The following is a 170,209-nucleotide window of genomic DNA, read 5'->3' as shown; positions in this document are numbered from 1 at the left end:
GCAGCGTCCGGGACGGTCTGCGATACGGGGGACAAGCATCCGGGGAATTTCAGGACGACCATGCCAATTATCCGGCCGATAATGGTGCCCAGGAGAGGCACTCACCCACTACACAACAAAAGCAATATCAATGACTTGCGGTCTGGTCAACTAATGTCGTGTGTAGTGGTTGTGTGGTGATCCCCACCAACACCGGCCTCCACTCGTACATTGATGAAGTCAGGGCAATATAGTCAGATGCCTGACATGGAAGGAAACTGAGTAGGCAACCCGTTCATCGTGGCGAAGAGCGAAGCATTCTCTCGCGTCAAGATCGACGCCCTCCTTCGAGATGAAGGGTGGTCACTCGATGACGGGACGAGCGTTCTCTACGAGTACAGACTTCCTGACGGCACCCGCGCCGACTATGTCCTCTGTGACCGCGCTGGGCGTCCGATGGCCGTGCTGGAAGCCAAGCGAACCTCCGTCGATCCCATAGCGGCGCAGGACCAAGGCAGACACTACGCCGAGCTGCTGGACGTGCCGTTCGTCTTCCTCGCCAATGGTGAGGAGGTCTGGCACCTCGACCGCCATGTCGATGCCCACGCCCGCAAGGTGGCGACGGTGTTTTCCCAGAGCGACCTCGAACGCCGCATCGCTGTCAGGTCGGTACGCCGCAAGCTCAGCGACGTGGACACCGACAAGGCCATCGCAGGACGTCCATATCAACTCGAATGCATCGACACCCTCTGCACCGAGATCGAGCGCGGAAGGCGCAAGCTCCTCGTTGAGATGGCGACAGGAACGGGCAAGACGCGAACCGCCGCCGCCTTCATCAAGCGGCTGTTCGAGGCGAGTCAGATCACGCGGGTCCTCTTTCTCGTGGACCGGATCGAGCTTGCGCGACAGGCCGAGGAGGCCCTTGTCGATCACCTGTCGGCCTACCCCTCCTACATCCTCAAGGGGGCGCGGGGGATCGATCACGCGAAGCGGATCACGGTCGCGACCCTGCAGACCATGGTCAACGAGTACGATCAGCTTTCCTCAGGATACTTCGACCTGATCATCGTCGATGAGTGCCATCGGTCGATCTACGGGAAGTATAGCGGTGTCCTGCGCCACTTCGACGGGATCAAGGTCGGCCTGACGGCTACGCCCTGCACTGTAGACCCCGATGACATGCCAGACGAGGAAGACGCCCAGTTCGTCCGCGACACGTTGCGCTTCTTCGAGGTGACCGAACCGACCTTCCGCTACACACTTCCTGAGGCCATCGAAGACGGCCACCTGGTCCCGTACCGTATCTACAAAGCCATGACCGTGAAAACGGCGGCTGACGGCGGGTTCCCTGTGAAGCGGGACGAGCTGGACTGGACGGCCATGGACGAAGAGACCAAGTCCGAATTCGAGGAACTCTTCGAAGGCTCCGAGGCGATCACCGTCGATCCCCGTGGGCTGGAACGTAAGTTCACCATCGCAGAGCGGAACCGGGCCATCGTGCGGGAGTTCCGCGAGGTCCTAGAGAACGGCTTCAAGGGATCGGATGGCATCCAGCGGACGCCGCACCATGGCAAGACCATCGTCTTCGCCGTCACCAAGAAACATGCCGAGACGCTGGCGACGATGTTCGACAGCCATTTCGCCGACCTCAAGCCGCACTCGACGACGCGCTATGCCGACTTCGTGGTCAGCGACGTCGGGTCCGGCCCGACCGAGGGGGCGAGCGACAAGATCAAGCGGTTCAAGAAGGAGGAGTTCCCCAAGATCCTTGTCAGCGTGAACATGCTTGACACCGGGTTCGACTGCCCCGAGGTGGTCAACCTCGTCATGGCCCGCTTCACCCAGAGCGCGATCCTCTACCAGCAGATGCGCGGACGGGGGACGCGGCAAGCGCCGCACATCCACAAATCCGCCTTCACCATGTTCGACTTCGTGGGCGTGACCGACTTTCACGGGGACGACGAGGAGAACATACCCGGCGGGATCGTGATCCAGGCCAAGCCCCGCACCGGCCCCGGTGAGCCGCGCCGCTTGCTGGAACTCGACGTTCACGACCACATCGACCCCGCGTCTCGCGATTGGGTCACGCTTGACGAGAACGGGCGGATCGTTCGCACCGACGAACACGAAGCCGCCGCCAACGCCCTCGGGATGCGGTTTCAGGCTTGGATGTCCAAGCGGCCTTGGGATGTCCGGCAAGAGCGGTGGCTGGGCCTGATCGAAAGCTCGCTGAAGACCGAGGCGATGAATGCCGAAGGCTTCTGGGAATACGACTTCGACGAACATCCCTTCGACAAGTGGGGCGGCTACAACGAAGCCGTCCGCGTTTTCGGCGGCGAGACGGCGCTGGAGGAGATGCTGGCCTCTCTCAACGTCGATGTCTTCCCCGTGCCGCCCCGTGCCGGTACCAGCGATGACGACTCCGTGCGGCCCACGGCCTGACAGAAGAAAAGAGCAGACATGACCCTCACGCCCGACCTCAGGCGCAGCATCGACCAGATCCGCGATTACCTTTACGGCGGCGGGTATCCCAACCCCGCTCAAAATGCGGAACAACTCAGCTTCCTGATGTTCTTCTTCATGTTCGAGGCGATGGATGCCGTCCGCGTCCGTGCCGCGAAACGTCCAGGGTCCGATCCCTACACAAGCGCCTTCGACGGGACATGGAAGCTCCGCAACCCGCTGAACGCGCCCGAGCGCGGCATCGAGGAGGTTCCCAAGGAACGCCTCCGTTGGTCGAGCTGGGCCAAGGCGCTGAACGGGGAGCGTCTGGTCTCATGGGTCCGGGATGAGGTCTTCGCCTTCTACGGCGACATCGCGCGGGACGGCGTGACCAACTTCATGGACGGCGCGCGCCTCGTGATCGACGAGCCGACCGTCCTCGCCCAGGTCCTCACGCGGATCGAGGATCTGCAGCTTGATCGCATGGACAGCGACACCAAGGGCGACCTGTTCGAGCATGTGCTGCGCCAGATCAAGCAAGCGGGCGAGCTGGGCCAGTTCCGCACCCCGCGCCACGTCATCCGCACTATCGTCGAAATGCTCGATCCGCGTCTGGGCGAAACGATCTACGACCCCGCCGCTGGCACCGCCGGGTTCCTTGTGGCGGCATACGAACACATCCGCCTCGCCAACTCGACCGATGCCGCCATCGAGAGCGCCGAGGTCGACGGCAAGCAGATCAAGCGCGGCCTTGGCGACCGGCTCAGTCGCGACGCCCAGCGCCAGCTGACCGAAGGCACGTTCTTCGGGAACGATGTGGACCCTCAGATGGTGCGCCTCGCCACCATGAACCTGTTCCTGCGCGGCCTCGACAAGGTCCGCATCCTGCGCCGCGATGCCCTGACCCGAACGCTGGAGACCGCCCAGAAGCAGGAGCTGGGCATCCCCATCGAGGGCTTCGATGTCGTCCTCGCCAACCCGCCATTCTCGGGCCGTCTCGACAAGGACCGCATTGTCGATGACGTGCGTGTCGGCAGCACGACGCAGACCGAACTCCTGTTCCTCAAGTACATGCTGAACCACCTGAAGGAGGGCGGGCGCTGCGGCGTCGTCATCCCCGAGGGCGTCCTCTTCGGCTCGACCGGCGCGCACAAGGAGTTGCGGCGGCAACTGGTCGAGAACAACCGGGTCGAGGCCGTGCTGTCCCTGCCCGGTGGCGTCTTCAACCCCTATTCCGGGGTCAAGACATCCGTCCTGATCTTCCGCAAGGGCGGCACGACCGGGAACGTGATGTTCCTCCATGCCGATGCGGACGGCTTCAAGCTCGACGCCAACCACGACACGCCCATCGAGGCCGACGACCTGCCCGATCTGGTCGAGGCCTTCGGGCAGCGGGAGGATCGGCTGCGGGAGTGGCAGGGCCGCGACGAGGGTTCCGAGTGGACCGCCAAGTGGTGGTTCGCCGACACCGACGCTATTCGCGCGGCGGACTTCAACCTCAGTGCAGGGCGCTACCGCCCGCAGAGCCGCGCCCAGGTCGAACACCGCGACCCGTTGGAGATCCTCGACGAGCTGATGGCCGTCGAGCGGGAGATCATGGAGGAGCTGGAGGAGTTAAAAGATGCTGTGCGGGAGTCCGCAAGTTGACCAGAAACGTATCGCTCGGCTCTGTGGCAGATTTCCAAAACGGCTTTGCTTTCAAGCCTTCTGACTGGGGTGATGATGGGTTGCCGATTATTCGGATACAAAACCTCACCAACCCAGATGCAGCATTCAACAGGACGCGGCGGGCTGTTCCTGACAAGTATACGGTCAGGGCTGGTGACCTACTCTATTCATGGAGCGCAACGCTTGGGACGTTCGTGTGGAAAGGCGAAACTGCGCTCCTCAACCAGCACATCTTCAAAGTGAACCATGGTGACGATGTAGATCGAGATTTCCTTTTCTATGCCTTGAAACAAGTGACGGACGACATCGTACACCGAACCCACGGGTCAACGATGAAGCATGTTACGAAGGGAGAGTTCGAGAAAACCGAAATCCCCCTCCCGCCCATCGAGGAGCAGCGGCGGATCGTGGACATCCTGAACCGGGCGGCGAGCATCGAGCGGCTGAAGGCCCGCGCCTCCGCCCACCTACGCGACTTCATCCCCGCCCTCTTCCTCAAGATGTTCGGCGACCCTGTCGAGAACCCGATGGGCTGGCCGACGAGCGCGCTGGGTGATCTCCTGCAGATGGCACAGTATGGCAGCAGCAAGAAGGCCGACGCAACCGACGATGCGATCCCGGTGCTGCGAATGGGGAATGTGAGCTACGACGGTTACCTTGATTGCAGCGACCTGAAATACGTCGAACTGCCAGACGCTGAACTCAACAAGTACCTGCTGGCCAAGGGCGACCTCCTGTTCAATCGGACGAACAGCAAGGAGCTGGTTGGAAAGACCGGGATGTGGGACGGGCGGTTCTCCGCGATTGCGGCGTCGTACTTCATCCGACTTCGCGTCGATCCCGCGTTGGCAGACCCGACCTACATCTGGGCGTTCATGAATACCTCGTCGGTGAAGGCGAGGCTCTTCGACATGGCGCGTGGTGCCATCGGCCAGGCGAACATCAACGCCAAGGAGGTTCAGGCGATCACTGTTCCTGTCCCGCCGTTGGAGACACAACAGGCATTCGCCAAGCTCGTCCAGGCTGCAGCAGTTCGGTCGCGGTTGGCGGACGCAGCAAGCGGCCTCGCTGCCGATCTGTCCCGATCCCTCCTCGACAATCTGCTCGGCACCGATGGCACGCCCCAAGCCCAGCCCGAAGGCAACGCGCGGGATGCTCTGACGGCCTGATCCTTTGTCACCCTGCAAGCGGCGCTGGGCGGGTCTTTCCAGCCCGACCCGAAGCGACGAACCATGGTCGGAAAGGGCAGGTCACGAGGCCCGCGATTGGCCCCTCGCCAAATCCCTTATTCTATATACACCAAGGGGACGGGAACCCGGACCTTCCCAAAAACAGGAGTCACAGTGGGTAAAAGCACTGCGACCTGCTTGAAGGGGCCGAAATGGTCGGCCACGCGGGAGGGCAACAGCGAATGCCAGTGATCTTCCCTCCCGCGTGACTATCGGCTTCACCAGACGTCATCCTCGTCGAGGACCATCTCGTCCTCCCATATGTCATCCCCGCCTGGCGATGCATCTGGGCCAAGCAGCCCAGGGATTGTCGTCGGAGAAATCCTCGGTGGCTCCGCTCTTGGTTGGTCCATGGGATACGCAAGTGGTTCGACGAGGTACGGGTCTTCCCCTGCGGCGGCGACCTCCAGCCAAGCAGCGTGGATGCCCAGGTATGATCTCAGGGTCTCTTGCACGACTTCCAGCACCGCATCCCGGTCCGACTCCCGGACCAGAAGGCTGTCGTGGATCGGCAGCGCCGGGATGTCTGATCCTCTAAGTCGCTCGAGAGCGTCGATCAGCATCTCGGCTTCGAGGTACTGCAGCGTCATCGTCAGGCTGGGGGAGCCATCCAGGAACGGCATGATCTCGAAGATGCCGGGCAGAAGGTCCCCTATCCGCTTGCCCTCGAACCCGTATGTGTTCCTGAAGGATGCTCCGTTCCGCAGCTTCGGGAACTGGGTTGGACGACCGCCTCCGGCATGGATCACGCGTTGGACGAGCAGCTTGGCGGCTTTCCGGTCTCGCTCCGTACGGACCCAGGGGATCGCCGAATACGGATCCTTCGGCAGTGGCTCTGGATGCCCAAGAAGTGCTGCCGCGATGGACACGTGCGACGCCTTGAGGTCGATCTCGCACACTGGCTCGCTCGTAATCGTGCAACGGAGACGATCTCGTTCGCGCAGCATCTGATAAGCGCCATACAAGCGGCCACCATGCTCCAGATCGCCATCGAAGATCCGCTTCAAGGTCGTGTCCACGGGCCGACCGGCTGCATCGACAAGCGGATACCGCGACAGATACGCATTCAGTCGATGCAGTCTGTTCCGCTCATCCTGGATCTTATCGCGCGGGAACTGGGCCAGCGGGATCCTCGCCTTCTTTTTCCGTCGTCCGAAGTGCTCGCCCCTAGGCGCGCGAACCTCAACGATGTCGTTGTGGGCGAGCTTGAATGCGAGCCGGTCGTGATGAGCCGCAAGGCGCGCAGCGAGGTTGTCCGAGCATCGGTAGATGGTGGCGTTGCATCCCTTCTGCGCATTGCGGACGACGACGATCTGGCCGGTGTTCTTGAGCGCATTGGTGACATCACGTGCGGCCTCAAAGCCGCAAGGTGAGCCAGTCCATGGGTTCGGTGTCATCTGGATGCTGAACGTCTTGTTACGCTCGACCGCGCGCAGGAACGAGGACATGAAGATGATCCGTTTCTCTGCATTGGCGAACATACGAGTGGCACCCTTGGGGATGTCCGGGCGCAACGGCAGGAACCGCTCAGCGTCCTTCAGAACGCCGAGGTCTTCGAGAAGTCGCACAACGAACGCGCGGGTGGCTTGGTCGGCAGCAGTGTGTTGGCCGGTGACGAAGACATCCGCCTTTTCGGGGGTCTGCACAACGGTGCTGCCCGCGCACAGAGGTGCGCAGGACGTGATAGTGTCGAGCATCGGGGGACCTCACAGTTTGACTGCCGAGGCATTCTGCTTTGGGCCGGACCCAGCGCACCTCGGGGAGGTACGAACCGAAAATCCCCAGCCCGCCGAGATCGTTTTCCGAAAAAACAGGGGCGCGCGCCGGTGTGCACGTGCCCGCTGAGGTCCTATCGGATACGAATGGTTATTCGTTGATGCGGTCCCAGTCTCACCTGGTCGCCGCAACCAACGTCAGCATCTCGTTGTCTCAATGGAGCTTGCTCCAACGAGACGCCTCAGCGGGTGAGTCAGAGTGACTCATTGGAATGGTCGATGCCTTTTGAGACATGTGGGTCATGCACGTGTAAGACCCATGTGAGACAAAAAGGGGAAGCCGATGTTTGTAGGATATGCCAGGACCTCGACGCTCGATCAGACCGCCGGATTGGAGGCCCAGCTCCGCCTGTTGAAGACCGAGGGCTGTGAACGGATCTTCGAGGAGCAAGTCTCCTCAGTGGACGTCAGAGCGCGTGAGAAGCTCGAAGAGGCGCTGTCCTACGTCCGGGAGGGCGACACCCTCGTCGTCACCAAGCTCGACCGTCTGGCGCGCTCCATGGCGCACCTGATGGAGATCAGGCAGCGCCTGGACGAATGCGGAACGCACCTCAGGATCATTGACCTGAACCTCGACACGACGACGCCGACGGGCAAGCTGATGCTGAACCTCCTAGGCAGCGTCGCGGAGTTCGAGCGGGAGATCATGCTGGAGCGTCAACGGGAGGGGATCGCGAAGGCGAAGGCGGCTGGGAAGTACAAGGGTCGCGCACCTACGGCTCGGGCGAAGGCAGACGAAGTTCATCGACTGAAGGCACTAGGTCATGGGGCGACAGAAATCGCCGCTGAGGTCGGCATCGGAAGAGCATCAGTCTACCGGATACTCGGAGAAACCGCATCCAGCTCAGCTTGAGGCTGAGTGGCATTTGGTGGCTGATCACAACGCGAATACGAAGATGGCGATTGAGAGGGGGGTGCGGGGGGGGACACGCATGAAAGAAGTTGCTGAAATGCTCTCGTAAATCCCGCAGAGTATATCGGATCTCACTATGCGAGTTTCTGAAAAGCATTTAGGTTCAAGGTGATACAGGGTTCATGCGCGGTTCAGGCGATTAATGCGATCACCGAAGTTCCACCACAATCGATCTGTGATCGAAAAGGTCGTCACCCGGCCAGTCCTCAAGAGGCGCTGGAAGAGCTTGGGGCGACAGCTCAGGAGCCAGCTGTTCTTGGACGTTGTCGAGTTCAAGGACATCGACGCTCAGATCGACGAAATCGCCAAGAGCATCGAGCTTCAAGTCCACGACGGTTCCTACAGACCAGCGAAACCCACACACTACCTTGTAGAGAAATCGCGAGGACTTTGTCGTCAGATGACGCAGAGCGAGCCGCGTGACCTCCTCGTCTTGGAGACTTTGACAAATTCACTGAAGAAAGAGCTTGTCGAGAACCGACCGTCAAAACGTGCCTTCTTTGAGCCGGACCAACAGCGGTTTGCGAGACCAGAGCGGACTTTTGGGGTTGACGAGTATTCCTCCATCAAGCCTTGGAAGGACTTTCAGCAAGCGATTTTTGCCTTCTCAAGGGAGCGGAACTTCATAGTCGTCACTGATGTTGCGAACTTCTACGACTTCATCAGCTTCAAGCATCTACGCAATATCATCTCATCCATTTGCGAAGTCCGCGAGCCGTTGCTCGATCTTTTGATCTTCGTCTTGAACGAAATGTCTTGGACACCGGACTACATGCCCAGATCTGAGGTCGGTTTGCCGCAGATGGAGTCGAATGCTCCAAGGGTATTGGCCAATGCGATGCTCTACGAACTTGACCGTGTCGCGGAAGAAAAAGCCTTCGGAGAATACGTTCGATACATGGACGACATCGATGTGGGTGTGGACACAATCGCCAAGGCCAAGGAGACTGTTCGGGACATTGATTTGACCCTGCAGTCCCGACAACTCCGACTGAACGCAAGCAAGACCAAGATCCTCACTCGTGCCGAGGCCTACGACCACTTCTGTATACGAGAGAACCGCTTCCTCGACTTCTGCAGTGAGTTAATCGCAAGAAGTGGGGTGAAGGCCCATGCTCCCGTTCGGCGTGCCTTGGCCAAGGCGTATCTTTATTGGCGCGGAAAGGACTTTCGCAACTCGCGTTTCACTCGCGGCAACGGCGACAAGATCTTCAAATACTTGGCGAAAGTGGGTGGTGTCGTTGGCTACGAGATCCCGTCCGTCGACCTCATTACACTCATCAAGCTACACCCTTCGCTGCGCCTGACTGCCTTCACGAGCCTTTCGCGTCAGAACCACCCCAACGCCGAACTCTACCAAATAAGGAAGATGTTCGAGGACCAGGTGTTTCTTGACGACTTCAGTGTCATTTTGACCGCGAAGTTCTGCATCCATGCCAGATTTCGAGCAGACACGAGACTCAAGCGAGAAATCCGTCAGCTTATTCATTTTTTCGAGGCTATGAAGACCGAGTACGCAACTTATGCTGCGCTCATCATCGGATCGAAGTTCCTCGATGCAACAGAGTTGACCGACCTAGTCAGCCGCACGTTTGACCGATGGAAGGACAGCTTTTGGCTGGGCCGTACGGTGGGAGGACTTACACCGATCTGCGGCTCAGGCGCGGCAACATCTCACACGTTCTTTACGCTTCTTCAGAAGGCCGACAATCGAAGCGCCTTGGAAGTGTACGGCTTCCACATGCAACTTCAAACTGACAGATCGAGGGCCTTACGACTCCTCAAGTATGCAACCGCTCCAAATGACAGCTACGCGCAAGGGATCATCCACCCGAAGGCTCTTATCATAAAGTCGCTTTCCCTGAACTCTAGTTTTACTGCAGAAACGAAAAAGATCGTTGCGGCACAGCCAGCACTTCGTTCCGATCCCTTCTATCGCTTGTGGGGTCTTTGATACTTGTTCTGCCGTGGACAGGACCGCCTCAACGCACTTCGTTCCCAGCATGGAAGAACCCAGCCCGACGAAATCTACGTTGAACGTGTGGTGACAACGTGTGGTGACCGCCGCAAGAGATTGCCACTAATATGTTGTTTTTCAAATATTTTTTGAGATTTTGGTTGGGTGGCGGAGACGAAGGGCTTCTGTGACGAGGTACGACAGTTGGCGTCATAGCGACGAAACTCCAGCTGTTCGACATGCTTGTTCCATGTAACGCGCCAGCTGATCGAGCATATCGTCCCCACCATAGTTGGCAGCGATGCCGCCTTGAGCGTGTCCGTGGATCAGGTTGACCCAGTACTCGGGTGCGACCCTCCGCATCCAATCCTTGTGCGAGTGCCGGAGGGAATACGGGACTTTCGTGATGCGTTCCCAAACGCCCGCTTGCTTCATCGCTTTCGTCATGAGGTTTGAGGCGGTGTTGTACCCGCTTGTGGATGCATACCGGGGGAAGACTGGCATCGCTCCATTAACCTGCTTCTCCCCTTGCTTGGCCCGAGCGCGGGCGACTTCTAGCGCCTTGCCGACCAAGGGGACCTTCCGAACAGAGGTATCCGTCTTGACCCCTCTGATCCCGTTGGGACGGATGATGATATGCGGAACATCGTGGTCGAGATCGACGTCCTGCCATTCCAAACCGAGAAGCTCCCGAGGTCTCGCCCCGGTGAACATCATCATGGTCCAGAGGTCGGCGATGTCGGCGTTCTTCGCCATCACGAACGGATTGCACCGCTTGATCTCTTCGACCGTAAGGGGCAGCCGACTGTCCTTCGCGCGGCGATCCGATGCAGTCTTGGGGACGTCGAGTCCGCTGAAAGGGTTCACATAGGCCGTTAGCTGAAACCGCTGCTTGGCGAAGTTCAGAAGCGCACGGATGGTGTTGATCCGGCGCTTGATGGTGCCACGAGCTGATCCCTTGGCCCGCATGGCGTCGCGAAAAGCATAGGCAACATCGATGTCGATGGCCTCGACGAGCGGGTCCGACTCCTTGGTCACTTCCCTGACAAGATCGACAACGAGCTTCGTCTGTTTGCGCAGGTCGTTCTCGTTGTCGCCATCGCGGTGTTCGTCGAGATAGGCTTGTGTGGCTTTGGAGAGGCGCAGAGGCGGCTCCTGTACTCCGAAGAACTTGGCTTCGACGATCCGGTCGAACTCGTGATCGGGTGCGCGAAGGGCCGCATCGGTGAACTTCTTGAACGTCTCGGGATCAGCCTGGAATGTCACTGGCGCGAGCGACTTCAGGGTCGGTGCGACCAGATCGTGCTTTCTGAGCGTCCGCAGTGTTGCCCTGTGATCGGCATCGGCTGGATCGATGGCCCGAGCTGCCTCGATCTCCGACTCGACCTCGCGATGTACACGGTCGTACCGCTCCAAGGCCAGCCGTTGGTCCGTGGTCTTCAGCGAGATTGAGAACTCGCGCTTGCCAATCAGCTTGATGAGTTCACCGGGGACGCGACGCCTGTATCTGTAGCGTCCAGACTTCGAATCCTGCGCCAAGTATTCCATGTTCACAACGAGTTGCACGATCACCGCACTCCGCATCTGTGTAGCGAATGTGTAGTGATCCGACGTGCAACCCCCGGAAATCATTGATTTCGTTCGGGATTATGGTGCCCAGGAGAGGACTCGAACCTCCACGCCCGTACGGGCACTAGCACCTGAAGCTAGCGCGTCTACCAGTTCCGCCACCTGGGCAGGTGTCGTGCGGGGCGGTGTAGCCCCGGCCCCGGGACCTGTCAACGGCGATTCGACGAGGTGCCGGGCCGCCTTGTTTCACCCCCGGCCGGGCGGTAAGGAAGGCGCGTCACACGCGTAGCGGAGGCCCATGATGGCGCAGCTCGTCACGATCTACGGCGGCTCGGGATTCCTCGGGCGCTACATCGCGCGGCGAATGGCCCAGGAAGGCTGGCGCGTGCGCGTCGCGGTGCGGAATCCGAACGACGCGCATTTCGTGCGCCCCTATGGTGTCGTCGGACAGGTCGAGCCGCTTTTCTGCAATATCCGTGACGACGCCAGCGTCGCCGCCGTCGCGCAGGGCGCGGACGCGGTCGTCAACTGCGTGGGCACCTTCGATTCGTTCGGCAAGAACAACTTCGACGCGGTACAGGCCGAGGGCGCGGGCCGAATCGCCCGGATCGCGGCGGAGGCCGGCGCGGCGCGCATGGTCCAGATCTCGGCGATCGGCGCCGATCCCGAGGGTCCCAGTCTCTACGCGCGCAGCAAGGCCGAAGGAGAGCGCCGGGTGCTCGAGGCGATGCCGCAGGCGGTGATCCTGCGGCCCTCGGTCCTGTTCGGCCCGGAGGACGACTTCTTCAACCGGTTCGCGGGCATGGCGCGGTTCAGCCCGGCGATCCCGATCGTCGGCGCGAATGTCCGATTCCAGCCGGCCTATGTCGACGATGTCGCGGCCGCGGCGGTGGAGGGCGTCACCGGCCGTGCCGAGCCCGGCATCTACGAGCTGGGCGGCCCGGACGTCGACACGTTCCGCGAACTCATGCAACTCATGCTGGGCGTGATCCGGCGGCGCCGCCTGGTGATCAGCGTGCCATTCTGGGTGGCGCGGATCATGGCGGCTGGCCTCGACGGGCTGGAGCGCGCCACTCTTCGGCTTTATCGCAATGGCACACTGACCCGCGACCAGGTGCGTCAGCTCGGCCGCGACAACATCGTCGCGGACGGAGCGCGCGGCTTTGCCGAGCTCGGCATCGCGCCTGTGTCGATGGAGGCGGTGCTGCCCGAGTACCTTTGGCGCTTCCGGCCCTCGGGCCAGTATACCGCGATCAAGGACTCGGCCCGCAACCTGCGGGACTGACCGCCCCCGGTCACGCCTTCAGCGCGATCATCGCCCCGTAGTTCCGGCACCCCGTCAGCGGGGCCGGCGCATGACCAATGCTTTGCCTGCCCAGCCATTCCTGGCAGGCCCGCGCCTGAGGACAGGCGGCACAGTTTTCGACCATCCGGGCATAGACCTGCGGCGTGAGCCGTTCGGCGGCGAGCGCGTCGGACAGGCTGATGCCCATCGCCCGCGCCACGCTGCGCGTGATCCAGAAATGGCGCTCCGGGGTTCCGATCGCGTTCATGGCTGAGTGGCCTCCTTTTCCGGTTGCGAGAGCCTCGAAAGGCGTTCGCTGTTGCGGCATCCCCGCGGCGGCGCGACCGCAGGACCGTTGTCGCGCTCGTGCAGATCGAGCCAGCGCCCGCACCGCTCCGGCCTGTCGCAGGCGCGGCACCGGTCCACCATGTCGCGCCAGTCGGGCGCGGAAAGCCGCCCCCTGGCCCACGCCGCGGCGGTGTCCGCGCCGGTGACGCGCGCCATGCGCTGCAAGAGCCAGTAGTGCCGTCCGGGCGGGCCGAGAGGGCGCGGCATGACCCGCGCCTCAGCGTCCGCCGAGGCGGGCGAAAAGATCGGCGTTGCGGCAATATTCCGGCGCCGCGTCGCTGCCCGCGGCGTGCTCGTCGAGCCAGGCCTCGCACCGGCCGGGACTCGTGCACCCGCTGCAGGCAAGCACCGAGTCGGCGATCTCGTTGAAGGCGAGCTCGCCTCGAAGCGCCTTCTCCTCGAGGTCGATGCCCAGCGTCGTGGCCATCCGGTCCACGAGGTTGGCGTGGCGCTTGAGCGTCTTCTGACCCTGCATGGCGGCCTCCTTCCATGACGTTACGGGAAGAGGGTGCCTGCCCGTCGCCGGGGGCGCCTTGATGCAGGTCAAGCACGCCGGCCCGCCCCGGCTCAGAGCCCTGCCGCGACCCGGCGCACGAGGTCGATCCGCGCGGCGTTGGGCGGATGCGTGCCCAGGAAGCGGTTGCCGGGATCGGGAAGGCGCGTGAAGAAGGCCGCGCCGCGCACCGGGTCATAGCCCGCCCGCGCGGCGATCACCGTCCCGAGCGCGTCGGCCTCCAGCTCGAAATCCTTGGAGTAGCTCCGCGCCCCGAGGATCGCGCCGACTTCCTGGGCCGACCGCACCGCCTCGAGCCCGGCGCCACCGCGGGCCGCGATCTCTCCGAAAACCAGCGCGCCGGCTCGCGCGTTCTCGCGCTGGCGGTCGATATGCCCCAGAACATGGTGCGCCGCCTCGTGGCCGATCACGAAGGCCAATTCGTCGGCGTTGCGCACCGTGGCGATCAGCGGAATGTTGAGCGCCACGACCGGCCGCCCGGCCGGGTCGCGCGTCTGGAACGCGTTCGGCGGCAGCCCGGGGCGGTCGTCCACCACGATCCGGAAGTCGCAGTCGAGGGCCGGCGAGATCTCCCGGCACTCCGCTTCCGCGACAGGCTCCACCCTGTCCACCACCTCCACGAAACGGCGCACGGCGGCGTCGGCGCGGACCCGTGCCTCCTCGGACGGTGACGCGGCCGGGGCATCCGGGGTTTGCAGGACGGGAACCGGCGCGCAGCCGCCCAGCGTGATGGCGAGGGCGAGAAGGGCAAGCGCGGAACGGATGGCGGAGCCGAGCATCGTTTTCCCGTGACCTCGCGTTTCGACACCGGTCCCAGTATCGGCACGCCGCGGCCCGGTTCCAGACATTTCGGCGTGATCGGCCGATGAACTTGCACATCCGCCTCGCGCGCCGATAGGCTTCGGGCATGTTCAGCATCGAGCACGAATTCGACGCCACCGTGGTCACCCTCGTCGACGAGGGCGAGGTGCCGCTTCAGGAAGATGTCATCGTGCACGGCTTCGAGGAATGCGTGACGGTCGAGCAGTACGACCCGCGGACCGACCGGGTGAACCGCATCACGCTCTCCATGTCGCAGATGCGCGACCTCGCCGCGGCGATCGAGCTTCCCGAGGGCGTCTACAAGCGCCGCAACGGCGGCTGAGCGGCGCCTTGGCCGTCAGTCCAGACGGAACACCTTCTCGCGCGAGCGCGCGCCCCGCACGAGGGTCAGCCGCGTCTTCGCGACACCCATGGCCCGGGCCAGAAGCGCCTGCGCCGCGGCCGTCGCGCGGCCGCCTTCGGGCGGCGCGGTGACGTAGGCGCGCAGGCGCCCCGCCTCTTCGACGAGCCGCTCCCGCCCCGCGCGCGGCGTCACGCGCAGCGCGATCTGCGCGCCCGGCCGGGCGAGATGCGTAAGGTCCGGCAATGCCATGACATGTCCCTTCCAAGGGACGCGACCACCCGTCCAGAGCGCGTCGCCGCTTGAAACCCGCCTCGCCGCGGCCGAGATAGTCGGTATCACCGAAGGAGAGACCATGCCCGCGCCCAATCCCGCCGCTCTCGAATTCATGCTGAGCCGCCGCTCGCGCCCGGCCAAGACGCTGGGCGCCCCCGCCCCCGACCGCGCGGCGCTGGCGCCGATCCTGAAGGCGGCAGCGCGCGTGCCCGACCACGGCAAGCTGGAGCCGTGGCGCTTCGTCGTGCTGGAACGCGGGGCGCTCGACCGGCTGGCCGCCGCGGCGCGGGCACGGGCCGCCGAGCTCGGTCGGCCCGACCCCGACACCGACAAGGATGCCCGGCAATTCGCCGACAGCCCGCTCGCGGTGGCGGTGATCGAGGTGCAGAAGCCGTCGGAGAAGATCCCGCCGCTCGAACAGACCTATTCGGCCGGCGCGGCCTGCCTGTCGCTGCTCAATGCCGCGCTGGCCTCCGGCTGGGGCGCCAACTGGCTGTCCGGTTGGCCCGCCCACGACCCGACCTTCGGCCGCGCGGCGCTGGGCCTTGCGGACGGCGAACGGGTGGCCGGTTTCATCCATATCGGCACCGAAAGCGCCGCGCCGCCGGAACGCCCGCGGCCCGACCTCGACGCGATCGTCACATGGGTGACGGAGTGATCCTGGGCGATTTCCTCAAGGCGCTGGGCCAGATCGGCGACCGCCGCTTCCGCGCGGTGTTCTGGCGCGGGCTGGGGCTGACGGCGCTGCTGTTGGCGGCGGTTACCGCGNTTCGGCCGCGCGGCGCTGGGCCTTGCGGACGGCGAACGGGTGGCCGGTTTCATCCATATCGGCACCGAAAGCGCCGCGCCGCCGGAACGCCCGCGGCCCGACCTCGACGCGATCGTCACATGGGTGACGGAGTGATCCTGGGCGATTTCCTCAAGGCGCTGGGCCAGATCGGCGACCGCCGCTTCCGCGCGGTGTTCTGGCGCGGGCTGGGGCTGACGGCGCTGCTGTTGGCGGCGGTTACCGCGGTGCTCGTCTGGGGGGTGGGCTGGCTCGTGGGCGATACCGTCACCCTCCCGCTTCTGGGCGAGGTCGGCTGGGTGGACAACGTGCTGAGCTGGGCGTTCCTGCTGCTCATGCTCGTGCTGTCGGTGTTCCTGATGGTGCCCGTCGCGTCGGCCTTCGTGTCCATGTTCCTCGAAGAGGTGGCCGAGGCCGTGGAGGATCGTCATTTCCCCGGCCTGCCGCCCGCGCCCGCCGTGCCCGTGTCCGATGCCGTGCGGGACGGTCTTGCCGCAATGGGCGTCCTGATCGCCGCGAACGCCGCGGCGCTTCTCTTGATCCTCGTGCTGCCGGTCGCGGGTGCGCCCGTCTTCATCGCCGTGAACGGCTACCTGCTCGGGCGGGAATACTTCACCGTGGCGGCGATGCGGCGCGAAGGGCGCGCGGGCGCGTTGCGGCTACGCCGGCGTCACGCGGCGACGATCTGGGCGGCCGGCGTGCTGATGGCGCTGCCGCTCGTCGTGCCGGTGCTGAACCTCTTCGTGCCGATCCTCGGCGCAGCCACCTTCACGCACCTGTATCACCGGCTGAAGGGGGACGCATCCGGTTGAAGAGGTCGATGTCCTGCACCGTGATCCATCCCGACAGGATGATGCCCGCGATCACCGCCCAGAGAAGCAGGGAGACCACCGTGACGATCCGGATCTTCCGGCCCAGGTGATGATGTTCGGGCGCGCTCGCATGCGTGCCGTCGGTCACCTTGCCGAGATCGCCCTGGGTCTGGATCCGGATGGGCAGCGCGACCAGCAACGTCATGAACCAGATGACGGCGTAGAGCACGAGCGCCGAGGCGATGGACATGCGGGGATCCTTTCAGGCTTGCGCCGGCGGCGGCGCGGCTGCCGGGCTCAGACTTCCTCGAGTTCTATCAGGCAGCCGTTGAAATCCTTGGGGTGCAGGAAGAGCACGGGCTTGCCATGCGCGCCGATCTTCGGCTCGCCCGAGCCGAGAACGCGCGCGCCGCTCTCGCGCAGCTTGTCGCGGGCGGCGAGGATATCCTCCACCTCGTAGCAGACGTGGTGGATGCCGCCGGCAGGGTTCTTTTCGAGAAAGCCCTTGATCGGGCTCTCCTCGCCCAGCGGGTACAGGAGTTCGATCTTGGTGTTGGGAAGCTCGATGAAGACGACCGTGACGCCGTGGTCCGGCTCGTCCTGCGGGGCACCCACCCGGGCGCCCAGCGCGCCGCGATACTGCGCGGCGGCCGCCTCGAGGTCGGGCACGGCGATGGCGACGTGGTTCAGACGTCCGATCATGGGACGGGGCCTTCCTGTTTCGCGCGTTGCCATCATATGGGACAGGAAGCACCGCGGCCGCAAGGGGAAGCCGCGGCGCTTAACCCCTCCTTCACCACGCGGGGCCAATGCTCCGACTCGGCCAGCACACCGCGTGAGAGGAGACCGCCAATGGACGAACACGACCGCATCATCCCGCTTCGCCGCCCCGCCGGCGCGGGCCCGCTTGCCGGGCTGACCGTCCTCGCCGTGGAGGACAGCCGCTTCGCGAGCGAGGCGTTGCGCCTTCTGTGCCTGCGGTCCGGCGCGCGCATTCGCCGCGCCGACAGTCTTGCCGCCGCGCGGCGGCATCTCGCCGTCTACCGGCCCAGCGTGCTGCTGGTGGACATGGGGCTGCCCGACGGGTCGGGCGCCCAGCTCCTGGCCGAGGCCGCGCGCGCCACGGCGGCGGCCCAGGTCATACTGGGGCTGAGCGGCGACCCCTGCGCCGAAGGCGCGGCGCTCGCCGCCGGTGCCCACGGGTTCCTGCCGAAGCCCTTGCCGGGGCTCGCCGCCTTCCAGCGCGCGGTGCTCAGCCGCCTGCCGGACAGCGTCGAGGTACCGGCGCCCGGGCGCGCCGCGATCGGGGCCATGCCCCGGCCCGACCCGATCGCCTACCACGACGACCTCGAGCATGCCGCCAGGGTCCTGTCCGGCAAGACGGGGCCGGCCGGGCTCGACTACGTCGCGCAGTTCCTGGGCGGGGTGGCCCGGATCGCGGAGGATGCGCCTCTGGCCGAGGCCGCGAGGGCCCTCGCGGCCGCCCGCGCCGAGGGGCGCGCCGTGCGCAGTGCGCTGGCGCATGTCACGGGGCTTTTGCAGGAGCGGCTATCGGAACGGGCGGCGATGTGATCGCCGCCCGCGGGGCGCGTCAGTCCCGCTCCACCACGCGCAGGGAGAGTTCCATCATCTGTTCCGGCGACGGCTGGGACGGCGCGCCCATCATCAGGTCCTCGGCCCGCTGGTTCATCGGGAAGGGGATCACCTCGCGGATGTTGAGCTCGTCGGCGAGCAGCATCACGATCCGGTCGATCCCGGCAGCACAGCCCCCATGCGGCGGGGCGCCGTACTGGAAGGCGGTCGCAAGCCCGCCGAAGCGGCGGCGCACCTCCGCCTCGCTGTAGCCCGCGATGGCGAAGGTCTTCAGCATCACGTCCAGCCGGTGGTTCCGGATCGCCCCCGAGACCAGCTCGTAGCCGTTGCAGGCGAGATCGTACTGGAACCCCTTCACCGCCAGCGGGTCGCCGTCAAGCGCGTCGATCCCACCCTGCGGCATCGAGAAGGGGTTGTGCTCGAAGTCGATCTCGCCCGTCTCCGCGTCCTTCTCGAAGATCGGGAAATCCACGATCCAGGCGAAGGCGAAGCGGTTCTCGTCGAGATGGTTCAACTCCCGGCCGATCACGTCGCGCGCCCGCGCGGCGACGGTCTGGAACTCCTTCGGCCGCCCGCCGAGGAAGAAGGCGGCGTCGCCCTTGCCGAGGCCGAGCTGCCGGCGGATCGCCTCGGTCCGCTCCGGGCCGATGTTCTTGGCCAGCGGCCCGGCGGCTTCCACCCCGTCCTCGCCGTCGCGCCAGAAGATGTAGCCCATCCCCGGCAGCCCCTGCTCCTGCGCGAACTTGTTCATCCGGTCGCAGAACTTGCGCGAGCCGCCGCCCGGTGCGGGGATGGCGCGGATCTCGGTGCCCTCCTGCTCCAGCAGCGAGGCGAAGATCGCGAAGCCCGAGCCGCGGAAATGCTCCGACACGGTCTGCATCTTGATCGGGTTGCGCAGATCGGGCTTGTCGGTTCCGTAATGCAGCATCGCGTCAGCGAAGCTGATCTGCGGCCAGACCTTGTCGACCTTGCGGCCGCCGCCGAACTCCTCGAACACGCCCTCGATCACTGGCTGGATCGTGTCGAAAACGTCCTGCTGGGTGACGAAGCTCATTTCCATGTCGAGCTGGTAGAAATCGGTGGGCGAGCGGTCGGCGCGGGGATCCTCGTCGCGGAAGCAGGGCGCGATCTGGAAGTACTTGTCGAAGCCCGAGACCATCAGCAGCTGCTTGAACTGCTGCGGCGCCTGCGGCAGCGCGTAGAACCGCCCCGGATGCAGGCGCGACGGCACGAGGAAGTCGCGCGCGCCCTCGGGCGAGGAGGCGGTGATGATCGGCGTCTGGTACTCCCGAAAGCCGATGTCCCACATCCGGCGGCGAATCGAGGCGACCACGTCCGACCGAAGCGTCATGTTGCGCTGCATCTCCTCGCGCCGCAGATCGAGGTAGCGATACCGAAGGCGCGTCTCCTCGGGGTATTCCTGGTCTCCGAACACCATCAGCGGCAATTCCGCGGCGGCGCCCAGCACCTCGATGTCGCGGATGTAGACCTCGATCTCGCCGGTGGGGATCTTGGGATTGATGAGCGAGGGATCGCGCGCCTTCACCTCGCCGTCGATGCGGACGCACCATTCCGAGCGCACCTTCTCCACCTCGGCGAAGACCGCGCTGTCGGGATCGCACAGCACCTGCGTGATGCCGTAGTGGTCGCGTAGATCGATGAAAAGCACGCCGCCGTGGTCGCGCACGCGGTGCACCCATCCCGAAAGGCGCACGGTCTGGCCCACGTCGCTGGTGCTGAGCTCGGCGCAGGTGTGGCTGCGATAAGGGTGCATGTCGGCCTCCGGTCCGCGGTTCCGCGCCGAGAAACAGGGCTTGGCGGGCGAAGTCAAGGTGCGGGCGCGCGGGCGGATTTTGCGATTCCCGTACTCGGTGGCATACTGCGCGACCGGGAGTGCAGGAAAGTCTTTGGCGGCGGTGCCCGCGGCGCCTCCGGGAAGTGGGGGACGATGTGGAGAAGCAGCTTTGAAGGAATGTTGCGGCGCATGATCCGGAAGGGCCGGCTGAAGGTGATCGGCCCGGACGGCAAGGCCGCGGAGTTCGGTCCCGGCGGAGAAGGCTACGCGGCAGAGGTTCGCATCGCCGAAGAGGCGGTCTATCGCCGGATCTGCCTAGACCCGGAACTGGCGCTGGGCGAGGGCTACATGGACGGCACGATCGGGATCGCCACCGACCAGGTCGAGCCACTGCTGCGCCTCCTCGTCTCCAACCGCGGCAATGCCGACAACAGGCAGAGCTACACGCCCGTCGCGCGGGCGCTCGGGGGCCTGCGTTTCGCGCTGCGCCGCTGGGCCATGCGCAACACGCCGCTTTCGGCACGGCGCAACGTTGCGCATCACTACGATCTTTCCGACGATCTTTACGGTCTCTTCCTCGACGAGGACTGGCAATACAGCTGTGCCTATTTCGCCCGGCCGGACATGACGCTGGAAGAGGCGCAGGCTGCCAAGAAGGCGCATATCGCGGAAAAGCTGATGATCCGCCCCGACGACCGGGTGCTCGACATCGGCTGCGGCTGGGGCGGCATGGCGCTCACGCTCGCGCGGGATTACGGCGCGCGCGTCCTGGGCGTGACGCTGTCGGAAAACCAGCTCGGGCGCGCCCGGGCGCGGGCCGAGGCCGCGGGGCTTTCGCACCGCGTCAAGTTCCGGCTGCTCGATTACCGCAAGCTCGACGAGCGCTTCGACCGCATCGTCAGCGTCGGTATGCTGGAGCATGTCGGCCTGCCGCAACTGCCCGTCTATTTCGACAAGGTGCGCGACCTGCTCGCCCCGGACGGCGTGGCGCTCATCCACACGATCGGCCGGGTGTCGCCGCCGACCACGCAGTCCGCCTGGCTCAGCAAGTACATCTTCCCCGGCGGCTACGTGCCATCGCTCTCCGAGCTCGCGGTTCCGGTCGAGGCGTCGGAACTCTGGATCACCGATCTGGAAGTCCTTGCCGGCCATTACCATTACGCCCGGACGCTGCGCGAATGGCGGCACCGGTTCGAGGCCAATCTCGACGCGGTGCGCCGGCTCAACGACGAGCGTTTCGTGCGCATGTGGCGCTACTACCTCACGGCCTGCGAGGTGACATTCGACGAGACGCGGCAGGGCGTGTTCCAGCTTCAACTCGCCCATGACCAGACCATGGTTCCCGCCTCGCGTGCCTATCTCTACACGCCGCACCCCCCAGTGAGGCAGCTCAAGGCCGGCGAGTGACCGCGCGCGACGGGCGGGCGATCTCGAACCGGCAGGCGGGCGCGCCCGCGGCGCAGCACGCCGTCTCCGTGCAGCGCATGTCGGGATGCACCAGCGCGGCGTAAAGCGTGGTGAAGACGCCCGAGTGCCAGTCGCAGACGGGGCGTGGCGCCGTTTCGCCACGCACGACCGGATTGTCGGCGATTTCGAAACAGAAAGGCGTTTTCACCGAGAACCGACCCGAACCGGCGAAGGTCCAGGCATTCGCGGCGATCGCGCGGGCGAGTAGGCGGGCGGCGAGTGGCGCGGGCAGCATCCTCAGAAGACGTTGTGCCGCGCGGGGGATGCGATGCGCGAGGATGTAGCGCCCGGTGCCCACGCCCGCCGCATGGGCGAGGTCGGGCGCGCGGCCGGGTGCGATCCGCCGCAGCTCCTGGTGCACGCGTGCCACGGGCCGCTCGTCGATCATCCCGGTGCCGTCGGGCATCGCCTCAATCCCCGCCGCGGCGTAGACGGACCGGTCGAGCCCCGCCTCGCGCAGCAGCGGATCGAGCTGCAGCAGCGCGTTCGGGCCGATGCGGGCGGCCGTGCCGCCCGCGGCGGAGGTGCCGTCGAAAGGCGCCATGGCCTCAGACATTCTCCATCTGCTGGTCGGAGCCGCCGCAGGCGCGCACCTCGGCCCCGTTCGGCATCTTGAAGCCTTCCCGGCGTTCCGCGCCACGCTCCTTCATCTGGGCGCGCACCGCCTCTCGCCGCTCTTTCGCGCGCGCGGCGCGGTCGGCGGCCGCTTCCCAGTCGTCCATCTGCGCCTCGGCGATCTGGCGGGTCTCGTCGAAGTTGAAATCCACCTTGTCCTTCGATTGCGGTCCCCAGTAGCCGGCCTTGCCCAGGTCGTAGAAGGTCCGGTTGAAGCCCGCCTTCAGGAAGGCCTTGAGGCACCCCAGCAGGTAGCGCCGCCGGTAGCCCGTGCCCCGCCAGGGGTAATGGAAGAGCGCCTTCTTCATGTAGAAGCGGCGATAGTTGTTCATCACGCCGTCCAGCAGCTCGCCCCGCTCCATCGCGGCGGGCTTCATGATCGGGGTGACGAAGTTGTATTTCGAGAAATCGAAGATCTCGACCTGATCCTTGAGTTCCTGGAAGAGCGGCGTGAACGGCCATGGCGTGTACATCGCCCAGTTCGCCAGGTCCGGCTGCCAGTCCCACGCCATCTGGTAGGTCTCTTCCAGCGTCTCCCGGGTCTCGTTGTCGAGGCCGACGATGAACTGCGCCTCGACGAGGATGTCGGCCTCGCGCAGCAGGCGGATGGCGGTCTTGTTCTCGTCGACCTTGGTTTCCTTGTTGAACTGGTCGAGCTTCATCTGCGCGGCGGCCTCCGTGCCGAGGCTGACATGCACCAGCCCCGCCTTGCGGTAGAATTTCAGCAGCTCCCGGTCGCGGTAGATGTCGGTGACGCGCGTGTTGATGCCCCACTGCACGCGGCGCGGCAGGTCGCGGTCGATCAGTTCCTGGCAGAACTCGATGAACTTCTTGCGGTTTATGGTGGGCTCCTCGTCCGCGAGGATGAAGAAACCGACGCCGTGGTTTTCCACCAGATCCTCGATCTCGTCCACGACGGCCTTGGGCTCGCGCACGCGGTAGTCGCGCCAGAACTTCCACTGCGAGCAGAAGGAGCAGGTGAACGGGCAGCCGCGCGCCATGTTGGGAATCGCCACGCGGGTGTTCAGCGGGATGTAGATGTATTTCTCCCACTCCAGAACGGTCCAGTCGGGCTTGATCGCCTCCAGGTCCTTCACGGTGCTCGCGGCCTCGTTCGCCACGATCTGCTCGCCGTCACGGAACGCCAGGCCCTTGATGCGGTAGCGGTCGGCGGGCCAGCGCCCGTCCTGCACCGCGAGCATCAGCTCGGTCAGGATCTCCTCGCCCTCGCCGCGCACGATCACGTCGACCCAGGGCGCTTCCGACAGGACCTGCTTGTACATGAACGTGGCGTGGACCCCGCCGAGGACGCGCACCGCGCCGGGCACACGCTCCTGTGCGATGCGCAGCACTTCCTCGGCGCGGTAGATCGACGGGGTGATCGCCGTCACCCCCACCACGTCGGGCTGCAGCGCCTCGATGCGGCCGGCCAGATCCTCGTCGGCGATGTTGTCGGTCATCGCGTCGATGAAATGGATATCGTCGAAACCGGCCTGCCGCAGATGCCCGGTCAGGTAGGCGACCCAGGCAGGGGGCCAGGTTCCGGCGATCTCGGCCCCGCCGGAGCGGTAGTTGGGGTGGACGAACAGAATGCGCATGGCGAGTCTCCCTTTTGGGAAAATCTGACAGATCTAATGTCAAGTTTGATTGACACAGATCAAGCCCGCAGCCACGGCGCCGCGCCGACGCGGAGGGCCGTTCCGAGGTGTTCGGAAACGCCCGGCCGCCCCCCCTTGCACCGCAGCCGCGCTTCTCTATAACCCGTGCGGATTTGCGCGCCGCAGCCCCTGAGGATTGACATGCCCAGACGCACCGACATCCAGTCGATCATGATCATCGGGGCGGGGCCGATCATCATCGGTCAGGCCTGCGAGTTCGACTACTCCGGCGCGCAGGCCTGCAAGGCGCTCCGGGAAGAAGGCTACCGGGTCGTCCTGGTCAACTCCAACCCGGCGACGATCATGACGGACCCCGGCCTCGCCGACGCCACCTATATCGAGCCGATAACCCCCGAGATCGTGGCCCGGATCATCGAGAAGGAGCGGCCCGACGCGCTCCTGCCCACGATGGGCGGGCAGACCGGCCTCAACACGGCGCTCAAGCTCGAGGAGATGGGCGTTCTGGACCGCTTCGGCGTGGAGATGATCGGCGCGCGGCGCGCGGCCATCGAGATGGCGGAGGACCGCAAGCTCTTCCGCGAGGCGATGGAGCGGATCGGCCTCGAGAACCCGAAGGCCACCATCGCGAACTCCATGGAAGAGGCCATGGCCGCGCTCGAGCATGTGGGCCTGCCGGCCATCATCCGCCCGGCCTACACGCTGGGCGGCACCGGCGGCGGCATCGCCTACAACCGCGACGATTTCGAGCATTACTGCCGCTCGGGCCTCGACGCCTCGCCCGTCAGCCAGATCCTGATCGACGAAAGCCTGCTTGGCTGGAAGGAGTTCGAGATGGAGGTGGTCCGCGACCGCGCGGACAACGCCATCATCGTCTGCTCCATCGAGAACGTGGATCCGATGGGCGTGCACACGGGCGATTCGATCACCGTCGCGCCGGCGCTCACGCTGACCGACAAGGAATACCAGATCATGCGCAACGGCTCGATCGCCGTCCTGCGCGAGATCGGCGTGGAGACCGGCGGCTCCAACGTGCAATGGGCGGTGAACCCCGAAGACGGGCGCATGGTGGTGATCGAGATGAACCCCCGCGTCTCGCGCTCCTCCGCGCTGGCCTCGAAGGCCACCGGCTTTCCCATCGCCAAGATCGCGGCGAAGCTTGCCGTGGGCTACACCCTCGACGAGCTCGACAACGACATCACCAAGGTCACGCCCGCCAGTTTCGAGCCGACGATCGACTATGTCGTGACCAAGATCCCGCGTTTCGCCTTCGAGAAATTCCCGGGCGCCAAGCCCGACCTCACCACCTCGATGAAGTCGGTGGGCGAGGCGATGGCCATCGGCCGCACAGTCCACGAATCGATGCAGAAGGCGCTGTCGAGCCTCGAGACCGGGCTTTCCGGCTTCGACGAGATCGCGATCGACGGCGCCGACGATCCCGACCAGGCCCACGCCGCGATCGTCCGCGCGCTCTCGCGCAAGACGCCCGACCGGATTCGCGTGATCGCGCAGGCCATGCGCCATGGCCTCGACGACGAGGAGATCGGCGCCATCACCAGTTTCGATCCGTGGTTCCTCGCGCGGATCCGCGAGATCGTCGAGGCCGAGAACAGGCTGTGCCGGGACGGGCTGCCGGTCACGGAAGAGGGGCTGCGCGCGGCGAAGATGATGGGCTTCACCGATGCCCGCCTCGCGGAGCTGACGGGCCGGGAGGAGGCACAGGTCCGGCGCGCGCGCCTCAATCTCGGCGTCACCGCGGTCTTCAAGCGCATCGACACCTGCGCCGCCGAATTCGAGGCGCAGACGCCCTACATGTATTCCACCTACGAGGCGCCGATGATGGGCGAGGTGGAGTGCGAGGCGCGCCCCAGCGACCGGAAGAAGGTGGTGATCCTCGGCGGCGGTCCGAACCGGATCGGGCAGGGCATCGAGTTCGACTACTGCTGCTGCCACGCCTGCTTCGCACTGAGCGACGCGGGCTACGAGACCATCATGGTCAACTGCAACCCGGAGACGGTGTCCACCGACTACGACACCTCCGACCGCCTCTACTTCGAGCCGCTGACCTTCGAGCACGTGATGGAAATCCTCCGGGTGGAGCAGGAGGCCGGCACGCTGCACGGGGTCATCGTGCAGTTCGGCGGGCAGACGCCCCTGAAACTGGCCCGGGCGCTCGAGGCCGAGGGCATCCCGATCCTCGGCACCACGCCCGACGCGATCGACCTCGCCGAGGACCGGGAACGCTTCCAGGCGCTGGTGAACAAGCTCGATCTGAAACAGCCCCAGAACGGGATCGCGTCTTCCAAGGCGCAGGCCCGCGCCATTGCCGAGGAGATCGGCTTTCCGCTGGTGATCCGCCCGTCCTACGTTCTGGGCGGCCGCGCCATGGAGATCGTGCGCGACCAGGCCCACCTGGAACGCTACATCGACGAGGCCGTGGTGGTCTCGGGCAAGAGCCCCGTGCTTCTCGACGGCTACCTCTCCGGCGCGACGGAGGTGGACGTGGACGCCATCTCCGACGGGCGCGACGTGCACGTGGCCGGCATCATGCAGCACATCGAGGAGGCGGGCGTGCATTCGGGCGACTCCGCCTGCTGCCTGCCACCGCACTCGCTCTCCGCGCCCATCATCGAGGAGATCGAGCGCCAGACCCGCGCGCTGGCGCTGGAACTCGGCGTGGTGGGCCTGATGAACGTGCAGTTCGCGGTGAAGGACGGCGAGGTCTACCTGATCGAGGTGAACCCGCGCGCCTCGCGCACCGTGCCCTTCGTGGCCAAGGCCACCGACTCGGCCATCGCGTCCATCGCCGCGCGCGTCATGGCGGGCGAACCGCTCTCGGCCTTCTCCGGCCGGCCGCCCTACAAGGACGTGAGCTACGACCAGCCCCTGCCCCTCGCCGACCCGATGACGCTCGCGGACCCGGCGATGCCCTGGTTCTCGGTGAAGGAGGCGGTGATGCCCTTCGCCCGCTTTCCCGGCGTCGACACGATCCTCGGCCCCGAGATGCGCTCCACCGGCGAGGTGATGGGCTGGGACCGCTCCTTCGCGCGCGCGTTCCTCAAGGCGCAGCTCGGCGCCGGGATGGAGCTGCCCCAGTCGGGACGGGCCTTCGTGTCGATCCGGGACACCGACAAGGGCCCCCAGATGCTCGAGGCCGCCCGGCTTCTCACCGCGATGGGGCTGGAGATCGTCGCCACCCGCGGCACCGGCGCCTGGCTGACGGACAACGGTGTCGCGTGCGAGGTCGTGAACAAGGTCTACGAGGGCCGTCCCAACATCGTGGACCGGCTGAAGAACGCCGAGATCTCGCTGGTGATGAACACCACCGAAGGCGCGCAGGCGGTCGAGGACAGCCGCGAGATCCGCTCGGTCGCCCTTTACGCCAAGATCCCCTACTTCACCACCGCCGCCGCGAGCCACGCCGCGACGCTCGCCATGAAGGCGCGGGAAGAGGGCGAACTGTCGGTGAAACCGCTTCAGGGCTGACGCCGCCAGCGCCTTCTTCTTGGCGCAAATACTCCGGGGGAGTCGCGGCGGAGCCGCGACGGGGGCAGCGCCCCCGCCACGGCCGGAAACCCGCGCCGGCCCCGGTCAGGCTGCGGCCTCCATCAACCCCTCGGCCCGCAGCCTGTCATGGGTCTCGTCGAGCGCGCGGCGCGCGCGCAGGATCAGTTCGTCGATCTCCTCGTCGGAGATGACGAGCGGGGGCGAGATCACCATCCGGTCGCCCACATGGCGCATCACGAGATCGTTGGCGAAACAGCGCTCGCGGCAGACGAAGCCCACCGTGCCGGCGTCGGCGGCGAAGGCCGCGCGCGTCGCCTTGTCCGGGGTGAGCGCGATCGAGCCCATCAGCCCCACGATCTTCGCCTCGCCCACGAGCGGGTGGTCGGCCAGGCTTTCCCAGCGGGATTTCAGGTAGGGCGCCGTGTGCTCCCGCACGCGATCGACGATCCCTTCCTCGTCGAGGATGCGCAGGTTCTCCAGCGCGACGGCGCAGGCGACGGGATGGCCGGAATAGGTGTAGCCGTGGTTGAACTCGTCGCGCCCGATCATCCCGGCCACCTCGTCGCTCACGATCGAGCCGCCGATCGGCTGGTAGCCAGAGGACAGGCCCTTGGCGATCGTCATGATGTCGGGCCGGATGTCGAGCGTCTGGCTGCCGAACCAGTTGCCGGTGCGCCCGAAACCGCAGATGACCTCGTCGGCGATCAGCAGGATGCCGTATTTGCGCACGATGCGCTGGATCTCGGGCCAGTAGGTCTCCGGCGCGACGATGACGCCGCCCGCCCCCTGCACCGGCTCTGCGATGAAGGCGCCCACGCGGTCGGGGCCGATGCGCTCGATCGCCTCCTCGAGCTCCCGCGCGCGGGCGAGGCCGAACTCCTCGGGCGTCATGTCGCCGCCCTCGGCCCACCAGTTGGGCTGGCCGATATGGTGGATGCCCGGGATGGGCAGGCCGCCCTGGGCGTGCATGGGCGCCATCCCGCCCAGCGAGGCGCTGCCGATGGAGGAGCCGTGATAGGCGTTCCACCGCGAGATGATCGTGTCGCGCTGCGGCTGGCCCTTCATCGCCCAGTAGTGCCGCACGAGGCGGATGTTGGTGTCGTTGGCCTCCGACCCGGAGGAGGCGAAGAAGACGTGGTTGAGATCGCCCGGCGCCAGCTCGGCGATGCGGGCCGCGAGCGCCACGACGGGAACATGCGTCGTCTGGAAGAAGGTGTTGTAGTAGGGCAGTTCCTTCATCTGCCGATAGGCCGCGTCGGCAAGCTCCTCGCGGCCGTAGCCCAGGTTCACGCACCACAGCCCGGCCATGCCGTCGAGGATGCGCCGCCCCTCGCTGTCGGTGAGCCAGACGCCGCTTGCGCCGGTGATCACGCGCGCGCCCTTCTCGCCAAGCGCGCCCTGCGCGGTGAAGGGATGCATGTGATGGGCCGCGTCGAGGCGCTGCAGCTCGGCGGTGGGCATGTGGTTGGTGATCTTGTTCATCGCTCTCGCCTTTCGGACCGGGTTGGCCGCAAGAATATGATCAAATTCGGGAAGGTCAATCGAATCAGCCCTCCCCGGCCGCGATCCCGGCCCTGAGCGCGGCCATGCCCTGCTCGATATCCTCGCGCATGGCGGCGGCGGCCGCGTCGCCGTCGCCCGCGGCGAGCGCGTCCATGATCTCCTTGTGGCGGTCGGGCAGGCTGCCCGTGCCGACCCGGCCGCAGACGATCCGAAGCGAGGGGCCGAAGCGCAGCCAGAGTCCCTCGACGAGGTCCGCGAGCACCGGCGCCCGGGCGACGACGTAAAGCACGGCGTGAAAGCCGTGATTGTGCCGCAGGTAGCCGCCCACGTCGCCCCGCGCGATCGCCCGGTCGAGCGCCGCATCCTCGGCGGCGAGGCGGGCAAGCGCGTCGGGACCGGCGGTCGCGGCGGCGCGGCGCGCGAGTTCCGGCTCGAGCGCCTGTCGCGCGAAGATCAGTTCCTCCGCGCCGCGGGCGTCCAGAACGGGCACGCTGACGCGCCGGTTGTCCTGGAACACCAGCGCGCCCTCGGATGTCAGGCGCCGGATCGCCTCGCGCACCGGGGTCATGCCCGCCCCCGTGCTGTCGGCCAGGCCCTGGATCGTCACCGGCTGGCCGGGCGCCATCTCGCCGTGCAGGATGCGGTCGCGAAGGGCGCGATAGACGATCTGGTGCGCCGGCGCGCGGCCCCCGGATGCCGCCTTGTTGGTCAATGCGCGTTCGCCCATGCTGCCGCCCTCCCGTGGCCGCTTGCGCAGTCCTCCCCTGCATGAAACCATCATGCGGTTGCCAGGCAAGGCATCATTTGATCAAATGTGGGGCACCGGGGCGAAAAAGACCTCCGGACAAGCCAACGGGAGACTGACATGAAAAGATCCATCCTGACGACGGCCGCGACGCTGGCGCTTGCCGCGGGCGCGGCCGGCGCCGAGGAAGTGCGCGTCTACAACTGGTCGGACTACATCGACGAGTCGCTTCTGGAGAAATTCGAGGAGGAAACCGGCCTCGATCTCGTCTACGACGTGTTCGACTCGAACGAGATGCTCGAGACGAAAATGCTCGCCGGCGGATCGGGGTATGACGTCGTCGTGCCCACCGGAACCTTCCTGCAGCGGCAGATCTCGGCGGGCGCATTCCAGAAGCTCGACAAGTCGAAGCTGCCCAACCTCGACAACATGTGGGATATGGTCGAGGAGCGCACCGCGAAATACGACCCCGGCAACGAGTACTCGATCAACTACATGTGGGGCTCCACCGGGATCGGGGCGAACGTGAACAAGGTGCGCGAGGTGCTCGGCGAGGACGCCCCGCTGAATTCGCTCGAACTGGTGCTCAACCCCGAGAACATGGAAAAGCTCGCCTCCTGCGGTGTGCATTTCCTCGACGCGCCGACCGAGATGATCCCGATGGCGCTGACCTATCTCGGAGAGGATCCCGACAGCCACGATCCCGACGTGATCGCCCAGACCGAGGAGATCCTGGCGGCCGTGCGGCCCCACATCCAGAAATTCCACAGCTCGGAATACATCAACGCGCTCGCCAACGGCGAGATCTGCGTGGCCGTGGGCTGGTCGGGCGACATTCTCCAGGCGCGGGACCGCGCGGCCGAGGCCGACAACGGTGTCGAGATCGTCTACAACATCCCCGCGGAGGGCGGTCAGATGTGGTTCGACCAGATGGCGATCCCGGTCGACGCGCCGAACCCCGAGGGCGCGCACGTGTTCCTGAACTTCATCATGGATCCGCAGAACATGGCCGCGGCGTCGAACTACGTCTACTACGCCAACGGCAACGAGGCCTCGCAGGAGTTCCTGAACGAGGACGTGATCGGCGATACCGCGATCTATCCCGACCAGGAGACGATGGAGAACCTCTACACCACGACGCCCTACCCGCCGCGCGTGCAGCGGACGGTCACGCGGCTCTGGACAAAGATCAAGTCGGGCACCTGAGCCCCGGCGCGCACCCGGCCCGCGCGGCAACGCCGCGCGGGCCTCTTTGAGACGTTTTTCCTGTCAGCATTCCGGAGTCTGCCGATGGCGCAGCCCTCTGCCCAGACCGTCTACGCCCCGTGGGAAGATCCCGACGAGACGCCGCTCATCCGGTTCAGGAACGTCACCAAGCGTTTCGGCGACTTTACTGCGATCGACGACCTCAGCCTCGACATCTACGAACGCGAGTTCTTCGCGCTGCTCGGGCCCTCGGGCTGCGGCAAGACCACGATGATGCGGATGCTCGCCGGCTTCGAGGCGCCGACGGAAGGATCGATCATGCTCGCCGGGCAGAACATCGCCCCGATCCCGCCGAACAAGCGCGCCGTGAACATGATGTTCCAGTCCTACGCGCTCTTTCCGCATCTCAGCGTCTGGGACAACATCGCCTTCGGTCTGCGCCGCGAGAACCAGCCCAAGGACAAGATCGCCGCCCGGGTGGAGGAGATGCTGCGCCTCACCCGCCTGGAGAAGTTCGCGCGCCGCAAGCCGCACCAGATTTCCGGCGGCCAGCGCCAGCGCGTGGCGCTCGCCCGCTCGCTCGCCAAGGCGCCGAAGCTGCTGCTGCTCGACGAACCGCTCGGCGCGCTCGACAAGAAGCTGCGCCAGGACACGCAGTTCGAACTCATGGACATCCAGGAAAACACCGGCACCACCTTCGTGATCGTCACCCATGACCAGGAGGAGGCGATGACCGTGGCCTCCCGCGTGGCGGTGATGGACGAGGGCCGGCTCATCCAGGTCTCCACGCCGGACGTCCTCTACGAGAACCCGGTCTCGGTCTACGTCGCGGACTTCATCGGCGAGGTGAACATCATCGAGGGCCGCGCCACGCCCATGCCCGATGCCGGCGAGGGCCGCGTGGACATCGACTGGGCCGAGGGGCAGCCGCGGCTGAAGGGCACCACGGCGCGGGCCTTCGACAAGGGGCAGAACGTCCACTTCGCGATCCGACCGGAGAAGATCACGATCAGCGCCGAGCGCCCCGAGGACGCCGCCAACGCCGTGAAGGGCGAGGTGCTCGACATCGCCTATCTCGGTAACATCTCCACCTATCACGTCAAGCTGCCCACCGGGCACGTCATCAAGGCCCAGACCGCCAACACGCGGCGCATCGCGCGGCGGTCCTTCACCTGGGAGGACGAGGTGTGGCTGAGCTGGACGGCCACCGCCGGCATCCTGCTGGAGTCCTGAGCCATGCGCCGCTTCGCCCTCATCGCCGTGCCCTATCTCTGGCTGCTGGCGCTCTTTCTCGTGCCTTTCGTAATCGTCCTGAAGATCTCGCTTTCGGACATCGCGATCGCGATCCCGCCCTACACGCCGACGCTCGACCCGTCGGAGGGCTGGGCCGGCCTTCGCGACTTCTTCGGCGGGCTCGACTTCGAGAACTACTGGTTCCTGACGACGGACGACCTTTACTGGAAGGCGTATCTTTCCTCGTTGCGGATCGCGTTGATCTCGACGGTCATCACCCTTCTGGTGGGCTATCCCATCGCCTACGGCATGGCACGCGCGGCGCCGGAGTGGCGGCCGACGCTTCTCATGCTGGTGATCCTGCCGTTCTGGACCAGCTTCCTGATCCGCGTCTACTCGTGGATCGGCATCCTTTCGAACGAGGGGTTCCTCAACCAGTTCCTGATGTGGACAGGGCTCATCTCGGATCCGCTGACCATCCTGAACACCAATGCGGCGGTCTATGTCGGCATCGTCTACACCTACCTGCCCTTCATGATCCTGCCCATCTACTCCAACCTCGAGAAGATGGACGATTCGCTGCTGGAGGCGGCGGAGGATCTCGGCTGCTCGCGCATCAGCGCCTTCTGGCTCGTGACCGTACCGCTGTCGAAAACCGGCATCATCGCCGGCTGCTTCCTCGTCTTCATCCCCGCCATCGGGGAGTTCGTGATCCCCTCGCTTCTGGGCGGATCCGAGACGCTGATGATCGGCAAGATCCTGTGGGAGGAGTTCTTCAACAACCGCGACTGGCCGGTCGCAAGCGCCGTGGCGATCGTGCTGTTGCTGATCCTGATCGTGCCCATCGTCCTGTTCCAGCGCAACGAGCAGAAGCAACGGGAGGCCGAAGGATGAAGGAGCGCCTCTCCCCGTCGCGTTTTCGCGGCGCTGGCGCCCCGCGCCAGACCCTGACCGGAGGGCCGTCGCGATGAGACGCTTCACCTGGTTCAACGCAACGTCTCTCACGCTGGGCTTCGCGTTCCTCTACCTGCCGATGATCATCCTGGTCATCTACTCCTTCAACGCGTCCAAACTCGTGACGGTCTGGGCGGGCTTCTCCACGCGCTGGTACGCGGAGATCTTCCGCGACCAGGCGTTCCTCGACGCGGCCTGGGTCACGCTGAAGGTCGCGGTCGTCTCCTCGACCGTGGCGACCGTGCTCGGCACGATGGCGGCGCTGGTCCTCGTCCGGGCCGGGCGTTTTCTCGGGCGAACGCTGTTCTCGGGGATGATCTATGCCCCGCTGGTGATGCCCGAGGTGATCACGGGGCTTTCCCTGCTGCTTCTCTTCATCGGGATCGGGCTCGATCGCGGGATCTTCACGATCATCCTCGCGCATACGACCTTCTCGATGTGCTTCGTGTCCGTCGTGGTCTCCTCGCGGCTGGTCAGCTTCGACCGCTCGCTCGAGGAGGCGGCGCTCGATCTCGGTTGCTCCCCGGCGGAGGCGTTCCGGCTCGTGACGCTGCCGATCATCCTGCCCGCCGTGATCTCGGGCTGGCTTCTGGCCTTCACCCTCTCGCTCGACGATCTGGTGATCGCAAGCTTCACCGCCGGACCCTCGGCGACGACGCTGCCGATCAAGATCTTCTCGTCGATCCGCCTGGGCGTCAGCCCAGAGATCAACGCGCTTTCCTCGTTGCTGATCGGCATCGTCACGGTGGGTGTCGTGGCCGCTTCGCTCGCCTCGAAGAACGCGGCGATCCGCCAGCAGCGCGAGGAACAGGCCGCCCTGCGCCTGACCGGATGAGGCGTATCGTCGAACCCGCCGCCTATGGCGCGGCACCGGTGGCGGAGTGCTGGTGGGCCGCGACGGTCGAGACGCCGCACTGGCCCGCACCCCAGGGAGAGATCGCCGCCGATGTCGCGGTGATCGGCGGTGGCTTCACCGGTCTTTCCGCCGCGCTTCACCTTGCCGAGGCCGGGGTCGATGTGGCGCTGTGCGAGGCCGAGGCCCCGTTCTGGGGGGCCTCGGGGCGCAATGGCGGGTTCTGCTGCCTCGGCGGGTCCAAACTGTCCGACGCCGCGCTCACCCGGCGCTTCGGCGCGCGGGGCGCGCAGGGCTGGCGCGACGCGCAGCGCGCGTCCGTGGATTTCACCTCCGGGCTGATCGACCGGCTGGAGCTCGATGTGGACCGTCACTCCGAGGGCGAAACGCTGCTCGCCCACCGCCCGCAGGAGTGGGAGCGCCTGCAGCGCGAGGCCGAGGAGGTCGAGGCCGGCTACGGCGTGACGCCGCGCCTCGTGCCCGCCGCCGATCTCGCGGACGCGGGGATGGCGGGGCCTTTCCACGGCGCGCTCACGGTTCCCCTGGGCTTCGCGCTCAATCCCCGGAAATACGCCGCGGGCCTCGCGCGGGCCGCTCAGGCGGCGGGCGCGCGGCTTTTCGCGCCCGCGCCGGTGACGTCCCTGCGCGCGGACGGGTCAGGCTACGTGCTCGGCCTGCCCGGCGCACGGCTGAGGGCGCGGCGCGTGATCCTCGCCACCAACGGCTACTCCTCCGAGGACGTGCCCGCCTGGATGCGCGCGCGTTACATGCCCGTGGCCTCCAACGTGATCGTGACCCGCCCGCTTGAGGGCGACGAGCTTCAGGCGGCGGGCTGGACCACGGCGCAGATGGCCTACGACACGCGGCACCTGCTGCATTATTTCCGTCTCATGCCCGACAACCGCTTTCTCTTCGGGATGCGCGGCGGCATCTACGCCACCCCGCGCGAGACGGCGCGGCTCGCGCGGGCGATCCGCGCCGATTTCGAGGCGATGTTCCCGGCCTGGCGCGATGTGGAGACGCCGCATCTGTGGTCCGGGCTCGTCTGCCTGACGCCGACGCTGCTGCCATATGTCGGGCCGGTGCCGGACATGCCGGGCGTCTTCGCGGGGTTCGGCTATCACGGAAACGGCGTCGCGATGGGGGGCTATGCCGGGCGAATTCTCGCGGACCTCGTGCAGGATCGGCTGCCGGGCGCGCCTTACCCCGAGGCCATGCGCCGCGTGCCCGGGCGCTTCCCGCTCGGCCGGTTCCGCCGCGCCGCGCTGGTGCCGGCCTATGCGAGCTTCGGCTGGCGCGACCGCTGAGACGGGCGCTCAGCCCTGGGGCGTCAACCCGGCCCGCGCGCGATCCCGCGCAAGCCCGATCTGCCGCTCGCGCCACACGATCAGCACGCCCGCCGCGATCACGAGCCCCGCGCCCGCCAGCATCGGCGCGGTCGGAACCTCCGCGAACACCGTGTAGCCGATGGCGATCGCGAAAAGCATCGAGGCGTAGTCGAACGGCGCGAGCAGCGAGGCGTCGGCGAACCGGTAGGCGCTGGTCAGAACGATCTGCGCCACCCCGCCGATCAGCCCCGCGCCGACCAGAAGCCCCGCTTCCAGCGGCGTGGGCCATACCCAGCCCAGCGTTGCCGGCCAGACAAGGCCGAGGGGCAGCGTCAGAAGCGAGAAGGCCGTCGCCGTGAGCGAGAAGTAGAAGACGATGGCCGATGTCTCCTCGACGACCGCCATCCGGCGGATCTGGACATGGGCCAGCGCCCGGAGCGCCGCCGACAGCAACGCGAAGATCGCCCCGGCAAGCGCCACGTCGCCCAGCGCCTCCACCGAAAGGCGCGGCCAGAGCACGATCAGCACGCCGATGAGGCCCAGCCCCACCGCGCTCAGCCGGAAGGCGCGGAGCCGCTCTCCGAGCAGGAGGGCGGCGAAAAGCACCGTAAGAAGCGGCGCGGCGTAGCCGATCGCGGTGACCTCGGGCAGGGGAAGCAGGCCCAGCGCGGCGAAGCCGCAGGCCATCGCCGCGGTACCGATGAGGCCGCGCCAGACATGGGCAAGCCGGTTGCGCACCCGGAAACCGGTGGAAAGATCGCCGCGCCATGCGAGCCAGGCGACGATCACCGGCATGGCGAAGAAGGAGCGGAAGAAGACGGACTGCCCCGCCGGCACATGATCCGACACCGCCTTGATGAGCGATGCCATGGAGATGAAGAGAACCACCGAGGCGAGCTTGAGCGCAATACCGCGTGCGGGATGCATGGGATTGTCCTTTCGCCGCAAAGCCATGCCCCGCAACACGCGGAAGTGCAAGCGACGGGGCGCGAGCCCCGTGCGCTCGTCCTTCGGGCATCGGGAAGGGTTGGCGACGTCTCCGGTCGCGGCTGCGACCGGCCTACCACACCCCTAGGGCACAGGGCCGCCCCTCAGGACGATACCGCTGGGGATATCGGCAAGACGACAATCCAACCGGCCGTGCGGCGCGTTCCGACACCTGGCCGGCGCCCTTCGGGCGTCGGCGGACCAGACGCGCCTTGCCGGTCGCACCCCGTTCCTTTGGCTCACTCCGCGGCGTCGCGGCGCGGCAGCACCCAGTCGGAACGCGGAAAATGGCAGGTGTAGCCGTGCGGGATGCGCTGCAGGTAATCCTGATGCTCCGGTTCGGCTTCCCAGAAATCGCCCGCAGGCGCCACCTCGGTCACGACCTTTCCAGGCCAGAGGCCCGACGCCTCGACATCCGCGATGGTGGCGAGCGCCTCGGCGCGCTGGGCCTCGTCGAGATAATAGATCGCCGACCGGTAGCTCATCCCGACATCGTTGCCCTGCCGGTTCAGCGTCGTGGGATCGTGGATCTGGAAGAAGTATTCCAGAATCCGCCGGTAGCTGATCGTCTCGGGGTCGAAGATGATCTCGATCCCCTCCGCATGGGTGCCGTGGTTGCGATAGGTCGCGTTCGGCACGTCGCCCCCGGTATAGCCCACGCGGGTGCGCAGCACGCCGGGAAGCTTGCGGATCAGATCCTGCATGCCCCAGAAGCAGCCACCCGCCAGAATCGCGCGCTCTTCAGCCATCAGACATCCTCCAGTTGATCCAGGTAATCGCCATAGCCCTCGGCCTCCATGTCATCGCGATGGATGAACCGGAGCGCGGCGGAATTGATGCAGTAGCGCAGCCCGCCGCGCTCGCGCGGCCCGTCCGGGAAGACATGCCCCAGATGGCTGTCGCCATGGGCCGAGCGCACCTCGGTCCGGACCATGCCGAGGCTGCGGTCCTGAAGCTCGCGGACATGCGCGGGCTCGATCGGCTTCACGAAGCTCGGCCACCCGCAGCCCGACTCGTACTTGTCGGACGAGGCGAAGAGCGGCTCGCCGGAGACGATGTCCACGTAGATGCCCGGCTCCTTGTTGGAAAGGTAGTGCCCGGTGCCGGGGCGCTCGGTACCGTTCTCCTGGGTCACATGGTACTGGACCGGGTCCAGCGCCTCCACCGCTTCCGGGCGGCGCTCGTATCTGGGCATCCGCGTCTCTCCTTCCTGACCACTGAGCCTAAAGATGGCACGCCGGCGGCAAAATCAAACCCCCTCGCGCCTCACGCGGCCGCGAGCCGCGCCGCGGCCCAGCGCGCCGCATCCGCCACCGCCGGGTCGGGATCCTCCGCGAGGCCCTGCGCCACCGGCCGCAGCGCGGCGTCGCCCGAATTCCCGATGGCATAAAGAACGTTGCGCACAAACCGGTTCCTGCCGATCCGCTTGATCGGGCTGCCGGAGAACAGCGCGCGGAACGCCGCGTCGTCGAGCTGCGCCAGATCGGCCAGGCGCGGGGCCCGCAGTTCCGCCCGCGCGTGATATCGCGCCTCCCGCGCGGTCCGGGCGAACTTGTTCCAGGGGCAGACGGCAAGGCAGTCGTCGCAACCGTAGATTCGGTTTCCGAGCAGCGGACGCAATTCCTCGTCCACCGGACCGGCGTGCTCGATCGTGAGGTAGGAGATGCAACGCCGCGCGTCGAGCTGGAACGGCGCCGGGAAGGCGTCCGTCGGGCAGACATCGAGGCAGGCGCGGCACGATCCGCAATGCTCGCTCGCCGGGGCGTCGGGCGGGATCTCGGCGGTAGTGAAGATCGCGCCGAGGAAGACCCAGTTCCCGAGATCGCGGGACAGCAGGTTGGTGTGCTTGCCCTGCCAGCCGATCCCCGCCGCCTCGGCCAGCGGCTTCTCGGCCACCGGCGCGGTGTCCACGAAGACCTTCACCTCCGTGCCCTCGCCCGCCTCGGCGATCAGCCAGCGCGCCAGCCGCTTGAGGCGTTTCTTGACCACGTCGTGATAGTCCCGGCCCCGCGCGTACACGGAAACGATCCCGCGATCGGGATGGTCGAGCAGCGCCAAAGGGTCCTCGTCAGGCGTGTAGCTTTCGGCCAGCATGATGATGGAGCGCGCCGCGGGCCAGAGCGCCGCCGGGTTACCGCGCCAGGCCGCCCGCTCTTCCAGCCAGCGCATCTGGCCGTGCCAGCCCGCATCGAGGAACGCCGCCAGCCGCGCGGGCACCTGCGGTATCGCGTCGGGTCGGCAGACGCCGCAGGCGTCGAAGCCCTCGGCGCGCGCCTGCATCCTCAGCCTCTCCTTCAGCGCGTCCATGTCGTTTCTTCTTGGGAAAAATACTCCCGGGGGGAGTCCCGCAGGGACGGGGGGCGGGCCGCCCCCCGGCGGCGCGCGAGATCAGAAATCCAGGTCGGCGTAATGCGCCGGCTGGGGGAACCCGGGCACCTGGTCGGCGAGGATGCCGCGAAAGGCCGGGCGCGACTTGATCTTGGCATACCAGTCCTTGACCGTCTCGGATCGGTTCCAGTCCACGTCCGAAATGTAGTCCAGCGCGGAGAGATGCGACGCCGCCGCGAAATCCGCCAGCGTCATCACGTCTCCGGCAAGCCAGCGGCGGTGATCGAGAAGCCACGCCATGTAGTCGAGGTGGTACTTGATCCTCTGCGCTCCGCTCTTGACGTTTCGGCTGTCGGGGTATCCCTGCCCCATCACCTTCTTGTTGACCCGCTCGTAAAGCAGTTTCGACGTCACCTCGGCGTGGAACTTGTCGTCGAACCAGCCCACGAGGCGGCGCACCTCGTAGCGGGCCTCTGGGGTGCGTGGCATGAGCGGCGGCTCGGGGCGCGTTTCATCCAGGTACTCGCAGATCGCCATGCTTTCCGAAAGCGTCCTGCCGTCGATCTTCAGCACCGGGACCTTGCCCGCCGGGTTCCGCCGCAGGAAGTCGGGCGACTGCTCCCAGTAGCGTTCTTCCACGAGTTCGCACTCGATCCGCTTCTCCGCGAGGCACAGGCGCACCTTGCGGCAGAAAGGCGAGAGTGGCACGTGGTAGAGGCGGGCCATCGGCCGGGCTCCGGGCGCTGGTTGCGGGCGTTGCCCCTGCATGCCCGGTCGGACGGCGCTTTTCAACTGTCGAAGCAGGCGGCGCGCCCGTCGGCTAGGATGGTTTCGGCCCCGTCGCGGATCGCGCGCGCGCGTCGCTGCACGAAGTCGGAGGGCTGCGCCGCGGAGCGCGTCTTGGGCGACGGCAGCACGGCGGCCAGAAGCGCGGCCTGACGGGGATCGAGGTCGGCGGCGGAGACCCCGAAATGGTGGCGCGCGGCCGCCTCCACGCCGAAGACGCCCTCGGCGAACTCGGCCACGTTGAGGTAGACCTCGAGGATGCGCCGCTTGGACCAGGCCGCCTCCACGACGGGCGTGAGCGCCGTTTCCAGCGCCTTTCTCAGCCAGTTGCGCCCATGCCACAGGTAGACATTCTTGACCGTCTGCTGCGAGATCGTCGATGCGCCGCGGCGCGAGCCGTCGGCGATCGCGACACGGATCGCGTCGAGGTCGAACCCCCAGTGAAGGCAGAAATTCGCGTCCTCCGCCGCCACCGCCGCGCGCGCCATCGCGGGCGCGATCCGGTCCATGGGCACCCAGTCCCGCGCCACGCCGCCAAGGCGATACGCCTCGGCGGCCATGTAGGGCGTCACCGGGGGATTCACGATGCGCCCGGCCAGCACCGCCAGCAGAACGAGGGCGAGCCCCCACAGCACCGCGCGCCGCAAAAGGCGCACGACGCGCGTCGCGACGGATCGGCGCGGGGGCGTTCCGGCGGTTTTCTTGCGGGGGCTCTGGGATGAACGGCGCTTTTGGGGCATGTCGCAGCCTTACATCACAAAGGCACCATGCGCTGCCAGCGCTCAGGCGCGGACGCGCGTCGCCGCGGGCTGGCGAGGCACCGGCCGCGCGGCCACGGCTGTGCCGCGCCAGCCCGCGCGGGAAAATCCGTGGAAGCGGCACCCAGACGGAATGCCGAGGCGGTCGGTCCCGCCGCCCCCGTGCCGGTTCACCGGCGCCCGGCGAGCAGGTTTCACCGGCGCACCGGCAGGCGGCGGGCTCGCGGGACCGAAGGTGAAGACCGGGTGGTCGCAGGTCGTGGGCATGGCTGACCGGAGTGGTTCGCCGCTTCGAAACGGCGGGTTTTCTGGATAACAGGCAATCCTTACAGAGTCCTGCCGGGATCGGCGCGACCACGGGATCTGCTGCGATGCCGGGCGCAGACCCGCCCCATGGCGGGGGCCCGCGTCCGCGAAGCTCGCGCCGAACCGACGGCCGCCTGCCCGCCCCCCGCAGCGGCTTCGCCGCCGCCGGGGGCCCGCGGGCGGGTCTATTCGGCGGGCACCGCCTCGCTCTCGATCCCGATCGGGTGCGACAGCTTGCCGAGCATCTCCTTCGGACAGACCTGCAGGAAGTTCCCGAGCTCGATCTCCCAGTTCTGGAGGATGTCGGCGCCGCGGCGCGAGCGGGTCTCGGCGACGTGGCGCTCCACAAGGTCCTTCAGCTCCGCCTCCCAGTGCGAGACCGAGACCGGGCAGACCACGAGCGTTTCCATGTTGATGAGCTGTTGCGCCAGTCCTTCGGGGTCGTGGATGTAGGCCATGCCCCCGGTCATTCCGGCGCCGAAATTGGCCCCGATGCGCCCGAGGATCACCGCGACCCCGCCGGTCATGTACTCGCACCCGTTGGAGCCACAGCCCTCCACCACGACATGGGCGCCCGAGTTGCGGACGGCGAAACGCTCGCCCGCCCGGCCGGCGGCGAAGAGGTAGCCCGCGGTCGCACCGTAAAGCACCGTGTTCCCGATGATGGTGTTCTCCCCCGCCTCGAGCGGCGAGGCCATCGGCGGGCGCACGGAGATCAGACCGCCCGAAAGGCCCTTGCCGACATAGTCGTTCGCGTCGCCCGCCACCTCGATCTTGAGGCCCGGCGCCGCGAAGGCGCCCAGCGACTGCCCCGCGCTGCCCTTGAGTTTCACCGTCAGGTGGTCGGGCTGGAGCGCGTTGCGCATCCCGAACCGGCGCACGATGTGGCTGGAGGTGCGGGTGCCCACCGTGCGGTGCGTGTTCTGCACCGCGTAAGAGAGCTGCATCTTCTCGCCGTCCTCGAGGAAGCGCGCGGCGTCGCGGACGATCTCGGCGTCGAGCGTGTCCGGGACCGTCTGGCGGGGCTTGTCGCGGTCGTAGGTGATGCGCTCGGCCCCGTCGACGGTGATGAGAAGCGGGTTGAGGTCGAGATCGTCGAGATGCGCGGCGCCCCGGCTGACCTGGGTCAGCAGGTCCGCGCGGCCGATCACCTCGTCGAGCGACCGCGCGCCGATGGAGGCCAGCACCTCGCGCACCTCCTGCGCGTAGAAGGTGATGAGGTTCACCACCTTGTCCGCGTTGCCGGTGAACTTCTCGCGCAGCTTGGGATCCTGCGTGCACACGCCCACGGGACAGGTATTCGACTGGCACTGCCGCACCATGATGCAGCCCATCGCGATCAGCGCGGCGGTGCCGATGCCGTATTCCTCGGCCCCCATCATCGCGGCCATGACGATGTCGCGGCCCGTCCGCAGGCCGCCATCAGTGCGCAGCGTGACCCGCTCGCGCAGGTTGTTCATCGAGAGCACCTGGTGCGCCTCGGTCAGCCCCATCTCCCAGGGCAGGCCGGCGTACTTGATCGACGTGGCCGGCGATGCGCCCGTGCCGCCATTGTGGCCGGAGATCAGGATCACGTCGGCCTTGGCCTTCGCCACGCCCGCCGCGATCGTGCCCACGCCGGAGGAGGCCACCAGCTTCACCGTGACCTTGGCGCGCGGATTGATCTGCTTCAGGTCGTAGATGAGCTGGGCGAGATCCTCGATCGAGTAGATGTCGTGATGCGGCGGGGGCGAGATCAGGGTCACGCCCGGCGTGGAATGGCGAAGCCGCGCGATGAGCTCCGTCACCTTCATGCCGGGAAGCTGGCCGCCCTCGCCGGGCTTGGCGCCCTGGGCGACCTTGATCTCCAGCTCCTCGCAGTGGTTGAGGTATTCGGCCGTCACGCCGAAGCGGCCCGAGGCCACCTGCTTGATCTTGGCCGACGGGTTGTCGCCATTGGGCTCGGGCACGAAATGCGCCGGATCCTCGCCGCCCTCGCCCGAGTCGGACTTCGCGCCGATGCGGTTCATGGCGACGTTCAGGGTCTTGTGCGCCTCGGGGCTGAGCGCGCCGAGGCTCATGCCCGGTGTGACGAACCGCTTGCGGATCGAGGTGATGCTCTCCACCTCCTCGAGCGGCACGGGGTTGCCCTTCGGCTTCATGTCGAGAAGATCGCGCAGGTGGATCGGCGGGTTGGCCTGCATCGCCGCCGAGTAGCGCTTCCACATCTCGTAAGAGCCCTGGTTGCAGGCCATCTGCATCAGGTGCATCGACTGCGCCCCCCAGGCATGGGTCTCGCCCGACTTGCGCATCTTGTAGAAGCCGCCGATGGGCAGCACGTCGGCCGACCCCTGCCAGGCGCGGGCATGCACCTCCTCGACCTTCTTCTGGATGCCCGACACGCCGATGCCCGAAATGCGGCTGACGAGGCCGGGGAAATACTCCGCGCACATCGCGCGGCCGAGGCCCACCGCCTCGAAGTTGAGCCCGCCGCGGTAGGACGAGATCACGCTGATGCCCATCTTCGACATGATCTTGAGCAGGCCCTGGTCGATGGCCTTGCGGTAGCGCGCCACCGCCTCGGTGAGCGGCCCGTCGAGCAGCCCGCGCTCGATCCGCTCGGCCAGGCTGTCCTCGGCCAGATAGGCGTTCACCGTGGTGGCGCCCGCCCCGATCAGCACGGCGAAGTAGTGCGGGTCGATGCACTCGGCCGAGCGGACGTTGAGCGAGCAGAAGGTGCGCAGGCCCTGACGTGTCAGGTGCGAATGCACCGCCGAGGTGGCCAGGATCATCGGCATCGGCACCTTGTCCCCGTCCGACCGGTGATCGGTGAGAACGATGTGGCCCGCGCCCGAGCGCACCGCGTCCTCGGCCTCGGACCGGATACGGGCAAGACCGTCGCGCAGCGCGCCCTCGCGGCTGGCGGCCGGGAAGGTGCAGTCGATCTCCACCATGTCGGCGTTGAACTGGCGCACCATCTCGTCGAACTGCGCGTTGGCCACGAAGGGGCTGTCGAGCACGAAGATCTCGGTCTGCGCCGAGGACTCGTCGAGCACGTTCTTGAGGTTTCCGAAGCGCGTCTTGAGGCTCATCACCCGGTATTCGCGCAAGCTGTCGATGGGCGGGTTCGTCACCTGGCTGAAGTTCTGCCGGAAGTAATGGCTGAGCGGCCGGTACTTCTTGGACAGCACGGCGGAGGGCGTATCGTCGCCCATCGAGGCCACGGCCTCCTTGCCGTCCTCGGCCATGGGAGCGAGGATCTGTTCGAGTTCCTCGATGGTGTAGCCCGCCGCGATCTGCCGGCGTTTGAGATCGGAGCCGGTGAAGAGCGGCGCCTCGCTGACCTTCGACAGCACCTCGTCGAGCTCGTTGATCTTGCCGACCCATTCGCCGAAGGGCTGGGCCTCGCTCAGGCGGTCCTTGATCTCGGTGTCGTGGTAGAGCTTGCCCTCCGCCATGTCGACGGCAAGCATCTGGCCCGGGCCGAGGGCCCCCTTCTCGCGGATGGTGCCCTCGTCCACGTGCACCATCCCCGCCTCGGACCCGGCGATCACCATTCCGTCGCCGGTGACGACGTAGCGCATCGGGCGCAACCCGTTGCGGTCCATCCCCGCGCAGACCCAGCGCCCGTCGGTCATGGCGAGCGCCGCCGGACCGTCCCACGGCTCCATCACCGCGTTGCAATAGGCGTACATGTCGCGCCAGGCCTGCGGCAGTTCCACCCGCGCCTGCGACCAGCTTTCGGGAATGAGCATCGTCTTGGCCATGGGCGCGTCGCGGCCCGCGCGCACCAGCACCTCGAACACGGCGTCGAGCGCCGCCGAATCCGACGAGCCCTGCGCCACGATGGGCTTGATGTCCTCGGCCATGTCCCCGAACGTGTTCGAGGCCATGCGGATCTCGTGGCTCTTCATCCAGTTGATGTTGCCCTTGAGCGTGTTGATCTCGCCGTTGTGGGCGAGCATCCGGAAGGGCTGCGCCAGCCACCATTGCGGGAAGGTGTTGGTGGAATAGCGCTGGTGATAGATGGCGAAGGCCGACTTGAAACGCTCGTCCTGGAGGTCGGGGTAGAACTCGCTCACCTGTTCGGCGAGCATCATGCCCTTGTAGATGATCGACCGGCAGGAGAGCGACGCGATGTAGAGGCCCGGCACCTGCGCGGCGGCGGCGGCCTTCTCGATCCGGCGGCGGATGACGTAGAGTTCGCGCTCGAAGGTCTCCTCGTCGATGCCTTTCGCGTTGGAGATGATGATCTGCTCGATCTCGGGCCGCGTCGCGTTCGCCTTCTCGCCAAGGCAGTCGATCGCGACCGGAACGTGGCGCCAGCCGTAGATGTAGTGGCCCATGCGCAGGACTTCGGTCTCGACGATGGTCCGGCAGGTTTCCTGCGCGCCGAAGTCGGTGCGCGGCAGGAACACCTGGCCCACCGCGATGAGCTGGTCCTCGCGCGGCTCGTGGCCGGTGCGGCGGATCTGGTCGTAGAAGAAGGGCACCGGGATCTGCAGATGGATGCCGGCCCCGTCGCCCGTCTTGCCGTCCGCGTCCACCGCGCCGCGGTGCCAGATCGCCTTGAGGGCGTCGATACCCGCGTCCACGACCTTGCGCGAGGGCGTCCCGTCGATCGAGACGACAAGGCCCACACCGCAGGAGGACCGCTCCTCCTGCGGGTCGTAAAGGCCGTGGTCGGCCAGCCAGCGGCGCTTGTCTTCCTGCTCGGCGGCCCAGTTGGCATCGAAGATGGTCATGGCGTCAGTCCTCTTCCAAGAGGGCGGGCCCGTGCCCGCTGCGATGGTCAGGGACCGGCCCGTCCGGGGCCGGCGCGTCAGGTGGTGCCGGGGGCGGGCTACTCTGCCGCCACCGCGGGCTGCGCGGCGAGATCCTCGAGGATCGCCTGGGCGGCGTCGCGGCCGTCGCGGATGGCCCAGACCACGAGCGAGGCGCCGCGCACGATGTCGCCCACGGCGTAGACGCCAGGCAGCGAGGTGCGGCCGGTCGTGAATTCGGCCTTCACCGTGCCCCAGCGCGTGACCTCCAGGCCCTCGACGCCCCAGAGGCGCGGCAGCTCTTCCGGCTCGAAGCCGAGCGCCTTGATCACCATGTCCGCCTCTTCGGTGTAATCCGACCCCTCGATGACCTCGGGCGACTGGCGGCCCGTGGCGTCGGGCGGGCCGAGGCGCATGCGCTGCACCACGACGCCTGTCACCGGGTCGCCGACGAAGCCCTTCGGCGCCGAAAGCCAGACGAATTCCACGCCCTCCTCCTCGGCGTTGGCCACCTCGCGCTGGGAGCCCGGCATGTTCTGCCGATCCCGGCGGTAGAGGCACTTCACGCTGGTCGCGCCCTGACGCACGGCGGTGCGCACGCAATCCATCGCGGTGTCGCCGCCGCCGATGACGACCACGCGCTTGTCCTTCGCGTCGAGCTCGCCCGATTCGAACTCCGGCACCGCGTCGCCGAAGCTCTTGCGGTTGGACGCGGTGAGAAAGTCGATGGCCCGGACGATGCCGTCCGCGCCAGACCCCGGCCCGGTAAGTTCGCGCGACTTGTAGACGCCGGTCGCGACAAGGACGGCGTCGTGCTGGTCGCGGATCTCCTCGAAGGAGACGTCCTCGCCGACATTGCAGTTCAGGACGAAGCGGATGCCGCCCTCCTCGAGCTGCGCGTTGCGGCGCATGACCACGTCCTTCTCGAGCTTGAAGCCGGGGATGCCGTAGGTCATCAGCCCGCCCGCGCGGTCATAGCGATCGTAGATCGTCACCTGCACGCCCGCGCGGCGCAGCACGTCCGCGGCGGCGAGCCCGCCGGGACCGGCGCCGATGATGCCCACGCTTTCGGGACGCTCGCGCGCGGGGCGCAGCGGCTGGACCCAGCCTTCCTCCCACGCGGTGTCGGTGATGTATTTCTCGACCGCGCCGATGGTGACCGTGCCATGTCCCGACTGCTCGATCACGCAGTTGCCTTCGCACAGCCGATCCTGCGGGCAGATCCGGCCGCAGATCTCGGGAAAGGTGTTCGTGGCCTGGCTGAGATCATAGGCCTCGCGCAGGCGGCCCTCGGCGGTCAGCATCAGCCAGTCGGGGATGTTGTTGTGCAGCGGGCAGTGCGACTGGCAATAGGGCACGCCGCACTGGCTGCAGCGCCCGGCCTGCTCGCGCGCCTTCTCGGCCGCGTATTCCGCGTAGATCTCGTGAAAGTCGTGGGCGCGGACATTCGCGTCCCGCTTTTCGGGCATGTCCCGTTCGACGCTCACGAATTTGAGCAGGTGCTGCTTCGACATCGCGCGCTCCTCCAAGACTGACGCTGCCGCGTGTGCATATATCAGGTTCCGGCGAAAGAAAAGTCACAACTATTGACGCTTATTCAGGCGACATGACCCGCAAAACGGTCCTGAGCGCTGCATTGCGGAAAATTTATGTATCGAACCGGACCCAAATGGACTCTTTCCTTTGCGGCAGCATCACTTATACCGGCCGCAGCATCGCCAAGCCGGACATGCCCATGACCCTGTTGCACCTCTTCATCCTGGCGGTCACGCAAGGCGTCACGGAATTCCTGCCGATTTCCTCTTCGGGTCACCTGATTCTCCTGCCCGCGCTGGCGGGCATCGAAGACCAGGGCCAGGTCGTGGACGTCGCCGTGCATGTCGGCACGCTGGGCGCGGTGATCGTCTATTTCTGGGCCGATGTCCGCGAGGCGCTGGCCGGAATCGGCCGGCTCGTTCGGGGTCGCGCCGATACGCCCGGCGCGCGGCTCGCGCTCCTGCTGCTGGCGGCGACGATCCCGGTCGTGGTGGCGGGCCTCGCCCTCAAGCTCACCGGGCTCGACGACGCCATGCGCTCGGTCGCCGTCATCGGCTGGACGATGCTCGGGTTTGGCGTGGTCCTCTGGGTGGCGGACCGCTTCGGGCCCGCCCGGCTGGAGGCCGCGGACTGGTCCATGCGTCATGCCTGGATACTCGGGCTCTGGCAGGCGGTGGCGCTCATCCCCGGCACCTCGCGCTCGGGCATCTGTATCACCGGGGCCCGCTTCCTCGGCTATTCGCGCCACGGCGCGGCCAAGATCGCCATGCTCATGTCGATTCCCACCATCGCCGCCTCGGGTGCGCTGCTGGCCGCCGAGGTCGTCGCCACGGCCGACACCGAGGCCGCCCGGAACGGTGCGATCGCAGCGGGCTTCGCCTTCGTCTCGGCGCTGGCGGCGCTGGCGCTGATGATGCGGCTGCTGCGGTCCGTGAGCTTCACGCCCTACGTGATCTACCGCGTGGCGCTCGGTATCGGGCTTCTGGCCTGGGCCTATTCCTGACCCCGGCGCGGGTCAGACCCGCATCGGCATCACGACGTAGATCGCGGAACTGTCGTCGCCCTCGCGCATCAGCGTCGGGTCGCCGGAAGAGTTGAACATGAACACCGCGTTTTCGCGGTCCACCTGGCTCGCGATCTCGAGCAGATACTTGGCGTTGAACCCGATCTCGAGGCGTTCGTCGCCGTAGGCGACCGACAGTTCCTCTTCCGCCGCACCGCTGTCGGGGGCATTCACGGACAGCACCAGCCGGTCCTCGTCGAGCTGCAGCTTGACCGCGCGCGAGCGCTCCGAGCTGACCGTGGCCACCCGGTCCACGGCCTGCGCGAACTCCGCGGCGTCGACCTCCAGCCGCCGGGTGTTTCCCTGGGGAATGACGCGGGCATAGTCCGGGAAGGTTCCGTCGATCACCTTCGAGGTCAGCGTGATGTCGGGCGTCGCGAAACGGACCTTCGTCTCGGAGACCGAGACCGCGATCTCGGCGTCGTCGTCGTCCAGCAGCTTGCGCAGCTCGCCCACCGTCTTGCGCGGCACGATCACGCCGGGCGTCTCCTCGGCGCCGTCGGGCAGGGGCGCGTCGATCCGGGCCAGCCGGTGACCGTCGGTCGCCACGCAGCGCAGCACCGGGCCGTCCTCGCCCTCGGCCACATGCATGTAGACGCCGTTCAGGTAATAGCGCGTCTCTTCGGTGGAGATCGCGAACTTGGACTTGTCGAAGAGGCGGCGGAGCACCGGAGCGGGCGCGGCGAAATTCGCCGTGTATTCCGACGAGGCCATCACCGGGAAATCCTCTTTCGGCAGGGTGGCGAGCGAGAAGCGCGACCGCCCCGCTTCCACCTCCAGCCGGCCGGACGCGCCGTCGTCGCTCAGCGTGACAAGCGCGCCGTCGGGCAGCTTGCGGACGATTTCATGCAGGGTGACGGCGCTCACGGTCGTGGCGCCGGGCCGCTGCACCTGCGCCGCGGCACGGTCCACGACCTCTATGTCGAGGTCGGTGGCGCGGAATTTCGCCTCGTCGCCCTCGGCCTCGATCAGCACGTTGCCGAGAATGGGAATGGTGTTGCGCCGCTCCACCACGGACTGCGCCTGGGAGACGGCCTTGAGAAGCGTGCCGCGCTCGATGCTGATCTTCATGCCCCATCCCTCCGCTCGACCGGGAAGGAAACGCTAGCCATTTCCCGTTCCGGCTCAAGTGCTATGTGGGGTTCTCCGCCGGATCGAACGACCCGTCAAGGTCGCGGCCCGCGATTGCGCGCGGGCCGTGCCGGAAAAACCAAGGACCGGCCTCAGGCCTCGAGCGACCGGCGCAGGATCTCGAGATCCTCCGAGATCTGCGGGTCGGAGGACTTGAGTTCCTCGATGCGGCGCACGCCGTGCATCACCGTCGTGTGGTCGCGCCCGCCGAAGCGGCGTCCGATGTCCGGCAGCGACCGGCTGGTGAGCTGCTTGGACAGATACATCGCCACCTGGCGCGGCCGCGCGTAATTGCGCACACGCTTGGGCCCGAGCAGGTCGCTCAGGCGGATATGGTAATGTTCCGACACCTTGCGCTGAATCTCCTCGATGGTGATCTTCCGCTCGGAGACCCGCAGCACGTCCGCGAGGCTGTCCTGGGTGAGTTCCATGTCGATCGGCCGCCCGACGAGCGAGGCCACCGCGAAGAGGCGGGTCAGCGCCCCCTCGAGAACGCGGACATTGGTCGAGATCCGCAGCGCCAGGAACTCCAGCACGCCGGGCTCGATCTGAAGGCCGGGATACTGGCTGCGCTGCCGTTCCACCTTGGACTGCAGGATGCCGAGGCGCAGTTCGTAATCCGTCGGGTGCAGGTCCACAACGAGGCCGCATTGCAGGCGGCTCTTGATGCGCTCCTCGAGATCCTTGATCTCGCCCGGCGCACGGTCGGCCGAGATGATGATCTGCTTGTTCTGATCGACGAGGGCGTTGAACGTGTGGAAGAATTCCTCCTGCGTGCTGTCCTTGCCGGCGATGAACTGCACGTCGTCCACCATCAGCACGTCGACCGAGCGGAAAATGGACTTGAAGTCCATCATCTTGCGATCCCGGAGCGCCTGGATGAAGCGATACATGAACTGTTCGGCCGACAGGTAGAGCACGTTGAGATGCGATTGGCGCTCCTGCAGCTCCCACGCGATCGCGTGCATCAGATGCGTCTTGCCAAGGCCGACGCCGCCGTAAAGGAACAGCGGGTTGAAGGTGACGGGGCCGCCCTCGGCGACGCGGCGCGCGGCGGCATGGGCGAGCTCGTTGGGTTTGCCGACGACGAAGGTCTCGAAACGGAACCGCTCGTCGAGCGGCGCGCCGGGAAGCGTGTCGCTGCGGCCGGAGGTTTCGGGCGCGGCCGCCGCGGACGCCGCGTCGCGGGGGCCGTTCGAGGGCGCGGCGGGCCGCTCTGGAGAGGGCGCCACGGTGAAATGCACGCGCCTGACATCGGCGCCGGCGGTCGCGATCTGGTGAAGCAGCACGTCGCCGAAATTCTGCGACACGTAGTTGCCAAGGAAATTCGTCGGCACCTTGAAGGTCGCGACCCCGTCAGAGACGCCGGCGAACTCGAGCGGCTTGATCCAGTTGTGGTAGTTGTTCCTGCCTACCGTCCTCTCGAGTGTTGCCTGTAGCTGTCCCCATTGATCCCGCGTCATTTTTCTCTCTTCCAGCAGCGACTTCATTCCGGACCTCCAAACCGCGCAGACGGTTCAACTCGAACCCGAAACCCGACGACCCCGCGACCGGACTCCGCCCGGCCAACCCACCAGCCCGGCGATGCCGGGCATTCAGGCGCAACTGGAACGCTCCCCCTCGCGGGCCGAAACGCACGACCGCGGAGTGGGCGCCGATTGCGCCGTTCATCTTGTGTCGGACTGGCGCGTGAGGCGTCCCCGATGCCCCACGGTCACGGCGATCCGGTGCTCAACGGATCGTTCGGCCACACAGGTGGAAACGATCCACGTGTGCGGTGTGACGCCTGTCCCCCCAAGGCGATGACTCGCAGACCGGAAGTTAGCAACTGCGCTTGCAGAGCGGCAACGAAACTTGTCGCTTGACTCGGATCCGCGGGCAAAAGAATCCGGTTCCGCCTCATGCGGCGGCTGCACAACGAAACGGGCCCGGCGAGGTGCCGGGCCCGTAAACTTTACCGCCTGGAAAAGGGGTTAGCCGATCGCTTTCACACGGGCGGACAGGCGAGACATCTTCCGGGCAGCGGTGTTCTTGTGCAACACGCCCTTCGTCACGCCGCGCATCAGTTGCGGCTGGGCGGCGCGAAGTGCGGCGGCCGCGGCATCCTTGTCGCCCGAGGCGATGGCTTCCTCGACCTTGCGCAGGAAGGTGCGGATGCGCGACCGGCGCGCCTTGTTCACGGCGTAGCGACGCTCGTTCTGAAGGGCGCGCTTCTTGGCCTGAGGCGTGTTTGCCATTGTCTTTTCGTCCCATTCGTCTGGGGTGGAATGTCTGAAGCCGCGCTCTTAGACGCGAGTCGCGGGCAAGTCAACCGCCCGGCTCAGCGGTCGCGGAACTGCGCCTCGCGCTTCTCCAGGAAGGCGGTCATGCCCTCCTTCTGGTCTTCGGTGGAGAAGAGCGCGTGGAAGAGGCGCCGCTCGAAGCGCAGCCCCTCGGCGAGCGTGGTTTCCTCGGCCCGGTTCACCGCCTCCTTGACCGCCATCGCGGTCAGGATCGACTTTTCCGCGATCTTGTCGGCGATGCCACGCACCTCTTCCATCAGGCTCTTGGCGGGCACCACGCGGCTGACGAGGCCCGCGCGCTCCGCCTCCTCGGCGTCCATAAAGCGTCCCGTCAGGTGCATGTCCATGGATTTCGACTTGCCGACCGCCCGGGTCAGGCGCTGGGTTCCGCCGAGACCGGCCACCACGCCCAGGTTGATCTCGGGCTGGCCGAACTTCGCCGTGTCGGCGGCAACGATGAAATCGCACATCATCGCAAGCTCGCACCCCCCGCCCAGCGCGTAGCCGGCCACGGCGGCGATGACGGGCTTGCGAACCCGGGTCACCGCGTCGTGCTCCGGGGTGAAGTAGTCCGACATGTACATGTCGACGAAGCTCTTCTCCGACATCTCCCGGATGTCGGCGCCCGCCGCGAAGGCCTTGGAGGAGCCGGTCAGGATGATGCAGCGCACCTTGTCGTTGGCGTCGGCCTCGGCAAGCGCGCGGGACAGTTCGCCCAGCATGTGCGCGTTCAGCGCGTTCAGCGCGTCGGGGCGGTTGAGCTTGATCGTGGCGACGTGGTCTTCGGTCTCGACGATTATCGTCTCATAAGCCATGCAGCCGGCTCCGTTCGTTTCGGTCAGATGCCTGCCTTAGCATTCTGGCACGTCCATTCAAGCTATCTTTGGCAAGAGATGCAGTAGAACGAAGAGCGCCCCGACTGCACCTTGCGGCGCACCGTTCCGGTGCAGCCGGGCCGCCGGCAGGGCGCGCCCTCCCGGCCATAGACGTCGAAGGCGTGCTGGAAATACCCGAGTTCGCCGTCCGCGCGGCGATAGTCGCGCAGGCTGGAGCCACCGGCCTCGATCGCGTCGGCGAGCACCGCCCGGATCGCCGGCACGAGCGCTGCAGCGCGCCGCGGGGCCAGGCGCCCGGCCTTGCGCAGGGGCGAGACGCCGGCGCGAAAGAGCGCCTCGCAGACATAGATGTTGCCGAGCCCCGCGACGAGCCTCTGGTCGAGAAGCGCCGCCTTCACGGGCGTGTTCCGCCCGGCGAGGCGCGCCACCAGATAGTCCTCGTCGAACCCGTTGCCGAGCGGCTCGGGCCCCAGCCCCGCAAGCAGGCGGTGCGTTTGCAGCCGTTCCGTCGCCACCAGGTCCATCACGCCGAAACGCCTCGGGTCGTTGAAGGTGACGCGGGCGCCCCCCTCGAGGTCGATCACCACGTGATCGTGCTTCTCCGGTGCGGGATGGTCGTGCACGAAGCGTCCCAGCGCATCGCCGGAGACGAGCAGGCGGCCCGACATCCCGAGATGGATGATCCAGGTCTCGCCCGTGTCGAGATCGGCGAGCAGGTACTTCGACCGCCGCCCGAGGCGCAGGACCCGCGCCCCGGCCAGCCGCTCGGCCATGCGCTCGGGCAACGGCCAGCGCAGATCGGGCCGGTTGACCGCTGCGCGCAGGATCCGCCCGCCCTCCATCACGGGCGAAAGGCCGCGACGAACCGTCTCGACTTCGGGCAATTCCGGCATGCGCGCTCCTTCCCGCGGCCGGCGCGGATTGCAGCGCCCCGCAAGCGCCCTATAAGATGGCTCTGCACGGCAGACGGCAAGGCTCATGAGCGACGACGCGACAGACGCCCGCAGGGGCACGACGCATTTCGGGTACGAAACCGTGCCCGAGACCGAAAAGGCGGGACGCGTCAAGGGCGTGTTCACCTCGGTGGCCAGCCGCTACGACGTGATGAACGACCTGATGTCGGCGGGTGTTCACAGGCTCTGGAAGGACGCGATGATGGACTGGCTGGCACCCCGGCCCGGCCAGCGGCTTCTCGACGTGGCAGGAGGCACCGGCGACATCGCCTTCCGCTTCCTTCGCCGCGCCGGCGCGGGGCACGCCACCGTACTCGATCTGACCGAATCCATGCTCGTCGCGGGGCGCAAGCGCGCCGAGGCCGAGCGCATGGCGGATAAGCTCGCCTGGATCGTGGGCGACGCGATGGCGCTGCCGTTTCCGGACGCAAGCTTCGATGTCTACACGATCAGCTTCGGCATCCGGAACGTCACGCGGCCCGAGGCCGCCCTCGCCGAGGCGTTCCGCGTGCTCCGGCCGGGCGGCCGCCTCATGGTGCTCGAGTTCTCGCAGATCCCGACGCCGGCCCTGCAATGGGCCTATGACCGCTATTCCTTCAACGTGATCCCCGCCATGGGCCAGGTCGTGGCGCAGGACCGCGCGAGCTACCAGTATCTGGTGGAATCGATCCGCCGTTTCCCCGACCAGGAGACGTTTCTCGGCATGATCCGCGACGCGGGCTTCGAGCAGGCCCGCTACCGCAACCTGACCATGGGCGTCGCCGCGCTCCACTCCGGCTGGAAGCTCTGACCCTTGCGAGGACCGCACAACATCTGGCGGCTGATCCGCACCGGCGCCACGCTGGAACGCACCGGCGCGATGCGCGTGGTGCTCGACGCCTTCGACGCGCCGCCCTCGCTGCGGGCCGCCGCGCGGGCGCTGGGCTGGCCGTTCAAATGGCTGGGATACAAGGGCGATCCCGCCATGCCGCCCGCCACACGTGCGCTCACCGCGCTGGGCCCGGCCTACATCAAGTTCGGGCAGGTCCTCTCGACCCGGCCGGATGTGGTGGGCGACGAGCTCGCCGACCAGCTGCGCGTGCTCCAGGACAAGCTTCCGCCCTTCCCGATCGAGGTGGCCAAGGCGACGCTCGCGCGCGAGCTGGGCGTCGATCCCGATGGCGTCTTCATGGACTTCAGCCCGCCCGTCGCCGCGGCCTCCATCGCGCAGGTCCACAAGGCACGGCTGGCCGTCAACGGCGAGGCGGTAGCCGTCAAGGTGCTGCGTCCCCGGATCGAGAGCGCGTTTCGCAGGGACATCGACGCCTTCTACCTCGCCGCGCGGATGATCGAGATCCTGTCGCCGTCCTCGCGCCGGCTTCGGCCGATGGACGTGATCGCCCATTTCGAGGGCGTGGTGAAAGGCGAGCTCGACCTGCGCCTGGAAAGCTCCGCCGCGTCCGAGTTCACCGACAACACGCGCGGCGACAAGGGTTTCCGCACGCCCAAGGTGGTCTGGCCGCTTTCGGCCAAGCGCGTGATGACGCTTGGCTGGGCCGAAGGCATTCCGATGGGCGACAACGCCGCGCTCGACGCGGCGGGACATGACCGAAAGGCGCTTTCGGAACGCGTGTTGCAGCTTTTCCTGCGCCACGCGCTGCGCGACGGCTACTTCCACGGCGACATGCACCAGGGCAATCTCAAGGTCGCGCCGAACGGCGATATCATCGCCTATGATTTCGGGATCATGGGGCAGATCGACGAGTACACGCGCCGCGTCTATGCCGAGATCCTCTTCGGTTTCATCCGACGCGACTACAAGCGCGTCGCGGAGGTCCATTTCGAGGCCGGCTACGTTCCCGCGGACCGCGACGTGGACGAGTTCGCCCGGGCGCTGCGCTCGGTCGGCGAGCCGATCTTCGGGATGGATGCCACCCGGATCTCCATGGGCCGGCTGCTGAATTACCTCTTCGAGGTGACAGAGCGCTTCGGCATGGAAACCCGGACCGAACTGCTGCTTCTGCAGCGCACGATGGTGGTGGTGGAAGGTGTCGCACGCTCGCTCAATCCGCAGATGAACATCTGGGAGGTCGCGCAGCCGGTGGTCGAGGATTACATAAAGAACAGCATCGGACCGCGCGCCGTGGCATCGGATCTCGCGCGGACGGCGAAGGTTCTGACACGCTTCGGTCCACGCCTGCCCGGTCTCGTGGAAGCGGCGCTGATCCGGCAGGCCAGCCCGCCGCCCCCCCGGCCACGCGCGCCCTGGATCCGGCCCGCGCTTTGGGCCGCCTTCGGAGGCGCCCTGGGCGCAAGCCTGGCAGTGGGTGCCGGATCGCTTTTCTGAGGGCGCCGTCGTGTTCGGTCGGCCGGAGTCTTGCGCCAGGAGACCTGCCGGGGCCGTCCGATGAGCCGCCGCGGTCACCTCCTGGGAAGGTGCTGCGTCCGGCATCGTGGCCAGCCGACACCGCGAGGCGAATGAGGAAGTTCGCCCCAAGCGACCGAAGCGGCGCCAAGACTTCGCGCAAGCGGCCCTTCGCCGAAAAAGGCATCGACGTCCCGTTCCGGGGTCGAGACCCGCGCGGCGTGGACCGCCGCAGCTGGAGTCGCGCCCGCGCGCGAGGCGGCGGAGATCGGAAGCGATGCCCTGTCTCGCCACACTCAAGGGATCGCGCCGCGTCCTTCATCGCCGCTCCAATCATCTGCTGCGTTCGGTTCCGCATGTCGGGCAGGGGATCATCCAGCATCGGGAGCCGCCGGGTCATGCCCTCCGTCCCATCGGCGTTACCGCGATTCTCGCAGGGCGAGGACGTCCCCCGCCGGCACCTCTTCGCCACTGGCCAGACCGATGACCGGCGCGCCCTGCGGCCCGACCCGCACCTCGCGTACCGTCTGGAAGGCCGGAACCGGGCGGCTGTCGGCCCCCGGGCCAGCGCTCGCGCTCTCCAGGGTGAAACTGTAGCGGCCGTGCGGCAGCGGCACACCGGCCGGGCCGACACCAGCCCATTCCACCGTTTCCGCGTCCGCCGGCACCGGCTGACTCAGAACCGCGCGGCCTTCGGCGTCACGCACCACGAGCGCGGTGTCCTCGGCCGCGCGACCTGGTTCCAGTCGCAGCGTCACCGGCGCGCCATCGAACGTTACCGGCGCGGTGGTCAGCACCTCACGACCCACCCAGTTGGCGAACTCGGCAAGCGGCGTCTGCATCTGGGCCAGAAGATCATTGGTGAGTACCTGCTGCTCCACGGTCGAGAAGGTGGCGAGCTGCACCGCGAAATCGGTGCTTTCGATCGGGTTCAGGGGGTCCTGGTTCTGCATCTGCACCGTCAGCATGCGCAGGAAGGTCTCGAAATCCGAGGACAGCGCACCGCGGCCGGCCTCCGTACGGGCCGTGGCACGGTCCGGTCCGGCGGCGAAGGCGGGCGGAGGAACAGGGCTGGTCTGCATGGGACATCTCCGTGATGGGTGATCAGAGCCTGAGGTCCAGCCCGGCGAGAACGCCGCGCCGGGGTGCCTCCTGCGTGGCGGGCGGGGCCATCTCCTCGGCCGGGGATGCGCCGGACGCACCGGCGATGTCCTCCGGCCTGCGGGGGGGTGCGCCGGTATCCTGCCCGAAGGCGAAGGAGGTCGACCCGTAGCCCATCGCACGGAATTCCTGCGCGAGCTGGTCGGCGTGTCGGCGCATGAGGTCCAGCGTTTCGGGACGTTCGGCCTGTATCAGCACCGCGATCCCCGCATCCGACGGTGCGAAGCTGAGGCGCACCCGCCCGAGTTCGGGGGGGTTGAGCGACACTTCCACAGAGCCCGGAACCGGCGCCGCGGAGAGCGCCTCGGCCAACTGGCGAAGCACAGCGGCGGCCTCCGCGCGCGGGGGCGCGGCCTGGCCGGACGGTTGCGGCGCAGCGGTCCTCACGTCGAGGCCGGAAAGGGGCGCCGTGCCGCGATCGGCCATTTCCTCCGCGGCGACGTGCCCGACCACCTGCAGCGACGAATGTCCGCCAGGGGGTGGTGGCGCGGGGACGGCACCGGGCGGGACGACGGGCGCGGCCGGTGCGTTGGACACAGCCATCCCCCGGCCCGGTTCCGTCGCGGATGGCGCGGACATCGTGTCGGAATGTGTGAGACGGGACGCGCGCAGCTCCTCCGGCGCGGTCATGCCGGGGTGCCTTTGCGGAGCCTCCGCCGCCGCGTCCGCCTGCAGCCCGCTTCGCTGCGGCGCAGCTTCTTCCCGCTGCCCGGTCAGCGCGCGCGGGTTGGTCGGATCGTTTCGTCCGGACCCGGGCGGCAGCCCGTTTATCCTTGGGTCGGCGGCGGTCGCGGCGAAACCTTCGGGTCTTGCCTTCGCCGGCCCGTCGCCGGCCGGGCGCGTGGCGTCGGGCGAAGCCGGCCCGGCGTTGGCCGCCAGCGCGGCCATTCCATCCCGCTGTTCTCCGGGTACAGACCCGGCCCCGACGGCCGCGGGGCCTTCTTGCATGACGCCGCCGCGCGCATCCTCGGACATTTCCACCACCGGCGGTCCGGGTACGGATGGCGCCGCGGACGGGTCCTCCGCGTCCTCGACGGGCACGGGCGCAACGTCGGCAAGCTGGCCTTCGGAGGTGCCCTGCTCTTCTTCCGTATCCTCGCCCCGCGCGGGCGCATTCCCCGCCGACCCGTCGGCGGATCGCGCCGCCCCCGGCCAGCCTTCCGCGTCCATGCGCCGAAGGATTTCCGCAAACGCCCCCCTGCCTGCGGTCGCCTTTCCGCCAGGGGCGACCGGGTGCTCGCCTCCGCCCTCGGTTTCTGGGCGACCCGCCCGCGGGCCCGCGCCCTGCGGTGCGGCCGATGGCGACTCGGGCAAGGTCGAATTCATCGGTATCATCGGAAGCTCCCCGGCGCGTTCTGCGTGAGCCTCACATTCCGCCACGCGGGTTACCGCTTCTTTACCGCGCGGGCGTCATGGTCGGCAAAACCCGCGCAATTGGAGTGACCGCCATGATCCCGTCCGCCCCCGCGCCCGCCACGCCGTCCCCGCGCCCCGACCCGGTCGCAAGGGATCATCCCGCGCGCGAGGCCGCCGTCGCGCTCGAGACCGCGTTCCTGTCGCAGATGCTCAAGAGCGCCGGGGTCGGGCGCACGCCCGATGCGTTCGGGGGCGGCGCGGGCGAGACGCAATTCGCCTCCTTCCTGCGCGACATGCAGGCCCGCGCCATGGCAGAGGCGGGCGGCATCGGGCTGGCCGAACACATCTTCCACGCGCTGGCGGCGCGCGGCGATGACGCCTGACCCCGCCGTGACCGCCCTGGAGGCGTTGCTTGAAGAAGAGCGCCAGGCGCTGCTGGCGGGCGACATCGGCCGCTTCGCCGCCCTTGCCGACCGCAAGGAGGCGCTCGCCGGCCGCCTTCAGGGGCAGGACGCCGATCCCGCCACGCTTGCCGCCCTGCGCAGCCGGCTGGAACGCAACGCCGCCCTGCTCGATGCCGCGCTTGCCGGGATACGGTCCGTGGCCGAACGCCTCGCCGCGATGCGCGAGGTGCGCGAGGCGTTCGCGACCTACGACCCTCGGGGCCAGCGGCGCAACATCCGGCAGGCCGCCGCGCCCCGCCTCGAGAAGCGGAGCTGACGCCGGCAGGAAAACGCACACAGTTTTCCTCAAATCCGCCGTAGCGGGCCGGGACGGCTTCACGCTCCGTTAGGACACCACCCCCCACCATCAAGACCGCATCCGCAAGGGTGGCGCGGCCGCAAGTTCGGGCCGCACCCGTCAGAACGACTTTGTGACGCCCGGCATCTCCGGGCCCCTGCAACAGGCGCAAAGCGCCGAACCGGAAAGACAAGGAAACCCCATGTCCAGCATCCTGACCAACAACAGCGCCATGGTAGCGCTGCAGACCCTCAAGGCCGTGAACAACAACCTCGCGAAGACGCAGGGCGAGATCTCCACCGGCAAGTCCGTGGCCTCGGCCAGCGACAACGCCGCCGTCTGGGCGATCTCCAAGGTGATGGAATCCGACGTTCAGGGATTCAAGGCGATCTCGGACAGCCTCGCGCTGGGCGAATCGACGCTCGCCGTCGGCAAGAAGGCCGCCGAGGCGTCGACCGACCTGCTGACCCAGATCAAGGGCAAGATCGTCGCCGCCCAGGAAGAGAACGTCGATCGTGCGAAGATCCAGACCGACATCGACGCGCTGACCAACCAGATCAAGTCGGTCGTCGGCGCCGCCCAGTTCAACGGCAAGAACATCGTCAACAATTCCGATTTCACCAGCATCCTCTCCTCGCTCGACCGCGACAGCGAGGGCAACGTCAAGAGCGCGTCGATCAGCTTCAACGGCCAGAACCTGACGCAGACGACCGGGTCGCTCGGCACCGGCACGGGTCTGACGGACCTTTCCGGAAACGTATCCGCTACCACGGCTACGCTGTCGAGCGCACCGGTACGCGATGATGGCGCGGCCGTGCCTACGAACGCTGACATCTCGCTCACCGGCGACTTCAGTGCCGATTCGCTCTCCTTCGACATCGGCGGGACGACCGTGTCCTTCGCGGCCGGTGACCTGGACACCACCGCAACCACTGCCGCGGGCCAGATCGCCGCGGCAATCAACGCGGCGCAGATCGAGGGCATTTCGGTCACGAATAACGCCGGCACGCTCGAGTTCGCCTCCACCCGTCAATTCGACGCCACCACGATCAGCGTGACCCAGGGCGGTGCCAGCTCTGGTACGCTCGGTGCGACGACCGTGGACCTCGCCCAGCGGGCAGAGGACTTCACCTTCAGCGGCGTCAACGTGAACAAGGGCGACGGCTATCAGATCAACATCGCCAATGCTGGCATCACCGCCACCTACGTGGCCAGCGCCGGCGACACGATGGAGGACGTCGCAAAGGGCCTGAAACTCGCCATCGACGCGGAGAACAACGCCGACATCACCACCGCCGTTAGCTTCGACTCGTCGACGAACGAGTGGACGCTGAAGATCGACAACGCCAACGCGACAGCGGACACGGTCAACGTCGTGGCCAACAACGACGCCAACGACAACGCGGTCGAGACAGGCCGCCTCGCCGGGCTGGACGGCTTCGACGTGACGACCAAGGACGGCGCCGAGGCGGCGCTCTCGAACATCGAGACGCTCATCCAGCGGTCGATCGACTCGGCGGCGGAATTCGGCTCGGTGCAGGGTCGGGTCGAGACCCAGAGCGACTTCGTCAGCAAGCTGACCGACTCGCTGAAGTCCGGCATCGGCGCGCTCGTCGATGCCGACATGGAGGAGGCGTCGGCCCGCCTCCAGGCGCTGCAGGTGCAGCAGCAGCTCGCCACGCAGTCGCTGTCGATCGCCAACCAGGCGCCGCAGCAGCTGCTCGCGCTCTTCCGCTGATAGCGGCCTCCCGGCCGGCGCACCGTCGCCGGCCGGATCTTCCCCAGAAATCCACAAGAGACGGAGAGCGGTGCCTTGAACGCCCTGACCCATGCCCGGAACGCCTATGCCAAGACCAGCACGGCGACCCACACGCCGCGCGGGATCGAATACCAGGTCGTCGCGCGCGTCACCCACCGCCTCAAGTCCGCGGCACAGAAAGGCGACGCCGGTTTCGCCGAGCTGGCCGCCGCGATCGCGGACAATCGCAGGCTGTGGACGGCACTCGCCGCCGATGTCGCGCGCAGTGGCAACGGCCTGCCCGAAGACCTCAGGGCGCGTATCCTCTATCTTGCGGAGTTCACGACCCAGCACAGCCGCGCCGTCCTTGACGGGCGTGCCTCGGCCGCGCCGCTTCTGGAGGTGAATTCGGCCGTGTTGCGCGGCCTGCGGCAAGAGGCACCGCAGCCATGAGCGGGCTCGTGCTGAAACTCGGCCCGCGCGAGCGCGTGCTCGTGAACGGCGCGGTCCTCGAGAATGGAGAGCGGCGTAGCCGGCTTTGCGTGATGACGCCGGGCGCGCGCATCCTTCGCCTGCGGGATGCCATCCATCCGGACGAGGCCACCACCCCGGTGCGCCGCGTCTGCTACGCCATGCAGCTTCTCCTGACGGGCGACGCCGACCCCGAGGCAGAGCGCAGCGACCTGTTGCGCCGCATCGAGGAACTCAGCCAGGTCTTCACCGATCGCGACAGCCGCAACCTGCTCGCCGCCGCCACGCACGCCCTTCTTTCCGACAAGCACTACGCCTGCCTGAGAGCGTTGCGCGCGCTCATCCCGCGCGAGGATCGCCTGCTGGCATCGGCCCGGCTGTCATGAGCTTCCAGCCCGTTCTTCCCGTCGGTGGCCTTGCCGGATACCGCTTCCTCGAGCGTACGGCCGAGACCCAGCAGGCCGCCTTGCGCCAGAGCCCGGCGCTCGCGCGCGACACCGACCATTTCCGCGAACGGATCGGCGGCATCGAAACCGCGGCAGAGCTTGTCGCGGACCGGCGGCTTCTTCGCGTCGCCCTGGGCGCCTTCGGCTTGCAGGACGATCTGCCCAACCGCTTCTTCATCCAGAAGATCCTGGAGGATGGCACCGCGCGCCCCGACGCGCTCGCCAACCGGCTCACCGATGACCGCTACAAGGCCTTCGCAGAGGCGTTCCGCTTCGCCGACGCGACCACGCCGCCGACGCGCGAGGCCGGCTTCGCCAGCGAAATCATCGCCCGGTTCGAGGCGCAGGAATTCGAGATCGCCGTCGGCCGCCAAGACGAGACGATGCGCCTTGCGCTTTTCGCCGCACGCGAACTCGGCACCATCGCCGCCTCGGGCGCCGGCGCGGATACGCAATGGTTCCGGATCATGGGAACGCCACCGTTGCGGCGCGTTTTCGAGACCGCGCTGGGCCTGCCGCGCGCGTTCGGCCAGCAGGACATCGACCAGCAGCTCGAGACGTTCCGGACACGCAGCGAGCGGATCTTCGGATCCGGCGAGATCGCCCAATTCACCAACGAGGCCGCGCGCGACACGCTTGTCCGGCAGTTCCTGCTGCGCGCCCAGATCGAGGCTGCGCCGAGCCCCTCGCCCGGCGCGATCGCGCTCACCCTTCTGCAATCGGCCCCGCGACTGGCGCCCCTGCGCTGACGCCGCGGGCGCACTGCTCAGGTCACGGCCGGCGTCCGCGCGGCGGCCCCCGCCTCCGCCCGGCGCAGAAGCAATCTCAGCCGCCGGAAACTTTCGGCGGTATCTTCCCGCTCCGTCTCGGCGAGGAAGGCGTCGAGTTCCGGCCAGACGCGCACCGCCTGGTCCACGAGGGGATCGCTCCCTTCGGCATAAAGACCCGCGCGAATCATTGTCTCGGACCCCTCATAGGCCGCGACGAGGCTCCGCGCCCGGGCGATGGCGGCATTTTCGTCCGCATTCGCCACGCCGGGCAGGCTTCGCGAGACGGATCGCACCAGGTCCACGGCCGGGAACCGCCCACGCTCTGCAATCGCGCGGTCAAGCACCACATGCCCGTCCAGCACGCCGCGCAGGATATCCGCGACAGGCTCGTCATGATCGCTTCCGGCCACGAGGACGGAAAAGAGCGCGGTGATATCGCCCGCGCCGTCAGGACCGGGCCCGGCCCGCTCTGCCAGCGACATGATCTGGTGCGCGGTGGACGGCGGATGCCCGCGAAGCGCGGGAGGCTCGCCCGCCGCGACCGCGACCTCCCTGTGCGCCTCAGCGAAACGCGTGATCGAATCGGCAAGCAGCAGGACATGGCGCCCCTGGTCGCGAAAATGCTCCGCCACGGCCATCGCCGCCCAGGCACAGCGCCGCCGCACCAGCGCGGAGCGGTCCGAGGTGGCCGTCACCACGACGGCGCGGGCCATCCCCTCGGCGCCCAGCGCATCCTCGACGAAATCGCGCAGTTCGCGCCCGCGCTCGCCGATAAGGGCAAGCACGACGACGTCGGCCTGCATCGCGCGGGCGAAATGCGCAAGCAGGCTCGATTTCCCGACGCCCGCACCCGCGAAGAGGCCGAGCCGCTGGCCCCGCGCCACGGGCAGAAGCGTGTTGAAGGCGCGCAGGCCCGTCTCGAGGCGTGCGCCCATGCGCCGGCGCGCGGCGGCGTCGGGCGGTGCGGCGCGCAACGGACGGGCGACAGCCCCGCGCAACAAGGGCGCACCGTCGAGCGGCATGCCGAACGGATCGACGACGCGTCCGATCCAGCCATCGGCCGGCGCGATCGAATCGCCGCCCCGAACGCGGACTGCGTCGCCGATCGCGGTGCCCTCCGCCGAGCCGTCGGGCAGCATGAGCACATCGCGGCCGGCGAGCTGCAGGACCTCTCCGGCCAGCCACCCACCATCCGTCCGGCTAACCTCCAGCCTGTCGCCCATGCGTGCCTTTTCAAGGCCGGTCACGCGCAGAAGCCCAGCCTCCACCGCCGAGACACGGCCAAGGGGGCCGGCCGCGCGCAGCCCGTCCAGCTCGGCCGTCAGGGCCGTGATTCCATCGCGGATCATCCATGTTCTCCGATGTTGCTCGGGAACGGTTTCTAAACCACTGGCCGTTAAGCCTTGATTGCACCTGATCGGAGGAGAAGCCCCGATGTTCGACCAGCTCGAGGTCTTTCGCACGGCCCATTCCATGGCCGTGCACGCCGGCGCCCGCCACGCGCTGGCCGCGCGCAACATCGCGAACGCGGACACGCCGGGTTACCGCGCGCGCGACATTCCACCCTTCCACGAGGTCGCTGCCGGCACGACCGGGTCGCTCCGGACCACCCGGCCGGGCCATATCGGCGCGGATCCCGGCGCGGCCCGAGCGCAACCTGCCGAACGTGCCGGCGCGCTCTCGGATCCGAACGGCAACAGTGTCTCGCTCGAACTCGAGATGCTCACGGCCGTCGAGGCCCGGCGGCAGCACGACCGCGCCCTCGCCATCTACCGCAACGCGCTGATCCTGATGCGGCTCTCGCTCGGCCGTCGCTGAAAGGACACGCGATGAGCGACTTTTCCGATTCTCTTTCCGTGTCCACAAGCGGGCTCAAGGCGCAGGCCACACGCCTTCGCCACCTGTCCGAGAACATCGCGAACGCGGACACGCCGGGCTACCGCCGCAAGACGGTCCCGTTTGAGCAGGCTTTCGGCGCGGAGGGCGCCGGCGGCGAGGTGCGGACCGGCCTGGTGAGCCTCGACCGGTCCGAGCTCGAGCGCATCCACGATCCCGCGCACCCCCTGGCCGACGACAGCGGCCATTACGAGGGCTCCAACGTCGATCTCGTGATCGAGATCGCCGACGCCCGCGAAGCGCAACGCAGCTACGAGGCCAATCTCAAACTGTTCGACCAGGCGCGGCAGATGTCGTCCGCGCTGATGGACCTTCTTCGTCGCTAGAGGACAGAGCAACATGGATATCCAAGCCGCCCTCGCCGCCGGCCGCTACGCCGCGGCCCGCCCGGCCACCACACCCGACGCGGACCCGCCAGGTGGGTCGGGCGCCGGTGCCGCCTTCGCCCGCGCGGCGGAAGACTTCGCCTCGACGCTGCGCAGGGGCGAGACGACAGCCATGGCCGCCATGACCGGAGACGCCGATCCGCACGCGCTCGTCCAGGCTCTCGCGCAATCCGAACTGGCGCTCGAGACCGTGGTCACGGTGCGCGACCGGGTGGTCGAGGCCTACCAGGAAATCCTGAGGATGCCCGTCTGATGGAAACGGAGGCCATGCTCTTCGACGCGCTCCGGCACGGGCTCTGGGTTGCGGTGATCATCTCCGTTCCGGTGCTTTCGGCGGCACTCGTCGCGGGGGTCAGCGTCGGCCTGTTCCAGGCGCTCACCTCGGTGCAGGAAATGACGCTCACCTTCGTGCCCAAACTGATGGCGATGCTCGCCGTCTACTGGCTCTCCATGGGGTTCATGACGCGGACCCTGGTCGATTTTTTCCAGCGGCAGATCGTGCCGCGCATCGCGGGAGGCTGAGATGGAAAATGCCAGCTACGTGACCCTCTCCCGGCAATCCGGTCTCCTGCGGGAGATGCAGAGCGTCGCCAACAACATCGCCAATGCATCCACCACGGGCTACCGCAAGGAGGGTGTGATCTTCGCGGAGTTCGTGCGCCGGATCGAAGGCGGAGACTCGCTTTCGATGGGCGCCTTGCGGGCCCGCCACGTCTCCGACCTGCAAGGCGCGCTCACGCGCACCGGCGACCCGTTCGACCTTGCCGTCGAAGGTCCGGGATATTTCCTCGTCGAGACGGGCGAGGGCGAACGGCTCACCCGGGCCGGAAGCTTCATTTCCGGGCCCGACGGCGAACTCGTCACGCCCGATGGCCACCGGCTTCTCGACGCGGGCGGCGCGCCCGTCTTCGCACCGCCAAATGCCGAAATCGCCATCGGGACGGACGGAACGCTCAGCGCCGATGGGCGGCTTGTGGCCCAGATCGGCCTTTATCGACCAACCGATCCGCTGGGCCTCCAGCGGGAGGCCGGCGTGCTCTTCCGCTCTGAAGACGGTGTGGAGCCCGAGCCAGGCGGGCGCGTGCTGCAGGGCTTTCTGGAAAAATCCAACGTCGATCCCGTGGGCCAGGTCGCCCGCATGATCGAGGTCCAGCGCGCCTACGAGCTCGGCCAGAGCTTCCTCGACGCCGAGAACGAGCGCATCCGCTCCGCGATCCGCACCTTCATCGAGTAAGGAGACAAGACCATGCGCGCCCTAGATATCGCCGCCACCGGCATGAGCGCCCAGCAGCTGCGGGTCGAGGTGATCTCCAACAACCTCGCCAACATGTCCACCACGGGCTACGATCCGCGCCGCGCAGAGTTCGCCGACCTGCATTACCAGCAGTATACCCGCCCAGGCACGGTTTCCGCGGCGGACGGCACGATCCTGCCGGCCGGCGTCCAGCTGGGTCTCGGCGTACGTCCCTCCGCGGTGGCGGTCCAGCTCTCGCAGGGTTCGCTCGCCGCCACGGGCGGCGAGCTCGACATCGCCATCGACGGGCGCGGCTACCTCGAAGTGACCCTGCCCTCGGGACAGCCCGCCTATACGCGCGACGGCGGGCTGAAACGGAATGCCGAAGGCCTCATCGTCACCGCGGATGGCCACCCGGTCGCGCCCGAGATCGTGATCCCGGCGGACGCCAGATCGATTTCGGTGAACCCGGCCGGCGAGGTCTATGCCTACTTCAACGACGCGGTCGCCGCGCAGCAGCTCGGCCAGCTCGTCCTCGCGGGCTTCACGAATCCCAAGGGCCTCGAAGCGATCGGCGCGAACCTCTTCACCGAGACGGAGGCCTCCGGACCGGCGCTGCCGGGTGAGCCCGGCCAAGACGGGCTCGGCACGTTGCGACAGGGCTACCTGGAGGAGAGTTCGGTGGACGCCGTGCGCGAGGTGACCGAACTGATCGAGGCGCAGCGGGCCTACGAACTCAACGCGAAGGTCATCACCGCCGCCGACCAGATGCTCGGCGCGACCACCCAGGTGCGCTGATGAGGGCCGCGTTCCTGATGGTCCCGGCTATCGTCGCCGCGGCAGAACTCGCCGCGGCCGACGCGCTGGTCGCCAATCGCACGATCCGGCCACGCGAGGTTATCCTTCCGGGCGATGTCTCCGTGAAGGCCGCGGACATCCCCGGCGCGCTCGTGCACCCGTCCGAGGCGGTGGGCCTCGAGGCGCGCGTCGCCCTTTACGCCGGTCGTCCGATCCGGGCAGGGGCCGTGGGACCGCCCGCGCTTGTCGAAAGGAATCAGATCGTGACCGTAAGCTACGTCTACGGCGCGCTTGCGATCACGGCGGAGGCACGCGCGCTCGAGCGCGGCGGCGCGGGCGAGCGCATACGCGTCATGAACCTCTCGTCACGCACGAGCCTGCACGCCGTCGTTCGCGCCGATGGCAGCGTTCACGTGGATCGGTGACGCGCCATGAGATGCCTTGCAGCCCTTCTGCCCTGCCTTCTGGCCGCCTGCAGCACCACGCCCGTCGGGCGGGCGCCCGACTTCTCGCCGGCGATGCAGGGCGCGGAACATTTCGCCATGCTGTCGCCCGGCCTGCCCGACAGTGTGGACCGGCGCGGAGAGACGGCCGGCGCCTCGCTCTGGTCGGACGGGCGCCGGTCACTTCTGGGCGACCGCCGTGCCCTGGAGCGTGGCGACATCCTGACCGTCGTGATCGAGATCGACGAGAGCGCGGCGATTTCCAATTCGACCGAGCGCAGCCGTTCGGGCTCCGAGAGCCTTCAGATCCCGCAGCTCTTCGGCTTGCCGCAGCGGATCGATCGAAGCCTTCCCGACGGCGCCTCGATGGGCAACGCCATCGATCTCGGCAGTTCGAGCAACGCCCAAGGCGACGGATCGGTCCGCCGCTCGGAAGAGCTGACGCTTCGCGTCGCCGCTACCGTGACCGATGTTCTTCCAAGCGGTGTGCTCGCCATCCGCGGCAGCCAGGAGGTGCGTGTCAACTTCGAACTGCGCGAACTTCTTGTCACGGGTTACGTCCGCCCCGGCGACATCTCCCGCCGCAACGAGATCACCTACGACAAAATCGCCGCGGCGCGGATCTCCTACGGGGGACGGGGCCAGATCACCGACATGCAGCAGCCGCGCTACGGCCAACAGGCCCTTGGCGCGATGCTGCCCTTCTGAGCGGAGCGTGAACATGCGCAAACTGCTGCCGGTCCTGATGGCGCTCGCGGGTCTCGCGGCCGGAGTGGGGGCGGGTTACGCCTTCCGCCCCACTTCGGAGCCGGGCGTCGACGCGGAGACCGCAGAAAACGCCGAAAGCGCCGCCGGAACGCTGGACGAGGCCCCCTCTCCCGGAGAACGGGATTACGTGCGACTGGACCAGCAATTCGTCGTCCCCGTCCTGGAGGAGGGCCGCGTTGCCGCCATGGTCGTTCTGGCCATCGGGCTCGAGGCCATGCCCGGCGCCGGCGAGGCGATCTTCGCGCGTGAACCCAAACTCCGGGACACGCTGCTGCAGGTCATGTTCGATCACGCCAATGTCGGCGGCTTCGCGGGCGCGTTCACCGACACTGCCGCGCTGGATCCGCTGCGCCGGCAGCTGACAGAGGCGGCGCGGCGCATCATGCCTGGCACGATCGACCAGGTTCTGATCGTCGAGATGGCGCGTCAGGATCTCTGACGCGGCCCCGCCGACGTCTTGACACAAACTGCGGACAAAAGGCGCTCTCCCTCGCGAAGCGCCTCCTTGTGTGCCGCGGCGGCCTCGGCCCGCGCCGCTTCGCGGGCCACGGCCTCGCGCCGCCCGAAGCTGCGGCGCAGCCCGGCGGCGGCGATACCCTCCCTGGCGCGCAATTCCGCTTCCCGCGTGGCGAGGTCGACACGGCGCGCCCGGGCCCAGCCCCGCCAGAGCTCGCAGGCGGCAAGCGCGGCACCGCCATCGACCGGGCGGGAAAGCACGGCGGCGCGACCCTCGGCATCGAGGCGCGTGCGCGCCTCGCGCAGCTCCGCCGCCTCCCGCCGAAGCGCGGCCAGCCGTTCCGCGTCCTGGCGGAAACGCAGCTCGGCGAGACGGGCGAGGAGGTCCCAATCGGGCGTCATGCGCGGCCCCGGGCCCGGGCGCGGGCGCGCATGTCCTCGGCAAACCGGATGGCTGCGGCCACGGGCCGGTAATGTTCCGGCGCGATCTCTTCGCCGATCACCACGGCGGCCCAGAGCGCCCGCGCGGTCGGCGGATCGCGGCGGATCGGCACGCCCGACTCGGCGGCCAGTTCGCGGATCCGCGCGGCGATCTCGCCCACGCCCTTCGCGACGCAGACCGGGGCGCTTCCGGCCTCCCGGTTCCAGCGGAGAGCCACGGCGACCCGCGTGGGGTTCACGATCACCACGTCGGCCGCCGGCACGTCCTGCAACATGCGGTTCGTGGCGAGCGCCTCCGCACGACCGCGTCTGGCCTGCTTCAGGTAGGGATCGCCCTCCGATTCCCGGGCCTCGTCGCGCAGTTCCTTGTGGGACATTCGGTTATGCCGGCGATGCTCGGCATGCTGCCAGAGGAAATCCACTGCGCCGATAGCGATGGAGATCACCAGCACCACGCCCAGGAATTCCACCATCAGGCGCGCCATTTCCGCGCTCGCCGGTCCCGGGGGGCTTCGCAGGCTCGCCAGCACGCGCGGCAGCCGATCGGCGAGAAACAGGGCAAGGCAAAGCGTGAAGATGCAAAGCTTCGCCGTGCTCTTGGCGAATTCGAAAAGGCCTTTCCGACCGAACTTGTTCTGCGCGCCGGAGACGGGCGAGATGCGGTTGAGTTTCGGCGCAAGCTTCGACGGGGTCACCGTAACGGCGCGCTGCGCGATCAGCGCGAGAAGCGCGGCGAGCCCCGGCAGCCCGAACCAGAGCGCCATCGGCCCGGCAAGCGCCGCGGCAAGCGCACCCGCCGGGGCAGTGGAGGCCCCCTCGAAGAAAAGCGGCGCAAGGACGTCGGCGCGGCCGACCAGCGCGGCCATCGCGCCCCCCGCGCGTTCCACGGCCCAACCGCCCCCGGCGGCCAGCGCAAGCAGAAGCCCCGCATAGGCCGCCGCGGTGGCCAGGTCTGTCGACCGCGGCACCTCTCCGCGTTTGCGCGCCTCCTCCAGCTTGCGGGCGGAAGGCTCGTGCGACTTCTCCGCCGCTTCGTCCTGACCGGACTCCATCAGGGTGTCCCGCGCGGATCGGCGAGATACGCGAGCAAAGCCTCGTGCCAGATCGTCAGCATGAGCGGCGCCGCCAGCGCAAAAAGCGCGAGTCCGCCCAGGGTGATCACCGGCGCCCCCACGAACGCCACCATGAGCTGCGGCATCGCCTTGCTGATCGCACCGAGCGTCAGGTTGTAGAGCAGCGACAGGATCAGGAACGGCGCGGCGAGCGAGAAGGCCAGCGCGAAAGCCTTCGCAACCTGGCTTGATCCCCAGCCCGCCATGGCGGCTGCGTCGGGAAATCCGCCGGCCGGCAGCAGCGCGTAGGAGTGCACGAGGAATTCCGCGAGGCGCACATGCAGGCCGGCTGCGACGGCGATCGCGAGGCCGGCCAGCACGAGAACCTGCCCTATGGCCGGCGTCGGCTCCGGCTGGGCGCCCCCGAGAAGCTGCGCGAGGGAAATCGCGTTGGCGGCGATGGCGCCAGCCGTCTGCAGGACCAGCACGAAAAGGCGCAGCGCGAGACCGAGGGCGAGGCCCGCGAGCGTCTCGGTGGCCAGGAACCGCACAAGGCGTGGAAGATCGGGCGGACCGGCGAAGAGCGGCGGCACCGCAGGCGCCACCACTGCGGTAAAGGCGATGGCGGCAACCGCCCGGATCCGCAGCGGAACGCTTTGCGAGCCGAAGGCCGGCAACACCGCCATCGCCGCACCGACCCGCAGGAACACCGCCACGGAATGCCAGAAGGTGGCCTCCGCCACGCCGGCGGCCTCTGCCAGCGTCATGCCGCCACCGTCCCCACGAGCACGGGCCGTGCCTCGAGCCCGATCTCCTCGAAGGAGAGGACCGGGTTCGACACACCCTTGGCGGCCATCACGGTTCGGAGAAAGCGGCGGCGCCGGGTCGAGGTGACAAGTGCCGGCGAAAGGCCGCGCTCGGAGGCCGCGGCCATTTCCGCGGCAAGTCCGTCGGCAAGGCGGTTGAACGCCTCTGGCGGCAGCGCCACGTCGAGCCCCCCGCGATCCCCCTCGAGCTGGTAGGCCGCGAAGGTCTCTTCCCAGTCGGAGGCGAGCTGCACGAGCGGCAGGGTCCCGTCGACGCGCCGGAGCGCGGCGACAAGCTGGAAACCAAGGCGCTGGCGCACCTCTTCGCACACGGCCTCCGCCCTCGTGTGAGCGAGGCGCGCCTCGGCCACCGCTTCGAGGATCAGGGGCAGGTTGCGGATCGACACCTGCTCTTCGAGCAGCAGGCGAAGCACCCGGTGCAGCAGGTCCAGCGGCACCTTGTCGGGTACGAGCTCGTCGAGGAGCCGGCGATTGGCCTCGGCACGCGCGGGATCCGACAGCTTGACCATCTCGTCGAGGAGCCGGCGCATCGCCTTGTGGGTCAGAAGCCGGGCAAGATTGCGCTTGATCGTCTCCAGAAGATGCGTGGCCAGCACTTCCGCCGGGGCTACCAGGGTCGCCCCGGTAAACGCGGCCTCTTCCTGCACCGCGGCCGGGATCCACCGCGCGGGCGCACCGTAAACCGGTTCGGCCACGTCCTCGCCGTCCGGCAGCGCGGCGTCACCCTCGGCGCGGAGGGCCAGCACCTGGCCCGGACGAAGGCGCGCGCGCGTCTGTTCCACCCCGTGGATGCGTACCGCGTAACTTCCCTCGGGAAGCGAATCGTCGTCGGTGAGCCGGATCTCGGAAAGGATCACGCCGTAGGCGGTCGCGACATGCGCCCGCAGGTTCGTGATGCGCGCCTCGAGCCCGGTTCCGGGATCGAGCACCATGTCCACGAGGTCGGGAGCGAACTGGACGTGGATGTCGTCCACCTCGAGCATGTCGCCCATGGGTCGCTCTGGCACGGGCGCGGGCGCCTCGGCCCCGTCATCCTGTGCGCCTTCCGCACGCTCGGCACGGCGCGCCAGCGCCCAGGCCCCGAGACCCAGTGCGGTGGCGCCCGCGACGAAGGGCACGAAAGGCAGGCCCGGGACCAGCGCGAAGAGGCCCATTAGTACCGCAACGGTGCCAAGCGCGGCCGGATGCGCCCCGAGCTGAGCGAAGATGGCCCGGTCCGTCGCGCCCACCGCGCCCCCCCGTGCGAGCAGCAGCCCGGCCGCGATCGAGATTATGACGGCAGGGATCTGGCTGACCAGCCCGTCGCCGACGGTAAGTATCGCATAGGTCTCCGCCGCCTGGCCGAGCGGCATGTCATGGACCACGATGCCCATCACGAGACCCATCACCAGGTTCAGAAGCGTGATCAGCAGACCGGCGATGGCATCACCCTTGACGAATTTCGAGGCACCGTCGAGCGAGCCGAAGAAGGTGGTCTCCTGCTGTTCGCGCTCGCGCCGGGTCTTCGCCTCGGCGTGGTCTATGGCGCCGGCGGACACGTCGCTGTCGATGGCGAGTTGCTTGCCGGGCATCGCGTCGAGCGCGAAACGCGCGCCCACCTCGGCCATGCGCGCCGCGCCTTTCGTGATGACGGCAAAATTCACGATCAAAAGAACGCAGAAGACGACGAGCCCGAGAAGAACGCTGCCGCCCATCACGAAACTCGCGAAGCCCTCGATCACCTCCCCGGCGGCATCGGTACCGGTATGCCCCTGGCCGATGATGAGTTTCGTCGAGGAAACGTTGAGCGAGAGCCGCAGCATGAGCGAGGCGAGCAGAACCGTGGGAAACGCCGAAAAGTCAAGCGGCCGCTCGATGAAGAGGGTCACGGTGAAGATGAGGATGGCCAGCGCGAAGGACGCGGCGAGCCCGATGTCGAGAACCCAGGCCGGCATGGGCACGATCATCATCGCGATCACGGCCATCAGCGCCAGGGCGAGCAGGACCGTGGGCCGGAATAGCGCGGAGGGCACGAAGGCGGGCACCTCTCACCCTCCCGGCCAAGCGAGGAGAGGCGGCCCCGCGACGAGTGCCGGCACCAGGGACCCGAGCGGTCCGCGGGGTCCCGGGCGCAGCAGCGGGAAGCCGTTTTCCCTGGGCCCCGCCGTATCGGATTGCCGCGCATCGCCGGCATGGTCGACGGCCGATCCATCGCGCAGCGCATCGAGGTGACGCACGAAGCGTGCGCGGTAACGCGCGGCCAGGGCCGGGGTGCGCGAATGGTAGGCCGCAGCGGCGGCGAGCCAGTCGCCCGTTTCCGTTTTGAGCTCGGAAAGGAAACGCGCGGCGTATCGCGCCCCGGCCAGAGGCTCGAACATCTGGTCGATCGAGGTGAAGGCGTGGCCGTGCCACCGATAGTTCAGCTGGAAGCAGCCCACGTCGAAACTGCGCGCGCCACGCGCATGGTGGCGTGCGGCGTAGCCGAGCGCGGCCTTGCGCGAGTCGAACCAGTGTCCGGCACCTTCCATGTTGACCGTCCAGGGCCAGGGTCTGACAGATCCGGCCTTCGAGCGGCCTGTTTCCGTTCGGGTGATGGCAAGCAGCACCTCCGCCGGAACGCCCGTTTCGGCAGCGGCGCGGACGGCGGCGCTGTCGCAGAGTTCGGCCGTTCCGGCGGCATCGGCCCCGGCGGCCAGCGTGGTCGCGAGGAAAAGGGCGAGCGTCACAGACACGCGCCGTGCCGAGAGGAAAGAGCGGTACACTTGCGACGTCTGGGTCAATTCGGCACTCCGGCGCATTCTGCAGCGGTGGCCTCGATCTAGCCGCCTGTCCGTTGAGATTCGGTAATCACGCGGCCTACCGAGGCGCTTCCTCGGCTGCGAAACGGGCGAGCAGGTCTTCGAGGATCGCGCGCGCCTCCTCGGATCGCCCGAGCGTCGCGCGCGACGCGGAAAGGGTGATTTCCCCGGCAGCCTCGTCGCCAGGCGCCTCGGGGTCGTCCGAGGATGGCTCCGGGCCCTCGAGTTCCGCCGGCGTCGCCTGCACTTCAGCGAGAATTTGCGCGGCCCGCGCCAGGATCGGGTCGTTCCCGTCCGCAAGCCTGTCCCAATCACCGGCAAGCCATGCGGCGCGCTCGGCATCGGCGGGACGGTCGGATGCGAGAAAGGCCTCGACGGCCGCATCGCGGTCGCCGGTCTTGAGGCGCGCCTCGGCGCGGAGCGCATCTGCCGCTGCCCCGTCGACGCCAAGAAGCTCCGCTTCGGCCCGCCGCGGACGGCCGGTGGCCAGCGCCAGCCGCGCCCTTTCGATCGCCCTTTCGGAACGGGCGGTCACCGGGGCATCGTTCATCCCGGCTGAAAGATAGGGTTCGGCGGTTTCGGGAAAGCCCAGGTCGAGAAGGCGTCGGCCGACTGCCGTTCCGATCGCGGGAGGCAGATCCGCGGCGGTGGCCGCCGCGAGCCTGAGCGACCCGGAAACAAAGACCGCGTCGGGCGCGTCGGAGGCCAGCCGCCCAAGCACCGTGGCGGCGGCCGGATCGCGGCCCGGCCAACCCGTTTCGACCAGTTCGTCGATGGCGGCCCGGTGTGCTCCGGAAGCGGAAAGCGCCATCACGTGCGCGCGTGCGATATCCTTCTCCGCCGCGGTGCCACGCGCTTCATGTGCGTAGATCGCGGCGCGCTCGGCCATCTCGGGCGCGATGGGCTCTCCCCTTTCGGCGCGCCCGCGCACCAATGTTGCCAACGCTTCGGGAGCGTCGGACCCGTCCCGCGCGATGATGGCGGCCAGGCGCGCTTCCGCATCGCGGATGTCGCCACGCTCGGCCGACAGTTGCGCGGCGGCAAGTGCGCCCGCGCCATCGAAGAAGCCATCGAGCCGGTCGAGGGCGCGCAGCAAGGCATGCGCCGCGTCGGGCCGACCGCCCTCGCGAAGCTTGTCGACGAGCCGCGGGCCCAGATGCCGGCGAAGATGCTGCGGAAGCGCCACGAAGCTGCGCCGGACGGCTTCCGCCATCTCGGGTGAAACGCGCGGCTCCGGAGAGGTTGCCAGAAGCGCCCACAGCGGGCCGGGATCCGGACACCGGGCCTGGGCCGGAAGCGGATCCATTGGTGCGGCGTCGCCATCCATGACGGCCGCGAGGGCGAGGAGGGGCGCGCGGGTTTCATCCTCGATCTGCGCCAGGCGCAGGGTCGCCCGCGCCTCCGCGCCGAAACCGAAGTGAAGATAGAGTCTCGCAAGAGCGATGACCGACTCGGTGCTTGGCGTTCTTTCGTAGCTGGCGATGCGGTCTCGCGCCCGGGCGAGCTGGTGCGGGAACGGCTCGTCGTTGCCCCAGCTGGCCACGTCCAGGGTCGGCGCGGGAAGACAGGTTCCCGCCTCCGGTTGCTGACGCATGCCCGGGCGAATCTGGACCGCATCGAGCGCCGTTATGGCGCGAAGCGGGGCATCGCGCGTCATGGTTTCGGTCTCTTGTTCAGGCCTGCCGGCCGAGGCGTCCTTTGGGCCAGCAAGATCCGCATCGTCGGCACGGGTCTCGCCGCCCGATCCGGGCTCCGATGGAATGGGCCCCCGCCGGGTCGCCAGCAGTCCCTGGGACACCGCGCGCGCGAATTGCTCGGCAAGACGGGCCTCTGCCTCCCGAAGCGATGTTTCCTGAACCACAGAACCACCGGTTCGCTCGCCGACCTCTCCGTCCGTTGCGATACGCGGGCCGACAGGTTCGTCGAAGAGTTTCGATGGGGACAGCCTCTCGGGGAGCGGTGCCAGAACCGCGGTCCCGAATGACGCGGTGCGCACTTCGCTCCTTTCCGGAAAGAGCGGCAGCGCCCAAGGGCGTCCGGACGGCCGTACCGCCTTCTCCGTCGCGGCGGATGACGGCGGATCCGCGATGTCGATCACCAGCATGCGGGGGCCGTTCAGATGCGTCGAGATCCGGCACGCGCAGGCAAGACCGAGGCGCAGCGTTCCCGGGTCCGCATCAGGTGTGAGCGATGCGAGACGGGCACGCGATATCCTCCGGAAAGCGCCCGCCAGCCCGAACTCGACATCCGCCTGGGCAAAGCTGAGCACTGCGGCGCCGGGCACGGTCTGGAGCGTCCAGTCGATTGGTTCCGGAAGATCAAGCGCGACCCGGGTGAAGCCCTCGTGCTCTCCCGTGCGCACCCCGATCGTCTGTGCGTGGACGGGTGTTGCGGACAGGGCGGCGACGGCGATCGAGAGAAGAAGCCCGCGGGTCATGCCGCCGCCTGCTTCACGGCCTTGAGCCGCTCTTCGAGTTCGGAGAAACTGGGACGGAAGTCCGCCGGCGTGTTCTGTCGACCGACCTCGATGCAGATGTTCGTGGCATGGTTGTGCAGATTGGCCACCAGAACCTCCCGAATGAGCTGGTAGAAATGCGCGTCCTCCTCGACCACGGTGCGCAGGCGCGCCGCGGCAGGGCCGACGAACCCGTAGGCGAGAAACACGCCGAGGAAGGTTCCGACAAGCGCGCCGGCGATCAGTTTGCCCAGCACCTCGGGCGGCTGGTCGATGGAGGCCATGGTCTTGATCACACCGAGCACGGCGGCGACGATGCCGAGGGCAGGCAGCGCATCCGCCGTCGATTGCAGGGCATGGCTGGGGTGCAGCGCATGGTGCAGACTGCGCTCCATCCGCTTTTCGAGGATCTCCTCGACCTGGTGCGGGTCGTCGTAGGTCATCGAGGCGGCGCGCATCGTGTCGCAAATGAGGTTCACCGCCTCCTCGTCGGCGAGGATCCGCGGGTAGCGGGCGAAGATGGCGGATTCGCCGGGCGCCTCGATATGTTCCTCGATCGCGACCGGGTTCTGCCTGGCAAGGCGGATCAACTCGAAAAGCAGGCAGAGCAGATCGCGGTAATCCTCGGGCTGCCAGCGCGGCCCCCTGAATACGGCCGGGACGGAGCGGAGGGTCTGCCGGATCGTCGGCATCCCGTTGGCGATGAGGAATGCGCCGATGGCGGCCCCGAGGATCATCATGAGCTCGTAAGGCAGCGCCTGAAGGATGATCGCCACCTTGCCCCCGGCGAGGAGGTACCCGCCGAAAACCATGACGAGAACGATCGCGATTCCAGCCAGCCCGATCATGCGGTGCGCCTCGCCCCCTGATGACGCTGCCAGCTTGGGCGAGCGGGATTAAGATATCGTCTTCGCGCGCTCATTGCCGGGGTGCGCCTGCGTTGCGCCCGGCGAGCATGACGCTCATCGTGTAGGCCGTTTCCGGACGCAGCCCCGCCATTATCCCGGCGGCCGCCTCGGGGCGCATGCGGCCCAGAAAGCCCGCGGCGAAGGCGGCATCCATCGTCTCGAACAGGGCGGCGGCCTCTGCGGGCTTCATGTTTTCGTAGACCGCCGTCAGCCGGTCGAGATCGTCCTCCGCCGCCGTTTCCACGATCGTGATCGTGTCGCGCAGCGACTCCTCGGCGCTGGCAAGCTCCTCAAGGCGCCGCTCGATCGCCGCATCGGCGACCGATAGCGCCTGCATGCGGTCTTCAATCTCGGCCTCGCGCGACGCCACGCGCGCTTCCCGCGCCTGAAGCGCGGCGATCAGCGCGTCGAAGTCACCCATGTCCGAGCAGGCGCCGGCGGCAGCCTCGGTCTGCGGGCCGGGGTCTTCCGGCTCGGTGGACTGCGCAAGCGCCGCGTTCGCCTCCAGCCCGATCCGGAGAACCGCCGAGCCGACGAGCAGCATGATGATGGTCAGAAGCGTTCCCCGCCCGCGTCGCCGAAACGCGGCCCGGGTGGCGCGGGGCCGACTCATTGGGCGTCTCCGTCCGGGCGGCGCATGAAGAAGGGCACCGTGGATCGCTTTCGCGCTTCGGCCGGAGGCGCCGCCGCTTCGGGCTGCGCCGGCGCCGGCTCCGAACTCTCACCCTCTGCGCCGGGGTCGCCCGAAGGGAGGTCATGCATCGACGCGACGAGGAGCTCCAGCCGCTTGGCGACGGACTCGGCGCGCTCGGTGAGCGCATTGAGCGATTCGGCAGAGTGCCCGGCCGTCTCCTTCGCGGCGTCGAGGGCGCGCGTCATGTCGTCCACCTGCTTCGACAGGACGGCCACGGCACCGCCCATCCCCCCCTCCAGGTCGTTGAAGCGGGAAAGCCGCCGGGCGAGGACGGAGCAGTAGAAGGCGGCGCCCAGCGCGCCTGCGACGAGGAGGATGTCGGCGATCAGTTCCATGGGCGTCCTCAGTTCAGCACGAATTCCATCACCAGAAGGTCGGCGACCCGGTCCCCGCCGGTGATGATCTGTACGCGGCGGAGCATTTGCGCCCGAAGCCGTTCAAGCGCGCCGGGCGCCTCGATCTCGGCGGGATCGAGCGCGCGAAGATAGCTGTGCAGCGCGTCGACCACCCGCGGGCGAAGCGACTCGACCTCCTTTTGGTGGGGGGGCGGCACCTCGAGTTCGGCGCGAAAGCGCAGGTGCTGGCGCCGGGACCCGGAGTCGAGCGCGATCACGACGGGATCGAGAGGCACGAAGGCAAGGTCCGCCATCGACTCGGATCGCGGCGCGCCACCCTCGTCCGACGGCAGCGGGATCAGACCTTCCCGCACGGCGAAAAATCCCGCGCCCGCACCGGCAAGCGCGAGCGCCACGCCAAGGAGCAGTGGCAGCTTTCCACGTCCGGAGGGGCTGTCCTGCGTCTCAGAATCTTCCGTCATGTGCCGATCCGATCCATGTCATCGCGGTGTCTATAGCCCGTTGAGAACTAACCGATTGTTAAGCGAGATCGGCCAAGGTCCGCCCCGACGCCGCGGCAGAAGGCCCGGTTCGAAGGAGTGTCGCCTTGCAGCAGATTCTCTCACTGTGGAATGCGCTCAGCCCGAGCCGTCGTCTGCTTGTCGCCGGGGCGACCATCGCCATGTTCCTGTCGGTGCTCGCCCTCGCCCGGGTTGCCGCGACGCCGGGCATGGCGCTGCTTTATGCCGGGCTTGAAAACGGTCCCGCAGGAGAGGTCGTGCGCGCGCTCGAAGCCCGTGGCGTGCCTTACGAGGTGCGCGGCGGTTCGATCTTCGTGGCGGAGCCGCAGCGCGACGAACTGCGCCTGACGCTGGCGAGCGAGGGGCTTCCGGCCAATTCCACCAAGGGCTACGAGCTGCTCGATTCGCTATCGGGCTTCGGCACGACAAGCCAGATGTTCGACGCCGCCTATTGGCGCGCGAAAGAAGGCGAACTCGCCCGAACGATCCTTTCCAGCAGGGATATCGCCTCGGCGCGCGTGCACATCGCCAATACCGCAGCCGATCCCTTCCGACGCGACGTCCGGCCCACCGCGTCGGTCGCCGTGGCCGCGTCGTCCGGCGTCATCGGCCCCGAACAGGCGCGCGCGCTCAGCCATCTCGTGGCGTCGGCCGTGCCCGGCCTCGCGCCAGAGGATGTGTCGGTCATCGATTCCACCGGCGGTCTCGTCTCCTCTTCCGAGACACCCACGGGCCAAGCCGGCGGGTCGCCCGATCGCGCGGCGGCGCTGCGGGACCGCGTGCAGCGCCTTGTCGAGGCGCGGGTGGGTCGCGGCAACGCTGTGGTGGAGGTCGCGATCGACACCGTCACGGAAAGCGAGACGCTTCGCGAGCGCCGCATCGATCCGGAAAGCCGGATCGCCATAAGCTCCGAAACCGAAGAGCGCACGACGAACGCCGAAGAAGCCGGCGGCGGCGGGGTGACGGTCGCCTCGAACCTGCCGGACGGCGACGCGGCGGAGGGCGAGCAATCCTCGCGGCGCGAAAGCGAAACGCGTGAGCGCGTGAACTACGAGGTTTCGGAAACCGAGCGGGAGGTGCTTCGCGCCCCCGGCGCGATCCGCCGTCTCAGCGTCGCGGTCATGGTGAACGGCGCCACGGTGCAGGATGAAAACGGTGCCGAGGTCTTCACGCCGCTGCCCGAGGCGGAGCTTGACGCGCTCCGCGAACTGGTTGCGGCGGCGGTGGGCTTCGACGAGACGCGGGGCGACCAGATCACCTTGCGGTCGATGCCTTTCGAGGCGTCCTCGCCTGCCGGAACGGCCGGGGCACTCTCCTGGGCCGACCGGCTCGGGCTCGACGCGATGCGCGCGATACAGCTCGCGGTTCTGGCGGCGGTCGCCCTCATCCTCGGTCTGTTCGTCGTGCGCCCGGTGCTTGCCGGCGCCCGTGACACGGCACCGGCCCTGCCGGCGCCGGGCGGTGATGGCGCGGAGGACACCGCAGCGCTCGATGGCGAGATCACCATGGGGAACGGCTTCGAGTTGCCTGAATTGCCCGAACTTCCCGCGCTTACCGCGGATGACACCAGTGACGGCGCGCATGAGGATCCCGTCGCGCGGCTGCGCGATCTGATCGGCCAGCGGCGTGAGGAGGCAGCTCAGGTGTTGCATAGCTGGCTCGCGGATCGCCCGGGACGCGCCCCATGAGCATTGCCCATCTTCTGGAGGATTTCGCACGTGCCCGGCCGCAGCCGACGGCCGCCCAATCATCGCCCCTGTCCGACGAGCAGCTCGAAGCGTTGCGCCTGGAAGCCTTCGAAGAAGGGTACAAGGCCGGCTGGGACGATGCCGTCGCCGCCCGCGACAAGGAGGAAACGCGCCTCTCGGCCGAACTTGCCGGAGCGCTGCAGGATCTTTCCTTCACCTACAACGAAGCCTACGCGCACATGGTGAAGGCGATCGAACCCTTGCTGGAGCGGATGGTCGGCAGCCTGCTTCCGTCGCTCATGCGCGAAGCGCTCGGGGCCCATGTCCTCTCCGAACTCGGGACGCTGGCCCGCGAGTTGGGCCAGGCGGAGGTCGAGGTGCATGTCCCGCCCGGACAGGTCGACACGATTGGCCCGCTTGTGGAGGGCGCGGGCTTTCCCGCCCGCGTCATCGGCGACCCCGCACTCGGGGAGGGGCAGGCGCAGCTGCGCTTCGGCACTTCCGAGCGGCAGGTCGATCTCGACGACATCCTTTCCGAGATTCGCCGCGCGATCTCGGCGTTCTGTCACGAAACCGAAAGGGAACTTCGCCATGGATGACGAAACGGAAATGGGTGGAACTGCCAGTGGCATGTTCACCGCCGTGCCTATCGAGATCACCGTCGCCGTCGGTCGCGCGCGTCCGCTCATCCGCGACCTCATGAGGATGGGCGAGAACGCGGTTTTGCCCCTCGATCGTCGCGTGGAAGACCCGGTGGAGCTTTACGTGGGCGACCGGCTCATCGCGCGTGGCGAACTCGAGGAGATGGAGGGTGAGCAGACCGGCCAGCTTGCCGTGCGTCTGACCGAGGTGGCGGATCTTGCCGGCGGTCTCGACTGATGGGCGCCTGCCCGGGGCGTCTGCACGGGCCGCGGCGGGCACCGGGCCGTGTCGCCCTGCTCGCCAGCCTTGCGCTTCTTCTCCCGGCCGCCGCGAATGCGCAGGAAATCTCGTTTTCTCTGGGGGAGGACGGGTCGCTCGCTGCGCAAAGCGTCCAGCTCCTCCTGCTGATCACCGTGCTGAGCCTCGTTCCCGGTATAGCGGTCACGATCACCTGCTTTCCGTTCCTCGTCACGGTGCTCTCGATCCTGCGGCAGGGGCTCGGGCTTCAGCAATCTCCGCCCAACATGCTGCTCGTGAGTCTGGCGCTTTTTCTGACCTGGTACGTGATGGACCCGGTGTTTCGCGCGGCATGGGAGGCGGGCGTCCAACCATTCGTCGATGGCGACCTCGGCCTGGAGGCCGCCTTCGGCGCGGCCGTGGAGCCGTTTCGCGGATTCATGGCGAACCGGGTGGATCCGGCGACACTCGACTCCATGGCTGCGCTTCGCCCCGATCCACCCACTGCCACGGTGGAGGAGACGCCGCTCGCCGTTCTCGTCCCGAGCTTTCTGCTGTCAGAGATCGCCAGGGCCTTCGAGATCGGTTTCCTGATCTTCCTGCCATTCCTCATCATCGACCTCGTGGTGGCGGCTGTGTTGATGTCCATGGGCATGATGATGGTCCCACCGGCGATCGTTGCCCTTCCGTTCAAACTTGCGTTCTTCGTTCTGGCCGATGGCTGGACCCTGATCGCGGAAAGCCTCGTCCGCAGCTACATGTGAACGCGCCCCGCCGAGGATGGAGCGCTCAAGCGGCGGGGCTTTCCGGCGATCTGGGCCGTTCCGGACCGACCTCGGGTGCAGCGCCTAAAGGTAGCTGTGGTACGCAGCCGCGATAGGGGCGGACGCTGCGAGCTGGAGGCGTCTGGTCTTTTAAACGTCTGTTCGGCTTGGCGCGTGGGCAGACGAGGCGTTTCCATTGAGGGCCTGCCGCCTCCGATCGGGACGGGGCGATTTTCAGCACCTTGAATGGCCGTCAGAACACCCTGCCTGCGGAGGGAGCGCCCGTGGGTCGAAGATCCCTGCATTGTCAAACGATACTACGGCCTAGACGTCCAGCGATAGGCGGATGTCCCGCCTTCGATCGCCGGGTCGCTCAATCGGCCGTTCCGCACTGCCGCGCTCAACACCTCGACCGCGCTCGCCATCCCCATCGTGAAAGGCCTGAGATAGGTCCGCCCCGGAGCAAGGGAGAGGCGAGGGGTCCCGCCTTCCCGCAAAACAAGCGCAACGGTCCCATCAGCGCACGACGAATTCCGCGTGGAGCGCCCCCGCAGCCTTGATCGTCTTGAGAATGTCGATCATGTCGCGAGGCGTAACGCCAAGCGCGTTAAGGCCCGAGATTACTTCGGAAAGCGTTGTGGCCTCAGGCAGTTCCGCAAGGCCGTTGCCCTGCTCTTCCTCGATATCGGCGAAGGTGCGCGGCACGACGACCGTCTCGCCCGGTGCGAAGGGGTTCGGCTGAACCGCGAGCGGCGCTTCTTCTATCCTGAGCGTCACGTTGCCCTGCGCCACCGCGACACGCGAGATCCGCACATCCGCTCCCATCACGATGGTGCCGGACCGCTGATCGACGACCACGCGCGCGCGGCGCTCCGGTTCGACGGCGATCGCCTCGACACGACCGATGGCGTGCGCGGGTGAGCGCGCCCCGGTACGGCGGATGTCGAGCTGGACCGTACCGGCATCCAGCATGAGCGCGACAGCGCCCCCGAATTCCCGATTGATTGCCGCCTCGATGCGCGCGGCCGTCGTGAAGTCCGGATCCCTTAACGCCAGGCGGAGCGCGGTAAGGCCTGAAAAGTCGAACGCGACCTCACGCTCGATACGCGCACCCGCGGGAATCGACCCAGATGTCGGCACGCCCTCGACAACGCGCGCGGCGTCGCCCTCCGCCGCGGCACCCCCGGCGAGCACGGTCCCCTGCGCGACGGCATAGACCTCACCGTCCGCTGCGCTGAGCGGCGTCATCACGAGCGTGCCGCCGAGCAGGCTGCCTGCGTCGCCGATGGCCGAAACCGTGACGTCGATGCGGCTTCCGGCGCGCGCGAAGGGCGGAAGCTCGGCAGTGACGAGAACGGCGGCCACGTTCCGCGGGCGAAATGCCTCTCCTGCCACGTTGACGCCGAGACGTTCCAGGATGTTGGTCATGATCTCTTCGGTGAATGGCGCGTTACGCAACCCATCTCCCGTGCCATTCAGCCCGACCACGAGCCCGTAGCCCAGAAGGTCGTTCCCGCGCACGCCGTCGACTTCGACGAGATCCTTGATCCGCACGGGACCGGCTGCCACCGAAAGCGGCAGCAGAATCGTCAAAAGGACGCTGGAAAGCCGCAGAAGGCACTTCATCACAGACGGTCCAGAAGGCTGAAACGCGACAAGCGTGCGGTAACTTCATAGACAAGCTCGAGACGTCGTTCCGCGTCCTTCAGTCGAGTTGCAGCCTCGAAGCGGTCCACGCCGACAAGCTCCGCGCGGGCGACTTCCGCGGCGGCGCTTTCCGCCGAAAGGCGCGTCGCCGCCTTCTCGATCCGGGCTTCGACCTGGCCCACACCCGCACGCAACGCGATGATAGCGTCCTGGGCTGCAAGCATCCGGTCACCGGCGGATCGGAAAACGGCCGCCCTCGCAGGATCGGAGAGCGTTACGTTCGGGTCCCCGGCGATCGTTCCGAGCGCGAGCGCCGCGAGCAAAGCCTTGAGGGCGGGGTCGTCGGCGCGCGTGGAAAGCTGCAGTTGCTCACCCTCGTCGACAAGGATCGGAGAGAGCGGCGTATCGCCGCCCAGATACCCTGTGGTGGCGAATCCGCCCGCCGGGTCTTCGAACCAGGCTTCCACCGCCGCGACGACGTCACCCGGTTCGGTCAGGCCGGCCACGGCTGCACGAATATCCGCAAGCATCGCCTGGGCCGGGGCGAGCGCCGGACCGTCGCTTGCCACGCCGGCAAAAAGGCTCCGCCCGCCGGCGGAGGTGTTGAGCGACGAAACCACGCTTGCGAAAGCAGCCTCGGCCTCGGCACCTCTCAGCGGATTTTGCGCAGGCGTACCCGAGGCATGTTCGATAAGCCCGATGGCAAGCTCTCGCGTCGCCTCTGCGACCGCGCCCAGCGCCGCCTGCTGGCCGCGCGCCAGCGTGGCCGCCTCGGCGCCGGCCAAACGGTAGCTCTCGCTGATGGTGATCCTCCGTTCCAGCACCGTCAGAGCACCGTAATCTCCCTTGAGACGTGCGCCAGGATCCGCGACGCGCCCGGTTGTGAGCGCGCGCGCCTGATCCCCGAGCGATTGCTTCGCCTCGACGGATTGCCGCCGCAGGAGGAACGCCTGGGCCAGATCCCCAATGGATTGTGCGGTCATGGTCATAGCCTTGTCAGCGCCCCGAGCATTTCATCCACCACGCGGATCATGCGGGCGTTCGCGTTGTAAAGCTGCTCCACGAGAAGAAGCCGCTGCAATTCGGCGTCGGTATCTACGCCGCGCGCGAGTTCAGCCTCGGTAAGGGCATAGAGGCGCGCCGTGGCAAAACTTTCCCGCGCCTCGGCGTTTTGGCGCTGCATGCCGATGTCGGACAGCAATGCCGCCCCAATATCCTTGGCGGCACGCGCGCCAGGCCCGAAATGACCCGAGGCGTCGGGTCGCGGCTCTGCCAGGGCATAGGTCATGGCGACAAGCAGCGTGCCGTCGCCAACCGGGCCGGGCGTTGCGGCATAAAGACCGTCCCGTAGCCGCCAGCTTTCGCCGCCCTGAGCCGGGTCCGCGTCCGGGTTGAGGGCGATACGGCCCGCAAGCCCCGTCTCAGCCCCGACTGTGAAGGCAAGGCCACCATCCGTGAAAAGACCCGCGTCTCCGGGCGCAAGGGTCAGATCGACCGCCGGGTTCTGGAACCGCTCGACAAGATCGAGGGCAAGCGCATCGAGACCCGACTGCGCCTTGACGGCGAGTTCGTCGCGGACCTCGGCTGCACCCGAAAGGGCGCCGCCGGCGAGCGACCCGTCGCGCATGTCGATCATGCGCCCGTTCAGCGTTGCCGTCCCGAGCAACCCGGTCTCGACACGCATGTCCGCCGTGATCACCCGTGTCGGGGTGAAATCGAGCTGCGCAGGCCGACCGTCTAGAAGAAGGGCGCCGCCCGTGCTGACCAACGCGATCTGGCCACCGGGACGCGGCATCTGGCGAAGCGGAACGATCTCGTCGATCCGGTCGAGTACCTGCTGGCGCTGGTCGACAAGCGATGCCGTTTCCTGGCCCCGCGCGCGCGCCGTGGCGATCCGCCCGTTCAGATCGGCGACCTGGTCGAGGCCGAGGCGAAGCTCGCCGACCATCCGGTCGATCGCCGCGTCCGCACGGCCCCGGAGGTCCTGCACCCTGTCCGACGCCGCTTCGAGGCCGTCCGCAAGACGCCGCGCCGAGTCCGCAACGCCATCAAGGCGGACATTCGAGGCGGGCTGGGCAGAGGCGTAGACCAGCGCGGACTCGAAGGCGGCGAGACGGCTTGAAAGCGACCCAGGCGCGCCTGGTAGGCCAATCGCCGCCTCGACCTCGGAAAGAAACCTTGCCATCGCGCCGGCATCGCCGAGCGCGGCCGCAGCCTGTCGGCGATCGCCGATCAGCGCATCGTCCGTGTTGCGGATGACACCATCAATGCGGACGCCACCGGACCCGGCCCGGGCCGACAGCGCGACTTCACGAGGACCGTAGCCTTCGGTCAGGGCGTTGGCGAGGTTGTTCGAGACCACGCCGGCGGCACGCGATGCCGCGCCAAGGCCGGTCAGGGCAGTGTTGAGGGCGCCGGATAGGCTCATTCGAAGTCCTTTCCGCGCGGGCGTTCAGCCTCAGCGCTTGATGTTGGTGGTTTCCTGAAGCATCTCGTCGACGGTCTGAATCACCTTGGCGTTCGAGGAATATGCGCGCTGGGTCTTGATCATGTCGGTCAGTTCCCCGGCCACGTCGGTCGCGGATTCCTCCTGTGCGAAGGCGACTACGCTGCCGGTGGGGCCGTCGCCGGCATCCCACAAGAAGAACGGACCGCTTTTCGGCGAGGGCACGAAGGTCTGCTGGTCCAATCCGGTCATGCCGTTCGGGTTCGGCATGTCGACGAGCGGTATCTGGAAGATGCGCCGCGTCACCCCGGTGTCGAACACGGCGAGAACGAAACCGTTCTCATCCACCTCCACCGCTGTCATGTTGCCCACCGCCGAGCCATCCTTGGAAATCGAGAGCGGCGCGAACTTGTCGGAGAGCTGGGTCAGTCCGCCCCGGCTTCCGGGCTGGCCGATATTGATCTCTATGGGTCCGCCATCGACATCGACGATCACGGATCCCGTGGCCGCATCGTAAGCGCCACCCGCGAAAGTCGTCACGCCCGCCAGCGTTCCACCTGCGGTCCGGCTGTCGTTGAAGGCGAGGACATAGTCGCCAACGACAGCGCCGCCGGAGGCAGAGTCGCGCAGAACCATGCGCCACTCGTTTGAATACCCGGCGCCGGGCACGGTCGGGGTGAACGTGATGTCGACATTGGCCGAAATGCCAAGATTGTCGATATACTCCACCGAAAGCGTTTCGGGCGTCACCGTCGCGCCCGCTGCGGTCGCGGTCGCCGGCAGGTTGATTCCAAGGGACATCTGGGTGGTGGGCTGACCCGAGAGGGCATTGGCGTCGATACGCACGGGGCGCAGCGAGTCGGCCGTGTCGCGCGGAACGGCCGGCATGGTGCCGTCGGGCAGGGCCGGCCAGCCCAGGAGCGCAAGACCCGCCTGGGTGACGAGGTAACCGTCGGCATCAGTCCGGAAGGACCCGGTGGTCGTGAGCAGCATCTGGGGATTCCCGTTGCCCACCTGCACCTCGTTGGCGCGGGCCACGGGCAGGAAGCCGCGCCCCCGCACGGCCAGATCGGTCGGGTTCGAGGTGTTCACGAGCGCCCCGTTCTGATCCACGAGTCGCTGGCTGAGCGAGCGAACACCGCCTGCGGCGTAGCCCCCGCCACCCGTCGTCGAGATCACCATGGACTGGAAGTCGGTCTGCACACGCTTGTAGCCGTAGGTGCCGGCGTTGGCGATGTTGTCGGAAATTCCGGCAAGGCGGCTCGCGTTCGCGCCCAGCGCCGCAACGCCTGAATTGAGTGCCGAGGATATCGTCATGTCGGGGGCCCTTCTGTTGCGTCGACGACGTTGCCCGCCCCAAAACTAGGACCAACGCCTTAAGGCGCCGCTAACGGCTAAAAAGCGCCGGATCTGACACGGCCTGTGCGCAGGAAAACGATTTCCAGCCTGTCGTTGCGCACCGACATCGGCTGTTCCGGCAAGGCAGGTGCGCGATCGGCGTGGCCCGTGACCCGGCGGACACGCGCCGGCGAGAGTCCCCCCTCCTCCAGCAAAGTCCGCAGAGCGGCGGCCCGCCGGGCGGAAAGATCCCAGGCCGGATTCCGGGCCATCACGATGGGGCTGGCGCGCACGTGACCTTCGACCGCGGCCTGATTCGTCACCATTCCCGAGAGGCGTCCGATCACGCCCGCCAACGCCTCGAGCAGTGGGGTCGGCGCCGCATCCCCTTCGAAAAGCGGGGCGCCCGGCCGCGCGAAGATTTCCACGACGAGGCCCTCGTCCGTCACTCGGGTGACCACGTGCTGGCGCAGCAGGTCGTCGGCATGGCTTTCGCCGGAGTTTCCGCGCAATGCGGCGTCCAGACGCGCGAGCGCCTCTGCCTCGGCTGCCGCATCGCCGCTTTCCTTCGGGCCTGCCGTTCCCGGCACGCGATCGCCCCGGGCGCGGTTCTCCTCGGTCGGTGCGCGCGACGCCGCGCCCGTGCCGATGCGCGGCACGATCTCTTCCGCGAAAACGCTCTCGCCGCCGAGGGGCCCGCTGCCGCCGCCCGATTGCCGCACGATCGGTATGGTTGGATCGAAATAGTCCGCAAGACCCTTGCGTTGCTTCTCTGTCGTCGCGTTCAGCAGCCACATCAGCATGAAGAAGGCCATCATGGCGGTCACGAAATCGGCATAGGCGACCTTCCACGCGCCGCCGTGATGCCCATCGGACCGCACCACCTTCTTACGCTTGACGATGACTGGCGCGACATTGCTGCCGGACGCCATGCTCACCACCTTTCTCACCCCGGGGAACGCGGTAGCACGCGCCGGATTGCGCATTTCTTAACAAGCGCAATTCGCGACAGTCTTGCCGGGCAAGGTCCTCCTCGCGTGTTCCGAAACTCGGGCGCACGGCATGGCGGAGCCTGATGGCCTAGGGCTCGCCTGCAACTCTCGGGCTCGAGCAATGGCTACGTATCGGGTGACTCGCATGCGCGACATGTCACGCGCCGAACTCATGCAGTTTGTCAGATATCTTGATGGCGCGCGCGCACTATCCGCCGAAAACCGGGGTTGACCATGTCGTGGTCGACACCGCCAGGCGGCCTCGAGGCGCCCGCCGGCTTGCCACGCTCAACGGTGAGGCGACACGGGCAACGCTGACGGCCCGAGAGAGGAGGCGAGCCCGGCCGTCCCCGTGCCGCGCGGCGGTACTCCGCGATCACCCACCCAGCGCATGGCGGCGTCATGCGCTGCTTTTGCATCCTGCGCCTCTACCGCGGCGCGGATGTCACGAAGCGCGTTCGCCATCTCGAGTTCGGAGACGTGGCCTTCCTGGGTGCGCAATATCTTCGGATGCGGCGTTGTCAGCATCTCGGACCCGGTCAGCAACTCTTCGTGCATCTTTTCACCGGGACGCAGGCCGGTGAACCTTATCTCGACGTCGCCATGCGGGGTCTCTGCATCGCGCACGGTGTAGCCTGCGCCCTCTATCATCTGGCGCGCGACCTGCAGGATCGAGACCGGTGCGCCCATGTCGAGCGCGAAGAGATCGCCACCACGCGAGAGCGCGCCGGCCAGCAAGACAAGGTGCACCGCCTCGGACACCGTCATGAAGTAGCGGGTGACGTCGCGATGGGTCACCGTCACCGGTCCTCCACGGGCGATCTGCTCCTCGAAGAGCGGGATGACCGACCCGGAAGAGCCGATGACATTGCCGAAGCGGACCATGGAGAACCGCGTGGTCGTGGAGCGGGTGGCGAGATCCTGCACGATCATCTCGGCCAGACGCTTGGACGCGCCGAGCACCGAGGCAGGCCGGACGGCCTTGTCCGAAGAGATCAGTATGAACCGGCCCACCCCGGCGTCGCGGGCGGCATCCGCGACGACCTTCGTCCCCAGCACATTCGTGCGCAGTCCTTCGACCGCGTTCTCTTCCACCATGCCAAGATGCTTGTAGGCCGCGGCATGCAGTACGACATCGGTTTCCGTCTCGCACAGCACGCGATCCACCAGCGCGCGTACGCACACCGATCCGAGCACCGCCAAGATCTCGGTGTCCGTGTCCAGCTCCGAAAGCTCGCGCTCCAGGTCGAAGAGCGGCAGTTCGGCGTGATCGAGAAGAACGAGGCGACGTGGACGGTAGGAGAGGATCTGGCGGCAGAGCTCGGACCCGATCGATCCGCCGGCGCCTGTGACGAGGATGCTGCGGTCCCGGTAGGCCTCCGCCATTCCGGGAACCTTGGGCTCCATCCCGCCGCGGCCGAGAAGGCCGTAAAGCTGTGCCTCGGTCAGCTTCGATCCTCCGGGGCGGCCGAGGACGAGCTGCGCGAAGGATGGCAGCGTATGCACCTCGCAGCCAAGCCGTCGTACCAGGCGCGTGATGCGGGCCCGCGTTGCCGGAGAAGCGGAGGGCATGGCGATGATCACGCTGTCGATCCGACGTTCCCGCACGAGTTCGGGGAGGCGGATCGGCGAGTGCACCTTCAGGTCGGCGATGGTCAGAGATTGCAGCGTCGGATTGTCGTCGAGGAACGCCACCGGCAGCAGCGCGTCGTCCGTGGCGAGCGCCGCGGCCAGCTGCTGGCCCGTCTTGCCGGCGCCGTAGATCAGCACACGCTTGCGCAGCTGCCCCCTCCGGTAGATCCAGAGCGTCATCTCTCGCAACAGCAGCCGCGCCGACCCTGAAAGGATCACGAACGTCATCGTGAATATCACGAAGACCGATGCCGGCATCGTCCCACCGGAAACCACGTTGACCGCGACGCCCGTCATGCCCATCGCGGCGCCGACGCCCGCCGTACCGAGGACGCGCTGCAACTCGTAGGCGTTGAGCTTCACCCTGTGCAGACCCAGATGCAGCGAGAGCGCGACGCCAAGGGCGACCATCACCGCCAGCACCGGCAGTGCGGCCGGAGGCCTGGCCGCCTCCGGCAGCCCGGAGTGCGCCAGAGCAAGAGCTAGAAAGTAGGCAGCGACAATAGATGAGGCATCGAGCGCGAGAAGAATCAGCCCTTTTTGCGATCGACTCAGCGACGAGACCATCAGGTAGAGCATGAACTGACCCTCAAGACTAATTATTTCAATGCACTACCCGAAAACCACTATGTGGCGACCATATCATCCGGTCATGCGCTGAAAGTGAAACAAATACTCGTAAACAAAGTTTAAATATATCTCCGGCACATGCGGAACTCCAATATTCCTGCGCCTCGGCGGCGGCATTCAGCCAGTGGACGCCCGCTTCGTGGGCGGTCGCCTCCGTCCGGGGCTTGGCGGAAGTGACCGGCGAATCGTCGCGAACATCAGCCAGAAATCGTAACACAATCCTTGGTGTTCCGCGTAGAGACGATCGAGACGCGCCTTTCTCGGGACACAGCGCCGCCCGTAAACGGCATCCGTTTCCGCCGGGCTCTCGCACGCCTGCAAGAGCCGTTCCTCGGTCGGAAGAAAGACGAGTGTCGCCAGACCCGTGATCCCCGGCTTCACCTGAAGCACCTCGGCGTAAAGCTCGGGAAAACTCTCCACGTAAAGGCGAAGCGGGGGGCGCGGGCCCACGAAACTCATGTCGCCACGGAACACGTTCCACAACTGCGGCAGTTCGTCGAGCCTCATGCGCCGAAGCAGTCTGCCCGTGGGCGTTATGCGGAAGACCTTGTGGCCCCCGGAAACGCCGCTGTCGTCGGGTACCGGCCGCATCGTGCGGAACTTCCAGAGCAGGAACGGCCGTTCCGGTGCTCGCATCCGTTCCGATCTGTAAAGGACGGGCCCGCCATCTCGCCACCAGACAAGCAGGGCCACGACAAGGATGAGCGGGGAGAGAACCACCGCAAGCGTGAGTGACCCGAGAACATCGACCGTGCGTTTCAGCGGGTATCCCCGATAGCGCCATGTCGGGTTGCGGAGTTGCAACAATCTCGGCGCAAGCTTCTCGTGGAACAATGGCATCTTTTGCGCTGCATGTCTTAGCCTTACCGTATTACGGCCCGCCAATGATCATGTCGAGCGTTGGTCAGGGGCCAGGAGATCGGCTTGTGAAATCGTTCCCGCGCATTTCCATCGCAATCCTGGTATCTTTCGGGCTCTCGGCGTGCAGCCTTCCCCGCGGTGCCGCGCTGCAATCCGAGGTCACCCGCGAACGCGTTTCCGGGAGCCCCAGCTTTCAGGTCGTGGCGGTCAGCCGCGCCAATGCCGAGGCACTCAACCGTTGGCCGACAACGGGGTGGCGCGGCGGCTATCACTGGCCTCAGGCATCCGGCGCGCCTTCCTCCACGATCATCCGCGCCGGGGACCGCGTCACCCTCGTGATCTGGGACAGCCAGGACGTGTCGCTTCTGACGGGCGCCGACGAAAAGCGTATCGATCTGAACGGGATAGAGGTCGCGCCCGACGGAACGATCTTCGTTCCCTACGTGGACGATGTGGTGATCAACGGACTTACCCCGAACGAGGCGCGTGAACGCATCCAGACCGAGATGGAGCGCATCGTGCCCTCGGCGCAGGTCCAGCTTTCCGTGGAGCAGGGCTCTTCCAACTCCATCGACCTGGTGAGCGGCGTGGCGACGCCGGGCAGGATCCCGCTTCCGGGCCGCGATTACACCATCCTCAGCGCGATCGCAGAGGGCGGCGGCATAAGTTCCGATCTGCGCAATCCTCTCGTGCGCCTCATCCGGGGCGGCAACACCTACGAAATCCGCGCCGACCAGCTCTTCGCCGAGGCGAGCCGGAACGCGACCCTGCGCGGCGGCGACAAGGTCGTCGTGGAAGAAGACCGGCGCAGCTTTACCGCGCTCGGCGCCGCGGGCACCGAGAACATCATCTATTTCCCCAAGGACGAGGTGAGCGCCCTCGAGGCGGTGACCCTGATGGGCGGGATTTCCGACGCGCGTGCCGACCCCAAGGGCGTCCTTATCCTGCGCGATTACGAGCGCTGGCAGGTTTCACCCGCCCATGCGGGGCCGACCCACGAGCAGGTCGTTTTCAGCTTCGACCTGACGAGCGCGGACGGCCTCTTTGCCGCGCGCGGGTTCCGGGTCAATCCCGGAGATACGGTTCTCGCGACGGAATCGCCCGTGACGCGCGTCACCACGATCTTCTCGCTGATCGGGACCGCGCTCGGCGTCGCCGGCGCAGCGGAGGGGCTGGCAAACTGAGCCGGAAACGCGCGTGAGGCGGGGAAACGGGAAGGGCGCCCGAGGGCGCCCTTCGCAACAAACCGAAGGCGTCGATTACTCGCTGCTGACGCTCACGAGATAGGCGTAGACGTCTTCCATGCCGGTGTTCAGACGGAACGCCATCTTGGAACGCACGCCGCTGTCGTCGGTGTAATCGCGCAGGAAACCCTGCGGATCCTGGACGTAGGCCACGAAGTTTTCCTCGGTCCACTCGAGGCCCATCTCGGCGGCCTTCTGGATACCGTCGCCGTAGCGGAAATCCTCTACTTCGGCGGCGGGGCCCCCCATCACGCCGTAGAGGTTCGGCCCGACGGGCCCGCCCCGCACGATCTGCTCGCCGGAATCGTCCACGATCATGTGGCAGGCCTTGCAGCGGTTGAACAGGCTTTCCCCGGCTTCCGGGTCGCCGCTGAACTCCTGCGCGACCACCGGCGTGGCGAGGCAGGCTGCGAGAAGCGCAGTCATCGTTCTGGCTGTCATTGCTGTCTCCATGGTTTTATCCTGATGAGACAGTTTAGCCCTGTGCCAGACATGTCAACACGGCGCTTGCAAGTTGCATAGAACCTGACCCCGAGGATGTGCGGGCAGAGCTGTCGCCCCGGCACGTGCGGCGCACGCACGAGGCCCGGGCGGCACCGGGACCGGCAAGGTCGACGTTTCACGCAACGCCGCCCTTGCGTCTGATCGGCAGTGGCACGAGGGGCTCGGCATGTGGGGAATGCGCGGCGCTTGCGCCCGGCGTGCCGAGCGCGCAGGAAGCCGGAATGGACAACCGCGATTTCCTGAGGCTCAATGCGCGCTGGCTCTCGGCCGGGGCGTTGCTGGCGTTCCTGTCGAGCTTCGGACAGACGTATTTCATATCCGTCTTCGCGGGCGAGATCCGCGCCGCCTTCGATCTCGGCCATGCGGCGTGGGGTGCGATCTACACGCTGGGCACCGGGGCTTCCGCGCTTGCCATGCTGTGGGCGGGCGCCCTTACCGACCGGTTTCGGGCCCGGACGCTCGGCACGGCCATTCTGGGTCTTCTGGCCATCGCCTGCCTGACCATGGCCGCCGTTCCGGGAGCCTGGGCGCTTCCCCTGGTCATCCTGGCACTCCGCTTCACCGGCCAGGGCATGACAAGCCATATCGCGATGGTGGCGATGTCTCGCTGGTTCATCGCCGCGCGGGGGCGAGCGCTTTCCATCGCCACCCTGGGCACCGCCATCGGCGAGGCGTTGCTGCCCATCACCTTCGTCGCGCTTCTCACTGTGCTGGACTGGCGCGTCCTGTGGGTGCTCGCCGCCGTCATGGCGCTGGCCGGTATCCCGCTTCTGCGTATCCTTCTCGTCCGAGAGCGCACGCCGCAGTCCTTCGCAGCGGAGGGCGGCGCGACCTTGGGCATGTTGGACCGTCACTGGACGCGCCGAGAAGGGCTTCGCCATTGGCTTTTCTGGTTCATGGTCCCTGCGCTTCTGGGGCCAGCCGCGTTCAACACCGCCTTCTTCTTCCAGCAGGTGCACTTCGCCGAGATAAAGGGCTGGACCCATCTCAGCCTCGTGGCGCTCTTTCCCGTCTACACGGTCACGGGCGTCACCTCGATGCTCGTGTCGGGCTGGGCGCTCGATCGGGTGGGGACCGGCCGCCTCATGCCCTGGTTCCAGCTTCCGATGGTGGGCGCCTTCGTCATCTTCGCCACGGCAACCACGCCGTCGGCCGCGCTCTTCGGGATCTTTCTGCTCGGGGTCACGACAGGCGCCAACGTGACGCTTCCCAACGCCTTCTGGGCCGAATTCTACGGCACGCGCCATCTTGGTGCGATCAAGGCGATGGCCGCCGCGGTCATGGTGTTGGGCACCGCGATCGGTCCGGGGGTCACGGGCGCGCTGATCGGTCTCGGCGTCGGGCTTGAAGCGCAGTACCTTGCGGTCGCCGTATATTTCGTCTTCGCGAGCGCGCTGATGGCGATAGGCGTGACGCGGGCGCGGCCGCTTCTGTCGCGACCGGCCTAGCGCCGGCGAAGGTAGACATAGTAGGCCCCGCCGCCGCCATGCTTCAGATGGGCCTCGCGCACTTGCAAAACGGCCTGCGACAAAGGCGGCGTCGAGAGCCAGTGCGGAAGCTGATGGCGCAGCACACCCTGACGCCGCGGGATCGGGCCGTGATCCTCCGCGCGCCGGCCCTTTCCGGTGATGACGAGCACCAGCCGTCGTCCCGCCGCCTGGCTTGCGAGGATGAACGAGACGAGCGCGGGGTGCGCCTCGTCCAGCGTCATGCCATGAAGATCGATCCGCGCCTCCGGGTCGAGCCGCCCGCGCTTCATTTTCTGATGTGTCTTCCGGTCCATCCGAAGCGGCGCGGCTTCGACCCGCGCCGAGAGATCCGGCGCCAGATCGCGGGCGCCGCCGGATGCCGGCGCAGCCCCGCCGATCCGGAACCCCGCAGGCACCGCGGGGCCCGCAGACCGCCGGGGGGCCGGTGACGGCGCCCGATCCGCGCGCTCCCCCTCGTCGCGCGGGGGGCGATCGGCATGCAGCCGTTCGGCGCTTCGGGCGACTTGCCGCCACAGCGCGAGATCCTCGGAACTCAGGCGCCCGCGGGTCACTGCAACGACTCCGGCAACATCGCGTAGGCACGCTGGATGGGCATCAGCACCACCATCCGGCCCGGATCCCGCAACCGGCCGGCGCGGCGGCCGGCGCGTGGGCCGGTCCCGAAGAAGATGTCGGCCCGTTGCGCGCCCTTGATCGCGGACCCCGTATCCTGCGCGACCATCAGCCGGCGCATCGGGTCGGCGCCGTCTTTCTCGACCCAGACCGGCGCACCGAGCGGCACATGCGCTGGATCGACCGCGATCGACCGCAGCGCCGTGACGGAACGGTTCATGGCCCCCAGCGGCCCCCGCTCCGCGGGCACATTGGTCACCTCGCGGAAAAACACGTAGGACGGGTTGTGAAATAGCAGTTCCCGGCCGGCATCCGGGTTCCGGCGCACCCAGGCGCCGATCACCTGCGCCGAGACCTGGTGCGGCGCGTAGACGCCACGGCGCACGAGTTCCTGCCCGACGGAGCGGTAGGGATGTCCGTTCGCCCCGCCATAGCCGACGCGGATGACCGACCCGTCGTCCAGCCTGATGCGGCCGGACCCCTGGATCTGGAGAAAGAAAAGCTCCACCGGGTCGTCGACCCAGGCGATTTCCAATCCGCGATTCTCGAGCAGCCCGGATGTCAGGATCTGCCGGCGGGACAACCAGGGCCGGCCGCCGGGGAGCTCGGGCGGGACGCTGTAGACGGGGTGACGGTAACGCGGCGTGCGCTGGCGCGAGCCGTTCAGTTCCGGCTCGAAATACCCGGTGAAGAGAGGCGGCGCGCCGTCCTCGATCAGCACCGGACGGAAGAACAGCTCGAAGAAAGTGCGCGCGTCCGTCTGGTTCTGGGCGAGCGCACAGAGGGATTGCCAGTCGCGTGCGTCTAGGTCGGGGCAGGTTTCGAGAAACACGGCGAGCGCGGCCGCGTGATCGTCCTCCGCCCAGCCATCCAACTCCTCGAAGGACAGGATCGAGACGGACCGCTCCGCCGGCGCGTCAGTGCCGGCCACCGCGAGCATCGCCACGGCGATCGCTCGCAGCGCGCCGCGCATCACTCACCCGTGGCGACAAGCTGCCAGTTGGGATCGTCGGTGCCCATGACGCGTGCGAAGGTCCAGATGTCCTTCTGCCGGCGGACTTCGGTGGGGCTGCCTTCGACGATGTTGCCATCCTTGTCGCGCACGACCGAGGTAAGCTCGCCGACGAACCGTACCGTGATCTCGGCCAGGCGGCTTTCGGAATGGAAGCTTGCGTCCACCACCGACAGATCGCGCACACCCACGAACTCCGCCTCGACCGAAAGGCCCTGCTCCTCGCGGGCGCGGATCACCTCTTCGAAGCTTTCGTAGACGTCGTCGGCGAGAAACGGCTTGAGCGCGTCCATGTCGCCTTTCTCGAAGCCCATGAGGATCATCTCGTAGGCCGCTCGCGCACCCTGGAGGAAGTCGGCCACACCGAAGGTCGGGTCCACAGACTTCATCCGGGCGAAGGCGTCCGCCGCGTCGCTGTCGGTGGGGACGTGGTCGGTGATATCCTCGTCGGGGCCCCCGTCGATCACCTCGAATTCGGGGCGGCGGGGAGGGGCGGACCCCCCGCGTTCCGCGACGGGGGGCTTCTCGAACCCCTCACGCGTGCCCAGCACGCTTCGCAGGCGCAGGATCAGGAATACGGCGATGCCGGCCAGCACCAGAAGCTGCAGGAGAGGAGAGTTCATCTAGTCCTCTTGGGGCACGGTTGGAAAATGTCGTTCACCGCACTTATGTAGGGAACTTGCGCGGTCAAGTCCACCGCGCGCACGACTGACCGGGGGGACGTCGCATGTGGCTTTTTCTCGCCTTTCTGGCGATCCCGTTGATCGAAATCGCCCTTTTCATCGAGGTGGGCGGCCTGATCGGGCTCTGGCCCACTCTGGCAATTGTCGTCGTCACCGCCCTCGTCGGCGCGGCGGCGGTGCGCAATCAGGGCCTCGAGGCCCTGCGGAAGTTGCAACGAAGCCTCGAGCGGCTGGAGGATCCCGCAGCGCCGCTGGCCCACGGGGCGATGATTCTCTTTTCCGGCGCCTTGCTGCTGACGCCCGGTTTCTTCACCGACACCGTCGGTTTCCTTCTCCTCGTGCCGCAGATGCGCGCTCTGGTCATCCGACACGCGATACGTCGTATCGTCATCCATCGCTCCGGTCCGGGCGGCCCGCCGCCCCACGCGCCGCATCCCCGCGACGACGTGATCGAAGGGGAGTGGGAAGAGGCGCCGCCACCCAAGAATCCCACGCACCGCCCCCGGTCCGGATGGACCCATCATTGAGTGCGTGCCGCCATACGGCATTGAGGCGGGCGGGCGCGGCTGCTAAGAGCGCCGTCGAAGCGAGATCCAATCCCAGTCTGGAGTGACGTGATGGCCGAAACCGAAAACGGCGCGGGCGGCGCGGGGCAGGCGGATCAACAGTCCGCGCAGCAGCAAGGCCAGCAGCCCGTCAAGATGAGCGTGCTCGCGCAGTACGTGCGCGACATGTCGTTCGAGAACATCCTCGTGCAAAAGGGCGCGCGCAGCGAAGGCCAGCCGGACATCCAAGTGAAGGTCAATCTGGATGCGCGCAAGCGCGAGGCCGAGAACCAGTACGAAGTGATCATCAAGCTCTCGATCACGTCGGCCTCGAAAGAAACCGGCGATCCGCTCTTCCTCATGGAAATCGATTATGCCGGCGTCTTCCACGTCGAGAACGTGGCGCGGGAGCAGTTGCACCCATACCTGATGATCGAATGTCCCCGGATGCTCTTTCCGTATCTTCGCCGGATCGTCAGCGATGTCAGCCGCGACGGGGGCTTCCCGCCACTCAACCTCGAGAACATCGACTTCCTGCAACTTTACCGCAACGAGCTCGTGCGGCTCCAGGCCGAGCAGAAGCAACAGACCGACGAGGCCGGCGCGCCGCCCCGCGCGGACGCCTGACGCGTCAGCGCGGCCAGAGGGCCGTGTCGCCCAGGCGCTCCACGAGCGCGGCGTGGGACGCGCGTTCCTCCTCGGTGATGCGCGGGGGCAAGGGGCGCGGGCGCGGCTCCATCCTGTGATGGCCCGCCTCGCCGTGTCCGTCCCGCCGTGTCTTCGATACCGGTGCCAGGACGAGATCCGGCTGGCGCCCGCCGATCAGCTCCAGGTAGACCTCGGCGAGGATTTCCGCATCGAGCAGGGCCCCGTGAAGCGTGCGGGCCCCGTTGTCGACGCCGAAGCGGCGACAGAGCGCGTCGAGAGAGGCGGGCGATCCGGGAAAGCGTTGCCGCGCGATCGTCAGGGTATCTATCGCCCTTTCCCATGGCAGCACGGGATGGCCCAGCCGCCCCAGCTCGGCATTCAGGAACTTCATGTCGAACGCCGCGTTGTGAATGACGAGCTTGGCATCGCCGCCCACGAAGTCGAGGAACGGCTGCGCGATCACGGCGAAGAGGGGCTTGTCCCGAAGAAAGTCGTCTCCCAGGCCATGGACCTGAAAGGCGTCCTGCGGCATCGGGCGCTCGGGGTTGATGTACTGGTGAAAGGTTCGGCCAGTGGGAACGTGATTGAAAAGCTCCAGCGCGCCGATCTCGACGATGCGGTCGCCCGTCTCGGGGTCGAAACCGGTCGTTTCCGTATCCAGAACGATTTCACGCATCTGCCAACTTCTCCCTGATTTCCGCGACGATCGCACGCACCTGTGCACGGGCGTGTTCGGGCGTGTCGGTCACCACGACATGATCGGCGCGCGCTTCCTTCTCCGTGCTTGGCATCTGCTTGGAGAGGATCGCCTCGAACTGCGCGTCCGTCATCCCCGGTCGAGACAGGACGCGCCGGCGCTGGGTCGCCTCATCGACCGTGACGCAAACGGTGGCATCCATCATCGCATCCGCGCCGGTTTCGAACAGCAGCGGGATGTCGAAGACGATGATGTCGGCCTGCGTTTGCCGGGCGGCGCGGCGCCGATCCTCGGCCACGATCGGGTGCACGATCGCCTCGACGCGGGCGAGGGCGTCCGGGTCTTCCGCGATGCGCCGCTTGAGGGCGTCGCGCGACACTTCGCCGCCCACAAGCGCTTCGGGGAACAGCGCCCCGATCGGATCGACCGCGGCGCCGCCGGCGGCATAGGCATGATGCACCGCGGCGTCGGCGTCCCAGACCTCGCACCCCTCGTCGGCGAACATTGCCGCCGTGGTGGACTTGCCCATTCCGATGGACCCCGTCAGACCCAGCCGGAACGTCATTTCAGGATGGCCTCGCGCGTGGCTTCCGTCACCTCCGGGCGTTCGCCGAACCAGCGCTCGAATCCCGGAATCGCCTGGTGGATCAGCATCCCGAGGCCATCGACGGTCACGCAACCCATCTCGGCGGCCACTTTCAGAAGCCGCGTCTGAAGCGGCGTGTAGACCAGATCGGTCACCACCGCGTCCGGCCGCAACCCGTCGAGCGGCACGCGAAGCTCTGGCTGGCCCTCCATCCCGAGGGAGGTCGTGTTGACCACGGTTGCAGCCTCCTCGATCACGTTGCCGGCCTGCACCCAGTCCTCGACCCGGATGCGGGTTCCGAAATCCTGCCTGATCGTCTCGGCCCGGGCCCGTGTCCGGTTCGTCAGGATGATCTCGGGCGCGCCGGCATCGAGCAGCGAGGCAACCACCGCGCGCGCCGCGCCACCTGCGCCCAGCACGACCACAGGCCCACCGCTTGCATCCCATCCCGGCGCGTTCCGGCGCAGGTTCTCGATGAAACCGTACCCATCGGTATTGTCCGCGTGAATGCGCCCGTCCTTGCGGAAGATGAGGGTGTTCGCTGCGCCGATCAGAGTGGCCCGATCCGTCACGAGATCCGCGAGATCGAGCACCTTTTCCTTGTGGGGAATGGTGATGTTCACGCCGACGAAGCCGGCCTTCGGCAAGGTGCGGATCACCTCGGCAAGATCGGCTGACGCTACGTCCATCGGGATGTAATGGCCGCGCAATCCCATGGCGCGCAGCCAGTGAGCGTGCAGCCGGGGGGACCGGGAATGCGCCACCGGGTGACCCACCACGCCTGCAAGAGGTATCTTCGCGACCTCTGTCATCCTTCGATCTCCCCTGCCACCGTGAGCCAGGACAGCAGAGGAAGGAGCGGCAGACCGAGGATCGAGAAGTGATCGCCCTCGATGGCGGAAAAGAGCCTCACGCCCTCCTCCTCCAGCTTGTAGCCGCCCACACTCTCCCCCAGACCCGGCCAGTTCCTCGCCACGTAGTCCGCCAGATACTGGTCGGAAAACTCCCGCATGACCAGACGCGCCTCGCCCACATGCCGCCAGAGCGGGCGGCCGTCCCGGCACGCGACGGCCGCCGACAGAAGCCGATGCGAGGTCCCGCGCAGACGTTGCACTTGGTCGCGCGCCTCCTCCAGCGACCGGGGCTTGGACAGCATCGACCCTTCATGCGCCAGAACCTGATCGCAGCCCAGAACGAGCCTGCCCGGCATGCGGTCGCTGACCTTGCGCGCCTTCATCTCGGCTAGCGCGTCGGCCAGGTCGCGCGGCGGCGTGCCGTCGGCTTCCATCGATGCTTTCACCGCGCTCTCGTCGAGACGGGCCGGAACCGTCTCGATCTCGAGACCGGCTTGGCGCAGCATCGACGCGCGGATGGCCGATCCCGAGGCGAGGACAATCGCATCGCTCATGTGCACAACTCCGTGTGAAAACGCGGCATTGTGACGGGGGTGGCCGGGGACCTCGCCGAAGCAGCCTCATGCCATGTGAACCACCCGCCTGCTCCACTTGCGTTCTCCCGCAGTCGTCCGGCTGTGACAAGGGACAGTTTGGAGGTGTGGAGAAGCTCGGCCTCCGGCTCCGTGTGCCGCATGTCTTCACCTTTCATCCGCAAGTCGGGTCCGTGTACCGCGTTGATTTTACAATTTTAACCCTTTCAGCCCCACTGCTTCCACATGTCTGTCCACAAGCGACTCGGTGCTGTGAAAAGTTTCGTGCAAGGCCCGGTAATCCACATCCAGAGGCGGCCCCTACAAGAACATCTACCTTTCTTCTCTATATATATTTCATTAAGGCTCGCCCGACTTGCAAAGAAGGTACGGACTGTGACGGACTGGCTGGCCCTGATCTATCCCTGGACGAAGTCTCTGCACATCATGGCGGTCATCGCCTGGATGGCCGGATTGTTCTACCTGCCGAGGCTCTACGTCTACCACGCGGAACGCGCGACGCCGGGGGATGCGCTGGACCCGACCCTTCAGATCATGGAATCCAAGCTTCTGAGATTGATCATGAACCCGTCCATGATCGTCACATGGGTGGTGGGGCTTATGCTTCTCTTCACCCCGCAAGCGGGGGCGCACTGGACCGAGATCTGGGTCTGGACGAAAGGGCTCGCCGTGATCGCGATGACCTGGTTCCATCATTGGCTCGGTCTGCGGCGCAAGGACTTCGAAGGCGGTGAAAACGCGCTGTCCGGGCGGCGCTACCGGTTGATGAACGAGGTTCCGACGCTTCTGATGATCGTGATCGTCCTGTCGGTCGTCGTGAAGTGGTGAGTACGATTGACTCGCGGCACGCACGCGATTAACTGACGACGACTGCCCGCCCGGGCAGAATACCTCCATCCCCAGACAAAGCGGATCACGGCCGCGCAGGCGATCCGGAACGGTGTTTTCATGACCGAAGAGCGTCTCAATCTTGCCGACCTAAAGGCCAAGAGCCCCAAGGATCTTCTTGCCATGGCGGAGGAGCTCGAGATCGAGAACGCCTCGACCATGCGCAAGGGCGAGATGATGTTCCAGATCCTGCGCGAGCGCGCGGACGAGGGCTGGGAAGTCTCTGGCGATGGCGTGGTCGAGGTGCTGCAGGACGGGTTCGGCTTCCTGCGGTCCCCCGAGGCGAACTACCTCCCGGGCCCGGACGACATCTACGTGTCGCCCGACATGATCCGGCAATACAGCCTGCGCACCGGGGACACGATCGAGGGCGTGATCAAGGCGCCCGATGGGGACGAGCGCTATTTCGCGCTCACGGCGGTGAACAAGATCAACTTCGAGGACCCGGCGAAGGCCCGCCACAAGATCGCCTTCGACAACCTGACGCCGCTTTATCCCGACGAGCGGCTGAAGATGGAAATCGAGGACCCGACCATCAAGGATCGTTCGGCCCGTATCATCGATCTGGTGGCGCCGATCGGAAAGGGCCAGCGAAGCCTGATCGTCGCGCCGCCGCGGACGGGCAAGACGGTGATCCTGCAGAACATCGCTCATTCGATCGAGCAGAATCACCCAGAGTGCTATCTCATCGTTCTTCTGATCGACGAGCGCCCGGAAGAGGTGACCGACATGCAGCGTTCGGTGAAAGGGGAAGTGATCTCCTCGACCTTCGACGAACCGGCCACGCGGCACGTGGCCGTCAGCGAGATGGTGATCGAAAAAGCGAAGCGCCTGGTCGAACATAAACGAGATGTTGTTATTCTTTTGGACTCTATCACAAGACTTGGTAGAGCCTTCAATACCGTCGTGCCGTCCTCGGGAAAGGTGCTGACCGGGGGCGTCGATGCCAACGCGCTGCAACGGCCCAAGCGATTCTTCGGCGCTGCGCGCAATATCGAGGAAGGCGGGTCGCTGACGATCATCGCGACCGCGCTCATCGACACGGGCTCGCGGATGGACGAAGTGATCTTCGAGGAGTTCAAGGGAACCGGCAACTCGGAGCTCGTGCTGGATCGCAAGATCGCCGACAAGCGCGTCTTCCCCGCCATCGACATCCTGAAGTCCGGCACGCGGAAGGAAGAGCTTCTCGTGGACAAGGGAGACATGCAGAAGACGTTCGTCCTGCGGCGGATCCTCAACCCCATGGGTACCACCGATGCGGTGGAGTTCCTGCTGTCGAAACTCAAGCAGACCAAGACGAACGCGGAGTTCTTCGACTCCATGAACACCTGAGGCCGTGTCGGAAGAGACGATTTTCGCGGTCGCGACGGCCCCGGGAAAGGCCGGTGTGTCGGTCATCCGCATATCGGGCCCTGACGCCCATGCGGCTGCGGAGACGCTTGCGGGGGCGCTCCCTCCGCCCCGGCTTGCCGGGCTGCGCAGGCTGCGGGACGCCAAGGGCGACGTTCTGGACGAGGCCCTGGTGCTTCGGTTTCAGGCAGGTCAGAGTTTCACCGGTGAAGATGTCGTGGAATTCCACTGCCATGGCAGTATCGCGGTCGTCAGACGCGTGCTGACCTGTCTTGGAGACTTGCCCGGATGCCGGAGTGCTGAACCGGGCGAATTCACCCGGCGCGCGATGGAAACCGGGCGCCTCGACCTGACGCAGGTCGAGGCCTTGGCCGATCTGATCGAAGCCGAAACCGAGGTGCAGCGGCGGCAAGCGCAGCGCGCATTGAGCGGAGCGCTTGGCGCGCGCGTCGCGTCCTGGAGGGTGGATCTGGTGCGGGCGGCGGCACTTCTGGAGGCGGTGATCGACTTCGCTGACGAGGAGGTTCCGGAAGATGTGTCAGTGGAAGTGCTGGAGCTTCTGGGCCGTGTCCGGGATGGGCTTAGCACCGAGTTGTGTGGCATGGGTGCAGCGGAGCGCGTCCGGGAGGGGTTCGAGGTCGCGATCGTCGGTGCGCCGAATGTTGGGAAATCCACGCTCCTCAATCGCCTGGCTGGAAGGGAGGCCGCGATCACGTCGGATATCGCCGGAACGACGCGGGATGTCATCGAGGTCAGGATGGACGTTCATGGCCTGCCCGTCACGTTTTTGGATACGGCCGGTATCCGCGAAGCGCGCGATGCCGTTGAGGAGATCGGAATCAGCCGGGCCCGCGACCGTGCATCGGCAGCGGATTTGCGGGTTTTCCTTGTCAGCGCGAAGGAAGACGTGGAAGGGATCGCACCGCAATCAGAGGATATCGTTTTGACCGCGAAGGCCGATCTGAGCGGCGCGGTGGGCGGGGTGTCCGGTCTTACGGGTGCGGGCGTAGAGGACCTGTTGCGCCGGGTCGCTGATGTGCTCGGGGCCAGGGTGAACCGGTCGGGGCTGGCCACGCGAGAGCGCCATCGCGTCGCGATGATCGGTGCGGAACAGTCGCTCGAAGCGGCGGTGGCGTTGGTGACGCGTGGTCCGGAGGCGTATGATGTCGGTGCGGAGGAAACAAGGGCCTCGATTCGAACCCTTGAAGCGCTGGTGGGACGGATCGATGTAGAGGATTTGCTGGACGAGATATTTGCCAGCTTCTGTCTCGGGAAGTAGGAGTGTTTCACGTGAAACAGGACTTCGACGTCATCGTGATCGGCGGGGGCCATGCGGGTTGCGAAGCCGCACATGCGGCAGCCCGAATGGGCGCTCGCACGGCGCTGGTCACGCTCACGCGGGACGGGCTGGGCGTGATGTCGTGCAACCCGGCGATCGGGGGTCTTGGCAAGGGCCATCTCGTGCGCGAGATCGATGCGATGGATGGGATCATGGGCCGCGTGGCGGACCGGTCCGGTATTCAGTTCCGCCTTTTGAACCGCCGGAAGGGCCCGGCGGTTCAGGGCCCCCGTGCCCAGAGCGATCGCGGCCTCTACAAGAGATGGATGACCGCGGAAATCGGCGGCTGCGCCAACCTTTCGGTGATCGAGGGAGAGGTCACCGATTTCGTGATTGAGCGCGACACCGTTCGTGGTGTCCGCCTCCACGACGGCGCGGAACTGTCGGCGCCGTCCGTTGTCCTGACAACGGGCACGTTCCTGCGCGGCGTGATCCATATCGGGGATGTCAGCCGGCCGGGTGGGCGCATGGGCGACAGACCCTCGGTACCACTCGCGGAGCGTATCGAGTCCTTCGGTTTGCCGCTCGGGCGGCTGAAGACGGGCACGCCCCCGCGTCTGGATGGCCGCACGATTGATTGGTCCCGCGTGCAGAAGCAGCCCGGGGATGACGAGCCCGTCATGTTTTCGTTCCTGAACCGCGCGCCATTCGCGAAACAGGTCGCGTGCGGGATCACGCACACGAATCCAAGGACTCACGAGGTGATCCGGGCGAATCTGGATCGCTCTGCAATGTATGGCGGTCGTATCGACGGGGTGGGTCCGCGCTACTGCCCGTCGATCGAGGACAAGGTGGTTCGGTTCGCAGACAAGGACTCGCATCAGATCTTCCTTGAGCCCGAGGGGCTTGATGTCTCGACGGTTTATCCGAACGGCATTTCGACGTCGCTGCCAGAAGAAGTGCAGGAGTCCTATGTCCGGTCGATCGTCGGGCTGGAAAACGCGGTGATCCTGCAACCGGGTTATGCAATCGAATATGACTACGTGGACCCGCGTGCGCTGGACGCGACGTTGGCGGCGAAAGCGGTTCCGGGGCTCTATCTGGCGGGCCAGATAAACGGCACGACCGGGTATGAGGAAGCGGCGGCCCAGGGTTTGGTTGCTGGCCTCAATGCGGCGCGCCATGCGCAGTGTGGCGCGCCGGTATATTTCGGCCGCTCTGACAGCTACATCGGCGTTATGGTCGATGACCTGGTGACACGGGGCGTCAGCGAGCCCTATCGCATGTTCACGTCGCGCGCGGAATTCCGGCTCGCGCTGCGGGCCGATAATGCGGACCAGCGCCTGACACCCAAGGGGATCGAGCTCGGCTGTGTTTCCGAAGCACGGCAACGGGTTTTCGAGGCGCGTATGGGCGAGCTTGAAAGCGCTCGGCGGCGTCTTGGCGCGATGTCCGTCACGCCGCGGCAGTTGGCCGGAGCAGGCGTTGACGTGAACCCGGATGGGCCGCGGAGGGATGGGTTCTCGGCGCTCTCCGTGCCCGGGGTGACCGTCGAGACGTTGGAGGCGTTCGAGCCGGCGCTTAGCGAAGTGGATGTCGGAACTCGCCGTCAGATCGAGAGAGATGCGCTTTATGCGAATTACATCGACCGGCAGCGGCGCGATGTGGAAGCGATGCGTCGGGATGAGGCGCTGTCAATACCCAGCGGGTTCGAATATGCCGAAATCGCCGGGCTTTCGAACGAGTTGAAAGCGAAGCTGCAAGAGGCGCGCCCGACCAATCTGGCCCAGGCATCCAGGATAGATGGTATGACGCCCGCGGCTCTCGCGCTGCTGTTGGTAAAGCTGCGGCAAGCGGAGCGTGAGCATGCGCGCGCGGCTGGGTAATGCGGCCCCCACTTTGCCGCTGGATGTTTCACGTGAAACAGGAGCGCGCCTGGACCATTTCCGCGGGCTCGTCGAGAAATGGTCGCCGCGCATCAACCTGGTTTCGCGGGCCGCAGTCGCGGATTTGCAGGAGCGTCACATCGCCGATTCGGCACAGCTTTGGCACCTCGCGCCGCCGGCCAGGCGGTGGGTCGATCTGGGAAGTGGAGGCGGCTTTCCCGGCATGGTGATCGCAATCCTCGCGCGAGAGCTTCGCCCGGATTTGCGTGTCGTTCTCATCGAGAGTGACACGCGAAAGGCCGCATTTCTTGCGACGGCCATCCGAGAGACGGACGTGAACGCCGACATCATCGCTGAGCGCATCGAAACCGTGTCTCCACAAGCTGCCGATATCGTATCGGCCCGCGCGCTTGCGCCACTGGAGCGCTTGCTCGGCCTGGTCATGCGTCATCTTGCGCCGGGGGGCCGCGCGCTTCTGCCGAAGGGTGCGAAATGGCGGGAAGAGGTGGAAAACGCCCGTCGGACTTGGACTTTCGAGGCGGACACGATACCAAGTGTCACCGACCCGTCCGCCGTCATCCTGTCGATTGGAGAGATTGCGCGTGCCTGATTCGCCCCGTGCCCGTGTTCCGAAAATCATCGCCATAGCCAACCAGAAGGGTGGTGTGGGAAAGACGACGACCACGATCAACCTCGGGGCGGCTCTTGCGGCAGAGGGAAAGCGTGTCCTCATCGTGGATCTGGACCCGCAAGGCAACGCCTCCACCGGGCTGGGTGTTGAACCAGGGCGCCGCGACTACACGACATACGATCTCCTGCTCGAAGACGTGGCCCTGGCGAACGTGATACGCCAATGCGGTCCCGACGGGCTTGCGCTGATCCCCGCCAACGTCGATCTGAGTTCCGCGGACATGGAGCTTCTGACCACGGAACGGCGCAGCTTCCTTCTGAAAAAGGCGCTCAGACAGTCCGGCATGGCAGAGTATGGTTGGGACTATATCCTGATCGATTGTCCGCCGTCGCTGAACCTTCTGACCGTCAATGCGATGGTGGCGGCGGATTCGGTGCTCGTCCCGCTGCAAAGCGAGTTTTTCGCGCTCGAGGGTCTGTCGCAACTCATGTTGACGATCCGCGAGGTTCGGTCGACCGCGAATACCGGCCTCCGGATCGAGGGCGTCGTGCTGACCATGTACGACGTGCGGAACAATCTTTCGCAGCAGGTGGAAGCCGACGCGCGCGAAACGCTTGGGGAGCTCGTCTTCCAGACCGTGATCCCACGCAATGTCCGGCTGAGCGAGGCGCCGTCCTACGCGATGCCCGTGCTGCAATACGATCCCGCCTCCAAGGGTGCCGAGGCGTATCGCGCTCTCGCTGCGGAGCTTTTGCGCAATCATGCCCGAGTGGCAGCCTGATCCGGAGACTGAAGCATGTCGGAAAAGAAGGGCAAGGCACGCGGTCTCGGGCGCGGGCTGTCGGCGCTGATGGCGGATGTGGAGCCGGCGCGTGACGCCTCTGGCGAGGCGGCACCGCGGCGTCCCGACACCCTCGTGCCCATAGAGCAGGTCGCGCCCAATCCGGATCAGCCGCGTCGGCATTTCGCCGAAGCCGATTTGCAGGAACTGGCGGAGTCCGTCCGCGCTCGCGGGATCCTTCAGCCCCTCATCGTTCGCCCGGACCCGCGGGATCCCGGCGCTTTCCAGATCGTCGCCGGCGAACGGCGCTGGCGCGCGGCGCAACTTGCCCAGCTTCACGAGATCCCCGTTCTCGTGCGCGACTTCGATGATACCGAGGTGCTGGAAGTCGCCATCGTCGAGAACATCCAGCGCGCCGACCTCAATCCCCTGGAAGAGGCCGCCGGCTATCGTCAACTCATGGATCGCTTCGGTCACACCCAGGAAAAGCTGGCGCAAGCGCTGGGCAAGAGCCGCAGCCACATCGCGAACCTGCTGCGGCTTCTCAATCTTCCCGATGAAGTGCAGGGGATGGTGCGCGAGGGCAGTTTGTCGGCCGGCCATGCCCGGGCGCTGGTCGCAACCGACATGCCGGTAGAGATTGCCCGGCAGGTGGCCGCCAAGGGCCTTTCGGTTCGGGAAACCGAGAAGCTGGTGAAGAAATCGGCGCAGGAGCCGCGTTCACCGCGCGCGCCGCGCCAAAGCGGCGGCGAGAAGGACGCCGATACCCGCGCGCTCGAAGGGGATCTTCATGCCGCGCTTGGGATGGGCGTGTCCATCGAGCACGATCCGGGCACCAATGGCGGTCGCATTGTGATCCGGTATCACTCGCTGGAGCAGCTTGATACGTTGTGTAACCTATTGAGTCGCAACTGAAATCCCGACAGGGCACTATTCCGACAATAACTGTCGGATAACTCCGTTCAACAGAAGGCGGCCCGAATCGGTCGCGCGAAGCCAATCATCCGCTCGCTCAACCAGCCCGAGTTCGGCAAGCTCTTCGATCGACTCTTCGCGCACCGCGTTCGGATCGAGCGATGCGAGGCGCGACAGGGACACGCCCTCGCGCAGTCGCAGGCCCATCATCAGGCATTCGGCCGCCTCGTCCGCGGCGGCAAGCGGCTCGGTCGATCGCCAGCCATGCCCGCGCTCGGCCATGTCCAGCCATGCGTCCGGGGCAAGTTCGGTATCGGTGCCGATGCGCCGCGTGCCGAGGGTCAGCCGGCCATGGGCTCCAGGCCCGATGCCGGCATAGTCGCCGTAGCGCCAATAGATCAGGTTGTGACGCGACTCCGCACCGGGACGCGCGTGGTTGGAAATCTCGTAGCCGTGCATCCCGGCGACGGCGCAGATCTCCTGCGTCAGCTCGTACATGTCCGCGCCCAGCGGCTCGTCCGGAAGCCCCCGCAATCCACCCCGCGCCGCGCGCTCCGCGAAAGCTGTGCCCGGCTCCAGCGTGAGTTGGTAGAGCGAGAGATGGTCCACCGCCATCTCGAGGGCCTCGGAAAGCTCCGCGCGCCATCCCTCCAGCGTCTGGTGCTGGCGGGCGTAGATCAGGTCGAAGCTGACGCGGTCGAAAACGCTTCGCGCGACATCGAAGGCGGCGCGGGCCTCGGCCGCCGAATGCTGCCGTCCGAGCCGCGCCAGGTCCTCGTCGTTCAAGGCCTGCACACCCATCGACAGCCGGGTCACGCCGGCCGCCCCGTAGGCCCGGAAACGGCCCGCTTCGACGGAGGTCGGGTTGGCCTCCAGGGTGACCTCGAGCGTTTCGTCCGTTTTCCACGTTCTTCGCACCCGGTCGAGGATCGCGGCCACCAGATCGGGGTCCATCAGGCTGGGCGTGCCACCGCCGAAGAAGACGGTATCAAGACGCCTGTCCGCGGTCAGGCGCCCGACGCGATCGATCTCTGCAAGGTAGGCGCGCCGCCAGCGCCCCTGGTCGATGTCGCGCGAGACGTGGCTGTTGAAATCGCAATAGGGGCACTTGGCCGCGCAGAAAGGCCAGTGGACATAAAGGCCGAACCCGCCGGCGCGCCAATCCTCAGCCAAAACAGCCTGCGAGCAGCTTTTCCATCGCGCGCCCGCGATGGCTCATGCGGTTCTTTTTCCAGCGATCCATCTCCGCGAAGGTGATGTCGTGACCGTCAGGTATGAAGATCGGGTCGTAGCCGTGACCCTGCCTGCCCCGCATCGGCCATGTGATGCGCCCCTCGATCGCACCGTCGAACACCTCGTCGTGGCCGTCCGGCCAGGCAAGGACGAGCGTGCAGCGAAACCGCGCCGTCCAGGGTTGTGGCGCGCCGGTTTCGACGAGCGCGTCGTGGGCCTTGCTCATCGCGTGGATGAAATCGCGACCTGCACCCGTCTCCGCCCAATCGGCGGTATGCACGCCGGGCGCCCCGTCCAGCGCATCGATCTCCAGCCCGGAATCGTCCGCCAGCGCAGGCAACCCGGTCGCCCGGGCCGCGGCATGTGCCTTTATGCGGGCGTTTCCCGCGAAACTCGTCTCGGTCTCCTCGGGTTCGGGCAGGTCATGCGCGGCGGCGCCCGTCACCGTGACGCCGTGATCGGCGAGCAGCGCCGCAATCTCTTCGAGCTTGCCCGCGTTGTGCGTGGCCACGAGAAGCTGATCGCCCGCGAAACGTCTCATGCCGCGACCGCTGCTTTCTGCACCTCGGCCAGCCGCTTCACGCCCGCATCCGCGAGGTCGAGCAGGGTCTCCATCTGCGCGCGGGTGTAGGTGGCGCCCTCGGCCGACATCTGCACCTCGATCAGGCGACCGTCGCCAGTCATCACGAAATTCCCGTCCGCGCCGGCCTCGCTGTCCTCGGCGTAGTCGAGGTCGAGGACGGCCTGGCCGGCGTAAAGACCGCAGGACACCGCCGCGACAGGTTCGCCCAGCGGGTCGGAGACGATGTCGCCGGCCTTCATCAGCTTGTTCACCGCCAGTCGCAGCGCGACCCAGCCGCCCGTGATCGCGGCACAGCGCGTTCCGCCATCGGCCTGGATCACGTCGCAATCGACGGTGATCTGGCGCTCTCCCAGCGCGACCCGGTCCACCCCGGCGCGAAGCGACCGTCCGATCAGGCGCTGGATCTCGACCGTGCGCCCGCCCTGTTTTCCGGCCGTGGCCTCGCGGCGCATCCGCGTGTTGGTGGCGCGCGGCAGCATCCCGTATTCCGCGGTGACCCAGCCCAGGCCCGCGCCCTTCAGGAAGGGGGGCACGCGCTCTTCCAGCGTCGCGGTGCAGAGAACATGGGTGTCCCCCATGCGAATCATGCACGACCCCTCGGCGTGCTTCGTGACCCCGGTGTCGATTGAAACGGGGCGCAGATCGCTTAAGTCTCTACCAGACGGGCGCATCACTTCTCCTGAGCTTGGAATACGCGCACCGGATACAGGGCCGTGCCGGAGATGCGCAAGCCCGATTGAATTTTCGCAGCCGCGCAGTTTAATGGCAGGCCGGGCAGGGGACTTTTTCGGCAATGCAGGACGCCACACGCCTTCTGGAAGAGCTGAACGACCGCTCGCGCGAGGTCTTTCGGCGGGTGGTGGAAGGGTATCTCGACAGCGGGGAGCCCGTGGGCTCCCGCACGCTGACCCGCGCGATGTCGGAAAAGGTGTCCGCCGCGACGATCCGCAACGTGATGCAGGATCTCGAATATCTCGGGCTTCTGGACAGCCCCCATGTCAGCGCGGGACGTGTCCCCACCCAGCTTGGGTTGCGCATGTTCGTCGACGGCCTGCTCGAGGTTGGGGACCTTACCGACGAGGACCGGCAGAAGATCGACGTGACGCTCGGTTCCAACACCGCGGACACCAGCGGCCTGCTCGATCGCGTGGGCGCCGCGCTTTCGGGCGTCACGCAGGGCGCGAGCCTCGTTCTGACACCGAAACACGAGGCGCCGATCCGGCACATCGAATTCGTCAGCCTGGGCCCGGACCGCGCGCTTGTGGTGCTCGTTTTCGCCGATGGCCATGTTGAAAACCGCATCTTCACCCCGCCGCCGGGTCAGACGCCGTCTTCCATGCGCGAGGCCGGCAATTTCCTGAACGCGCTGGTCGAGGGGCGCACGATTTCCGAACTGCGCACCGTCATCGGCGCCGAGATTGAGCGCCGGCGGCAGGAGATCGACGGTCTGGCCCGGCAACTGGTCGAGGACGGGCTGGCGGTCTGGGCAGAGGACGGGGACACGCGGGCGCGCCTCATCGTTCGGGGCCGGGCCAATCTTCTTGGTGGCGCCGGCGGGGACGAAGAGCTGGAACGGATCCGCGTGCTCTTTGACGACCTGGAGCGCAAGCGCGACATCGCGGAGTTTCTGGAACTTGCCGAGGACGGTGAGGGCGTGCGGATATTCATAGGGTCCGAGAACAAACTTTTTTCGCTTTCGGGTTCCTCTCTGGTCGTCTCTCCATATATGAACGCGGACCGGAAGATCGTGGGCGCCGTGGGTGTGATCGGACCGACGCGCCTGAACTACGGGCGCATCGTTCCGATCGTGGATTACACGGCGCACCTGGTCGGGCGGCTGATCTCCGACCGCAGCTAGAGGTGACACATGGCAGACTCCAAGCGTGAGGACAATTTCCTTGATGACGTCGAGGCGGCAGAGGTCGAAGAGCGAGCCTTCGAAACGGAGGAGCCCGCGGCCGAAGAGCTGGAACTCGACGCCTTGAGGGCCGAGCGCGACGAATTGCGCGACCGCTACATGCGCGCGCTCGCCGATGCCGAGAATGCCCGGAAACGATCCGAGAAGGATCGGCGCGAGGCAGAGCGTTACGGCGGCACGCGCATCGCGCGCGACCTCGTGCCGGTTTACGACAACCTGCAGCGCGCGCTTCTCGCGGCACGCGACGAGGGGGAGTCGGCCTCCGTCGCCCTTGTCGAGGGGGTCGAGCTGACCTTGCGCGAACTGATGAATGTTTTCCGCAAGCACGGGGTGGAGCCGATCACGCCGCAGGTGGGCGACCGCTTCGATCCGCAGCTTCACGAAGCGATGTACGAGGCGCCGGTCCCGGGCACCACGGCGGGCGAGATCATCCAGGTGCAGGCGGACGGCTTCCTGCTGCACGACCGGCTGCTGCGCGCCGCGCAGGTCGGCGTGTCCTCCAACACGGGCTGAGAACGGGACTCCCCGGCTAGGGCGCTCGGGCGATCTCGGCCTTCAATTCGTAGAGCAGGTCGAGAGCCTCGCGCGGGCTGAGTTCGTCGGGGTGGATCTCGGCGAGGCGCGTTTCGATCGCGGAAGGCTGCGCTGGGGCCGGCGCGAATGTGGCCGCTGCTGCGAACAACGGAAGGTCCTCGGCCAGGTCGACCGCGCGGGCGCCGCCCTCGCGATCGCCGCGCTCCAATGTCTCCAGCACCATGCGCGCGCGCGCCACGACCGAGGCCGGGAGGCCGGCAAGCTGGGCCACCTGCACGCCGTAGGACCGGTCGGCCGCGCCGGGGCGCACCTCGTGCAGGAAGATGACCTCGCCTTCCCATTCCTTCACCGCCACCGTTGCGTTCTCCACGCCATCGAGGCGCGCGGCGAGCGCGGTAAGCTCATGGTAGTGGGTGGCGAAGAGCGCGCGGCAGCGGTTCACCTCGTGCAGATGCTCGAGGGTGGCCCATGCGATGGAAAGCCCGTCATAGGTGGCGGTGCCGCGGCCGATCTCGTCGAGGATGACCAGCGCACGGTCGTCGGCCTGGTTCAGGATCGCCGCGGTCTCGACCATTTCCACCATGAAGGTGGAGCGCCCGCGCGCCAGATCGTCCGACGCCCCCACGCGGCTGAAAAGCTGGCTCACGACGCCGAGGCGGGCGTGCCGCGCGGGCACGAAGGCGCCCATCTGTGCCAGCACGGCGATCAGCGCGTTCTGCCGCAGCCACGTGGATTTTCCGGCCATGTTCGGCCCGGTCAGCAGCCGGATCGCCGCCGTATCACCCTCGGCGGACAGCGCGCAGTCGTTGGCGATGAAGGGCGCTCCGTCGGCGCGCAGCGCCGCCTCGACCACCGGGTGGCGTCCGCCTTCCACCGCGAAGGCGCGGCTTGCATCTACCTCGGGCCGGGTCCAGTCCTGCTCGCGAGCGAGATCGGCGAGCGCAGCGGCGAGATCGAGTTCCGCGAGCGCGCGCGCCACCTCTCCGAGGGCCACGGCCTCGTCGAGGATCGCGTCGCGCAGGCGCGCGAACACCGCTTTCTCCATCTCGAGCGCGCGAGCCCCGGCGTTCAGGATCTTCGTCTCCAGCTCGGAAAGTTCCACCGTGACGAAACGCAGCTGATTCGCCGTCGTCTGGCGGTGGATGAAGGTTTCCGAAAGGGGCGGGGCCATCATGCGCTCTGCGTGGGTGGCGGTTGTTTCCACGAAATAGCCCAGCACGCTGTTGTGCTTGATCTTGAGCGAGGCGATACCCGTGCGTTCCGCGTATTGCGCCTGAAGCCCGGCGATGACGCCGCGCCCCTCGTCGCGCAGCCGCCGGGTGTCGTCGAGTTCGGGCTCGAACCCTTCGGCCACGAAACCCCCGTCCCGCGCAAGCAGGGGAGGCTCGGCCACCAGCGCGGCGTCGAGCAGGGAGAAAAGCGCCTCATGGCCCCGCAGCGCCGCGACGGCCCCGGCAAGAAGATCGGGCAGATCATGCGCCGACGCGCGGACCTGAAGCGTCTCCGCCTCTTGCAGCGCGGCGCGTATCGCGGCGAGGTCGCGCGGCCCGGCGCGGTCCAGCGCCAGACGAGACAGCGCGCGATCGATGTCGGGCACCTTGCGCAGCCGCGCGCGCAGTTCGCCCGCGAGCGTCTGATCCTCGAAAAGCGCGCCGACGGCGGATTGACGGGCGTGGATCGTAGACAGATCGCGCGAGGGTGCGGAAAGCCGCCGCTCCAGGAGCCGCGCGCCCCCCGCCGTTACGGTGCGGTCTATGGCGGCAAGCAGCGATCCGGCGCGCCCGCCCTGCAGCGCGCGGGTGAGTTCGAGGTTGCGGCGGGTCGCCGCGTCGATCTGCATCAGGGCGCCGGAGGCCTCTCGTGCCGGCGGCCGCAGAAGGGGCAGTTTCCCCTTCTGCGTGAGCTCGAGATACTCGACGATCGCCCCCATCGCGGACAGTTCGGCGCGGGTGAAGGCCCCGAAACCGTCCAGCGTCTCCACCCGGAACAGCGCGGCGATCCGCCCCTCGGCCGCGGTGCTGTCGAAGGCCGAGCGCCCCAGCGCCGTGAGCGCCGCGCCATGATCGGCCACCACGTTCGCGCAGTCGCGTTCCAGCACCTCGGAGACGAGGACCTCCGACGGCGCCAGCCGCGCCAGTTCCGGTCCGAGCCGGACACGCGGAATCGACATGACGTGAAAGGCGCCGGTGGAAATGTCGACCCAGGCGAGGGCGCCCTCGTTCCGCGTCTCGGCATAGGCGGCCAGGAAATTGTGGCGCCGCGCCTCGAGAAGGCTGTCCTCGGTCAGCGTGCCGGGGGTGACGAGGCGGACCACCTCGCGCCTGACCACGGCCTTGGAACCGCGCTTGCGGGCCTCTTCGGGGCGTTCCATCTGCTCGCAGACCGCGACGCGGAATCCCTTGCGGATCAGGGTCAGAAGATAGCCCTCCGCGGAATGCACGGGCACGCCGCACATCGGGATGTCCTCGCCGTCGTGCTTGCCGCGCCTGGTGAGCGCGATGTCGAGCGCCCCCGCGGCCGCCATCGCGTCGTCGAAGAACATCTCGTAGAAATCGCCCATCCGGTAGAACAGGAGCGCGTCCGGATTCTCCGCCTTGATCGCGGAATATTGTGCCATCATCGGCGTTGTGTTGGCGGTTGCAGTCAGGCTACACTCCTCAGCCATCGTTCGCACCCAGCATCCGGAAGGTGACCCGTTGCCGATATTCGGTGGGCTTAGTCAATGTTGACGACCTTTGCACCCCTCGATCTCAGCCATCTGACGCCCGCGGCGCAAGGCTCGGAGCGGCGGGTGTACCTGCACCCGCGGGACGACGACCTCGTGGTCAAGACGATCATCCCGCGCGATGCGCGCAACCTCAGCCTGCGCACGATGCGGGGGCTGACCACGCGGTTTTTCTCGTCGGTCCTCACCCGCTCCACCATCGCCGAGCAGAAGGAGCAGGCGCGCACGCTTTCGGCGGCGCAGGCGAATTTCGGGCGCCCGCCCTTCGCGCTGCATTACGGCTTCGTTCAGACGACCCAAGGCTGGGGCGCGCTCGCGCAACGGGTCGCCGACCCGCAAGGGCGGCTGGGGCCGACGCTCCTGCAACTCTCCAGAACCGGAGACCTTACCGAGGAAGTCGTCGAGCTGCTGAACGACACCGCTCGGCGGATGGAGCTTTACGGCGTGCAGGCCAGTGACATGAACGCCAAGAATTTCGTGCTCGGTACCCGTGGCGACGGGCGCGAGGTGGTGCTTGTGGACGGGCTGGGCGACGTGCACGCGCTGCCGTTGCGCAGGCTGTCGCGGCGTTTCAACCGCGCGTCACAGGATCGCGCCTTCCGCAAATGCGCGGCGCGGCTCGGTCTCGAGTGGGACAGCGCGGCATGGCGGTTCCACAAGAGCTGACCGTTGCGCGTAAGGCCCGGCCCTGCTTCGCTGCCGCAAGACGCGGCGGATCTTCCGTAGAAAAACGTGCCGAAGCCATGCGGGCGCGGCGGGGCGGACGTCTCCGAGCACCGCCGGGGCCGGGAAGAAGGACAGGATGCGATGACGATCTGGAACCTCGGCTCGATCAACGCTGATTTCGCCTATGCCGTGTCGCGTCTGCCGGGGCCCGGAGAGACGGTCGCCGCGACCGCGCTCGATCGTGGCCTGGGCGGCAAGGGCGCCAATATCTCGGTCGCCGCGGCGCGCGCGGCCGCGCGGGTTGTCCATGTGGGCGCGATCGGGCCGGACGGGCGATGGGCGGCGGAGCGGCTCTTGGAATACGGGGTGGACACGCGCCACATCGCCGAGGTGGGCGAGGTGACCGGCCATGCCGTCATCGCCGTCGAGCTGGGCGGCGAGAATGCGATCCTGATCTGGCCGGGGGCGAACGCCGCGATCCCGGAAAGCGTGCGCGATGCCGCGCTTGCCGCCGCGCGCACGGGCGACTGGGCGGTGACGCAGAACGAAACCAACGGCCAGGCCGGGTGGCTTTCGGCGGCGCGGCGGCTCGGGCTGCGAACGGCCTATGTCGCCGCGCCCTTCGAAACTGGCGCGGCGCGGGCGGCGCTGCCTCACGCCGACCTGCTGATCCTGAACGCGGTCGAGGCGCGCCAGCTGAGCGAGGCCACCGGCGCGGCGCCGGGTGCGCTGAGCGTCGCGGATGTGGTGGTGACGCGCGGGGCGGAAGGCTGCACATGGCACGGCCCCGGAGGCGCACGCGAGTTCCCGGCCGATCCCGTGCAGGCGGTGGACGCTACCGGCGCGGGCGACACCTTCGCCGGTTACCTGCTCGCGGGTCTGGACCGGGGCCTTCCCATGGCGCAGGCCATCGGGATGGCCCAGAGCGCCGCCGCGCTCATGGTCGCGCGGCGCGGCACGGCGGACGTGATCCCTGATCTTGCAGAGGTGCAGGCCGCCCGCGGCGCGCCCTAGCCGCCGGCGAAGGGCGCGGCCTCTCCCCAGAGCTCGCGCACCCGCGCGTCGCGCCCGCAGCGATCCCGGTAGCGGTTGTAGGCCACCCTTTTCGGCACGCCGATCCCGACGCTGGTGAAGGCGATGCGGTCGTCGCTCTTGTAGTAGTCCTGGTGATAGTCCTCGGCCCGGTAGAAGGGACCTTCCTCGAGGATGGGCGTCACGATGTCCTGGCCCAGGGCGGTCGCGGCGGCATCCTTAGCGTCCGTCGCGAGGCGGCGTTCGGCGGGGCCATCCACGAAGATCGCTGAGCGGTAGCTTTCGCCCCGGTCGCAGAACTGTCCGCCGGCATCGAGCGGGTCGATGGATCGGAAAAAGAGGTGCAGAAGCTGCTCGCGGCTGACCGCGTCGGGGTCGAAGCGGATCTGCACTGCCTCGTAATGGCCGGTTCCGCCCCGCACCACCTGCTCGTAGGTGGGGTTCTCGACCTTCCCGCCGGTATAGCCCGAGACCACCTCGGACACGCCGCGGACCTTCTCGAAATCCGCTTCCACGCACCAGAAACAGCCGCCGGCGACGGTCAGCACCTCGGTCTCGGCGGCGTGAACCTCTTTGGCGTTCACGGTGAGTCCCACCACGATCAGCACCGCCAGAAGCGCGGGCTTGAGGCTTCTCAGAAGACCCATCGCAGATTTCCTTCCAGAATTCGCGCGGGCAGGCTGGGCCGCGTGCGGGCTTTGCGCAAGCCACGAAACCGTGTGTCACGCAGGCGTGAGCGGTCCCCGCCGGCGGGTCGTGCGGGCTTGCGGGCGCGCGCGGACCCAGCCGGCCCCGCAGGGCCGGAGCGCGTGGAAGCTCAGGATCCCAGGCGCTTGCGCCGCGAGGCCAGCAGCTTCAGCCGGAGCGCGTTGAGCTGGATGAAGCCCTTCGCGTCGGCCTGGTCGTAGGCGCCGGCATCGTCCTCGAAGGTGACATGCGCCTCGGAATAAAGCGAATGGTCCGACCAGCGGCCGACCGTGCGCGCGAGCCCCTTGTAGAGCTTGAGCCGCACCGTGCCGGTCACGTGCTCCTGGCTTCTGTCGATCGCGGCCTGAAGCATCTCGCGCTCGGGCGAGAACCAGAAGCCGTTGTAGATGAGCTCCGCATAGCGCGGCATCAGCTCGTCCTTCAGGTGCGCCGCCCCGCGATCGAGCGTGATCTGCTCGATCCCGCGGTGCGCTTCCAGCAAGAGCGTGCCGCCCGGCGTCTCGTAGATGCCGCGGGATTTCATGCCGACGAAACGCCCCTCCACAAGGTCGAGGCGGCCGATCCCGTGCTTGCCGCCGAGCTCGTTCAGCCGCGTGAGCAGCGCGGCCGGCGACAGCCAGTCGCCGTTCACGCTGACCGCATCGCCCTTCTCGAAGCCGATATCGACGTATTCCGGCCGGTCCGGCGCGTCCTCGGGATGCACGGTGCGCTGATAGACGTAGTCGGGTGCGTCCTGTGCCGGGTCTTCCAGCACCTTTCCCTCGGAGGAGGTGTGCAGAAGGTTCGCGTCCACGCTGAAGGGCGCTTCGCCCCGCTTGTCCCTGGCGATCGGGATCTGGTGCGCCTCGGCCCATTCGATCAGCTTCGTGCGCGAGGTGAGGTCCCATTCGCGCCATGGCGCGATGACCTTGATGTCGGGGTCGAGCGCATAGGCCGAAAGTTCGAAACGCACCTGGTCGTTGCCCTTGCCGGTCGCGCCGTGGGCCACGGCGTCGGCGCCCTCGCGGGCCGCGATCTCGACCAGCCGCTTGGAGATCAGGGGCCGCGCGATGGAGGTGCCGAGCAGGTAGAGCCCCTCGTAGACGGCGTTCGCCCGGAACATCGGGAAGACGAAGTCGCGCACGAACTCCTCGCGCAGATCCTCGATGTAGACGGCCGAGGCCCCCATCATCTCCGCCTTCTGGCGCGCGGGCTCGAGCTCTTCGCCCTGGCCGAGGTCGGCGGTGAAGGTCACGACCTCGCAGCGGTATTCGCTTTGAAGCCACTTGAGGATGATCGAGGTGTCGAGGCCGCCGGAATAGGCCAGCACGACTTTCTTCGGCGCGTCCATTATGGGAACCCTTCGAAATCTTCGGCAGTCGCCGCTAGGTATTGAGTTTCCGGAAGGGGGGCAAGGGTTTGACCGATAACCGGCAGCCAGGCGCGAACGGGGAGGACATTCAGGTGGATCCGCCCGCCAAGCACCTGCGCCCGGAGGTGCGCGCGCAGTGGTCGTCCGAACCCGCCTTCGTCTTCTCCATGGCCGCCGCGGCGGTGGGTCTGGGCAATCTCTGGCGCTTTCCCTACATGGTGGGCGAGAACGGCGGCGGCGCCTTCATCCTCGCCTATCTGGTGGTGCTCTTCGGGCTCGCGGTGCCGATCATGATGCTGGAGGTCGCGGCGGGCCGTCTGCAGCACGGCAGCGTGGTGACCACCTTCGCCGGCCTGACGCGGCTCGGGCGGCCCTATGGCTGGTTCGTGGTCGCGCTGACCGTGGTCGTGTCCAGCTACTACCTCGTCATCACGGGATGGACGATGGGCTATGCCGTCAACGCGCTTCGGCAGGCGATCACGCTTTTCCGTGATTTCACCGCCGGTTACGGCTCCGTCTGGTATTTTCTCGCCGTCACCGCGCTGTGCGGCCTGGTGCTCTTGCGCGGCGTCCGCGCCATCGAGGCGTTGTCGAAGCTGCTGATGCCGGTGCTGGCGCTCATGATCGCCGGCCTCGTGGGCTTCGCCGCCACCACCGAGGGCTGGGGCCCGGCGGCGGATTTCCTTCTGCGGTGGGAGCCGGCCGCCCTGGCGCGGCCCGAGCTCTGGGCCTTCGCGGCGGGCCAGGCCTTCTACACGCTCGCCATCGGGCAGGGTTATCTCGTGACCTATGGCAGCTACATCCCGCGCAAGACCCATGTCCCGCGGGCCGCGCTGATCGTGACGGCGACCGAGACGGGGGTCGCGCTCCTGGCGGGCTGGATGATCTTTCCCTTCGTCTTCAGCGAGGGGCTGGCGCCCGATACTGGCAGCGACCTCGCCTTCACGACGCTGCCGCGGGTCTTCGACGGTCTGGCCGGGGGCGTCTACCTGGCGACGGCGTTCTTCCTGCTGTTCTTTTTCGCGGCGTTCTCGTCCTGCCTTGCCGGTCTGAAGGTCATCGTCGCCGCGCTGGCCGAGGAACTGAGCCTGCGCAACAGTCATGCGGTGGCCCTGACCGTGGCGGCGATGATCGTGCTGGGCCTTCCCTCGGCGCTGAGCTATTCGCCGCTCGCGCTGACGCTCTGGGGAATGCCGGTGCTCGATTTTCTCGACAGGTTCGGGGGCACGAACGTCGTCCTCGCCTCGGGCGTGATCGGGACCACGCTGCTGTGCTGGATGCTGCCGGCGCCGCGAATCGTCTACGCGCTGGGCGCCAAGACCGGCTGGTGGGCCTTGCGCATCCTGTTCGCCGGGCGCAGCCTGCCGTTTCTGGCGGTGGCGCTCTGGCTCTGGTATCTGCGCGCCGGGTAGCAACCGGGCGAGGGAGGCGAGCCATGTCCGATTTCCGCGAGGCGGCCAGCGCCGCCGAGCGCGCCATGCGCGACGTCTTCGAGCCGACGCCGCTGACGCTGAACGCGCACCTGTCCGAGCGCTTCGGCGCCGAGATCTGGCTGAAACGCGAGGACCTCAGCCCCGTGCGGTCCTACAAGCTGCGCGGCGCGTTCAACGCCATGCGCAAGCGGCTGGGGCAGGGACGTCTCTTCGCCTGCGCCAGCGCGGGCAACCACGCGCAGGGCGTGGCCTACATGTGCCGCCATTTCGGGGCGCGCGGCGTGATCTTCATGCCCGTGACGACGCCGCAGCAGAAAATCCAGAAGACCCGCATGTTCGGGGGCGAGGCGGTCGAGATCCGGCTGGTGGGCGATTACGTCGACGACACGCTGTCGGCCGCCAAGCGCTACTGCGCCGAGACGGGCGCGCAGTTCCTGTCGCCTTTCGACGACGAGGACGTGATCGAGGGCCAGGCCAGCGTCGCGGTCGAGATCGAGGCGCAACTCGGCGCCGCGCCGGACCGGATCGTGCTGGCTGTGGGCGGCGGCGGGCTGTCCGCCGGAGTGCGCAGCTGGTTCGGCCCCGCCGTCCCGATGAGTTTCGTGGAACCCCGTGGCGCTCGCTCGCTTTTCGCGGCGCTCAAGGCGGGTGAACCGGTGAAGCTCGACCGGGTGGACACCTTCGTGGACGGCGCGGCGGTGGCGATGGTGGGCGAGCGGACCTTCGCGCGCCTGTCGGACGTGGATCCGGCGGACGTTCTGTCCGCGCCGGAGGACCGGATCTGTGCCACCATTCTGGAGATGCTGAACGTCGAAGGGATCGTGCTGGAACCCGCGGGCGCGCTTTCGGTGGACGTGCTGCCCGCCCTGGCTGAGGTGATCCGGGGGCGGCGGGTGGTCTGCGTGACGTCGGGCGGCAACTTCGACTTCGAGCGCTTGCCCGAGGTCAAGGAACGCGCGCAGCGCTATTCGGGCATCAAGAAATACTTCATCCTTCGCCTGCCGCAGCGTCCCGGCGCGCTGAAGGAGTTCCTCGGCTATCTCGGGCCGGAGGACGACATCGCGCGCTTCGAGTATCTCAAGAAGTCGGCGCGGAACTTCGGCTCCGTGCTGATCGGGATCGAAACGACCGACGCGGCGAATTTCCCGGCGCTTTTCGGCAAGCTCGATGCCGCCGGTCTGGCCTACCAGGACATCACCGATGACGAGATCCTGGCGCAGTTCCTGATCTGACGGGGCTCAGGCCGCGAGCCTGTCGCCGACCTCCGCGCCGAACGTGGCGCGGGCGGCATCGTAGCAGGCCAGGATGCGATCGACCGGCACGGCCTCTCCGCGAGCGGCCATGCGCTCGCCCGCCTCGCAAAGCCGCGCCATCTCCGCGAAGCCCAGGTTGCGCGCGCTGCCCTTGAGGAAATGAAGCTGCATCCGGATCTCGCCGGCGGGTGCGGCGGAAAGGGCGGCGACGGCGGCGCCGGTCTCCTCGAAGAAGACCGCGACCACCTCGTAGAAATCCTCCGGCCCGACCTCCTCCCGAAGCTCGGCCACCCGCGTCCAGTCGATGATGGGCGTCTGGCTCATGCTGCGTTCCCCGTTCTGCACCCCCATCGGCGAACCGTGCCACCGCGGCGTTAAGCGACGGTTATCGCCCGCAGGGGACACCGCGCGGATTCACGGGTTCTTAGCATATCTCGGAGACGGTGCCGGAACACGCGGGAACCGGGGCGGCAAGAACGATGCAGGTATCGGCCGATAGCGCCGTTGCGGTCGACGCGCCGGGCGGCGCGATCCGGGACGTGCTCATCGTCGACGACAGCCGCTTTCAGCGGCGGATCCTCCGCGCGTTGCTCTCACGCTGGGGATTTCGCGTTCGCGAGGCCGGCAGCGGCATGGAGGCGCTGGCGCTCTGCGAGACGCAGCCGCCCGATCTCGTGCTCAGCGACTGGATGATGCCGGGCATGTCGGGGCTGGCCTTTTGCCGGGCGTTCCACGCGCTGCTCGGCAACGGGTCGAACTATTTCATCCTTCTCACGTCGAAGCGCGAAAAATGCGAGGTGGCGGAGGGGCTCGACGCGGGCGCGGACGACTTCCTGACGAAGCCGGTCGATCCGGAGGAATTGCGCGCGCGCATCAGCGCGGGCGACCGGATGATCGCCATGCAGCGGGAGCTGGAGGAAAAGAACCGTCTCATCTCGGAGACGCTCTCGGCGCTTCGGTCCGCCCACGACGCCATCGAAGAGGATCTGCGCCAGGCGCGCCGCATCCAGCAGGCGCTCGTACCAGCGCGGGACCAGCGCTTCGGGCGCGCGTCCGTGAGCGTGCTTCTCAGGCCATGCGGCCATGTGGGGGGCGACCTCGTCGGCGCATTCACCCCCGGCCAGGGGCTTTTGGGCCTTTACGCGATCGACGTGTCGGGCCACGGCATAACCTCCGCCCTGATGACCGCGCGCGTCGCGGGCTACCTCAGCGCGAATTTTCCCGACCAGAACCTTGCCATGGAACGGGGTCCCGGTTCCTCCTTCGTCCTGCGCCCGCCGGAGGAGGTCGCGTCGGCCCTGAACGACCGTCTTCTCGCCGAGGCCGGTATCGAACAGTATTTCACGATGCTTTACGCCACGGTCGACACGCGGGACGGGGCGGTCAGGCTCGTGCAGGCCGGGCACCCGCATCCGCTGATCCTGCGCGCGTCCGGCACTTGCGAGATGCTGGGCGCGGGCGGTCTGCCCGTGGGTCTCGTCGGCGAGGCCCGTTTCGAGCGGGTGGAGGCGCGGCTCGGCCGCGAGGACCGCCTGCTGGTCTGCTCCGACGGCGTGACGGAATGCCGGCTGGCGGGCGGGGGCATGCTCGGCGACGACGGTCTGATCGCCCTCGCGACCGAGGTGGCGGGTTCGGGCGCGCGAGGGTCCGCGTTTCTCGACGCGCTTTACGAGCGGCTCTTGCGGGCCATGCCCGACGGCGTGGACGTGGCCGACGACGTGTCGGCGGTGCTGCTCGAGCTTGACGGCTAGCGCAGAAAGCGGGCGGCGAAGCGGCGGTCGCCCGCATTCCCGAGCTTTCGCCACGCCTCGTTCCGCCGAAGCCAGACCGCCGTATGGCCGGGCTCGGGCGGTGCGCCCAGTGCGCGCACCGGGCGGGCGACGTAGATCGTGCAGAGCTTTTCGGCCCAGAGGTCGTATTCCGGCATGTAGGCGAAGCGGCGAAATGCGCCCAGGCGGCGCGGCGTGGAGATGATCCAGCCCGTCTCTTCCCACACCTCGCGGTGCAGCGCGACGAGAGGCGATTCGCCCGGGTCGATCCCGCCACCGGGCAGCTGAAGCTCGGGCTCGGGCCAGGCCTGACGGGTGACCAGAACCTGGCCCTTTTTCGGCAGCAGGGCATAAACCCCCGGACGCAGGACGTGGCGGCGATCGCGCGCGGGAGGAGAGCCATAGCGAGGGATCATGGCCGGGTTTCGTCCTATTGGCGCATTTCTTGCCATGCCTATATCGTGGCGGTATGCGAAACTCCACGCCGCAAGGATACTGAATGACCCTAGGTAGCAAGATCGCCTGGGACGACACCGTGTTGCCGTTCCAGCTCGACAAATCCGACACGCGGGGCCGCGTGGCCCGGCTCGACGGGGTGCTCGAGGGTGTCCTGAAGCAGCACGACTACCCGCCCCAGGTCGAGGCGCTGGTCGCCGAAATGGCCTTGCTGACGGCGCTGATCGGGCAGTCGATCAAGCTGCGCTGGAAGCTGTCGCTCCAGGTGCAGTCCAAGGGGGCCGTGCGGATGATCGCGACGGATTTCTACGCGCCCTCGGAAGAAGGCGAACCGGCGATGATCCGCGCCTACGCGAAGTTCGACCGCGAGCGGCTGACCGACGGCGACGCATTCGACCAGCTGGGCGACGGCTACTTCGCCATTCTCATCGACCAGGGCGAGGGCATGGCGCCCTACCAGGGAATCACGCCGATTTCCGGGAACTCCCTGTGCGCCTGCGCGGAAACCTACTTTGCCCAGTCCGAACAGCTTCCAACCCGCTTCGCGCTGAGCTTCGGCCGGTCGACCGAGCCCGGCATGGCGGAGCGTTGGCGAGCGGGCGGCATCATGCTTCAGCACATGCCCCGGGTCTCCGCCACCGCGGGCAGCGAGGGCGGCTCGGGCGAGGGCGGGCTTCTCGAGGCGCGGGACATCGTGCACGGCGAGGACGAGGAGAACTGGAACCGCGTGAACCTTCTTCTCGACACGGTGGAGGACATGGAGCTGATCGGCCCGGCACTGCCGCCCACGGACCTCCTGGTGCGCCTGTTCCACGAGGAGACGCCGCGCGTCTTCGAGACGCAGCCGGTGCGCTTCGGCTGCACCTGTTCGGAGGATCGCGTGCGCCGCGCCCTCTCGATCTACTCGGCGCGCGATATCGAGAAGATGACCACCGAAGAGGGCACTGTGACCGCCGACTGCCAGTTCTGCGGCGCGCATTATGTCCTCGATCCGGCCACCGTGGGTTTCGAGGCCGAGACGGGCGATGACACGTCCGATTGATGCCGACGCCCTGCGCGCCGCGCTCTCGCGCCCGGGTGATCCGAGCTCGGATTTCGATCTGAACCCGGGCTACCGGCCCGCCGGGGGCCGCAAGCTTCGCCCGGCGGGCGTGCTCGTGGCCATCGGCGGCGCGGGCGAAGTCTGGCTGACGAAGCGGTCCTCGGCGCTCAAGCATCACCCGGGTCAGATCGCCTTTCCCGGCGGCAAGCAGGACGAGGGCGACGCCGATCCGGTGAGCGCCGCGCTGCGCGAGGCGGAAGAGGAGATCGGCCTGCCGCGCGACGGGCTCGAGGTGCTCGGCACGATGCCATGCCACGAAACGGTGACGGGGTTCACGGTGACCCCGGTGCTCGCGCAGGTCCGCCGGGCCTTCTCTCCCGTGGCCGAGCCCGGCGAGGTGGAAGAGGTGTTCGCCGTGCCGCTGTCGCACCTCGCGGATCCTGGCAACTATACCATGCAGGCCAGGCGCTGGCGGGGACAGTGGCGGAACTATCTCACCGTGCCGTGGGGGCCCTATTACATCTGGGGCGCCACCGCCCGCATTCTTCGCAACCTTTCGGATCGGCTCACCCCATGAGCGCGCGGATCGAGGGCGCATGGATCGCGCGGCCGGGCACGCAGGCCGTCTGCGCCATGCTCACCCGGGGCGGGCACCGGGCGCTCTTCGTGGGGGGCTGCGTGCGCAACGCGCTTCTGGGCGCGCCGGTCACCGACATCGACGTGACGACCGAGGCGCGCCCGGAACGGGTGATCGAACTCGCCGCCGCGGCGGGCCTCAAGGCCGTGCCGACGGGGATCGACCATGGCACCGTCACCGTGGTGTCGGAGGGCGAGGGCTACGAGATCACCACCTTCCGCCGCGATGTCGAGACCTTCGGGCGCCACGCCGTGGTCGCCTATTCCGACGACATCCGCGAGGACGCGGCGCGCCGCGACTTCACGATGAACGCGCTTTACGCGCTGCCGGACGGCACGGTGGTGGATCCGCTCGGCACGGGGCTGACCGACCTCGAGGCGCGCCACTTGCGCTTCGTGGGCGATGCGGAAACGCGGATCCGCGAGGATTACCTGCGCATCCTGCGCTTTTTCCGCTTCACGGCGTGGTACGGCGATCCCGTGGCGGGCTTCGACCCGGCCGCGCTGTCGGCCATCGCGGAAACCCGGGGGGGCCTCGACGAACTGTCGCGCGAGCGGGTCGGCGCGGAGCTGAAGAAGCTTCTGGCGGCGCCGGACCCCGCGCCCGCTGTCGCCGTGATGGAGCGGGTGGGCGTGCTGATCCGGCTGCTGCCCGGCGCCACGGCGCGCGACCTCGCGCCGCTCGTCGCGCTCGAGGCGGCCGCGGGGGTCGCGCCCGATCCGATCCGGCGCCTCGCCTGCCTTGGCGCGGGCGAGGAGGAGGGGCGCGCGCTTCGGCTCTCCAGGGCCGAGATGCGCCGCCTCGGCCGTCTTCGGTCGCTCGTTGGAAACGGGCAGGGACCCGGCGAGATCGGCTATCGCCACGGCGAGGACGCGGCGCGGGACGCGTTGCTTCTGAGGGGGGCCGCGCTGGGCGAGCTTCCCGGCGACGAGGATTTCGCGGCCGCCGCCCATGGCGCGGCGCAGACCTTTCCGGTCAAGGCGCGCGATCTCATGCCCGAGCACGAGGGACAGGCCCTCGGCGAGCGGCTGGCCGATCTGGAGCGGCGCTGGATCGCTTCGGGCTTCAAGCTGCCGCGAGAGGCGCTGCTCGACTGAACCCGGCCCCCGGTGGCCTTTCCGGGACAGATCGCCGACACTCCGTCCCGATTCCGCACAAGAGGCCCCCCGGTGTTCCGACGCTTCGAAAACCTGGTCGATCCCTACGTGGCCTATCCGCCGACGGACCTGCCGCCGCAGACGCTTTACGCGTTCCTCAAGGACTACGCCCAGCCCTTCCGCCGCGTGTTCCAGTGGGCCGCGCTTCTGTCCGTCGCCGTCGCGGCGGTGGAGGTGGGGCTGATCTGGGCGATGGGCTGGATCGTCGACATCCTCGCGGGCGATCCCGCGCAGGTCTGGGCGGATCACGGCTGGCAGCTGATCGGGCTGGCGGCCTTCATCCTCCTGCTGCGCCCGGCGATCCAGGGGCTCGACGTGCTGGTGCTCAACAACGCAATCATGCCGAATTTCGGCACGCTCATCCGGTGGCGCGCGCACGCGCAGGTGCTACGCCAGTCGGTGGGCTGGTTCGAGAACGATTTCGCCGGGCGCATCGCCAATCGCGTGGTGCAGACCCCGCCCGCCGCGGGCGAGGCGATCTTTCAGGTGTTCGACGCGATCACCTTCGCGCTGGCCTACCTGCTGGGGGCGGCGGTGCTGCTTGCCGGGTCCGACCCGCGTCTCATGCTGCCGCTTCTCGCGTGGTTCGCGCTCTACGGCTGGCTCATGGCCTGGACGATCCGGCGCGTGGGCCCGGCAAGCCAGGCCGCGGCGGACGCGCGCAGCGCGGTGACGGGGCGCATCGTGGACAGCTACACCAACATCCACTCCGTGAAGATGTTCGCCCATCACGACCGCGAACTCGACTACGCGAAGGAGGCGATCGAGCGAACGCGCCAGACCTTCGCCGCCGAGATGCGGCTTTACACCATCATGGACATCGCGCTCGTGCTGCTGAACGGGTTCCTGATCGTGGGCGTGGTGGGCTGGGCCGTCGTGCTGTGGATGCAGGGGGCGGCCACGGTGGGCGCGGTGGCGGCGGCGACGGCGCTCACGCTGCGGCTCAACGCCATGACCGGCTGGATCATGTGGGCGCTGACCACGCTCTTCCGCCAGCTCGGCGTGGTGAAGGAGGGGATGGAGACCATCGCGCAGCCGGTGACGCTGGCGGATGCGCCGGACGCCCGGGCGCTCGCCGTCACCAAGGGGCGGATCGAGATCGAGCGCCTCACGCATCATTATGGGCGGGGGCATGGCGGGCTCGACGGGGTGAGCCTGACGATCCGGCCGGGCGAGAAGATCGGCCTCATCGGGCGCTCGGGTGCCGGCAAGTCCACCCTCGTGAAACTGCTCTTGCGGTTCTACGACATCGAGGAGGGGCGCATCCTGATCGACGGGCAGGATATCGCGCAGGTCACGCAGGAAAGCCTGCGCCGGCAGATCGGCATGGTGCAGCAGGACAGCGCGCTGCTGCACCGCTCGGTGAGGGAGAACATCCTTTACGGTCGGCCGGAAGCGACCGAGGCGGAGATGATCGCCGCGGCGAAACAGGCCGAGGCACATGACTTCATCCTCGATCTTCGGGACGCCGAGGGGCGGCGCGGCTATGACGCCCGGGTGGGCGAACGTGGCGTGAAGCTTTCGGGCGGGCAACGACAGCGCATCGCGCTCGCCCGGGTGATCCTGAAGGACGCGCCGATCCTGGTGCTCGACGAGGCGACGAGCGCGCTCGATTCCGAAGTGGAGGCGGCGATCCAGTCCACGCTTTACGGCATGATGGAGGGCAAGACGGTGATCGCCATCGCCCATCGCCTGTCCACGATCGCGCACATGGACCGGATTCTCGTGCTGGACGGCGGCCGCATCGTCGAGGACGGGGCGCACGACATGCTTCTGCGCAAAGGCGGGCTATATGCCGGATTCTGGGAGCGGCAATCGGGCGGCTTCCTCGATCCGGAGGCCGCAGAATGAAGACCGACCGGCTGATCGACGCGTTCCGCCCCGCCGAGGGGCCGCCGCCGCGCACGCTCGCCGCCTTCTTCGGCTGGTGCGTCTCGGGCGCCTGGCCCGCGCTCATCCTCGCCACGCTCTTCTCGGCGCTCGCGGGCGCGATGGAGGCCGGGACGGCCTTCGTGCTGGGCGCGGTCATCGATCACGCGCAGGCCAGCGGGCCCGAGGGTGTCTTCGCACCTGAAAGCATGGTGCTGATCGCCGGCGCGCTGGTCTTCTTCCTCGTGGCGCGTCCGCTCTTCTTCGGCCTCTCCGCGGCGTCGAACTCGATCCTCGTGCAGCCCAATGTCATGCCTCTCGTGCTGTCGCGGCTGCATCGCTGGGGGCTGGGCCAGTCGGTCACCTTCTTCGACAACGATTTCGCGGGGCGTCTTGCGCAGAAGCAGATGCAGACGGCGCGGGCCGTCACGGACGTGGCGTCCGAGGTCATCAACGTGGTGGCCTTCGCGCTCGCCTCGCTGCTGGGCTCGGTAATCCTGCTCGGCTCGATCGACATGCGGATGGCGGCCGTCTTCGGGCTCTGGCTGGCGGGCTACTTCGCGCTGATCCGCTTCTTCCTGCCGCGCATCCGAAAGCGCTCGGCCGCCCGCGCCGCGGCAAGGGCCCACATTTCGGGGCAGGTGGTGGACACCATCACCAACATCAAGACGGTGAAGCTTTTCGCCCATGACGATCACGAGGACCGCGCGGCGCTGAACGCGATGCAGCATTTCCGCGAAAAGGCGCTGCGCTTCGGCAAGCTTTCCGCCGCATTCCGCTTCGCGCTGATGACACTGGCGGGGCTTCTGCCGGTGCTGATGGTGGGCATGGCGCTCCTGAGCTGGCAGACGGGGGCAGCCACCGCAGGCGACATCGCCGCCGCTGGCACCGTGTCCATCCGCATCGCGCAGATGACCGGCTGGGTGAGCTTCACGCTGATGGCCATCTACTCGAACGTGGGCGAGGTGGAGGACGGCATCCGCACCCTGACACCGCCCGACCGGCTGGAGGACGCGCCGGACGCCGTGCCGCTTGTCGTGGGCGAGGGGCGGATCACGTTCGACGACGTGAGTTTCGCCTACGGCCGCCGTACCGGCGGCATCGAGCATGTGTCCTTCGAAGTGAAGCCGGGCGAGAAACTTGGCATCGTCGGCGCCTCGGGCGCGGGGAAATCCACGCTGGTGGCGGTGCTGCTCCGCCTCTACGACCCCGAATCGGGCCGCATCCTGATCGACGGGATGGACCTGCGCGACGTCACCCAAGAAAGCTTGCGCCGGCAGATCTCGATGGTCACGCAGGAAACGGCGATGTTCAACCGCTCCGCCCGGGACAACATCCGCTACGGCCGGCCCGACGCCACCGAGGCCGAGATCGTGGCGGCGGCGGAACGCGCCGAGGCGCACGGCTTCATCCAAGGCATGCGGGATCACATGGGCCGCGAAGGCTACGAGGCGCATCTGGGCGAGCGCGGCGTGAAGCTTTCGGGCGGTCAGCGGCAGCGCATCGCGCTTGCACGTGCGATCCTCAAGGACGCCCCGATCCTGGTACTGGACGAGGCCACCTCGGCGCTCGACTCCGAGGTGGAGGCCTCGATCCAGACGGCGCTCGAGCGGGTGATGGAGGGCAAGACCGTGCTCGCCATCGCGCACCGGCTATCGACCCTTTCCAGCATGGACCGGATCGTGGTCCTGCATGACGGCCGCATCGCCGAGCAGGGCCACCACGAAGAGCTTCTGGCGCGCGGCGGCCTTTACGCGCGCTACTGGGAGCGGCAGTCGGGCGGCTTCATCTCGACCCGCGAAGCGGCCGAATAGCATTTGAAGCGCCGGGGCGTGGGCGCTATCCCGGCCCGCATGCGAAAGCTCAGGATAGAACGGCTCGGGCGGCTTGGCGACGGGCTCGGGGGTGGGCTCGTCGTGCCGGGCGCCCTGCCCGGTGAACTCGTCGAGGGAGACGAGGCGGACGGCGCGCTTGCCGGTCCGCGTATCCTGGAGCCTTCTCCGGATCGGGTGACGCCGCCCTGCCCGCATGCCCGCCGTTGCGGGGGCTGTCAGCTTCAGCACGCCAGCGACGCGCTTGTCGCCCGCTGGAAGGGCGATACCGTGCGCGAGGCCCTCGCGCGCCACGGGCTGGAGGCCAGGATCGCCTCGGTGGAAACCTCTCCGCCCGTCTCCCGGCGGCGCGCGGCCTTCTCGGCCACGCGAAGGAAGAAGGGGGCGCTTGCCGGATTCCACGCGAAACGCTCGGACGAGATCGTCGCCGTGCCCGACTGCCGGGTGGTGCATCCCGATCTGCTGCCCGCGCTGCCACTGGCCGAGGCCCTCGCCCGGCTGGGCGCGTCGCGCAAGGGCGAGCTCGGCGTCACGGTCACGCGGACCGAGGCCGGTCTCGACGTGGCGGCACGGGGCGGCAAACCGGCCGATGGCCCGATGCGCGCCGCGCTCGCCGATATCGTGCACGCGCATCGCCTCGCCCGGCTCACCTGGGAGGACGAGGTGATCGCGATGGCGCGGCCGCCGGTTCTGCGGATGGGCCGCGCCCGTGTCGTCCCGCCGCCCGGCGCCTTCCTGCAGGCGACCGCGGACGGCGAGGCCGCGCTTCTCGCCGCGGTCCGGGCGATCCTCGCGCCGGCACGACGGGTCGCCGACCTTTTCGCGGGGTGCGGCACCTTCGCGCTGCCGCTCGCCGAGGGGGCGGAGGTCCACGCGGTCGAGGCCGACGCGGCGATGCTTGCGGCGCTCGACGCCGGCTGGCGGGGCGCCCCGGGGCTGAAGCGCGTGACGACCGAGCCGCGCGACCTGTTCCGCGACCCGCTTCTCGGGCCCGAGCTGGGGGAATTCGACGGCGTGGTGATCGATCCGCCGCGGGCGGGTGCCGCCGCGCAGATGGCCGAGCTCGCCGCCGCGCGGGTTGCGCGCGTCGCCCACCTGTCGTGCAACCCGGCCACCTTCGCGCGCGACGCGGCCACGCTCGTCGCGGCGGGCTACCGCATGGGCCCGGTGAGGGTCGTGGACCAGTTCCGCTGGTCCTCGCATGTGGAGCTTGTGGCCGGATTCGAGGCGCCCCATATCGGGCGCGGCGGATAGGAGGGGCGGATGGCGTTTCGGCAAAGGCTGGCGGACTGGCTCGCGCAACCCTGGGTTTCGAACACGGTGATCGGGGTCATCGTGCTCAACGCCGTCGTCCTGGGCCTCGAGACCTCGGACACGGCGATGGCGGCGGCGGGGTCCTGGCTCATCGCCGTCGACAGGCTGTGCCTTGCGGTCTTCACGGTCGAGATCGGGCTGAAGCTTATCGCCCATGGCGGGCGCTTCTTCCGCAGCGGCTGGAACGTGTTCGACTTCACGATCGTCGGCATCGCGCTCGTGCCCGCCGGCGAGGGCCTGTCGGTGCTGCGGGCGCTGCGGATCCTGCGGGTGCTGCGCGTGATTTCCGTTGCGCCCCGCCTGCGCCGCGTGGTCGAGGGCTTCGTGCGCGCGATCCCCGGCATGGGCAGCGTGTTCCTGCTGATGGCGCTCGTCTTCTACATCGGCTCGGTGATGGCGACGAAGCTTTTCGGCGACGCCTTCCCGCAGTGGTTCGGCACGCTGGGCGACTCCGCCTATTCGCTGTTCCAGATCATGACGCTCGAAAGCTGGTCCATGGGCATCGTGCGCCCGGTGATGGATGTCTATCCCCAGGCCTGGGCGTTCTTCGTGCCCTTCATCTTGGTGACGACCTTCGCGGTGGTGAACCTGCTGGTCGGCCTGATCGTGAACTCGATGCAGGACGCGCACCACGAGGAGGAGGGCGTGCGCACCGACGCCTACCGCGACGAGGTGCTCGACCGGCTGCGCCGCATAGAGGAGCGGCTTTCCGACGACGATCGGCAGTGAAAACGAAGACGCGGTGAGAAAATCGCTACGCCGCGGGCCCTGTTCGGGTTTATAACCGTGCCAACGACAACCCGGATCCGGGGACAGTGATGGCAGGCTTTCTTCGCGTCTTTCTTATGCTGGCGCTGGCGCTCGGGCTTTCGGGCTGCGCCGGCAAGTTCCGAACCTATGACGGGCCGGAAGTGACCCGCATCCTCGTCTTCAAGGAGGAGCGGCGGATGTATCTCATGCATCACGACACGGTGCTGCGGGATTTCGACATCGGGCTCGGATTCGAGCCGGTGGGCCATAAGCAGCGCAGGGGCGACGGCCGCACGCCCGAGGGCGATTACTTCATCGACCGGCGCAACCCCAACAGCCAGTTCCACCTCTCGATCGGGATCTCCTATCCCGAGCCGCACGAGCAGATGGCCGCGTCGGAGGCGGGCGTCGATCCCGGCGGCGATATCTTCATTCACGGGCGGCCGCCGGAATACCGGGACGGCACCCGGGACTGGACGGCGGGATGCATCGCCGTGACCGACCGTGAGATGGAGGATATCTACGCGATGGTGAAGAACGGCACCCGGATCAGCATCTATCCGCGCAAGCCCGTGCCGGTGACGATGTCCGCCATGTCCGGACCGGTTGCCGCCCCGCTGTAAGCTGCCTCAGCTTTGCGGAAACTCCCCGGCGCTCCCGCCGCCCATCACGAGGGTCCACCAGATCTTGCCGCCCGGTTCCTGGAACCAGGCGAAGCCCATTTCGCGGGCCCGCGGATCGAGGATGATGTCGCGGGTGTCGGGTTGCTCCATCCAGGCGGCGAGGGTCTGAAGCTCGGTCTCGTACGTCTCCGAGATCGTTTCGCCCAGGAACCGGCCTTCGTATCCGACGCGCCGCACCCGGTCGAGCGGCGACGATCCGTCGGACCCGAAATGCCACGGGCGGTTCTGTACCGACATGTCGCGCGCATGGGTCGCCGCGGCCGCGTTCAGCCTTTCGTCGAAGTCGACCTCGGCGACACCGGCCGCCGCGCGCAGCGCGTTCACCGAATCGAGCATTTCGAACTTGACCCGGGACACCTCGGCATTGCCGATCCGGTAGACTTGCGGCAATGGCTGACCATCCGGGCCAAGCCGGGGCTCGGCGGTGGGAACCGGCGCACATGCGGCGAGCGCCATGAGCAACGCGATGAGCGGGGCGGTGATCCGCGCCATGAAACCTGCCTTCGTCAGCTGTCGGTCTTCATTCGTCTAGCGCGGGAGGATCGGGGATTCAAAGCCGGTTCGGCCGCGATCGGCGCGAACACGCCCGTTTGAATTGCGACTGCGGCAATTCCGACATATGTTACCTGTCGTCGTCGTGAAGCCGATCATCGGAGTTCAACATGGTAAAATCTTTCAAGCCCGGCTTCGATCGCCGCGCCTTTCTGGCCGGTGGCGCCGCGTTACTCGGCGCCGGGCCGGCGCTCGCACAGGACGTGAACAGCGCTGGCACGATCGAGATGGAAGGCGACATTTCCCAAGGCGTGCGTCGCAATATCTCGAGCTTCCGTTCACTCGACTGGCGGCCCTACTTCTCCGACCTCAAGAACGGCGCGATCCTCGTGGACATCACGTCGCGGGCCCTGCACTACTGGTCCGAGGATGCAAGCGTGTACCGTCTTTATCCGACATCGGTGCCGCTGAGCGAGGATCTCACGCGGCGTGGCCGTACCCGCGTGACGTTCAAGGATCCCGAGCCTGACTGGCGGCCGACGCCGTCCATGAAGCAGCGGAACCCGGATTGGCCGGATTACGTTCCGCCCGGCCCCGACAACCCGCTCGGCACCCGGGCGCTGCACCTGTCCTGGACCTATTACCGCATCCACGGCACCCATGACACGCGCAAGATCGGGCGACGATCGTCCAACGGGTGCATCGGACTCTACAACCAGCACATCGAAGAGCTTTACGAATTTTCCAAGGTCGGCACGCAGGTGTTGCTAATTTGACCACATGAAAATCGGCGGTTTCGCGCGTGCTTCGGTAAGGTTTGCAATACCGGCCCAGAATTGCTTAGACGAAGCCACAAGGTCATGCTTGGTGCCTGCCGTGCTCTTGCCGTCGCCGGGCCGTCAGGTTGATATCTGGAGGATAGAATGAAGAAACTTGCTCTCGCTGCTGCCATCACTGCCGCTGCTTCCACCGCCTTCGCCGGCGGCATGGACGAGCCCGTAATGGAAGAAGTCGTCATCGTCGAAGAAACGCAACAGCCCACGGGCGCTGGCGTGGTCATCCCGCTGATCCTGCTGGCGATCGTGGCTGCTGCCGCCGCCTCGAACTGATCTCGCGGCATATCATTGAAAGAAAAGGCGGCGCCGTGGCGCCGCCTTTTCATTTTGCATGACCCGATGCCGAAATCCCGCGACGGAATAACCACGGCGCGGGACCGCGGGGTCAGTCCATCCATCCCTTCAGGTTCTCCTCGATCACCGCCGAAAGTGCGTCGATATGCGCCGGATCGTCGTTGAGGCAGGGGATATAGGTGAACTCCTTTCCCCCAGCCTCTTCGAAACTCTCGTGGATCTCCTCGTTGATCTCTTCCAGCGTTTCGATGCAATCGGCGGAAAACGCAGGTGCGATCACGGCGATCCTTTTCTTGCCTTCTTCGGAGGCGAGGCGCGCCACCTCCTCAACCGTGTAGGGCCGTAGCCACTCCTCCGGCCCGAAGACCGACTGGAAGGTGGTGGTGATCTCGCTGTCCTCCCAGCCGAGCCGCTCCTTCAGAAGGCGCGTCGTCTTCTGGCACTGGCAGTGATAGGGATCGCCCTCCATCAGGTAGCGCTGCGGCATTCCGTGGTAGGAACACACGAGGATGTCGGGGCGCTTCTCGAGGTCGCCGTAGGCGCGTTCGACGGATTGAGCCAACGCCTCGATGTAGAGTGGGTGCTGGAAGTAGGGCTCCACCGTCCGCGAGGTCGGCTGCCATTTCTGCTTCATCAGGGCGCGGAAGAACTGGTCGTTCGCGGTGGCCGACGTGGCGCCCGCGTAATGCGGGTAGAGCGGGAAGAACAGGATGCGTGTGCAGCCGGCCTTGACCATCGCGTCCACCTTGGACTGGGTCGACGGGTTGCCGTAACGCATGCAGAAATCGACCATCACCTGATCGCCGTAGCGGTTCTTCATCTGCTTGGCGAGCGCGGCGGTCTGGTCCTTTGTGATCGTCATCAGCGGGCTTTCGCCCTTTTCTTCGTTCCAGATCGACTTGTAGGCCTCGCCGCTCGAGAAGGGACGTTTCGTCAGGATGATGAGCTGCAAGAGCGGCTGCCATTTCCAGGGCGCGTAATCGATCACCCGCCGGTCGGACAGGAACTCGTTCAGGTAACGCCGCATCGACCAGTAGTCGTAATTGTCGGGCGTCCCGAGATTCGCGATCAGCACGCCGACGCGTTGCGGGGGCAGCTTCGGGTGGTCCGCGGGCGCGTGAACGGGTCTGGTCTCGGCTTTGGCGGCATCCAGCATCGGCGTGTCCCTTGCTCTGCGGTTATCGGGGGGAGATATGGAGAAATCCTGCCGCGTCAATCGCGGAGTTTGGTTTCGGTCGTGCCGAGCGCGTCGGCAAGCCGGGCGTTTGCGCTGCCGGGACGCAGGGGCCGAGGCTGATCGGCGGCGGGCGCCCACCCTGTCAGCACCACCAGTTCGAAGGTCGCGGTGACCCGGCCCTCCGACGTTCCGAAGGCCTCGGAATAGAGTTCCGCCGCGCGCAGGATCACCTTTCGTCCCGTGGGCCGGCGCAGCCGCGCATCGAGCGCGTTGCCCTCCCCCATCGCGCGCAGTTCCCGCATGAGGTGGAGCGCCGAGGGATAGCTGGCCTTCAGGGCGAAACTGTCGGCGACGGGCAACGCGAACCCCGCGCGTTGCAAGAGCGCGCCGAGGTCGCGGATTTCGCCCATGGGCACGACGCGGGGCGACAGGCCGCCCGTCGCCTCGGTTTCGGCCTGGCCGAGGGCCGCGCGCAGTTCGTGAAGCGTCTGCCCGCCGGCAAGAACGGCCAGGAAGAAACCGTCGGGCCGCAGCGCGCGGCGGCACTGGACGAGCTGGCCCACCGGATCGTCGGCCCAATGCAGATCCATGGCGTGGATCACAAGGTCGTGCGCCCCCTCGGCAAGCTCGAGCGTTTCGGCCGGGGCGACGTGACGCGCGCCGGGCGCGATCCCCTGCCAGAGGTCTGGCATCGGGCTTATCACGGCGGGCGCCGTAAACTCCCTGTTAACCATCGCCAGCCGATCCTCGAGATCGGCGCGCGCCGCCTCGTGGAGAAAGGTGACGGGCCGCTTGCGCGCCCGGGCGCGGTTGCGGGACAGCGCCGCGCGATCCGTGATCTTCGTGAGCGTCTCCATGCCGGTCGATAATAGTGTCTGGGCGGGTCGCATTCAAACCGCGCTTCGGCTGGTCTTCCCGCCGCTGTGCCTCGGATGCGGCAACCCGGTCGCGAGCGAGTGGGGCCTTTGCGCGGAGTGCTGGCGCGAGACCACCTTCATCGGCGGCCTCGTGTGCGACGCCTGCGGCGTGCCGCTGCCCGGCGATGATCCGGGGGAACCGGTGCTTTGCGACGGGTGCATGGCGCATCCCCCACCCTGGGCGCAGGGTCGCGCGGCGCTGCTCTACGAGGGCACGGGCCGGCGCCTCGTGCTTGCGCTGAAGCACGGCGACCGGCACGAGATCGTGCGCCCCGCCGCAAGGTGGCTCGCCGCGGCGGCCCGGCCGCTCCTGCGCCCCGGCGCGGTGGTCGCGCCCGTGCCGCTCCATTGGCGGCGCCTCTTCCGCAGGCGGTTCAACCAGTCCGCGCTTCTTGGAAAGGCGGTCGCCTCGGATCTCGGCCTCGTTCACGTGCCCGATCTGCTGCTGCGCGCCCGGCGCACGCCCGTTCTCGACGGGCTGGGCCGCGAGGCGCGTTTCGCCACACTCGAGGATGCGATTCGCATCGCCCCGCGCCACCGCCCGCTGATCGAGGGCCGGCCGGTCCTTCTGGTGGACGACGTGATGACCACCGGCGCGACGCTGAGCGCGGCGGCGCGCGCTTGTCTTGCGTCCGGCGCAAGCGAGATTTGCGTACTCGCGCTGGCGCGCGTCGCCCAACGCCCTTAAGTTTTGACGGATTGCTTGAAACCGAAGGGTCGGCTCCGATGAAGCCAGTGGAAATCTACACCTCGCCGCTTTGCGGGTTCTGCATCGCGGCAAAACGCCTTCTTTCGAAGAAGGGCATCAGCTACGCCGAGATCGATGTCTGGGAAGAGCCCCAGCGCAAGGCCGAGATGATCCAGCGGGCCAATGGAGGGCGCACCGTGCCGCAGATCTTCATCGGCGATACCCATGTCGGCGGCTGCGACGAACTTCTCGCACTTGAACGCGCGGGCAAGCTCGACGCGATGCTGGCGGCCTGATGCGCGCGGCGTTGGTGCAGATGTCCTCCTCCGACGCGCCGGAGGAGAATCTTCGCACCGCGCGCGATTTCCTGCGGCAGGCCGCGGCCGAAGGCGCCGGGTTCGTCCTGACGCCCGAGGTCACGAACTGCGTGTCGACGAGCCGCACGCGGAAGAACGAAGTGCTGAGCTTCGAGGCCGGAGATCCGACGCTCGCGGGCCTGCGCGACGAGGCGGCGCGCGCGGGCGTCTGGCTGTTGATCGGGTCGCTGGCCATCAAGACGGACGATCCGCGGGGCCGGTTCGCGAATCGCTCCTACCTGATCGGGCCGGAGGGCGGAGTCGCGGCGCGCTACGACAAGATCCACATGTTCGACGTCGATGTGAGCGAAACCGAGACCTACCGGGAATCGGACGGGTTCCGCCCGGGGCGCGGGGCCGTGCTGGCCGAAACGCCGTTCGGCCTCGTCGGGCTGACGATCTGTTACGACGTGCGCTTCCCCTATCTCTTCCGGGCGCTCGCGCAGGCCGGGGCCGAGATCCTGACCGTGCCCTCGGCCTTCTCGCCCGTGACGGGGGCGGCGCATTGGGAACCGCTTCTTCGGGCGCGCGCGATCGAGTGCGGCGCCCATGTCCTCGCGCCGGCGCAGTGCGGCACCCACCCGGCCGTGCGCGGCCGGGCGCGGGAAACGCACGGTCACAGCCTGGCCGTGTCGCCCTGGGGCGAGGTGCTGTGCGACGGCGGCGACCGTCCCGGCCTCAGCTTCGTCGAGATCGACCGCGCGGCCGTCGAGAGCGCCCGCGCGCGCGTGCCCTCCCTTTCCCACGACAGGGAGTTCGGCGGACCCTGACATGGACAAGGCGACTCATGCCCTCGCAGTGACGCTTTTCAGCGAGATCCTGACAGCGGACCAGCTGTCGAGGAACAGGCTGAGTCGCGTGCTGCCGCGGGGCATGGAGATCTCGCATTTCTCGGTGCTCAACCACCTCGCGCGCTTCGGAACCGAGCGGAGCCCGGCGCAACTCGCCCGAAGTTTCCACGTGACGCGCGGCGCGATGACCAACACGCTGGGAAAGCTGGAGGCCGCCGGCTACATCCACATCCGTCCGGACTGGGACGATGCGCGGCGCAAGATGGTGACGATCAGCCCTTCGGGGCGGAGCGCGCGCGACGCGGCGCTGGCCGCGATCACGCCCATGATCACCGAGCTCGTGGGCGAACTTGGCGAGGAGAAGGTGCGCGCGGTGCTGCCCATCCTGCGCGAGCTTCGGCTGAAGCTCGAGTCGGAGTGAGCGGGGAAAAATCTTCATCCGAAGATTTTTCAGTGACGTTGCGATGCCGGCCGGAATTTCGTCCGAAAATTTCGGCCTCAGGCCGGACGCAGGCTGGCCGTGACGTAGTTGACGCTCAGGCCACGCGTCGAGATCGACCAGGACCATGTGAGCGGATTGAAGACGAAGCCCTTCCGGTCCACCGGCTGCAGGCCCGCCCCGCGCAGCATCTCGTAAAGCTCGTCGGGCGTGATGAACTTCTTCCAGTCATGCGTGCCCTTCGGCAGCCAGCGCATGACGTATTCCGCGCCCACGATCGCTGCGGCGAAACTTCTCGCGTTGCGGTTGATCGTCGAGCACACCATCAGCCCGCCGGGACGCAGAAGCGCGTGACAGGCGCCGAGAAAGGTGGCCGGGTCTGCGACATGCTCCACCACCTCCATGTTCAGTACGACGTCGAACCGTTCTCCTGCGGCGACGAGATTCTCCGCGGTGTCGTGGCGATAGTCGATCTCGAGACCGGATTGGCGCGCGTGGGCCTCGGCCACGGGGATGTTGCGGGCCGCCGCGTCCACGCCGACAACCTCGGCGCCCAGCCGGGCCATCGGCTCGCACAGGAGGCCGCCGCCGCATCCGATGTCCAGAAGCCGAAGCCCTTCGAAGGGGCGCTCGGCGGACAGGTCGCGGTCGAACTCTCCGGCGATCTGGCCCGTGATGTAATCGAGCCGGCACGGGTTGAGCATGTGCAGCGGCTTGAACTTTCCCTCCGGGTCCCACCATTCGGCGGCCATCGCTTCGAACTTGGCGACCTCGTCGGCATCCACGGTGCTCTGGGCGGGCTGCATGGCGATCTCCCTATGGTCATTCCGGTCCGTCGAACAATATAGTCCGCTCATGGACAAGTTCTCCGGCAACAGTGGCCCGGCGCCGCATCTTTATCCCCCCATCGATCCCTATGACCAGCGGATGATGGAGGTTGGCGACGGCCACAGCATCTACGTCGAGCAATGCGGGGCGCCGAACGGCATCCCGGTGGTGGTTCTGCATGGCGGCCCCGGGGGTGGGTGCAGCCCCGCGATGCGTCGCTACTTCGACCCGGCGCGCTACCGCGTCGTTCTGTTCGACCAGCGCGGCTGCGGCCGGTCGCGCCCCCATGCCAGCGTATCGGCCAACACGACGTGGCATCTCGTGGACGACATCGAACGCATCCGAAAGGCGCTTGGCATCGGAGAGTGGATCGTTTTCGGCGGATCCTGGGGCGCGACGCTGGCGCTGGTCTACGCCCAGAGCCACCCGGAACGCGTGCGCCACCTCGTCCTGCGCGGCGTGTTCCTGATGACCCGGGCCGAGCTCGACTGGTTCTACGGCGGCGGGGCGGGACTGTTCTGGCCGGAGACATGGGCCCGTTTCATCGCGCCGATCCCCGAGGACGAGCGGGACGACATGATCGGTGCCTATCACCGCAGGCTTTTCTGCGGAGATCTCCGGACAGAGACGAAATACGCCCGGGCCTGGACGTCCTGGGAAAACGCGCTCGCCTCTGTCGCCAGCAACGGCGGCGGCGGAGAGGCGCCTGGCGATTACGCCCGCGCCTTCGCGCGGCTGGAGAATCACTATTTCCGCAATGCCGGATTTCTCGATGAGGACGGACAGATCCTGCGGCGTATCGACCGGATCTCGCGGGTGGGCGCGCATATCGTGCAGGGCCGCTACGACATGATCTGCCCGCCACGCCGCGCGTGGGAACTGGCCGAGGCGTGGCCCGCGGCCGACCTGCGCCTGGTGCGCAACGCGGGCCACGCGCTGTCCGAGCCCGGGATCAGCAGCGAGCTGGTCAGGGTGATGGATTCGCTCGCCGCCGAGGAAAGGCCCGCGACGCGCCGTCAGAGCACGTAGCGGCTCAGATCGCTCTGGCGGGTCAGCTCGCCCAGATGCCGTTCGACGAAATCGGCGTCGACGGTGATCCGGTCGCCTGCACGGTCCGGCGCGGTGAAGGAAAGCTCCTCGAAGACACGCTCCATCACGGTGTAGAGCCGCCGCGCGCCGATGTTCTCGACGCTCTGGTTGACCTCGGCGGCGATGCGGGCGAGCGCGGCGATGCCGTCCTCGGTGAACGTCACCTCCACCTGCTCCGTCGCCATGAGCGCGGCATATTGCCGGGTCAGCGCGTTGTCGGTCTCGGTGAGGATGCGCACGAAATCGCCCTCGGTCAGGTCGCGCAGCGTCACCCGGATCGGCAGGCGGCCCTGCAGTTCCGGCAGCAGGTCGGAAGGCTTGGCGATGTGGAAGGCGCCGCTCGCGATGAAGAGGATGTGATCGGTCTTCACCGGGCCATGCTTGGTGGAGACGGTGGTACCCTCGATCAGCGGCAGAAGATCGCGCTGCACGCCCTCGCGGCTCACGTCCGCGCCGCGGGTCTCGGCGCGCGCGCAGACCTTGTCGATTTCGTCGAGGAAGACGATCCCGTTCTCCTCCACCGCCTCGCGGGCGCGGCGGGACACGGTCTCGTCGTCGAGAAGCTTGTCGGCTTCCTCCGACACCAGCACCTCGTAACTTTCGGCCACGGTCATGCGCTTGCGCACGGTCCGCCCCCCGAAGGCCTTGNTTCTCCTCCACCGCCTCGCGGGCGCGGCGGGACACGGTCTCGTCGTCGAGAAGCTTGTCGGCTTCCTCCGACACCAGCACCTCGTAACTTTCGGCCACGGTCATGCGCTTGCGCACGGTCCGCCCCCCGAAGGCCTTGCCGAAGATGTCGCCGAGATTGACGCCCATCTGTGCGCCCGGCTGTCCGGGCATCTCGAAGGCGGGAAAGGGCGAGGCGCTTTCGGCCACGTCCAGCTCGATCTCGGTGTCGTCGAGCTCTCCGTCGCGGAGCTTGCGGCGGAACATCTCGCGAGTGCCCTCGCGGGCGTTCTCGCCGGCGAGCGTGTCGATCACCCGGTCCTCGGCGGCGGCGTGGGCGGTGGCCTTGACCTCCTCGCGCATGTGCTCGCGCGTCATGGCGATGGCCGCGTCCATCAGGTCCCGGACGATCTGCTCCACGTCGCGGCCGACATACCCCACCTCGGTGAACTTCGTGGCTTCCACCTTGACGAAGGGCGCGCGGGCCAGCCGCGCCAGCCGGCGGCTGATCTCGGTCTTGCCGACGCCGGTGGGCCCGATCATGAGGATGTTCTTGGGATAGACCTCTTCCCGAAGGTCGGGGCCGAGCTGGCGGCGACGCCAGCGGTTGCGCAGCGCCACGGAGACCGCGCGCTTGGCCTCCGCCTGGCCGATGATGAAGCGGTCCAGTTCCGAGACGATTTCACGGGGGGTCAGGTCGGTCATGGCAGGGTCCGTCTTTGCTCGCGGCGGTCGGCGCGCGGCGGCGCGCACCGGCGGGGGGTCCGAAACCCGTCACGCCGCGATGATTTCCACGGTCAGGTTTCCGTTCGTGTAGACGCAGATGTCGGCCGCGATCGCCATGGCATGGCGGGCGACGGTTTCGGCGTCCATGTCCGTTTCCATGAGCCCCCGGGCGGCGGCCAGGGCATAGTTCCCGCCCGAGCCGATGGCCGCGACATCGTGTTCCGGCTCGAGCACGTCGCCCGCGCCCGTCACGACAAACATCTGCGACCCGTCCGAGACGATCAGCATCGCCTCGAGCTTCTGAAGATACTTGTCTGTCCGCCAGTCCTTGGCGAGCTCGACGCAGGCCCGCTGAAGCTGTCCGGGGGTCGCCTCGAGCTTGGATTCGAGTCGCTCCAGCAGGGTGAAGGCGTCCGCGGTGGAGCCGGCGAAACCCGCGACCACCTCGCGCCCGCCCGGGGAGAGGCGGCGCACCTTTCGCGCGCTGCCCTTGATCACGGTGTCGCCGAGGCTCACCTGCCCGTCGCCCGCGACCACGACACGGCCGCCGCGGCGCACCGCGAGGATCGTCGTGCCATGCCAGCCCGGTCCGTCACTCATGAAGTCTCCTTCCGGTCGTCCGCCCGGCGCCGCGGCCTGCCGGCGCTGTCGCGCGCGGCCGGCCGGAAAGCAAAGGGGCGCCGCGCGGGCGCCCCGGCCTGCCGGTCATCGGGGTCGGTTCAGATCGAGTCCTCGATCCAGCTTTGCAGGGCCGCCTTCGGCGCGGCGCCCGCGCGGTTGGAAATCACCTGCCCGTCCTTGAAGATGAACAGCGCGGGGATGCCGCGCACGCCCATCGAGGCGGCGGTGTTCGGGTTCTGGTCCACGTCCACCTTGGCGACCTTGATCTTGCCGGACATCTCTTGGGCAAGTTCCTCCAGCGCCGGGCCGATCTGCTTGCACGGGCCGCACCACTCGGCCCAGAAATCCACCACCACGGGGATATCGGACTGTTTCACCTCGGAGTCGAAGGTGTCGTCGGTCACTGCAACGGTTGCCATCAGGTTCGCCTCCTCGCGGCTTTCATGTGAGCCGCGAAAGTATGTAGGCCACGGCACACCGTCAAGGCGCCCCGGCCCGCGCCAGCGCCCCGATCACGAGATCGCGCGGCAATGGCATCAGGGTTGCGGTGCGCGTCCAGACGATCGCGATGTCCTGCGCGTGGTCCGGAAAGACCTGCGCGAGCGCCGCGGCATAGGCGCCCATCTGGCGAAGAAGGCCCTCGGGCACCTCTTCGGGGCGGGCGGGCACAACCGCGTTCGTCTTGAAATCGACGGCGGTCATACGGCCGGGCGCGATCAGCAGGCGGTCGATCGTGCCGTGCACCCGCCGCCCCCCGAGTTCGGCGAGCGCCGCGCTGACGGGCACCTCGGCCAGCGCCCCGGGCGCGAAGAGCGGCGCGAGCGCGGGCGCGTCCAGCACGGCGCGCGCCTCGGCCAGAAGCGCGGCCACCTCGGAGGCCGGCGCCGGCTCGGGCGGCCGCGCGAGCAGCCGTTCGGCCAGGATCTGCCAGTCCGCGCGGGGCGCCGCGGGCAAATGCTCGAGCAGGAGGTGCAGCCGCGTACCCCTGACCTTCGCGGCCGTCTCGTCGAGCCCCGCCTCGCCGGGAAGCGCCTTGGCGCCGCCGAGATCGGAAGGCGACAGGGTCTCGGGCGGCGGCGACGCCACCGGCGCGGTGCGCGTGGCCCAGCCGGGCAGCGCGGGCGGCGTGGTCGGCGCCGGAAGCTTCGCGCTCTCGGGCGCGTCCCATGCCCCGTGCCGCAGCCGCAGCCCCGGCGCTTCGGCGTCCTCGAAGCCGAAGTCACGCACCTCCGCCCCGAGCCGTTCGAGGCCCGTGCGCACCTGGTCGTGCCAGGCCCGGCCGTCCTTGCCGAGTTCGCCACCCGCGGCCACGATCAGCCAGCTTTCCGCCCGGGTCATGGCGACGTAGAGAAGGCGGTCGCGCTCCGCCTCCTGGGCGGCGATGGCGGCCTCCCGCGCGGCGCGCAGACGGTCCGGGGCCGCATCCGCCGGCATCGCCCAGAGCACGTCGCCACCGTCCGCGACAAGCCTGTCGCGCAGGCGGATATCCCGCTTGCCGCTGTCGGGCAGGATCACGACGGGCGCTTCCAGCCCCTTCGCGCCGTGCACCGTCATGACCCGGATGCGGTCCCCCGCGGCATCCATCTGGCGCTTTATCTCCTGATCATCGGCCTGCATCCACTGCAGGAAACCTGTCAGGCTCGGCACTTCGCCGCGCTCGTAGGCCAGCGCCTGTCCCAGCAGGGCGTCGATCCCGTCCTGCGCCTCGGGTCCGAGCCGCCCGATCAGGCGGCGCCGGCCGTCGTGGCGGATCAGGATACGCTCGATCAGGTCGTAGGGGCGCAGGAACTCCGCCTCCGCCATCAGGTCGTCGAGGATCGCGTAGGCCTCCGGGAACTCCGTCCGGCGCCGCGTCAGCGCCTGCCAGAGATGCCGCTCGTGGCGGCGATGGGCGAGGTCGAAGAGCTCCTGCTCGGACAGCCCGAAGAGCGGCGAGCGCAGCGCGGCGGCGAGCGAAAGGTCGTCCTCGGGCAGGTCGAGCACCTGCAGCACGGCGCCGAGATCGCGCACGGCGAGTTCCGCGCCGAGCTTCAGCCGGTCCGCGCCGGCCACCGGCAGGCCGCGCGCCTTGCAGGCGCCGATGATCTCGTGGAAGAGTTCGGAGCGGCGCTGGACCAGCACCATGATGTCGCCGGGCCGCACCGGTCCGAGGCGCCAGCCCGGCGCGCCCTTGGCCGCCCGGGCCACCGGCGCGCGGCTCTCGATCATGTCGTGGATCGCGTCGGCGATGCGCCGGGCGAGCCGCACGGCGTGATGCGCCTCGCCCGTGCGGTCCACGGGCGCGTACCACGGTTCCTCCTCGGGCTTCTCCGCCCTGGGTACGACGGGCCAGAGGTCCACGCGCCCCGGCATGTCCTTCTTGAAGGCGATATGCGGCTCGCCCCCGGAAAACCCCGCCTCCACGCGCCCCTCGAAGGTCGCGTCGACCGCGCGCAGGATCGCCGGCGAGGAGCGGAAGGAGTGATCGAGCGTCAGCGACTGGAGCGGGCGATCCGACCCCCGGAGCCTGCGCGCAAACTCCGCCTGCATCCGGTCGAAGGCGCCCGGATCCGCACCCTGGAAGGAATAGATCGACTGCTTCTTGTCGCCAACCACGAAAAGGCTGCGCCCGGCATCGGGGCGTGCGCCCTCGCCCGCCGTGAACTCCCGCGCCAGGAGCTCGATCACCGCCCACTGCTCGGGGCTCGTGTCCTGCGCCTCGTCCACGAGGATGTGGTCGAGCCCCCCGTCGAGACGGAAGAGCACCCAGTCGGCCACCGCCTCGTCCGAAAGCAGCCGCCGCGCATGCAGGATGAGGTCGTCGAAATCGAGCCATCCGCGGCGCTGCTTCTCCGCCTCCAGCGTCTCGAGGAACGGCCGCGCGAAGGCGTGGAGCGCATGCGTACGCCGCGCGGCCTCGAGCGCGAGCCGGGGCTCGCGGGCGGCCTCGACCCGCTGCATGAACGCCTCGAGCGCGGGCATGTGCGGCGCGAAGGCGCCGTTCTGGACGCGTTTCGTGGGAAAGCTGCCGATCTTCGCGGCGAAGGGCGCCCTGGCCCCGGCGCCGTAGAGAAAGGCATCCTCGAGCGCGGGCAGCGACGCGAGGCCGAGGCTGTCGATGGCGGCGAGCCTCTGGCCCGCCTTCTCGTCGTTGCCGCCGCTTTCGAGGAGCGCGGGGATCAGCGCGTCCAGAAGCGCCCGCTCGCCCCCGAGAAACACCCGGGCCTCGATCGACGCCGCGTCCGTTCCGGGGGGCAGGCCGAACAGCGCGAGCGCGTCGTCCCATCCCAGCGCGCGCACGAAACCCTCGCGGTGCTTCACGATCTCGGTGGTCAGCCCCTCGAGCGCGCCATCGTCCACCTGCCCGGCCAGCGTCTCCACCGCCGACGCGTCCGGGCCCTCGGCCATGCGTTCCACGATCTCGGCCCGCAGCAGCGCGCCGGCCCGGTCCTCCATCTCGGTGAAACCGGGGGTCACCCCCGCCTCCAGCGGGAACCGGCGCAGAAGCCCCGCGCAGAAGGCGTGGATGGTCTGGATCTTCAGCCCGCCGGGCGCCTCGATCGCCCGGGCGAATAGGGTGCGGGCCCGGCGCAGGCGCGCACGGTTCAGCCGGCCCTCCTCTCCCAGTTTCGCGAGTTCGTCGCGCAGCGCTGCGTCCTCCAGCATGGCCCATTCGCCGAGCCGTTCGAAAAGGCGGTTCTGCATCTCGCTCGCCGCCGCCTTGGTGTAGGTCAGGCAGAGGATGCTCTCCGGCGCGGTGCCGCCGAGCAGAAGACGCGCCACCCGGTCGGTGAGCACGCGGGTCTTGCCCGATCCGGCATTGGCGGCCAGCCAGGTGGAGAAGTCCGGCGCGGCGGCCTCCACCTGCCGCTGGCTGGCGGCGTCGCGGCGGCTCATGCCAGGTTCTCTGGAAGGGGGTCGTCGGCGTCGTCCCATTCGCCGAATCGGGCGAGATGGTCGTACTCGCCGTCCATTCGCTCGCTCTTGACCGCGTGGCGCGACGTGAACCCCTTGCCGGGATCCTGGAAGAGCGCGACGAGGTCGCGGAGGCGCGCCCACACCTCCGCCGGCGGCTCGGCGTCGAGGGGGGCCGAGACCTCTTCGGGCTTCGCGCCGAGCCCGACGAAGGCTGCCCCCGCCACCGGCGCGGGACCGAGCGCCTCGAACGCGCCGCGTTCGGCCATGGCGGCGGTGAGCAGAAGCTGCTTGTCGAACGCGGCCTGCTCCTTCGCGGAGGGCGGCGTCCCGGTCTTGTAATCGTAAAGCCAGAGCGCCCCGTCCTCGCCCCGATCGATCCGGTCGGCCCGGGACGAGAGGGTGAAGCCCAGATCCGTGATCTCTGCCGCGCCCCTGGCTTCGAACGCCACGGCCCGGGCGCGGGCGCGGCGCGTGGCCTCCGTCCTGACGAACCACGGCGCGACGCGGGCGAGGCGCGCCAGCCAGAAGGTCCGGGTGGACGCCCAGGGCAACGCGTCCCGCAACACCTCCCGCACCACGGAGAGCAGTTCGGCCTCCGTCATGCGTTCGGGCGCATCCACGCGGTCGCGGACGAAACGTTCCAGGACCGAATGCGCGACGATCCCGCGCAGGAGCGCGTCGGGCGGGCGGTCGAGCGGGTCGAGGGGCCGCAGCCGAAGCACGTGGCGCGCGTAGATCGCGTAAGGGTCGCGGATGAGCTTCTGGATCTCGGTGACGGACAGCCGCGCGGGCCGGGCGTCTGCCGGCGGGCGAGGCGAGGGACGGTGCGCCGGCGCTGCGGGCGGGGCCTCGTCTAGGCGCGCGGCCAGCGCGAGCCAGTGTTCGCCGCGCGCCCGCATCGCCGCGAGCGCCGCGTCGCCCCCCTGGTGCGGAAGCCCGTTCATCAGGTTGGTCAGCCGGTTGAGCCAGCGCGACGGCACGGTCTGCGCGCCCTCGTCCTTGACCGACCGGGTCAGCCAGACCTCCTGCGCGCCCACCGCCTGCTGGAAGTCGTGCGCGGCCAGCCCGATGCCGCGCTCCGGCGACAGGAGGCCGGCCCGCTGCCGCATCGCCCTGTTGAGCCAGGGATCGGGCGCAACCGGTTCCGGCCACGCGCCCTCGTTCAGGCTGCTGAGGATCAGAAGCTCGGCGCCCTGCACCCGCGCCTCGAGCGTGCCCCAGATGCGGATGTGGGGATGCGCCTCCTCGCCGTCGTGCACCTCCTCGCGGCCCAGCACCGAGGACAGCAGGCGGCTGTAATCATGGGCGTCGATGTGGCCCGCGCGATCCGCCTCCGCGGCGAGCTCGTCCATCACCGCGCGGGCCTTCCGCCCGGCGTCCCGATCCCAGAGACCGCCGGCACCGGGCCTGTCCGGCCCGGCGGCGAGCGCTTCGGCGAGGTGCAGGTGCGCGCGCACGCGCTCGGACAGCGGCCGGGGGCCCGGAGCGTCGCGTCCGCAGGCCGTATCGGCAAGCCACGCCGCCCATCCCGTCAGCCCGTCGAGCGACCGCGCCTCGGCGAAGGCCGAAAGGCGGCGCGGCTCCGGGTAGGGCACGCCCTCCCGGCGCAGATGCAGTTCGAGTTCGCGGGTGAAGAGAAGGTGGCGGTTGCGGTCCGCGCCCGAATGGGTGAGCGGGTGTTTCAGAAGCGCCAGCAGCCCCCCCGCCGTCAGCCGCCCCTCGAAAAGCCCGGCCACCAGCCGCAGGAAACGCCCGGGCGGCGAAAGCGGCAGCGGCTGGCCCGCGCTGTCGTCGGGCATGATGCCCCAGCGCGCGAGCGCCGCCGTCACCTGGCGCGTCAGCGTGCGGTCCGGCGTGATGAGGGCCGCGCGCTGCCCGTTCTCGGCCGCCTGCCGCAACCGCAGCGCGATGGCCGCCGCCTCCTCCCGCTGGCCGGGCGCTTCCAGCAGGGTGACGCCCTCGGCCGCCGGACTCAGCTCGCCCAGACCCGGCCCGTCCGACAGCCACTGGTCGGTCACCGGGGCGGGGCGCAGCGCGAGCGAGACGAGGCGGTTCCGCGCGGCGTTGGGCTCTGGCATGTCGTGCCAGCGCGCGACGTCGCCGGGCGCGAGGCCGAGCGCGGTCATCAGCGGCCGGAAGCGGTATTGCGGGTGATCCTCCTCGGGGCGCGGGCCTTCGTCCATGTCCGCCCAGACCGCGTCGGGCAGCGTGAAATCGAACCCCGGCAACACCACCGCGCCCTGCGGCAGCCGCGCCACCGCCTGCATCAGCATCGCCGTCGCGCCGCGCGAGCCGGTGGATCCCGCCACGATGACGGGGTGGTCGGGCGGCGCGGCCTGCCAGCGGGACACGGTTCGCGCGATCACGTCGCGCTGGCGGCTTCCGGCATCGGGCGGCACGTCCGCCTGCCCGATATAGGTTTCGGCGATCTTCAGGAACCGCAGCGCGCGTTGCCAATGCCCCGACTGGTCCGACACGTCGAGCCCCATCACCGTGGCAGGGGCGACCCCTTCGGCGCCCATTTCGTCCATCAGGTCGGCGAGGCTGTCGGCAAGGTCGTAGAGCGCGTCGCGCGGGGCGACGCCGGGCTCGCGCTCGATCAACGCCGCGATGAGCTGCACCAGTTCCAGCCGCCGGCGGAGCGGCGGCGCGGCGGGCGGGACATGGGCGAGATCCGCGACCTCTCCCAGGTCGGTGACGAGGCGGATGCGGGGCAGAAGCCGCGCCGGCCCCGCGTCAAAGATCTCGCGCAGGCGCCGGGCCATGCGGCGGGTGTTCACGATGACCTCCACTCGCGCCATCGCCTCGGGCGGCGCGCCGGCGAGCCGCGCCTCGAGCCCGGCCACCAGCGCGGCGGGAAAATCGACGCCGGGGGGCAGGCCGAAGAGACGCGGATCCTCAGGCGCGAACATCGCGACCCTCCAGCATGGCCTCTGCAAGCGCGATGCCCTCGGGGCGGCCCACGTCGCACCATCGGCCCGGATAGGCCAGCGCGTGGAGACGACCCGCCGCGAGGATCCGGTCCCACAGCAGGTTGAGCGAGAACGCGGTGTCGCGGATGGCGTGCAGCCCCGCGGGATCGACGATCTGGGCGCCGGAATAGACGAGGCCGGGGCCCCGCGTCGCGGACCCGTCAGGCGAGATCGCGAAATCCCCGTGCCCCGCGTGGCCCAGCGCGCGCTCCGGCGGCACGCAAAGCAGAAGCGCGTCCATCCGGGCCGGGTCCCATGCCTCGCGCAGAAGCGCGAGCGGGTTCGGCCCGTCCCAGACGGCGTCGGTGTTCATCGTGAAGACCGGGCCCGGGCCGAGAAGCGGCAGCGCCGCGCGCAAGCCGCCCCCCGTTTCGAGGATGTCGGGCGCCTCGACGGAGAGGCGCACCCCGCGCGGGGCGAGATGCGCCTCGAGCGGGGCAGGCAGGTAGTGGAGGTTGGCGACGACGCGGCGCGCGCCGATCGCTTCGGCGATGTCGAGCGCGTGATCGATCAGAGGCCGGCCGGCGACCTCGATCAGCGGTTTCGGCCGCTCCGCGGTGAGCGCGCCCATGCGCGTGCCGAAGCCCGCGGCGAAAAGCATCACGGCGTCGGGCATGGCCGCCTCAGCGTCTCGAGATGGGCGGGGGACGGCGGCGGAAGCGCCCCGTCGAGCGCGGCCGACAGGGTGGCGAGGGCGGGACGGGACAGGTCCGCCTGCAGATGGGCCCAGACCCTCGGCAGCAGACCGAGGTACCCCGGCTTGCCGTGCACCCGCGCCAGCCGGGCGAAGACGCCGAGGATGCGCAGGTTGCGCTGCACCCCAAGGACGGCCATCGCGGTGCCGAATGCCTCCGCCTGCGTACCGGTCGCGTCGAGGTAGGCCCGGCGCGCGGCGTCGGCGGCCGCGGGGCTCACGTCGCGCCGGGCATCTGTGAGCAGCGAGGCGAGATCATAGGCCGGGTGGCCCGCGATCGCGTCCTGGAAATCCAGCAGCCCGATGCGCGCAGCCTCGTCGCGCTCGGGAAGCCAGATCAGGTTCTCGGCATGGAAATCGCGCAGGACGAGAACGGTCGCCGCGTCGGCGTGCCGTGCGAGCAGGGCCTCCAGCGCCTGCACGGCCTGCCGGCGCCGCGCGTCGGGCATTTCGGGGGCGTATTGCGTGAACGCGGGGTCGGTCATCGCGGCGAGCCGCGCGGGTGTGGCGGGGTCCACCCGGTCCGGCGGGGCGTGGCGATGAAGCGCCGCCAGCGTCCCGGCCGCGGCCGCATAGAGCCGGGGCTCGGCCGCGGGCTCGGCCGCCGCGACCTTCCCGACAAGCGCGTCGCCCAGGTCCTCGAGCAGCAGGAGCCCGCCCGTCTCGTCCGCGGCGAGAATGCGCGGCGCGCTCAGTCCGAGGCCGAGAAGATGCCGTGCGATCCATCGGAACGGGCGGACGGTTTCGCCGGTGGCGGGGTCGGCATCCATCAGGACCGCGCCCGCGCCGTCCGCGCGCCGCAGCCGGGCGTAGCGTCGGGCCGAGGCGTCGCCGGCGAGCGGCCGCGCCTCGGCGTCCTCCCAGCCGGCCACGGCCAGAAAGGCGGCGATGCGGCGGGCCCGATCAGCCATGCACCCGCTCCGCGAGACCCTCGAGCCGCGCCGCCCAGCGCGGATCCTCCCATGTCAGCGTGAGCTCGCGGTCGCTCTCGCCCGGCCCGGGCGCGAACCGGATGGCGAGCGCGTCCGCCGGTGCGGCGTCGCCCAGGCGGTCGGGCCATTCGACAAGGCAGATGGCGGTGTCGAACGCCTCCTCGAGGCCGAGTTCCGCGATCTCGGAACTGTCCGCCAGCCGGTAGAGATCCGCGTGCCAGATCTCGCCGCTGCGGCCGGCATAGCTTTGCACCAGCGTGAAGGTGGGCGAGGGGATATCCTCCGGCGCGGTGAGCAGCGCCGCGATCAGGCAGCGCGCGAAATGCGACTTGCCCGCGCCGACCGGACCCGTGAGGAGCACCGCATCGCCCGGCGCGAGGCGCGCGCCGAGAGCTTCGGCGAAAGCGCAGGTCGCCTCTGGCGAGGATGCGTGAAAGGACAGGGGGCTGCGGCTCATCGGGCCGAGACTATCGCGCCCGCCCCCGGCCGCAAGCGCAGATCAGCCCACATCCGCGGTGCGCTGCCCGCCGGTGGCGGGCCGGTCGGGCGCGGCAAGCAGGCGGCGCGGGTCGATGCCGAAGCTCACGACCGCCGCGCCGCCGCCGAGAGGGCGCACGCGGACATCGAGCCGCGGCCCGTCGCGATGCACCGCCGCCTCCCGCCACGACGCCGTCCGCGCCCCGGCCGAAAGCGCGGCGGCCAGCCCGTCCCAATCCGGACCCGGGCGGCAGGCCGTCTGCCAGAGGCGCAGCGCCTCGGCGGCGGTGGTGTCGCGGATGCGGGCGTCCGGGTTCACCGCCCAGAGCCGACGGTAGGCGCGGTTCGTGAAGACGATCACGCCCTGTGGCGAGAAGACGGCGAGCGCCTCCTCGAGGGCATCGAGCACGGCCTGCCCGAGTTCGATTTCCGTGCGGAACCGGCGGGTCAGGGATACCTCGGCGGTGATGTCCTCGAACAGGAACGCCACGGCGCCGTCCGGGTGGGGCCGTCCCGTCACGCGATAGGTCAGTCCCGAGGGCAGGCTCCAGCTCTCGGCGCAGCGCCCGGTGGAGGCGGCGGTGGCCAGCGCCTCGGTCGCCTCGCGCCAGGAGCCGTAATCCTTGGGCTCGGGCATGATGCGGCGCTCGCGCAGCTGGTCGAAGAAGGTGGCGAGCGCCGGACGCGCGCTCAGCAGGTCGGCGGGCATCCCGGTCAGATCGAGAAGCGCCGGGTTGAAGAGGACGAGGCGCCTCTCGCGGTCGAAGACGGCCAGGCCGATCGAAAGCTCCGCAAAGATCTTCGTCAGGGTCTGCACGAACTGGCGCTGCGCCGCGGCGCTCGCCACCGCGGCGTCCACGTTGGTGGCGAAGTGCACCCATTCGCCGCCCGCCGGCACGGTCCGGATGTCGAACCAGTGGATCGGCGTTCCGTTCGGGCGATTGACCGCATGGCGCGCCGGCGGGTCGCCCGGGGCGGGCCGCGGCAGGTCGAAGAGCCTGGGTGGTACGGCCCCCTCGGCCCAGCTTCGGGTCTGTTCCGCAAGGGCAAGATAGGCGCGGTTCGCCCAGACGACGCGGCCGGTCGCGTCGGTGCGCCAGCAGGGGTCGGGCGCGTGGGTGGTGGCATGGCGCAGCGTCGCGCAGTCCAGCCGCGCGAGAGCGAGGCGGTGCCGGTCCGAGGCGTCGATCTCGGGCTCCTCGATCTCGACGCGCAGCACGCCGCCCTGGCGCTGCAACACGAGGCAAGCGTCGTCTTCCTCGTCCGCCGTGGGTAGCCGCGTCCCGCCCTCGGGCACCCCGTCGGGGGTCTCGGGGAAGGCGGGGAAGCGCGGGCCGAGGCAGGCGCGCAGCCGCGCCCAGTCATCCAACGCCGCCGCGTCCCGTGGAAGAAGCGCGAGCGCCGGCGCGCTGGCGTCGGCGATGTCGGGCCCCTCCATCAGGAACACGACCGCCTCGCCGTGGGGATCGGCGACAACAACGGCGTCGTCGCGCGAAACCCTGGGCACGAGCCACGCCCCGAGAAGCGCGGCGGCAAAGCTGCCCAGGGCGATCGCGGCGAATGTTGCGGCGTCGGGCATGGCCCGTCGGCCTCCGACAGCTGGTGGCGACGCGGCAAGCCTGATCGGAGAATGGTTAACGAAGTGTAAAGGCCGCGGCGCCCGTCACGCCTCGATGGGCCGGTTGGGCCCGGCCGACGGCACCGGATCCTCGCCGCTGCGCGCATCGATCTTGCGCCGTGGCCAGCTCACCTCGACCACCGCGCCGGACCGCTCCGGCCGTCGTTCGCGCGGTGCGGCCTGGTCCGCGCCGTTGGCGAAGCTGAGCTGCGCGCCCGTGCGCTCCAGCAGCGTCTTGGCGATGAAGAGACCAAGGCCCATGCCCTCGTATTGCGGGCGCGCGACGAGGTCCCGCACGCTCCGGCGGCGGCGCATGAAGGGCTCGCCGATCCGTGCCAGCACCTGCGGCGGGAAGCCGTCGCCGTCGTCCATGATCCGGACCGAGATCCAGTCGGCGCTCCAGCGCGCCTCGACCCAGACGGTGTCGTGCGCGAAGTCGACGGCGTTCTGGACCAGGTTCCGCAAGCCGTGGATGATCTCGGGCCGGCGGTGGATCGCGGGGGGCAAGGGCTCGGCGCCGGCGCCGAGGGACTGTTCGAACACGATCGTCTTGCCGCGGTTCTGGTGCGGCTCGACCGCCTCACGAAGCACCTCGGTCAGGGGCGCCTGCCGCAGGTGCAGGTCTTCCTTCCCGGCGCGCCCCATGGAGCGCAGGATGTCGCGGCATCGGTCGGCCTGCGCGGCGATCAGCCGCGCGTCCTCCGAGAGTTCGGGATTGCGGGAGAGTTCCTCGGCCAGTTCGCCGGCGGCCAGCTTGATGGTCGCCAGCGGCGTGCCCAACTCGTGCGCGGCGGCGGCCACGACGCCGCCCAGGTCGGTCAGCTTCTGCTCCCGGGCGAGGGCCATCTGCGTGGCCGTCAGCGCGTCGGACATGGCGTGCATCTCCTGCGCGACGCGCCGCGAGTAGATCGACAGGAAGGCCAGCGCGATGATCAGCGCGGCCCAGACTCCGAAAAGGTAGAGCGGCGGCATCTCGAGCGCGGCGCCGTCCGGCAACCGAAGCGGCACGTGCCAGGCGGCCAGCGCCGAGACCACGGTCATCGCCACGGCGGCGAGAAAGAGCGTGGAGCCGAGCGCCAGCACCGACGCCGACACCGTGACGGGGCCGAGCAGCAGCAGGGCGAAGGGATTGTGGAGGCCGCCGGTCAGCGCGAGTAGCAGCGCGAGCTGCAGGATGTCGAAGAGCGCCATCAGCATCGTCTCGCGCTCCGACAGGCGCCGGTTGCCCGGAAAGACGAACATCGCGACCAGGTTGACGATGATCGAGGCCGAGATCACCAGAAGGCAGGGCCCGAGCGGCAGCACCAGACCGACATGCTCGCGGGCGATCAGCAGCGCCACCAACTGCCCGAAGATCGCCATCCACCGCAGCAGGATCGTCGTGCGCAGGCGGATCCAGTCGCGCCGCCGTCGCCCGGGCAGCATGGTCAGCGAGGTGTCGGTCATCTGCGCTTTCCTGCCGCTTGCATCCGCCCCTGCAATCATTAGGTCTCATGACGAAAGCTTCAACTTCGGAGACGCGTCCCGCGGGCGCGAAGATGGTCATGATGCGATGGATTACGCTTGCCGCGGCCGGTGTGGCTGGTCTCGGCCTCGGGCTGGTGTTTCTGGTGGGCGGCGACAGGGTCACGGGCTCCACGAGCGGCGAGGGCGACAGGTTCGCGCAGTGCCGTGGCGCGCAGGTCGCAGGGGGCTCGGGCCAGATCGGCGGCTCCTTCGAGCTCGTGAACGCGGCCGGGGAAACCGTGACCGACACGGACGTCATCACGAAGCCGTCGCTGCTCTACTTCGGCTACACGTTCTGCCCCGATGTCTGCCCGCTCGACACGGCGCGGAACGTCGCGGCGGTGGAGATTCTCGAAGAGCGCGGGCACATCGTCACCCCGGTCTTCATCTCGATCGATCCCGAGCGCGACACACCGGAGGTGGTCGGCGCCTTCGCCGAGAACCTGCATCCCCGCATGGTGGGGCTCACCGGCTCGCCCGAGCAGGTGAAGGCGGCAAGCCAGACCTTCCGCACCTACTACAACAGGCAAGCGAGCGACGACCCCTACTACCTGGTCGATCACTCCACCTTCACCTACCTCGTGCTGCCCGGCCACGGCTTCGTGGAGTTTTTCCGGCGCGATGCGGGGCCCGAAGACCTGGCCGACCGGGTGCAATGCTTCGTCGAGGCGATGTGAGCGGCGTTTGACCCCTGCATGGTGACGGCCTAAGTGTTGCCTCATGTTGGATATGCCGGAGGCCGAAGTGGCCGACACCCAGACACTCGATCTTGGCCCCGACCGCACGCTGCTGCTCGTCGACGATGACGAATCGTTCCTGCGTCGGCTGGCCAAGGCCATGGAAAAGCGTGGTTTCGACGTGCGGACCGCCGAAAGCGTGGCGGACGGTCGCGCCGCCGTGGCCGGGGACGCGCCCGCCTACGCGGTGATCGATCTTCGCCTTGGCGATGGCAACGGGCTCGACGTGGTCGAGGATCTGCGCAAGGCGCGGCCCGATGCGCGGATCGTGGTGCTGACGGGCTACGGGGCCATCGCCACCGCGGTCGCGGCCGTGAAGATCGGTGCGACGGATTACCTGTCGAAACCCGCGGACGCGACCGACATCGTCAACGCGCTTGTCGCCGGCGACGAGGATCTGCCCCCGCCCCCCGAAAACCCGATGAGCGCCGACCGCGTGCGCTGGGAACATATCCAGCGGGTCTACGAGCTTTGCGATCGCAACGTGTCGGAAACCGCGCGGCGGCTCAACATGCACCGCCGCACCCTTCAGCGCATCCTGGCCAAGCGGAGCCCGCGTTGAGCGTCGTGCGCCCGGCCGTCGCGTTGCTTATGGCCGGAGCGCTCGCCGCCTGTGCGCCGGTGGCGCCGCAGCCGCCCGCCGGCGCGCAGCTGCGGTTGTCGTCAAGCGGGCTCGACGTTGCGGGCACCGGCCTCGAGGTCGGATTCGGCCGTACACAGGAAAGCGCCACGGACACGCTGCGCGACATACTCGGCTCCCCCGCCCCGCCGCAACGCTCGGTCGCCTGCGCGGGCGTGCAGACGGTGCGCTGGGCCGAAGAGGGCCTCGCGCTCCATTTCGCGCGCGACGCTTTCGTCGGATGGGAGGCGGTTCCCGCGCCCCGGCCGATCCCGACCGCAAGCGGTCTTCGCGCCGGCGGCCCGGCTCCGGGCGGCGCGGGGCTCGGCCCCTTCGAGCGCGACGGGATACGCGGCCTTTCCGGGCCGGACGGCGAGATTTCCCGGCTCTGGGCCGGGCGCGACTGCCCGACGGGCGGCGTCGGCTAACCAAGCGCCTCGAGGAGGTCCGCGTGCCGCCGCCTGTAGGCGGTACGAACCTCCACGGGCGGGCGCGGCCGGATCACGATACCCTCGATCAGGCCGGCGTCGGGCCGGCCGAAGAAACGGTCCGCCTCGCGCGCGTCGAAGCCCGCGATCTGCGTCGCCTCGAGCCATGCGCTCACCCGGTCGGCGCGCTTGATCTGCTTCTTCAGTTTCGCGCCGCATTCCGCCTGCAGGCCGAAGCGCAGGTGGATCGCCGCCTGAAGCCGCGCCTCGAGCGCGCCATACCCCGGCCCCACGGCGGATTTGACCGGAGAGATCATGTCGCCGATCACGTATTCCGGCGCATCGTGCAGAAGCGCGGCGAGGCGCGCGGCTGGCCCTGCCCCGGGATGCATCCGGGCGAAGAGTTCCTCGACCAAGAGCGAATGCTCGGCCACCGAATAGGGCCAGTCGCCTTCGGTCTGGCCGTTCCAGCGCGCGACGAAGGCGAGGCCGTGGGCGATGTCCTCGATCTCGATGTCGACAGGCGTCGGATCGAGAAGGTCGAGCCGGCGGCCCGAGAGCATTCTTTGCCAGGCGCGGGGCGGGGCTTTCGGCATGGCGCGGTCCCGGATGAACGGATCGCCGCTCTCCTAGCAGAGCGGCCGGCCGCTCCGCCAGACCCGCGCCGCGCGGGCGGATCGGCCCCGCGGCTTCGGGCGGCGACATGTCGCGCCGGTGGCGCCGTGTTTCCGGTATTTCAGCCAATTCGATCCGATCTTTCGGTATTGCGCCGGTCCGCGGGGCCTCCGAACGGCGTTGCGGGCCCCCGGGCGCGTTGAACATGGCCGGCACGGTCGCTATAGCGATAGCCGACAGCCAGCCATCAAGCAGGAGCCGCCCCGTGGCCAAGGACTACATCGTCAAGGACATCTCGCTTGCCGGCTACGGCCGCAAGGAACTCGACATCGCCGAAACGGAGATGCCGGGCCTCATGGCGCTGCGCGAGGAATACGGCGCGTCGAAGCCGCTCGCCGGGGCGCGCATCGCCGGCAGCCTGCACATGACGATCCAGACCGCCGTGCTGATCGAGACGCTGACGGCGCTCGGCGCCGAAGTGCGCTGGGCCTCCTGCAACATCTTCTCCACCCAGGATCACGCCGCCGCGGCCATCGCCGAGACGGGCACGCCCGTCTTCGCCGTGAAGGGCGAGACGCTGGAGGAGTACTGGGACTACTGCGACCGCATCTTCCATTTCGAGGAGGGCGGCGCGAACATGATCCTCGACGATGGCGGCGACGCCACGCTCTACATCCTCATGGGTGCCCGCGTGGAGGAAGGCGAGGAGGATCTCATCGCCGTGCCGACCTCCGAGGAGGAGGAGGCGCTTTTCGCCCAGATCCGCAAGCGCATGGCCGAAAGCCCCGGCTGGTTCACGAAACAGCGCCACATGATCAGGGGCGTGACCGAAGAGACCACCACGGGCGTCAACCGGCTCTACAAGATGATGGAGAAGGGGCACCTGCCCTTCCCGGCGATCAACGTCAACGACAGCGTCACCAAGTCGAAGTTCGACAACAAGTACGGCTGCAAGGAAAGCCTCGTGGACGGCATCCGCCGCGCCACCGACACGATGATGGCGGGCAAGGTGGCGGTCGTCTGCGGATACGGCGACGTGGGCAAGGGCTCCGCGGCCAGCCTGCGGGGCGCGGGCGCCCGCGTGAAGGTGACCGAGGTGGATCCGATCTGCGCGCTCCAGGCCGCGATGGACGGCTTCGAGGTCGTGCTGCTGGAAGACGTCGTCTCGAGCGCGGACATCTTCATCACCACCACCGGCAACAAGGACGTCATCCGCCTCGAGCACATGCGCGACATGAAGGACATGGCGATCGTCGGCAACATCGGCCATTTCGACAACGAGATCCAGGTCGCGGCGCTGAAGAACCACAAGTGGACCAACATCAAGGACCAGGTGGACATGATCGAGATGCCGGCGGGCAACCGGATCATCCTTCTGTCCGAAGGGCGTCTGCTGAACCTCGGCAACGCCACGGGGCATCCGTCCTTCGTGATGTCGGCCTCCTTCACCAACCAGGTGCTCGCGCAGATCGAGATCTGGACGAAGGGCGACCAGTACGAGAACAAGGTCTACGTCCTGCCCAAGCACCTCGACGAGAAGGTGGCGCGTCTGCACCTCGAGAAGATCGGCGCGAAGCTCACCCCGCTCGATCCCGAGCAGGCGGCGTACATTGGCGTGACGCCCGAAGGTCCCTTCAAGCCCGAGCATTACCGCTACTGAGGGCATCCCGTCCCGGGCGCCCCGCGCAAGAAACGTCTTGAGGTGACGTTGCGTGAGGGTAGACTGGCGCCAGGCCGGCGGTTTGCCCGCAGCGGCGTGTTGGGACAGGGAGTGTTTTCGGATGGGACGAAGAGAGGAACTGATCGAGGTCTACGCCGACGATCTGAAAAAGAAGTGCGGCGTGACGCCGGACATGGACCTTCTGACCAAGGTCACGATCGGCTGCGGCCCGGCGATCTACGACGCGGACGCGTCCACGGTTGCCTCGAGCCAGCCCGGGGAACTCGAGACGGTGAAGCAGAACTTCCTCGTCAAGAAACTCGGCCTCAAGGACGGTCCGGAACTCGACGATGCCATCCAGAAGGTGATCGAAACCTACGGCGCCTCGGAGCGCAACAAGTATCGTGCCGTGGTCTATTATCTACTGACCAAGCATTTCGGCAAGGAAGCTGTCTACGCCTGATCGCCCGATCCGGGCAATTCTAGGCACTTCCGGTTTGCGCCGCGCCCCTGACCGGCGCTATTCTGTCGGTAGAGGCCAGAATGGCCGGAACCGACAGGACGCATGTCTGGTGTGTGGGAGCACCGGGAGTGGCGGAGGGTTCCGGCGTGGCCGGCCCTCCGTTTTCCGTGTCAGGACTCCGGGTCCGCCTCACCCATCTTGCAGACACGGCGCCATTCCGCCGCCGACACGGGCTGGACCGACAGGCGCGGGTTCTTCACCAGCACCATCTCAGCCAGCCCCGGGTCGGCCTTGATCTCGTCCAGCGTCACGGGCCGGGGAAAGGGGGCCACGGCCTTCACGTCCACGCAGTCCCAGCGCGGGTCGTCGCTGGTGCTGTCGGGATGCGCCTCGGCGATCACCTCGACGATGCCCACCACCGCCTTGTCGGTCTGCGAGTGGTAGAAGAATCCGCGATCGCCCACCGTCATCTCGCGCATGAAGTTGCGCGACTGGTAGTTTCGCACGCCGTCCCATTCCTCGCCGGCGTCCCCCTTGGCGAGCTGGTCGTCCCAGGACCAGGTGTCGGGTTCCGACTTGAAGAGCCAGTAACGCATCTCGCCTCCTATTCCGCGCGCAGCGGCCGCGCCAGAAGCATGTCCATCGCCTGCGTCACGTCAAGCCGCCCCTCCAGTAAGGCGACGACGGCTTCGGTGATGGGCATCTCCACCCCGAGCCGCGCGGCGCGCTGGGCCACCGCGCGGGCGGTTGCCGCGCCCTCCACGGTGACCGCCGGGTCGAACGCGTCCCCCCGCCCCAGCGCGAGCCCGCGCCGGTAGTTCCGCGAGCCTTCGGAGGTGCAGGTGAGCGCGAGATCGCCGAAACCCGAAAGCCCGGCGAGCGTTGCCGGGTCGGCCCCCTGCGCCACCGCCATGCGGTTCATCTCGGCGAAGCCCCGCGTCATCACCGCCGCGCGCGCGCTTTCGCCCAGCCCGGCCCCGATCGCGGCGCCGCAAGCGATGGCGATGACGTTCTTGAGCGCGCCGCCAAGCTCCGCTCCCACTATGTCGGCGGTGCGGTAAAGCCGCAGCGCGGGCGTCGAGAGCAGCGCCTGCAGCGCCTCGCCCGCCGCCTTGTCGGCGCAGGCGAGCGTGAGCGCCGTCGGTAGCCCGCGCGCGATGTCATGGGCGAAGCTCGGTCCCGTGAGGATGGCGGCGGACGCCCCGGGCAACGCCTTGGCCAGAACCTCGGCCGGGCCCAGCGTCGTGCCGAGTTCGACCCCCTTGCAGCAGGCGACGAGGCGGTGCGGGGCAAGCGTTTCCGCCTCGGCTTCGACCAGCCCGCGCAGCGCCTGCATCGGCACGGCGAGCAGGATCGCCTCTGCCCCCGAAAGCGCGGCGACGTCCGCGACGGGCGACAGGCCCGGTGGCAGGGCGTGACCGGGAAGGTGGCGGCGGTTCTCGCGCGCCTGCGTCATCGCGGTCACGTGTGACGGGTCGCGCGCCCAGAGACGCACCCCGCGTCCCGCACCTGCAAGCGCGATGCCGAGCGCGGTGCCGAACGCGCCCCCGCCCGCGATGCCGATCATGCCTTGGCCCCCTTGCGCCCACCGCCGAGCAACCCGGCCCGCCCCGGATCGAGCGGCCAGCGCGGCCGCGCGGCAAGCTCCATCCCGTCGCGCCGGCCGGCGCGGTAAAGTTCGAGCCCGGCCCAGGCGATCATCGCCGCGTTGTCGGTGCAAAGCGCGAGGGGCGGCGCGACGAAGCGCGCGCCGGCGTCGCGCGCGACCCGCTCGATCGCGGTGCGTATCGTGGCGTTCGCCGCGACCCCACCCGCCACGGCGAGGGAGGGGGCGGCGGGCGTCTGTGCGAGATGGGCGTGAAGCGCCCGCCGGGTCTTTTCGGCCAGCACCTCGGCGACCGCCGCCTGGAACCCGGCGCAGAGATCCGCGCGTTCGGCGCGCGTCAGCCCGCCCTGCTGCGACACCAGCCGGTCGCGCGCGCGCAGCACGGCGGTCTTCAGCCCCGAGAACGACATGTCGCATCCCGGCCGGTCGAGAAGCGGGCGCGGGAAATCGAAGCGCGCCGGATCGCCCGCCGCGGCCTCCCGCTCCACCGACGGCCCCCCGGGCTGGGGCAGGCCCAGCAGGCGCGCCACCTTGTCGAACGCCTCGCCCGGCGCGTCGTCGATGGTGCCGCCGAGCCGGTGGAACGCCTCCACGCCGCGCACCTCCAGAAGCTGGCAGTGCCCGCCCGAGACGAGAAGGATCAGATATGGGAACGCCAACCCGTCGGTCAGGCGGGGCGTCAGCGCGTGGCCCGCGAGGTGGTTCACGGCGACGAGCGGCAGACCGGCCCCGGCGGCGATCCCCTTCGCGCACATCACCCCGGCCAGGACGCCCCCGATGAGGCCCGGACCGGCCGTCACCGCCACGGCGTCCATCTGCCCGAGCGTGAGCCCCGAAACCGACAGCGCCTCCGTCACGCAGAGGTCGAGCCGTTCCGCGTGCGCCCGGGCGGCGATCTCGGGTACGATGCCGCCATAGGCCGCGTGCAGCTCGCCCTGTCCCTTCACGACGGAGGCGAGGATTTCGGGCCGATCATCCGCACGTTGCCGCACGACCGCGGCAGCGGTATCATCGCAACTGCTTTCCAGCCCCAATATGGTGAGCTGATCCGCCACAACGCCTCCCGATGCTTCGGAACGCTCTCCCGTAGCACCGTGCCCGCGTCCGAACAATGGCCCGCCCATGCCGCCCCCGCCCGTCCTTTTGCTGACCCGGCCCCATGACGCCTCGGAGCGATTCGCGACCGAGCTTTCGCGGATCCTGGGCGACGCCGCGCCGGAGGTCTGCATCTCGCCGCTGATGCGCGTCGATTTCGCGGGCCGGCTGCCCGGCATGGCCGATGTTGCGGCGCTGGTCTTCACCTCGGCCAACGGGGTCCGCGCCTTTGTCGCGGCGGGCGGGCCCCGCGGCCTGCCTGCCTTCGCCGTGGGCGAGGCGACGGCAGAGGCGGCGCGCCGCGCGGGCATCTCCGCGCAGCCCGCGGGCGGCGACGCGCAGGCGCTCGTGGCGCATGTCGCGGCGCGGCGGCCCGCGGGGCGCATCGTGCATGTCCGCGGCGAGCATGCCCGGGGCGATGTCGCGATGCGGCTTCGTGCGGCGGGGCTTCGCGTGGAGGAGGCGGTGCTTTACCGCCAGGTGCTCTTGCCCTTCACGGATCGGGCCCGCCGCGTCCTGGCAGGGCGCGCGCCCGTCGTCGCGCCGCTTTTCTCGCCGCGCACGGCCGAGCAGTTCGCGCGGCAGCATCGCGGCGGCGCGCCGCTCTGGCTCGTCGCGATGAGCGAGGCCGTGGCCGGGCGGGTGAGCCATCTTCCGGCCCGCCGCATCGCCGTGGCGACGCGGCCCGACGCCCCTTCCATGCTGAAGGGCGTGGCGCAACTTATTGAAAGCGCCGTGCGGCTTGAGAGCGATGAGGGTGCCGGGTAAGGTCGCCCCCGGCGACAGTGCAGCCGAACGAGAATCGAAAGGTGGGTGAGACGTGGCAGACCGGGACAAGACGCGGAAGCCCTCCGAGACCGAAGACGAGGACAAGGCCGCCGCGACGGTCGACGGCTCCGAGCCGGAGCAAGGCGAAGACGGCGCCGAAAACGACAGCGCCCGGGACGAGGACACCCCCGACCGCGCGGAACACCCGGGGGCCTACGAACCCGACGCCTTTCCCGAAGGCGAGGACGCGCCCGCCGCGATGTCGGATGCCGGCCCCGGCGCGGTCGAGGATGACGCACCGGACACCGGCGCGGCCCCGGATGCCGAGGCCGGGAGCGGAGAGGCGCCGCAGACCGGAACGGCCGACGATGAACCCGACGAGGCGCCGCCCGCGCAGCCTTGGGGCGGCGGCGAGGAGTCGCAGCAGGAAGAGCCGGAAGACACCGCCGATGACGCGGACCGGACCGGCGCGCCCGTCGCCGAGGCCGCGGGGGGCGCCGCCGCCGGCGCGGCGGCCGGAGCCGCCGCCGCCAGCGCGAGCGCGGACGACGAGGCGCGATCGTCCCGCGAGACGCGGTCGGCGCCCGCGACGCGCGAAACGATCGTGCGGAAGGGCGGTTTCTGGCCCATGCTTTTCGGCGGGGTCGCCGCCGCCGCGCTGGGGTTCGGCGCCGCGCAGGTCATCGACCCCGAGGCGCTGGGCCTGCCGGGACGGGACGACACCGAACTGGAAGACGCGCTTGCCGCGCAGTCCGACCGAATCGCGGAGCTGCGCCAGCAGCTCGCGGCGCTGAGCGACGACGCCCCCGATATTTCGTCTCTCGACGCGCGGCTGGAGGAGATGGCGGGCGCCATCTCCGGCCTGCAATCGGATCTGACGGGCCTTTCCGACGAGGTGGCGGCGCTGTCGTCCTCCGCCGCGCGGATCGACGAGATCGCCGCACGGCTGGGCGACATCGACGCACGGCTTGCCGAGGTCGAGAAGCGCCCCGCGGCCGAGAACGTCGAAGCCAGCGTGATCGCGGCGTATGAGCGTGAACTCCAGGCCTTGCAGGAGTCCGTGGCGGCGCAGCGCGCCGAGGTGGAGCGGATGGTGGAAGAGGCCACCGCCCGCGAGGCGGACGCCGCCGAGGCCGCACGCCGTGCCGAAGCCGTGTCCGCGCTCGCGCGGATCGTGTCGGCCATCGATGCCGGGCAGCCATATGACGCCGCGCTCGACGCGCTTTCGGACGGGCTGGACGAGCCTGTGCCCGAGGGCCTTGCCGCCGCCGCCGCCGACGGCGTGGCCCCGCTCGCCGCCTTGCAGGACGCCTTTCCCGACGCGGCGCGGGCGGCGCTCGCCGCCGCGCGGAACGCCGAGGCGCCCCCCGAGGATGCCGGTGGGCGGCTGATGAACTTCCTGCGTGACGAGCTTGGCGCGCGGTCGACCACCGCCCGCGAGGGCGACGACGCCGATGCGGTGCTGTCGCGCGCCGAGGCCGCGGTGCGTGCCGGCGAGCTTGGTGCGGCGCTCGAGGAGCTCGCGGCGCTGCCGGAATCCGCCCGGGCCGAAATGGCGGCATGGGAGGAGCGCGCGCGCGCCCGCGTCGCCGCCACCTCCGCCGCGGACGCGCTCGCGCAGCGCCTGAACGAGGAATAGCCGCATGCTCTGGTCCCTTATCAAGATCCTGCTTTTCGTCGCCGCCGTGGCCGGTCTCGCCTATGGCGCGACCTGGCTTCTGGACGCCGAGGGCGGGGTTCAGATCACCGTGGCGAATACCGAGTTCACCCTCGGCGCGTTGCAGTCGGCGATCGCGCTGCTTCTTCTCGTCGTGGCGCTCTATGTCGTGCTCAAGCTGGTCTCGCTCCTGGTGGCGACGCTGCGGTTCATCAACGGTGACGAGACGGCGATCAGCCGGTATTTCACCCGCAACCGGGAAAAGAAGGGCCTGCGCGCCGTGAGCGACAGTCTCATGGCGCTGGCCGCGGGGGACGGGCAGGCGGCGATTTCCAGCGCGCGTCAGGCGCGCAAGTATCTCGACAAGCCCGAACTGACCAACATCCTCATCGCCCAGGGCGCGGAAGCCGCGGGCGATGCGAAGGTCGCCGAGGCGACCTACAAGAAGCTCGTTGCCGAGGAGCGGACCCGCTTCGTCGGTCTGCGCGGAATCCTCAAGCAGAAGCTCGCCGCGGGCGATACCGACACCGCCCTGAAACTCGCGGAGCGGGCCTTCGCGATCCGTCCGCGCAACGAGGAGATGCAGGATACGCTTCTCAAGCTTCAGGCCGAATGCAAGGACTGGGCCGGGGCGCGCAAGACGCTGGCCGCCAAGCTGAAGCATGGTGCGATGCCGCGCGACCTGCACAAGCGCCGCGACGCGGTGCTCGCGCTTTCCGAGGCGAAGGAAGTGCTCGACGAGGGGAGCGACATCAAGGCGCGCGAGGCCGCGATCGAGGCCAACCGCCGCTCGCCCGACCTCATTCCCGCCGCGGTCATGGCGGCGCGCGGCTACATCGAGAAGGGCAAGCCGCGCTATGCCGCGCGTCTTCTGAAAAAGGCGTGGGGCGTGCGGCCCCATCCGGATCTCGCCGCCGCCTTCGCCGAGATCGCCCCGGACGAGACGCCGGCGAAGCGCCTGAAGCGCTTCGAGGAGCTGGTGCAGACCAATCCGGGGGACCGCGAGTCGAAGCTTCTGAAAGCGGAGCTTCACATCGCGGCCGAGGATTTTCCCGCGGCGCGCCGCGCGATCGGCGACCTGGTCGAGACGGATCCGGACACGCGCGTTCTGACCACGATGGCGGCGATCGAGCGGGGCGAAGGCGCGCCGGACGAGGTCGTGCGCGGCTGGCTGGCGCGCGCGGTCACCGCGCCGCGCGGCCCGCAATGGGTGTGCGACAACTGCCATGCGGTTGCAGCCGACTGGGGGCCTATCTGCCACAACTGCGGCGGCTTCGACACGCTGAGCTGGAAACGCCCGCAAGAGCCGGAGCAGACGGCGGCCTCGACCGAGGCGATGCTGCCGCTGATCGTGGGCCATGGCGCCCGCCGGGAGGACGTCGCGGAGGCCGAGGTCCTGCCCGCCGGGTCCGGGCAGTCCGATCGCGCCCGGGATGCCGGCTCCGCGAACGAGGCGGAGGAGGCCGGAAAGGGAGAAACCGTCGAGGCCGAAGCTGCGGACGAGACGCGAAAATAGCCCTTTTCGCCCGCGCCACCCGGTGCTAAGAGCCACGCCCACGGCGCCGGTGTAGCTCAGCTGGTAGAGCACGTCATTCGTAATGATGGGGTCGGGGGTTCGAGTCCCTTCACCGGCACCACCCATCCCCGTCACCTGTCGCCCGAGGTGCGACGCCATGGCTGCGCATGACCGGGAAGACATCGTTCTCGCCGGGGCGAGCGGTCGGGTCGGGCGCCTTCTGCGCCGGGCGTGGAGCGTCGCGCCGGGGCCCGGCGCCGGGATCGTTTCGACCGCCCGGCGGCCTGGTCCCGGCGCGCTCGCCTGGGATCCCCTCGAAGCGCCGGGCGCATTGCCTCGCCTGCTCGCGGGGCGCGCCTCCCGCGTCGCCGCCATGGTTGTCCTGACGGGCATCACGCCAGGGCCGGGGGCCCGGCTGGATCTCAACGCGCCGCTGGCGCGCGGCAGTCTGGACGGGGCACGGGCGGCGGGGATCGAACGCGTGCTTTTCGCCTCCTCCGCGGCGGTTTACGGACCCGGTGGCGGCAGGCGCCCGTTCTCGGAGCAGGACCCGCCCGCGCCGGCGACCGCCTATGGCGCGGCCAAGCGGGATGCCGAAGCCGAGGTCGCGCGCTTTCGGGATCTCGGCATGGAGGTCGCGATCCTGCGCATCGGCAACGTTCTGGGCGCGGACGCGCTGATGCGCAGCGCGGAAAACGCCACGCCCGATGCGCCGCTCGCCCTCGACCGCTTCGCCAGCGGGCACGGCCCGGTCCGGAGCTATATCGGCCCCCTCGGGCTCGCCCGGGTGATCGCCGCGCTCGCCATGCATCCCGGGCCGCTGCCCGATCTGCTGAACGTGGCCGCCCCGGAACCCGTGGCGATGGAGGATCTTCTGCAAGCGGCCGGCGTGCCGTGGCGCTGGACGCCCGCGCCCGGCGGCGCTCAGGAACGCGTTACGCAGGACTGCGCCCGGCTGACCGCACTTCTGCCCGGCCTGCCGCTCGCCGAGACCGCCGCGGCCATGGTCGCCGAAGGCGCCGCGTTGCCGCCCCTGCCGGCGGCATGAGGGATCACGCGCCGAACCCGGCGCGCCCCACGCCCTCGTAGGCCTCGAAGCCCGCGTCCCGCACGTCCTGCGGCGCGTAGACGTTCCTCAGGTCGGCCATGCGGGGCGCGGCCATCTGCCGTGCCAAACGCTTCAGGTCGAGCGCCCGGAACTCGTTCCACTCCGTCAGGATGACGAGAAGATCGGCCTCCTGCGCCGCCTCGTAGGCGTCTTCGACCCAGCTGACGCCGGGCAGCAGGGCCTCTCCCTCGCGCCGCCCCTGGGGGTCCGTCACCCGGACCCTGGCGCCGCCGCCCACCAGCGACGGCACGATGGTGAGGGCCGGCGCGTCCCGCATGTCGTCGGTGTTGGGCTTGAAGGTGACGCCCAGCACCGCGACCGTCTTGTTGTTGAAGCTGCCGCCGCAGAGATCGAGCAGCTTCTCGATCATCCGCCGCTTCACCTCCTCGTTGACCTTGATGACCGTCTCGGTGATCTGCATCGGCATCGCGTGTTCCTGCCCGATCCGGGCCAGCGCCCGGGTGTCCTTGGGAAAGCACGACCCGCCATAGCCCGGCCCGGCATGGAGGAACTTGTTGCCGATCCGGTTGTCGAGACCCATCCCGTGCGCCACCTGCTTCACGTCCGCGCCCACCCGCTCGCACAGCCCGGCGATCTCGTTGATGAAGGTGATCTTGGCGGCGAGAAAGGCGTTGGCCGCGTACTTGATCATTTCCGCCGACTCGAGGTCGGTGGTCAGGATCGGGAAGTCGCGCAGGTAGAGCGGGCGGTAGATCTCGGACATCACCTTCGCCGCGCGATCGGACTGAACCCCCACCACGACGCGGTCGGGGCGCATGAAATCGTCGATCGCGGCGCCTTCGCGCAGGAACTCGGGGTTCGAGGCCACGTCGAAGTCGAGCTCCGGGTTGGCGGCGCGGACCACCTGCCCGACCTGCCGGTTCGTTCCCACCGGCACGGTCGACTTGGTCACGATCACGACGTAGTCGCTGGCGACGCGCGCGATCTCTTCGGCGGCGGCCATGACATAGGTCAGATCCGCGTGGCCGTCGCCGCGCCGGGTCGGCGTGCCCACCGCGATGAACACCGCCTCGGCGCCCGCCACGGCATGGGCGAAATCGCGGGTGAAGGAAAGCCGCCCTGCCTCGACGTTGCGGGCCATGAGCTCGTCGAGCCCCGGCTCGTAGATCGGCACCTCGCCGCGTTCGAGGCGCGCGATCTTCTCCGGGTTCTTGTCGACGCAGACCACCTCGTGTCCGAAGTCGGAAAAACAAACGCCTGAGACGAGCCCGACATAGCCCGTCCCGATCATCGCAATCTTCATGGCCGCCCCTCGCTGTCGCGTCGGGGGCTTATGGGGCGAGGCCGCGCGGCGTGTCAACGACGGGTGAAACCCGTTCGTCGGGGCCGCGAGGCCTGCCGGTGGTCGCCCGTGGGGCCGGCGGCGGAAAGGTTCTGTTAACCAAGCACCCCTAGCATGGCCCGAGTCGCAGAAAGGGCGAACCCGGCTTGACACCTCTTACCCATGTCGCGTCGCTCGGCGGCAGCACGGCGTCCGTCTTCGGGGGCATCCTGGATCTCGCCTGGCTCTCGGTCGGCGGCCGTGACGTTCTCTACATGCTGAGCAGGCCGGACGGGGTCTGGCTCACGGCCTACGCCGCAGGGCCAGATGGCGCGCTCGGCGAACTCGGGCGCGCGGATATCCCGGGCCTTCCCGTTCCGGGCCTCTCCGCGCGGCTGGCCGTCGCGCCGGCAGGCGACGCGCCTTCCGTCTTCGTCTCGGGGCTCGCGGCGCCCGGGCTCGTCTCGGTGGCGCTCGACGCGAGCGGCGCGCCCATGGCCGCCGTCGCCGCCTCTTCCGGGACCGCAAGCCTCCAGGCCTTCCTTCCCGCAGGGAGCGGCATCGCCTACGCCGTGGATGCCGGGGCCGAGGCCATCGATGTCCTGCGCATGGGGCCCGACGGGGCCTTCGAGGCTTTCGGGCAGGTCCCCGCGCCGGGCGGTATCGGGGCGCTGGCTCTGGCGGACCATGCCGGCGCCCGTTTCCTGCTCGCCGCGGCGTCCGGCGAGGTGAGCCTGGCGAGTTACGCGGTGGCGGAGGACGGTTCGCTCCGCGTCGCAGACACGCTTCTTGCGGTGGACGGGCCGGGCATCGCCGCGCCTTCCGCGGTTGCCGCCGCGACGGTCGAGGACGCGACCTACGCCATCGTCGCCGGGGCGGGAAGTTCCAGCCTTTCGGTGCTGCGTCTCGACGCGGATGGCGGCATGACGGTCGCCGATCACCTGATCGACGACCTGACGACACGTTTCGACCATGTCGGCCAGCTGGCCGTCGCGACCACGGCGCAGCGGGTCTATGTCGCGGCGGCGGGCGGCGATGACGGGGTCAGCCTGTTCCGGCTGCTTCCGGGCGGCCGGTTGCTGCACCTCGCCACGCTCGAGGATGCGGCCGGGCGTGCGCTCGCCGATGTCGCCTCCCTCTCGCTCGGCGTCACGGTGGGCGGGCTGCACCTCGTCACCGCGAGCGCATCCGAGGCCACGATCGCCTGGCACCGGATGGAGCTTGATCCCGATGGCCTCACACTTCGCGCCGATCCGGCGGGCGCGCCGCTTGCGGGCGGGGATGGCGATGACCTACTGGCGGGCGGCAGCGGCGACGACCGGCTTTCCGGCGGGGCGGGCCGCGACATCCTGATGGATGGCCCGGGCGATGACACGCTTCTTGGCGGCCCCGGCGCCGACGTGTTCGTGATGGCGTGGGACGATGCGCCGGACCGGATAGAGGACTACGACCCGGCGGAGGACCGCATCGACCTCTCTGCCTGGCCGATGTTCCGGGACGCCTCGCAACTCTCCGTGACGTCCGTCGCCGGCGGTTCCGAGATCCGTTTCCGAGCCGAGACCCTGACCGTGTCGACCCGCGACGGCCGTGCGCTCGACGATGCGGCCGTCGCCGCGCTCACCCCGACGGGTGGATCGCGGTTTCTGCCGGCGTGGTTCGGACCCCCACCGGAAAATCCGCCGCCGCCGCCGGACGCTCCGGGCATCTCTTTCACGGGTACGGCGGCCGACGACATCATTCCGGGGTCCGACGGCGACGACAC

General features: G+C 68.1%; 163 protein-coding genes, 2 tRNA genes and 4 pseudogenes. 84 read left to right on the top strand and 85 right to left on the bottom strand.

The annotated features are described in order from the left end of the window. Positions 1-279: 279 nt before the first annotated feature. The 3 genes from AB6A66_RS11230 to AB6A66_RS11220 are packed head-to-tail and all read left to right on the top strand — an operon-like array spanning position 280 to position 5,258. Positions 280-2,421: a DEAD/DEAH box helicase family protein gene (locus AB6A66_RS11230; protein WP_371055960.1), complete on the top strand. Its 2,142-nt coding sequence runs from the start codon at positions 280-282 to the stop codon at positions 2,419-2,421. Positions 2,422-2,439: 18 nt separating this feature from the next. Beyond that, positions 2,440-4,068, top strand: a complete 1,629-nt coding sequence (locus tag AB6A66_RS11225; RefSeq protein ID WP_371055959.1) for a class I SAM-dependent DNA methyltransferase — start codon at positions 2,440-2,442, stop codon at positions 4,066-4,068. Continuing rightward, positions 4,065-5,258 (top strand): restriction endonuclease subunit S, encoded by a 1,194-nt coding sequence (locus AB6A66_RS11220; protein WP_371055958.1) that lies wholly within the window; start codon positions 4,065-4,067, stop codon positions 5,256-5,258. The genes AB6A66_RS11225 and AB6A66_RS11220 overlap by 4 nt, the downstream gene beginning before the upstream one ends. A 278-nt stretch (positions 5,259-5,536) precedes the next feature. Here AB6A66_RS11220 and AB6A66_RS11215 read toward each other — a convergent pair whose 3' ends face one another. Beyond that, on the bottom strand, positions 5,537-7,015 hold the full coding sequence (locus tag AB6A66_RS11215) for a hypothetical protein (protein ID WP_371055957.1): 1,479 nt from the start codon (positions 7,013-7,015) through the stop codon (positions 5,537-5,539). Positions 7,016-7,376: 361 nt separating this feature from the next. On the opposite strand from AB6A66_RS11215, the gene AB6A66_RS11210 reads away from it, so the two are divergent. Beyond that, the gene (locus tag AB6A66_RS11210) at positions 7,377-7,946 is read left to right on the top strand and encodes a recombinase family protein (protein WP_371055956.1); all 570 of its coding nucleotides are present in this window, start codon (positions 7,377-7,379) and stop codon (positions 7,944-7,946) included. Between the two features lie 208 nt (positions 7,947-8,154). On the opposite strand, the gene AB6A66_RS11205 is transcribed toward AB6A66_RS11210, so the two are convergent. Further along, positions 8,155-8,337, bottom strand: coding sequence for a hypothetical protein (locus AB6A66_RS11205; protein WP_371055955.1), 183 nt, complete (start codon positions 8,335-8,337; stop codon positions 8,155-8,157). Between the two features lie 69 nt (positions 8,338-8,406). On the opposite strand from AB6A66_RS11205, the gene AB6A66_RS11200 reads away from it, so the two are divergent. Continuing rightward, the gene (locus tag AB6A66_RS11200) at positions 8,407-9,960 is read left to right on the top strand and encodes an RNA-directed DNA polymerase (protein WP_371055954.1); all 1,554 of its coding nucleotides are present in this window, start codon (positions 8,407-8,409) and stop codon (positions 9,958-9,960) included. Between the two features lie 213 nt (positions 9,961-10,173). Here AB6A66_RS11200 and AB6A66_RS11195 read toward each other — a convergent pair whose 3' ends face one another. Together AB6A66_RS11195 and AB6A66_RS11190 are read right to left on the bottom strand one after the other, a co-directional pair. Beyond that, positions 10,174-11,535 carry a DUF6538 domain-containing protein gene (locus AB6A66_RS11195; RefSeq protein ID WP_371055953.1) on the bottom strand — a complete coding sequence of 454 codons (1,362 nt, stop codon included), beginning with the start codon at positions 11,533-11,535 and terminating at the stop codon, positions 10,174-10,176. Between the two features lie 78 nt (positions 11,536-11,613). Then, positions 11,614-11,700, bottom strand: a tRNA-Leu gene (locus tag AB6A66_RS11190). A 133-nt stretch (positions 11,701-11,833) separates the two neighbouring features. Here AB6A66_RS11190 and AB6A66_RS11185 point away from each other — a divergent pair. Beyond that, entirely contained in the window at positions 11,834-12,817 is a 984-nt protein-coding gene (locus AB6A66_RS11185) for a complex I NDUFA9 subunit family protein (protein WP_371055966.1), read from the top strand. A 10-nt stretch (positions 12,818-12,827) separates the two neighbouring features. On the opposite strand, the gene AB6A66_RS11180 is transcribed toward AB6A66_RS11185, so the two are convergent. The 4 genes from AB6A66_RS11180 to AB6A66_RS11165 form a co-directional block, all read right to left on the bottom strand. Then, the gene (locus AB6A66_RS11180) at positions 12,828-13,085 is read right to left on the bottom strand and encodes a DUF6455 family protein (protein WP_371038909.1); all 258 of its coding nucleotides are present in this window, start codon (positions 13,083-13,085) and stop codon (positions 12,828-12,830) included. Next, positions 13,082-13,372, bottom strand: coding sequence for a DUF6455 family protein (locus AB6A66_RS11175; protein WP_371055952.1), 291 nt, complete (start codon positions 13,370-13,372; stop codon positions 13,082-13,084). The genes AB6A66_RS11180 and AB6A66_RS11175 overlap by 4 nt, the downstream gene beginning before the upstream one ends. A gap of 10 nt (positions 13,373-13,382) precedes the next feature. Further along, complete coding sequence (locus AB6A66_RS11170) at positions 13,383-13,640, bottom strand: DUF6455 family protein (RefSeq protein ID WP_371038907.1); 258 nt, start codon at positions 13,638-13,640, stop codon at positions 13,383-13,385. Between the two features lie 92 nt (positions 13,641-13,732). Then, complete coding sequence (locus AB6A66_RS11165) at positions 13,733-14,458, bottom strand: M48 family metallopeptidase (RefSeq protein ID WP_371055951.1); 726 nt, start codon at positions 14,456-14,458, stop codon at positions 13,733-13,735. A gap of 128 nt (positions 14,459-14,586) precedes the next feature. Between AB6A66_RS11165 and AB6A66_RS11160 the strand changes: the two genes are divergently transcribed. Further along, entirely contained in the window at positions 14,587-14,823 is a 237-nt protein-coding gene (locus AB6A66_RS11160) for a hypothetical protein (protein WP_371038905.1), read from the top strand. A gap of 15 nt (positions 14,824-14,838) precedes the next feature. On the opposite strand, the gene AB6A66_RS11155 is transcribed toward AB6A66_RS11160, so the two are convergent. Next, positions 14,839-15,093: a DUF167 domain-containing protein gene (locus AB6A66_RS11155; protein ID WP_371055950.1), complete on the bottom strand. Its 255-nt coding sequence runs from the start codon at positions 15,091-15,093 to the stop codon at positions 14,839-14,841. A 103-nt stretch (positions 15,094-15,196) separates the two neighbouring features. Between AB6A66_RS11155 and AB6A66_RS11150 the strand changes: the two genes are divergently transcribed. The 3 genes and pseudogenes from AB6A66_RS11150 (at position 15,197) to AB6A66_RS11140 (ending at position 16,716) form a co-directional block, all read left to right on the top strand. Next, on the top strand, positions 15,197-15,775 hold the full coding sequence (locus tag AB6A66_RS11150) for a nitroreductase (protein WP_371038903.1): 579 nt from the start codon (positions 15,197-15,199) through the stop codon (positions 15,773-15,775). A 117-nt stretch (positions 15,776-15,892) separates the two neighbouring features. Continuing rightward, positions 15,893-16,021 (top strand): annotated as a pseudogene (locus AB6A66_RS11145) (nitroreductase); the annotation flags it as partial. Further along, entirely contained in the window at positions 16,006-16,716 is a 711-nt protein-coding gene (locus tag AB6A66_RS11140; RefSeq protein ID WP_371038902.1) for an EI24 domain-containing protein, read from the top strand. The pseudogene AB6A66_RS11145 and the gene AB6A66_RS11140, both read left to right, overlap by 16 nt. Here AB6A66_RS11140 and AB6A66_RS11135 read toward each other — a convergent pair. Both AB6A66_RS11135 and mce read right to left on the bottom strand, forming a co-directional pair. After that, positions 16,673-16,966: a DUF1467 family protein gene (locus AB6A66_RS11135; RefSeq protein WP_371055949.1), complete on the bottom strand. Its 294-nt coding sequence runs from the start codon at positions 16,964-16,966 to the stop codon at positions 16,673-16,675. The genes AB6A66_RS11140 and AB6A66_RS11135 overlap by 44 nt on opposite strands. A gap of 47 nt (positions 16,967-17,013) precedes the next feature. Further along, the gene (gene mce / locus AB6A66_RS11130; RefSeq protein ID WP_371038900.1) at positions 17,014-17,418 is read right to left on the bottom strand and encodes a methylmalonyl-CoA epimerase; all 405 of its coding nucleotides are present in this window, start codon (positions 17,416-17,418) and stop codon (positions 17,014-17,016) included. Between the two features lie 150 nt (positions 17,419-17,568). Here mce and AB6A66_RS11125 point away from each other — a divergent pair, with 150 nt between their 5' ends. Then, complete coding sequence (locus AB6A66_RS11125) at positions 17,569-18,288, top strand: response regulator (protein ID WP_371055948.1); 720 nt, start codon at positions 17,569-17,571, stop codon at positions 18,286-18,288. A gap of 19 nt (positions 18,289-18,307) precedes the next feature. On the opposite strand, the gene aspS is transcribed toward AB6A66_RS11125, so the two are convergent. After that, on the bottom strand, positions 18,308-20,083 hold the full coding sequence (gene aspS, locus AB6A66_RS11120; RefSeq protein ID WP_371055947.1) for an aspartate--tRNA ligase: 1,776 nt from the start codon (positions 20,081-20,083) through the stop codon (positions 18,308-18,310). Between the two features lie 210 nt (positions 20,084-20,293). Between aspS and AB6A66_RS11115 the strand changes: the two genes are divergently transcribed. After that, positions 20,294-21,511, top strand: coding sequence for a class I SAM-dependent methyltransferase (locus AB6A66_RS11115; RefSeq protein ID WP_371055946.1), 1,218 nt, complete (start codon positions 20,294-20,296; stop codon positions 21,509-21,511). Here AB6A66_RS11115 and bchJ read toward each other — a convergent pair. Together bchJ and bchE are read right to left on the bottom strand one after the other, a co-directional pair. Further along, positions 21,495-22,115, bottom strand: coding sequence for a bacteriochlorophyll 4-vinyl reductase (bchJ, locus tag AB6A66_RS11110; RefSeq protein WP_371055945.1), 621 nt, complete (start codon positions 22,113-22,115; stop codon positions 21,495-21,497). The genes AB6A66_RS11115 and bchJ overlap by 17 nt on opposite strands. A gap of 4 nt (positions 22,116-22,119) precedes the next feature. Next, positions 22,120-23,784, bottom strand: a complete 1,665-nt coding sequence (gene bchE / locus AB6A66_RS11105) for a magnesium-protoporphyrin IX monomethyl ester anaerobic oxidative cyclase (RefSeq protein WP_371055944.1) — start codon at positions 23,782-23,784, stop codon at positions 22,120-22,122. Between the two features lie 201 nt (positions 23,785-23,985). Here bchE and carB point away from each other — a divergent pair, with 201 nt between their 5' ends. After that, positions 23,986-27,288 (top strand): carbamoyl-phosphate synthase large subunit, encoded by a 3,303-nt coding sequence (gene carB / locus AB6A66_RS11100; protein ID WP_371055943.1) that lies wholly within the window; start codon positions 23,986-23,988, stop codon positions 27,286-27,288. A 105-nt stretch (positions 27,289-27,393) separates the two neighbouring features. On the opposite strand, the gene AB6A66_RS11095 is transcribed toward carB, so the two are convergent. Both AB6A66_RS11095 and AB6A66_RS11090 read right to left on the bottom strand, forming a co-directional pair. Further along, entirely contained in the window at positions 27,394-28,791 is a 1,398-nt protein-coding gene (locus AB6A66_RS11095; RefSeq protein ID WP_371038893.1) for an aspartate aminotransferase family protein, read from the bottom strand. Between the two features lie 64 nt (positions 28,792-28,855). Then, the gene (locus AB6A66_RS11090) at positions 28,856-29,539 is read right to left on the bottom strand and encodes a GntR family transcriptional regulator (RefSeq protein ID WP_371055942.1); all 684 of its coding nucleotides are present in this window, start codon (positions 29,537-29,539) and stop codon (positions 28,856-28,858) included. A 138-nt stretch (positions 29,540-29,677) separates the two neighbouring features. On the opposite strand from AB6A66_RS11090, the gene AB6A66_RS11085 reads away from it, so the two are divergent. From AB6A66_RS11085 to AB6A66_RS11065, 5 genes are all read left to right on the top strand, one after another. Next, the gene (locus tag AB6A66_RS11085) at positions 29,678-30,763 is read left to right on the top strand and encodes a polyamine ABC transporter substrate-binding protein (protein WP_371055941.1); all 1,086 of its coding nucleotides are present in this window, start codon (positions 29,678-29,680) and stop codon (positions 30,761-30,763) included. Positions 30,764-30,847: 84 nt separating this feature from the next. Next, positions 30,848-31,996 (top strand): ABC transporter ATP-binding protein, encoded by a 1,149-nt coding sequence (locus AB6A66_RS11080; protein ID WP_371055940.1) that lies wholly within the window; start codon positions 30,848-30,850, stop codon positions 31,994-31,996. A 3-nt stretch (positions 31,997-31,999) separates the two neighbouring features. Then, complete coding sequence (locus tag AB6A66_RS11075; RefSeq protein WP_371038889.1) at positions 32,000-32,890, top strand: ABC transporter permease subunit; 891 nt, start codon at positions 32,000-32,002, stop codon at positions 32,888-32,890. A 73-nt stretch (positions 32,891-32,963) separates the two neighbouring features. After that, complete coding sequence (locus AB6A66_RS11070; protein ID WP_371055939.1) at positions 32,964-33,785, top strand: ABC transporter permease subunit; 822 nt, start codon at positions 32,964-32,966, stop codon at positions 33,783-33,785. Further along, complete coding sequence (locus tag AB6A66_RS11065; RefSeq protein WP_371055938.1) at positions 33,782-35,110, top strand: NAD(P)/FAD-dependent oxidoreductase; 1,329 nt, start codon at positions 33,782-33,784, stop codon at positions 35,108-35,110. The genes AB6A66_RS11070 and AB6A66_RS11065 overlap by 4 nt, the downstream gene beginning before the upstream one ends. 9 nt (positions 35,111-35,119) lie before the next feature. On the opposite strand, the gene AB6A66_RS11060 is transcribed toward AB6A66_RS11065, so the two are convergent. The 8 genes from AB6A66_RS11060 to AB6A66_RS11025 form a co-directional block, all read right to left on the bottom strand. Further along, complete coding sequence (locus AB6A66_RS11060; protein ID WP_371055937.1) at positions 35,120-36,058, bottom strand: DMT family transporter; 939 nt, start codon at positions 36,056-36,058, stop codon at positions 35,120-35,122. 299 nt (positions 36,059-36,357) lie between these two features. Continuing rightward, a complete protein-coding gene (gene msrA / locus AB6A66_RS11055; protein ID WP_371055936.1) occupies positions 36,358-36,867 on the bottom strand; it encodes a peptide-methionine (S)-S-oxide reductase MsrA in 510 nt (169 codons plus the stop codon). After that, the gene (msrB, locus tag AB6A66_RS11050; protein WP_371038884.1) at positions 36,867-37,313 is read right to left on the bottom strand and encodes a peptide-methionine (R)-S-oxide reductase MsrB; all 447 of its coding nucleotides are present in this window, start codon (positions 37,311-37,313) and stop codon (positions 36,867-36,869) included. Before msrB ends, msrA (AB6A66_RS11055) begins: the two co-directional genes overlap by 1 nt. A 71-nt stretch (positions 37,314-37,384) precedes the next feature. Next, positions 37,385-38,425 (bottom strand): tRNA epoxyqueuosine(34) reductase QueG, encoded by a 1,041-nt coding sequence (queG, locus tag AB6A66_RS11045; protein WP_371055935.1) that lies wholly within the window; start codon positions 38,423-38,425, stop codon positions 37,385-37,387. An 81-nt stretch (positions 38,426-38,506) separates the two neighbouring features. Beyond that, on the bottom strand, positions 38,507-39,172 hold the full coding sequence (locus AB6A66_RS11040; RefSeq protein WP_371038882.1) for a glutathione S-transferase family protein: 666 nt from the start codon (positions 39,170-39,172) through the stop codon (positions 38,507-38,509). 62 nt (positions 39,173-39,234) lie between these two features. Beyond that, the gene (gene mtgA, locus AB6A66_RS11035; RefSeq protein ID WP_371055934.1) at positions 39,235-39,972 is read right to left on the bottom strand and encodes a monofunctional biosynthetic peptidoglycan transglycosylase; all 738 of its coding nucleotides are present in this window, start codon (positions 39,970-39,972) and stop codon (positions 39,235-39,237) included. Positions 39,973-40,481: 509 nt separating this feature from the next. Continuing rightward, positions 40,482-45,020 carry a glutamate synthase large subunit gene (gltB, locus tag AB6A66_RS11030; RefSeq protein ID WP_371055933.1) on the bottom strand — a complete coding sequence of 1,513 codons (4,539 nt, stop codon included), beginning with the start codon at positions 45,018-45,020 and terminating at the stop codon, positions 40,482-40,484. Between the two features lie 98 nt (positions 45,021-45,118). Beyond that, the gene (locus AB6A66_RS11025) at positions 45,119-46,552 is read right to left on the bottom strand and encodes an NAD(P)-dependent oxidoreductase (protein WP_371055932.1); all 1,434 of its coding nucleotides are present in this window, start codon (positions 46,550-46,552) and stop codon (positions 45,119-45,121) included. 221 nt (positions 46,553-46,773) lie between these two features. Here AB6A66_RS11025 and AB6A66_RS11020 point away from each other — a divergent pair, with 221 nt between their 5' ends. Beyond that, positions 46,774-47,577: an undecaprenyl-diphosphate phosphatase gene (locus tag AB6A66_RS11020; protein WP_371055931.1), complete on the top strand. Its 804-nt coding sequence runs from the start codon at positions 46,774-46,776 to the stop codon at positions 47,575-47,577. A 12-nt stretch (positions 47,578-47,589) separates the two neighbouring features. Here AB6A66_RS11020 and dnaN read toward each other — a convergent pair whose 3' ends face one another. The 5 genes from dnaN to mutM form a co-directional block, all read right to left on the bottom strand. Then, complete coding sequence (dnaN, locus tag AB6A66_RS11015; protein ID WP_371055930.1) at positions 47,590-48,708, bottom strand: DNA polymerase III subunit beta; 1,119 nt, start codon at positions 48,706-48,708, stop codon at positions 47,590-47,592. 152 nt (positions 48,709-48,860) lie between these two features. Beyond that, on the bottom strand, positions 48,861-50,231 hold the full coding sequence (gene dnaA / locus AB6A66_RS11010) for a chromosomal replication initiator protein DnaA (protein WP_371055929.1): 1,371 nt from the start codon (positions 50,229-50,231) through the stop codon (positions 48,861-48,863). Between the two features lie 510 nt (positions 50,232-50,741). After that, complete coding sequence (rpsT, locus tag AB6A66_RS11005) at positions 50,742-51,005, bottom strand: 30S ribosomal protein S20 (protein ID WP_371055928.1); 264 nt, start codon at positions 51,003-51,005, stop codon at positions 50,742-50,744. Positions 51,006-51,088: 83 nt separating this feature from the next. Then, a complete protein-coding gene (locus tag AB6A66_RS11000) occupies positions 51,089-51,865 on the bottom strand; it encodes an enoyl-CoA hydratase (RefSeq protein WP_371055927.1) in 777 nt (258 codons plus the stop codon). A gap of 62 nt (positions 51,866-51,927) precedes the next feature. Then, positions 51,928-52,779 (bottom strand): bifunctional DNA-formamidopyrimidine glycosylase/DNA-(apurinic or apyrimidinic site) lyase, encoded by an 852-nt coding sequence (mutM, locus tag AB6A66_RS10995; protein ID WP_371055926.1) that lies wholly within the window; start codon positions 52,777-52,779, stop codon positions 51,928-51,930. 85 nt (positions 52,780-52,864) lie between these two features. Here mutM and ubiE point away from each other — a divergent pair, with 85 nt between their 5' ends. Then, on the top strand, positions 52,865-53,629 hold the full coding sequence (gene ubiE / locus AB6A66_RS10990; protein WP_371038873.1) for a bifunctional demethylmenaquinone methyltransferase/2-methoxy-6-polyprenyl-1,4-benzoquinol methylase UbiE: 765 nt from the start codon (positions 52,865-52,867) through the stop codon (positions 53,627-53,629). A gap of 3 nt (positions 53,630-53,632) precedes the next feature. Next, positions 53,633-55,165, top strand: a complete 1,533-nt coding sequence (gene ubiB / locus AB6A66_RS10985) for a 2-polyprenylphenol 6-hydroxylase (protein ID WP_371055925.1) — start codon at positions 53,633-53,635, stop codon at positions 55,163-55,165. A 437-nt stretch (positions 55,166-55,602) separates the two neighbouring features. On the opposite strand, the gene AB6A66_RS10980 is transcribed toward ubiB, so the two are convergent. Both AB6A66_RS10980 and AB6A66_RS10975 read right to left on the bottom strand, forming a co-directional pair. Further along, on the bottom strand, positions 55,603-56,265 hold the full coding sequence (locus AB6A66_RS10980; RefSeq protein ID WP_371055924.1) for a flagellar hook capping FlgD N-terminal domain-containing protein: 663 nt from the start codon (positions 56,263-56,265) through the stop codon (positions 55,603-55,605). A 22-nt stretch (positions 56,266-56,287) separates the two neighbouring features. Continuing rightward, complete coding sequence (locus AB6A66_RS10975; protein WP_371055923.1) at positions 56,288-57,514, bottom strand: flagellar hook-length control protein FliK; 1,227 nt, start codon at positions 57,512-57,514, stop codon at positions 56,288-56,290. A gap of 278 nt (positions 57,515-57,792) precedes the next feature. Here AB6A66_RS10975 and AB6A66_RS10970 point away from each other — a divergent pair, with 278 nt between their 5' ends. The 6 genes from AB6A66_RS10970 (at position 57,793) to AB6A66_RS10945 (ending at position 61,845) form a co-directional block, all read left to right on the top strand. Then, positions 57,793-58,083 (top strand): rod-binding protein, encoded by a 291-nt coding sequence (locus tag AB6A66_RS10970; protein WP_371055922.1) that lies wholly within the window; start codon positions 57,793-57,795, stop codon positions 58,081-58,083. Next, the gene (locus AB6A66_RS10965; RefSeq protein WP_371055921.1) at positions 58,073-58,420 is read left to right on the top strand and encodes a flagellar biosynthesis protein FlgN; all 348 of its coding nucleotides are present in this window, start codon (positions 58,073-58,075) and stop codon (positions 58,418-58,420) included. The genes AB6A66_RS10970 and AB6A66_RS10965 overlap by 11 nt, the downstream gene beginning before the upstream one ends. 154 nt (positions 58,421-58,574) lie before the next feature. Continuing rightward, entirely contained in the window at positions 58,575-60,179 is a 1,605-nt protein-coding gene (locus AB6A66_RS10960; RefSeq protein ID WP_371055920.1) for a flagellin, read from the top strand. Positions 60,180-60,254: 75 nt separating this feature from the next. Beyond that, on the top strand, positions 60,255-60,632 hold the full coding sequence (gene flaF / locus AB6A66_RS10955) for a flagellar biosynthesis regulator FlaF (RefSeq protein WP_371055919.1): 378 nt from the start codon (positions 60,255-60,257) through the stop codon (positions 60,630-60,632). Beyond that, on the top strand, positions 60,629-61,036 hold the full coding sequence (gene flbT, locus AB6A66_RS10950; protein WP_371055918.1) for a flagellar biosynthesis repressor FlbT: 408 nt from the start codon (positions 60,629-60,631) through the stop codon (positions 61,034-61,036). The genes flaF and flbT overlap by 4 nt, the downstream gene beginning before the upstream one ends. Then, positions 61,033-61,845: a DUF1217 domain-containing protein gene (locus tag AB6A66_RS10945; RefSeq protein ID WP_371055917.1), complete on the top strand. Its 813-nt coding sequence runs from the start codon at positions 61,033-61,035 to the stop codon at positions 61,843-61,845. Before flbT ends, AB6A66_RS10945 begins: the two co-directional genes overlap by 4 nt. Positions 61,846-61,862: 17 nt before the next feature. Here AB6A66_RS10945 and AB6A66_RS10940 read toward each other — a convergent pair whose 3' ends face one another. Next, on the bottom strand, positions 61,863-63,215 hold the full coding sequence (locus tag AB6A66_RS10940; RefSeq protein WP_371055916.1) for a FliI/YscN family ATPase: 1,353 nt from the start codon (positions 63,213-63,215) through the stop codon (positions 61,863-61,865). An 85-nt stretch (positions 63,216-63,300) separates the two neighbouring features. Here AB6A66_RS10940 and AB6A66_RS10935 point away from each other — a divergent pair, with 85 nt between their 5' ends. Genes AB6A66_RS10935 through AB6A66_RS10895 form a run of 9 tightly spaced genes read left to right on the top strand, consistent with a single transcriptional unit; the run spans position 63,301 to position 67,830 of the window. Continuing rightward, positions 63,301-63,684 (top strand): FlgB family protein, encoded by a 384-nt coding sequence (locus AB6A66_RS10935; RefSeq protein ID WP_371055915.1) that lies wholly within the window; start codon positions 63,301-63,303, stop codon positions 63,682-63,684. An 11-nt stretch (positions 63,685-63,695) separates the two neighbouring features. Then, positions 63,696-64,088, top strand: a complete 393-nt coding sequence (gene flgC, locus AB6A66_RS10930) for a flagellar basal body rod protein FlgC (RefSeq protein ID WP_371055914.1) — start codon at positions 63,696-63,698, stop codon at positions 64,086-64,088. A 13-nt stretch (positions 64,089-64,101) separates the two neighbouring features. Further along, positions 64,102-64,401 carry a flagellar hook-basal body complex protein FliE gene (gene fliE / locus AB6A66_RS10925; protein ID WP_371055913.1) on the top strand — a complete coding sequence of 100 codons (300 nt, stop codon included), beginning with the start codon at positions 64,102-64,104 and terminating at the stop codon, positions 64,399-64,401. Beyond that, on the top strand, positions 64,401-64,670 hold the full coding sequence (locus tag AB6A66_RS10920) for a flagellar biosynthetic protein FliQ (RefSeq protein ID WP_371055912.1): 270 nt from the start codon (positions 64,401-64,403) through the stop codon (positions 64,668-64,670). Before fliE ends, AB6A66_RS10920 begins: the two co-directional genes overlap by 1 nt. Before the next feature lies 1 nt (position 64,671). Beyond that, positions 64,672-65,382 carry a flagellar hook-basal body complex protein gene (locus AB6A66_RS10915; protein WP_371055911.1) on the top strand — a complete coding sequence of 237 codons (711 nt, stop codon included), beginning with the start codon at positions 64,672-64,674 and terminating at the stop codon, positions 65,380-65,382. A gap of 12 nt (positions 65,383-65,394) precedes the next feature. Next, complete coding sequence (gene flgG, locus AB6A66_RS10910) at positions 65,395-66,180, top strand: flagellar basal-body rod protein FlgG (protein ID WP_371055910.1); 786 nt, start codon at positions 65,395-65,397, stop codon at positions 66,178-66,180. Beyond that, positions 66,180-66,605, top strand: a complete 426-nt coding sequence (flgA, locus tag AB6A66_RS10905) for a flagellar basal body P-ring formation chaperone FlgA (protein ID WP_371055909.1) — start codon at positions 66,180-66,182, stop codon at positions 66,603-66,605. Before flgG ends, flgA begins: the two co-directional genes overlap by 1 nt. A gap of 6 nt (positions 66,606-66,611) precedes the next feature. Then, positions 66,612-67,331: a flagellar basal body L-ring protein FlgH gene (gene flgH, locus AB6A66_RS10900; RefSeq protein WP_371055908.1), complete on the top strand. Its 720-nt coding sequence runs from the start codon at positions 66,612-66,614 to the stop codon at positions 67,329-67,331. A gap of 13 nt (positions 67,332-67,344) precedes the next feature. After that, complete coding sequence (locus AB6A66_RS10895) at positions 67,345-67,830, top strand: flagellar basal body-associated FliL family protein (protein WP_371055907.1); 486 nt, start codon at positions 67,345-67,347, stop codon at positions 67,828-67,830. Here AB6A66_RS10895 and AB6A66_RS10890 read toward each other — a convergent pair. From AB6A66_RS10890 to fliL, 10 genes are all read right to left on the bottom strand, one after another. Beyond that, positions 67,818-68,249: a hypothetical protein gene (locus tag AB6A66_RS10890; RefSeq protein ID WP_371055906.1), complete on the bottom strand. Its 432-nt coding sequence runs from the start codon at positions 68,247-68,249 to the stop codon at positions 67,818-67,820. The genes AB6A66_RS10895 and AB6A66_RS10890 overlap by 13 nt on opposite strands. Beyond that, positions 68,246-69,340, bottom strand: coding sequence for a flagellar biosynthesis protein FlhB (locus AB6A66_RS10885; protein ID WP_371055905.1), 1,095 nt, complete (start codon positions 69,338-69,340; stop codon positions 68,246-68,248). Before AB6A66_RS10885 ends, AB6A66_RS10890 begins: the two co-directional genes overlap by 4 nt. Beyond that, positions 69,340-70,107 carry a flagellar biosynthetic protein FliR gene (locus AB6A66_RS10880; protein ID WP_371055904.1) on the bottom strand — a complete coding sequence of 256 codons (768 nt, stop codon included), beginning with the start codon at positions 70,105-70,107 and terminating at the stop codon, positions 69,340-69,342. Before AB6A66_RS10880 ends, AB6A66_RS10885 begins: the two co-directional genes overlap by 1 nt. Beyond that, positions 70,104-72,131: a flagellar biosynthesis protein FlhA gene (flhA, locus tag AB6A66_RS10875; RefSeq protein WP_371055965.1), complete on the bottom strand. Its 2,028-nt coding sequence runs from the start codon at positions 72,129-72,131 to the stop codon at positions 70,104-70,106. The genes AB6A66_RS10880 and flhA overlap by 4 nt, the downstream gene beginning before the upstream one ends. A 63-nt stretch (positions 72,132-72,194) precedes the next feature. Beyond that, complete coding sequence (locus AB6A66_RS10870; protein WP_371055903.1) at positions 72,195-72,872, bottom strand: transglycosylase SLT domain-containing protein; 678 nt, start codon at positions 72,870-72,872, stop codon at positions 72,195-72,197. Between the two features lie 130 nt (positions 72,873-73,002). Beyond that, positions 73,003-75,048, bottom strand: a complete 2,046-nt coding sequence (locus tag AB6A66_RS10865) for a hypothetical protein (RefSeq protein ID WP_371055902.1) — start codon at positions 75,046-75,048, stop codon at positions 73,003-73,005. Between the two features lie 329 nt (positions 75,049-75,377). Further along, a complete protein-coding gene (gene motA, locus AB6A66_RS10860; RefSeq protein WP_371055901.1) occupies positions 75,378-76,247 on the bottom strand; it encodes a flagellar motor stator protein MotA in 870 nt (289 codons plus the stop codon). A gap of 70 nt (positions 76,248-76,317) precedes the next feature. Beyond that, positions 76,318-76,920: a MotE family protein gene (locus tag AB6A66_RS10855; RefSeq protein ID WP_371055900.1), complete on the bottom strand. Its 603-nt coding sequence runs from the start codon at positions 76,918-76,920 to the stop codon at positions 76,318-76,320. Continuing rightward, positions 76,917-77,336, bottom strand: a complete 420-nt coding sequence (locus AB6A66_RS10850) for a DUF6468 domain-containing protein (RefSeq protein ID WP_371055899.1) — start codon at positions 77,334-77,336, stop codon at positions 76,917-76,919. Before AB6A66_RS10850 ends, AB6A66_RS10855 begins: the two co-directional genes overlap by 4 nt. Before the next feature lie 8 nt (positions 77,337-77,344). Beyond that, positions 77,345-77,818 carry a flagellar basal body-associated protein FliL gene (fliL, locus tag AB6A66_RS10845; RefSeq protein ID WP_371055898.1) on the bottom strand — a complete coding sequence of 158 codons (474 nt, stop codon included), beginning with the start codon at positions 77,816-77,818 and terminating at the stop codon, positions 77,345-77,347. A gap of 125 nt (positions 77,819-77,943) precedes the next feature. Between fliL and fliF the strand changes: the two genes are divergently transcribed. From fliF to fliP, 4 genes are read left to right on the top strand one after another with little or no spacing between them, the layout of a single operon-like run. Then, entirely contained in the window at positions 77,944-79,545 is a 1,602-nt protein-coding gene (gene fliF / locus AB6A66_RS10840; RefSeq protein WP_371055897.1) for a flagellar basal-body MS-ring/collar protein FliF, read from the top strand. Continuing rightward, positions 79,542-80,144 (top strand): ABC transporter ATP-binding protein, encoded by a 603-nt coding sequence (locus AB6A66_RS10835; protein ID WP_371055896.1) that lies wholly within the window; start codon positions 79,542-79,544, stop codon positions 80,142-80,144. Before fliF ends, AB6A66_RS10835 begins: the two co-directional genes overlap by 4 nt. Next, positions 80,137-80,424 carry a FliM/FliN family flagellar motor switch protein gene (locus tag AB6A66_RS10830; RefSeq protein ID WP_371055895.1) on the top strand — a complete coding sequence of 96 codons (288 nt, stop codon included), beginning with the start codon at positions 80,137-80,139 and terminating at the stop codon, positions 80,422-80,424. Before AB6A66_RS10835 ends, AB6A66_RS10830 begins: the two co-directional genes overlap by 8 nt. After that, entirely contained in the window at positions 80,424-81,188 is a 765-nt protein-coding gene (gene fliP, locus AB6A66_RS10825) for a flagellar type III secretion system pore protein FliP (RefSeq protein WP_371055894.1), read from the top strand. The genes AB6A66_RS10830 and fliP overlap by 1 nt, the downstream gene beginning before the upstream one ends. A 516-nt stretch (positions 81,189-81,704) precedes the next feature. On the opposite strand, the gene AB6A66_RS10820 is transcribed toward fliP, so the two are convergent. From AB6A66_RS10820 to AB6A66_RS10790, 7 genes are all read right to left on the bottom strand, one after another. After that, positions 81,705-82,814 carry a flagellar basal body P-ring protein FlgI gene (locus tag AB6A66_RS10820; RefSeq protein WP_371055893.1) on the bottom strand — a complete coding sequence of 370 codons (1,110 nt, stop codon included), beginning with the start codon at positions 82,812-82,814 and terminating at the stop codon, positions 81,705-81,707. Continuing rightward, positions 82,814-83,818: a flagellin gene (locus AB6A66_RS10815; RefSeq protein WP_371055892.1), complete on the bottom strand. Its 1,005-nt coding sequence runs from the start codon at positions 83,816-83,818 to the stop codon at positions 82,814-82,816. The genes AB6A66_RS10820 and AB6A66_RS10815 overlap by 1 nt, the downstream gene beginning before the upstream one ends. Positions 83,819-83,820: 2 nt before the next feature. After that, on the bottom strand, positions 83,821-85,263 hold the full coding sequence (flgK, locus tag AB6A66_RS10810) for a flagellar hook-associated protein FlgK (RefSeq protein WP_371055891.1): 1,443 nt from the start codon (positions 85,261-85,263) through the stop codon (positions 83,821-83,823). Between the two features lie 30 nt (positions 85,264-85,293). Continuing rightward, positions 85,294-86,598, bottom strand: a complete 1,305-nt coding sequence (locus AB6A66_RS10805; protein WP_371055890.1) for a flagellar hook protein FlgE — start codon at positions 86,596-86,598, stop codon at positions 85,294-85,296. A 77-nt stretch (positions 86,599-86,675) separates the two neighbouring features. Then, positions 86,676-87,551: a flagellar motor protein MotB gene (locus AB6A66_RS10800; protein ID WP_371055889.1), complete on the bottom strand. Its 876-nt coding sequence runs from the start codon at positions 87,549-87,551 to the stop codon at positions 86,676-86,678. Positions 87,552-87,899: 348 nt separating this feature from the next. Then, positions 87,900-89,822: a polysaccharide biosynthesis protein gene (locus AB6A66_RS10795; RefSeq protein WP_371055888.1), complete on the bottom strand. Its 1,923-nt coding sequence runs from the start codon at positions 89,820-89,822 to the stop codon at positions 87,900-87,902. Positions 89,823-89,990: 168 nt separating this feature from the next. Next, on the bottom strand, positions 89,991-90,713 hold the full coding sequence (locus tag AB6A66_RS10790; protein WP_371055887.1) for a sugar transferase: 723 nt from the start codon (positions 90,711-90,713) through the stop codon (positions 89,991-89,993). An 86-nt stretch (positions 90,714-90,799) separates the two neighbouring features. On the opposite strand from AB6A66_RS10790, the gene AB6A66_RS10785 reads away from it, so the two are divergent. Then, positions 90,800-91,918, top strand: a complete 1,119-nt coding sequence (locus tag AB6A66_RS10785; RefSeq protein ID WP_371038864.1) for a polysaccharide biosynthesis/export family protein — start codon at positions 90,800-90,802, stop codon at positions 91,916-91,918. A gap of 75 nt (positions 91,919-91,993) precedes the next feature. On the opposite strand, the gene AB6A66_RS10780 is transcribed toward AB6A66_RS10785, so the two are convergent. After that, positions 91,994-92,419, bottom strand: coding sequence for a cytochrome c family protein (locus AB6A66_RS10780; RefSeq protein ID WP_371055886.1), 426 nt, complete (start codon positions 92,417-92,419; stop codon positions 91,994-91,996). A gap of 284 nt (positions 92,420-92,703) precedes the next feature. On the opposite strand from AB6A66_RS10780, the gene AB6A66_RS10775 reads away from it, so the two are divergent. After that, positions 92,704-93,930, top strand: coding sequence for an MFS transporter (locus AB6A66_RS10775; protein ID WP_371055885.1), 1,227 nt, complete (start codon positions 92,704-92,706; stop codon positions 93,928-93,930). On the opposite strand, the gene AB6A66_RS10770 is transcribed toward AB6A66_RS10775, so the two are convergent. The 3 genes from AB6A66_RS10770 to AB6A66_RS10760 form a co-directional block, all read right to left on the bottom strand. Beyond that, positions 93,927-94,367, bottom strand: coding sequence for a Smr/MutS family protein (locus AB6A66_RS10770; protein ID WP_371055884.1), 441 nt, complete (start codon positions 94,365-94,367; stop codon positions 93,927-93,929). The two genes, AB6A66_RS10775 and AB6A66_RS10770, sit on opposite strands and share 4 nt — an antisense overlap. 152 nt (positions 94,368-94,519) lie before the next feature. Next, positions 94,520-95,557, bottom strand: a complete 1,038-nt coding sequence (locus AB6A66_RS10765) for a murein transglycosylase A (RefSeq protein ID WP_371055883.1) — start codon at positions 95,555-95,557, stop codon at positions 94,520-94,522. After that, positions 95,557-96,219 (bottom strand): Tim44/TimA family putative adaptor protein, encoded by a 663-nt coding sequence (locus tag AB6A66_RS10760; RefSeq protein WP_371038859.1) that lies wholly within the window; start codon positions 96,217-96,219, stop codon positions 95,557-95,559. The genes AB6A66_RS10765 and AB6A66_RS10760 overlap by 1 nt, the downstream gene beginning before the upstream one ends. Before the next feature lie 104 nt (positions 96,220-96,323). On the opposite strand from AB6A66_RS10760, the gene AB6A66_RS10755 reads away from it, so the two are divergent. Continuing rightward, positions 96,324-96,806 (top strand): FxsA family protein, encoded by a 483-nt coding sequence (locus AB6A66_RS10755; RefSeq protein WP_371055882.1) that lies wholly within the window; start codon positions 96,324-96,326, stop codon positions 96,804-96,806. Between the two features lie 90 nt (positions 96,807-96,896). Continuing rightward, complete coding sequence (secB, locus tag AB6A66_RS10750) at positions 96,897-97,451, top strand: protein-export chaperone SecB (RefSeq protein WP_371038857.1); 555 nt, start codon at positions 96,897-96,899, stop codon at positions 97,449-97,451. A 4-nt stretch (positions 97,452-97,455) separates the two neighbouring features. Here the strand turns inward: secB and dnaQ are convergent, their stop codons facing one another. From dnaQ to AB6A66_RS10730, 4 genes are read right to left on the bottom strand one after another with little or no spacing between them, the layout of a single operon-like run. Continuing rightward, entirely contained in the window at positions 97,456-98,148 is a 693-nt protein-coding gene (gene dnaQ / locus AB6A66_RS10745; RefSeq protein ID WP_371055881.1) for a DNA polymerase III subunit epsilon, read from the bottom strand. Further along, entirely contained in the window at positions 98,141-98,734 is a 594-nt protein-coding gene (gene coaE / locus AB6A66_RS10740; RefSeq protein WP_371055880.1) for a dephospho-CoA kinase, read from the bottom strand. Before coaE ends, dnaQ begins: the two co-directional genes overlap by 8 nt. Next, positions 98,731-99,567 carry a shikimate dehydrogenase gene (locus tag AB6A66_RS10735; RefSeq protein ID WP_371055879.1) on the bottom strand — a complete coding sequence of 279 codons (837 nt, stop codon included), beginning with the start codon at positions 99,565-99,567 and terminating at the stop codon, positions 98,731-98,733. Before AB6A66_RS10735 ends, coaE begins: the two co-directional genes overlap by 4 nt. Then, a complete protein-coding gene (locus AB6A66_RS10730; protein ID WP_371038853.1) occupies positions 99,564-100,163 on the bottom strand; it encodes a nucleoside triphosphate pyrophosphatase in 600 nt (199 codons plus the stop codon). Before AB6A66_RS10730 ends, AB6A66_RS10735 begins: the two co-directional genes overlap by 4 nt. Positions 100,164-100,577: 414 nt before the next feature. Here AB6A66_RS10730 and hemJ point away from each other — a divergent pair, with 414 nt between their 5' ends. From hemJ to AB6A66_RS10695, 7 genes are all read left to right on the top strand, one after another. Next, positions 100,578-101,030, top strand: coding sequence for a protoporphyrinogen oxidase HemJ (gene hemJ, locus AB6A66_RS10725; RefSeq protein WP_371055878.1), 453 nt, complete (start codon positions 100,578-100,580; stop codon positions 101,028-101,030). 120 nt (positions 101,031-101,150) lie between these two features. Further along, positions 101,151-102,422, top strand: coding sequence for a transcription termination factor Rho (gene rho / locus AB6A66_RS10720; RefSeq protein WP_371038851.1), 1,272 nt, complete (start codon positions 101,151-101,153; stop codon positions 102,420-102,422). A 4-nt stretch (positions 102,423-102,426) separates the two neighbouring features. Then, complete coding sequence (gene mnmE / locus AB6A66_RS10715) at positions 102,427-103,719, top strand: tRNA uridine-5-carboxymethylaminomethyl(34) synthesis GTPase MnmE (RefSeq protein WP_371055877.1); 1,293 nt, start codon at positions 102,427-102,429, stop codon at positions 103,717-103,719. A 2-nt stretch (positions 103,720-103,721) separates the two neighbouring features. Continuing rightward, the gene (gene mnmG, locus AB6A66_RS10710; protein ID WP_371055876.1) at positions 103,722-105,605 is read left to right on the top strand and encodes a tRNA uridine-5-carboxymethylaminomethyl(34) synthesis enzyme MnmG; all 1,884 of its coding nucleotides are present in this window, start codon (positions 103,722-103,724) and stop codon (positions 105,603-105,605) included. Continuing rightward, positions 105,586-106,215: a 16S rRNA (guanine(527)-N(7))-methyltransferase RsmG gene (gene rsmG, locus AB6A66_RS10705; RefSeq protein ID WP_371055875.1), complete on the top strand. Its 630-nt coding sequence runs from the start codon at positions 105,586-105,588 to the stop codon at positions 106,213-106,215. Before mnmG ends, rsmG begins: the two co-directional genes overlap by 20 nt. Continuing rightward, a complete protein-coding gene (locus tag AB6A66_RS10700) occupies positions 106,208-107,017 on the top strand; it encodes a ParA family protein (RefSeq protein ID WP_371038847.1) in 810 nt (269 codons plus the stop codon). The genes rsmG and AB6A66_RS10700 overlap by 8 nt, the downstream gene beginning before the upstream one ends. 15 nt (positions 107,018-107,032) lie before the next feature. Next, entirely contained in the window at positions 107,033-107,932 is a 900-nt protein-coding gene (locus tag AB6A66_RS10695; RefSeq protein WP_371055874.1) for a ParB/RepB/Spo0J family partition protein, read from the top strand. A gap of 15 nt (positions 107,933-107,947) precedes the next feature. Here AB6A66_RS10695 and hemW read toward each other — a convergent pair whose 3' ends face one another. The 3 genes from hemW to rph are packed head-to-tail and all read right to left on the bottom strand — an operon-like array spanning position 107,948 to position 110,419. Further along, complete coding sequence (hemW, locus tag AB6A66_RS10690) at positions 107,948-109,105, bottom strand: radical SAM family heme chaperone HemW (RefSeq protein ID WP_371055873.1); 1,158 nt, start codon at positions 109,103-109,105, stop codon at positions 107,948-107,950. Then, positions 109,098-109,706, bottom strand: coding sequence for an RdgB/HAM1 family non-canonical purine NTP pyrophosphatase (gene rdgB, locus AB6A66_RS10685; protein WP_371055872.1), 609 nt, complete (start codon positions 109,704-109,706; stop codon positions 109,098-109,100). The genes hemW and rdgB overlap by 8 nt, the downstream gene beginning before the upstream one ends. Further along, positions 109,703-110,419 (bottom strand): ribonuclease PH, encoded by a 717-nt coding sequence (gene rph / locus AB6A66_RS10680; protein ID WP_371055871.1) that lies wholly within the window; start codon positions 110,417-110,419, stop codon positions 109,703-109,705. Before rph ends, rdgB begins: the two co-directional genes overlap by 4 nt. A 122-nt stretch (positions 110,420-110,541) precedes the next feature. Between rph and hrcA the strand changes: the two genes are divergently transcribed. Continuing rightward, on the top strand, positions 110,542-111,606 hold the full coding sequence (gene hrcA / locus AB6A66_RS10675) for a heat-inducible transcriptional repressor HrcA (RefSeq protein WP_371038842.1): 1,065 nt from the start codon (positions 110,542-110,544) through the stop codon (positions 111,604-111,606). Positions 111,607-111,615: 9 nt separating this feature from the next. After that, complete coding sequence (locus AB6A66_RS10670) at positions 111,616-112,179, top strand: nucleotide exchange factor GrpE (protein ID WP_371055870.1); 564 nt, start codon at positions 111,616-111,618, stop codon at positions 112,177-112,179. A gap of 16 nt (positions 112,180-112,195) precedes the next feature. On the opposite strand, the gene mutS is transcribed toward AB6A66_RS10670, so the two are convergent. Next, the gene (gene mutS / locus AB6A66_RS10665; RefSeq protein ID WP_371055869.1) at positions 112,196-114,865 is read right to left on the bottom strand and encodes a DNA mismatch repair protein MutS; all 2,670 of its coding nucleotides are present in this window, start codon (positions 114,863-114,865) and stop codon (positions 112,196-112,198) included. 57 nt (positions 114,866-114,922) lie between these two features. Between mutS and AB6A66_RS10660 the strand changes: the two genes are divergently transcribed. Further along, on the top strand, positions 114,923-115,591 hold the full coding sequence (locus AB6A66_RS10660) for a YrbL family protein (protein ID WP_371055868.1): 669 nt from the start codon (positions 114,923-114,925) through the stop codon (positions 115,589-115,591). Between the two features lie 141 nt (positions 115,592-115,732). Further along, positions 115,733-116,605, top strand: coding sequence for a PfkB family carbohydrate kinase (locus tag AB6A66_RS10655; RefSeq protein WP_371055867.1), 873 nt, complete (start codon positions 115,733-115,735; stop codon positions 116,603-116,605). Here the strand turns inward: AB6A66_RS10655 and msrA (AB6A66_RS10650) are convergent. Next, positions 116,602-117,270, bottom strand: coding sequence for a peptide-methionine (S)-S-oxide reductase MsrA (gene msrA / locus AB6A66_RS10650; protein WP_371055866.1), 669 nt, complete (start codon positions 117,268-117,270; stop codon positions 116,602-116,604). The genes AB6A66_RS10655 and msrA (AB6A66_RS10650) overlap by 4 nt on opposite strands. A 170-nt stretch (positions 117,271-117,440) precedes the next feature. Further along, complete coding sequence (locus AB6A66_RS10645; RefSeq protein ID WP_371038836.1) at positions 117,441-118,661, bottom strand: argininosuccinate synthase; 1,221 nt, start codon at positions 118,659-118,661, stop codon at positions 117,441-117,443. A gap of 68 nt (positions 118,662-118,729) precedes the next feature. Between AB6A66_RS10645 and AB6A66_RS10640 the strand changes: the two genes are divergently transcribed. After that, positions 118,730-120,094 (top strand): sodium-dependent transporter, encoded by a 1,365-nt coding sequence (locus tag AB6A66_RS10640; RefSeq protein ID WP_371055865.1) that lies wholly within the window; start codon positions 118,730-118,732, stop codon positions 120,092-120,094. Positions 120,095-120,117: 23 nt separating this feature from the next. Next, the gene (gene ilvA, locus AB6A66_RS10635; RefSeq protein WP_371038834.1) at positions 120,118-121,347 is read left to right on the top strand and encodes a threonine ammonia-lyase IlvA; all 1,230 of its coding nucleotides are present in this window, start codon (positions 120,118-120,120) and stop codon (positions 121,345-121,347) included. A gap of 6 nt (positions 121,348-121,353) precedes the next feature. Here ilvA and AB6A66_RS10630 read toward each other — a convergent pair whose 3' ends face one another. Continuing rightward, on the bottom strand, positions 121,354-121,692 hold the full coding sequence (locus AB6A66_RS10630; RefSeq protein ID WP_371055864.1) for an Hpt domain-containing protein: 339 nt from the start codon (positions 121,690-121,692) through the stop codon (positions 121,354-121,356). Positions 121,693-121,847: 155 nt separating this feature from the next. Between AB6A66_RS10630 and AB6A66_RS10625 the strand changes: the two genes are divergently transcribed. Then, a complete protein-coding gene (locus AB6A66_RS10625; RefSeq protein WP_371055863.1) occupies positions 121,848-123,119 on the top strand; it encodes a PP2C family protein-serine/threonine phosphatase in 1,272 nt (423 codons plus the stop codon). Here AB6A66_RS10625 and AB6A66_RS10620 read toward each other — a convergent pair. Then, positions 123,116-123,553, bottom strand: a complete 438-nt coding sequence (locus tag AB6A66_RS10620; protein WP_371055862.1) for an NUDIX domain-containing protein — start codon at positions 123,551-123,553, stop codon at positions 123,116-123,118. The genes AB6A66_RS10625 and AB6A66_RS10620 overlap by 4 nt on opposite strands. Before the next feature lie 83 nt (positions 123,554-123,636). Here AB6A66_RS10620 and AB6A66_RS10615 point away from each other — a divergent pair, with 83 nt between their 5' ends. The 8 genes from AB6A66_RS10615 (at position 123,637) to AB6A66_RS10580 (ending at position 132,817) form a co-directional block, all read left to right on the top strand. After that, the gene (locus tag AB6A66_RS10615; protein WP_371055861.1) at positions 123,637-124,635 is read left to right on the top strand and encodes an Hsp33 family molecular chaperone HslO; all 999 of its coding nucleotides are present in this window, start codon (positions 123,637-123,639) and stop codon (positions 124,633-124,635) included. After that, positions 124,619-125,212 carry a CoA pyrophosphatase gene (locus tag AB6A66_RS10610; protein ID WP_371055860.1) on the top strand — a complete coding sequence of 198 codons (594 nt, stop codon included), beginning with the start codon at positions 124,619-124,621 and terminating at the stop codon, positions 125,210-125,212. The genes AB6A66_RS10615 and AB6A66_RS10610 overlap by 17 nt, the downstream gene beginning before the upstream one ends. Then, positions 125,209-126,369: a CCA tRNA nucleotidyltransferase gene (locus tag AB6A66_RS10605; protein ID WP_371055859.1), complete on the top strand. Its 1,161-nt coding sequence runs from the start codon at positions 125,209-125,211 to the stop codon at positions 126,367-126,369. The genes AB6A66_RS10610 and AB6A66_RS10605 overlap by 4 nt, the downstream gene beginning before the upstream one ends. Positions 126,370-126,441: 72 nt before the next feature. After that, positions 126,442-128,280 carry an ABC transporter ATP-binding protein gene (locus tag AB6A66_RS10600; protein ID WP_371055858.1) on the top strand — a complete coding sequence of 613 codons (1,839 nt, stop codon included), beginning with the start codon at positions 126,442-126,444 and terminating at the stop codon, positions 128,278-128,280. Continuing rightward, positions 128,277-130,112: an ABC transporter ATP-binding protein gene (locus tag AB6A66_RS10595; protein WP_371055857.1), complete on the top strand. Its 1,836-nt coding sequence runs from the start codon at positions 128,277-128,279 to the stop codon at positions 130,110-130,112. The genes AB6A66_RS10600 and AB6A66_RS10595 overlap by 4 nt, the downstream gene beginning before the upstream one ends. A gap of 39 nt (positions 130,113-130,151) precedes the next feature. Then, positions 130,152-131,384, top strand: coding sequence for a class I SAM-dependent RNA methyltransferase (locus AB6A66_RS10590; protein ID WP_371055964.1), 1,233 nt, complete (start codon positions 130,152-130,154; stop codon positions 131,382-131,384). Positions 131,385-131,393: 9 nt separating this feature from the next. After that, complete coding sequence (locus AB6A66_RS10585; RefSeq protein WP_371055856.1) at positions 131,394-132,173, top strand: ion transporter; 780 nt, start codon at positions 131,394-131,396, stop codon at positions 132,171-132,173. A gap of 89 nt (positions 132,174-132,262) precedes the next feature. Beyond that, positions 132,263-132,817, top strand: coding sequence for a murein L,D-transpeptidase family protein (locus AB6A66_RS10580; protein ID WP_371055855.1), 555 nt, complete (start codon positions 132,263-132,265; stop codon positions 132,815-132,817). A gap of 6 nt (positions 132,818-132,823) precedes the next feature. Here the strand turns inward: AB6A66_RS10580 and AB6A66_RS10575 are convergent, their stop codons facing one another. Continuing rightward, positions 132,824-133,369 carry a CAP domain-containing protein gene (locus AB6A66_RS10575; protein ID WP_371055854.1) on the bottom strand — a complete coding sequence of 182 codons (546 nt, stop codon included), beginning with the start codon at positions 133,367-133,369 and terminating at the stop codon, positions 132,824-132,826. A 170-nt stretch (positions 133,370-133,539) separates the two neighbouring features. Between AB6A66_RS10575 and AB6A66_RS10570 the strand changes: the two genes are divergently transcribed. Continuing rightward, positions 133,540-134,145: a L,D-transpeptidase gene (locus AB6A66_RS10570; protein WP_371055853.1), complete on the top strand. Its 606-nt coding sequence runs from the start codon at positions 133,540-133,542 to the stop codon at positions 134,143-134,145. Positions 134,146-134,292: 147 nt separating this feature from the next. Next, complete coding sequence (locus tag AB6A66_RS10565) at positions 134,293-134,478, top strand: hypothetical protein (RefSeq protein WP_371038821.1); 186 nt, start codon at positions 134,293-134,295, stop codon at positions 134,476-134,478. Between the two features lie 112 nt (positions 134,479-134,590). Here the strand turns inward: AB6A66_RS10565 and hemH are convergent, their stop codons facing one another. Next, complete coding sequence (gene hemH, locus AB6A66_RS10560) at positions 134,591-135,655, bottom strand: ferrochelatase (RefSeq protein WP_371055852.1); 1,065 nt, start codon at positions 135,653-135,655, stop codon at positions 134,591-134,593. A 56-nt stretch (positions 135,656-135,711) separates the two neighbouring features. Beyond that, positions 135,712-136,533: a class I SAM-dependent methyltransferase gene (locus AB6A66_RS10555; RefSeq protein ID WP_371055851.1), complete on the bottom strand. Its 822-nt coding sequence runs from the start codon at positions 136,531-136,533 to the stop codon at positions 135,712-135,714. On the opposite strand from AB6A66_RS10555, the gene AB6A66_RS10550 reads away from it, so the two are divergent. Genes AB6A66_RS10550 through AB6A66_RS10535 form a run of 4 tightly spaced genes read left to right on the top strand, consistent with a single transcriptional unit; the run spans position 136,532 to position 138,849 of the window. Continuing rightward, positions 136,532-137,281: a double zinc ribbon domain-containing protein gene (locus AB6A66_RS10550; RefSeq protein WP_371055963.1), complete on the top strand. Its 750-nt coding sequence runs from the start codon at positions 136,532-136,534 to the stop codon at positions 137,279-137,281. The two genes, AB6A66_RS10555 and AB6A66_RS10550, sit on opposite strands and share 2 nt — an antisense overlap. Positions 137,282-137,319: 38 nt before the next feature. Next, positions 137,320-137,577, top strand: a complete 258-nt coding sequence (gene grxC / locus AB6A66_RS10545; protein WP_371038818.1) for a glutaredoxin 3 — start codon at positions 137,320-137,322, stop codon at positions 137,575-137,577. Then, positions 137,577-138,407 (top strand): carbon-nitrogen hydrolase family protein, encoded by an 831-nt coding sequence (locus AB6A66_RS10540; RefSeq protein ID WP_371055850.1) that lies wholly within the window; start codon positions 137,577-137,579, stop codon positions 138,405-138,407. The genes grxC and AB6A66_RS10540 overlap by 1 nt, the downstream gene beginning before the upstream one ends. Before the next feature lies 1 nt (position 138,408). Then, complete coding sequence (locus tag AB6A66_RS10535) at positions 138,409-138,849, top strand: MarR family winged helix-turn-helix transcriptional regulator (protein ID WP_371038816.1); 441 nt, start codon at positions 138,409-138,411, stop codon at positions 138,847-138,849. 77 nt (positions 138,850-138,926) lie between these two features. Here the strand turns inward: AB6A66_RS10535 and ubiG are convergent, their stop codons facing one another. Next, positions 138,927-139,673, bottom strand: coding sequence for a bifunctional 2-polyprenyl-6-hydroxyphenol methylase/3-demethylubiquinol 3-O-methyltransferase UbiG (gene ubiG, locus AB6A66_RS10530; RefSeq protein WP_371055849.1), 747 nt, complete (start codon positions 139,671-139,673; stop codon positions 138,927-138,929). Between the two features lie 49 nt (positions 139,674-139,722). Between ubiG and pip the strand changes: the two genes are divergently transcribed. Beyond that, positions 139,723-140,724 (top strand): prolyl aminopeptidase, encoded by a 1,002-nt coding sequence (gene pip, locus AB6A66_RS10525; protein WP_371055848.1) that lies wholly within the window; start codon positions 139,723-139,725, stop codon positions 140,722-140,724. Here pip and AB6A66_RS10520 read toward each other — a convergent pair. From AB6A66_RS10520 to regB, 11 genes and pseudogenes are all read right to left on the bottom strand, one after another. Continuing rightward, positions 140,712-141,401 (bottom strand): annotated as a pseudogene (locus AB6A66_RS10520) (AAA family ATPase); the annotation flags it as partial. The gene pip and the pseudogene AB6A66_RS10520 sit on opposite strands and share 13 nt — an antisense overlap. A gap of 54 nt (positions 141,402-141,455) precedes the next feature. After that, positions 141,456-142,155, bottom strand: a pseudogene (locus AB6A66_RS10515) (AAA family ATPase); the annotation flags it as partial. A gap of 69 nt (positions 142,156-142,224) precedes the next feature. Then, complete coding sequence (gene hslV / locus AB6A66_RS10510; protein WP_371055847.1) at positions 142,225-142,776, bottom strand: ATP-dependent protease subunit HslV; 552 nt, start codon at positions 142,774-142,776, stop codon at positions 142,225-142,227. Positions 142,777-142,895: 119 nt separating this feature from the next. Continuing rightward, positions 142,896-143,273, bottom strand: coding sequence for a thioredoxin (gene trxA, locus AB6A66_RS10505; protein WP_371038813.1), 378 nt, complete (start codon positions 143,271-143,273; stop codon positions 142,896-142,898). A gap of 4 nt (positions 143,274-143,277) precedes the next feature. After that, the gene (addA, locus tag AB6A66_RS10500) at positions 143,278-146,673 is read right to left on the bottom strand and encodes a double-strand break repair helicase AddA (protein WP_371055846.1); all 3,396 of its coding nucleotides are present in this window, start codon (positions 146,671-146,673) and stop codon (positions 143,278-143,280) included. Further along, on the bottom strand, positions 146,670-149,606 hold the full coding sequence (addB, locus tag AB6A66_RS10495; RefSeq protein ID WP_371055845.1) for a double-strand break repair protein AddB: 2,937 nt from the start codon (positions 149,604-149,606) through the stop codon (positions 146,670-146,672). Before addB ends, addA begins: the two co-directional genes overlap by 4 nt. Further along, positions 149,593-150,282, bottom strand: a complete 690-nt coding sequence (locus tag AB6A66_RS10490; protein WP_371055844.1) for a nucleotidyltransferase family protein — start codon at positions 150,280-150,282, stop codon at positions 149,593-149,595. The genes addB and AB6A66_RS10490 overlap by 14 nt, the downstream gene beginning before the upstream one ends. Further along, positions 150,267-151,271, bottom strand: coding sequence for an aminoglycoside phosphotransferase family protein (locus tag AB6A66_RS10485; protein WP_371055843.1), 1,005 nt, complete (start codon positions 151,269-151,271; stop codon positions 150,267-150,269). Before AB6A66_RS10485 ends, AB6A66_RS10490 begins: the two co-directional genes overlap by 16 nt. Then, positions 151,264-151,749 carry a tRNA (adenosine(37)-N6)-threonylcarbamoyltransferase complex ATPase subunit type 1 TsaE gene (gene tsaE, locus AB6A66_RS10480; RefSeq protein ID WP_371038808.1) on the bottom strand — a complete coding sequence of 162 codons (486 nt, stop codon included), beginning with the start codon at positions 151,747-151,749 and terminating at the stop codon, positions 151,264-151,266. Before tsaE ends, AB6A66_RS10485 begins: the two co-directional genes overlap by 8 nt. A gap of 42 nt (positions 151,750-151,791) precedes the next feature. Beyond that, positions 151,792-153,348 carry a PAS-domain containing protein gene (locus AB6A66_RS10475; RefSeq protein ID WP_371055842.1) on the bottom strand — a complete coding sequence of 519 codons (1,557 nt, stop codon included), beginning with the start codon at positions 153,346-153,348 and terminating at the stop codon, positions 151,792-151,794. A gap of 84 nt (positions 153,349-153,432) precedes the next feature. Then, positions 153,433-154,833, bottom strand: coding sequence for a sensor histidine kinase RegB (gene regB / locus AB6A66_RS10470; RefSeq protein ID WP_371055841.1), 1,401 nt, complete (start codon positions 154,831-154,833; stop codon positions 153,433-153,435). Positions 154,834-154,934: 101 nt separating this feature from the next. On the opposite strand from regB, the gene AB6A66_RS10465 reads away from it, so the two are divergent. From AB6A66_RS10465 to AB6A66_RS10455, 3 genes are read left to right on the top strand one after another with little or no spacing between them, the layout of a single operon-like run. Next, positions 154,935-155,570: an SCO family protein gene (locus tag AB6A66_RS10465; RefSeq protein ID WP_371055962.1), complete on the top strand. Its 636-nt coding sequence runs from the start codon at positions 154,935-154,937 to the stop codon at positions 155,568-155,570. 52 nt (positions 155,571-155,622) lie between these two features. Next, a complete protein-coding gene (locus AB6A66_RS10460; protein ID WP_371055961.1) occupies positions 155,623-156,192 on the top strand; it encodes an ActR/PrrA/RegA family redox response regulator transcription factor in 570 nt (189 codons plus the stop codon). Beyond that, positions 156,189-156,677, top strand: a complete 489-nt coding sequence (locus AB6A66_RS10455) for a hypothetical protein (protein WP_371055840.1) — start codon at positions 156,189-156,191, stop codon at positions 156,675-156,677. Before AB6A66_RS10460 ends, AB6A66_RS10455 begins: the two co-directional genes overlap by 4 nt. Here AB6A66_RS10455 and AB6A66_RS10450 read toward each other — a convergent pair. Continuing rightward, positions 156,674-157,273, bottom strand: a complete 600-nt coding sequence (locus AB6A66_RS10450; RefSeq protein ID WP_371055839.1) for an HD domain-containing protein — start codon at positions 157,271-157,273, stop codon at positions 156,674-156,676. The two genes, AB6A66_RS10455 and AB6A66_RS10450, sit on opposite strands and share 4 nt — an antisense overlap. Positions 157,274-157,557: 284 nt before the next feature. On the opposite strand from AB6A66_RS10450, the gene ahcY reads away from it, so the two are divergent. Next, positions 157,558-158,952 carry an adenosylhomocysteinase gene (gene ahcY / locus AB6A66_RS10445; protein ID WP_371038802.1) on the top strand — a complete coding sequence of 465 codons (1,395 nt, stop codon included), beginning with the start codon at positions 157,558-157,560 and terminating at the stop codon, positions 158,950-158,952. 121 nt (positions 158,953-159,073) lie between these two features. Beyond that, the gene (locus AB6A66_RS10440; RefSeq protein ID WP_371055838.1) at positions 159,074-159,415 is read left to right on the top strand and encodes a DUF2853 family protein; all 342 of its coding nucleotides are present in this window, start codon (positions 159,074-159,076) and stop codon (positions 159,413-159,415) included. Positions 159,416-159,585: 170 nt separating this feature from the next. Here AB6A66_RS10440 and AB6A66_RS10435 read toward each other — a convergent pair whose 3' ends face one another. From AB6A66_RS10435 to tsaD, 3 genes are read right to left on the bottom strand one after another with little or no spacing between them, the layout of a single operon-like run. Next, on the bottom strand, positions 159,586-160,011 hold the full coding sequence (locus AB6A66_RS10435) for an EVE domain-containing protein (RefSeq protein WP_371055837.1): 426 nt from the start codon (positions 160,009-160,011) through the stop codon (positions 159,586-159,588). Between the two features lie 8 nt (positions 160,012-160,019). After that, positions 160,020-160,982: an NAD(P)H-dependent glycerol-3-phosphate dehydrogenase gene (locus tag AB6A66_RS10430; protein WP_371055836.1), complete on the bottom strand. Its 963-nt coding sequence runs from the start codon at positions 160,980-160,982 to the stop codon at positions 160,020-160,022. After that, positions 160,979-162,076: a tRNA (adenosine(37)-N6)-threonylcarbamoyltransferase complex transferase subunit TsaD gene (gene tsaD / locus AB6A66_RS10425; RefSeq protein WP_371055835.1), complete on the bottom strand. Its 1,098-nt coding sequence runs from the start codon at positions 162,074-162,076 to the stop codon at positions 160,979-160,981. The genes AB6A66_RS10430 and tsaD overlap by 4 nt, the downstream gene beginning before the upstream one ends. Positions 162,077-162,143: 67 nt before the next feature. Between tsaD and AB6A66_RS10420 the strand changes: the two genes are divergently transcribed. From AB6A66_RS10420 to AB6A66_RS10400, 5 genes are all read left to right on the top strand, one after another. Continuing rightward, the gene (locus AB6A66_RS10420) at positions 162,144-162,884 is read left to right on the top strand and encodes a uroporphyrinogen-III synthase (protein WP_371055834.1); all 741 of its coding nucleotides are present in this window, start codon (positions 162,144-162,146) and stop codon (positions 162,882-162,884) included. A gap of 52 nt (positions 162,885-162,936) precedes the next feature. Continuing rightward, positions 162,937-164,523 (top strand): hypothetical protein, encoded by a 1,587-nt coding sequence (locus AB6A66_RS10415; RefSeq protein ID WP_371055833.1) that lies wholly within the window; start codon positions 162,937-162,939, stop codon positions 164,521-164,523. A gap of 4 nt (positions 164,524-164,527) precedes the next feature. Beyond that, a complete protein-coding gene (locus AB6A66_RS10410; RefSeq protein WP_371055832.1) occupies positions 164,528-166,057 on the top strand; it encodes a heme biosynthesis protein HemY in 1,530 nt (509 codons plus the stop codon). A gap of 45 nt (positions 166,058-166,102) precedes the next feature. Further along, positions 166,103-166,178: transfer RNA gene (locus AB6A66_RS10405), tRNA-Thr, on the top strand. Between the two features lie 36 nt (positions 166,179-166,214). Beyond that, positions 166,215-167,105, top strand: a complete 891-nt coding sequence (locus AB6A66_RS10400) for an NAD-dependent epimerase/dehydratase family protein (protein ID WP_371055831.1) — start codon at positions 166,215-166,217, stop codon at positions 167,103-167,105. A 4-nt stretch (positions 167,106-167,109) separates the two neighbouring features. On the opposite strand, the gene AB6A66_RS10395 is transcribed toward AB6A66_RS10400, so the two are convergent. After that, a complete protein-coding gene (locus AB6A66_RS10395) occupies positions 167,110-168,429 on the bottom strand; it encodes a UDP-glucose/GDP-mannose dehydrogenase family protein (protein ID WP_371055830.1) in 1,320 nt (439 codons plus the stop codon). Between the two features lie 185 nt (positions 168,430-168,614). Between AB6A66_RS10395 and AB6A66_RS10390 the strand changes: the two are divergent. Next, positions 168,615-170,209 (top strand): annotated as a pseudogene (locus AB6A66_RS10390) (hypothetical protein); the annotation flags it as partial.

Origin of the sequence: Rhodosalinus sp. K401, from assembly GCF_041365735.1 — a bacterium.
Classification (GTDB): Bacteria; Pseudomonadota; Alphaproteobacteria; order Rhodobacterales; family Rhodobacteraceae; genus Rhodosalinus.
This window is presented reverse-complemented; position numbering and strand designations above follow the sequence as displayed.

Coding starts and splice junctions, on each gene's coding strand:
- rpsT (WP_371055928.1), bottom strand. CDS start 51,005: ATGGCAAACACGCCTCAGGCCAAGAAGCGCGCCCTTCAGAACGAGCGT.
- AB6A66_RS11085 (WP_371055941.1), top strand. CDS start 29,678: ATGAAAAGATCCATCCTGACGACGGCCGCGACGCTGGCGCTTGCCGCG.
- AB6A66_RS10595 (WP_371055857.1), top strand. CDS start 128,277: ATGAAGACCGACCGGCTGATCGACGCGTTCCGCCCCGCCGAGGGGCCG.
- AB6A66_RS10610 (WP_371055860.1), top strand. CDS start 124,619: ATGACACGTCCGATTGATGCCGACGCCCTGCGCGCCGCGCTCTCGCGC.
- AB6A66_RS10460 (WP_371055961.1), top strand. CDS start 155,623: ATGCCGGAGGCCGAAGTGGCCGACACCCAGACACTCGATCTTGGCCCC.
- AB6A66_RS11155 (WP_371055950.1), bottom strand. CDS start 15,093: ATGGCATTGCCGGACCTTACGCATCTCGCCCGGCCGGGCGCGCAGATC.
- AB6A66_RS11080 (WP_371055940.1), top strand. CDS start 30,848: ATGGCGCAGCCCTCTGCCCAGACCGTCTACGCCCCGTGGGAAGATCCC.
- AB6A66_RS10575 (WP_371055854.1), bottom strand. CDS start 133,369: ATGGCGCGGATCACCGCCCCGCTCATCGCGTTGCTCATGGCGCTCGCC.
- AB6A66_RS10965 (WP_371055921.1), top strand. CDS start 58,073: ATGACGCCTGACCCCGCCGTGACCGCCCTGGAGGCGTTGCTTGAAGAA.
- fliP (WP_371055894.1), top strand. CDS start 80,424: ATGGGCGCCTGCCCGGGGCGTCTGCACGGGCCGCGGCGGGCACCGGGC.
- grxC (WP_371038818.1), top strand. CDS start 137,320: ATGAAGCCAGTGGAAATCTACACCTCGCCGCTTTGCGGGTTCTGCATC.
- AB6A66_RS11215 (WP_371055957.1), bottom strand. CDS start 7,015: ATGCTCGACACTATCACGTCCTGCGCACCTCTGTGCGCGGGCAGCACC.
- AB6A66_RS10885 (WP_371055905.1), bottom strand. CDS start 69,340: ATGGAGTCCGGTCAGGACGAAGCGGCGGAGAAGTCGCACGAGCCTTCC.
- AB6A66_RS11225 (WP_371055959.1), top strand. CDS start 2,440: ATGACCCTCACGCCCGACCTCAGGCGCAGCATCGACCAGATCCGCGAT.
- AB6A66_RS11060 (WP_371055937.1), bottom strand. CDS start 36,058: ATGCATCCCGCACGCGGTATTGCGCTCAAGCTCGCCTCGGTGGTTCTC.
- dnaN (WP_371055930.1), bottom strand. CDS start 48,708: ATGAAGATCAGCATCGAGCGCGGCACGCTTCTCAAGGCCGTCTCCCAG.
- AB6A66_RS10895 (WP_371055907.1), top strand. CDS start 67,345: ATGCGCAAACTGCTGCCGGTCCTGATGGCGCTCGCGGGTCTCGCGGCC.
- ubiG (WP_371055849.1), bottom strand. CDS start 139,673: ATGCAGCCCGCCCAGAGCACCGTGGATGCCGACGAGGTCGCCAAGTTC.
- rho (WP_371038851.1), top strand. CDS start 101,151: ATGACCGAAGAGCGTCTCAATCTTGCCGACCTAAAGGCCAAGAGCCCC.
- AB6A66_RS10915 (WP_371055911.1), top strand. CDS start 64,672: ATGGAAAATGCCAGCTACGTGACCCTCTCCCGGCAATCCGGTCTCCTG.
- AB6A66_RS11200 (WP_371055954.1), top strand. CDS start 8,407: ATGACGCAGAGCGAGCCGCGTGACCTCCTCGTCTTGGAGACTTTGACA.
- queG (WP_371055935.1), bottom strand. CDS start 38,425: ATGGACGCGCTGAAGGAGAGGCTGAGGATGCAGGCGCGCGCCGAGGGC.
- AB6A66_RS10540 (WP_371055850.1), top strand. CDS start 137,577: ATGCGCGCGGCGTTGGTGCAGATGTCCTCCTCCGACGCGCCGGAGGAG.
- AB6A66_RS10535 (WP_371038816.1), top strand. CDS start 138,409: ATGGACAAGGCGACTCATGCCCTCGCAGTGACGCTTTTCAGCGAGATC.
- AB6A66_RS10395 (WP_371055830.1), bottom strand. CDS start 168,429: ATGAAGATTGCGATGATCGGGACGGGCTATGTCGGGCTCGTCTCAGGC.
- AB6A66_RS10880 (WP_371055904.1), bottom strand. CDS start 70,107: ATGACGCTGGCAGAGGCCGCCGGCGTGGCGGAGGCCACCTTCTGGCAT.
- AB6A66_RS10450 (WP_371055839.1), bottom strand. CDS start 157,273: ATGCCGAAAGCCCCGCCCCGCGCCTGGCAAAGAATGCTCTCGGGCCGC.
- AB6A66_RS10730 (WP_371038853.1), bottom strand. CDS start 100,163: ATGAGCGATGCGATTGTCCTCGCCTCGGGATCGGCCATCCGCGCGTCG.
- AB6A66_RS10765 (WP_371055883.1), bottom strand. CDS start 95,557: ATGCGCGGCGCGCTGCGAGCGATCGCCGTGGCGATGCTCGCGGTGGCC.
- AB6A66_RS10550 (WP_371055963.1), top strand. CDS start 136,532: ATGCCGGTCGATAATAGTGTCTGGGCGGGTCGCATTCAAACCGCGCTT.
- AB6A66_RS11090 (WP_371055942.1), bottom strand. CDS start 29,539: ATGGGCGAACGCGCATTGACCAACAAGGCGGCATCCGGGGGCCGCGCG.
- AB6A66_RS11180 (WP_371038909.1), bottom strand. CDS start 13,085: ATGAACGCGATCGGAACCCCGGAGCGCCATTTCTGGATCACGCGCAGC.
- AB6A66_RS10775 (WP_371055885.1), top strand. CDS start 92,704: ATGGACAACCGCGATTTCCTGAGGCTCAATGCGCGCTGGCTCTCGGCC.
- secB (WP_371038857.1), top strand. CDS start 96,897: ATGGCCGAAACCGAAAACGGCGCGGGCGGCGCGGGGCAGGCGGATCAA.
- flgH (WP_371055908.1), top strand. CDS start 66,612: ATGAGATGCCTTGCAGCCCTTCTGCCCTGCCTTCTGGCCGCCTGCAGC.
- AB6A66_RS10975 (WP_371055923.1), bottom strand. CDS start 57,514: ATGGACGCGGAAGGCTGGCCGGGGGCGGCGCGATCCGCCGACGGGTCG.
- AB6A66_RS10490 (WP_371055844.1), bottom strand. CDS start 150,282: ATGCCCGACGCCGTGATGCTTTTCGCCGCGGGCTTCGGCACGCGCATG.
- motA (WP_371055901.1), bottom strand. CDS start 76,247: ATGATCGGGCTGGCTGGAATCGCGATCGTTCTCGTCATGGTTTTCGGC.
- AB6A66_RS10555 (WP_371055851.1), bottom strand. CDS start 136,533: ATGGAGACGCTCACGAAGATCACGGATCGCGCGGCGCTGTCCCGCAAC.
- flbT (WP_371055918.1), top strand. CDS start 60,629: ATGAGCGGGCTCGTGCTGAAACTCGGCCCGCGCGAGCGCGTGCTCGTG.
- bchJ (WP_371055945.1), bottom strand. CDS start 22,115: ATGGCGCCTTTCGACGGCACCTCCGCCGCGGGCGGCACGGCCGCCCGC.
- bchE (WP_371055944.1), bottom strand. CDS start 23,784: ATGCGCATTCTGTTCGTCCACCCCAACTACCGCTCCGGCGGGGCCGAG.
- dnaA (WP_371055929.1), bottom strand. CDS start 50,231: ATGACGCGGGATCAATGGGGACAGCTACAGGCAACACTCGAGAGGACG.
- AB6A66_RS10695 (WP_371055874.1), top strand. CDS start 107,033: ATGTCGGAAAAGAAGGGCAAGGCACGCGGTCTCGGGCGCGGGCTGTCG.
- tsaE (WP_371038808.1), bottom strand. CDS start 151,749: ATGAGCCGCAGCCCCCTGTCCTTTCACGCATCCTCGCCAGAGGCGACC.
- AB6A66_RS10855 (WP_371055900.1), bottom strand. CDS start 76,920: ATGAGTCGGCCCCGCGCCACCCGGGCCGCGTTTCGGCGACGCGGGCGG.
- AB6A66_RS10410 (WP_371055832.1), top strand. CDS start 164,528: ATGCTCTGGTCCCTTATCAAGATCCTGCTTTTCGTCGCCGCCGTGGCC.
- AB6A66_RS10580 (WP_371055855.1), top strand. CDS start 132,263: ATGGCAGGCTTTCTTCGCGTCTTTCTTATGCTGGCGCTGGCGCTCGGG.
- AB6A66_RS10735 (WP_371055879.1), bottom strand. CDS start 99,567: ATGACAGAGGTCGCGAAGATACCTCTTGCAGGCGTGGTGGGTCACCCG.
- AB6A66_RS10795 (WP_371055888.1), bottom strand. CDS start 89,822: ATGCTCTACCTGATGGTCTCGTCGCTGAGTCGATCGCAAAAAGGGCTG.
- AB6A66_RS11075 (WP_371038889.1), top strand. CDS start 32,000: ATGCGCCGCTTCGCCCTCATCGCCGTGCCCTATCTCTGGCTGCTGGCG.
- msrA (WP_371055936.1), bottom strand. CDS start 36,867: ATGGCTGAAGAGCGCGCGATTCTGGCGGGTGGCTGCTTCTGGGGCATG.
- aspS (WP_371055947.1), bottom strand. CDS start 20,083: ATGCACCCTTATCGCAGCCACACCTGCGCCGAGCTCAGCACCAGCGAC.
- AB6A66_RS10615 (WP_371055861.1), top strand. CDS start 123,637: ATGACCCTAGGTAGCAAGATCGCCTGGGACGACACCGTGTTGCCGTTC.
- flgC (WP_371055914.1), top strand. CDS start 63,696: ATGAGCGACTTTTCCGATTCTCTTTCCGTGTCCACAAGCGGGCTCAAG.
- AB6A66_RS10485 (WP_371055843.1), bottom strand. CDS start 151,271: ATGGCTGATCGGGCCCGCCGCATCGCCGCCTTTCTGGCCGTGGCCGGC.
- AB6A66_RS10645 (WP_371038836.1), bottom strand. CDS start 118,661: ATGGACGCGCCGAAGAAAGTCGTGCTGGCCTATTCCGGCGGCCTCGAC.
- flgK (WP_371055891.1), bottom strand. CDS start 85,263: ATGAGCCTATCCGGCGCCCTCAACACTGCCCTGACCGGCCTTGGCGCG.
- addA (WP_371055846.1), bottom strand. CDS start 146,673: ATGAGCCGCCGCGACGCCGCCAGCCAGCGGCAGGTGGAGGCCGCCGCG.
- AB6A66_RS10940 (WP_371055916.1), bottom strand. CDS start 63,215: ATGATCCGCGATGGAATCACGGCCCTGACGGCCGAGCTGGACGGGCTG.
- AB6A66_RS11210 (WP_371055956.1), top strand. CDS start 7,377: ATGTTTGTAGGATATGCCAGGACCTCGACGCTCGATCAGACCGCCGGA.
- AB6A66_RS11070 (WP_371055939.1), top strand. CDS start 32,964: ATGAGACGCTTCACCTGGTTCAACGCAACGTCTCTCACGCTGGGCTTC.
- AB6A66_RS11150 (WP_371038903.1), top strand. CDS start 15,197: ATGCCCGCGCCCAATCCCGCCGCTCTCGAATTCATGCTGAGCCGCCGC.
- AB6A66_RS10865 (WP_371055902.1), bottom strand. CDS start 75,048: ATGCTGGTGATCGACATCGCGGATCCGCCGTCATCCGCCGCGACGGAG.
- mtgA (WP_371055934.1), bottom strand. CDS start 39,972: ATGCCCCAAAAGCGCCGTTCATCCCAGAGCCCCCGCAAGAAAACCGCC.
- AB6A66_RS10890 (WP_371055906.1), bottom strand. CDS start 68,249: ATGACGCCCGATTGGGACCTCCTCGCCCGTCTCGCCGAGCTGCGTTTC.
- AB6A66_RS10780 (WP_371055886.1), bottom strand. CDS start 92,419: ATGACAGCCAGAACGATGACTGCGCTTCTCGCAGCCTGCCTCGCCACG.
- AB6A66_RS10420 (WP_371055834.1), top strand. CDS start 162,144: ATGCCGCCCCCGCCCGTCCTTTTGCTGACCCGGCCCCATGACGCCTCG.
- regB (WP_371055841.1), bottom strand. CDS start 154,833: ATGACCGACACCTCGCTGACCATGCTGCCCGGGCGACGGCGGCGCGAC.
- AB6A66_RS10805 (WP_371055890.1), bottom strand. CDS start 86,598: ATGACGATATCCTCGGCACTCAATTCAGGCGTTGCGGCGCTGGGCGCG.
- fliL (WP_371055898.1), bottom strand. CDS start 77,818: ATGACGGAAGATTCTGAGACGCAGGACAGCCCCTCCGGACGTGGAAAG.
- AB6A66_RS10570 (WP_371055853.1), top strand. CDS start 133,540: ATGGTAAAATCTTTCAAGCCCGGCTTCGATCGCCGCGCCTTTCTGGCC.
- AB6A66_RS11125 (WP_371055948.1), top strand. CDS start 17,569: ATGGACGAACACGACCGCATCATCCCGCTTCGCCGCCCCGCCGGCGCG.
- rph (WP_371055871.1), bottom strand. CDS start 110,419: ATGCGCCCGTCTGGTAGAGACTTAAGCGATCTGCGCCCCGTTTCAATC.
- carB (WP_371055943.1), top strand. CDS start 23,986: ATGCCCAGACGCACCGACATCCAGTCGATCATGATCATCGGGGCGGGG.
- AB6A66_RS11185 (WP_371055966.1), top strand. CDS start 11,834: ATGGCGCAGCTCGTCACGATCTACGGCGGCTCGGGATTCCTCGGGCGC.
- AB6A66_RS10565 (WP_371038821.1), top strand. CDS start 134,293: ATGAAGAAACTTGCTCTCGCTGCTGCCATCACTGCCGCTGCTTCCACC.
- dnaQ (WP_371055881.1), bottom strand. CDS start 98,148: ATGCGTGAAATCGTTCTGGATACGGAAACGACCGGTTTCGACCCCGAG.
- AB6A66_RS10850 (WP_371055899.1), bottom strand. CDS start 77,336: ATGGAACTGATCGCCGACATCCTCCTCGTCGCAGGCGCGCTGGGCGCC.
- AB6A66_RS11170 (WP_371038907.1), bottom strand. CDS start 13,640: ATGCAGGGTCAGAAGACGCTCAAGCGCCACGCCAACCTCGTGGACCGG.
- AB6A66_RS11065 (WP_371055938.1), top strand. CDS start 33,782: ATGAGGCGTATCGTCGAACCCGCCGCCTATGGCGCGGCACCGGTGGCG.
- AB6A66_RS10465 (WP_371055962.1), top strand. CDS start 154,935: ATGCGATGGATTACGCTTGCCGCGGCCGGTGTGGCTGGTCTCGGCCTC.
- AB6A66_RS11115 (WP_371055946.1), top strand. CDS start 20,294: ATGATCCGGAAGGGCCGGCTGAAGGTGATCGGCCCGGACGGCAAGGCC.
- AB6A66_RS10440 (WP_371055838.1), top strand. CDS start 159,074: ATGGGACGAAGAGAGGAACTGATCGAGGTCTACGCCGACGATCTGAAA.
- gltB (WP_371055933.1), bottom strand. CDS start 45,020: ATGACCATCTTCGATGCCAACTGGGCCGCCGAGCAGGAAGACAAGCGC.
- AB6A66_RS10660 (WP_371055868.1), top strand. CDS start 114,923: ATGTTGACGACCTTTGCACCCCTCGATCTCAGCCATCTGACGCCCGCG.
- AB6A66_RS10945 (WP_371055917.1), top strand. CDS start 61,033: ATGAGCTTCCAGCCCGTTCTTCCCGTCGGTGGCCTTGCCGGATACCGC.
- AB6A66_RS10605 (WP_371055859.1), top strand. CDS start 125,209: ATGAGCGCGCGGATCGAGGGCGCATGGATCGCGCGGCCGGGCACGCAG.
- AB6A66_RS11000 (WP_371055927.1), bottom strand. CDS start 51,865: ATGGCTTATGAGACGATAATCGTCGAGACCGAAGACCACGTCGCCACG.
- msrA (WP_371055866.1), bottom strand. CDS start 117,270: ATGGGTCTTCTGAGAAGCCTCAAGCCCGCGCTTCTGGCGGTGCTGATC.
- rdgB (WP_371055872.1), bottom strand. CDS start 109,706: ATGAGACGTTTCGCGGGCGATCAGCTTCTCGTGGCCACGCACAACGCG.
- AB6A66_RS11140 (WP_371038902.1), top strand. CDS start 16,006: ATGGGTGACGGAGTGATCCTGGGCGATTTCCTCAAGGCGCTGGGCCAG.
- AB6A66_RS10630 (WP_371055864.1), bottom strand. CDS start 121,692: ATGAGCCAGACGCCCATCATCGACTGGACGCGGGTGGCCGAGCTTCGG.
- AB6A66_RS11095 (WP_371038893.1), bottom strand. CDS start 28,791: ATGAACAAGATCACCAACCACATGCCCACCGCCGAGCTGCAGCGCCTC.
- AB6A66_RS11135 (WP_371055949.1), bottom strand. CDS start 16,966: ATGTCCATCGCCTCGGCGCTCGTGCTCTACGCCGTCATCTGGTTCATG.
- AB6A66_RS11165 (WP_371055951.1), bottom strand. CDS start 14,458: ATGCTCGGCTCCGCCATCCGTTCCGCGCTTGCCCTTCTCGCCCTCGCC.
- ubiE (WP_371038873.1), top strand. CDS start 52,865: ATGAGCGACGACGCGACAGACGCCCGCAGGGGCACGACGCATTTCGGG.
- AB6A66_RS10815 (WP_371055892.1), bottom strand. CDS start 83,818: ATGACCGCACAATCCATTGGGGATCTGGCCCAGGCGTTCCTCCTGCGG.
- AB6A66_RS10475 (WP_371055842.1), bottom strand. CDS start 153,348: ATGCCCGACGCCGCAACATTCGCCGCGATCGCCCTGGGCAGCTTTGCC.
- coaE (WP_371055880.1), bottom strand. CDS start 98,734: ATGACGTTCCGGCTGGGTCTGACGGGGTCCATCGGAATGGGCAAGTCC.
- AB6A66_RS10790 (WP_371055887.1), bottom strand. CDS start 90,713: ATGCCATTGTTCCACGAGAAGCTTGCGCCGAGATTGTTGCAACTCCGC.
- hrcA (WP_371038842.1), top strand. CDS start 110,542: ATGCAGGACGCCACACGCCTTCTGGAAGAGCTGAACGACCGCTCGCGC.
- AB6A66_RS10935 (WP_371055915.1), top strand. CDS start 63,301: ATGTTCGACCAGCTCGAGGTCTTTCGCACGGCCCATTCCATGGCCGTG.
- AB6A66_RS10585 (WP_371055856.1), top strand. CDS start 131,394: ATGGCGTTTCGGCAAAGGCTGGCGGACTGGCTCGCGCAACCCTGGGTT.
- AB6A66_RS10655 (WP_371055867.1), top strand. CDS start 115,733: ATGACGATCTGGAACCTCGGCTCGATCAACGCTGATTTCGCCTATGCC.
- hemH (WP_371055852.1), bottom strand. CDS start 135,655: ATGCTGGATGCCGCCAAAGCCGAGACCAGACCCGTTCACGCGCCCGCG.
- AB6A66_RS10590 (WP_371055964.1), top strand. CDS start 130,152: ATGCGAAAGCTCAGGATAGAACGGCTCGGGCGGCTTGGCGACGGGCTC.
- AB6A66_RS10820 (WP_371055893.1), bottom strand. CDS start 82,814: ATGAAGTGCCTTCTGCGGCTTTCCAGCGTCCTTTTGACGATTCTGCTG.
- msrB (WP_371038884.1), bottom strand. CDS start 37,313: ATGCCCAGATACGAGCGCCGCCCGGAAGCGGTGGAGGCGCTGGACCCG.
- AB6A66_RS11040 (WP_371038882.1), bottom strand. CDS start 39,172: ATGGCCCGCCTCTACCACGTGCCACTCTCGCCTTTCTGCCGCAAGGTG.
- AB6A66_RS10430 (WP_371055836.1), bottom strand. CDS start 160,982: ATGATCGGCATCGCGGGCGGGGGCGCGTTCGGCACCGCGCTCGGCATC.
- rsmG (WP_371055875.1), top strand. CDS start 105,586: ATGCGCGCGCGGCTGGGTAATGCGGCCCCCACTTTGCCGCTGGATGTT.
- AB6A66_RS10835 (WP_371055896.1), top strand. CDS start 79,542: ATGAGCATTGCCCATCTTCTGGAGGATTTCGCACGTGCCCGGCCGCAG.
- mce (WP_371038900.1), bottom strand. CDS start 17,418: ATGATCGGACGTCTGAACCACGTCGCCATCGCCGTGCCCGACCTCGAG.
- fliE (WP_371055913.1), top strand. CDS start 64,102: ATGGATATCCAAGCCGCCCTCGCCGCCGGCCGCTACGCCGCGGCCCGC.
- AB6A66_RS10980 (WP_371055924.1), bottom strand. CDS start 56,265: ATGCAGACCAGCCCTGTTCCTCCGCCCGCCTTCGCCGCCGGACCGGAC.
- AB6A66_RS11175 (WP_371055952.1), bottom strand. CDS start 13,372: ATGCCGCGCCCTCTCGGCCCGCCCGGACGGCACTACTGGCTCTTGCAG.
- AB6A66_RS10920 (WP_371055912.1), top strand. CDS start 64,401: ATGGAAACGGAGGCCATGCTCTTCGACGCGCTCCGGCACGGGCTCTGG.
- hslV (WP_371055847.1), bottom strand. CDS start 142,776: ATGAGTGACGGACCGGGCTGGCATGGCACGACGATCCTCGCGGTGCGC.
- AB6A66_RS10620 (WP_371055862.1), bottom strand. CDS start 123,553: ATGATCCCTCGCTATGGCTCTCCTCCCGCGCGCGATCGCCGCCACGTC.
- addB (WP_371055845.1), bottom strand. CDS start 149,606: ATGTTCGCGCCTGAGGATCCGCGTCTCTTCGGCCTGCCCCCCGGCGTC.
- AB6A66_RS11160 (WP_371038905.1), top strand. CDS start 14,587: ATGTTCAGCATCGAGCACGAATTCGACGCCACCGTGGTCACCCTCGTC.
- flgG (WP_371055910.1), top strand. CDS start 65,395: ATGCGCGCCCTAGATATCGCCGCCACCGGCATGAGCGCCCAGCAGCTG.
- AB6A66_RS10670 (WP_371055870.1), top strand. CDS start 111,616: ATGGCAGACTCCAAGCGTGAGGACAATTTCCTTGATGACGTCGAGGCG.
- flhA (WP_371055965.1), bottom strand. CDS start 72,131: ATGGCCGTGATCGCGATGATGATCGTGCCCATGCCGGCCTGGGTTCTC.
- AB6A66_RS10760 (WP_371038859.1), bottom strand. CDS start 96,219: ATGAACTCTCCTCTCCTGCAGCTTCTGGTGCTGGCCGGCATCGCCGTA.
- pip (WP_371055848.1), top strand. CDS start 139,723: ATGGACAAGTTCTCCGGCAACAGTGGCCCGGCGCCGCATCTTTATCCC.
- AB6A66_RS10435 (WP_371055837.1), bottom strand. CDS start 160,011: ATGCGTTACTGGCTCTTCAAGTCGGAACCCGACACCTGGTCCTGGGAC.
- AB6A66_RS10970 (WP_371055922.1), top strand. CDS start 57,793: ATGATCCCGTCCGCCCCCGCGCCCGCCACGCCGTCCCCGCGCCCCGAC.
- AB6A66_RS11020 (WP_371055931.1), top strand. CDS start 46,774: ATGACCCTGTTGCACCTCTTCATCCTGGCGGTCACGCAAGGCGTCACG.
- mutM (WP_371055926.1), bottom strand. CDS start 52,779: ATGCCGGAATTGCCCGAAGTCGAGACGGTTCGTCGCGGCCTTTCGCCC.
- AB6A66_RS10625 (WP_371055863.1), top strand. CDS start 121,848: ATGCAGGTATCGGCCGATAGCGCCGTTGCGGTCGACGCGCCGGGCGGC.
- ilvA (WP_371038834.1), top strand. CDS start 120,118: ATGTCCGATTTCCGCGAGGCGGCCAGCGCCGCCGAGCGCGCCATGCGC.
- AB6A66_RS10800 (WP_371055889.1), bottom strand. CDS start 87,551: ATGGCGTCCGGCAGCAATGTCGCGCCAGTCATCGTCAAGCGTAAGAAG.
- flgA (WP_371055909.1), top strand. CDS start 66,180: ATGAGGGCCGCGTTCCTGATGGTCCCGGCTATCGTCGCCGCGGCAGAA.
- AB6A66_RS11025 (WP_371055932.1), bottom strand. CDS start 46,552: ATGTCGAAGCAGCACCTGCTCAAATTCGTGAGCGTCGAACGGGACATG.
- mutS (WP_371055869.1), bottom strand. CDS start 114,865: ATGGCTGAGGAGTGTAGCCTGACTGCAACCGCCAACACAACGCCGATG.
- AB6A66_RS10830 (WP_371055895.1), top strand. CDS start 80,137: ATGGATGACGAAACGGAAATGGGTGGAACTGCCAGTGGCATGTTCACC.
- AB6A66_RS10755 (WP_371055882.1), top strand. CDS start 96,324: ATGTGGCTTTTTCTCGCCTTTCTGGCGATCCCGTTGATCGAAATCGCC.
- AB6A66_RS10400 (WP_371055831.1), top strand. CDS start 166,215: ATGGCTGCGCATGACCGGGAAGACATCGTTCTCGCCGGGGCGAGCGGT.